The sequence below is a fragment of the Cypionkella sp. PAMC25878 genome, from assembly GCF_058135695.1.
Genome location: NZ_CM176871.1, coordinates 3,155,583 through 3,383,285 on the forward strand (window position 1 = coordinate 3,155,583; position 227,703 = coordinate 3,383,285).

Here is a 227,703-nt window from a genome sequence, read left to right on the forward strand (position 1 = left end):
TTCGATGGCGCTGGTGATGGCGGTGAGCCTATTTTTCTTATTCCTGAATCGACGGTTTTTGCGGGGGAACAAGCGATGAAGGGCGGTTGGTTTCGCGGCTATACGATCTTCTATCTGATCTTCCTCTACGCGCCGATCATTCTGCTGCCGATCTTTGCGTTTAACAACGCCACCACGATCGCCTTTCCGCTGAATGGCTTCACCACGGCATGGTTTGGCAAGTTGTGGGACGATCCGGCGCTGCATCACGCGCTGAAAAACTCGCTGATCATCGGCTGTAGTGCGGCGGTGATCTCGACCTGCTTGGGGATTTTCGCCTCGCGCGCCTCCAGCCGTTATACGTTTCCGTTCAAAACCCCGTTGATGGGGCTGATCATGCTGCCCTTGGTGATGCCAGATATCATTTTGGCGGTGGCCTTGCTGACGGTGCTGCTTGGCATCGGCATGCCGCTCAGCCTGTTCACCGTGATCCTGGGCCATGTGCTGGTCTGCACGCCATTTTCCATCGCAATCCTGTCGGCGGCGTTTCAGTCTTTGGATCAGTCGCTGGAGGAAGCCGCTTATGACTTGGGCGAAACCCCGGTGTCGGCGTTCCGCTTGGTGATCCTGCCGCTGGTGCTGCCGGGGATCATCTCATCGCTGTTGATCACCTTCACCATCAGCCTTGATGAATTCATCATGGCGTTCTTTCTGGCGGGCAATGAAAACACCCTGCCGGTCTATATCTTTGGCCAGTTCCGCTTTCCGCAGAACGTGCCGGTCATTCTGGCTTTGGGGACGATCCTCGTTTGTCTGTCCATCGCCTTGCTTGCAACCGCAGAATATTTCCGCCGCCGTGGCCTCGCCAAAACCGGTGGTAAGGATACTGGAGGCTTCCTGTGACGTCTGAAACATCAACCGCTGCCGATCAGACGATGATCGAGTTCAAAGACCTTCATAAGTATTATGGCGATTATCACGCCCTGCGTGGCATCACCGCGACGATCAAGGCGGGGGAGTTCTTCAGCCTGCTAGGTCCGTCCGGCTGTGGCAAAACCACGCTGTTGCGCACCATTGCCGGGTTTGAGGGGATTTCCTCGGGCGTGGTGATGATTGATGGCAAGGATATGGCCAATGTGCCCGCCAATGTGCGACCAACCAATATGGTGTTTCAAAGCTACGCGATCTTCCCGCATTTGACGGTGGAGCAGAACGTCGGCTTTGGTCTGCGCAAAGACCCGCGCTCGGCTGCGGAAAAGGCCAAGGCGGTGGCTGAGGCGTTGGAAATGGTCGGGCTGAAAGGCTACGGCGCACGGGCGGCCCATGCGTTGTCGGGCGGACAGCGGCAGCGGGTGGCATTGGCGCGCGCGCTGATCCTGAAGCCGAAGGTGTTGCTGCTGGACGAGCCTTTGTCGGCGCTGGATAAAAAGATGCGCGAGCAGATGCAGATGGAGCTGATCAAGCTGCAACGGCAGGTTGGCATCACCTTCATTCTGGTGACGCATGATCAGGAAGAAGCCTTGGTTATGTCGGACCGGATTGCGGTGATGTTTGAGGGTGAGATCGCACAACTGGCCGACCCTGAGACATTGTACAGGCGTCCGAACTCGCGCAAGGTCGCGGATTTCATTGGCACAATGAACTTTTTGCCTGCGGATATTCTGTCGGAGGTGGATGGCAAGGTTGAGGTTGAAGCCAAGGGTTTTGGCCGTCTGACTTTGGACGCCGAGCAGGTTTCGGTGGCTCCGGGAAGCTCTAGCGCCTCGATTGGCTTCCGCCCCGAAACGCTGACGATCCTGTTTGATGGGCAGACTGCAACCGACCGCGAAAGTAAGGCGGAGGTGGTCGAGGTCGTCTATTACGGCGACATGACCTATTACGACATCAAGCTGGAAGGCACGACCGAGCCGATGCGGTTGTCGATGCGCAATGTGTTTGGCCGTCCGGTTCTGGACATTGGCACGCAAACCCGCGTGGCATGGTCCCCGGGGGCGCTGGTTTTGTTCCGCTGAAAATAAAGGCCCCTGCGGGGGCCTTATTTATGTGTCTGGCCGCAACAGCCCCAACCCGCGCAGATAAATCCCGATGCCTGCCTCCAACAAGTCTTCCGGCGGAAATGGGCTTTTGGCACCCGGCGCGCCACGCATATAAAGTTCCACCACGCCGTGACTCAGCGCCCAGATATGCGCCGAGAACATGCTGGAGGGTGGGCGTTTGTTGGCGGGCAGGTGTTGCGACAACCTCTCGGCGGCTTGTTCCAGCACCGCGCGGGCTTTTTGCGCGACAATGGCAAGGTCGGGATGTGCTTGCAGACTGAGGCCGGATTCGAACATCGCCATGTAATGGCCGGGATATTTGCGCGCGAAGGCCAGATAGGCGCGGCCCGTCGCCTCAAACGCCGCGAGCGCCGTGGGCTGGCCGTTGTTATAGGCAAACTCCATCAATGCTGCGAAAATATCATAGCCTTGGCGGGCGACCTCGGCGATCAGATCGTCGCGGCCCGCGAAATGGCGGTAGACGGCGGCGGGGGTGACATCGGCGGTTTTCGCGGCCTCGGACAGGGTGAACCCGGTCGGGCCTTGGTCGGCGATCAACTCTAGCGCCGCCTCAACCAAGGCCTGCCGCAGATTGCCATGATGGTAGCCGCGTTTCACCCTTTTGGCCTCATCTTCGGGCCGCCGCAGATTTTCTCATCAATCTTACCGATCACATTCAGGTCTTTACCTTTGAAATCCACCGAAAGCAGGATGTTTTGTATCGCACAAATCCGGGTGCGCAGCTTGTCATCCGACAAGATCACCGTCCAAGGCGCATATTTGAAATCGCTTTGTGCGAAGGTTTCATCAATCGCGGTGCAGTATTCCTGCCATTTCGCCAAGCCATCAATGTCGATTTGGCTTAGCTTCCATTGCTTAAGCGGGTCTTGCTCACGATCCAAAAACCGTTGCAACTGCTCGGCTTGGCCGACTTCCAGCCAGAGCTTGACCAGCACAATCCCCTCATCCACCAGCATCCGTTCAAATTCCGGCAGTTGTCGGAAGAATTTGGCGCGCTGTTCGGGGGTACAAAAGCCGAAAACATGCTCGACAATGCCGCGATTGTACCAAGAGCGGTCGAAGAAGGCGATTTCGCCCGCCGCAGGCAGCCAATCGACATAGCGCTGGAAATACCATTGCGCGGCTTCACGCTCGGTCGGTTTTGGCAACGCGACAATGCCTGCGACGCGGGGGTTGAGGTTCATATGGGCGGCAGAGATCGCCCCACCTTTGCCCGCCGCATCGCGGCCTTCAAACACCACCACCATGCGCTTGCCGGTGGCTTTCACATCTGCCGCCATCCGCACCAGCTGTACCTGAAGCGCGTCCATCTGGGCGTTGTAGTCAGCTTTCTTCATCTCGGTCCGGTAGGGGTAATCCTTCCACAGAATCTCGTCTTTACTGGCCTTTTCGATGGTTTTGCGCACCTCTTTCGGCGCGGCTTCCTTGAAATAGCGGCTGATTGCGCCGTCAAAGGGCAGGTCCATGATTTCCTCCAGCTTTAGGGTTGCCCCACTATGGCGATTGCGGGCTTGGGCGCAATCCAGAGCGTTCGGCGGCGCGTCCAATCGCCGCCAGCGTCTCGGCGCGGTGGCTGTAATGCGGCATGTGGCCCGCACCTTCGATCACCGTCAGATGGGCCGATGGCAGGCGTGCAGCCAGCGGTTCGGAATGGATCGCCAGCGGCACGATGGTGTCGGCACTGCCGTGGATCAACTCGATCGGCAGGGTCAGTTGCGGGTAGAGCGGCTCTTGCGCGACAATTTCGGGGCGTAGATTGTTCACTTGCGCGAAATTGGCACTCAGGGTGCTGCTGCGCATCGTCAGTTTCGCGGCGATGGCTTGGGCATAGCCGGGCGGCACCGGATCGGGCGCGAAGATGGCGGCGATGGTGGCGTCGAGATAGCTGTCGGGGGTAAACGCCGAGGCCAGCGGCGGGATTAGCGCCGCGCCGATTGTGCTATCGGTCAGGCGGTAGAAGATATCCAAAGCGCCGGGCCACGGCAGCGAGGGGGCCGAGATCAGCACCAAGGCGCGGGGTTTTACGGGGGCGAAAAGCGCCCAAGCCAAGGCGACAGAACCGCCATAGCTTTGGCCGACGACAATGGGATCGTGGACGTTCAACTGTGCGGCGGCGTCCGACAACTGCAGGGCTTGGCCACGCAAAGATTGCTCGGGGATCGGGTCTGACCAGCCCAAACCCGGCCGATCAAAGGCGATGACGCGGTAGGATTTTTCCAGATCGGCGGCAAGCGCCACAGTCATGTCGCGGGCATTGCCGGAGGCACCGTGGATCAGGATCAGATCGGGGCCTTGGCCGCTGATATAGACATGTACTTGCGCGCCATTGACCGTCAGAAACTGGCCTTCAGGCGGGAATCCGGCGGCAATCGCGGCCTCGCGCGACTGCGCGCGATACAGCGTCAACGCCGAGACCCCGCCCAAAAGGGCCGCCGTTATCAGGATCTTAGCGGCCAATCTCTGCCATGTCATAAGGCGTGCCCTGATAAATCTCGTTGATCCAGTTGCCGTAAAGCAAATGCGCGTGGCTGCGCCAGCGGTTCAACGGAGGTAGGGCAGGATTGTCGTTCGGGTAGTAATTATCCGGCACATTGATCGGGGTGCCAGCGGCCACATCGCGGTCATATTCCTGCTTCAGCGTGTCGCTGTCATATTCAAAATGGTTGAAGATATAAAGCGCGCGATGCGCCGGGTCTTCGACCAGACAAGCACCGACCTGATCGCTGCCCAGCAGGGTGCGCAGACCGGGGGCTGCGTCAATCTCGGCCTGTTCCATCTCGGTCCAGCGTGACACCGGAATGACAAATTCATCTGAGAAGCCGCGCAGGAACGGCGACGTGGGCGCAAGGTTCATGTGCCGGAAACAACCAAACGCCTTGTGATCCAGCATGTGTTTCTTGACGCCATGGAAATGGTTGATCATCGCCATGCCGCCCCAGCAGACGCCGAAGGTGGAGAATACGTTGGTTTGGGTCCAATCCATCACCTCGCAGAGTTCGTCCCAATAGGTGACCTCATCGAAGGCGAGGTGTTCAATCGGCGCACCCGTGATGATCAAGCCGTCGAATTTTTCATCTTTCACCTCTTGGAACGGGCGATAGAAGGTTTCCATATGCTCGGCGGCGGTGTTTTTAGCTTGGTGTTCGGACATGCGGATCAGTTGCAGATCAATCTGCAATGGGGTCGCGCCGATCAGACGGGCGAATTGGTTCTCGGTCTGGATTTTCTTCGGCATCAGGTTCAAAAGCCCGATGCGCAGCGGGCGGATTTCCTGCGCTTGCGCCCGCTCGGGCGACATCACCATGACGCCTTCGTTCCGCAGAACGTCAAAGGCGGGCAGTGAGGCGGGCAGGGTGATCGGCATGGGTTTATCCTGATAAAGCGGGTAGTTAGGCGTTAGTCTGACGGCGATCAAGGGCCGTTGCGATCATATCATCGAAATCGGCGGGGGTTTTCACCTGGGCCACCTCCTCGGCCGTCACCGTGATGCCCCAGCGCGCCATCGCGGCATAGCGTGGCTGGCGATGATCGAGCAGGCGGGCGTAGCCGAAGCGCAGGAAAGCGTCAGGATCGACTTCGGTCGAGGATTTGCCTTCTTTGGCAAGGTATTCGGCCCAAAGTTCGGTCAGAAAATCCGGGCGGTAATACATCGGTTTTGGGCTGCGATCAAAGCGGCGGGCGAGTTCGGCTTTATGCGCGTCGGAGCCTTTGATCCAGACCAGAAGCTGGTTATCCGCCAAGGCCCGCATCACCGGATCGGCGGGGTTTTCGGCATCGACCACCTCGCAGATCGAGCCTGAGGTGTCGCAGATAAAGTTCTGATAGCCATAGATATCTTCCGCGCGCTCGACAAAGCGCGGCACGTCCAACATGGCCGAGATTTCGGCCTGTGCATGCTCGGCCTGACGGCGCTGATATTCCTCAAACGCGATGCCACCGCGCGCCGGATCACCGGGCTTGCCGAGATAGGTCGAGAGCGGGGCCAAGTTATTAAAGGTGATGTTCGAGGCGATATAGACCGAATCCGACATCAACAGTTCGCGCAGCAGCGGCACTTTCATCGCCTCGCGCTTGAAGTTGTCGGCGATGAATTCGTTCATATAGCGCGTGCCGATGCGGTAATCGACCGAGTAGTGAAACCAGCCGCCATCGCCCGCTTGCCCCGCGTCGCGCAGCATGTTCGAGAGATAGGTTTTGCCCAAGCCCGACATGCCAAACAGCAGCACCCGCTTTTGCTCGGCTGCGCGAAACATTTGTCCTGAGGTGTAAATCATCGCGCCCTCCGCTGGCTTGGCACGGCTTTGTTACAGGCGCAGGCCGGGAGGGGGAAGCGAAAATCAAAGCGGCCCCGCAAGCACTGCGGGGCCGCAAAGTCAAAGTCTCAGATCAGAACGCGTAGGAAATCCGCATGCCGACACCGATCGCCGAATTGTCCGAGAAATTCGACGCCGCAGTGACATCATTCAGCGAGGTCTGCGCATCACCGATGCGGATATAGGACACACCGCCCGAGATTTTCAGCTTGCTTGCGGTGGTATAGGCGGCCCCGATGGTGATGCTGGTTTTGCCATCATGCGGCCCAAGGTTGGAGGCAAACCCCCCGACCTGATCTTCAAAGCCAATCGAGACTGAGCCGGACCAGTTTTCGTTAAACCGACGGCCAACGCCCAAAGTATAGGTCACGGTATCCGAGTCATAAGACACCAACGGCGACGGGGCTGGATAGCCTGCGGGGTCGATCACGAAAGCTGACCAATCCACCCAACGCACCGAGCCGAACACCAGCGTATCCTTGGCGACACCTGACTGGAATTCGAGGTTCACGCTTTGCGGCGAATCCACCGAGGTCGTGCCCGCCACATCCACGCCACCGGTGAGCAGGCTGGATTCCACCGTGTTGAAATCATGGGTGATTTTCGAATTATAGGTCAGCGCCACCCGCAAGGCGATCTCTGGTTTTTCATAGGCCACACCGACCAGATAGCCAAGCCCGCTCGACTGATCGGAGTCGACCTTATAGCTTGCCACGAAAGGAACCGAGGCCTTGGCATCCATCAGCTCATAGCGCAGACCGCCGAAAATGCTGATGTTGTTGTCAGTTTTATATTTCAGCACCGTGGTCAGCGCGGTCGTATTCAGTTCCGCCGTGGAGCCTTGGGCAAAGTAATTGGTGCCGGTCGGATAGCTGACTTTCGCTCCGAATGGCTGGTCGAAAATCACGCCCAGATCCCAATGCTCATTCAGCTTGGTTTTCACCGCCATGCCGATCTGATTGTATCCACCCGCCATATCGCCGGAAGAAAACCCAGCCCCGGGCCCTAAAGCCGCAGAAGATACACCAGATACATCCGGCGAGACATGGCCGAAGCTGAGTTCGACATAATCGCCGCTCTCAAAGATCGAGGCTATGCTTTGACCCGAGCGATCAACCCCGCCCGCCTGTGCCAGCGTGGTGGTCATTGCCAATGCGCCAAGCGCGGTGATGATATGCTTCATGGTCTACTCCCCGTAACCGATGCTGCATCTTGGCATGTCCCAACTTTTCCGTGGGTTAATGCGTCTGATGCGGTGATATGTCACGCTAAGCGGAAGCCAGCGCGACGGTCAATCAATGACGCGGCGTCACACGGTTGTGATTGGCTCGATGTGACCTTTGGGTCGGATTTCAGCCCGGATGTTCAACCAAATGCCTGCAAAAATCACCGCGGCGCCAAGGATGACGTAGGGGTCAAGCGGCTCGGCATAAACCAAGGCACCCACCACGGCGATCAGCGGCAGGCGTAGGAAATCCAGTGGCATGACGTAAGAGGCCGGGGCGAGTTTCAGCGCTGCCGTGATGCAGTAATGCGCGGTCACACCGGCAAGGCCGATCACGCAGAGCCACGGCATTGTGGCGGCGGTGGGCAGATGGAAAATGCCATCTGAAAGCGCTGCGGCAAGACCGAAGAAGAACTGCATCAGCGTCAGCCAGAACAGGATGCAGCGGATCGAGATACCCTTGGTCAGTTTTTTGGTGACCACATTGGTGGTGGCAAAGCAGAAGGCCGAGCCAGCGGCGGCCAGCACGCCGGGGTTCAGATGCGCCAGATCCGGGCGCGCCACGATCAGCACGCCGACAAAGCCCAAAGTGGCGGCGATCAGGCGGATCTTGGTCAGCCGCTCGCCCAGCAGCAGGGCGGCCAGCAGCACCACCCACAAGGGCGAGGTGAACTCGATGGCGAAAAGCTGCGCCAAGGGGATCATCGTCAGCGCCCAGAACCACAGGTTTTGCCCGGTGAAATGGATGACGTTGCGCAGGGCATGGCCGCCGAGATTGCGGGCGGTGATCTCATGCAGCTTGCCGGTGGCCGCGGCCAATGCCAGCACCAGCACAAAGCCCACGGCTGAGCGCACCGTCATGATCTCAAAACTGTCGTGGCGCGGGCCAATCTGTTTGGCGGCAATCGCCATCGCCGAGAACGCCAGAATCGAGCCGATCATCCAGAGTGCTGCGCGGATCGCGGGCGAGTTTGGGGCTTTGGGCAGGTTCATTGGCTGACCTGTGAGGTCATCGAATGGGGCTGAAGCGTTTCTCTGTCAGGCTCGATCCCATCCAGACGGTCGGCTTTGCGCAGGGCCGGGAACATCCAGGCCCAAGAGCCGGTGACGATCATGGTGCCGATGCCGCCGAACACCGCCGCCCCGACCGGGCCGAGAAAGCGCGAGACGACGCCGGATTCGAATTCTCCGAGCTCATTAGAGCCCGAGATGAACAGACCTGATACCGACGACACCCGGCCGCGCATGTGATCCGGTGTGACGATCTGCACCAAGGTTTGCCGGACATAGACCGAGATCATGTCCGCAGCCCCCAGCACCGCCAAAGCGCCCACCGAGAGATACATATTCTGCGACAGCCCAAACACCACCGTTGCCAGACCAAACGCGCCCACCGCCCAAAACATCCTGATCCCGGCGCGGCGCTTCAAGGGCCAGCGCGCCAAGGCCAGTGCCACCAGCACCGCGCCGATGGCCGGGCCAGAGCGCAGAATGCCAAAGCCCTCGGGCCCGACATGCAGAATATCGCTGGCAAAGGCGGGTAGTAGCGCTGTTGCCCCGCCCAGCAGCACCGCGAACAGATCCAGCGAGATCGCGCCGAACACGATCTTGTTGTGGAAGGTGTAGGCGAGGCCCTCTTTGATCTGCGTCCATTGGCTACCCGGTTGACGTTCGGGTGTGGTGTTGGCGCGCATCAATAGCAGGATCGCCACGCCAGCGACGTATAGCGCCGCCGTGGTGGCATAGGCGGCGGCGGTGGACATCGCGCACAGCATCCCACCCAGCCACGGTCCAATGATCACAGCCCCTTGCCAGCTGAGCGATTTCAGCGAGATCGCCTGCGGCATGTCGGATTTCGGCACCAGCATTGGCACCAAAGCCGTGGCTGCCGGGGACAGGAAGGCGCGCGCGGCACCGAACAAAGCCGCGATGGTGAAGATGGCGGTGAAACCGGGTTCAGGGTGCAGGGCCAGCGCCACGAGGCCCAAAACACCCGCGGTTTCGGTCAGTAGCGCCAGCATCACGATCATCCGACGCGAATAGCGATCCGCCAGCGACCCGGCCCACAGGGTCAGCACGAACAGCGGCAGAAATTGGCACAGGCCGACCATGCCGACCAGAAAGGCGCTTTCCTCAATCGACAAGGTGGCGCGGCCAAGGCTGTAAATCTGCCAACCGATGGTCACGGCCTCAACCTGCGCCGCGATATTCACCAAGGCCATGCCGCCCCAGAACAGGCCGAAATCGCGGTGACGGAACAGAAAGTTTTGGGACAGCGCACGCATGGCGCAAGGCTTAGCGCTATCAGCGGCGCTTTGCCAGAGATCGATTTGCGTGCATTTAGGCACAGCGGCTATGCATTCCGCGCCCTTGCTGCAAGCGCCTGCGACGTTATGTCTGGGGTAGTTTATCTGAAAATGGACCCGTTATGACCGCTCATTCCGCCATCAAAAACCCCCGCACCGCCGATCATCCGATCCATGCGCAATTCACCAGCCGATTTTCGCCGCGTGGTTTTACCGCCAAGACCTTGACCGAGGCCGAGCTGCTGCCCTTGTTTGAAGCGGCACGTTGGGCGCCGTCGTCCAGCAACCATCAGCCTTGGCGCTTTGCTTACGGGCTGCGCGGTGATGCAGCTTTCGGCAAGATCGCCGAGTCCTTGGTGCCGTTCAACCGCTCATGGGCCGAAAAAGCCGCCGCTTTGATTGCGGTGGCGTCGCGCACGACGGTTGAGAAGGATGGTAAAGACCTGCCCAATTCGGCGCATAGCTTTGATGCGGGTACCGCTTGGGGTTACCTCGCGTTGCAGGCGCATCATGTGGGACTGGTGGCGCATGCGATGGGCGGGTTCGAAGCCGATGTGTTGGCCAAGAACCTGAACCTGCCCGAGGGCTATGTGCTGCATGCTGTGATCGCGGTCGGTGAGCATGGCGATATCGAGAAATTGCCGGAAGTTCTGCAAGCGCGCGAGGTGCCGAATGGTCGACTGCCGCTGTCGCAGATCGTGGCGCATGGCGGATTTGTTTGACCTGTAAACAGGTGCCGTCGCGCGGGGCATCGAGCCCCTTGCGACGGCGCTGCCGGGGATTGGTTCTGTGATGATGTGCCGCAGAATCGGGCGAAGGGGGGCCAGCCCCCCAGCTAAAGCTCCCCCCGGGATATTTATGCCAATGTGAAATTGGACGGCGGTTTAGTCGCCAATCGCCTCGACGCGGAAATCGCGCAGGATGTTGCGGGTGGCGGTGAACCACTCAGACGCGCGGGTGCGCGCCTGATGGGCGTTGAAATCATCCTGGGTGCGGAAGGTTTCCATCACCTCCCAGACCATCGGGTCATCGGTTGGAGTGACTTCAAACGACAAACAGCCCGGCTCGGCACGGGAAAGCTGCGTGTGCAACGCAACATGGGCCTGCACGGCGGCGGCTTCCTCCGCCGTGACACAGACCAGATGTCCACGCAGCCGGATCATTCGAGTTCAATCGTGCCGGGCGGCTTGGAGGTGATATCATAGAACACCCGGTTGACGCCTTTGACCTCGTTGATGATGCGGGTCATGGTTTCGCCCAAGAAATCATGGGTGAACGGATAGGTGTCGGCCGTCATGCCATCGACACTTGTCACCGCGCGCAGCGCCAAAGCGTAGTCATAGGTGCGCCCGTCGCCCATTACGCCGACGGTTTTCATCGGCAGGATGGCGGCGAAGGCTTGCCAGATTTCGTCATAGAGGCCGTGTTTGCGGATCTGGTCGATATAGACCGCATCGGCTTGGCGCAGGATATCCAGCTTTTCGACTGTGATCTCACCCGGGCAGCGGATCGCGAGGCCAGGGCCGGGGAAGGGGTGGCGGCCGATGAAGCTGGCGGGCAGGCCGAGTTCACGACCCAAAGCGCGGACTTCGTCTTTAAACAATTCGCGCAGGGGTTCGACGAGTTTCAGGCCCATCTTTTCCGGCAAGCCGCCGACGTTGTGGTGGCTTTTGATGGTGACCGAGGGGCCACCGGAGAAGCTGACCGACTCGATCACATCGGGGTAAAGCGTGCCTTGAGCAAGGAACTCTGCGCCTTCAATGCCATTGGCGTATTTCTGGAATACGTCGATGAACAGACCGCCGATGATCTTGCGCTTGGTTTCGGGGTCGGAGACGCCGTCCAGCTTGCCCAAGAACAGCTCGGATTCGTCGGCATGGATCAGGTTCAGGTTGTAATTGTCGCGGAACATCGCGACGACCTGTTCGGCCTCACCTAGACGCAGCAGACCATGATCGACAAACACGCAGGTCAGTTGATCGCCGATGGCTTCGTGGATCAGGATCGCGGTGACAGAACTATCAACGCCGCCCGACAGCGCGCAGATCACCTTTTTGTCGCCGACTTGCGCGCGGATCGCGGCGATGGCTTGTTCGCGGTAAAGCCCCATCGTCCAATCGCCGGTAAAGCCTGCCAGCTTCACGAAATTCTCGTAGAGCTTCGCACCCTTCGGGGTGTGATGCACCTCGGGGTGGAACTGCACCGCGTAGAAGTGGCGGGCAGGGTCGGCGGTGACGGCGAAGGGGGCGTTGGGCGAGGTGCCGTAGACCTGGAAGCCGGGGGCGATTTTTGAGACGTGATCGCCGTGGCTCATCCAGACTTGCTCGCGTCCATCTGCAAACCAGCCATCCAGGATCGACAGGTTATCCGTGGTGGGGGTCACAAAGGCGCGGCCAAATTCGGCGGTGCCGTGGCCGTTTTCGACCAAACCGCCCAACTGCTGCATCATCGTCTGTTGGCCGTAGCAGATGCCTAAGACGGGCACGCCGAAAGACCAGAGCGCTTCAGGCGCGCGGGGCGAGCCTGCGCGGGTCACCGAATCCGGGCCACCCGACAGGATCACCGCTTTGGGTGCAAAGCTTTTGAGGAACGCGTCATCGACCTTATTGTAGGGGTGGATTTCGCAATAAACGTTCAACTCGCGCAGGCGGCGCGCAATCAGTTGCGTGACCTGAGAGCCGAAGTCGATGATGAGAAGGCGATCATGTTGTGTCATGGCCTCGGGTAGCCGGATGCGTGGAGAATCGCAAGATCGGTTGGCGGGATTTTCGTGCGCAAACGCGGAAAGGGGGCCTTTCAGCCCCCCTCGGCGTGCCGCCTCACCCCCTTGAGGATATTTGAGCACAGAGGATGGGCTTAAGTCGTTTCCAGAGTGGCAACATGTCGGTTTCGTCGCTTATGCGGCGTATTCGATGGGCGAGGGCTGGCGCGTTCACGGCATAAGAGCCAAAACAATGCCGCGCGGGCGGCTGGGGATGGAGATTGCGATGAGCGATGTGGCAGAAGCTGGTGGTCGGCGGGTGCGGGGCGGTGGCGGGGCGACACGTCGGGCCGAGCGCACGGCAGTCTCGTTCGAGACTGCGAAATTCATCCAGCGCAACATCCCGAACTTTGAGATTCTGAACGAGGAGGCGCTGCAGATCATCGAATACAACGCGGAAACCGTGTTGGAAGAGATCGGCGTTAACTTTGTCGAAAACGAAGCGGCACTGGTGCGTTGGCGCGAAGCGGGCGCGGATGTGCGCGGCGAGCGGGTGCATATTCCGCGCGGGTTGGCGCGCAAGCTGTGCTCCACCGCCCCAAAAACCTTTACCCAATACGCCCGTAACCCCGAGCGCAATGTCGAAGTCGGTGGCCGCAATCTGGTGCTGGCCCCGGTCTATGGCCCGCCCTTCGTGCGCGATATCGAAGGCGGGCGGCGCTATGCCACCATCGCGGATTTTGAGAAATTCGTGAAGCTGGGCTATATGTCGAAATGGCTGCACCACTCAGGCGGCACGGTTTGTGAGCCGACCGATGTGCCGGTGAACAAGCGCCACTTGGACATGTTGCGCGCGCATATGGTGTTGTCGGACAAGCCTTATATGGGCTCGGTGACGGAACCTTCGCGGGCTGCGGATTCGGTTGAAATGTCTAAGCTGCTGTTCGGCGCGGATTTTGTCGATCAGAACACAGTGATGACCTCGTTGATCAACATCAACAGCCCGATGACCTTTGACGGCATCATGATGGGGGCTTTGGAGGTTTACGCCAAGAACAACCAAGCCTCGATCGTCTCACCGTTTATTGTCGGTGGGGCTATGGCTCCGGTGACGGTGGCGGGGACGCTGACGCAGGTGTTGGCGGAGATTTTGGCCGGGGTGTCGTATTCCCAGCTGGTGCGGCCCGGTTCGCCGGTGATCGCGGGGGCGTTTGTGACCTCAATTGATATGAACTCGGGGGCACCGACCTTTGGCACCCCGGAAGCCGCACACATCACTTATGGCGTCGGACAACTGGTGCGCCGCCTGGGGCTGCCCTATCGTTCGGGTGGCTCGTTCTGCGGATCAAAACTGCCCGATGCGCAGGCGGCCTATGAAACGGCCAACAGCCTGAACATGGCCTTGCTGGCGGGGGTGAACTTCATGCTGCACGCCTGCGGTTGGCTGGAGGGCGGTCTGGTCAGCTCCTACGAGAAATTCGTGATGGATGCCGATCAGTTGGGCACGTTGCATCATCTGGCCCAAGGCGTGATGATGGACACTAACGGGCAGGCGATGGACGCGATCCGCGAGGTTGGCCCCGGCGGTCACTATCTGGGCTGCGAACATACCCAAGCCAACTTCAAAACCGCGTTCTGGCGCTCGGATCTGTTCGACTACAAGCCGTTCGAGACCTGGGCCGAAGAAGGCGCGCGCGATACGCAGACCTTGGCGGCGGAGCGGGTGAAGAAGATGCTCGGCGATTATGTCGCGCCTACGATTGACGAGGGCGTGGTTGAGAGCATCGACGCATATGTGGCGAAGAAGAAAGCCTCGATGCCCGACGCATTCATGTGACAGATGCGTTCATGTAGTCTGGCCTGCGATATCAGTTTAACGAGTGCTCTGGTATGAGGGGTGACAGGCCCGCAGCGATGCGGGCCTTTTGCTGTTCAAACGGCTTGGTCAGATGGCATTCGGGCTACGCGGCAGCAGCCGCACCTCGGCGATCAGGGCGATCAGCACCTCGATATGGCGGGCGACCGAATAGCTGGCCTCACCGCTGACCCGGATATCCTCCAAGCGTTCCTCCTCGGCCAACAGGCGCGTCACGGCGCGTTCGGGGGAGGGGGTGCTATCCACCAAACGCTTCAGATCGCGGTCGCGGCGGTAATCCAGCACGCCACAGCGGGCAGCGCGGATCAACATGCGCGGGCGCTTCAGGGTTTCAAGCAGGGCGCGGAAATCGGTCATTCTAGGAAGCCTCCATGAGTGGTGGAGCCTGCATAGCACGGCACAACTGGGCGTTGCGCAAAGCTGAGTTGCAGCGCACGGGAGCTTCCGAGATTGTTTAAGATTTATAAACAATTATCAGCAACAGCTCAGAAATTAACGATTGGGTAATCAATGCCTTCCACGCTTGTTAACGTTTCGGCAAGGTTTGATCAGGAAGGCGCTGCGGCGCGGCAAAACAAGATGCAAAGCAATCTCTCCCCCCTGCAGTGCTTGCCCGGATGGCTGCCAGACGCCGTGCGACTTTATCTCGATCATACCGAAGATGGTCAATCTTATCGGGCGCTTGCACGACGTGAGGGTCGACATGCCTCGACCGTGATGCGCGCGGTGCGCCGCTATGAGACCCGGCGCGACGACCCTTTGCTGGATGAGGCGCTGGCCGCCCTGACCAGCGCCCCCGCGCCAAGCTTACCCCCAATCAATAAGGATGACGACATCATGACCGCCCCTTTGCGCCCGCAGAACATTGTTGCCGATGAAGCGACAATCACCTCAGAGGGCAAACGTATTTTGCGCCGTCTGGTTGAACCGGGGGCGGTGCTGGCCTTCGCGCCGGATATGGAAAAAGCCGTGGTGATGCGCGAGTTTCCCGATGGCCACACCGCGCGCACGGCGGTGGTCGAGCGGGTGATCGCGCAGGCTTTCGCGCTAAAGGATTGGATTTCCTGCCGCAAACCGGGGCGGGTGGCGACCTATGAGATCAGCTCGGTCGGGCGGGCGGCGCTAAAGCGCATGGTCGATGCCGATGCCCGCACAGGCGGCTTTGCCGAGGCGCAAACCGCGTTTGGCGGGCAGCACCGGGAGTGGGACTCGCATGTTGTCAGCGAGGATACTGGCCCGCGCCGCATCCGCTACAACCTCGCCGAAAGTCCGGTTTCGGTGCTGGGGCGCAGGCGTGACAAGGATGGCAAGCTGTATCTGGAACCCGAACTGGTGGTGGCCGCCGAACGCTTGCGCGAGGATTTTGAACTGGCACAGATGGGGCCGCGGGTGGCGCAGAACTGGGAGCGGTTTTTGACCGGAGCCGACCGGGGCAGTTTCCGCGCCGAGGCTGGCATCGCCGAGGGGCCGCGCGCCGCACGCGACCGGGTGGCAGCGGCGTTGCGTGATCTGGGGCCGGGTTTGGGCGATGTGGCGTTGCGGGTCTGCTGTTTTCTTGAAGGCATCGAAACGGCCGAGCAGCGCCTGGGTTGGTCGGCGCGCTCCGGCAAGGTGGTGCTGCGCATTGCGTTGCAGCGGCTGGGCAAACATTTTCAGGAAACCTACGGGCGCTCAGGGCCGCTGATTGGGTGAGTGACGACCCCGGCTTTGCCGGGGGGAAAACCCTCCCCTGGAGGGTTTTTAGTCGCGAACGGGCGCGCAAACCTGCGCGCCCCGGCGGCCGAACGCCTCACCCCGCGCGACGTCGCCTTAAGCTCCCAACCCCTTTGCCAGCAGCGTCAGCGACACCACGCTCAACCACACCGAAGCCCCACGCCGAATCCACAGCATCGCACTGCCGTCGCTACCCGACACGCCGCCCATCCACGCGCCAAACCCCGCCCAAGCAGCCGCCACACCCACCACCAAAACCGAAAACAGCGCCAGATGGCTGGCAAGTGCATCCGGCGAGGGCAGCAAAACCAGCCCAAAAATCAAGGCTTTGGGATTTAGCATGGTGGTGGTGAACACCAAAGCCGCACTGACCCACTGCGTGCCCCTCTGCACGGTCTGCGGCAACCACAGCTTGATCGCCAGCCACGCCACCCACAGCCCAGCCGCAATCGCCACCAAGGCCCGCGCGCGCGGTGCATCGTGCAAAACCGCAACGCCGACCAACGCCAACGGCACCACCATGACCAGATAGCCTGCCAGCTCTGCCGGAATCAGCCGCAAAGCAGACCGCCAGCCGCGCTCGACTCCGGCCAGAAACAGCAAGGTGTTGGTCGGGCCCGGCGTGATCAGCAGCACGAGGATGGCGAGGGTGAGGTCTATCATGGTCATGGGTTTCCTTAGCGCGGTGAAGGTAACGCGCCCATGACCCAGATCAACCTCAAATGAAACCGGACGGCAGCTTCCGCCCCCCCCTCAGCCCTGATCCTTGTTACACCTGCATAGACCTGCGGCCGGAACGCCGTTGCCAAGCCCTGTCAGGCAGACTATTTAGAGTGGATCACCGTTTCAGGGGGAAAAACCGTTGCGCGACCTCAAGCTGCCGGATCAACGTCACCCCGAAAAGGCGCATAAGCCCGACAATGCGCAGCCGAAAAAGCCCGATTGGATTCGCGTCCGCGCGCCAACCTCGGAAGGCTACAAGAAAACCCGCGACATACTGCGCGAGAAAAAGCTGGTGACGGTTTGCGAAGAAGCCGGCTGCCCGAATGTGGGGGAGTGCTGGTCCCAAGGCCACGCCACCATGATGATCATGGGCGAGATTTGCACCCGCGGCTGTTCGTTCTGCAACATCGCCACCGGCAAGCCTAACAACCTTGATGCGTTCGAGCCGGGCCGCGTCGCCCATGCCGTGGCTGAACTGGGCCTGAACCATGTGGTGATCACCTCCGTGGACCGCGACGATCTGGACGATGGCGGTGCCGAGCATTTCGCGCAGACCATCCGCGCCATCCGCCACCGCGCCCCCGGCACCACGATCGAAATTCTGACGCCCGATTTCCTGAAATGTCCGCCGTCGGCGCTGGAAAAGGTCGTCGAGGCCCGCCCGGATGTGTTCAATCACAACCTTGAAACCGTCCCCGGCCTCTATCCCACCGTCCGCCCCGGCGCGCGCTATTTCCATTCGTTGCGGCTGTTGCAGAAGGTCAAAGAACTCGACCCGACGCTGTTCACCAAATCCGGCATCATGGTAGGCCTCGGCGAAGATCGCCAAGGCGTGCATCAGGTGATGGACGACATGCGCGCGGCCGATGTCGATTTCCTGACCATCGGGCAATACCTGCAACCGACGCCGAAACACCACCGGGTAGATCGGTTTGTGACGCCGGACGAGTTCAAAAGCTATGAGCAAACCGCGTTTGGCAAAGGCTTCCTGATGGTGTCGGCCACGCCCTTGACCCGCTCCAGCTACCACGCCGGCGACGATTTCGCCCGGCTGCGGGAAGCAAGGCTGCAGAAATTGGGGCGCGCGTAAGGCTTAAGGGGGGCCTCAGCAGCCCCCCGAAAGATCAGCTTTCCGGCTGACGATAGGCCTTATGGCAGGCCGAGCACGCGCCACCCAGCTGCGCCATGCTGGCCTTGATCGCATCACCGCCCGTGGCTGCCGCCGTTTGCATCATCGCGGCGGCATTGTTCAGATCGGTAATCTTGGTCAGAAAATCATCCTGCTTGGCCCAGATATCCGCCAAAGCAAAGCTGTCGGCGGATTTGCCATTTTCCGAGCCGGGCGGGAATTGCGTCGTTGAAATCACCGAAGCCACCGCCGCGACATTCGCCGCTGCTTTGGTTGCAGCAGCTTTGTCATAAGCGACCTCACCCTTGGCCATGCCACCCAAAGTGCCCAGATCAGAGGCCATTTGCAGCATCAAGCCATGCCGGGTTTCGACCGCATCTTTGAACGGGTCTTCAGCGTCCTGCGCATAGACGCCAAACGCCGTCAGCGCCGCCATGGTGGTAAAGGCAATAAGACGTTTCTTCATGGATCACTCCGCTTGCAAAGCGCCGATGGGGGCGCGGGCTGGCCGGAGCGTGACGCTACCGGATGCGGGCAAGCTTGCGCAGTTGCTGCACTTGCACAAGGGGCGGCGGATGCAGCACCCATGCTAAAGGCTTGAAATACACAAAGAGTTTACAGCAGATCCGCGCTTATGCCGACAGCTTATGGATCAGGCTTGGGGGTTTGGCTTCAGGTCGGCGGCAGGAAAGCTTGATAGTGCGCCTGAAACGCGGGCAGCGCCTCAAGGCGCGCGCTCAATCGGCGCAGGTTTGGCAGGCTTGCGGGGTCGATCAACCCCGGATGCGCCTCGGTGACAAAGCGCCACGCACAACCCACCGCGATATCGGCATGGCTGAGCGGCCCGAACCAATAGGAGCCCGAATCTTGCCCCGAAACAGCACGCCCAGCCAGATCCGCCTCAAGTGCTGCCAACACCGCGCCGATCTGGCTGCGGCAGCGGGCATCAAAGCTGGGCGAGATGGTGGTGTGCATCGCCCGTTCATAGAACAGAATGACCGCCTTATCCGCCAGCCCACAGCCCAAAGCCGCGATCTTCAGCACCCGATGCCGCGCGGGCTCCGTGCGCGGAAACAGCGGTTCCTCGACCAGCCCATCGAGATAATCCAGTATCATATGGCTGTCGGTCAAAACGAAGCCATCCTCCAGCACCAAAACCGGCACGCGGGTGAGCGGGTTATAGGCACGCAAACGATCGGCATCGCCAAACGACGACCATGGGCGATGCTCAAACGCCATGCCATAGAGCGTTAGGGCCACGCCAACCCGGCGCACAAACGGGCTGTCGTATTGACCGATCAGGATCATTCATTTCACCGCAGGCACAAGTTGCAGATAGGCCGCCACCGCTTGGCGATCCGACTCGGGCAACTTGGCCATATTCTCGACCACATGCGCCATATGGCCACCGACCGAGTCAAACTCGGGTGTGAAGCCCGAGGTCAGATATTCCACCACATCCGCCGCGCTCCACGTCAGCTTTCCCGGCGTGATGTTCGGTATGCGGCCCTTGCCATTGGGGTTCGGCGCCCCCGACAGCCAAGCCGAGCGCTGCAAGCCGCCCAAAGCGTTACGCGGCGTGTGACATTCGCCGCAATGCGCCAAAGCCTCAGCGATATAGCGGCCTCTGGTTTGCTCGGGGGTCAGATCGCCCGCGATCATCCAATCGGTCTTTTCAAACAGCAGCTTCCATATCCCCAAACTGCGGCGGATGTTGAAGGGAAAGCCGATCTGATGCGGTTTCGAGGGTTCAGCCGAAGCAGGCAGCCCATCCATAAACGCTTTCAAATCCGCCACATCCTGCGGCACCATCTTGTTATAGGCATTATAGGGCAGGGCAGGGTAAAGATGCTCGCCCTGCTTACCCACCCCTTGCGTCACAGCATTGGCAAATTCCACCAGCGTCCAGCCACCAATGCCCTGCACAGGGTCGGGTGAGATGTTGGGGGCGACAAAGGTGCCGAAGGCAGAGGGGAATTCCTGCCCGCCCGCCAGCACCAGCTCCTCCGCGCCCTTGGCATCCACCGTCGCATGGCACGAGGCACAACCCGCCGCCCAGAACACCAACTCGCCCTTGGCCGCATCGCCCTTCAGCCCGTCGTAGAGCCCGACATCAACGGACTGCGGTGCCGAGAGCAGCAGAAAACCGCCAAATCCCAACAGCACAACAGCTAAAAGGGCAGAGAGCAGACGGGACATGGCACTGACCTTTGAAGGATTTAGCCATCTGGTCTGGCCAATTCTGCCGCACGTTACACCAGAATATGTGTTTGGAAAGGACGATTTCGGCACATAATTGTCGCAGGCCAGTTCTAGCGCAGCTTTGTCTTGCCGTTCACCGTCAGCCACTCGGGCCAGCCCCAGACATGCTCAATTCCGAACAGGATAAGGCACACAATTCCCACGCCCAGCACCAGCTTCACCCGTCCCATTGATGGGGGATGCCGCGCCCAACGCGCCATACGGATCAGCCAGATCGGGTTCATCAATCCGTAAACCGCACTTTGCCGATATAGGGCAGGTTGCGGTTTCTTTCTGCAAAATCAATGCCGTATCCCACGACAAACTCATCGGGGATCTCAAATCCGGTCCAGGTTGCCTTGATATCCACCTCGCGCCGGGAGGGCTTATCGAGCAAAGCGCAGACCTCCAAGCGATGCGGCTGGCGTGACATCAACAGGTTTTTCACATGATGCAGGGTGAAGCCGGTATCGACGATATCCTCGACCACCAGCACATCTTGGCCTGCAATCTCGCCGCGCAGATCCTTCAAAATCCGCACCTCGCGGCTGGAATGCATTGCATCGCCGTAAGAGCTCGCTTCCAGAAAATCGACTTGCACCGGCAGATCAATCTCGCGCACCAAATCGGCGATGAACACGAAAGACCCGCGCAGCAGCCCGACCACGATCAGCTTGTCGCACCCCTTGTAGTGTTCGGTGATCTCGCGCGCCAAAGCCTCCACCCGCGCGGCGATCGCCTTGGCCGAGATCATTTGGTCGATGACATAAGGACGCGTTTGCATGGGGGCCTCTTGATTTCCGTTGGTTTTCTACCCAATACCTGCGCTCAAGTCACGCGATAGGTTACCTGTGCCGCATCACTCTGAAACCAAGCACCTGCCGTATCAAGCCGTACAAATGTACGACCTTGTCGCCGATGTTGCACGCTACCCTGAATTTCTGCCTTGGACAGCCGCCGCCCGCATCCGCTCGCGCTCGCCCATCGCAGGCGGTGGCGAGGTGATGGAGGCCGATCTGGTGATCAGCTTCAAAGTCTTCCGCGAGCGTTTCGGCAGCCGCGTCACCCTGCTGCCCGGCGAAAACAAGATCCTCACTGAATATATCGACGGCCCGTTCAAGCATCTGAAATCGGTCTGGACGTTCCAGCAAACCCCAAACGGCTGCGATATCTCGTTCGAGGTAGATTTTGAGTTCCGCAATCCGATCCTCGCTGGTCTGATAGGTCTGGTGTTCAACGAAGCGATGACCCGTGTGGTGCGCGCCTTCGAGGCCCGCGCGGCAAAACTCTACGCCCCGACAAACCCCTAAAACTTATCTAAAATTTGTTTCATCTTGGTTAAAATATCCTGGGGGTGTGGGGGCTAGCCCCCGCTCCGACGATGGCGGCTAAGCCATCGCCCGCAGCAATAACGCCAACGCATGATCCCGCGCCGCGATCCGCACCCGGTCCCGCCCCAAGGCGCCAAACTCCACCGTCTCCACCGCAACCGTCTTACCCTTCACCGCCAGCCCAAAGCATACCCTCCCCTCGGGCTTGAACTCTGACCCGCCCGGCCCGGCAATCCCGGTGGTCGAGACGGCAAGATCGGCTTGCGAATGGCTCAAAGCCCCCTCGGCCATCGCCGCCGCCACCGCTTCAGACACCGCGCCGAACTCTGCCAAAAGCGCCTCAGCCACCCCCAGCATGTCGATCTTCGCCTGATTGGAATAGGTCACGAAGCCCCGATCAAACATATCCGACGATCCCGCCACATCGGTCAAAGCCGCCGCCACCATGCCGCCGGTGCAGCTTTCGGCGACAGCCACCCGATAGCCCCAATAGCGCGCCAGCCGCAGCAGTTCCGCCGTCATGGATCACCTCATCAAGATCAGCGGGATGTGATAGGCCGCCGCCGCCACAATCGTCGCCAACCCAGCAAACAACCCCGCCCACAGATCGTCAAGCATCACGCCCGCCGGATCATGCCTGCGGTCCGCACGCCCGACCAACCAAGGCTTCCAGATGTCAAACAGCCGAAAGAACAAAAACGCCGCAATCGGGGCCGGGTAGGGCAAGAATCCCTCATGCCCTCTCCACCAGAATGCCGCCGAAGAAAACAGCAGCGCAATCCATTGCCCCGCCACCTCATCAATCACAAACTCCGACGGATCGGCGGAGGGCGTATCGCGCAACTCCACCGAAACCGCCCAAAACCCCAAAGCCGTCACCGCAACCGTTGCCACCAGCAACACCGGAAAACCGAGATAACGGTCGATCAGCAGCGCCATGATCACCGCAACCAGAGATCCCCAAGTCCCCGGCGCAGGCCGCAGCAGCCCCGCGCCAAACCAGATCGCCAGAACCCGCGTCAGCCTCATGCCCGCACCAAAGCGCAAGTCGCCATCGCCGCAATGCCTTCCTCACGCCCGGTGAATCCCAGCCGTTCCGAAGTGGTCGCCTTCACCGAAATCCGCTCCACCTCCACCTCCATGATTGCAGCCAAAGCCTCTCGCATCGCCTCGGCATGTGGCCCCACCTTGGGCAGCTCGCAGATCAACGTCACATCGCAATTCGCCAAAGCAAAGCCCTTCGCCCGCGCCAGCCGCATCGCGTGGGCGAGGAAAATCTTGCTCTCAGCCCCCTTCCATTGCGGATCAGACGGCGGGAAATGCCGGCCAATATCGCCCTCGGCCAGCCCACCATAAATCGCATCGCTCAAAGCGTGCATGCCCACATCGGCGTCAGAATGGCCCAACAGCGCGCGACCATGCGGCACCTTCACCCCGCACAGCCAAACCCCATCGCCGTCACAAAACGCATGTACATCAAAGCCATTGCCCACCCGCAGATCCATCTGCCGTCCCTTCAAGATCGCCTCTGCCGATGCAAAATCGCCCGGAAAGGTCAGTTTCAGATTATCCTCATCGCCCGTGACGATCACCACATCCAGACCAAAGCTACGCGCCACCGCCACATCATCGGCAGCCTCGCCGGGATGCGCCCGATGTGCCGCCAAGATCGCCTCAAACCGAAAGCCCTGCGGCGTTTGCGCGCGAAACAGCCCCTCGCGCGCCACAGTGCCCACCACCAGCCCCGCATCCCCCCGCCATAACGCATCCGTCACCGCCAGCGCAGGTGCCGCGCCGTCAGCCTGATCGAGTGCCCCGATCACCCGGCCAATCACCGCCTGCGACACCAAAGGCCGCGCGCCGTCATGGATCAACACGCGCGAAACGCCGCGCCCCACCAAAGCCTCCAACGCCGCGCGCACCGAGGCCGTCCGCGAAGCCCCACCCTCGACGATCAACACATCCAGCCCCAAACCTTCGGCCAAGCTGCGGTCGTCAGGATGCACCACCAACACCCGCAACATGCCGTCAAAGGCCGCCACAGCATGTGCCGCCACCGCAAGCCCGCCCAAAAGCTGCCATTGCTTCGGCACGCCGCCTCCGGCACGCAAACCGCGCCCCGCAGCGGTGATGATCGCAGCTGTTGTCATGCTGTTTCCTTTTCGCCCTATCTAAGCCAGCGGCGTAAGCCTGACAATCTGCCCCACCCATGTCGAACTGGTCGCGAAATGCAGCACAACAGCCTAATAATTGTGCGTTGCTTAGAAATAGGGCATAAAGTAGAGAGCCAGCCCTTGGCGAACCCCCCGTCCAAGCGCATGTTTCAGCCAAAGGAGCCGCAATGTCTCTGTGTTTAGGCGCACTCTCTCTGCACCCCCCGGTGATTCTGGCACCGATGGCCGGCATTACTGATCTGCCGTTCCGGCGGATGGTGGCGCGCTTTGGTGCGGGTCTGGTGGTGTCTGAAATGATCGCGTCTGAGGAAGTGATGAAGGCGCAGCCCTTGGCCCGCGCCCGGGCTGAGTTGGGGTTTTCCGAGGCGGCCACTTCCGTGCAGCTTGCTGGTCGCGATCCATACTGGATGGCCGAGGCTGCCCGCTATGTGGAAGCACAGGGGGCCCGCGTGATCGACATAAACATGGGCTGCCCCGCGAAACGGGTGACGGCGTCGGGCGGTAATGGCGCTTGCGGCTCGGCGCTAATGAAAGAACCCGAACTGGCTTTGGCCCTGATCGAATCCGTCGTGAACGCAGTGACGGTTCCAGTTACCCTGAAAACCCGCCTCGGCTGGGATGACCAAAGCCTGAACGCCCCGCAAATCGCCAAATCGGCCGAAGGGGCAGGGGTGCAGATGATCACCATCCACGGCCGCACCCGCTGCCAGTTCTACAAGGGAAGCGCAGACTGGGCCGCCATCGCCGCCGTGAAATCGGCGGTCGCGGTGCCCGTGATCGCCAATGGCGATATCATCGACATCGCCACCGCCCGCCAAGCTCTGCACCTGTCGCTAGCCAACGGCGTTATGGTTGGTCGCGGTGCGCAGGGTGCCCCTTGGCGCTTGGCAGAAATCGCCCACGCGCTTTATGGCACGCCCGCACCACAAATTCCGCAAGGCGCAGCCCTCGCCGATCTGGTGATCGAGCACTACGATCACATGCTGGACTTCTACGGCCCCGACCTTGGTATCCGCGTCGCCCGCAAACATCTCGGTTGGTATTTGGAATCCGCAGGCATCCAAACCAACCGCGACGCCGTGCTCACCGCCACCCATCCCGCCGCCGTCCGCGGCCTGATCCGCGACAGCTTCACCGAACCCCGCGAGGTGGCCGCATGACCCAGTTCAACGGTCCCGCCCTTTGGGCCTCGCTGCCGCTGCCCGCGCTTTTGATCGGCCCCACCGGCCTGATCCTTGACGTCAACCCGCCGGCTGAGACGTTCCTGAACGCCTCGTCAAAAAGCCTCGTCGGCCAGCCGCTGTTGGATCGCCTCTCCATCGACGCCCCGATGGAAGACGCCCTTGCCCGCGTCCATGCCCATGAATCGCCCTTATTCATCGCCGAAGCTGACGTCACCACAGGCGAGCGCGCCCCCGTGCAATGCGCCCTGCAAATGGCCCCGCTCCAAGACAGTCCGGGCTGCGTGCTGCTGCTGATTTCCCCGCGTGAGATTGCCGAACGTTTAGGGCGATCCATGCAGGTGACTTCGGCGGCAAAATCCGCCATCGGCATGGCAGAAATGCTGGCGCATGAGATCAAAAATCCGCTCGCAGGCATCTCCGGTGCCGCCCAACTTCTGGCGATGGGTCTCGGCCCCGAAGACCTAGAACTCACGGACCTGATTGTCGAGGAAACCCGCCGCATCGTCAAACTGTTGGAACAGGTTGAGCAATTCGGCAACCTACGCCCTCCAGCCCGCCGCGCTGTGAACATCCATGATGCTCTGGATCGTGCGCGCAGATCAGCTTTGGTCGGTTTCGGCGCGCATATGAACATTGTCGAAGATTATGACCCCTCGCTGCCAGCGACCTTCGCCGACAATGATCAACTGATGCAAGTCTTCCTAAACTTATTGAAGAACGCCTCGGAAGCCGCTGGTTCTAAAGGAGGAACTATCCGGTTGCACACGTTCTATGACCACAGCTTGCGCCGCCGCCGCAAAGACGGCTCCGGCTCGACCCTGCCGTTGCAGGTGGAGATCATTGACGACGGCCCCGGCATCCCGCCGGAAATCGCAACGGACATTTTTGAGCCGTTTGTGTCGGGCCGCGAAAATGGCACCGGCCTGGGCCTCGCCTTGGTTTCCAAAATCATCTCTGACCATGAAGGCTGGATCTCCGTTGATTCCGTCCCCGGTCGCACCGTTTTCCGCATTTCCCTACCGCTCGCGCCCCGCGAGTTACCCGAGGAGTCCCACTAAATGGATGGCACCATTCTTGTCGCCGATGACGACCGCACCATCCGCACCGTTTTGACCCAAGCGCTGACCCGCGCCGGGTGTAAAGTGCATGCCACCTCGAGCCTGATGACCCTGATGCGCTGGGTCGAGGAAGGCAAAGGCGATCTGGTGATTTCCGACGTGATGATGCCCGATGGCAACGGCCTTGAAGCGCTGCCGCGCATCGCCCAGCTGCGCCCCGGCCTGCCGGTGATCGTAATTTCGGCGCAAAACACCATAATGACGGCGATTCAAGCGGCGGAAGCCGAGGCGTTCGACTACCTGCCCAAACCCTTCGATCTGCCCGATCTGATGAAACGCTCCGCCCGCGCTTTGGATTTGAAGCGTCACGCCCCCAAACCCAGCCTGACCCCGCGCGAAATGGGCGATGATCTGCCGCTTGTCGGTCGCACGCCGTCGATGCAGGCGCTCTATCGCCTTGTGGCGAGGGTGATGAACGCCGACCTCCCCGTGCTGATCTCGGGCGAATCCGGCACCGGAAAATCCCTGATCGCCCGCGCCGTTCATGACTTTTCCGACCGCCGCAGCCAACCCTTCGTCACCGCGCAAGCCACGGATCTGGCGGGCGTTGACGGCATCGCAACCCTGCTGGCGCGGGCCAAAGGCGGCAGCCTTGTGCTGGATGAGGTGTCCGATTTCGACGAAGACGCCCAAGCCCGTCTGGTGCGGATGCTCGATGTGATGGGCGACCACGCGCCGCGCATCATGGCCACCTCGCAAGCTGACCTGAGCCAAAAGATGGAGGCAGGGGTGTTCCGCAAAGACCTGTTCTACCGTCTCGGCGGCGTCACCCTGCAAGTGCCGCCGTTGCGCGAACGCGTTGAAGACATCCCGCTGCTCGCCGAACACTTTCTCGCCCGTGGCGAGCGCGACATGGGCCTGCAACGCCGTCTCTCTCTCGAAGCCATGGCCATCGTGCGCGCCTATCCGTGGCCGGGCAACGTACGGCAGTTGGAGAATCTGCTGAAGCGCCTTTTGGTCACCGCGACCGAGCCGGAAATCTCCAAATCTGAGATTGAGCAAGCCCTCGGCGCAACTCAGCCGGTGCAAATCAGCCGATCCGGTGGCATGGACGGCGAAAAATTGTCGGCCTCGGTGGCGCGACATTTACAGCGCTATTTCGATCTACACGGCGGCCAACTGCCGCCTGCTGGCGTCTACGACCGAATTTTGCGCGAAATGGAGGTGCCTTTGATCGAAATCGCGCTCGACGCCACCGGCGGCAACCAAGCCAAATGTGCCGATCTGCTGGGCATCAACCGCAATACCTTGCGTAAGAAGATCACCGACCTCGATATCCGCGTGACACGGCGGCGTAAGCTGATGTAAAACCGCCACAGGGGCAGTGCTTTGCGCGTAACGTGGCGCGGAAAGCACAACGCTGTGGCGGGGGCGACACTCCCCGTGAAAACCGGGGGAAACGTGCAGGGCGCTTACCGCAGTCTCACATGGGCCAAACTGGCGCGCCTGCGCCGGATGCGGCGCGTGCAAAACGGTCTGACCTTTGGGCTGGTGTTCCTTGGCCCGATGCTCGCGGTGGCGACGTTCCTCGCACTAGGGCCGTTCAACCTTGGCGCGTCGTCGCAAAACCTGCGGCTGATTCTGCTCACCGACATGGTCTATATCCTGCTCGTGGCGGGTCTGGTGCTGTCGCGCGTGATGCGGATGATCGCGGATCGGCGCTCGCAATCCGCAGGCTCGGCGCTGCATTTGCGGCTGACCGGGGTGTTCGCTTTCGTGGCGCTGGTGCCGACGATTCTGGTTGCTGTGTTTGCTGTGCTGACGGTGAATATCGGTCTTGAAGGCTGGTTTTCCGACCGCGTCAGCAATGTGGTTTCGGCGTCCTTGACCGCCGCGCAGGCCTATGAAGATGAGCAGACCAAGGCGCTGAAAGACGATGCCTCGGCGCTCGGTGCCTTCCTGAACCTCGCCAAACAAAAGACCTTCTTCCTGCAAGACGATCAGGTCCGCCCGATCCTGACCCAAGGCCAAGCCGCCATTCAGCGCGGCATGAAAGAGGTCTATCTGATCGACGGCACCGCCACCCTGAAGACCCGGGGCGAGCGCTCATATCTGTTCGATTTTGAGCCGCCAAAGCCCGAAGAACTCAGCAAGGCTAAGCAGGGCGAAGTGGTGGTGATCCAAGATTGGGCCAATGATGAATTCCGCGCTTTGGTGTATCTCGATGCCTTCGCCGACCGCTATCTTTACGTTTCCCGCAAGGTCGATGGCGGGATTCTGTCGCTGCTGGATGAAACCAAGGAAACCGTCCGCCTCTATCAGCAGTTGGAATCCGAGCGCGGCAAGATCCTGTTCAACTTTGGCCTCTTGTATCTCGGCTTCGCGCTGATCCTTGTTCTGGCGGCGGTCTGGCTGGGCCTCTGGTTTGCCGAACGGCTTAGCAAACCGGTGGGCCGCTTGGCCTATGCGGTGGGAAGGGTCAGCCAAGGCGATCTGGACGTGCAAGTGATCGAGGAAGAAGGCGATGATGAGATTGCCACATTGTCACGTGTTTTCAACCAGATGACGCATCAACTTAAAGGCCAACGTGAAGCCTTGCTTGACGGCCACCGCCAAACCGAGCAACGCCGCCGCCTGTTCGATTCCGTGCTCTCCAACGTCACCGCGGGCGTGATTGGTCTGGATGCCGAGGGCGATATTGATTTCGCCAACCGCGCCGCCGAACGGCTGCTGGAACTCGCCGATGGGGCCGCCGAGGTGCCACTCGCCGCCGCCGTCCCGGAATTTGCAGCACTTTTTGAGCGTCTGCGCGAGGTGGGCGGCTCTGCGGTGCAAGAGGAAATCCGCCTGACCCGCAAGGGCAAATTGGAAAGCCTCTTGGTGCGCGTGTCGGTGCGGCGTAGCGAGTCCGGGCGGCTGGAGGGCTATGTGGTGGCCTTCGACGACGTGACCGAACTCGTCTCTGCCCAACGTATGGCCGCTTGGGGCGATGTCGCCCGCCGCATCGCGCATGAGATCAAGAACCCGCTGACCCCAATCCAGCTTTCCGCCGAACGCATCAAGCGCAAATTCCGCAGCCAAGTCCAAGACCCCGAAGATCTGGACCAATATACCGAGGTTATTATCCGTCAAACCAATGACTTACGCCGCATTGTCGACGAGTTTTCAAAATTCGCCCGCATGCCCGAACCGGATCGGCGAGAGACCGATCTGGTGGCGCTCCTCCGCGCCGCCGTTATGCTGCAAGAAAATGGCCAGCCCACCGTCACCTTCCGCCGCACGCTGGTCGAGGGCCCGTTGATGATGGAACTCGACGGTACGATGATCGGGCAAGCGCTGACAAACCTGATTAAGAACGCAGGGGAAGCCATTGAAACCCTGCATGAAAAGTCAAATCCTGAAGGCCACAAACCCGAAATCCGCGTCAGCCTGACGGTGGACGAGTCCGAAGCCGTGATTCGCATCATGGACAATGGCATCGGCCTGCCGCCCGACCGGGCGCGGCTGTTTGAACCCTATGTCACCACCCGCGAAAAAGGCACCGGCTTAGGTCTGCCGATCGTGAAAAAAATCATTGAAGAACATGGCGGTACGCTGACACTTGAAGATGCGCCCGTCTTTGAAAACAACGCCCAAGGCGGAGCGATGGCGGTGATCCGCCTGCCACGCGCCCCGCGCAAACGGGGCTTGCGCAACACGGGCCAAACGGGCCAGGGGGAAAAATGAGCAATATTCTGATCGTTGACGACGAAAAAGACATCCGCGAACTGATCGGCGATATTCTGAAGGACGAGGGCTATACCATTCGTCTTGCTGCAAATTCTGACGATTGCATGTCTGAAATCAACGCCGAAGCGCCGAGCCTGATGATCCTGGATATCTGGCTGAAAGACAGCCGGATGGATGGCATCGACATCCTGAAAACCGTCAAGCGCGACAACCCGGATATTCCGATTGTGATCATCTCGGGCCACGGCAACATCGAAATCGCCGTCGCCGCGATCAAGCAGGGTGCTTACGACTTCATCGAAAAGCCGTTCAACATTGATCAGTTGATGGTGGTGGTCAGCCGCGCGATGGAAACCTCGCGTCTGCGCCGCGAGAACGCCGATCTGCGGCGGCGCGATGTCACCTCATCTGAGATGATCGGATCAAGTCCGTCGTTTAGAACCTTGAAATCACAGCTGGAAAAGGTCACCAAGTCGAACGGCCGGGTGATGCTGGCCGGGCCGGCGGGCTCTGGCAAAGAAATGGCCGCGCGCTTTATCCACTCTAACTCCAACCGCGCGACGGCGCCGTTTATCTCGGTATCCTCGGCAACGATTGATGCCGACCGGATGGAGGAAGTGCTGTTTGGCCGCGAAACCTCGGATCGCGGCATCGAAAAAGGCCTGCTGGAACAAGGCCATGGCGGCGTTGTTTACTTTGATGAAGTGGCCGAGATGCCGCTTGGCACGCAATCGAAAATTCTGCGCGTACTGACGGATCAGCAGTTCATGCGGGTTGGAGGCTCCGATAAAGTCCGCGTCGATCTGCGGGTGATTTCCTCGACAAGCCGTGATTTGCGCGCCGAAATTGCCGCTGGGCGCTTCCGGCAAGAGCTTTATGATCGCCTGAACGTGGTACCAATCGCGGTGCCATCATTGGCGGAGCGTCGCGAAGATATCCCCGAGTTAACAACCACTTTCGTCGATATGTTCCACCGCACCCAGGGCCTGCCGCAGCGCAAACTGACCGAGGAGGCCGAAGCCATGTTGCAGACCATGCAATGGCCCGGCAACATCCGCCAGCTGCGCAACGTGATCGAGCGGGTGCTGATTTTGGGCGATGGCACCGGCCCGATTGAGTCGCGGGAATTGCCGGGGCAGGAAGCTCCGACCGACGCTGGCGGGCGCATGGTGCTTGGCGGCGCTATGGCAACTCTGCCGCTGCGCGAGGCGCGGGAAGTGTTTGAGCGCGAGTATCTGCTGACCCAGATTAACCGTTTTGGCGGCAATATCAGTCGCACGGCGGGCTTTGTTGGCATGGAACGCTCGGCTTTGCACCGCAAACTGAAGTCTTTGGGCGTCGTCACCACCGGAAAATCCGGCGGGCGTGGTGATGACGAGGACGAAGACTAAGCAGACTGTTGCAGAAAGAATCCAAATCAGGAACATCGGCAGCAATTCTGACGTTTTGCGCTGGAAACTGCCAAATTTGCGCGACATAGTTAAACATCGAGGCGCGGTAGGGCGCGCTTTTCGGTGCGACTGGCGATAAGGATAAGAAAAAATGGCCGCAGACAAACAAAATTTGCAAGACGCGTTTCTCAATCACGTCCGGAAATCCAAAGTTCCGGTGACGATTTTCCTGATCAACGGCGTGAAATTGCAAGGTGTGATCACTTGGTTTGACAATTTCTGCGTGCTGCTGCGCCGAGATGGTCAGTCGCAGCTGGTCTATAAACACGCGATTTCAACGATCATGCCGGGTGGCCCGGTTAACCTTTATGAAGGTGAAGACTGATCCCTGATCTTCCAGAAGATGACGATTGGCCGTTTGCTGACGGTGGCATCGCCGCCTATGAAACGGCGGCGGCCCCGACGCGGGCCTATGTCTTGCACCCCGATCTGAAATCGGTCAAATCACGGCGCTTGCCAGAACATGGGCTGGCCGAAGCCGTCAGTTTGGCCGCTGCCTTGCCCGGACTCGAGGTTCTGGGGGCCGAAGTCGTGCGCTTACCACGGGTGCAGCCAGGGACGTTGTTCGGTTCGGGCAAGGTCGAGGAATTGAAAGCCACCATGAACGGGCTGGAGATTGATCTGGTACTTGTCGATGGCCCGGTCACACCGGTGCAGCAGCGCAATCTGGAAAAAGAATGGGGTGTCAAGCTGTTAGACCGCACCGGTCTGATCCTTGAGATCTTCGCTGACCGCGCCCGCACCCGCGAAGGCGTGCTGCAGGTGGAACTCGCCGCACTGTCCTATCAACGCACAAGGCTGGTGCGGGCCTGGACCCACCTGGAACGCCAGCGCGGCGGTTTTGGCTTTGTCGGCGGGCCTGGCGAGACCCAGATCGAATCCGACCGTCGGGCGATTGATGATCAGGTCATCCGCCTGAAACGCCAGTTGGACCGGGTTGCCAAAACCCGCGAGTTGCATCGCGCATCGCGCCGCAAAGTGCCGTTCCCGCTGGTGGCGTTGGTCGGCTATACCAACGCCGGGAAATCAACGCTGTTTAACCATATGACCGGGGCCGAGGTTTTGGCCAAGGACATGCTGTTTGCCACTTTGGACCCAACCATGCGCGGCGTGGTGTTGCCGTCTGGCCGTAAAGTGATCGCTTCGGATACAGTGGGCTTCATTTCCGAACTGCCAACCCAACTGGTCGCCGCCTTCCGCGCCACCCTGGAGGAGGTGCTGGAAGCCGATCTGATCCTGCATGTGCGTGACATCAGCCACCCGGAAACCGCCGAACAGGCCGCCGATGTGGGCGATATTCTGACCTCTCTCGGCGTCAACAAAGCTGTGCCGATGTTTGAGGTCTGGAACAAACTTGACCTCGTCGATGCCAGCCAGCGTGAGGCTTTGACGGTGCAGGCCGCCAATCGTGCAGGGGTTTTTCCGGTTTCCGCGCTGACAGGGGAAGGCGTTGCGGAACTGCTTGAGGCGGTTTCAACCGCCTTTGAGGAAGAAAAATCGCAAGCGGTGCTGGCGCTCAGCTTCTCCGAGGGCAAGCGGCGCTCGTGGCTGCATGATGCCGGGATCGTGGTGGACGAGACCCAAGACGACGAAGGCTGGCGGATCACCGTCCTGTGGACCGAACGCCAGCAGGGGCGCTACCGCGAGCTCAACTGATACCCGAAGATAGCGCCGCAAGGATTTGTTATTGTGGTATTTCCGGCGTCAGGATCATGTCTCCAACCGCCCCAGCCCGCGCCAATTCCGGATCCAGTGACATCGGGATATACTCGCCGCGCCGCCACAATTCGCTGAGATCATCGTAGAACCGCGACAACGGATGCCCGGATTGTCCGGTGGCTTGGATGAACACCGAGGAATCTGGGTCGGCGAAATCGTAGACCCCGCGATAGCCGCCGGCATGGACGTTCAGATACGGGTTCGGCCCGGTGCCTTTGGTGCGGCCACGCAGCAAGGTGGTGTCGCCGCCAGAGGTCGATTGCCGGATATTCACGAAATAGCGCAGCACTGGCACATCGCCCAATACCGGGTGATCATGCGTCGCCTGATGCGCGTCACCCCAGCGCCAGCTTTCGATGTTCGGACCGTAAGTCTCGGATAACTCTAGCAAAGCCTGATCCAAGGCGATGCGTGCAATGTCGGTGCAGGTTTCAACAGCCGCCGATTGCACCACGTCGCACCAAACCGAAGCACCACCGATGTTGCGATACACCCGCTCAATGAACACAGGCTCAGGGTGGGTAAACTGATCGGCCAGAGGGCCAATTTCATCGCGGGTCAGTCGGTCCTGCAAGGCGCGCAGCCAAGCCTCGGCGATCAATGGTTCGGGCAGATGTTCGTTCATCTCACCGTTCCATTTTGCCATCAAATCCAATGCCTTCTGGCGCAGGCGTTCGGGCGTGCCTTCGGCGGCAGGCTCTCCGGTGAACCACAGATCGGCGCCGATCAGCGGCAGCAAATTGCGCGCTGTGGGTGAGACGGTATCCAGCTGCGCCTCGATGAAACTGTCGCGGGTGTGCACCTCGCGGGTTTTCATCAGTGCCAGCCAGCGTTGAATCCGTTGGGTGTCGCCCCAATCAAAACTGACATGCAGCGGGAAGGGGCGGTCGACAGTTTTGTTGTTGGTATTGCCCAGCAAGCCACTGGCCGGGTTCACAAATCGCGGATTGTCCTCATAGGGCAAAATCCCGGTCCAGCGGTTTTTGCCCTGCCAACCGGGCGCCGGCATCCGTCCTTGTGTGGCGTTCGAGGGATCACGCGCGGGCATCGCCCCGATGGTTTGCAGCGCGATTCCCTTCGCATCCGCCAGCATCAGGTTCTGCGATGGGGCGATAAAGCCTTTGCCCGCCTCAATCGCCTGATCGACCGAACCTGCCGACATCAGCTTCATCGCCGCCGTCATCGAGGTATCCGCCCCAGACAAAGCCGTCCATTCCAGCGCCGCAACCGAGCCCGCAGGGGTCACCGAGGCCAGATCGTAATGCGTTCCTGGCAGGATCGGCCCAGCCTCTGACCAGCGCAGGGTCAGCGTCACCGGATCTTCGCCCTTGATGTTCAAAATCGTCTGCCGCGAGGTGAATTTCTTCGGCCCTTCGGGTGTGAGGTATTCCTGTGAATTCTTTGGGTTCAGCTTTTCGATCACCACGTCCTGATCGTCGAGATAGCTAGAGGTCAGACCCCAGCCCAAGCGCTCAGACCGCCCGACCAGCACCAACGGCATCCCCGGAATCGTGCCGCCAATCACCCCGCCGGTTGGCAGTTGCAGCCGTGCCAGATACCAGATCGAGGGGGCCGTCAGCCCCAGATGCGGATCATTCGCTAGCAAACTGCCACCCGCCGCGGCCTTCCCCGGCATCGCCGCCCATGCGTTCGAGGCCCCGGCGAAATCGCGGGAATGGAACGGCGACAGCGGCGTGTCGAGATAGGCGGTCTTGATCGTAGCCTCCGGAAAAGCCCCCGGCATCAGGCTCGCGTAATCGGGCAAAGCGGCGACACCTTGGCCCGGATCATCGGGCAGAATATCGCTGAGACGCGCAGGCGGCAGCACCAGCGACATCTGCGCGCGCAATACCTCGTCCTCCAGATGAGAGGACAGCTGCAGCGCCATCAGCTTCAAGATCGACAGGCTATCGGCAGGCGACCATGCCGCGATCGCATTGGAAAAGAAGAAAAATTCCGGCGCGCCCCGACCACGCGCGCCGAGATTAACCTGCGAAATCCATGCGTTGACGCCAGCCGCATAGGCCTGCAGCGCCAAAGTTGTACGTTCGTCCTGCACCTTCACCGACTGTTGCGCCAGCCCGTAAATATCCAAGCGGCGCACCAATTCATCAATCTTCACCGTGCGTGCGCCGAAAATCTCCGACAGCCGCCCTTGCGCCGTGCGCCGTAGCATCGTCATTTGCCACAGCCGATCCTGCGCATGGGCGAACCCCAAGGCGAAATAGACATCTTCTTCGGTTTTACCGAAGATATGCGGCACGTCGTTGTTATTCCGCACGATTTCCACCGGGGCAGAGATGCCCTTCAGGGTGAAATCCTCGTTGTAATCCGGCAAGCTGCGGGTCAGCACATAATAGACCAACACCCCCGCCAGCAGCCCCAAAGCGATCAGCCCGGTGAAGATGCGCATAAGCCAGCGGAAGGCGGTCAACATAAGGCGGAGTCCTTGACGGCAGAGGTTGATTGCCTTCCTAGTCCAAAGCCAGAATAGGGGCAATGCAAGGCGGAAGATCATGGCAAAACTGGCGTTTTTGGGCCTTGGGGTGATGGGCGCGCCGATGGCGGGGCATTTGGCTGCCAAGGGCCATCAAGTCACGGTTTATAACCGTAATCCGGTGAAATCTGCCGCTTGGGTGGCACAGCATGGTGGGGCCTCGGCGGCTACCCCGCGAGAGGCCGCAAGTGGTGCCGCATTTGTGATGGCCTGTGTGGGCAATGACGACGATCTGCGCAGCATTTGCCTTGGGCCAGATGGCGCGTTTGCCGGCATGAATGACGCGATCTTCGTCGATCACACCACGGTTTCGGCGGCGGTCACGCGCGAGTTGTCGGCGATTGCCACGGGCCAAGGCCTTGGCTTCGTTGATGCTCCGGTCTCGGGCGGCCAAGCCGGGGCGGAGAACGGCGTGCTCTCGGTGATGTGCGGCGGCGCGCAGGCTGACTACGACAAAGCCGAGCCGGTGATCGCCGCCTATGCCCGGATCTGCCGCCGTCTGGGCGAAAGCGGGGCAGGGCAACTGGCCAAGATGATGAACCAGATCGCGATCGCGGGGCTGGTGCAGGGCTTGGCTGAGGCCTTGGCCTTTGGCGAGAAAGCAGGCTTAGATGGTGAGGCCGTGGTGGAAGTGATCAGCCAAGGCGCTGCCGGGTCATGGCAAATGGCCAACCGTCACAAAACCATGCTGGCCGGAAAATTCGATCACGGATTCGCAGTGGATTGGATGCGCAAAGACCTGAAAATCTGTCTGGATGCCGCCGACCAGATCGGAGCTTCCCTGCCGGTGACCGCTTTGGTCGATCAGTTCTACAAGGATGTGCAGCGGATGGGTGGCAACCGCAACGACACCTCCAGCCTGATCCGCCGACTGAAATAGGGTTAGCGAAAGCTGAACGAGGTCCGCTAACCCTTTGATCTTAAAAGCGAGTCCAAGCTGCCCCGTGTGGCAGCTTAGACGATAATCCGGGTATACTTCACCCCAGACAGCGTCGCCCCCGCCATCAAACCTTGCTGGCCGAACACGAAAGCGATCACCGGATCAAGCTCGGTGGTCTCTTTGCCAATCGAGCCGCCTTCCTCCGGGGTCGCATACCGAATATCGGCGCTGGCGGCCCATCCTGGCGAGCGGCGGAAATCCTGCAACGCCTGATCTGTGGTGAAAAACAGCATATGCGCGTATTGTTGCGCGCCAATCTGAAAGCCGATCGAGGCTTTGGTGGCCGAATAGTAATCCACCTTGGCGCCCTTGATCTCCAACACGCCGCGGCCATAAGCGCCGCCAAAGCCGAAGCCCGCCTCGGTCACCAAAGGCATCGTCAAAATCCCGCTGGAGCGGTTCGCCAACTGTTGGGTGCCCGGAAACTTGCCGAACAAATAGGCCTGCGTCTCGCGCACCCGCGCATCAATCTGCGCGCCGCCGTTCGAACCCACGCCATTGCCGACCACGGTGTTCTGGCAGGCCGAAACCAAACCCACTCCGGTCAGCGCCAGAAAGCCGCGTCTGGAAAAATTCGTCATATCCGCCCTCATGCCTCACAGGGGGTTCTGTGACCCCGTTGCCGTCACATTAGCGCGGTTGCAGCGGCTTGTCATCCCGCGCCTATTCAGGCAAGCGCCGCGCCGCCGAGCAACTTCGCCACCCGGGGCGCAAAATAGGTCAGGATGCCATCACAACCGGCGCGTTTGAACGCCATCAGGCTCTCAATCATCGCCTTGTCGCCATCAATCCAGCCGTTCTGCGCCGCAGCTTGGATCATCGCGTATTCACCCGAGACCTGATAGGCAAAGGTGGGCGCTCCGAACATCTCCTTCGCCCGCCGACAAATATCCAAATACGGCATCCCCGGCTTAACCATCACCATATCCGCGCCCTCGCGCAGATCGCGCTCGATCAGCCGCAGCGCCTCATCACTGTTGGCCGGATTCATCTGATAGGTCTTTTTGTCGCCCTTCAGCGCGCCCGAAGCCCCCACCGCATCGCGGAACGGGCCGTAAAACGCCGAGGCATATTTCGCCGCATAGGACATGATCGCCACATTGGTACGCCCTGCGACCTCAAGCGCCGCCCGGATCGCGCCAATCCGCCCGTCCATCATATCCGACGGTCCCAGAATATCCGCGCCCGCTTCGGCCTGCACCAAAGCCTGCCGTACCAAGGCCTGAACGGATTCGTCGTTCAGAATGATACCGTCCTTGACCAACCCGTCATGCCCAAGCGCGTTATAGGGGTCGAGCGCCACATCCGTCATCACCGCAATCTGCGGCACCGCCGCCTTGATCGCCCGAATGGCCCGGTTGGTCAGATTGTCCGGGTTCCACGCCTCGGCGCAGTCTTCGGTTTTCAGGCTGGGATCGGTGTAGGGAAATAGACAAATCGCTGGAATCCCCAAAGCTGCCGCTGCTTCAGCCGCCTTTACCACCAGATCCACCGACAAACGGTTCACCCCCGGCATCGAGGCCACCGGCTCGGACACTCCCACGCCATCGCGCACGAACACCGGCCAGATCAGATCGCCCACCGTCAGGGTGTTTTCCTGCACCAGCGCGCGCAAAGCGGGGGTGCTGCGCAGACGGCGGAAACGAGACTGCGGGGTCGGGGCGGAGATCGGGCGCATTGGTCTATCCTGAAGATGGCAAAAAGGCTTGCGGTTGTTGCCTCTGCCTGACATGGAAAGAGCGGCGTCTCAAGCAGACATTCGGGCGCAGGCCAAGGCAGGCTTAAGGCAGTGAGGGCTTAAGGTGAATTTGTATCAAGTCCTGTTTGAATTGATCGACATGCGGTCGTTTTCAAACTTGTGGTATTGGATCATGCTGGCGGTGATGTGGTCTTCGGCCAGCCATTGGGTGCTGGGCGTGCCGTTCGATCTGATCAGCCGTGCGCGGCGTCAAGGCGGCAGCTTGCAGGACGATCTGGAGACTTTGGTGCGGATCAACACCGGACGGATGCTTTTCATCGCGCAAACCGCTGGGGTCTGGCTGGTGGCGTTTTTGTGCTTCCTGTTGACCGCGCTGCTGGTTCTGGCGGTGTATTACAAAGTCGAATTCGCCCAAGCCGTGCTGTTCCTGATCGTGCCGATGAGCTTCCTGTCGATGCTGTCTTTGCGCACCGCTGGCCTGATCGTGAGTGGGGAGCATAGCGGTGAGGCTTTGCACCGTCGACTGATCCGTCACAGGATCGCCACGCAAGCGCTTGGCATGGTGTCGATTTTCGTGACCTCGATGTTCGGCATGTACGCCAATCTTTACATCGGCGTGTTGGGGTAGGCCATGGCGGGCGCTGACCGGATCATTCTGGGCGGCGCGCCCGAAGGCTATGACGCCAAGCTGCTGGCCCGCGAACTTGCGCGCGGTGCCCCGGTGATTCATGTTGCCCGCGATGACAAACGCCTAGAGGCGATGCGCGCGGCGCTGAACGTGATGGCCCCCAAAACCGTGGTGCTCGATCTGCCCGCTTGGGATTGCTTGCCCTACGACCGCATTTCGCCCAACCCCGAGATTCTAGCCCGCCGCATGTCGACCCTTGCGGCTTTGGCTTCGGGCTTTAACGGCCCGTTCGTGCTGTTAACCACTTTGAACGCCGCCATGCAGCGCTTGCCCGCGCGGTCTGTGATGCAAACCGCGTCTTTTGTCGCCCGCGTGGGAGATCACGTTGACGAAAAACAGCTGAAAGGCTTTCTGGCCCGCATGGGCTTTTCGCCCGTCTCGACCGTAGCCGAGCCGGGTGATTTCGCCATTCGTGGCGGGATTGTTGACATCTACCCGCCGGGCGAAGGCGGCCCGGTGCGCTTGGACTTCTTCGGCGACGTGCTGGATGGTGCCCGCCGCTTTGATCCCGTCACCCAGCGCACTACGGAAAAGCTGAAAGCGGTCGAATTCGCGCCGATGTCCGAGGTGATCCTCGACGATGCCGCGATCAGCCGTTTCCGCCAGAATTACCGTGTTGAGTTCGGCGCGGGCGGCTCGGATGATCCGCTCTATGAGGCCGTATCTGCTGGCCGCAAGCATCAGGGCATGGAGCATTGGCTGCCGTTCTTTCACGCAGGCCTTGAGACGATTTTTGACTACTTGCCAAAGGCTTCCGTGCTTTTGGATGATCAAGTCACCGCCGCCCGCCTGTCACGCTGGGAGGGTATCGCCGACCAATACGACGCGCGGCACGAGGCGATGAACGCCAAAGGCCGGATGGATTCGGTCTATAAACCTTCCGCGCCGGGTCTGCTCTATCTCGACGATACCGCATGGGAAGCCGCTGTCGCCGATCACCGCGTCGTGCAACTGTCACCGCTGCCACAAGCCCCGGGGCCGGGCGTGCTGGATGCACAAGGCCGCATTGGCCGCAGCTTCGCGCCAGAGCGCCAGCAGGAAAATATTAGCCTTTTCAGCGCTCTGTCAGCGCATATTAAAGCGCTATCTCAAGAGGCGCAGGTGGTGATCGCCTCGTGGTCTGATGGCGCACGCGAACGGCTCAAAGGGCTACTCGACGACCAAGGCCTGCACGGCGCAAAAGAAATCAAAGACTTCCGCGATCTGCCCGAAGGCCGCGGTGGCCTCTACCTGATGATCTGGGCGCTGGAGGCTGGCTTTACCGCCCCCGGCCTTGCGGTGATCTCGGAACAAGACGTTCTGGGCGACCGTTTGGTCAGCAAACCACGCAAAAAACGCAAGGCCGACAACTTCCTGCGCGAGGTCGACACCCTCAGCGTCGGCGATCTGGTGGTGCATGTCGAACATGGCGTCGGGCGCTATCTGGGCTTGGAAACCATCACCGCCCTCGGTGCGCCCCATGCCTGCGTCGCCTTGGAATATGCTGAAAACGCGAAACTTTATCTGCCGGTTGAGAATATCGAACTCCTTAGCCGCTATGGCCATGAAGAAGGTCTGCTCGACCGTCTCGGTGGCGGTGCTTGGCAGGCGAAGAAGGCGAAACTCAAGCAGCGCATCCGCGAGATTGCCGACAAGCTGATGCGCATCGCGGCTGAGCGCGCCCTGCGCCACGCGCCGATTCTTGAAGCGCCGCACAGTATATGGGAGGCTTTTGCCGCCCGTTTCCCCTATACCGAAACCGACGATCAGCTTTCCGCCATTGGTGATGTGGTGGCCGACCTTGAAAAAGGCAGCCCGATGGATCGCCTGATTGTCGGCGATGTAGGCTTTGGCAAAACCGAAGTCGCCATGCGCGCGGCTTTTGTGGCGGCGCTGTCGGGGATGCAGGTCGCGGTGATCTGCCCCACAACCTTGCTGGCCCGCCAGCACTACCGCAGCTTTGTCGAACGCTTTCGCGGCTTCCCGATCAACATCAAACCGCTCTCCCGGTTCGTCAGCACCAAAGACGCCAACATCACCCGTACCGAGATGGCCGAGGGCCGCGTGGATATCGTCATCGGCACCCATGCCTTGCTGGCCAAAGCCATCCGTTTCAAAAACCTTGGCCTGTTGGTGATCGACGAGGAACAGCATTTCGGCGTGACCCACAAAGAACGCCTGAAAGAAATGCGTTCCGAGGTTCACGTCCTGACCCTAACCGCCACGCCGATCCCGCGCACCCTGCAACTGTCGCTGACCGGGGTGCGTGACCTCTCGATCATCGCAACCCCGCCAGTCGACCGACTTGCGATCCGTACTTACATCAGCGAATTCGACACCATCACCATCCGCGAAGCCCTGCTGCGTGAGCGCTTCCGCGGGGGGCAAAGCTTCTACGTCGTCCCCCGTATCTCTGATCTGCACGACATCGAAGATTTCCTGAAAACCCATGTGCCCGAAGTCAGCTATGTCATCGCCCACGGCCAACTTGCGGCGGGTGATCTCGATGAGCGGATGAACGAATTCTACGACGGCAAATATGATGTGCTGATCGCCACCTCTATCGTCGAATCCGGTCTGGATATCCCCAGCGCCAACACGATGATCGTCCACCGCGCTGATATGTTTGGACTTGGACAGTTGTACCAGATCAGGGGCAGGGTGGGGCGCTCAAAAACCAGAGCCTATTGTTATCTCACCACAAAACCGCGTGCGCCACTGACACCGCAGGCCAACAAACGCCTACGCCTGATGGGCTCGCTCGATAGTCTTGGTGCGGGCTTCAACCTTGCCAGCCACGACCTCGATCTGCGCGGCGCGGGCAATCTGCTTGGCGAAGAACAATCCGGCCATATCAAGGAAGTCGGCTACGAACTGTATCAAGCGATGCTGGAGGAGACGATTGCCAAGATCAAATCCGGCGAATTGCAGGGGCTAAGCGCCGTCGATGATCAATGGTCGCCGCAGATCAACCTTGGCGTGCCGGTGATGATCCCCGAAGCCTACATCCCTGATCTGGATATCCGTTTAGGCCTCTATCGCCGCCTGTCCAGCCTTGCCACCAAGGTCGAGCTGGAAGGTTTCGCGGCCGAGTTGATCGACCGCTTCGGCCCAATCCCGAAAGAGGTCAACACGCTGATGCTGATCGTGCGGATCAAGTCGATGTGCAAACGTGCAGGCATTTCCCGCATCGACGCGGGCACCAAAGGTGCCACCGTGCAGTTCCACAACGACAAATTCGCCAATCCGGCGGGGCTGGTGGAATTCATCAAGGCACAAGGTCCAGCCGCCAAAATCAGCGGCAACAAGATTGTGCTGATGGGGGAGATGAAATCGGAATCCGACCGTATCAAGGGCGCGTTCAACATCGCCCGCGATCTGGCGGAAAAGATCGTCAAACCCAAGGGCTGACCCTTAGCCATGAAAAAGCGCGCCCGGTCAGGGGCGCGCTATCACAGATCGAACCTTGAGATCAGCGCTTGATCACCTGCATCAGCGCCAGCGCGCCTGCGACAAACACCGCCACCCCCGCCATCAGCGGCAAGGCCGTGCCGTCAAACATCAGCCCGACCGGCACCGCCAGCACCACCGAGGCTACGGTGGCCACCGAAGTCATCACCGAAGCCGCCAGCCCCGCGATGTGGCCGACAGGCTCCATCGCCAGCGCATTCAGGTTGCCCATCGTCATCGACATCATCGAAAAGAGGCCAATGCTCCAAACAATATGCAACGGAAACGCCAGAAGCTCTGGCATCGTGCCCGTAGCCATCAGCGCCAGCAGCACCACGGTCAGCGCCAGAACGCTTGCATAGGCCATCATGATCACCGGGCGCATCCCGATACGCATCACCACACGCGAGTTGATGATGCTGCCCGAAGCCGAACCCAAGGCGATGAAAGCAAACCACAGGGGAAAGCTTTCGGCACGGTCAAAGCGTTGCTCAAAGATGCCTTGCATCGAGGACAGGCTGGCAAACAAAGCCGCCATCGTCAGCGTCTGTGCCGCGATTGAAATCACCACAATGCGATGGGTGAACAATTCCTTCGTCGCCGCCACCAGCACGCCAAAATCCAAAGGGCGTCGGTGTTCCACAGCCAAAGTCTCATGCTGGCGCAGACCGAACCACAGCATGACCACCGCGACGATCAGGATGTAGACGAGGAAAATGCTCTGCCATCCCGCAATCGCAATGATACCTTGCCCCATCAACGGCGCGACCGCAGGCACCATGATAAACACCATCATCACAAATGACATGATCTTGGCCATCTCGCGGCCCTTGAACTGGTCACGCATGATTGCCATCGACACCACGCGGGCGGCAGCCACCGACATGCCTTGCAGCACGCGCGCGATCAGCAAAGTATCCAGCGAATTGGCAAAATAGCAGGCCAAAGCCGTCAACGCATAAAGCCCCGCACCCGCATAGATCACCGGCTTGCGCCCGTAAGCATCCGACAACGGCCCGACAAACAGCGTCCCCAGCCCCATGCCAAACACAAAACTGGTGATCACCAACTGCGCCCGGTTTGGCGCATCGGGCGACAAGGCCGCGGCGATTTCCGGCAAAGCGGGCAGCATGGCGTCAATCGAGATCGCCACCATGGCAAACAAGGCGGCCGTCAGGGCGATGAATTCGCCCTGTGAGATGCGTTTGGTCGGGGTCATTTCACTTACTTTCTTCGGCAGCCTTCGCCACCAATTCGTCGATCACCTGCGCCCAAACCTCGGGAGGTTGCGCGCCAGAGACGACATATTGTTGCGCGATCAGGAAGGTCGGCACCGCTGTGACACCCTTTTTGCGCGCATCGACATCGCGGGCGCGCAGATCGTCGATATCGGCATCGGTTGCCAACAGCCGCGCCACGGCCTTCGGGTCCATGCCGATTTCCTCGGCGATATCGCAAAGTTCCTCGCTATCGCCAATATCGCGGCCATCGCGCCAATAGGCCCGGAACAGTGCCGAAACCATCGCCGCCTGTTTGCCCTCGATCCCCGCCCAATGGATCATCCGATGCGCGTTCATCGTGTTCGGCAGCATCTCGGGCTTGTCGGGGTCCATCGCCACGCCCGCCTCTTTGGCAATCTGACGCAAGCGGTCATGGATCGCATCAACCTTGGCCTCACCGCCCAGACGCTTTACCAGATAGGGGCGCTTTTCGACGCCTTCCGCCGGCATATCGGGGTTCAACTGGAACGGATGCCAGGCGATGACAAACGGATGATCGGGATGCGCCGCCAAAGCGCGGTCCAGATGGGCTTTGCCGATCAGGCACCACGGGCAGACCGGATCAGAGAAAATATCAAGGCGGATCATTGCAGGCTCCGAAAGCTTCGCATCTGGCCCATTCAAACCGAATGGTTCAGTTAGATACCGCTAACAGCCCGCCGCCGCAATCCACCATCCACGCACAGTTGCGTTGCATTGGTTGCACGCAAGGCGGCCTTGCCGTAAGGAAAGCCCATGTCCAGCGATCCCAAACGCATGATCCGTATTGCCCGCGAAACGGGTCCCGACTCTGGCCAAACCGTGCCGGAGCCGCTGGATTTGGGCATCCGGGTGCGCGAGTTGCGCAAAGCCAAGGGCTGGACGCTGGAACAAGCTTCGGTGCAGGCGGGGCTGGCGCGCTCGACCTTGTCGAAAATCGAAAACGGCCAGATGTCACCAACCTACGAGGCGCTGAAGAAACTCGCCCTCGGTATGGGTGTCTCGGTGCCGCAACTGTTCACGCCCGCGCAAGCGCCGCAGGTGTCGGGCCGGATCGTGGTGACGAAATCCGGCGAGGGGCAGGCCCATGCCACCACCACTTATGAGCATGAACTGCTGGCCGGGTCGCTGACCAAAAAGCAGATGCTGCCCTACCGCGCCACCATCCGCGCCCGCGCGATGGAGGATTTTGACGGTTGGGTGCGCCATGAGGGTGAGGAATTTCTCTACGTCCTCACCGGGGTGATCCGGCTGTACACCGAGTTTTACGAACCCGTCGATCTGCGCCGGGGCGATAGCGCCTATTACGACGCCTCGATGGGGCATAATGTGATCAGCCTGTCGGAAGACGATGCGACCATTCTTTGGGTCACTTCGCTGGCCTAGGCCCTGACGCAAAGGCTTGACCTTGCGCTTTGATCCATATCACTGTCAGCCACCACCCTTGGGCTTAGATCAGCATAAAAGCATGACGGGCCAGCGGGTTGAGGAGGGGTTTCATGCGTCTGGCCTTGCTGACGGATATCCACGCCAATCGCGAGGCGTTTGAGGCTGTCTTGGCAGACCTCTCGCAACGCCAGATCAACCGGCTGGTGTTCCTCGGCGATATCGTCGGCTACGGCCCCGATCCCGGTTGGTGCATTGATCAGGTCGAATCCTTTGTGGCCAAGGGGGCGGTTTGTCTGCGCGGCAACCATGATCGCGCTGTGGGCGTGGCTGACAATATCCTGAACCCCAACGCCCGCCGGGTGATCGACTGGACGGTGAACCGCCTGAACGCGCGGCAGAAGCTGTTCCTGTCGGAACTGCCGATGACCGTGCAGGATGGCGACACGTTGTTCGTGCATGCCTCGGCCAATGATCCGGCTGACTGGCTCTATGTCACCTCGGAATCCACCGCGCGGCCCAGCTTTCTGGTCTGCGATGCACGGTTGATCTTTTGCGGCCATGTCCACCGCAACGCGCTTTACAGCTGCGATAGGGTGGGCCGGATCAGCCATCTGAAGGTTGCAGCGGGCCAGCCGATGCCCTTGTTGCAATCGCGGCGCTGGCTGGGCGTGATCGGTTCTGTCGGTCAGCCGCGCGATGGCAGCACTTTGGCTTCATATGCCATCCTCGACCGCAGCCGCAATGAATTGACCTTTCGCCGCGTCGGCTATGATGCCACCACCACCGCCCGCAAATCGCGCGAAGCGGGTCTGCCAGAGGCGCTGGCACAGCGTCTGATGAAGGGGATTTGAATGTCTGTGCAACCGCATCCGGGCTTGGAAATCAACGGCTTCACTTTGGGTGAGCAGTTGCACAAAGGCGGCTTCGCCACGATCTGGGATGTCACCCACGCTTTGTATCGCACGCCAATGGTGATGAAAGTGCCAACCATTCTGGATGGCTACGACGGCCCGACCATCGTGGGGTTTGAGGTCGAGCAGATGATCATGCCGCGCCTGACCGGCATTCATGTGCCGCGGGTGATGGGGCAGGGCGATTTCGCGGTGATGCCCTATATCGTCACCGAGCGTATCCCCGGTAACTCGATGTTCCAATATTTCAAACGTGCGCCGCGCCCGGTGGCTGAAGTGATCGAACTCGCCGCCCGTATGGCCGAAGCCGTGCATGACATCCACCGCCAGCATGTCATCCACCTTGATCTGAAGCCCGACAATTTCCTGCAACGCCCAACCGGCGAAATGGTGCTGATCGACTACGGCCTGTCGCGCCATGATCAACTCCCCGATCTTCTGGCCGAAGAATTCACCATCCCGATGGGTACCTTCCCCTATATCGCCCCCGAACAATACCTGCGCCAAAGGGGCGATCTGCGCTCGGACCTCTACGCGCTAGGGGCGATGATTTATGAGCTCGCCACCGGAAAAATGCCCTTCGGCCAGCCCGAGAAACTCTCCCAAGTCAAACAACGGCTCTGGCGCGACCCGGTGCCGCCGCGCGCCATCCGCCCCGATATTCCCGAATGGCTGCAAGAAATCATCCTGCGCGCGCTGGAAGTCGATCCGGCCAACCGCTACCAATCCGCCGCCCAGATGATCTTTGATCTCGCGCATCCGATGCAAATCCGCCTCACCGCGCGCGGCCACAAGACCCAACGCGATTCCGCCCTGACCGTGTTCAACCGCTGGCGCAAAATGCGCAACCTCAAGGCCTTCGCCGCACCGCCATCCGTCGCCGCCCAGATCGAGCGCGCCCCGATCCTGCTCGTCGCTGTCGATCTATCGCCCGAGGCCGAACCGCTGGCGCAAGCGATCTATCTGCAAATCAAGCGGATGCTGGTCAATCGCCCCGACGCCCGCGTGGCTTGCGTCAACGTGATCAAAACCGCGCGGCTGGGCATTGACCCCACCACCGACGACGCCGGCACCAACCTGCATGTCGCGCGTCTTGTCGGTCTGAAGACCTGGGCCGAGGGCATTGATCTGACCGACGATCGCCTGACCTACACCATTCTCGAAAACACCGATCCCGCGACAGCCATCATCGACCATGCCGAAGTCACCCGCGTCGATCACATCCTGATGGGCGCGCGCGGCCATTCCAGCACGCGGCGGTTCTTGGGCTCGGTTTCGGCCAAAGTGGTGGCCGAAGCCGCCTGTTCGGTCACGGTGATCCGGCTGCGCGATAGCGGAGAGCCCGAGGCGACTTAAGCCCTAGTTGAACCAGCCGCCGACCCGCTGCGCCCCGGCTGACACATCGCGCCCGACGCCGTCCACAGTCGCACAGCCCGCCAGTGCGCCCAGCACCAAAATCATCATCAGCTTGCGCATTGGTCTACTCCTGATACCACCAGACCTCAGGCTGAAACCCCGGCCAGTCGCCGTAAATTGGCAATTTTTCGGGGAAATGCAACTGCTTGGCATGGGCGATGCGGCCAATATTTTGATACCAGAGCGGCACAAAATAGCGACCGCTCGTCAAAACCCGGTCTAGTGCCTGCACCGCCGCCACAAAATCCGCGCGGTCCGTTGACGACAGCATGGTCTGTACCAAGCCATCCACCGCCGCAGAATGAATCCCCGCCCAGTTGCGCGACCCCGGAGCGGCCCCATTGGCACCGTCCCAATACCGCAACTGCTCGGTCCCCGGTGACAGCGACAACGCAATGAGCTGCTGCGTCATGTCGAAATCATAAAGGTTCGTCCGCTCGGTATATTGCGCCGCATCCACCGTGGTCAGCTTGGCCTGCACGCCGATCTTCGCCAAAGCCTCGATATAGATGTTCGCCGCGGAGATATAATCATCCGCGCCATTGGTCAGCAGGATCTCAAACGTAAACGGTACCCCCTTGGCATCCTTCAACACCCCATCCTGCACCGTCCATCCGGCCTGCTCCAGCAACGCATTCGCCTTGTGCAAATTCGCCCGGTTGGTGGGTTTGCCGTCCGAGACGGGCAGGGCATAGCCTTCAATCGCGCCGGGCAGCAGATCGGCCTTATACGTCTCCAGCAGCGCCAAGATCTTGCCCTGCGCCGGATTGACCACATCGCCCGCAAGCTCGGAGTTGCTGTAATAGCTGGTGATTCGCGGCACAGCGCCACCGTTGAGGGTCTGGTTGATCAGCTCGAAGTTGAACACGTCGATCAACGCCTCACGCACCCGCCAATCGGCAAAAATTGGCTTACGGGTGTTGAACACAAAGCCGTCAATCCCCGAGGGCCGCTGATGTGGAATCTCGTCTTTCACCACATCGCCCGCCACCACCGCCGGAAAGCCATAGTTCTGCTGCCATTTCATCGGATTGGTCTCGCGATAGCTGCTCAGATCGCCCGATTTGAACGCCTCAAAATGCACATCCGGATTGCCGAAATACTCCACCCGGATCTCGTCAAAATTGTGCATCCCCTTATAGAATGCCAGATCCTTGCCCCACCAATCCGGGTTTTTCTTATAGCTGACAAAGCGCCCGGCCTCGAATTTATCCACCATATAGGGGCCAGACCCAATCGGCGGCTCCATCGTGGTGGCACTGAAATCCCGCCCCACCCACTGCGCCTTTTCCAAAATCGGGCGCAAACCCAGCAGCAGCGGCAGCTCGCGGTTCTCGGCCCCGAAGGTGAACTTCACTTTCCTGTCACCGGTTTTCTCGGCTTTCGCCACCGCCTTATACGCCGGCGCATAGCGTGGATTGCCCAATGTTCCCAAGGTTTCAAACGACCACAGCACATCTTCCACCGTCACTGGGTTGCCGTCCGAGAACTTCGCCCCCTCACGCAAAGTAAATTCGACGTAGGTCCGCGCCGCGTCCGTATCAACCGATTCGGCCAGAATCCCGTACAGCGAGAACGGTTCAGCGAAGGAACGCCCCAAAAGCGTCTCGGTGGTGAACAAAGAAATCCCCGTTGGCGCGCGGCCTTTCAGGATGAACGGGTTCATCGAATCAAAGTTGCCGTTCTCGCCCATCACGATGCGGCCGCCCTTGGGGGCATCGGGATTGGCATAGGGCAGCGACACAAAATCCGGTGGCAGGGCAGGCTCGCCATACATAGCTATGCCGTGCGTGGGGTCCGCCTGCGCGAATCCCCCCCCAATTCCGGGGGTGGTGATCAGCGCCAGACCAAGCCCAAAGCTGCGCAAAATAGCGAAAAAATCCCGGTTCATTCTGGCAACAATCCCCCGCAGCCTGTTTTTATTGACCCCCAACCTATGCGGGCAATCCAACCTTTTCAAACTTTTAACTTGGAGTGCGCCGCCAACAAGGCTATAAGATACCTACTGCTCGATAGGTTTCTTGCCTGTATGAAACCTGCCTCAATAACTTAACGCCCGCTTCGTGCGGGCGTTTTTTTTGGCAGTTTTGGTTCCCCTTTGCAGATGCAGCATGTAGCGTCGCCTCAGCAAAAAGGGGGGGGCGATATGCTTCAGGGAAAACGCGCGATCATCACTGGCTCCAACTCGGGTATCGGTCTGGGTGTGGCCGAAGAACTCGCCCGCGCCGGGGCGGATGTGGTGCTGAACAGCTTCACCGACCGGGCGGAGGATCATGCCTTGGCGGCGGATCTGGCGGCACGCCATGGCGTCGTGGTGCGCTACATCGCCGCCGATATGTCAAAGGGTGCCGATTGCCGCGCGCTGATCGAGAAAGCTGGCGGCTGCGATATTCTGGTGAACAACGCCGGTATCCAGTTTGTCGCGCCGATCGAAGAATTTCCAACCGAGAAATGGGATCAGATCATCGCGATCAACCTGACCTCGACGTTCCACACCACGGCTGCCGCTTTGCCTGCAATGCGCGCCAAAGGCTGGGGCCGCATCGTCAACATCGCCTCGGCGCATGGCCTGACCGCCAGCCCGTTCAAATCCGCCTATATCGCCGCCAAACATGGCGTGGTCGGCCTGTCAAAAACCGTGGCGCTGGAAACCGCAGGGCAGGGCATCACCTGCAACGCCATTTGCCCGGGCTATGTGCTGACACCGCTGGTTGAGGCGCAAATCCCCGATCAGATGAAAGTGCATGGCATGGACCGCGAGACCGTCATTCGCGAAGTCATGCTGCTGCGCCAACCGTCGCGCCAATTTGCCACGGTGGAACAGATCGGCGGCACCACGGTCTATCTGTGCTCCAGCGCCGCGGATCAGGTCACGGGCACCACGATCTCGGTCGATGGCGGCTGGACAGCGCTGTAACAGTTAAGGCCGGGTTAATGGACCCGGCCTAAGTCCTTGAAAACATAGAAACCAAAGCTCTGTCCACGCGTGGACAACCGCTATTTCGCCGCCAGCGCCGCCACGGTTTCCTTCGGCTGTGGATAGACCAACCCTGCCGAGACGATCATCTTCACCGCCTCATCCGCCTTCATATCCAGAAAAATCACGTCCCGTTCCGGCACGAACAACAGCATCCCCGAGGTCATCGGGGTAAGACCCACAAACACCGCCACCATCGGCGTCCCCCCCGGCAGTTTGGCGGCAATTTCCCCCTTAGGGGTCGTCGCCACCATCCCCACCGCCCAATATCCGGCACGGGGAAACTCGACCAGACAGGTGCGCTCAAAACTTTTCTCAGACTTGGCAAAGAAAGTCTCGGTGATCTGTTTCACCCCCGAATAGATCGAGCGCACCAGCGGCACCCGGTCCACCACATTCTCTGCCTGCCGCATCACGGTGCGCCCGATCAGCCCGCGCGCGAGCCAACCGACCAGCGCTGTGAACACCAAAAACACCAGCACGCCCACACCGCGCACCGGAAAGTTCACCTCGGGGCCAAACCAGCTGTGCAGAAAAGCCTCGGGCTGATAATTGGCGGGGATCAACGGCAGGATCCAGCCGTCGATATAGCCGATCACCCCCCAGACGACATAGATCGTCAGCCCAACCGGCAGCACCACCACCAACCCGGTGAGGAACGAGGCACGAAAGCCAGCAAACATCGAGCGGCGCGGGGCAGGGTCAGCCATGAAGTCTCCTGAGTTTGACGGCAACCTAAGCAGCCGCCCGCGCCATCACAATGGCCTTACCCGCGCTGCGCCACGATTTCGCGCGCAATTGCCGCCCCAAGCCGCGCGTTGTTCAAAACAAGGGCGATGTTGGAAACCAGCGAGCGACCCTCGGTCAACTCGAAGATGCGGTGCAGCAGGAAAGGCGTGACTTCTTTTGCGGCGATGCCTTGCGCCGCCGCCTCGGCCAAAGCCTGCTCAATCGCCGGGTTGATTTCCTCGCGCGGGATTTCATCGGCAAGCGGGATCGGGTTGGCCACCAACTGCCCCCCCGGCAGACCCAACCGCGTCCGCATCAGCTGGGCGCTCGCGATTTCCGCCGCCGTATCCATCCGCAACGGCGCTTTCAGCCCCGAGTCGCGCGACCAGAACGCCGGAAACGCATCCTGACCGAAGGCGATCACCGGCACGCCTTTGGTTTCGAGATATTCCAGCGTTTTTGGCAGATCGAGGATGGCTTTCGCCCCGGCAGCGATCACCGTAACAGCAGTTTCGCCAAGTTCCGGCAGGTCGGCGGAAATATCAAACGACAGCTCGGCACCGCGATGCACACCACCAATGCCACCGGTGGCAAACACGTCGATCCCAGCCAGCTTCGCGCAGATCATCGTCGCGGCCACCGTCGTCGCCCCGACAGCACCTTTTGCGATACAAGCGGCAATATCGGCGCGCGAGATTTTCATCACCTCTGGGGCTTGGCCCAACGCATCCAACTGCGCATCGGTCAGCCCGATCAAAATCCGCCCGCCCATCACCGCGATGGTCGCAGGCGTGGCGCCATGTGCGCGAATCTCGGCCTCAACAGCGCGGGCGGCTTCGACATTTTGCGGAAACGGCATCCCATGCGTGATGATGGTGGATTCCAACGCCACGATGGCGGTGCCAGCGTCCCGCGCGGCGGCGACTTCGGGCGAGAAGCTGAGCAGATCAAGGGTCATGACGGTTGTTCTCCTGAAACATAGATGGCGGCGGCTTGCAGGGCGGTGGCAAGCGCCACCTCTCGCGCGCAGCCTTGACGTTCGGCGACGATATGGGCGGCCATTAAGGTATCGCCCGCTCCGGTAATTCTGGTGACCATGACGAGCGGCGGCGCGGCGGTGATCACGCCTGCACCGCGACGACCCTCGGCGCAGGTTTTGCCGCCGTTTGTCACCAGCACATGCGAAGCGCCATGCGTCAGCAGGCCTTCGGCGGCATCGGCGGCGGTTTCATAGCGCGCGTGGCCGATCAAACCGGCTTCTTCAAGGTTCACATAGAACGTCGCGGTAGGGTGGTTGAGCAGTGGCAGCAACCGCTCGGCTTTGCCGGGGCTGGCCGGGGCCACGCGCAGATCGGCACAGGCGAACAGCGGCGAATGAGCGATCTCGGACAAAAGTGCGACAGTCAGATTGCCGTCCAAAGCCACCATACCGGACCACGGCTTTGCTTCCGATCCAAGCCTGCCATCCGCCAAGGGTCGCAAAATCTTATCCCCCGCGGCCTCCAGCGAATGGGCGTCGGCAATCGCGGCGATCAAGCCGTTTGCGCCCTCAATCGCCATATAGCGGTCGGTTGGCAGGTCTTCTGATCGGTAGAGATGATCAGTGACCATGCCCATACGTTGACACGCAGCGATCAACTCATGGCCTTCTTCATCCTGCCCCACGGCAGAGAGCAGGGCAGGGGTCAACCCAAACCGGCTGAGCGTCATCGCGATATTCATAGCCACCCCACCCGGCAAACGGGTGATCCGCCCCGGCACGTCCGAGCCAAGCCGCATCGCGATGGACGAGCGGCCGATGATGTCCCATAAGACGGACCCGATGCAGAGGATGTCTGGTGTCATAGCGCCGTCATCGCAAAGTTGGCGCGGAAACTCAAGGCGACACGCTTAGACTTGCCCCATACGGTTCCACGCATCCAGACCCGCAACCTTATAGGCCTCAGCCAGGGTCGGATAGTTGAAGGTGTTCTGCGCGAAGAAATCCACCGTGCCATGCAGGTTGATCACCGCCTGACCGATATGGATCAACTCGGTTGCACCCTCGCCGACGATATGCGCCCCCAGCAACCGCCGCGTGCTCACATCGAAAATTAGCTTCAGAAAGCCAGCCGCCACCCCAATGATATGCCCGCGCGAGGTTTCCCGAAACCGCGCGATGCCACATTCATATGCAATGCCCTGCGCACGCACCTGTTCTTCCGACAGCCCCACGGTGGAAATCTCGGGCACCGCATAAATGCCATAGGGGAAGGTTTCCGGCGGTGGCGGCAGGGTGATGCCAAAAGCATGACAGGCCGCGACCCGGCCTTGTTCCATCGAGGTGGAGGCGAGGCTTGGAAACCCAATCACATCGCCCGCCGCGTAGATATTCGGGGTTGAGGTCTGGAAGGTGTTTGGATCGACCTGCAACCGACCCCGACTGTCAATCTCAATCCCCACCGTCTCGAGGTTCAAGCTTGCCACATTCCCCGTCCGTCCCGCCGCATAAAGCAGGATCTCGGAATGAACACGGCGGCCATCGGCCAACATTACATCAACGCCAGCGGTCCCCGAGGTGATCTCTTTCACCGCCGATCCCAACCGTATGCTCATGCCGCGTTCGCGCATCTGATGGATGAAATCATCGACGATCTCGCGGTCAACGAAATCCAGAATGCTGTCGCGGGTTTCAATCAGCGTCACCGGCACATCCAAAGCCGAAAAGATCGTGGCATATTCCACCCCGATCACCCCGCCACCAATCACCGTCAGGGTGCGCGGCAGCTTCTCCAATTCCAGAAACTCATCGCTGTCAAACACGCGGAGCTTATCGAACGGCACGTTGTCCGGCCGATGCGGTCGCGTGCCGACGGCGATCAACGCGTGCTGAAAGCCAACCTGGCTGACCTCACCCGCTTCGGTGGTCAACTCCACCCGGTTGGCATCGAGAAACCGCGCGGTGGCAAAGATGCTCTGCACCATGTTGCGCATGAATTGGTGCTGCAACACCTCAACCTCGTGGTCGAGGGTCTTACGCAAGCGCTGCACCAGATCGGAGGCCTGAATATCCTGCTTCACCCGGTAGCCACGGCCATAAAACCCACGCTCGCGCCAGCCCGACAGGTTCAACACCGTCTCGCGCAGGGTCTTCGATGGAATGGTGCCAGTATGCACCGAAACCCCGCCCAACCGCCGCCCCTTGTCCACCACCAGCACCGACTTACCCAGTTTGGCCGATTGCACCGCCGCCCGCCGCCCTGCGGGCCCAGAGCCGATCACCAGCATATCCACCTGATCCATCCCGGCCCCCTTTTGTTTTTCCAAAGCAAACCGACTTTCCCGGTGGACGCGAGCGCGCTGCCACAAGGTCACTGGTTTTCCATGATTTTCTCTATGCGACAGAAATGAAGCATTCGTGATAAAATGCGGCATCCGATTAAAAATGAAGGAGGCCGGCATGCACAGCAAGTCTCGTCATCTGCTGAGCGATATCGGCGATCAGATGTTTCTGACCGACGGTGGCATGGAAACCGTGATGGTGTTTCATGAAGGGATCGATCTGCCGCAATTCGCGTCTTTTACCTTATTGGATAGTGAGACAGGCCGCGCGGCGCTGACAAAATATTACACCGCGTTTTTGGATGAGGCCGCAGCGCAACAGGCGGGCTTCATCCTCGACACCCCGACGTGGCGGGCCAGTGCAGGATGGGGGCAGGTGATGGGTTTGGCACCCGAGCAGATTGATGCGATCAACCGCGAGGCCGTGACGCTGGTGCAATCCCTGCGGGCGGATCGGCCCCAGCAGCAGCCGATCCTGATCAATGGGGTGATCGGCCCGCACGGCGATGCCTATGCGCCGCAGCAGGTGCTTTCCGCAGAGGTCGCGCAAAATTATCACCATCGTCAGGTTGCTGTCCTGGCCGCCGCTGGCGTCGATTTGATCAGTGCGATGACGCTGTCGTCGCATGGCGAAGCCATCGGCATTGCCAAAGCAGCAAACGAGTTTGATCAGCCGGTAACTTTGTCGTTCACCGTCGAAACCGATGGCCGCCTGATCAGCGGCATGAGCCTTGCCGATGCCATCCACCGCACCGATGACGCCACCGATGCAGCGCCGCTGTGGTATGGCATCAACTGCGCGCATCCCGCGCATTTCCGCGATATTCTGCACGGCGATTGGGTGGAGCGGATCGGGTCGCTGCGCGCCAATGCCTCACGCCGCAGTCATGCCGAGCTGGACGAGGCAAGCGAACTAGATGACGGCGACGTTGACGAACTGGCGCAGGACTATCATCAGCTTTTGCACATGCTGCCGGGGCTGCATGTAGTGGGCGGCTGCTGCGGCACCGACCTGCGGCATGTCGCGGCGATTGGACGGAGTTGTTTGCATCATCAGCATTGAGCGCAGAGCGGTTTTCCGCAACTGTGCCATGGTAAAATTTCCATGCGCGGAACCCTTGCTGCAACCAACGCTCACGGCTTCAAAGCCGCGCTAACCTCCATACTATCCGCTTGCATCCCCGCCGACCTTCGGCTAAAGCCCCCTCACTTCACAGGTGAGGCTTGGGCTTTGCGGGGAAAAATCCCGTAAACTCCGCCGGTTGGACCAGCAGGTCTGAGACAGCTTCACCGAGGATTGAAACCGGAAAAGGATAAGACATGGCTCTACCCGAGTTCTCCATGCGTCAGCTGCTTGAAGCAGGCGTTCACTACGGCCACCAGACCGCACGCTGGAACCCCAAAATGGGCCCGTATATCTACGGCGACCGCAATGGCATCCATATTCTCGACCTGACGCAGACCGTTCCTTTGCTGGACGCGGCGCTGAAAGTCGTGCGCGATACCGTCGCCAAAGGCGGCCGCATCCTGTTCGTCGGCACCAAGCGCCAGGCGCAAAAGCCGGTGGCTGAGGCTGCCGAGCGTTGCGCGCAGTTCTACATGAACCACCGCTGGCTGGGTGGCACACTGACCAACTGGAAAACCGTTTCCCAGTCGATCGCGCGTCTGAAAACCATCGACGAACTCTTGGGCGCAGGCGGCGAAGGCCTGACCAAGAAAGAGCGTTTGATGATGGAACGCGACCAGTCCAAGCTGCAAGCCTCGCTGGGCGGCATTCGTGAGATGGGTGGCACCCCAGATCTGATCGTTGTCATTGATGTTGGCAAAGAAGATTTGGCGATCTTGGAAGCGCAAAAACTGGGCATCCCGGTTGTCGGCATCGTCGACACCAACAACTCGCCCAAAGGCGTGGATTATGTGATCCCCGGCAACGACGACGCGGCCCGCGCGATCCAACTGTATTGCGAGCTGATCGCAAAGGCAGCTTTGGACGGCATGTCGGCACAAATGGGCGCCGCTGGTATCGACCTTGGCGCGCTGGAAACCGCACCGGAAGAAGAAGCCATCGCTGACGCCTAAGCGGCTGTTACGCGACTGATATACGGCGGGGATATGGCATCAAACCAGCTTCCCGCCGCACTCATTTCTTGAATTTCAGGAGACACGACATGACCGTCACCGCACAAATGGTAAAAGAACTGCGCGACAGCACCGGCGCAGGCATGATGGATGCGAAAAAAGCCTTGGTCGAAACCAATGGCGATATGGAAGCGGCGGTCGATTGGCTGCGCACCAAGGGTCTGGCGAAAGCCGCCAAGAAAGCTGACCGTGTGGCCGCCGAAGGTCTGGTTGGCATCGCCGTTTCCGGTGGTCGTGGCGTCGCGGTTGAGATCAACTCGGAAACTGACTTCGTTGGCAAGAATGCTGACTTCCAAGCCATGGTCCACAACATCACCAAAACCGCTTTCCGCGCCAATAGCGTTGAAGAGCTGAAAAACGCTGATCTGGCTGGCCAACCGGTGCATGTCGTGATCTCGGAAGCCGTTGCCACCATCGGCGAGAACATGAACCTGCGTCGCATGGCCTCGATCGAAGGCGATCACGTCGCCGCTTACGTTCACAACTCGGTTGCTGACGGCCTTGGCCGTATTGGCGTTCTGGTTGCGATCAAAGGCAGCGAGCACACTTTCGCCAAGCAAGTTGCCATGCACGTTGCAGCCACCAACCCGCTGGCTTTGTCCGAAGCCGATCTTGACCCGGTTGTGGTTGAGCGTGAATTGGCGGTGCAAACCTCGAAAGCGCTGGAAGAAAACGCAGCCTCGGCCAAGCCGAAGCCCGATGCGGTGATCCAGAACAACATCATTCCCGGCCGGATGAAGAAATTCCTCGCGGAAAACACCCTGATGGGCCAGATGTTCGTGATGAACCCAGAAATCACCGTGGCCGAAGCTGCAAAGCAGGCTGGCGTTGAGATCCTCGGCTTCGTCCGTATGGGCGTGGGCGAAGGCATCGAGAAGAAAGAAGAAGATTTCGCAGCAGAAGTTGCGAAAATGGTTTCGGCCTGATCTTTTCGACGATCTTTAGGTGAGGGGGCTGGTGGCAACACCGGCCCTTTTGCTTTTGGTGCCAAGGACGTAAAGAAAAGACGGCACAGCTCCGGGGGCTGTGCCGTCCTGCGCCGCACCACGGGGATGAGGGTCAGCGCATCTGGTGGCACTGCGGGCTGAATAAGCCGCAACGCCAGTCTGGGGCAGGGGGAGCGCCCCCAATTTGTGCAGGGATGTCCTGTCTGAAAATGCAAACCGACATCGCCTGCTGTCCCAAAGGCCGAAGCCTCCACTCACGGAACAAGGTCAGGATGTCAGTTTACGCAACGTCAGCCTAGTCGGGTAATCCTTACCTTGCGGCCACTGGAACAGGGCTGGCATCGGTTGGATTGCGCTGAAAGATCAGGTTCATAAGGGCTGCTTTCGCCACGGCCTGTGCCGTGGTGTCTACCGACAAAGTGTCCCGCGCAAGGCGCAGGTGTTTTTCCACCATTGCCGCCGAAACCCCCATCAGCAGCGCCACATCCTGGCTGGTCTTACCATCGGCGACCCATTCCAAAGCCTCACGCTGGCGGGTGGTCAAGGCACGCCGACGGTTGGAAAACGGCAGTTGGATCAGCCGCAAATGCAGCATATTGGCGACGGCCAGCAACTCATCATGCTTTTCAGCAAACAGTGCATCTACGGCTTCCACGCTGATCCCCGGATCGGCGATCAGCCCCAGCGCGCCCTTGGCCCGCGCCGAGGTTTCGGGAAAGCTGATAGAAATTCCAGCGGTTATGCCCATCGCGACGTTGTGCTTCACCGTTTCGATTTCCTCGGCACTCAGCCTGCCCGCCAGCATCGCCTCGCGCACCCAAGTCCAGGTGCATGCACCCTCATTGTTCTGCGCCCAGCGAAACGCCGGGGTCTTGGCATAGAACCCATTACGGAAATAGCCCTTGGCATAGGCCTCAGATCCCGTGGTCAGAAACAGCGCGTCATCCGGGTCGCCAATGGTGCGGGTCGATCTAAATCGGGTGAAACCATAGTTCACCAGCCCAAAGCCCAGTGAAGCAAAATACCGCGTCGCCAGCCGCCAGACATCGTCGGCACTGGTGCTTTGCGCAATATTCACCAACAGCGCGTAGCCTGCTGTCACGATCTGTCCTGTCCGGCTGTATCCCCGCACTGATCCATAGGCGCGAATCCGCCGCAAGTCGAGAAAAATGCAGGGCAGGGTTGTACGCTTAAGCTGTGGCCGCCGCCCGGATTGCCGCAATATTAATGCCGTACGGCGCAGGGTTAGCCACCGAGCCGCCCTTGAACACCGCAGAACCCGCCACCAGAACATCTGCGCCAGCCGCCACCACCAAAGGCGCGGTTTCCACCGTCACGCCGCCGTCAATTTCAATATGGATCGGCCGATCGCCAATCATCTTGCGCAGGCTGTGCACCTTATCCAGCTGCGAATGGATAAATTTCTGCCCGCCAAAGCCCGGATTGACCGTCATCACACAGACCATATCCACCATGTCCAGCAGATGGGCCACAGCATCAATCCCAGTTCCCGGATTGATCGCCAGCCCAGCCTTTTTTCCCGTCGCACGAATGGCTTGCAGCGTGCGGTGAATATGCGGACCAGCTTCCAGATGCGCCGAGATCAGATCCGCGCCAGCCGCAGCAAACGCCTCAATGTAACTGTCGACCGGAGCGATCATCAGATGCACATCCATGAAGCCCGTGATATGCGGCCGGATCGCCGCACAGGTCGCAGGCCCAAAAGTGATGTTCGGCACGAAATGCCCATCCATCACATCGACATGCACCCAATCCGCGCCCTCAGCCTCAATCGCACGACACTCAGCCCCAAAGTTGGCAAAGTCGGCGGCAAGGATAGAGGGCGCAATCTTGATCTGGCGGCTGAAGGTCATAGCAGGTTCCATCTGGGTACAAGTTGCGGGTTCATAGGCGTTTTGGCATCTTTGGTCCAGTCCTACATGGCAGTTATATTACATAATATTGATTATCGGATAATTAGGCATAACTCGGGACATTCTATTTTCAGCTGCGACAAATGAGTAACTTCAAATGATTGGATGGAGATTTCCATGATCAATTCACATGTCGAGCTGAATATTGAAGAGCGCAAGGTTCTCGCCCGCCTGCTGCACCACAAGACGCGGATTGCCGAGATTGCGCGCGTGCTGTCGCGGCATCGCTCTACAATCTACCGCGAGATAAGGCGTAACTGGTGGCATGATGTGGAGGTTCCGCAGGCTGACGGGTATTGGCCGCTGACGGCACAGAAGCTGTCGCAGGATCGTCGCCGCAGGTATCAAAAGCTGGTGCTGCATCGGGAGCTTCGCGATGCCGTTGTCGATCGACTGAAGTCCGGATGGTCGCCAGAGCAGATTGCGGGTCGCCTGAAAGCCGAACCTGTTGCACCTTATCGGCTGTGCCATGAGACTATTTATCGCTTCGTCTACTCCCCGGAGGGTCAAAGCCAGGATCTGGCCCGTTATCTGCCCGAGCGTCGGCGTAAGCGGAAGCCCCGTTATGCACGAAAGCCGAGAAGTCTTGTATTTCCAGAGGCTTCCGCAATCCGGTATCGACCGGACGCTGTCAATTCCCGGCAGGAATTCGGACACTGGGAGGCAGACCTGATGATTTTCCGCAAGGAGCACGGCCCTGCTAATGTGACCACAATGGTGGAGCGAAAGACGCGTTTCACAGTCCTGTTTCGCAACAATGATCGCCGCTCCAAGCCGATCATGAATCGGCTGATTGATCTGATGTCTCCCCTGCCCCAATTCGCGCGCCGCAGCCTGACCTTTGATCGCGGTCTGGAGTTCGTCTCATGGCGCGAGCTGGAAAAGGGCATAGGGACCCAGACCTGGTTCTGCGATCCAAAGGCTCCGTGGCAAAAGGGATCGGTCGAGAACATGAACAAAAGGGTGCGCCGTTACCTGCCACCGGACACGGTGATCCTGACCCTGCCAGATGACACGATAGCAAGCCTTTGCGACCGGCTTAACGCCACCCCCCGCAAATGCCTGGGCTATCGCACCCCGGCAGAAATGTTCCGCGAGCATCTCATAGCTCACACAAGGGGGGCGTAATAAAACCGCTTTTCGACGTCGCAACTGAATTAGAAACTGCAGCGACAATCCCACACCCTGCTCAAGATTTCTTACATTTCAGAGAGTTGGTGCACCCAGCACGATTCGAACGTGCGACCTTCGCCTTCGGAGGGCGACACTCTATCCAGCTGAGCTATGGGTGCCTGCGACTGCTATAACGGTTACCGCCTTGGGCTGCAACGCGAAATCAGCCGAAAAGCTCGTGACACAACTCCAAAGCCGAGATCAGCGCGTCGACCTCCTCGGTGGTGTTGTAAAGGCCGAACGACGCCCTGCATGTTGCCCCGACACCGAAGTGCTGCATTAACGGCATCGCACAATGCGTGCCCGCCCGCACCGCAATGCCGCGCTTGTCCAGCACGGTGGAGATATCATGCGCATGTGCTTGACCTTGCAGCGTAAAAGAGAAAATCGCGCCCTTGGTTTCCGACGTTCCCTGCACGCTCAACCAGTTCAGCCCAGCCAGTTTCGCGCGGGCATAGTCGCGCAAACCGCGCTCATGGGCGGCAATATTTTCCATGCCTAGACCTGTCAGATAGTCCAAAGCCACGCCCAGGCCGATCTGCTGCACGATGCCCGGCGTGCCGGCCTCAAACTTCATCGGAGGATCGTTATAGATCACGCTATCGCGCGTCACCTCGCGTATCATATCACCGCCACCAAGGAAGGGCCGCATCTCGGCCATCCGATCCGCCTTGATGAAGAACGCGCCAGAACCACTTGGCCCGTATAGCTTATGTCCGGTGATCGCATAGAAATCGCAGCCAATCGCTTGCACATCCACTGTGCTATGCACCGCCGCTTGGCTGCCATCGACCAGCACCGGCACGCCCCGCGCCTGCGCACCCCGGCAGATTGCGGTTACATCAACAATGGTGCCTAACACATTGGACATATGGGTAATTGCGATCAACTTGGTGCGCGGTGTGATCGCATCCAGCACCGCTTGCGGATCCAGATCACCCTTGGCATCGACCTCGACCCATTTCAGTACCACCCCCAAGCGTTCACGCAGAAAATGCCACGGTACGATATTGGCGTGATGCTCCATGATCGACAGCACGATCTCATCGCCCGCTTGAAACCGCGGTGCCGCCCAAGCGTAGGAAATCAGATTAATGCCTTCCGTAGCACCCGTGGTAAACACAATCTCATGCTCGGAGCCTGCGTTAAGAAAGCGCGCTATCTTGCCACGCGTGGCTTCATACTTGTCAGTCGCAAGATTAGAAAGGTAGTGTAAGCCACGGTGAACATTCGCATATTCCATTGAATAGGCTTGATTCACCGCCTCAATCACCGCTTTCGGCTTTTGCGCCGAGGCCCCGTTGTCGAGATAGACCAACGGCTTGCCATTGACTTGCCGAGCCAAGATCGGGAAATCGCTGCGAATTTTCGCGATATCATACATGATCAGCCTTTCATCCCCATCAGGGCCACCGTCAGCACCGCCATTGCGAACGCCAGCACAAACACTGTGGCGATCAGGCCAAACAGCACTTTGCCGACCGAGCCAAAGCCGTGCAACTCGGCGATAAAACTCGCCAACACCCAGAGAAACAACACCAATCCGAACAGGCCCAAAGCGGCGGCCAAAGATGGCGACAGCACCACCAGCACGATCTGCCCCAGTTGCAACAGGCTCAGCAAAGCCTCGGTCCAAGCGATCAACACCAGCGCATCGGTCAAGCGGCCCCTGCCCCCGAACATCCGCCCGATGCCTTGCACCAGCATCGCCATCACCAGCATTACCAAGCCCTGCAGCACAGCAACTTGCAGCGGATTTTGAAACATTTGAAAAATGTTTGGGTCGATCTGCTCGGGTGCCACCAACATGGAAACCCCAGTTAGACCCGCCGAAATCACTGCCATCAGCGCAATCGCCAGAACGGCCGTCGATGCCGGAAACTGCCAATCCAGCAAGCGGCGGGCGGCGCTGCGCGGGCTTTGCAGACTTTGTTGCAGCAAAAGCGTCAGATCAGCTTGCATCTCCACGCTCCGCTTCCCGCAACATCGAAATCCAGATCCAGACAAAGCCCATAAAAACCAGCCCGGCCACCAGATTTGCCTGCGTCCCCGGCCCAATCATGCCAGCCACTAAACCATGCAGTAGCATCCCCGGCGTCACCGTCAAAAGCGCCGCGAACAACGCCAGCCGCGCAGAGTAATAACTCCCCTGCCCGCCCATTGCTTTAGCAATCCAATGGCTTATCGTCGCCAACAGATACCATGCCGGGATCAAAGCAAGCATCGCCAGCCCTGCCCCCACCAACCGCTGCACCATCGGCACGTCGGGCTGAAGCACTGTCTGCCGCGAAAGGAAAGGCCAACGCGCCACGAAAGCCAACACCATAAACGCCACCAGCAGACTGAAGGCAAACGGCTCGGATTTGGGCCGCTGCAAATGTCGCCGCATCACCGCTTTCGGCTGCCGCCACGCCTGCACAATATCGGTTGTCACTGACATTTAATGCTCGTGACGCGCCAGCCAGCTTTGCAGCCGCTGCCGGATGTCTTCGGAAATCACCTCGTCTTCGATTTCAGAAATCGCCTCGGCCAAGAACGCCAGCACCAGCAGCGATTGCGCTTGCCGCAGTGGCACCCCACGCGAGCGCAGGTAGAACAAAGCGGTTTCGTCAATCGCACCCGAGGTCGAACCGTGGCTGCATTTCACATCATCGGCGTAGATTTCCAGCTCGGGTTTGGCGAGAAACTGGCTGTCGCCATCCAGCATCAACGCCTGACTGATCTGATAGCCATCGGTCTTCTGCGCGCCCTGTTTGACCAGAATCTTGCCCTGAAACACCCCAATCGCGCCGTTTTTCAGCACTTTTTTGAACACCTGCCGGCTTTCGCAGCGCTCGGCGGCATGGGTGATGAACACGGTGTCATCGTGGTGGAAATCACCGTCACCCAAAGCCGCGCCCGCGACATGCGCCACCGAATCCGCGCCAAGCAGTTCCAGCACCGCATCGTTGCGGGTCAGACGGCCATTGGCGGTCAGGGTGAAAGATTTGAACGCCGCATTGCGGCCAATGCGGGCAAACAGATGCGTCACCGCTTGCCGTGTATGCGCCCGGCCCTGTGCGCGGATGTGATGAAAGCGCGCGCCATCGGCGACCTCAATCTCCATCACATGATTTAAGCGCGCCGCAGCCGCTCCGTTCTCCAGAATGGTCACCTCCGCACCGGATTCAACCTTAATGCAGTGATGCAGGGTCACGTCAGAAGTCATTGCTTTGTGTTGGTAAATCAAAGAAATAGGCTTAGATGGCGTCTGCGTCACCCGGATCAGCAGGCCATCACCCGCAAAAGCCGAATTCAGTGCCGCGAAGGGACGCTGCACCGGGCTTTGGCCACGGGTTTCCAGCACGCCATAAAGTCCACTCGCCCAGTGAATATCAGCCTCAGCCGCGTCAGACAGCCGCTCAATCTTCACGCCCTCCAGTGCCAGAGCATCGGATTGGCTGGCATCAAACACGCCATCGACAAATACGATCTTCAACCGATCCACGCCGCTAAACGGCGCAGGCTCGTCGCCCGGATCGAACAGATTGACCGAGGCGGCCTCGACCGCATTCAGCCCGGTCGGATCGGTGTAACGCCAGTACTCGTCGCGTTTTCCCGGTAGCCCCATAGCGGTCAGGCGCGCCAAAGCATCGCTGCGCGCAGCTCCCAGCCAGCCCTGCGGTGCAAAGCTTAAAGCGGCAATCCGCGCCTGCAGCGCATCTTGCTTCGATTGCAAAACCGCCATCAGACACCCTCCGCCAAAAGGTCCGCATAGCCGTTGTTCTCAACTTCCAGCGCCAGCTCTGGCCCGCCGGTTTTGATGATCCGCCCCGCCGCCATGATATGCACGAAATCAGGTTTGATATGGTCGAGAAGACGTTGATAATGCGTGATAACGAGGAACGAACGCCCTGCCCCGCGCAAGGCATTGACGCCTTCCGCCACCAGCTTCATCGCGTCAACATCCAGACCGGAATCCGTCTCGTCCAGGATGCACATCTTCGGTTCCAGCATCGCCATTTGCAGGATCTCGTTGCGCTTTTTCTCGCCGCCCGAGAAGCCGACATTGACCGGGCGCTTCAGCATCTCAGCATCAATTTGCAGTGCCTTCGCCTTTTCCCGCACCAGTTTCAGGAAATCACCCGCCGAGATTTCCGCCTCACCGCGCGCCTTGCGCTGCGCGTTCACCGCGGTGCGCAGAAAGGTCATGTTGCCGACGCCGGGGATTTCCACCGGGTATTGAAACGCCAAAAATAGCCCCGCCGCAGCCCGCGCTTCGGGCTCCATCTCCAGCAGCTCTTGACCTTCAAGCTTGGCCGAACCCTCTGTCACCACATAGCCATCGCGGCCCGACAGCACGTAAGACAGCGTCGATTTGCCCGAGCCGTTTGGCCCCATGATCGCATGCACTTCGCCAGCGCCGATCTTTAGGTTAACGCCGCGCAGAATGATTTTATCTTCTTCTTCAAGTTTGACGTGCAGGTTATTGATTTCGAGCATTTTTCCCTCATTCATCTCTTGGCGCAGCCCCAAAGAGCCGCGCGCCACAAATTCTTAGCCGACCGAGCCTTCAAGGCTGATCGCCACCAGACTTTGCGCTTCCATTGCAAATTCCATCGGCAGGGCTTGCAGAACTTCCTTGCAGAAACCGTTCACCACCAGCGCCACCGCTTCTTCCTCATCCATCCCGCGCGAGCGGCAATAGAACAGCTGATCCTCATCCACCTTGCTGGTGGTCGCCTCGTGCTCCACCCGGCTGGAATTGTTCTTTACCTCGATATAGGGCACGGTATGCGCGCCGCATTTATCGCCGATCAGCAGGCTGTCGCATTGGGTATAGTTGCGGCTGTCGGTGGCTTTTGGGTGCATCGACACCAACCCACGATAGGTGTTCTGCGCCCTGCCCGCCGATATGCCCTTGGAAACAATACGCGATTTCGTGCGCTTGCCCAAATGCACCATCTTGGTACCGGTGTCGGCTTGCTGGGCGTTGTTGGCGATGGCGATCGAGTAAAACTCACCCTGTGAATCATCACCGCGCAGGATGCAGGACGGGTATTTCCAGGTAATCGCGGAGCCAGTCTCAACTTGGGTCCACATCACTTTCGCCCGGTCGCCCCGGCAATCGGCGCGTTTGGTGACGAAGTTATAGATGCCACCAAGCCCGTTTTCATCGCCCGGATACCAGTTTTGCACCGTCGAGTATTTCACCTCGGCATCTTCCAAAATCACCAGTTCCACCACCGCCGCATGCAGCTGATTGGTGTCGCGTTTTGGCGCGGTGCAGCCTTCCAAGTAGCTGACATAGCTGCCTTTATCGGCGATGATCAAGGTGCGCTCAAACTGGCCGGTGTTCTCGGCATTGATGCGGAAATAGGTCGAAAGCTCCATCGGGCAGCGGGTGCCGGGCGGGATATAAACAAACGAGCCATCGGAAAACACCGCCGAATTCAGCGTCGCAAAGAAGTTATCCGACTGCGGCACCACCGAGCCTATGTATTTCTTCACCAGTTCCGGGTGCTCTTTGATCGCTTCCGAAATCGAGCAGAAAATCACCCCAGCTTTGGCCAGTTCCGCCTTGAACGTGGTGCCAACCGAGACGGAATCGAACACCGCATCGACCGCGACCTTCCGCTCGCCCATCGTCTCAGCGCCCTCAACCCCGGCAAGAATAAGCTGTTCTTTCAATGGGATGCCAAGCTTCTTATAGGTCGCCAAAATTTTCGGATCAACCTCGTCCAATGACTTCGGCTTCACCGCCATGCTTTTCGGCTTGGCGTAGTAATACTGATCCTGATAGTCGATTTTCGGATAGTGCAGCATCGCCCAATGCGGCTCTTCCATCTGCACCCAACGCCGATACGCGGTCAGACGCCATTCCAGCATCCATTCCGGTTCTTCGTTTTTCGATGAAATCAGCCGCACGATGTCTTCCGACACGCCCTTCGGCGCGTAATCCATCTCAATCTCAGTCGACCAGCCGTATTTATAGGTGCCAGACATCGCATGAACGGTCTCGATCGTCTCACGATCAACCCCGTCGCGCACTTCCAGATCCAGATCGGTCATCGTCATATTCCTTTTATCCCAAGGTGTTGCCACCTGATATTCACGCGTTGCGCGAACGTATCCGTTTGTAGTCCCGCGCCCAGGCCTCGGCGAAGCGCAGCACATTATCTTGCGTCACATTCGGCCCCAGCGAGATGCGGATCGCCTGACCCGCCGCCGCCTCATCATAGCCCATCGCCTTCAGCACCCGACTGGCGCGCACCTTGCCACTGGAGCAGGCAGAGCCCGCTGAAACCGCAAACCCCGCCAGATCCATTGCCATTACCTGCGTCTCGCCCTTCCAACCGGGCGCGATCAGGTTCAACGTGTTCGGCAAACGTTTCGCCCTATTCCCGACTGAAATAATCTCAAATCCCATGGCGGACAATGCTGAATCTAGAATATTTCTAATTTCCGCCACGCGGTCCCAAACCCCATCCGCCAAATCCCGCGCAGCCGCCTCTGCCGCAGCTGCAAATCCCGTGATGCCAATCAGGTTTTCGGTGCCAGCCCGCCGCCCCATCTCTTGCCCGCCGCCCTTCAGTTGCGAGGCCACGTCCAGCCCCCGCCGCAGCACCAAAGCGCCGACACCCTTCGGGCCGCCCAGCTTATGCGCGGACACCAAGCCCATGTCGCAACCCAGCCAATTGAACGCCAAGGGCAGCTTGCCAAAGCCTTGAGTCAAATCAGAAACCGCCAGCCCTTGCGGCAAATCTTGCACCACGCCCGTCTCGGAATTCGCCAGTTGCAGCGCCGTGCGAGCAGGCTCTAACACCGTCACCCTGCCATCCGAATCCACCGAAAGCCCCGGATCACACCAAGCCGAAACCGCCTCATGCTCCACGTCAGCACAACGCAGACCCTGCCCGGCACAAGCCAAAGCCGCAGCCTCGGTTGCCCCCGAGGTGAACACAATATCCGCGCCCTCTGCCCCCAAAGCACTTGCGATCTTACCGCGCGAGCGTTCCATCAACGCCTTCGCCGCCCGCCCCTCGGCATGCACCGAAGACGGATTGCCCACCACCTCCATCGCCGCAATCATCGCCGCGCGGGCTTCAGGGCGCAGCGGCGTGGTCGCGTTCCAATCGAGGTAAATCCGGCTCATTCGTCCACCACCTCATCCACCACCCGGAACAAAGCAGGCACCGCAGGACACGGCGTCATCGCATTGCCGATCACGTCTGACAGCCGGGTCTGGTGCAAAAACACATAGACATGCGCCGAAAGCCCCTCCCACAGCCGGTTGGTCAGGCTTTGCGCACGGCTTCCCGACACGCCACCCGAGGCCCCGGCGCCGGAATGCATCGCATCGACGTTCTCCTCAACCGCCTCCATCACCTCGGAAATCCGAATGGAATCCGGGCTGCGCGCCAGACGATAACCGCCGCCCGGCCCGCGCACCGCCTCGACCAGCCCGGCGCGGCGTAGCTTGACAAACAACTGCTCCAGATAGGGCAGTGACAGATCCTGCCGCTTGGCAATCGCCGCCAGCGACATCAGCTCATCGCCGCCTTTGACCTCGGCCAAAGCCAGATCGGCCAGCGCCACCATCGCGTAACGCCCCTTGGTCGATAGTTTCATGCCCAGCACCCACCCAATTTCGTGACTATCCATTGACGTCGGGGGTGCGTCCGCTTAACTCAACCCCAGTCCATGAGCGGTTTTGCCGCTTTAGAATGGTTCTAGTATATCCGAGCGAATTCGTCAACAATTCGTTCAGAAAACAGGCACGGAGCTTACATGCCCGAAGTTATTTTCGCCGGCCCAGAAGGCCGCCTCGAAGCGCGATACCATCCGCAAAAAGAGCGTGATGCGCCTATTGCCATCGTGCTGCACCCGCATCCCGCTTACGGCGGCACGATGAACAACAAGGTTGTCTACAACCTGCATTATGCGTTCTACAACCTTGGCTTCACCGTGATGCGGTTCAACTTCCGCGGTGTCGGGCGTAGCCAAGGCGAATATGACATGGGCATTGGTGAGCTGTCGGATGCAGCCAGCGCTTTGGATTACCTGCAAAGCATGAACCAAAACGCCAAGCATTGCTGGGTCGCCGGGTTCAGCTTTGGTGCGTGGATCGGCATGCAACTGCTGATGCGCCGCCCGGAAATCACCGGCTTTATCTCGGTCGCCCCCCCGGCGAACCTGTATGATTTCAGCTTCTTGGCACCCTGCCCAGCTTCTGGCTTGATCATCAACGGCACCGCGGACAAGGTGGCACCGCCGAAAGATACCGTCAATCTGGTGAACAAATTGCACGAGCAGAAGGGCATTACCGTCACCCATACCCAGATCGAGGGTGCCGATCACTTCTTCAAGGATGAGGAAGCCCATATGAAGCCGATGATCGACACGGTTTCTACTTATGTGAAGCGTCGTCTGACGGAAGTGACCCGCTAAATGGGCGTCGTCGAGGATATGGGCGATGCGCTCGCCCGGGACGTGATCGCCGCGATGGAAGAACTCGACGACCACCGCCTGCCCGATAAGGTGTCCAAAGTGCTGCTGGATGCCTCGCCGACCATGCAAGAGGCGTTCCTGACCGCCTACCGCGTCCGCGTCGCTGAACAGCGCGGGCGCAAATACATCGACGCTTTGCTGAAAGCCAAACGCGAAGGCACAGCGCCCCCGCCCGGCCCCCATATGCAGAGCGGCCATTGACGGCCCGGCTGGAAGCGCAATTCGCGTTTCTGAATGAGGCAGATCGCCTGAAATCGGTGCTGCGCGCCACGACCCTGTGCGATGGCTCGCGGGTCGAAAACTCCGGTGAACATAGTTGGCATCTGGCGCTTTACGCGCTGGTGCTGGCCGACCAAGCCGCCCCCGGCGTTGATATTTCCCGCGTGATCAAGATGCTGCTGGTGCATGATCTGGTCGAGATCGACGTCGGCGACGTGCCGATCCATTCGGCAGACGGCAAAGCCCATGCCTCCACCGAGACCCAAGCCGCCGAATCCCGCGCCGCTGATCGGATCTTCGGCCTCCTCCCCAATGACCTAAGCTCCGACCTTCGCGCGATCTGGGATGAGTTTGAAGCAGCCCAAACCCCCGACGCCATCTTCGCCAAATCCCTAGACCGCGTGCAGCCAGTGATGGCCAACCTGCAATCGGGCGGTGGCACTTGGATCGAATACAACGTCACCGCTGAACAGCTGGAAACCCGCGTCGGCAGTAAAATCGCCAAAGGTGCCCCACGCCTGTGGGATTGGGTGCGCGCAAAGACCCACAACTTTTTCAAATAACCCCGCGACAATTCGGTATACCGTCGCATACCATCTTCCCTTTCAGATGATTTTCACCTAAACCCTGCACAAGCACAACCAAACATAAGGGGCCGACATGACCAAGATTAAGGTAGCGAATCCCGTCGTCGAACTCGACGGCGACGAGATGACCCGGATCATCTGGGACTTCATCAAGCAAAAGCTGATCCTGCCCTACCTCGACATTGATCTGAAATATTACGATCTGGGCATTGAAGAGCGTGATCGCACCAATGACCAGATCACCATCGACAGCGCCCATGCGATCCAGAAATACGGTGTCGGCGTCAAATGTGCCACGATCACCCCGGATGAGCAACGGGTTGAGGAATTCGGCCTGAAACAGATGTGGAAATCGCCCAACGGCACCATCCGCAACATCTTGGGCGGCGTGATCTTCCGCGAGCCGATCATCTGCAAAAACGTACCCCGTCTGGTTCCGGGCTGGACCAAACCCATCGTGGTGGGCCGTCACGCTTTCGGCGATCAGTACAAAGCCACCGATTTCCGCTTCCCCGGTGCGGGCAAACTGACGATGAAATTCGTCGGCGACGATGGCACGGTGATCGAGAAAGAAGTTTATCAGGCGCCGTCCTCGGGCGTTTACATGGGCATGTATAACCTTGACGACTCTATCCACGACTTCGCGCGTTCATCGTTCAACTATGGTTTGCTCAAAGGCTGGCCGGTGTATCTGTCGACCAAGAACACCATCCTGAAAGCCTATGATGGCCGCTTCAAAGACATCTTCGCCAAAGTTTACGCCGAGGAGTTTGAAGACCAATTCAAGGCCGCTGGCATCCATTACGAACACCGCCTGATTGATGATATGGTGGCCTCCGCGATGAAATGGTCGGGCGGCTATGTCTGGGCCTGCAAAAACTACGACGGCGATGTGCAGTCCGATACCGTGGCACAAGGCTTCGGCTCGCTCGGCCTGATGACCTCGATCCTGATGACCCCCGATGGTCAGACGGTAGAGGCCGAAGCCGCGCACGGCACCGTCACCCGCCACTTCCGCGAGCATCAGAAGGGCAAGGCGACCAGCACCAACTCGATCGCTTCGATCTTCGCCTGGACTGGTGGTCTGAAGCACCGCGCCAAGTTGGACAGCAATGAACAACTGATGCGCTTTGCCAGCACACTTGAAAAAGTCACCGTGGATGCGGTGGAAGACGGCTGGATGACCAAGGATCTGGCTTTGCTGGTTGGCCCCGATCAGAAATGGCTGACCACGATGGGCTATCTGGAAAAGGTCGACGAATATCTGAACAAAGCCCTGCAAGGCTAAGCTACAAAGGCCCGGACGATGGTTCCGGGCCTTTTTCTTACGGCAATTATAGGTCAGTATTATTGACACAGATGCCGCAACTGCATTACAGAGCCCCATGACCGACGCCAACCGCCATTCCGCCATCGAAGACGCCCAAGGCATCGCCTTCGGCGTCTGTATGGCTGCCGTCGGCATGCACATCCTGACCTACATGGGCTTCATCGCAGGCCAAACCACCGGCGTCGCAGCTCTGATCAGCTATGCCACCGGATGGCCGTTCTCGGCGGTGTATTTCAGCATATCCTTGCCGTTCCTGTGGTTCGGCTACAAGCGCATGGGGCTGGAATTCACCCTGAAAACCTTCCTCTGCGTCGCCCTGCTATCCCTCGCCATCGCCATCCTGCCACGTTGGCTGTCATTTTCGCACATCCAACCCGCCTTCGCTGCTGTCCTCTTCGGCATCCTGTTCGGCATCGCCGCCCTTGCCGTTGTCCGCCACGGCGGCAGCTTTGGCGGGATCTCGATCCTTTGGCTGATCCTGCAAGACCGCACCGGGTTCCAAGCCGGCTACGCACAACTGATTTTCGACGCCGTGCTATTCACTGTCTCACTGTTGTTTCTTGATTGGCATGTTCTGGGCTGGTCCTTCCTTGGTGCCGCTGTTTTCAACCTATTCCTCGCAATCAACCACCGCCGCGACCGATACATCGCCACCTGAAAAGGTTCCTCTGGCGTTTCCGGCCCATCTAGGCTATCGCCGCGCCAAAGCTGACAAAAGAAAGAGACCTCCCCGATGGAGCTTCGCAACATCGCCATTATCGCGCACGTCGACCATGGCAAGACCACCCTCGTTGATGAATTGCTGAAACAGTCCGGTTCGTTCCGCGACAACCAAGCGGTTGCCGAGCGTGCGATGGACAGCAACGACATTGAACGCGAGCGTGGCATCACCATTCTTGCGAAATGCACCAGCCTTGAATGGGGCGGCGCGCGGATCAACATCGTCGACACCCCCGGCCACGCTGACTTTGGCGGCGAGGTTGAACGTATTCTGTCGATGGTTGACGGTGTTGTACTGCTGGTCGACGCTGCCGAAGGTCCGATGCCGCAAACCAAATTCGTCACCGCGAAAGCCCTCGCCTTGGGTCTGCGCCCGATCGTGGTGCTGAACAAAGTTGACAAGCACGACGCCGAACCCTCGCGCGCACTGAACGAAGTCTTCGATCTGTTCGCCAACCTCGGCGCCGATGATGATCAACTCGATTTCCCGGTGCTTTACGCCTCGGGCCGCTCGGGCTGGGCGGATGTTGAACTCGACGGCCCGCGCAAGGATCTGAACGCGCTTTATGAATTGGTGATCAAGCACGTCCCGGAACCCGCGCAAATCGCACGCCGCGCCGAGCCGTTCCAAATGCTGGCAACCACCCTGTCGGCTGACCCGTTCATCGGCCGTATCCTGACTGGTCGGGTTGAGGCTGGCACCCTGCGCGCGGGCGAAACCATCAAAGCCCTGGCGCGTGATGGCAGCAAGATTGAGCAATTCCGCGTCTCGAAAGTGCTGGCCTACCGTGGTCTGGTGATGACGCCGATTGACGCCGCAGAGGCCGGCGATATCGTCACCCTGTCGGGCATGACCAAAGCCACCGTGGCGGACACGCTCTGCGCTTTGGAAATCGAAACCGCGATCCCGGCGCAACCGATTGATCCGCCGACGATTTCGATCACCTTCGGCATCAATGACTCGCCACTGGCTGGCAAAGAAGGCTCGAAAGTACAGTCGCGCATCATCCGCGAACGCCTGATGAAAGAAGCCGAGATCAACGTCGCGATCAAGGTCACCGACACCCCCGGCGGCGACGCCTTTGAAGTCGCGGGTCGCGGCGAATTGCAAATGGGCGTGCTGATCGAAAACATGCGCCGCGAAGGCTTTGAGCTGTCGATCAGCCGCCCGCGTGTGCTGTTCCAAGACATCGACGGCGTGAAATCCGAGCCGATTGAAGAAGTCACCATCGACGTCGATGATGAATACACCGGCGCCGTGATTGAAAAACTCACCGGTCCCCGCAAGGGCGATCTGGTCGAGATGAAGCCAGCAGGCGTTGGCAAAACCCGTCTGATCGCGCATGTTCCGTCGCGCGGCCTGATCGGCTATCACGGTCAGTTCATGACCGACACCCGCGGCACCGGCGTTTTGAACCGCGTGTTCCATGATTGGGCACCACACAAGGGACCGATTGAGGGCCGCCGTCAGGGCGTGTTGATCTCGATGGAATCCGGCATTTCGGTCGCCTATGCGATGTGGAAACTGGAAGATCGCGGCCACTTCTTCATTGGCGTGCAGGAACCGGTCTACACTGGCATGATCATTGGCGAACACTCCCGCGATAACGATCTGGAAGTGAACCCGCTGAAGGGCAAGCAGCTGACCAACGTCCGCGCCTCGGGCACCGACGAAGCTGTCCGCCTGACCACCCCGGTGAAACTCAGCCTTGAGCAATGCATCGCCTATATCGACGATGATGAGCTGGTCGAAGTGACGCCAAAATCGGTGCGGATGCGCAAACGCTACCTTGATCCGAACGAACGCAAACGCAACTCGCGCTCGGCCTAAAGAAAAACCCGCCGCAAGGCGGGTTTTTTCATTGTCAGAGCCAGCCATCTCAAAAGTTGATTATTGTTGCGTCACCTCACCCCAGATGTAGCATACTTGGATCATGTCGATTGGGAAATCACGCTTGCTTGCACGGCTGAAGAACTCGCTTCGCAGTTGGAACCGCAATCGGATTGAACGGTTGCGCAACAAACGTGAATCCCAAACCGCATATAGTTTCAACTTGGGTGTTCTCGGCATCATGAAGAATGAAGCGATGAACATCGACGAGTGGGTGCAGCATTATTTGTCGATGGGCGCCGGGAAAATCTTTCTAATCGACAACGGCAGCTCCGATGACACTGTCCGCAAAGCCAATGCTTGGGTCGCCAAAGGGGTGGTCGAGTTGGTGGAATACCCCGAACGCTATCGCCAACGTCAACATTATTGGGCCGCCTTCAACCAGTTGAACATCGCGCGCAAGTGCCAGTGGCTTGTCGTCGCGGATCTTGATGAATTTTGGTTCTGCCCCTCGGGCCAAACCCTTGCCGAACAGTTGAAGGGTTTTCGCGACATTGACGTGATCTATGGCAACTGGCGGATGTTCGGCAACAGCGGCCACGAAATGCATCCCGCCAGCGTGCGCCAAGGCTTCACCTTGCGGGAACCGCATCTATATTCTCATAGCTATCGCAAATATATTTGCCGCACTGCCATTGTGAAAACCCGCCGCAGTTTGGGCATTCATGTGGTGACGGGTGCGCGATCCGAGCGCACGGTGTCAGATAATGAGCGGTTTCATCTCAACCACTACCCGATCCAAAGTCTTGAGTATTTTCAAAAGGTCAAAATGACCCGTGGCGATGCCACCAAAAGCAGCAACGATTTGGTCCGGGATATGCAATATTTTCACCGCTATAATGCAGATTGCAGCCAGCAAGATCAACTCTTGGCAGATTTGGTGGCCAGCGGCAAAATAGACTAGGCCCCGCTTCAGCCGTTACTCTGCCGCCAGATGGGTTACAGCCGCGCGGGAAGCATAGTGCGGCACCAGTTTGCAGGGCATGAATGCATCCACTTTCACATCTGCGCCGTCAAAGGTGCAAAAGGTGTTCGATGCGATTTCGTTCCAACCGCCCTCCTCCGCCTCCAAGGGCTCCGAGACCACCGCCATGCCGCCGCGCGTCTCGGACCAGCGGTAATACAGCGACGGAGCTGCATCGTCCGTCGCATAGCGCACCGCATACAGCCGCTTGCCATCCGACAAAGCCGCAGTCATCCGCAGATGTGGCAGCGCGCCCTTCGCCTTGGCCACCGCGATAAACCGTGCCGAGGCCCGCTCTAAAGCGGCCCTCGGATCCGCGTCCATCCCTTCCGCCAAAGCCACCAAAAACAGCGCCTCGGAATCCGTCGCACCCTTGCGCGCCGCATAGAGATTGTCTGGAATCATCATATCGGCGTCACGGCGAAACTGCTCATAGCCGCCGACTTGCCCGTTGTGCATGAATGACCACACGCCATGTACAAACGGATGACAGTTGTTGCGGCTGGTCGCGGTGCCAGTCGAGGCCCGCACATGCGCCAAAAACAGCCCCGATTTCACCTGCGCCGTCAGACTGCGTAGGTTCGGATCACTCCACGCGGGCAGCACATCGCGGTACAGCCCCGGCTCGGGTCGATCACCATACCAAGCCACGCCAAACCCATCGGCATTGATGGTTGAGTGGCACTGCGTCGCGCCATGACTTTGATGGATCAACGAATGCCCCGGACGGCTGATGATCTCATCCAAAAAGATCGGTGCGCCCGCGTAAGCTGCCCAACGGCACATAATCCGCCCTCACATTCCCGGACCTGACTGGCCTCTTAAGGAAAACATACCACAAAATGCACCGACTGCAGCACATTTTTCCGTCAAATTTACGCGAGGCAAAACACTATTCGCCCAGCTCCTCCACCACCACCAGATCGCGATGCGAGGCACCCTTGGCATGAGACAGTGCGGCCTGATAGGCAGGCGAGTGATAGCACTCCACCGCCGCCTCAACGCTGGGAAAGCGAGCCACCACATTGCGCGCCCGGTCGTTGCCCTCAAGCTGAACATAACGCCCTGATCTGGCAAGGAAATTGCCACCGAAAGAGGCCAAAATCGGCCCCGCCAGCACGGCGTACTTGCCGTAAGCCTCGGCGTCGATCACCTCAACATGCGCAATCCAAAGTGCCGTCGCCATGTCACACCTCCAAAGCGGCATGCACCGCCGCAATCGCCGCATCGGCCAGCGCAATATCCGCGCCGCCGCCCTGCGCCATGTCCGGGCGACCACCGCCACCCTTACCACCCAAAGCCTCAACGGCCGCCTTTGCCAAAGTCACCGCAGAAATCCGGCCGGTCAGATCCGCCGTAACGCCCGCCGCCACCGCAGGTTTAGCCCCGGTATCGGCAATCAGCACAATTGCACCCGAGCCAATCTGCGCCTTCATCTCATCAATCAGCCCCGGCAAATCCTTGCCCGAAACCCCGGTAAGCACCTGAGCAATCAGCTTTACCCCGTTGATTTCCTTGATCTCTGGTCCACCAGATTTGCCACCCATCGCCAGCTCCCGCCGCAACTGCGCAACTTCATTGACCAAAGCCCGGCGTTCGTCCTGCAGGGCCTTCACCCGATCCAAAACATCGCCCGGATGGGTTTTCAAAGCCACCGCAACAGTCGCCAATCGTTTGTCTTGCTCAAGCAGATGGTCCAGCGCCGCTTGCCCCGTCAAAGCCTCAATCCGCCGCACCCCCGAGGACGAGGCTGAATCGCTCAGCAGCACAAACGCGCCGATATCCCCTGTCCGCCCGACATGGGTGCCGCCGCAAAGTTCCAGCGAATAGGTCCGCCCCTCGCTGCCCTTACCCGAACCGTCCAAGCTGCCCATCGAGACAACCCGAACCTCATCGCCGTATTTCTCACCAAACAACGCCTGCGCGCCCAGGGCCCGCGCGTCATCCGGCGTCATGATCCTTGTATCAACCACCGAGTTTTGTCGAATGAATTCATTGACCTCCGCCTCAACAGACGATTGCTCAACCTCCGACATCGCCGCCGAATGGCTGAAGTCAAATCGCAACCGATCCGCCGCATTCAAAGACCCACGCTGTGCGACATGATCGCCCAAAGCCCGCCGCAACGCCTCATGCAGCAAATGCGTCGCCGAGTGATTGGCCCGGATCGCCCCGCGCCGCCCATGCGACACCTCCAGCTTCGCTGGTTGGCCGCGCAAAATCGTGCCCTCCAGCACGGTGGCGATGTGCATGAACACTCCCGCCGATTTCCGCGTGTCGGTCACTTCCGCAAGGCCCGTCTGGGTGCGGATCAGCCCAGTATCGCCGACCTGCCCGCCACTTTCGGCATAAAACGGCGTCTGATTCACCACGATCTGCACCGAAGTCCCAACCTCAGCCGCCCCAATCAGCGCGCCGTCGCGCACCAACGCATCAATCTGGCCCTCCGCGGTTTCGGTATCATAGCCGAGGAATTCCGTCACGCCATGCGCTTCAGCAATCTCAAACCAGATCTTCGCATCCGCTGTGCCGCCCGCGCCCGACCAAGCCGCCCGCGCTTTGGTTTTCTGCTCCTGCATTGCGGCATCAAAACCAGCCACATCCACCGCACGCGCCTGTTCGCGCAGCACATCTTGTGTCAGATCCAGCGGGAAGCCATAGGTGTCGTAGAGCTTGAAGGCCACGCCGCCTGGTAAATCGCCACCTTCCGGCAGGCGGTCCAATTCGTCATTCAGCAGCCGCAAGCCCCGATCCAGTGTGGTTTTGAACCGGGTTTCCTCCAGCAACTGGGTTTCTTCGATCAGGCTTTGCGCCCGTGCCAGCTCGGGATAAGCCGCGCCCATCTGTTGCGCCAGCGCCGGCACCAGACGGTGCATCACCGGATCTTGCGCGCCCAACATATGTAAGTGCCGCATCGCCCGCCGCATGATCCGCCGCAACACATAGCCGCGCCCCTCATTGCTGGGCATCACGCCATCGGCAATCAGGAACGATGTCGAGCGCAAATGGTCGGCGATCACCCGATGGCTGGTTTTGCCCGGACCATCTGGGTCGGAATTGGTTGCATGCGCCGAAGCCTCGATCAGACTGCGCATCAAATCCGTGTCATAATTGTCGTGCTTGCCCTGCAACAGCGCCCCGATCCGCTCCAGCCCCATGCCGGTGTCGATCGACTGCATATCTAAGGGGCGCATCGTGCCATCGGCGAACTGTTCGTTCTGCATGAACACATTGTTCCAGATCTCAATGAAGCGGTCGCCATCTTCTTCGGCCGAGCCCGGAGGGCCGCCCCAGATATGATCGCCATGGTCATAGAAAATCTCGGTGCAGGGTCCGCACGGCCCGGTCGGCCCCATCCGCCAGAAATTGTCATCGGTCGGAATGCGGATGATCTTGTCATCAGAAAGGCCTGCGACCTTTTTCCAGATCGACGCCGCCTCATCATCGGTATGATACACCGTGACCAGCAGCTTGTCTTTGTTCAGCCCAAAGTCTTTCGTCAGCAATTCCCATGCAAAAGCAATGGCTTGATCTTTGAAATAATCGCCAAAGCTGAAATTTCCCAGCATCTCAAAGAACGTATGGTGCCGCGCGGTGTAACCAACGTTGTCGAGGTCATTATGCTTGCCGCCCGCGCGCACGCATTTCTGCGCCGTGGTCGCACGTTTGTAATCCCGCGTCTCAACCCCGGTGAAGCAATTCTTGAACTGCACCATACCGGAATTGGCGAACATCAGCGTCGGATCGTTGCGCGGCACCAAGGGCGAGCTGTCCACCCGTTTGTGGCCGTTGCGCACGAAGAAATCGAGATAGGTTGAGCGGATGTCATTCAACGAAGCCATAGGCTTGGGCCTCCAAAAAGCGAGAAAAGCTGGTCCCGCCCCGTTTATCCGCCCCTGCGCGGGCTGTCCACTAGGGATGCAAAAAGGCCGGAAACTTGCTGTTTCCGGCCACATTTTCAACTGCTTGGTCAAAGATCAGTCGTCGAGAACCGGGCCCGCATCTGGGCTGACCGAGAAATCCAAGCCATTGGCGGCGCGGATCCTGTCTTCAATGTCCAGCGCCATCGCCGGGTTTTGTTTCAGGAACGCCTTGGCATTTTCCCGCCCCTGCCCGATCCGCTCATCTTTATAGGAATACCAGCTACCGGATTTCTCAACCACACCAGCTTTCACGCCGATATCGACCAGCTCACCAACTTTGGAAATCCCCTCGCCATACATGATGTCGAATTCAACTTCCTTGAACGGTGGGGATACTTTGTTCTTCACCACTTTCACCCGAGTCGCGTTGCCGACAACCTCGTCGCGGTCCTTGATCGCGCCGGTGCGGCGGATATCCAGACGCACAGAAGCGTAGAACTTCAGCGCATTGCCGCCGGTGGTGGTTTCGGGTGAGCCGAACATCACGCCGATTTTCATCCGAATCTGGTTGATGAAAATCACCATGCAGTTCGATTTGCCGATGCTGCCAGTCAGCTTGCGCATCGCCTGAGACATCAGACGCGCTTGGCTGCCCATCTGCATATCGCCCATATCGCCTTCAATCTCGGATTTCGGCACCAGTGCCGCCACCGAATCGACCACGATCAGACTGACAGCGCCAGAACGCACCAGCGTATCGACAATCTCCAGTGCCTGCTCACCCGTATCGGGTTGGCTGATCAACAGCTCATCGAGATTGACGCCGAGTTTCTTGGCATATTGCGGGTCCAGCGCGTGCTCGGCATCGACAAAAGCGCAAACCCCGCCCTTTTTCTGCGATTCCGCCACCACATGCAGCGAGAGCGTGGTTTTGCCCGAGCTTTCCGGGCCGTAAATCTCAATAATCCGGCCCTGCGGCAAACCACCAATGCCCAAAGCGATGTCCAGCCCCAGCGATCCGGTCGAGGTCGCCTCGATCTCCATCACCGGATTGTTCTGGCCGAGCTTCATGATCGAGCCCTTGCCGAACTGCCGTTCAATCTGTGCCAGAGCGCTTTCCAGCGCCTTTGCCTTGTCCATATCGCGCTTCCCGTTCAACTCGATCAGATTTGCCGCTGCCATTGCTTTGCCCTTATCCCATGGTTGTCTTCAGGCGGCAATCGCCCAAGATGTTCTGTGTTTGTTTACCCTGTATGGGGGTAAAGCGGGAACATTTCAATCGAATTGTCGCTAGCCCAGCTTTTCGCAACATGATTAAGGATTGGTTACCAGCGAACGGAGGCAGAACATTTTTTTGAGCCCGCAATAATCCCGGCAAAAGAATCGCCCCGGCTCAATGCAACTGCCCCTGTACCGTCGCGGTCAGATCGCTGAGCGAAAACGGCTTTGGCAGGAAGGTCGAATTCGGAATCCGCGCCTGGCCCTCCGACAAAGCCTCTTCAGCATAGCCCGAGACGAAAATCACCTTCACATTCGGCCGGGCTTTCAATGCCTCGCGCACCCAACTCGGGCCATCCATACCCGGCATCACCACATCGGTGACGAAAATATCAACCTCCAAGGCAGGGTCTTCCAATTGTTTCAGCGCATCCTCGGCATTTTCGGCCTCTAGCACCGTATAGCCGCGCATCCGCAGTGCCCGGCTGGCAAAGGCGCGCACCGGGGCTTCATCCTCGACCAGCAGCACCACGCCCTCGCCCTGCCGCAGCACGACTTTTTTCGGCAGCGTGGCCAGAACCTCACCCGGTGCAGCACCTGCGAAGATCGGGAAATACAGCTGAAACACCGAGCCTTCGCCTTCGGTCGAATCGACGAAAATAAAGCCGCCCGATTGTTTGACGATGCCGTAAGCCGTCGACAGACCCAGACCCGTGCCCTCGCCCACCCGCTTGGTGGTGAAAAACGGCTCAAAAATCTTCTGCAACCGTTCAGGCGGCATCCCCACCCCAGAATCGCTGACCCGGATCAAGGCATATTCCCCCGCAGGCACAATCGCCCGATCGCGCCGCATCTCGTCGCGCAGGGTCAGCGCCTCGGTCTCAATCCGAATGGTGCCACCCTCGGGCATCGCATCGCGGGCATTGACCACCAGGTTCATGATCACCTGTTCCAACTGCCGCTTATCGGCCCGGATCGCCCCCAAATCCGGCGCATGTGCCAGCCGCAAGCGCACCCGTTCGCCGACCAGACGGTTGAGCAGATGCGCCAAATCCGACAGCACATCCTGCAGCTCAATCCGCTCAGGTTTCAGGGTTTGTTTGCGCGAAAACGCCAGCAACTGCCCGACCAAAGCCGCCGCACGATTGGCATTCTGATGGATCTGGATCAGGTCGGCATAGGCGGGATCGGTGCTGTTATGGCGCAACAACAGCAGATCGCAATGCCCAGAAATAGCGGTCAGCAAATTGTTGAAATCATGCGCAACCCCACCTGCAAGCTGGCCAATCGCCTGCATTTTCTGGCTTTGCACGAACTGCGCCTCGAGGGTTTTCAACTCCGTCGCGTCCTGCAATACCGCCAGCACGCCGGGGCGCCCCAAATCGACGATGCGGCGCAGGGTCACCTGCAAGAACACCTCCCCCCCCAGACGCCGCGCGCACAACACCTCGGCCCCGCCGGGGATCCGCTCATTCACCACATCTGACAGCCAATCCGAGACCGGGCGGCCCAGCCCTTCGAACAGATCGTGCAGCATCTCGGGCGCATCATCCAGATGCAGCAGGTCGCGCGCCGCTTTGTTGGCCTGCCGCAACGCGCCATTCACCTCAAATTTCAGCAGCGCCACCGGCACATGCTCAAAATCCGCCGACATGCTGGCGTCATTCGGATGCCGCGCCACCGGCAACAAGTATATCTCGCGCCGCTCGCCCAAGCCCTCAACCTCAGCCAGAATCGCCCGCACCGGGCCGGTGGCAGCCGAAACCTCAACCTCTTCCCCCGAATGTAAGGTGGCCGCGGTGAACACCCGGTCCAGCCGTTTCGGCCGCCCACCCAAAAGCCTGCGCATCGCGTCATTGGTAAACAGCACCACGCCCGCCTTGTTGGCCGTCAACATGGGCAGGCTCAGGGTTTCTGCGCCACGCGCCGCCGTCGCGCGATCCTGAAATTCTTCCAGCCGCCACAAATAGCGCGCCTCGGTCAGCCGATGCACCGACAGCCGCAGATGACCGCGCCGTGTCGCCACATCTTCGCGCGCCGAGCCAGAGTGACTGGCGCGGGTTTGCAGCCGATACAGCACCGCCGAGGGGGCGGCAAAATGGTCTTTCAGCACCGAAATCAAGCTGCCGCCCGTCACAGCCCCAAATCGCGCGCCGGTGGCCGCGTTTTGGTAGCCGATTTGACCATGGGCATCGCTGGTAAAACAGGGGGTTGCATCCAAGCCCACCAGCGCAATCAACCGCGCCTCAAGCTGGCTTTGCGCCCGTTCCGCCCACCAGCCAGAGCTTTGTTGCAACATCGCCAGTGCGGCAAAGGTCAGGCCCGCCGCCAGAAACATCAGCTGCATCACCAGTTGCGCCGACAACAGAATGCCCACCGCACAGCCACTGGCCGCAGCGATCAGCACCCAGAGGCCAAAATGCTGCTGTCTTGGGGCAAACACCTTGGCCAAGCTTATCGTTGAACTGGCCACTCTGCCCTCCGATCCGGAATTCGTTTCGCCCCATTTGGCGGGTAAAGTGTTAAGAGGGGCTTAACCGCCTCACATATAAAGCGAAAATCCCGCTTAAGTTGTGTACAAATTCAAGCTGCACGCGTCAACAGCGCCACGAAAAACCCGTCCGCGCCCTGCAGCGGAGAAAAACGCCGCTGCAAGGGGTTACTCCAACCGGGATGGCGGGCGAGGAACGCCGCAATTTGATCCTCATTTTCGGCCTTCAGCATCGAACAGGTCGCATAGGCCAGCGTTCCTTTGGAGGCCAAAAGCCCGGCCACATCGTCTAAAATCTGCGCTTGGATCTGGCACAGCGCTGCCAGCCGCGCCTCGGTCAGCGCCCATTTGCCCTGCGGATCACGCCGCCAACTGCCCGAGCCCGAGCAGGGTACATCCGTCAGGATCACATCGTAATCCGTTCCAATCGCTTGGGTTTCCGCCACCGTGATCTTAACCCCAGCCCGCGCCGCCCGCGCTGGAATATCCCGCATCCGGCGCGGATCGACATCATGCGCCACCAGCTTGACCTGCGCCTGCGCCGCCATCGCCAAAGCCTTGCCGCCGCCACCGCTGCAATAATCCAGCACGCGCTGACCACCCGCCAAGGGCAAGGCTTCAATCACCGCTTGGCTGGCGGCATCCTGCAATTCCACCAAGCCGGAGAGATAGGCCTGAGAATTCTGTATTTTTCGTGCGTTCTCTGTAACTTCTAAGGCAGTCTTCGCAAGTTGGTTTAACGCGCACACAATACCTTCCGCCGCCAAAGCCGCTATGGCAACCGCAACCGTGCCCTTCGCCAAATTCACCCGCAAAAACACTGGAGCCCGCCGCCGCAGCGCCTGCATCACGGCGGCAAAATCATCGCCCAATGCCGATTGCAGCGGCCCCGCCAGCCACTCTGGGCAATCCAAGGCCACATTGCCCGCGGGCGTAAAGCCTGCATCGGCATCGCTTAAAGCTCCGGGCGCATGGCCCTCCCCGGTAAACCACTCCGCCGGGTCCAAGCCGCGATCCCGCAGCCCGCCGAGAACCAGCCCGCGCCCCGTTAAAGCCCCGCCCAACGCCGCATAAGACCGCTTGCAACGCAACGCATCAAACACCAGATCGCGCACAGCCGCCCGGTCGCCGGAGCCTGCAAAGCGACTGCCACGGCCCCAGTTGGTCAAGGCCTGCTCGGCTGGCGCCCCCGCCAAAATCCGGTCCAGCACGTCAATCGCGGCAGAAAGCCTAGCTTGCGGTGTCATATGCTGCCCCTTTTGCCCCGACCCGCTATTCCCTACAGCGCGCGCGGAAATCCCGCAACCAAGCCCCGGCGCTCTGGCAATTTTCCCCCTCACGCCCCATCTTCAGCCAGAGCTAAGAGGTGACATGACAGCCCCCATCCCACTTTCCCAACAACTGCTGCGCCTTGTCGAAACGGGCGACAGCGAGCGTGTCAGCCTCGGCGATTTGGTGAACGGCATCAAAACCCACGCCCGCGCCACCCTGCTGATCTTGTTCGCGCTGCCGAACCTGTTGCCCGGCCTGCCCGGCACTTCGGCAGTGACCGGCCTGCCCTTGGTTTACCTCACCTTGCAAATGATGCTCGGTCGCCCGGCTTGGCTGCCCGGTTTCATCGCCAACCGCTCGCTGTTGCGCGCCAACCTCTTGGCGCTGCTGACCCGCGCAGCACCCTATCTCGCCCGCGTCGAGCGCATCCTGCACCCGCGCCTGCCCGCCTTAAGCAGCGAGAACGCCCAGCGGATCATCGGCGCCATCGGCATGCTCCTGAGCCTGCTGGTGATGTTGCCGATCCCCTTGGGCAACTTCCTGCCCGCCTTGGCGATCCTGATCGCCGCCCTGGGACTACTGGGCAATGACGGCGCTTTCATCATTGCCGCCGCCGTCATCGCGGTAAGCGCCGTGATCGTCTTGGTCGGCGTCTATTGGGCAGTGATCACCGCCGTGATCTATATGGCGTTCCGCACCAGAGCCTGAATGCAAAATGGCCCCACGCGGGGGCCATTCCATCCGATCTGATCGCCTCACCCGACCCGATAATTCGGGCTTTCGCGGGTGATCTGCACATCATGCACATGGCTTTCCTTCAGCCCCGCCCCAGTGATCCGTACAAACGTACAGTTCGCCCGCATCTCGGCCACCGTCGCACAGCCGGTATAGCCCATCGCCGCGCGCAAGCCCCCGACCATCTGATGAATGACCTGCGCCGCCGTGCCCTTATACGGCACCTGACCCTCGATGCCTTCCGGCACCAACTTGTCGCTCGCCGCATCCTTCTGGAAATACCGATCCGCCGAACCGCGCGCCATCGCCCCCAAAGACCCCATGCCACGGTAAGATTTATACGACCGCCCGTTGAACAAGATCAGCTCACCCGGAGACTCGTCCGTCCCCGCAATCGCCGAGCCAACCATCGCGCAAGACGCCCCCGCTGCAATCGCCTTGGCGAAATCGCCCGAGAACTTAATCCCACCATCGGCGATAATCGGCACATTCCCAGCAGCCCCCGCCGCATCCATGATCGCCGTCAACTGCGGCACACCGACGCCCGCAACAATCCGCGTCGTACAGATGCTTCCGGGACCAATCCCGACCTTCACCGCATCGGCGCCAGCCCCGATCAGCGCCCGCGTAGCCTCCGCAGTCGCCACGTTCCCGGCCACCACCTGCACCTTGTTCGAGGCCTTCTTGATCCGCTCGACCGCAATCGCGACGCCTGCCGAGTGGCCATGCGCGGTATCAATCACCACCATATCGACGCCCGCTTCAATCAAAGCCATCGAGCGTTCAAACCCGGCATCCCCAACGGTCGAGGCCGCAGCCACCCGCAGCCGCCCCAACTCGTCCTTGCAGGCCTGAGGGTTCAGAACGCTTTTCTCGGTGTCCTTCAGCGTCAACAACCCGGTCAATTTGCCCGCGCCGTCGGTCACCAGCAGCTTCTCAATCCGCCGCGCCTTCATCAGCGAAATCGCCTCATCGCGGTCAATCGGTTCGCGCAGCAGCGCCAGATTTTCAAACGACATCATCGCATGCACCGGGGTCTTGTCATCCGACGCAAACCGCATATCGCGGTTGGTCACGATGCCCAGCACCCGGCCTTCCTTATCCACCACCGGAAAGCCAGTGATCTGATAGCGCTCCATCAGCAGCTTGGCATCGCCCAAAGTCTGATCCGGCGTCAGCGTGATCGGTTGATACACCACACCGCTTTCAAACCGCTTAACGCGAGATACTTCCCTAGCCTGCGCCTCAATATCCAGATTGCGGTGAATAACCCCAATGCCGCCCGCCTGCGCCATCGCAATCGCCATCCGGCCTTCGGTCACCGTGTCCATCGCGGACGACAGCAGCGGAATGTTCATCCGAATGCTTTGGGTGACAAAGGTGGACGTATCCGCCTCCGATGGCAGTACCGAGCTTGCCTGCGGCACCAGCAAAACGTCATCAAATGTGAGCGCCTCGCGAATCTCCATGTTCACCTCCAACGGGGTCTAAGGGGAGTGTTCGTTTGACGCCTCCCACTTTCACGGGTGACGCGGAATGGCAAGGCCGAAACGGCGCTTGCACACAAAATCCCAACATGCAGACTGCGCCAAAACCCCGGAGCCTTCATGCGCGTCGCCATCATCGAAAACACCGCCGTCACCCATCACGGCCAAGTCGGCGTCGCGCTGCACGAGGCCGCCGCCACCATCGACCTGTATAAGCCTTGGCTGGACGGCAAACTGCCCGCGCCCTCGAGCTTCGACGCGCTGATTTCCTTTGGGGGCGAGCAGACCGCTTTATCCGATCACAGCCACCCCTACCTGCCCGAACTCGCCGCTTTGCTCTATGATACCGCGCTGTCGGGCAAAGCCACCCTCGGCATCTGTCTGGGCGCGCAGGCGATGGCGCGTGGGGCTGGGGCTGAAAACATCATCGGCAGCAATCCCGAATTCGGCTGGTGCCAGATCGAACTCACCGATCAAGGCCGCTCCGATCCGGTCTTGGGGCTGTTACCGCAGCAATTTCCGATCTTTGAATGGCACTCCGACCATTTCACCCTACCGCCCGAGGCGGTGCATCTGGCGACCAATCCAAGCGCCCAAGTGCAAAGCTACCGCATCGGTCGCGCAGGCTACGCCACCCAGTTCCACTTCGAGGCCAGCCGCGCCGTCGTCGCCGATTGGATGCGCCGCTTTCCCGACGTGATTGAGCAGCAAAGCCCCGGCTTCACCGCCACCCTCGTCACCGCAGCCGAGCGCCACGGCCTTGCCGCCGACGCCCACGGCCTTGCCATTGCGCGGGCATGGGTGGCGCTGATTTAGCCTTGAACCGAAGGAAAACGCTCCAGTGGAGCGCTTTCCGGTTCGTTGCTCAAAAGGCTGAAGGCCGTTGAGCAAGGGGCGTTGTGCAGCAAACTGTCGCTATGGAGATCGGGGCGCGCCTGACTGGACTGGCGCGAACTCGCGCCTGCCAAGAAGCAGGCAGGCGCTGCCCCCAACCTCACGCCTCCGCCGCGTTGGTCTTGGCCGCCAATTTTCCCGTCAGCCACATCGCAAGCACCTTCCAGGCAATGCCTACAACTACCACCGCGGCAGCCGCCAGCAGCCCCAGCCCGATCTGCTCAACCTGACCGCCCAACCCGATCAGCGCCGCCGCAAAGCTGACCAACGGAAAGGTAAAGCTGCCCCACAAAGCCGAAAACCCCGCCGCCGTCACCCAGCGCAACCCCAGCAGCAGGGCCAAAAAGATCACAGCACCAAAACCTGCAAAACTCTGCGCCAGCACATCCTGCCCCAAGCCGGTCGCCACCAGCGCAAACAAAGCCGCAGGTGCCAGATGGATCGCCAGCAAAGGCCGCAACGGCGCAGGTGATATCCGCCCGATCAGTTGCGCCAGCGAAGCCCCCCAGATCAGCCCCGCAATCGGCATCGCGCCCCACAACAAAGCTTGCGCCAACTCCATCCGCCCCAAAGCCAGCGCCGGAATCGCCGCGACAATCCCGCCAACAAAACTCAGATGCCACACCGGAGTAACAACCCGCTGTTCTTTCGGCGCCTGCAAAAGTCCCCAGATCACCAGCCCCGCCAACACGCCATGCACCAAAAGCGCACCCACCATCAGCCCATAGGCAATACCCGGCACATAGGGCACCAGCACCGAAGCCGCCAGCATCGCGCTCATGCTGCACGCAGCCATCCCCGCCCGCCCCGGCAATACCCGCAAATCCTCCAGCAACACCGCAGGCCGCCGCGCGATCTTGGACAACAGGGCGACAGTGGCAAAGCCCCAAAACGCCAGCACCGCCCCCAAGGCCGCCTCAACCAGCCCCCCCGGCAGCCCCAAAACCACTGCCGCCTTGCGCAAAGCCAGCCCAAGGCCGAGCAGGCCCAACACCACAGAAAACACCGCAGGCGGCGTCTTGGCGAACAACTTCGGTTTCCGAGGCGGAAACTCCGGCGGCGGATAGGCCTTCGGGCGGCGCTGCACGGTCGGACTTCGGGTCATGGCAATCTCCTTGCCCCCTTGTCCCACCGCCAACCCCGCCCGACAAGCCTGATGCTTAGGACCAATCAGCGCACCAAAGCTTAATAGATCCTGAACGCCGCCGACTAACCCTTTGATTTCCCTAAGCCCCGAAATGGTCCCGAGTCGGGACCATTCCAAACCCTCACTTCAAAAACGGAAACCAATCCTCCCGCAACACCTGCCCCGCCACCATCTCATGCCCCGGATAGGGCGGCGAGGTCCGCCCCGGCCGCTCCACATACCGCGCATCATCACCCAAAACCCGCAGCGAAAACGCCCGCCGCCTAGTGCCCGCCTCATTGCCCCGCGCGCCGTGCAGCGTGCGATAATTGAACGCCACCGCGTCACCCGGCTCCATCTGCCACTCCCGCACCGGCATCCCCTCCGCATCCGGGTCCGGCACGGCCATGTACAATTCCGGGTTCGGATAAAACGAGGTCTCCGACAGCCACCGCGTCGGCAGCACCTCTTTCGGCCACAGGTGCGACCCCGCCACGCAGCGCAACGACGCCTGTGTCACCGGATCCAGCGGCGACCAGAACGACACATTCTGCTGCCCCTCGACAAAGTAATACGGCCCGTCCGTATGCCAAGGCGTCGCCCGCGACGTCCCCGGCTCCTTCACCAACACATGATCATGAAACATCTGCACCCGCTCCGATCCCATCAGCTTGGCCGCCACATCCGCGACCTCAGACTGCTTGATCACCCGCTCAAATTCCGGGATGCGCTGCCAGTTGCAATAATCGTCAAAGAACCGCCCAGAATCCCCCGGCCGCAGATTCTCTGCCGCAAACGGCCCCGGCTCCGCCATATTGCGCGCCACTCCGGCCTGCAACTCCTCGACCCAATCGGCCCAAAGCCCCTTGATCAGCACCACGCCATCGCGCTGATACGCCTCAATCATCTCATCGGTCACGTCTACCATGCTGGCCTCCTGATTTCGCTTGGCTTGCAACATGGCGCGGTTTAATCATAGCCGCAAATAATACCTTTCAATGCAGGTCATAACCCAGTGCTATCCCTTACCCTCCGCCAGTTGGAATATGCCACCGCCGTTGCCCGCCACGGCGGCATGACGGCGGCCGCCGAGGCGCTGCATGTCAGCCAGCCCGCGCTGTCGGTCGCCCTCGCCCAACTCGAATCCCTGCTGCAACGCCCGCTGTTCCTGCGCCGTGCCGGAGGTCGCCTCACCCCCACTGCCTTCGGGCGCGGCTGGCTGGAACTGGCCGAGGCGCAACTGACTGCGCTGACCCGCCTCACCGATCCCAACGCCGCAGCCGAGGATATCCGGCTTGCGGTGTTCGAAGACCTTGCGCCGAGTTGTTTGGCACCAATCCTCACTTATGCGGAAAAGCTCGCGCCACACCTGAAGATCACTACGCAAGTCATGGATTTTGCAACGCTTTCCGATGCACTTCACAAAGGAAAAGTCGATCTCGCTTTGACTTGGGATCTTGGCCTACAATCCGACATGGCCCGCCAAAGCCTTGCCCGAATCGCCCCACATGCCATCCTGCCGCCTGATCACCCGCTCGCCAAAAACACCAGCTTGACCCTCTCCCAACTCGCCCTCGAGCCGCTGATCCTGACCGATCAAGGCCTGTCGCTTGGCCATATGCGCGGGCTGTTTGCGCAAGCGGGCCTTACCCCGCAAATCCGCCACCGCACCGCCTCGATGGATCTGATGCGCAGCTATGCCGCCAATGGTCTGGGGCTAGGGCTGTCTTATACCAACCCCGCCGCCCGCCTCAGCCCCGATGGCAAACCGCTAGTCACCCGCCCGATCCGCGATGCGGGGACCGAGCCGCTGATCTTGACCCATCTGGCGCAGAACCCACCCTCTGCCGCAGCGCAGCAACTGAGCGCATTGATCCCACACGCGCTGCCAGCGGCGTTACAGGGTGAATCTTCCGTGCATTTGATACCGCTTTGAAGCTTTTACACTTCCCGCAACCCACTGAAAAATAATAACACCCTTAAAAACTCGTAACGATTGTGCAAATCAAGCCTCAAACACTTTGACCACCCCGGCCCGCGCGGTTAGTGTCCCTGCGCAACCTGACCCCATGGGCACCCGAACCTCGATGAACCTCAAAGAACTGGCGCAAAAGCTGAATCTCTCGCCCACCACCGTCAGCCGCGCGCTGAACGGCTACCCCGAGGTCAATGATGTGACGCGCGAGCGTATCGTTGCCGCCGCCAAGCGCTACAATTACCGTCCCAACACCCGCGCCATCAGGCTTGCGACAGGCCGTGCCATGGCGGTGGGCCATGTGTTTCCGGTTGCCACCAAATCCGAAATCATGAACCCGATCTTCGCCGATTTCATCGCCGGCGCAGGCGAGATTTACGCAGCGAACGGCTATGATATGCTGCTGTCCGTCGTCGCCGATGATGCCGAAGCCGCCGCCTACCGTGACCTGAAATCCCGCGGTGCCGTCGATGGCGTCATCGTCCATGCCGTGCGCACCTATGATCCGCGCATCGCCAGCCTGCAAGATTTGGGGCTGCCCTTCGTCACCCATGGCCGCGCCACCGGGATTGAGACCGACTATTCTTGGGTCGATGTCAACAACCGCCGCGCCTTCCTGCGCGCCACCGAATTTCTGCTCGATCTCGGCCACAACCGCATCGCTTTGGTCAACGGCAAAGTGGATATGGATTTCGCCATCCGCCGCCGCACCGGCTATGTTGACGGCTTGGCTGGACGCGAAATTGCGCCAGATGCAGCCCTTATGGCAAGCGATGAGATGACCGAGCTTTCCGGCTACCGCGCCGCTAAGCGTATGCTGGCGCTGGATAATCCACCAACCGCCTTCGTGGCCGCCTCGATGCTGTCGGGCATGGGCGTGCGCCGCGCGATCGAAGGTCAGGGCCTGAAACTGGGGCGGGATGTCTCGGTGATCATCTTTGACGACGAGCTCAGCTATCTGCGCAATGGCGACGATGTGCCGATTTTCACCGCCACCCGCTCATCGGTGCGCGATGCCGGGAGGATCGCCGCCGAGATGCTGCTGGCGCTGATCGCCGACCCCTCCCAAGGCCCGCTGCATCGTTTGCTAGAGGCTGATTTGATCATTGGCCAGTCCACCGGCCCTGCCCCACGTAAATCCATCTAAATCAAAAGCCTGCGGGCTAAAGTTAAGACAATGAGGTCACTGATGTCTACCCCTCTCGCCCTCGTTGCCGATATCGGTGGCACCAACACCCGCGTCGCTTTGGCCGATGGCAAAGTCGTGCGCCAAGCCAGCATCCGCCGCTATGCCAATGCCGAATTCACCAGTTTGGAGCCGGTTTTGACCCGCTATATGGCCGAAGAAGGTCTGAAATCGGTGGATGGTGCCTGCGTCGCCGCCGCAGGCCCGGTACGCGATGGCGTGGCGGTGATGACCAACCTGTCTTGGGTGATCGACGCCGCCCTGTTGATCCGCGCCACGGGGGCGGGCCAAACCGCCATCCTCAACGATCTGCAAGCCCAAGGCCACGCCTTGGGACACATAGCACCGGAATTCCTGCGCCCACTGATCCCCGGCACCCAAGTGGCAGGCGCCGCGATGCTGGTTGTCGGCGTCGGCACCGGGATGAACGCCGCCCCGGTGCATGACACCGCTTGGGGCCGTCTGGTCGCCCCCTCGGAATGTGGCCATATCGCGATGCCAGTGCAGACCGAACAAGACTTCCGCCTGTCGCGCTTTGTCGCCCATACCGGGGCCAATGCTCACGGTTATGCCGGGGTTGAAGACGTCCTCGCGGGGCGTGGTCTGGAGCGTGTCCACGCCTTCATCTGTTCTGAGGCCGGCCAGCCGCAAGATCTGAAGGCTGCCACGATCATGGACGCCCTAGCTGCGGGAGAGCCTTTGGCGCGCGAAACCGCCAAGCTTTACATGCACTTGCTGGGCCAAGAGCTCGGCAATCTCGCGCTGATCCACCTGCCGTTCGGTGGCATCTACCTGATCGGCGGCGTCGCCCGTGCGATGGTGCCCTATATGGACGAGATGAATCTGGCGCAGGCCTTCCGCACCAAGGGTCGATTCGCCGAATTCATGCAAAGCTTCGCCGTTTTCGCGGTCGAGGATGATTTCGCCGCCCTCACTGGCTGCGCCGCCTTCCTCGCCAGCGGTGGCCGCGACTAAGCCCTCAACTGATCGGTGATGAAACTCAACGCCACCTGCAAGCCATCCGGCGCAATCCCGTGCCCGGTGCCCTGCATCACATGGCCATAGGTGGCAAACCCAGCCGCGACCAGTGCATTGCCCGCCGCCTGCATTTCTTCAATCGGCACCACCGGATCTTGATCGCCATGCACCAGCAAAACTTCAGGTTTGACCTTAGCTTCTGCCTGCAACACTTCAGGAAACATCAACTTCCCTGAAATCGCCACAACCCCGGCAATCGCCACCTCCCGCCGAGGCGCCACATGCAAACTCATCATCGCGCCCTGTGAAAACCCGACCAGCACCAGCGCCTCTGGCCCCAGTCCCTCCTCGGCCAGCCGCGCATCGAGAAACCCGTTCAGATCCTCCGCCGCTTGCGCCAAGCCCAGCCGCGCATCCGCCTCCGAAGACCCATCAAACCGCGGAATCCCAAACCATTGCCGCCCAAACGGATTGCCCGCGCAAGCCTCGGGCGCATCCGGCGCATAGAACACCGTGTCGGGCAAATGCGGTGCCAACGCATCCGAAAGCCCCAGCAAATCCGCGCCATCGGCGCCATAGCCATGCACAAACACCACCATAGAGCGCGCAGCCCCCGACACAGCCGCCACCCGCCCGAATTTCAACGCTCTCATCGAATACCTTCCCGCGATTTTGCCACATGATAATAAGCCCATAGCACCCGCGCCGCAACCGCGCGCCACGGGCTCCAAGCCTCTGCCATCCCCCGCAACGCCTTTTCCGTGGGCCGCTCGGGTAGCCCGAACAGCAACCGCGCGCCTTCCTGCAAGGCCAAATCCCCCGGCGCGAACACATCCGCCCGCCCCAGCGCAAACATCGCATAAATCTCGGCAGTCCAACGGCCGATCCCCGGCACCGCCACCAATTCCGCGATTACCACCTCATCAACTTTGCTGCGCAAGCCAATGAAATCAATGCCAGAACCCGCCAACGCCTTGGCATAGCGCGCCTTTTGTCGCGACAACCCCACAGAACGCAAATCCTCGTCCGACGCAGCCAGCACCCCGTCCAAGCTGACTACTCCCGCCGCTTCCATCCGCGCCCAGATCGCATTGGCGGACGCCACAGACACCTGCTGCCCGACAATCGCATCCAACAACGCCGTGAAACCATCGGCATGACGCCGCAACGGCAAATCACCCACCACGCCCAAAGCCTCGGCGAACCGCGCATCTGATGCGCTCAGCCAAGCCGCCCCCTCCGCCACGCAATCCAAACTCTGAATTATCCGCCCGACCATCACCCCTCCAGCCCCACCAAACGATAAGGCCAGAGCGAATCTCCCTTGCCCCCGCCAAAACCCATGCCTACCGATGGCACATGATGACAGATCAAGACAGCCTCGCCCGCCGCAACGTTTATGTGCTCGTAGCCTCCCAAGCCGTGCTCGGCGCGCAACTGCCGATGATGTTCATCATCGCGGGGCTGGCCGGGCAAAGCCTCGCCCCCAATCCGTGCTGGGCGACTTTGCCGATCTCAGCCATGGTGATCGGCTCGATGCTGACCGCCACGCCGATTTCCGCTTTCATGGCGCGCTATGGCCGCCGCGCAGGCTTTATCGTCGGCACTTTGGGCGGCACCTTGGGTGCTGCCATCAGTGCAGCCGGGCTGCTCTACAGCTCCTTCGCTTTATTCATTCTGGGCGGGTTATTCTCCGGTATCTATATGTCCGCCCAAGGCTTTTACCGCTTTGCCGCCGCCGATACCGCATCAGACGCCTTCCGCCCCAAGGCAATTTCTTGGGTGATGGCAGGCGGTCTCTTGTCCGCCATCGTCGGGCCAGAACTGGTGAAACTGACCAATGATGCCATGGTGGTGCCGTTTCTGGGCACCTACCTCACCGTCATTGCTTTGAATTTCTGCGGTGTTTTCCTGTTCGCTTTTCTCAAAATCCCAAAACCTGCTGCAGCTAGCCATGGCTCTGACCAAGGCCGAAGCCGCACGCAACTGATCCGCACCCCCGCGATTGCCGTCGCGGTGATTGTCGCCACTGTGTCCTATGCCTTGATGAATCTGGTGATGACCTCATCGCCTTTGGCCGTGGTTGGCTGCGGCTATCTGAAATCCGATGCCGCCAATGTGGTGATGGGCCATGTTCTGGCGATGTATGCGCCGTCCTTCGTCACCGGCCATATCATCGCCCGCTTCGGCACCCAGCGCGTAATGGCCACCGGCCTCATGATCCTCGCCGCTGCCGGAGCGGTCGCGATGGCCGGGGTCGATCTGTTCAACTTTTTCGCCGCCCTAATGCTGCTGGGTTTCGGCTGGAACTTCGCCTTCATCGGCGCCACCACCATGCTGACCACCTTGATCACCCCGGCCGAGCGCGGCCGGATGCAGGGCATGAACGATCTGATCGTGTTCGGCGGTGTCACCATGGCCAGCTTTTCCTCGGGCGGGTTGATGAACTGCTCGGGCAGCTCGGTGCAGGCCGGTTGGCAAGCCGTGAACATGGCGATGTTGCCGTTTCTGGTGCTGGCAGGCGGTGCGCTGATCTGGCTGGCGCTGCGGCCAAAAGAGACGCGTTAGGCGATGATCCGCCCTGCGACCCCCTCCGATCTGCCGCAGCTTTGCAAGATGGTTCACGCCCTTGCCGAATATCACGGCGAGACCGCGACGGCGACGGTCGCCCACCTGCAACGCGACCTATTTGGCGCGGCGCCCTGGCTGCACGCCTTGGTGTTTCAGGCAGGCCGCCGCCTGCTCGGATATGCCGCCCTGACCCAGCTTGCGCGGGTGCAGTACGGCCAGCGCGGCATGGATCTGCATCATCTGTACGTTTGTACCGATGCGCGCGGCGATGGTATCGGCAAGGCGCTGCTGGCCGCCAGCCTAGACTATGCCCGCAGCAAAACCGCAAGTTATGTGACGGTGTCGACCTTGCCGGGCAATGACATCGCTAAGGCGTTTTATCTGGCACAGGGCTTCGAACCGGCCCCGGTTTCTGGCCTGCGCTACGCGTTCAACCTTGCGGACAAGTCTTAACAAATCGTAATCAAGGCTATGCTAAGCCATTGATTCATTGTGAATGCAACTCTGTCCACGCGTGGACACTCACCAGCGCCCCGAAAAACTCTGCCACAACAGGCGCCCACGTCGCCCAAACTCCGACAGCCCCATCCGACCCTCCGCGACCACCATCGGATCGGCGAGAACCTGCTTCAAAAGCGCCTCCGCCTGCCACCCCGCAAGCAAAGCCGGGGCAGCTCTGCCAACCAATCCCCGCCCCACTCGCGCCTTCGAAATCTTCTCCAGCCCCCGCGCCGCCAGTTCCCGCACCGCCTCCGGCCGCCCATCCACCAAGGGCCGCCGCCCGCGTTCCTCCAACACCGGAACCGCCCGCAAATAGGCCGCCAACCCCGCAGCCCAGCCATAGGCCCGCACAGCTTCCTCGGCCCGATCACCCGCCCCACAAGCCCGCGCCGCCAGCCACATCAGCCCACCTGATGTCTCGTCCAGAAACAAATCAAACGCCGCCTGATCCTCAAACGGCTCCGAATAAACGTCCCAAACCCGCGCCGCCGCCATCTTATCGAGGACCGCGACATCCAACCCCGCCACCCTGATCAGATCATGCAACGGCCCCGCCACCTCATGTGCCCGTGCGCCCGGTTCGGCGACCACATCGCGCCACCATTGCAGCCGCATTTCCGCGATCATCGGCTCTTTCGTCACCCAAGGCGCGCGGGCGATTTCCAGATTGAACGCGTACAGCGGCCACAGCCGCGCCCTCAAACTGACCGGAGCCACCATCACCGCCGCGAACCGATCAGGATCGCCGCGGTCCACCAGATCGGCGCAGGCCTGCAAGCTCACACCGGGGCTCCAATATCGCGGATCAGTTTCCAGTTGATCGCATCCAACAACGCCTCAAAACTGGCGTCCACTATGTTCGCCGAGACGCCCACGGTGGACCAGCGCCGGCCTTGGCTGTCTTCACTGTCAATAATCACCCGCGTGACCGCCTCAGTGCCGCCTTGGGTGATCCGCACCTTGAAATCGACCAGGCGCAGATCGTCAATCACACCCTGATAGGGGCCGAGATCCTTCGCGAGCGCTTTCGACAAAGCATTCACCGGACCGCGATCGGTGCCGGTTTCATCCATGCTTTCCGACACCGACAGCATCTTCTGATCGCCGATTTTCACCACCACCACGGCCTCGGACAGGCTGACCATGCGGTCGTATTTGTTCTTGCGCCGCTCGACCGTCACCCGGTAGCGCTTGACCTCGAAGAACTGCGGCAGCAGGCCGAGTTCGGTGCGCGCCACCAGTTCGAAACTGGCTTGCGCGGAATCGTAGGCATAGCCCTGATCCTCGCGCTCCTTGATGATCTCTAGGATGCGCCCGAGACGCGGATCACCTGCAGCCACCTCAATACCCGCCGAGATCAGACGCGCCCGCAGGTTGGATTGCCCGGCTTGGTTCGACATCGGGATGATGCGCTCATTGCCGACCAGCTCTGGCGGGATATGTTCGTAAGTGCTTGGGTTCTTTAGGATAGCGCTGGCATGTAGACCCGCCTTGTGGGCGAAAGCGCTGGCACCGACATAAGGGGCGGCGCGGTGTGGCACGCGGTTCAGGATGTCATCGAGCATGCGGGACAAACGTACAAGTCCCGCCAAGGCCTCGGTTGAGACGCCACATTCAAGCTGGTGGGCAAAGGGTTCTTTCAGCAGCAGGGTTGGGATCAGGGTGATCAGATTGGCATTGCCGCACCGCTCTCCCAAACCGTTCAGCGTACCTTGTATCTGCCGCGCGCCCGCCTCGACTGCCGCCAAAGAATTGGCCACGGCGTTGCCGGTATCGTCGTGGCAATGGATGCCGAGGCGATCACCGGGGATGCCAGCGGCAATCACTTCGGCCACCACGCGGCCGACTTCCGAGGGCAAAGTGCCGCCGTTGGTATCGCAGAGGACGATCCAACGCGCGCCTGCATCCAAGGCCGCGCGCAGGCAAGACAGCGCGTAATCCGGGTTGGCGCGGTAGCCGTCGAAGAAATGCTCGGCGTCAAACAGCGCCTCACGTCCCTTGGCGGTGACGTGTTTGAACGAGGCCGCAATCGCCTCGCGGTTTTCCTCAAGGGAAACACCAAGGGCGGTGGTGACGTGAAATTCATGGGTCTTGCCGACCAGACAGACCGCAGGCGTGCCCGCATCCAGCACCGCCGCCAGCACATCGTCATTCTCCGCCGAGCGCCCGACCCGCTTGGTCATCCCAAACGCCGTCATCGTGGCGCGGGTTTTCGGCGCATTGGCGAAAAACTCTGAGTCGGTCGGGTTCGCGCCCGGCCAACCACCCTCAATATAATCCACCCCTAACGCATCGAGCGCCGTGGCAATCTGGCGTTTTTCAGCGGTGGAGAACTGCACGCCCTGAGTCTGCTGGCCGTCGCGCAGGGTGGTGTCGAACAGGTAGAGGCGTTCCCGGGTCATTTGAGGACTTCCAACTTAGACACGTCGAAATCCATTTCTGGACGAAGAACGACTTCTTCCTTGCTCATCATCACTGAAACATTTGCCTCACTTATCGCTTTTCTTAAGGCATCTACGTGGACGAAATTTTTACTGACCTTTGCTTTTTCTCGTAGTTTCTGAATTTGGATTGCCAGGGGCGCAAGAATTTCGAGCGCCCGCCGATACTGCAGCGTTTTTGATGCAAGTTGCTCCCAATTCAAAATTCCCAGAAATTCGATATTTCGGCCGAGGTCGTTAGCATCGGATGAACCATTTAATGTTCCAAGAATACGCAACGCTTCGTGCGTATTCAGATCATCACTCAGCGCGTCAACTACTTCGATTTTCGGTTCAAGTAGCTTGGCCACATCCAAGTCGCCGTACCGCGCAATCATCTCTATATAGCCGAAGAGTTTAACTTCCGCCTCGATTGCCTTTTCCATGGTCCAGTCCATTGGCTTGCCGTAATGCGTCCCCAAATACACCATGCGGATCACCTCGCCCGGATAGCCCTGATCCAGCAAATCCCTGACCGTAAAGAAATTGCCCAAGCTCTTGGACATCTTCTTGCCCTCGACCTGCAACATCTCATTGTGCATCCAGACCTTGGCGAAACTCGCCTCGGGATGGGCGCAGCAGCTTTGGGCGATTTCGTTTTCGTGGTGGGGGAATTGCAGGTCCAACCCGCCGCCGTGGATGTCGAACGACGCCCCTAGCAATTCGTAGCTCATCGCGGAACATTCGATATGCCAACCCGGACGGCCCCGGCCCCAAGGGCTGTCCCAGCCCGGCTCGTCGCCCGAGGATGGCTTCCACAACACGAAATCCATCGGGTCTTCTTTATAGGGCGCGACCTCAACCCGCGCGCCGGCGATCATGTCATCGACCGAGCGGCCTGAGAGAGCGCCGTAGTTCTTGTACGAACGTACACGGAATAACACATGGCCTTCAATGGCATAGGCGTGGCCCTTGGCGATCAAATCAGAGATCATTGCCACCATTGGCCCGATATATTCGGTCGCACGCGGCTCAAAATTGGGCCGCAGTGCGCCCAAAGCGTCCATATCGTCGTGATACCACTGGATGGTTTCCTCGGTGCGCTCGCGGATCAGCGCCTCCAGAGGCCGATGGTCGCCCGCCTGTTGGCGCGCCAAAGCGGTGGCGTTGATCTTGTCATCAACATCGGTGAAATTGCGCACATAGGTGACGTGATCCGCGCCATAAACGTGCCGCAGCAACCGATACAGCACGTCAAACACCACCACCGGGCGGCCATTGCCGAGGTGGGCGCGGTCATAGACCGTGGGGCCGCAGACGTACATCCGCACGTTTTTGGCATCAATCGGGGTGAAGATTTCCTTCGCCCGCGTCTTGGTGTTGTGCAGTTTGATCATCGCAACCCTCGTCCCTAGCGCTCGCATTTGCCTGCGGCGGGTCTATCAGCTTGATCCGGTTGAGGGAATGAGGTGATGGCCCGCGTGACTTGAAGTCAGCAGGTAATGCAGCAAATGATGATGCCCATCGTGTTCATGCCGATGTGATAACGTTGAATTTGCCCGCCGCCAAGGGGGTTTTGGTTGTGTTGCTTAGTTCACAGGTTAAGATTGTGAAAACCGGGAGGCCAAGATGAACCATGACGATCTGAACCATTGGTCAAAGCGCGCCGCCGATTGGGTGACGGACTATCATCGGGGCCTGCGGGATCGTTCGGTGCGGGCGGATCTGACGCCGGGGGCGATTGCGGCGCAACTGCCGCGCGTGGCCCCGGATGCCGCGGAACCGATGGAGCAGATTTTTGCCGATTTTGAACGGATTGTGCCGCAGGGCATGACGCATTGGCAGCACCCGCGGTTTTTCGCCTATTTTCCGGCCAATGCCTCCCCCGCGTCGATGCTGGCCGAGCAGTTGGCCAATGCGATGGCCTGTCAGGGCATGCTGTGGCAGACCTCGCCCGCCGCGACCGAGATTGAGCAGGTGATGGTCGGCTGGCTGCGGCAGGCGCTGGGATTGCCCGAGGGGTTTGTCGGCACGATCCACGATTCGGCGACGACGGCGACCTTGTCAGCGATCTTGACGATGCGTGAGCAGGCGACGGAATTTCATGGCAATATCAAGGGGATGAGCGGTCATGCGCCGTTGCGATTCTATGCTTCGGCGCAGACGCATTCCTCGGTGGATAAAGCCATTCGGGTGGCGGGGATTGGGCAAGACAATCTGGCGAAGATCGCCACCGATACCAGTTTCTCGATGCAACCCGAGGCACTGCGGGCGGCGATTGTGGCGGATCAGGCGGCAGGGATGCTGTCTGCTGGGGTGGTTTTATGTGCTGGTGGCACCTCGATTGGGGCGTTTGACAGGATTGCGGAGTGTATCGCGGTGGCCAAGGCGCATGGGTTGCCTGTGCATGTTGATGCGGCTTGGGCGGGGTCGGCGATGATCTGCCCCGAGTTTCGCGATCTGTGGAAAGGAGTGGAAGATGCTGATTCCATTGTGTTTAATCCGCATAAATGGCTGGGGGCGCAGTTTGATTGTGCCATCCAGTTTCTGCGTGATCCGACGGCTCAGGTGAAAACCTTGGGCCTGCGCCCGGCCTATTTGGAGACCGCTGGACGCGAAGAGATCGTGAATTTCAACGAATGGACTGTGCCTTTGGGGCGGCGATTTCGGGCGTTGAAGCTGTGGTTCACGTTGCGGGCTTATGGATTGGACGGATTGCGGGCGCGGATTCGCAATCATGTGGCATGGGCGCAGGAGTCGGCTCTGGCTTTAGCAGCTATTCCTAACGTGAGGATTATCACGCAACCTATTCTGTCACTTTATACTTTCGCACTGCCCGATGATATCAAAACCGAAAACCTGCTGAACCGCATCAATGATGATGGCCGGATTTATCTAACCCAGACCCGGCATGAGGGCCGCTACGTGATCCGGGTGCAGGTCGGTCAGTTTGACTGCACGCGCGAGGATGTCATGATGATCCCGCGCATTGTTGCGGAATTGATCGGACAGTGAATGATTCGAAGACTAATTCGGACCCTACTGTTGCTGGTGTTTTTGCCCCTTGCAGCAATGGCGCAGGGTTTGCCGCAGCCACTCTCCGATACTGTCTCGGATTTTGCAGGCGTGCTCGGTCCTGATGAGGAAACCCGGCTGAATGCTACGCTGCAAAAGGCCCGCGATGCGACTGGCGTGCATATCAGTGTCGTCACGATGGAGCACAAGGCAAGTTATGGAGGATCTGGGCAAAGTATTGAAACCTATGCAAAAAATCTGTTTAATGCTTGGGGGATTGGCGACAAGAAGCGCAATGATGGCATTCTGATCCTGGTCGCCAAGGGCGATCGTGAGATGCGGATCGCGCTCGGGACGGGATTTGATGCGGTCTATGACGGCTTGGCGCAGAGGGTGATCGACCGTGACATGCTGCCCGCCTTTCGCGACAATCACTATGCCGACGGAATTGAGGCTGGGGCGCAAGCGGTGATCGACCGTCTGGCGCGGCCGTTTGCCATCCACAATCCGCCGCCGATTGAGCGTGACTATTCCGGCCTACTGGGCACACTGCCCTATGTTTAATTTGTTGGGCTATTTGGGGCTGTGGCGCTGCGACGGCAAATTGGCGATGCGACCACGCGGTTTCGGGCCTGCCCGAAATGCGGTCGCAAGGGGCTGTCCCGCAGCCGCGCGGTCAATGTTGCAGCTGATACGACAAGGTCTGGCAGCGGCACGCAGACCACGCATTGCAGCTATTGCGCCTATTCAGAACAAGCAATCTATACCATCTCGCGCATATCCGAATCCTCGTCAGGCTCGTCTGGGGGATTTGGCGGCGGCGGGTCTTCCGGGGGTGGCGCGTCCGGGCGATGGTAGGCGTTTTAATATTTAGGTGAGGAAGATGGGTAAACTTATTGCTATGCTTGTGCTTTTACCCTGCCCGCTGCTGGGGCAAACTGGCGTGACTGCGATGTTTCCGCCCGAGGCTGCGTGCTTTCAGCGCCACTATGATGCGGCGCATCTGGCAAAACATCCGCAGCAACAGATCACGGATATCGCATTGACACCTGCCGAGGGGCAAGAGGTGAGCGCATCACTGGTCGTCGATATTTCGGTGAAATTGCGCGATACATCTGACGGTTACATCGGCAGCGCCTATTGCGAAGCTGATTCTGTCGGGCTGTCTTGTGGGATGGAAGGCGACGCGGGCGCGTTCAGCTTGGCGCTGCGCGAGGACGGGGAATTGCTGCTAAAGGTCGATCCCACAGGGATGAGCTTTGAAGGCGCGCAGGATTTTCTCACCCTGTCAGGCAGCAGCGGCGATGATCGGGCGTTTTTGATGTACCCCGTCGCCGCCGCTGATTGTTTTTAGGCGCGCTCGGCCAAAGCCAGCCATTCAGCCTCGGCGGCGGAGAGTTGCGCTTGGCGTTCGGACAAAGCTTCCCCGGCTTTGCGGAATTTCACCGGCTCTTTGGTGAAGATCAGCGGATCAGACAGCAGATCTGAGACTTTGCCAATCTCGGCTTCTAGCTTTTCGATCAGCGCGGGCAAAGCCTCCAGACGTTTGCGTTCGGTGAAGGTCAGGCCCTCGGTCTTCTTCGCATCTGACTTCACTTGTGCGCCGAAACCACCTGATTTGGCAGAGTTATCCGCCGTCAGTGTACCACCGGACACCACCCGTTGGTTCTGGTAATCGGTCCAACCACCCGGATAGACCGAGGCCCGGCCCCGGCCTTCCAGCGCCACGGTAGACGTCGCGATGCGGTCGATGAAATCGCGGTCGTGGCTTACCAAAAGCACGGTGCCGTCGTAATCGCCAAGAATATCCTGAAGCAAATCAAGGGTTTCAACGTCGAGATCGTTGGTCGGTTCGTCCATGATCAACAGGTTCGACGGCAGCGCCATCAGTTTGGCTAGCAACAGCCGCGCCTTTTCGCCACCCGACAGCGAGCGGACGGGGGCACGGGCTTGCGCCTCGTCGAACAGGAAGTCTTTCAGATAGGCCACAACATGCTTCGGGTTGCCGCGCACCATCACTTGATCGGAACTACCCGAGACAGCCATCAAGGGATCATTGGTCAGGCTGTCCCACAGGGTCGCGTTGGGGTCGAGACGCGCGCGGGCTTGGTCGAACACGGCGATTTCCAGATTGGTGCCAAGCTGCACGGTGCCGGAATCGGGTTGAAGTTCGCCCGTCAACATCTTGAGCAGTGTGGTTTTTCCGACGCCATTCGGGCCGACAAACGCCACACGGTCGCCGCGCTGTACCCGCAGATCGAAGCCATTCACGATGACCTTGTCGCCGAAGATTTTGGAAATCCCCTTCGCCTCGATCACCCGCTTGCCAGATTGTGTGCCGGAATCGAGTTCCAACTGTGCGGTGCCTTGGCGACGGATTTGGCTGCTGCGTTCATCGCGCAAGGCCGCCAATGCGCGCACCCGGCCTTGGTTGCGTTTGCGCCGGGCCGAGATGCCTTCAACCGCCCATTTCGCCTCGGCTTTGATCTTACGATCCAGCTTGTGGCGGGCATCGTCTTCTTCGGCCCAGACGGTTTCGCGCCATTCTTCAAAACCGTCAAAGCCGGCCTCACGGCGCTTGATCTGGCCGCGATCAATCCACAGCGTTGCCCGCGTCAGGGCGCGCAAGAAAGCGCGGTCGTGTGAAATCAAAACGAAGGCGGTGCGGGTGCCTTTGAGTTCTTCTTCAAGCCATTCAATGGCTTGGATGTCGAGATGGTTGGTCGGCTCGTCCAGCAGCATCAGTTCCGGCGCTTCGGCCATCAGCTTGGCCAAGGCGGCCCGGCGACGCTCACCGCCCGATGCGATGGAGACGAGGGTTTCGGGGTTAAATTTCAGCCCCTCGGCGACCATCGCCACTTTATACTCTTCGCCCTCGGGTAGCATCGAGGCCGCGTAATCGCCCAACGTTTCAAACCCCGACAGATCCGGGTCTTGCTCCATATAGCCGACATGCACGCCGGGCGGCACCACACGGATACCACGGTCGGGTTCCACAAGCCCCGCCATCACCTTCATCAAGGTGGATTTGCCAGAGCCGTTGCGGCCGACCAGCGCCACCCGATCACCGGGTTGGACGACAAGATCAAGCTCGTCAAAAACAGGATTGCCGCCGAAAGTCAGCGAGATGCCAGAAAGCTGGAGAAGGGGTGCGCGTGCCATGCCCGCCTGCTAGGGCACCTTTTGGGCGGCGTCAATCGGCGATGGCACGTAAAGCGCGCGCAGAGCTATTCAGAAATTGCGAGCAAAGCACCCGCAGGCCTATTCAGCAATTGCGCGCAAAGCACGCGCGCGGGCGGGCGGAATTTTCGCTATCTCAACGGCGGTGAACACATGCAGGGTGTCGAGTGTTAGGTCGATCACAGCATGATCGCTGACCCAACCACCCATCGCCAGATAGGTGCGCAGCAAGGGCGGCAGACTTTGCAGGGCATCGCGCAGATCGAAGGGCAGATCGCACAACGCCTCGGCAAAACCGAATACTTCGGGGGCTTTTTGCACAGGCATCCAAGTGTTTGGCGCAAGATGGCCGCGCAGCAGGGCCAAAGCTTTGGCATGGGGGGGCCAATCTGCGCCCTCAAACGAGGAACAACCAAACAGCAGGCTGACCTGCCCCGCATCGACGATCTGCGCCATCGCGCCCCAAGCCAGCCGCAGAATGTCGGGGTCATGCCAATCGGGATCAAGGCAGAAGCGGCCCAATTCCAGCTTGGCGCCGGCAAAGTCCTCAAGGCGGCTTAGGCCATAGACCTGTGCGGCATAGCTGGTGGCAAGCGATTGATCGGCACCGAAAGACATCAACCGATAGCAGCAGACCAGCAGACCACTGGTACGCTCCTCAACCAAGACATGCTGGCACAGCGCGTCAAACGCATCGGCATCGCGGCCAAGCGCCTGTGCAATGCCACGCCGGGCGAGAAAGCTGCGGTGGCGTAGGGCTTGGGCTGCCGCCACATCTGCGCTGGTTTCGGCGAGACGGGCGGTGTAGCGGCCTATGGTCAATGCAAACATGCGGAGCGTAACCGGGGTTGGAGAAGCGATCTGACCGTTCTACCCTTGCGCAGCAGCCAAGCCGGACGCAAGCCTGATCGCATCCAGTCCACCAAGGAGACAGCTATGCCGGTGCAAAACCTGACACGACGCGGCGCGCTTGGCCTGATGGCTTTGGCGCTGCCAACGCGGGTCTGGGGCAAAACCACGGCGCGGGATTGGGCAGAGCCCGTTGATCTGGCCGGAGCGCCCAATCTCTATCGCGTCACGCCCCTGATGTATCGCAGCGCCCAGCCAAGCGCGGAGGGTTTCCGCAACCTTGCCAAGATCGGCGTCAAAACCGTGATCAACCTGCGCCGCACAGTGGATGATTCGCCACTTGCCCAAGGGACGGGCCTTGCGCTGATCCATATCAAGATCACCACCCGCCATGTCACTGATGAGAATGGCGCTAAGATCGTGCTGGCCTTGCGGGCGCTGCGCGATGCCCAAAGCACCGGCCCGGTTTTGCTGCATTGCACGCATGGCGCGGACCGCACTGGCATGATCATCGCCCTGTGGCGGATGCTATATCAGGGCTGGAGCCGCGCCGAGGCTTTGGAGGAATTGCAACAGGGCGGCTTTGGCTTTCACGCCGTCTGGATCAATATCCCGCAGTATCTGCGGCATGTTGATCTGAACGATCTGAAAGCCCGCATTGCGTCGGGGGCGAACTAAGCCCCAAGACGCTTGGCTTATTTCAGCAACTGATCCGCGCTCAGGCCACCAACGTTGCCGAACAGCTGCTGCAGAATCCCAGCGGCTTTGACGTTATCTTTGGTGACACGGCGTGACAGCGGCACGATCTGGCCTTTCTCAAGCCCGAAACGCTCAATATTCTCCACCACACCGGCTTCGGTGAAGCTGATCGCCACCACCTCGCGATTGACCTCCTTCGGCATAAAGGCGCCCTTGGTCACAAAGCGGCTTTCGACATAATACCAGCCGACATCGTTCAGCAGGCCCGAGGCCGAAGGCCGTCCGATCTTGGTCGCCACAGATTCGCGGGTGTCTTTCGCCACGGTGATCAGCGCCAGCTCTTCGTCGGTCGGAATATAGCCGTGGTCCCGGGTGATAGGGGCGCAGGCGGCGATCAGCACCATAGTCAGGCCGATCACCCAAGCGCGAATTGGGCCGCCAGAGGCGATCCGAGCCGATTTACCGAAAAGCTGCGCCATTCCTGCCCTCATCCTCGTGGTCTTGCCCGCACCTATGCCCCAGCCGCTCTTGCGCCAGCCTGTTCGGGCCAGTATCGCAGGGAAAAGGCAACGGTTGCCAAGGCCCGTTGCTTTTGGCTTACAGAAGGACGCGGCTCTGTTCAAGAATGGAACGCGGATGCGACCGAAAACACCGGAATAACCCGCAGGACTGGGTGGGATAGGCCGGGAAAGATCAGGATAGGGGAAATCTCGATGACCGATGCAACTGCTTCCAATCCGGGCTTGCCCAGCCAACCCTACCGCTCTGCTTTGGTGTCGGGGCGCAAGGCCCTGCGGTTCAGCTTCGCGCCGGATGAAGCCGCACGCCGCCAGATCGCCGCAGCGCTGGATCTGATTGATTTGCCGGAATTCAGCTTTAAGGGCGAATTGACCCCGTTGGGCCGCGCCGATGTGATGCTGCGGGCTGATCTTGCCGCATTGGTGATTCAGCCCTGTTCGGTCACCCTCGCCCCGGTGCGCAGCCGTTTGGCCGATGTGACCGAGCGGCGTTATGCCTATGACTATGCTCAGCCCGATGCGGATGAGCTGGAAATCCCTGAGGATGATACTGAGGCTTTGCCGGAAATCATCGACATCGCCGCCGTCGCGATAGAGGCTTTGGCGCTCGCCCTGCCGCTCTACCCCCGTGCGCGCGGCGCTGAATTTGCCGAGGCCGCTTTTGCTGCCCCCGGAGTAGAGCCTTTGCGGTCCGCCGACCTGAAACCTTTTGCCGGATTGGCGGCATTGGCGGATAAGCTGAAAAAACCTGAGGAGCCAGAGACTTAATCGGTGGTTTAGCTCGATCCGCAGCCCCTTGCAGAAAGGGGGTTGCGCGTGGCGGGAATCTGACTATGTTCCGCGCCTCATTGAGAGCTTTGTTGCGCAGACGTTCTATGTGTAATAAGGCTCTGAAATCAAACTAAAATCCGGGGCCTGTCCCCCACTATCCGAGGTCGTGACATGGCTGTCCCGCAGAACCGCACCACCAGCTCCAAGCGCAACATGCGTCGCTCGCATGACGCATTGGTTGCAGGCAACCCGCAAGATTGCACCAACTGCGGCGAATTGAAGCGCCCGCACCACGTTTGCCCGTCTTGCGGTCATTACGATGCGCGCGAAGTTGTCGCCACCAAAGCAGTGGAAGTAGACGAGGACGCGGCGTAAGCCGCCCTTAGCCCTGCTTGCGCCTCGTGGAAACCGGATCAGAAACTCCGTCTAAGCTTGGTGCAAGTGGCATCGTCATTTCTGTTGATGCGATGGGATCAGATCGCGGACCGGGGGCAGTTGTCGCCGGTCTCGTGCTGTCTGCCGCGCAGCTGCCAGACGCCAGCTTTCTGCTGCACGGTGATTCTGCGATAGTCTCGCCTCTGCTGGCAAAGCATCCAGAATTGGCGTCTCGGGTCACTCTGCGCCACGCCCCGCGCGTGGTGTCGATGAGCGATAAGCCAAGCCAAGTGATGCGCAGCGGTCAAGGCACCTCGATGTGGTCGTGCATTGATGCGGTGAAGGATGGCGAGGCGACGGTGGCTGTCAGCTGTGGCAACACCGGGGCGCTGATGGCGGTGTCAATGATCCGCCTGCGCAAGCTGCCCGGCGTCAACCGCCCGGCCATCGCCTGCATGTGGCCGTCGCGCAATCCCGGCGGCTTTAATGTGATGCTGGATGTTGGCGCAGATATCAAAGCCGAGGCCGCCGATTTGCTGCAATATGCCGCGATGGGCGCGTCTTACGCCCGCAATGGCATGAAACTGACCCGCCCGCGTGTCGGGCTTTTGAATGTGGGCACCGAAGAACACAAAGGCCGCGCCGAGTTGAAAGAGGCCAACGATCAGTTGGCTGTGGCTGCTGAGGCAGGTGGCTATGACTATATCGGCTTTGTCGAAGGCGGCGATCTGCCGTCTGATCGGGTGGATGTGATTGTCACCGACGGTTTCACAGGCAATATCGCACTGAAAACCGCTGAAGGTACTGCCAAGCTGATTTCCGACTTTATGAAAGAGGCGTTCAACGCGGGCATACTGTCGAAATTCGCGGCCCTTCTGGCGCTGAATTCGCTGAAACGCCTGCAGCGCCGGATGGACCCGCGCCGGGTCAATGGCGGGATTTTTCTGGGGCTGAACGGCACCGTGATCAAATCGCATGGCTCTGCCGACGAAACCGGCGTCGCCGCTGCCATTGCGCTGGCCTATCAGCTCTCCAGTGCGGGCTTTCTGGAACGGCTTGCGGCACGGGTTGCATCCACTGGGCGGGCGGGGCAGGATGCCGTCGCCGAGATCGGCGCAGATGGGGCGGAGGCAAAATCCAACAAATGACAATACGCGCCGTTGTAAAAGGCGTTGGGCATTACCTGCCCGACCGGATCGTGCCGAACGCAGACCTTGAAGCCTTGGTGGAAACCACCGACGAATGGATCAGAACCCGCTCGGGCATTGAGCGCCGTCACTATGCCGCCGAAGGCCAGACCACAGCCGATCTGGGCACCCGGGCGGCTTTGGCTGCACTGGCCGATGCAGGCCTGCAAGCCACGGATATTGACGCGATTATCGTCGCCACTTCGACCGCTGATTTCACCTTTCCGTCCTGTGCGACGACGATCCAAGCCAATATTGGCATGACCCGCGGCTTTGCCTTTGATGTGCAAGCCGTCTGCGCGGGCTTTGTGTTTGCTTTGACCAATGCCAATGCGCTGATCCTGACCGGGCAAGCCAAACGCGTGCTGGTGATCGGGGCCGAGATCTTCAGCCGCCTGATGGATTGGAAAGACCGCTCCACCTGCGTGCTGTTCGGCGATGGCGCGGGGGCATTGGTGCTGGAAGCCGCGACCGGCACGGGTGAGAATACCGACCGTGGCATCCTCGCCACCGATCTGAACTCCGATGGCCGCTATGGCAAGCTGCTGTATGTTGATGGTGGCAGCTCGACCGGCACGACGGGTCATCTGCGGATGGAGGGTAAGGAAGTCTTCCGTCACGCCGTCGAAAAGCTGGCCGAAACCGCCCACACCGCGCTGGATAAAATCGGCATGACGGGTGGTGATGTCGATTGGATTGTGCCGCATCAGGCCAACATCCGCATCATCGAAGCCACCGCCAAACGCATGCAGGTGCCGATGGATCATGTCGTGGTCACGGTGCAGGATCACGGCAACACTTCGGCCGCATCGATTCCCCTCGCCCTGTCGGTTGGCAAGGCGCGCGGCCAGATCAAGACGGGTGATCTGCTGGTTACAGAGGCGATCGGTGGTGGTTTGGCTTGGGGCTCGGTGGTTCTGCGCTGGTAATCTGCTGAAATGCGCTTTTAAGAACGTCTGCCAAGTCACTGTTATTGACTCGCAATTCCAGACAACGCATCGTATCCCAAAATAACCCTGGGGGGATATGATGAGCGAGAAGACCCTAACGCGTATGGATCTGTCCGAAGCGGTGTTCCACGAAGTGGGCCTCAGCCGCAACGAATCGTCCGAACTGGTCGAAGCAGTGCTGCAACACATGTCGGATTCGCTGGCGTCCGGTGAGACGGTGAAAATCTCGTCCTTCGGCACGTTTTCCGTGCGCGACAAGACCGCCCGCGTCGGTCGCAACCCGAAAACCGGCGATGAGGTTCCGATCTCGCCACGTCGCGTTTTGACCTTCCGCCCCTCGCATCTGATGAAAGACCGCGTGGCGGCTGGCAAGAAGTAAGGATTGCAGCGGGTGGAAAAGTCGCCAGACGCCTTCCGCACCATTTCCGAGGTGGCAGATGACCTTGAAACCCCAGCGCATGTGCTGCGGTTCTGGGAAAGCCGTTTCCCACAAATTCGCCCGGTGAAACGGGCGGGCGGGCGGCGCTATTACCGCCCCGCCGATGTGGCTTTGCTGACCGGGATCAAACGGCTGTTGCACGACGAAGGTCTGACCATCCGCGGCGTGCAGAAAATCCTGCGCGAACAGGGCGTGCGGCATGTGGCTGGTTTGTCCGGCCAGCCTGTACCGGACGATATCGACATGGATGCAGAAGCGGCTTTGGAAGCGGCGTTGGCGTCGAATTTTGGCGCACGCAACGAAGTCGATCTGCCGCCTGAAAAGGCCAAGACCGCCACCATCGTAGCGCTGGAAACCGCCCTGCGCCGCAGTGAGCCGAAATCAGAACCCGAGCCCAGCTTCAACTTCGCCGATCTGGTCGGCGATGCGAGCGATGCGGCAGAGGTTGAATTGCTTGAGGTCGAGCCTGAAAGCGCCGAAGTTGTGACGCTGGTGACCACGAGTATCGCCGTGGAAACCATTGACGTCGCGGCAGAATCACCCAGCCAAGCCAAGCCACCGCTCTGGCCTGCTGACGCCCCATTGATCCAGCGCCTGCGCGTCCTGCCCCCGCACGCCCTGCAAGATCGCCAGACCGATCTGCATGTCTTGCGCGCGCGTTTGATTTCGCTGCGCGCGCGTTTGCGGGCCGCCCCACGCTACCCCGCAACATAGCATTGATCGCCTTGCGCTTTCCTGCTTGCTCCTGCCCGGAATATCAGTATGAAGACCGCGTGTCGGGCCATAGCGCAGCCTGGTTAGCGCGTCCGTCTGGGGGGCGGAAGGTCGAGAGTTCGAATCTCTCTGGCCCGACCAAATCGAAAAACGCCCGCCTGCCAACCAGCAGCGCGGGCGTTTTCGTTTAGAGGATAAAGTGATGAGCCAACCCGGCGTGCTACCTGCCCAAGCCCTGCGCGGCCTGATCGCCAGCGGCGCGATCACCGCCAGCCCGGCGATCATCCCCGAGCAAATCCAGCCCGCCAGCCTTGATCTGCGTCTTGGTAACGTCGCCTACCGTGTCCGCGCCTCGTTCCTGATCGGCAAAGGCCGCAAAGCCTCTGACCGCATTGCAGAATTTGAGATGCACCGCATAGACCTCACCCAAGGGGCGGTGCTGGAAAAAGGCTGCGTCTATGTCGTGCCCTTGATGGAAAGCCTTGCCCTGCCCCAAGGCATCACCGCCGTCGCCAATGCCAAATCCTCCACCGGCAGGCTTGATCTGCTGACCCGCCTTATCACCGACGGCGGCACCGAATTTGATCGCATCGCCGAAGGTTATCACGGCCCGCTTTATGCCGAGGTCTGCCCGAAGTCGTTCTCAGTGCTGGTGCGCGCCGGCCAACGCCTAAACCAGATCCGCTTCCGCCAAGGCCAAGCCGTGCTGTCGGACGCCGAGTTGACCGCGCTGAACGCCCAAGAACCGCTTGTGTCGGGTGAAGCCCTGATCTCCGAAGGCCTCGGCTTCTCGGTTGATCTCAAGCCATCCAAAGGCGATCTCGTCGGCTACCGCGCCAAACCGCATACCGGCGTCGTTGATCTCGACAAGATCGGCCATTACCAAGCCGCGGAGTTTTGGGAGGAAATCCACTCCCAAAACGGCCGCATCATCCTCGACCCCGGCGCGTTCTATATTCTGGTCAGCCGCGAAGCCGTCACCATACCACCGGATTATGCCGCCGAAATGGCCCCTTTCCTTGCCATGGTCGGCGAATTCCGCGTGCATTACGCAGGCTTCTTTGACCCCGGTTTCGGCTATGCCGAGGCGGGTGGTGCGGGCTCGCGCGGTGTGCTGGAAGTGCGCTGCCACGAAGCTCCCTTTGTGCTGGAACATAGCCAGATCGTCGGCCGCCTCGTCTATGAAAAGATGGCCGAGCGCCCCGAGTCGCTGTATGGTCGAGAGATCGCCTCGAACTACCAAGGACAGGGGTTGAAGTTGGCCAAACAGTTCAGAACCGATTAGCCATGCACTCCGGGGCAGCGATCATAGCGCTCGCCCTTGCAACGCCCGCCCCGGCGCAGAGCATCATTGTGCAGTTTGTGCCCAATCCCAACCCAGATGCAGTGATCTACTGCGCGATACGTCTGGAAGATCGTCAGATCAACACCATAGCCACCAAGGGGCTCGGGTTCCAAAATCTGCGCAGCTATCATTGGTGGGCCAACGAAGACGAGGATCAGGCGCTGTTGCACGGGGTTGCGGGCTTTCTGACCGGTGAAATCCCCTCTGCCAACCCGTTGACACTACCGCGCCTGCAACCGCCCTATCTGACAGTGGACTGGCGGGCGAATGTCGATGGCAGCCTCGCCTCGGGCCGCTATCAGGCGCAGGGAACCACCCTGCCCGCCGCTTTGCAACAGCTTATCGCCACAGTGATGCCCGACAGCTATTGCGCCACCCGCTAGCGCCAGACGGCGCGGACCGGCGCTGTAATGCCGCGAACAGGCATGTGACCGCCCCGCCGCCGCGTAGAGTTGCTAAAATGAAAGCATGAGGTTCGCATGTCTGCCCCGGTTCTGGTCGATCAAGCCGACTGCCCTATCGAGACATGGGCTGATCCGGCGCGTGGCAAAATTGCTTGGAAAACCCTGATCTCTGGCGATGTCACCAACAGCACATCCATCGTCGCTGGCATCGCCATCATGGCCAAGGGTGACACTTTCGCCCTGCACTCTCACCCGCAGCCAGAGCTCTATTTCGGCCTTGAAGGCGAGGTCGATGTGCAGATCAACGGCACCGCCCACCGCCTCAAACCCGGCGTGGCTCTTTTCATTCCCGGCGATGCCGTGCATGGAGTGCTGGCCGCCGACCAACCGGTGCGCTGGTTCTATACGTTCGCCGCCGATGCCTTCCCCGATATCGCCTATACGTTCGCCTGAAGTGAGGATGCCATGACCGAAGCCGCACAAGTCACCATCGAAGACGCACTCGTCATCTTCACCCCCTCGGGCAAGCGCGGGCGGTTTGCGCATGGAACGCCAGTGCTAACCGCAGCCCGGCAGTTGGGCGTCGATCTGGACAGCGTCTGCGGCGGGCGCGGGATTTGTTCGAAATGCCAGATCACGCCGGGCTATGGTGAATTTTCCAAACATGGCGTCACGGTTGAGGCGGATGCTTTGACCGAATGGAATAGCGTTGAAGAGCGTTATAAATCCAAGCGTGGCATGATGGAGGGCCGTCGTCTGGGCTGTCAGGCTTGCGTGATGGGCGACGTCGTCATCGACGTGCCGCCGGAATCTCAGGTGCATAAACAGGTGATCCGCAAGTCGGCCTCGCAGCGCGATATCGTGATGGACCCGGCCACCCGTGCGCTTTACGTCGAAGTTGCCGAGCCCGACATGCACGAACCCTCCGGCGATTTCGAACGCCTTGTCACCGCGCTGCAAGAGCAATGGGGCGTCGGTGAAGTGGCGGCTGAACTGCCGATTCTGCGCCGTTTGCAACCGGCTTTGCGCAAGGGCGCATGGAAAGTCACCGTGGCGCTGCACAAGGGCAATCACGACGCCCGCCACCGCATCCTTGATATCTGGCCGGGCTTTCATGAGGGAGCGCTGTACGGCCTTGCCGTTGATATTGGATCGACCACCATCGCCGGCCACCTTTGCGACTTGCGCGACGGCTCGGTTCTGGCCTCGTCCGGCGTGATGAACCCACAGATCCGCTTTGGCGAAGATCTGATGAGCCGGGTGTCCTACGCGATGATGAACCCCGGTGGCGACGTCGAAATGACGGCCGCCGTGCGCACCGCGCTGAATGGTCTTGTGCAGTCGGTCTCGACCTCGGCAAAGATTGATCCCGCTTCGATTTACGAACTTGTGTTTGTCTGCAACCCGGTGATGCACCATTTGTTGCTGGGGATTGATCCGGTCGAATTGGGTCAAGCGCCGTTCGCGCTGGCAACATCTGGCAGCTTGGTGCTGGATGCGGCTGATCTCGACATTAAGGCTGTCAACCCCGCCGCCCGCGTCTATATCCTGCCCTGCATCGCTGGCCATGTCGGTGCCGATTGCGCGGCGGTGGCTTTGTCGGAAGAACCCAACAAGTCGAAAGACATGGTGTTGATCGTCGACGTCGGCACCAATGCCGAACTTTTGCTCGGCAATGAAACCCGCGTGCTGGCCTGTTCCTCGCCCACCGGCCCCGCCTTTGAGGGCGCGCAAATCTCAAGCGGTCAACGCGCCGCCCCCGGTGCGATTGAGCGGGTGGAAATCGACCCGATCACCAAGGAACCGCGCTTCCGTGTGATCGGCTCTGATCTGTGGTCAACTGATGCGGGCTTTGCCGCTGCAACCGCTGGCACCGGCATCACCGGCATCTGCGGCTCGGGTATCATCGAGGCGGTGGCTGAGATGCGCATGGCGGGCCTTGTCGATCAGGGCGGCCTTGTCGGTGGAGCCGATCAAACCGGAACGCCGCGCTGTATTCCCGAAGGCCGCACCCATTCCTATGTGCTGCACGATGGCACTGCCACGGGCGGCCCGATGATCACTGTCACCCAAGGCGATATCCGCGCCATCCAACTCGCCAAGGCGGCACTTTACGCCGGGGCCAAGCTGTTGATGGATGAGATGGGCATTGAAACCGTGGAAAAGGTCGTGCTTGCAGGCGCGTTTGGCGCGCATATCAGCCCGAAACACGCGATGGTTTTGGGCATGATCCCGGATGTGCCGTTGGATAAGGTGATCTCGGCAGGCAACGCCGCAGGCACCGGCGCGCGCATCGCTTTGTGCAATGTTGCAGCCCGTGATTACATCGAAGCCACCGTGCATCAAATCCACAAGGTCGAAACCGCCATCGAGCCGCGCTTTCAGGAACACTTCGTCAACGCCTCTGCCATCCCGAACGCCGTCGATACCTTCCCAGAGCTGTCGAAAATCGTCACCCTGCCGCATGTCAGTTTCAACACCTCCGGCTCGGGCGGTGCAGGCGGGCGGCGCAGGCGGGGTTGACCTCGGCACAGGTGCCACTAAGTTACTCGGTTATGGATGATCCGATTGCTGACTTGCTGGGAAAGATCGCCGCACAAGACCGTGCGGCGTTCCGCGCGATCTATTCCGATGCTTCCGCGAAACTTATGGGCGTACTCTTGCGTATCTTGGGAAACCGGGCAGAAGCGGAGGATGCGTTGCAAGAGGTGTTCACACGGGTATGGCTGCGGGCAAATCGGTATGACGCCGATAAAGGCCGTGGCATGACCTGGCTGATCGCCTTGGCCCGCAACCATGCGATTGACCGGCTGCGGTCGCGGCGTGAAATCCAATCCGATGATGAAGATGCGATGAACGCGGTGATCGACACCACCCCCCGCGCCGAAACCCGGCTGATCGCGGCGGGCGAAGCCAAACGCATCAACCAATGCTTTGAGACGCTGGAGGCCGACAAAGCCGCCGCCCTGCGTGGTGCCTATCTGACCGGCACCTCCTATCTCGACCTCGCCGCCCAGTTCAACGTGCCCTTGAACACCATGCGCACTTGGCTGCGGCGCAGCCTGCTGAAACTGAAGGAGTGCATGGAGCAATGACCAGCACTCCCCTTGATCTGCCCGAAGATGAGGCTCTGGCCGCCGAATATGTGCTGGGCAGCCTCGATCTGGCCGAACGCAGCGCTGCCGAGGCGCGGCTGCGCCTTGACGCAGGCTTTGCCGCCTTGGTCAATGACTGGCAAAACCGCCTGTCCGATCTGAACGAAGACTACGCCGAGGCCGAAGCTCCCAACCTGCTGCCGCAAATTGAGGCGCGGCTGTTCCCGCAAGCGCCTAAATCCCGCCGCTGGTTTGGTTGGGTTGCGGGCGCTTTGACCGCAGGCGCGATTGCCGTCGCTGCCTTTGTCATGCTGCCCCCGCCCGCGCCTCCTGCGCCGACCATGACCGCCGAGCTTTCCGCCGAAGCCTCTCCGCTGCGCTACGCAGCCGCCATTACGGGTGATCAACTGACCTTGACCCGCACCGCTGGCACCGATGCCGAAGCGGGCAAGGATTACGAGCTGTGGATTATCGAAGGCGACAAGGCTCCGGTCTCACTCGGCGTGCTGTCCGAAGCGTCGGTGACGATCCCCGCCCCCAAAGCTGCCGCAGGTTATGTGCTGGCGATCACGCTGGAACCCAAAGGTGGCGGGCCGGATGGCAAACCGACCGGGCCGATCCTTGCGGCAGGGCCACTAAAGAACATCTGAAAAGCCAAGCGTTTCAGATAAAAACTTATCTTCTGCAAAAATAATCAAAAATAAATCCGGGCGGCTGAAACTTCTCAGCCGCCCCTTTCGTTACTTCGGCATGAGGCAAGACGGTCTTGCCCTAAAACCAACAAGAGGTAACACGATGAACGCTTCCAATATGGTCAAAGCCGCAATGGCAACCGCGTTTCTGGCGCTCTCGTCCGGCATGGCGCTGGCCGAAAATCCGATGGTCGGTGGTGCCGAGATGTTCCCCGAGAAAAACATTGTTGAGAACGCGGTGAACTCGAAAGACCACACCACCCTCGTCGCAGCCGTGACCGCCGCTGGTCTGGCTGAAACCCTGTCGGGCGCTGGCCCGTTCACCGTGTTCGCGCCCACCAATGACGCCTTCGCGAAACTGCCCGCAGGCACCGTTGAGACCCTGCTCAAGCCCGAGAACAAGGACACACTGGTCAAAATCCTGACCTGCCACGTTGTCGGCAAAGAAGTGATGTCGGATGCCTTGAAAGGCATGATCGCCGATGACAAAGGCACCCATCCGGTCCCGACCTTGGGCGGCTGCGTGCTGCAAGCCACCTACGAAGGCGACATGATCAAACTGACGGATGAGATGGGCAACGTCGCCACCATCACTCAGGCTGACGTGAAGCAGTCGAACGGCGTGATCCATGTCATCGACACGGTGATGCTGCCGAAGATGTAAACAACCCACAAACGGCGGGTAGCTCCCAGCACACCCGCCGTTTCAGGTGCAACACCGGTCGGCCTGTCCAAAGTCCCCACTTAGACCGGCCAGTGGAAGGGTCTTGCAGCATGTTCTGCAAGACCCTTTGCGTTTGCCGCAAGCTTGGCTAGTCTGACGCCATTCCGCTGTGTCATTTCCAAGGATTCTGTGATGCGACTTTTTGCCATTCTGCGCGCTATTGCGTTGTTTTTACTATGCCTGCCCGCCCTCGCGGCAGCCGATGGCCGCACCATCATCGTTCTGGATGGCTCAGGCTCGATGTGGGGCCAGATCGACGGCAAACCCAAACTTGAAATCGCGCGTGAGGCTTTGGCCGAAGTGCTGAAAACCATTCCCGCCGATACCGAACTCGGCCTGATCGCCTATGGTCACCGCGACAAAGGCTCTTGCGACGACATTGAAACCATCGTCGCCCCCGCCAAAGGCACAGCACAAGCGATTTCCGATGCCGCCGCCAAGATGCAATTCCTCGGCAAAACCCCGCTGACCGAAGCCGTGCGCCGCGCCGCCGCTGAACTGCATTCCACCGAGGAAAAAGCCACCGTGGTGCTGATCACCGATGGCATTGAGACCTGCGAAGGCGACCCTTGTGCCTTGGCGCAAGAGCTTGAATCCTCTGGCGTTGATTTCACTGCGCATGTGGTGGGCTTCGGTTTGACCAAGGACGAAGGCAAGCAAGTCGCCTGCCTCGCCGAAGACACAGGCGGCCAATATATCACCGCCGATGATCTGGATAGCCTGACAGTCGCGCTACAAGCCACTGTGATCTCCGCGCCAGAACCAGCGCCTGCGCCCGAACCCGTTCCAGCCCCCGAACCCACCAAGCCCACGCAGTTGGAAATCAACTTCGCCCCCAAAGCACTACTGGCCCCCGGCATCCCGAAACCCGATGACAATTCGCAAGTGAATTGGGAGCTTTATGCAATCAATCCCGATGGCACCACCGGCGACCGCGTCACCACCGAATACAATGATTTCAAAGGCTATATCGAGCCCGACACTTACCGCCTGATCACCACCCTCGATTCGGCGCAGACGACCAGCGACATCACCTTCACCGCCGATACCCTCAGCGCGCCAGAAGTCGTGGTCAACGCCGCCCGCGTCATCCTGCACCCGAAAGGCACCGAAGGTGGGGAGATTGAACCCGACGCCAGCTTGAAATTCACCACCACATCCGGCGTCAACACCACCTATTACGGTGACACCCGCGTCTATCTGCCCGCAGGTGAGGTCACACTGACCGCAGGTTTGGGACTTGCCAGCCAAACTGAAACCCTGACCCTCACCCCCGGCCAGCTGCTGGAAAAGGATGAAATCATCCAAGTCGGCCTCGCCGCGCTTGAGGGCTACTACGTCGAGGGCATGTTGATCGAAGGCAACGCGCATCAGGTCAGCATCAGATCCGCGAAGAAAAGCATCGACGGCAGCCGTGAGAATCTGACCACCTCCTACGGCACCGGCAACCAAACCAAACTCTCGCCGGGGGATTACATTGCCTATGTCGAACTGGGTGCGGCCTCTGCCGAAGTACCGTTCAGCATCAAAGCGGGCGCGCGGACTGATGTCGCAGTGATCCTAGAGGCTGGCGTTCTGGCCTACACCGCCCCCGGAGCAACGGAAGTGCAGATTTTCTCCGCCAAGAAAGACATCAATGGCAACCGCAAATCGGTGTTCCACAACTACAACGCCGAAGACCAAACCACCCTGCCCGGCGGCGATTACACCATCGTCACCACCAAAGACGGCATCGAGACCGAAACCCCCGCCAGCGTGAAACCCGGTGAGCGTACCGAGATCAACGTGCCATAAACCACCCCCCCGCCGCGCCAAACCGTCTTGACGGCGACGCGCGGCTGGCATACCTCAAGGCGCAACGCGGGTGTAGCTCAATGGCAGAGCAGCAGCTTCCCAAGCTGAATACGAGGGTTCGATTCCCTTCACCCGCTCCAATTTTTCCCTAGATGAGTAAGCAATTCCAATGGCTTGTTGCCAGTTTTTGAATGTTGGCAACTGATGGATTTCAGAAAATGTGACTGTAACTGGCATTTTGGGCTATCGAGTCCCGTACAGAGTCCCGGAGTGATCAATGAAAATGGCGACCCACAAAGGGCCGCCACAGTGAGTCAAAAGCCTTTCAGAGCCTAGAACAGCAGTTTATAAGTATTCCCGCGCGTATCCGTGGCCGTGCCCGTGCCGCTGGTGGTGCTGGACCCCATCACAAATTTGCCTTGCACGACAGTGCCATCTTTGCAAACCGCGTAAATCTCACCCGTGTTGATACCGCCCACCGATTCCGTGCTGTTGTCATATTTGCCACCCGGTCCGCCGCGCAGGGTCAACGAGACGCCGCGCGTCTTTGAGACCACTTTCGGCGCAAGGGCCGACCATGTGCCGCTGCATTTGGTCCGGTCAGACAGCTTAAAAGTCAAAGCGCCCGAGGTTTCCTCGGTCGTCTCAGCCTTGGCATGGATCACGGGCGGCGGTGTCTGCGATGCCAAGGGTCCGGCGGTCGGATAAAGCTGCATATCGCTGCTGGAGCCGCAGGCGGTCAGGGCGAGCGTTGCGATCAGGCCAAGGGCACGCAAGGACATGGGCTTTCCTTTCAAGTCAACGAAGTATCCGGCAGGTCAACGGAACATCCGGCTTGCGCCGTCCTAAGCCATCCTGCGCGCCCGCGCAACGCACCCCGCCGGACTTCACCGCGATTTGCATGTCCTAAGCGACACGATCGCCACCGTCACCGCGCCATCCGCGAGGCTCTCCGCATTGGTCTGCAACGGTGCGCGCAACGCCTCGACCTGCCGCATCACCGTCGCATGCCCCGCATAACGCGCGCTCGGAAAATACAACAGCGTCGGATCACAACAATAATCCAGCTCCGCCGCCACCCCCAAAAAAACTTTGGTCGTCGCCGCCATCGTCGCCGACGGCGCGTGCACGGAAACATCATTGCGCATGAGAAACTTCATGGGCTTGAACGCCCGCCGTGGGCAGCGCTTTCAAAACACCCGCAATTCCTTGCCATCCCCTGACCCAAGCGCACGCTGCACCGCAGCATAGGGCAACCCTTCCCCTTTGCCACCGCCTAGGCTAGCAATCAGCAGCTTTCAGGAAAGGAATACCATGAGCGAGATCAAACGTATCGGCGTAGGTGCGCGGATGTCCGAGGCCGTGGCTTACAACGGCATCGTCTGGCTGGCGGGCCAAGTCGGCACCCCCGGTGCAAGCGTCACGCAACAAACCAAAGATTGCTTGGCCGAGGTAGACCGCATCCTCGCCGAAGCTGGCACCGACAAAACCCGCATCCTGTCAGTGCAAATCTGGCTGGCCGATATCGCAACCTTCGGCGAGATGAACGCGGTCTGGGATGCTTGGGTGCCCGCAGGTAACACCCCGGCGCGCGCCACCGGGGAAGCCAAGCTGGCGACGCCGGAGTATCTGGTGGAAGTCATCGTCACGGCAGCTTTGAAGTAAACAAAAGGGGGGCTTTTCGCCCCCCTTACCCCCTCCAATTCTTAACGTCCGGGCGTATCTTTCCACCTCTATCGCGCGCAAGCGCCCGACATCAGCCGCGCAGATACGCCACCAAAGCCTGCGTCGAGCCATCCTTGCCACTGGCATCGTCGCCCTCAAGGATCGGCTGCAAGGCCAAAGCCAGCTCTTTGCCCAGCTCTACGCCCCATTGGTCGAACGAGTTCAGCCCCAAAATCACGCCCTCCACAAACACCCGGTGCTCATACAAAGCGATGATCTGCCCCAGCACGAACGGCGTCAGTTTTGGATAGACCAGCGTGGTCGAAGGCCGATTGCCGGGGAACACCCGATGCCGCGCTTGCCGCTCCAGTTCTTCGCCAACAGCGCCTTTCTTCTCCATGATTGCGCGCGCCTCGTTCAAGTTGCGCCCTCGCATCAGGGCTTCGGACTGCGCCAGGCAGTTTGACACCAACAGTAAATACTGATGCGCCAAATCGGGTTCGTGCCCTGATTTCGCGACCATAAACTCGCACGGCACAACCCGGGTGCCTTGGTGGATCAGCTGATAAAACGCGTGCTGGCCATTGGTGCCGGGTTCACCCCAAACCACCGGGCCAGAATGGGTGGGCAGATCAGAGCCATCCATCGCCACCGACTTGCCGTTGCTTTCCATTTCCAACTGCTGAAGGTAAGCGGGCAATCGGCTAAGTCGTTGATCATAGGGCAGAACCGCCCGGCTGGCATAGCCGCAAATCTGGTTGTGCCAGATGCCCACCAGCGCCAGAAGCACCGGCATATTCTGCGCGAACGGTGTGGAGACGAAATGCGCGTCCATGGCGCGCGCGCCAGCGAGGAAGTCTTCAAACGCCTCGGGTCCGACCGCCATCATCACCGCCAGACCAATCGGCCCCCAGACCGAATAGCGCCCGCCAACCCAATCTTCAAAGCCAAACACCCGGGCAGAATCAATGCCAAACGCCGCCGTTTTGTCTGCCGCAGTGGACACAGCTGCGAACTGCGCAGCGGGGATTTTCACCTTGGTCGCCATCCAAGCCCGCGCGGTTTCGGCATTGGTCATCGTCTCAATCGTAGTGAAGGTTTTAGAGGCCACGATCACCAAAGTGGTTTCCGGGTTCAGCCCCTTCAACACATCCGCGATATGCGCGCCATCGACGTTGCTGACGTAATGCACCCGTGGCCCATCGTGATAAGGTGCCAGCGCCAGCGTCACCATCGCCGGGCCAAGATCAGAGCCGCCGATGCCGATATTCACCACATCAGTGATTTTTCCACCTTGACCGGTAAACTTGCCCGTCCGCACTTCGCGGGTGAAAATTGCCATCCGCGCCTTGGTTTTGCGAATGTCAGGCATCACATCCACGCCGTCGCACATCACCTTGTCTTCAATGCCCCCGCGCAACGCAGTGTGTAAAACCGCTCGGCCTTCGGTGACGTTGATCTTTTCGCCGCCAAACATCGCCGCGCGCTTTTCCGCCACACCGGAAACCTCGGCCAGCGTCAACAGCATCGCCTTGGCCTGCTCATCAATATTGGTTTTCGAGTAATCCAACCGCGCATCGCCCACCTCGACGCTAAACGCCTGCGCCCGTCCCGCGTGCTCGAACAGCGACAGGATTGGCCGCCTTGCCACGCTCAGCGCGTGATCTCTCAATGCTTGCCATTTTTCCGACATGACCTACTCCGCTGTTATTCGGCCCAATGAACCGTTGCATTATCCAGCACCACCCGCACCGGAGCCTCCAGCGCAGGCAGGTTAGCCGCGGCCTCAATCGCCGCGCGCTTCTCGGCCCCGGTGATCAGGATATGGATGTTCTTCGCCTCGGTCAAAACCGGGGCGGTCAGCGTGACGCGCGGCTCGCCCGCAGCCTCAGCCCGCAGCGCAAGCAGGATCGGAGCATTGGGCGCGAGTGCTTCGGCCAGCAAATCCGCACCGGGAAACAGGCTGGCGGTGTGCATATCATTGCCCATACCCAGCAGCAAAACTGTCAAAGGCAGATGCGGGGCGATGGCTTCCGACAGGCTTTGCAACATCAACTCCGGCTCGGAAGCCTCTGCATATAAGGGAATAAGCGTGGCCGCCGCAGCCTTAGCGACCAGCAACCGTTCCTTCAACAACCGCGTGTTCGACCGAGGGCTATCCTCGCCCACCCAGCGCTCATCATTCAGCATCACCGCGACATTGGCCCAATCGAGGTTCACCCCCGACAGAATGTCGAAAATCGGCCCCGGAGTCGTTCCACCCGGCACCGACAAAGACGCCCGGCCATACATGTTCAATTCTTCCGAAAGCTGGCCGGCAATCTTGCCAGCCACATCCAGCATCATGAATTCGCGGTCTGGGTATGCGATAAAATTCAAACTTTAATCTCCCGCCAGCGCCGCCCATCGCGGTGCATCAGCATCAAAGCATCCTCTGGCCCCGAAGACCCCGGATCATAGCCCTGCGGCTTATCCCCGCGCGCCTCCCAACCCTCAATCAGCGGATCGGTCCAAGCCCAAGCCGCTTCCACCTCATCGCCACGCATGAACAGCGTCTGGTTGCCGCGGATCACATCCATGATCAGCCGCTCATAGGCATCCGGCACATCCTCGGCATCCGGCCCCAAAGCATCGGCAAACGCCATGTCCAAGGGCACTTGCATCAAACGCATCCCCCCCGGCCCCGGTTCCTTGATCATCACCTTCAGGTTCATCCCCTCATCGGGCTGCAACCGGATCACCAAGACATTCTCAAGCCAGCCCTTGGCATCGTCAAAGATCGAATGCGGCGGCTGCTTGAAGGTGATCGCAATCTCCGACGCCCGCGCCCGCAGCCGCTTCCCGGTGCGCAAATAGAACGGCGTGCCCTGCCAGCGCCAGTTGGAGATCTTCACCTTCAGCGCGATATAGCTTTCGGTCTTGCTGGCCGGATTCTCGCTATGCTCCAGATAGCCGCCCTCGCCATTGCCCGCCAGATACTGCCCCCGCACGATATGCTCGGGCTTCACCGGGTCCAGCGCCCGGATCACCTTCAGCTTTTCATCGCGCACCGCATCGGGGTCAAAGTGATAGGGCGGCTCCATCGCGATTAGGCACAACAGCTGCATCATATGGTTCTGCACCATATCGCGCATCGCCCCCGATTTGTCGTAATAGGCGCCACGGCCATCGACCCCCACGGTCTCCGCCACGGTGATCTGCACATGGTCGACGTATTCCGCCTTCCACAAAGGTTCGAACAGAATATTGGCAAACCGCACCGCCATCAGGTTCTGCACGGTTTCCTTGCCGAGATAATGATCAATCCGGTAAATCTGCGTCTCAGCGAAGTGCTTTGCCAAAACCGCGTTCAACGCCTTGGCCGAGGCCAAATCGCGGCCAAACGGCTTTTCCACCACGATCCGGCTCCAGGCGTCCGCAATCTCATGCAGATGCAAACGCTCCGCAAGATCGCCAAACAACGAAGGTGCCACCGAGAAGTAAAATGCCCGCACCACGTTCTCACGCATCAGGGCTTTCAGCTTGGCCCAACCGCCCTCACCCGTGGCGTCAATCGAGACATAGTCAATCTTTTCAAGGAATTGCGCGATAACCGTCTTGTCCTGCCGGTCTTTCGGCACAAACTCGGCAATCGCCTCGGCCACCATCGCCCGAAACGACTCATCATTCAGATCGGCACGCGCCGCCCCGATGATCCTGCTGTTTTCGGTCATCTGCCCGGCCATGAAACGGCGATACAGCCCCGGAAGGATCTTACGCTTGGCCAGATCGCCAGTGCCGCCAAAGATCACCAGATCAAAGGCATCTACCGGAATGACTCGCGAAACCATTGGCTTACCTCGCAGCTTGGGCCATAACAGAAGCGTTGTTAGCGCTAACGACGCTCTTTTAACGCCGCAACTGCCGCAAGTCTAGCACTGCTTGCACCCCGCCCGAAAGCCATTGCTGCACGGCAGCACCGCTATTCAGACCTCATCGGCGACCATCCACCGCACCCGCACCACCCCAATCTCTGCCGCCATGCGTTGCACGGCCTGTTCTACCGCGTGATCTGGTGCGTCCTCGCCGCCGACCAGCGCCGAAATCTCTAGCCCATCCTCTTGCGTTTGCACGGCAATTTCATGCACATGCAACCCGCCCAAGCTGAGGCAGCGCAGCAACAACGCCCGCATCGCAGCCTCTTGATCGCTGGCACAGCTCAACACCACCCGATAAGATCGCGTCAGCGGCACCCCGGCCTTGGTATGCCGCTTGAGAAATTTCACCAAAGGCCGCAGCCCAAGGTTCACAAATACCACCAACCCGGTCAGCACCAGCGCAAACGGCCAAGCCCCCACGCCTGCAAGCAAGCCAACCCCCGCCGAGCACCACAAAGTCGCCGCCGTATTCAGCCCCTGCACATTGAAACCATCGCGAAAAATGATGCCTGCGCCTAAAAAACCGATCCCCGACACCACTTGCGCCGCCACCCGGCTGGGGCTGGCGTCATGCTCGATCAACTGGCTGAAAACCACGAATCCCGCCGCGCCCAACGCCACCAGAGCATTGGTGCGCAGGCCCGCCATGCGCTGGCGCACCTGCCGCTCTGAGCCGATCAACGCGCCACAAGACAATGCAACGGCCATATTCACAGCGGCGGCGGTAAGGGCAATGGCCATGCGGACTCCTGTCAGTTTGTAACATTTTTATGACGGAAATTTAACCACTGTGACAAGAGGTTAACGACCGATCATGTAGTCACCATCATAAAAAGCACAATTTTAAACGTAAGTAACTGATTTACACAGGGCCCGGAATGACCCGACGAGCAATGTGACACATCGGATTCACCAAAGAGATCACTTTCCGCAAAATCCGCTGATTTTTGGCGAAAAACTGCACGAATTCTATGAAATTCTTCGGGCTCCCCCGTGCTACCGCTTTCAGCCATAAAACCCGCCACATCCGACTTTCGATAGATCACTGATCCAAGCCACGCAGGATCGAACGTCGGCTGGATGCTGCGCTGCGCAAGTAAGCGCTTCACAGCACAGGCGTGGACGCCAACAGTGCGGGCGATCATCCCGAGCGTGGCGTATTCCGTCTCAAACCTATTGATTTCGGTCAAGGATACGTAGGCCCCACCGGCCAGCCCTGCAACGATCTCTGCGGCTGTCGGATTCAACCATGGACCGCCATCACCAAACGCAACTAACTTTTTCACCGCATTAAGCGAGATACCCAACATAAGCGCCACAGACGCGAGGCCGTGCAAGTCAGGGCACCGGCGCGCCGTGATAAGGGCCTTGGTAACGGCATGGTCGAAGCGAAGGTGGTCAAGCCTTGGCACCCCGTTACGCAGCAGCGTACCGGTCAACTTACCGTCCAGTTGCCACCGCAGAATTTCTGCAGTCGATGAGAAACGCCGTGCGACAGCCGTCAGATTGACGTAGCCTTTCTCCTCTCCGGAGATGAAGACGATATTGCGCAGCACATTCGTCACGAATGCGGATAGGTCGTCATGGTTGAAATACCCTTGCGTCAACCCGACCTTCCCTTCGATGGTCGGCACCACCGAGGTGATCAACCCGTGCTGCGCCAACTGTTCCGCGTGGGTCTTACTGCACCCGAGTTCTTGCTTCACTTGATTCAAGGGAATGGAGTTTTGGATGCGGGTGATCAGCCTCTCCCCTTCGTCCGCCGGGAAGACCCACTGGTTGAACGCCACTGCGTCGGCAGTTTCCGGGATCATCCCTGCCTTCCGCATGACCCTGTAAAGACTAAAGCGGTTGATCCCGGTCGCGTTCACCAGCGAGTTGACGGAATGGACACGACGCTGCGCAACCATCTCTCCAAGAATGACTTCGCCGGGGCTTATCGCAAAATTTTCGATGATGGTGTCACGTACAATCGTCCGCAGTGGGCCGAAATCGGCAGATCGTTGGGTGTATTTCAGCCAGTTAAATAGAAATCCGTATGCTCCCTGTGGCCCAGTCCGGCCGCTGCGTCGGCAGGCGCTGATCCGCAACTGTGCGAATGACTCCATGATAGCGTCTGGGCCGCGCGAACATATCTGGAAACCGATATCGCTGGTACGCGCCCAATCTAGCTCGGAATAACGGCCGATCTTTGCCTCGGGACCGCCTTCGACAAGCGCACCCAGCATCTCACAGGCCTTGCTTCCGGGGACGATCCCCTGCCCATCGAGCCAAGCCGCCGCGTTCTTCGCACCCCAGAGCCGATCCTCGACGTATGTTTGCAAGGCACCGGGAACTTTAGGGCCATCTTCAGCCGTGTTCGGAAGTTTGAAATCCTGTTCAACGATGAGCTTCTGCAGGTCGAAGGCGCTCACCGGATCCGGCGCGGGCAGCTCAACCAAGATCGCCCGATGCCGTTTGCAAATCACCACCGGGCGCAACCACCACGCCCACTGGAATCACTGCGCACCGCTTCCAGCATCAACTTGCCCTTCGGCGTCCTGACGGAAGCATTGGGGGCAAAAGCTGACAAAGATCCGCCGAACCGCCGTGAGACCAAGCTGCTCGCCCCGCAGCTGCAACAAGTCATTCGAAATGACGCTCAGAGTGTTGAACGCGATCTCCGCTGGTTGAAGGTCGGCCAGAGCCGCCATCCGATCTACGAAGGCGCCAGTACCGTTGCGGAAATCCACATGGTCGACCCCACCGTAGCGGTTAAAGGTGCTTACAGGCACGCCGGCGTGGTAATATCCGGTCCTGACGAAATAGCCCTGACTCACCTCGCCAGCATGGAACGGCAAATTGGGCATCAGGGAGTCCGACGTCATTTCGTCTTCCCCGCGCTCTTTCGCGGCCGTCCACGCTTTTGGGCGGCGCTGGCGCGGAAACACCCTCGAAAAAGACATTTGAAGCGTCAGGCCCGTCGGTCGTTGCCGCATGCGCCCGTGAGACCAATCGCTGTGTTTGAATGGGTTCTCAGGGTTAAAATGCAGGTATTTCATGTCGAAGAATTCGCGGAAATCCTCGATATCCACCGCATCTCCGCCTTGTTCGACCGCGCGGATGGCAGAGTTCACAATCAGGAATGTGCAGCGTCCAAAGCTGCCATGAACGCCATCATATATCCTGTCGGCAAAGTAAGGATCATTCTTGATGCTCGGTGCGAGGCGCACTCCCGCATCATGGCTGACCTCTTTCAAGGCACGATTGACCAGATCAATCGACACTGTCCGCGCGAATGGCTTTAGGGGAAGGTCCAGATGGCGCTCGGCAAGTTCAAGGTGTTCGGGGTCATCATAGATCAAATTCCGCACTTTCGGGGTGCCGATAAGGATGATGCAAAAGCCGCCACCATCCTGAACAAGGGTCTTGAGGAAGGTATTGATCACAGCCTTTGGGTCGTTCAGGTTATGGACTTCGTCGATGACGACAATCGTGATTCCGGCCATGCGCAACCGATGCGCGGCAAGGTCACCGGCTTCAAGGCGGATCATTTTTGACGGGAACTTAGTGTAGCCGGTCGAACGGCATAGGTCCTCACAAACGCTTTTTACGCTCGCCGCATGCCTCAGCCGACAATACGCGATCCGCTCGCCGCATTTCTTCTCATCAAAGCTGTCATTGAAAAGCCGCTTGAGGACCAGCCAGACCATGGTAGTTTTTTCGTCTTGCGAAATGGCGGTCACGCACACTCCCTTCCGCTCGTTGCGGAACGCTTTTCCCTCTGGCAGCAGGGTGCCGTCCTTGTCGCGCCTCAGGACCACCTCAAGCCGCGCAACAAACTGATTATCCCAGTCGCTAACGTAAGACCGCCGCAAGAGCCAACCCGAGAGTGCCTCAGTGTCTTCCTGGGCGGGGCGCGGGTCGCCTTCGAGGGGCAGGTCGATCTGATCGTCTGCGTCAAGCAACGCTCCGACTTCGAGGTTCATATCATTCATCAACACTACTCCTTCATGCCCGGCGTCCAGCCCGTCGTCCTGCGACGACGGCCGAGCGTTGCGGGTGGCGTCCGGCGGCTTGTGGCACTGTTTTCATCGTGGGGGACATACACCCCGTAAATGCGTCGATGATCACCCCGACGCAGGCCATTGCGGAGGAGAACCGGCGGCTGAAGACGATGTTCGCCGAGCTGAGCATGCAAAATGACCTGCTCAAGGAGGCTCTTGGAAAAATAGATCGGCCATCCGTTGCCCGAAAGGCAAATGCATGCATTTGCCGTGGGTCAACGCCGCGAGATGGCCGGGAATGCAGTGGCGCGGCGCGGGATCAGCATAGCGCTGGCCTGCCGGACTTTCGGGGTCAGGGAGACCTGTTATCGCTATGGCCCAAAGTTGCGGGCCGAGAACGATGAGATCGCCGATCTGCTGGTCGGGCTGACCGACGCCCGCAAGACGTGGGGGGGGGCTTACAACAACGACCGCCCGAACATCCCTTTCATGGTTTGCAAGCAAACCATTGCCGGGCAACGGCGCATCGGCGGCATCACACCCGCCCAGAAACTGAAAATGGCCGCATAAGCTCTACGAGTGCACCCAGTTAGAAATGGGGGGATTACCAAATGAACTGCTCAAGGAGGCTCTTGGAAAAATGTATGGTCCGCCCCGCTATTGCAAGGTTTATGTGGGTGACGCACCGGCTTGCGTAAATGTATCCTGCCTCTGATCAGTCAGCCGCTTTTGGCGACAAGGCCTTGATGAGATCCGCCCCTCGGGTTCCAGATTAGTGGCACGGGATCATGTCCCGTTTTTTTCGCGTGGCTTACCCGTGGTCGATCAACCGTTTGGTCATCCGCTGGCTGACAGGCGATGCATGCATCGCCGAGAAGCACGTCCCCTGCAATGGGTTTTGCGGTGAAGGATCAGTTCAGGCAGCTGCACCTTTTGACCGCAAGTAGACGGTGCCGGGTTGTGTCAGGATCGCCCAGACGATGCGCGTCAGCTTGTTGGCCAGGGCAACGACGGCTTTGTTGCGGTGGGTTCGGGCTTCCAGTGCATTCAGCCAACGTCCCAAGGCATGGCTTTCCCGGTTCAGGTGCAGAAAACAGGATCGCGCTCCGTGGATGATCAGACGGCGCACATATCCGTTTCCACGCTTGCTGATCCCGAGAAGGGTCTGCTTTCCTCCCGTCGAGTGTTCTGCGGGCACAAGGCCTAGCCATGCCGCCATGTCTCGCGCCTTGCGGAATTGTCGGCCATCTCCAGCCGCCGCCACAAGGGCTGTTGCAGTCAACGCGCCGATCCCGGGGATGGTCAGCAATCTACGGATCGTCTCGTCTTCGTTCGCGATCGCTTCGATCCTGGCGCTCAAGGCTCTGACCCGGTTCTCGATATAGGCAAGGTCATCCAGCAGGTCGTTCAGCAAGTCCCGCATGGTCTCGGTCAAATCGTTTTCCAAATTGCCAAGGTGCCTCCGGATATCTGCATGAAAGCCACCGGCCCCGACACGCATGGACAGCCCATATTCGATGCAAAAAGCCCGTGCCTGATTCATCAGCCCAGTGCGCTCACCGACAAGCCGGTCCCGGATGCGGTGGAGCGCCTGCAGATCAACCTGCTCCGCAGTTCGCGCTTCGACAAATCGCATGGTCGGCATTGTGACAGCCTCGGCAATCGCCGCGGCATCAACCGTGTCGGTCTTGTTCGACTTCACATAGGGCTTCACAAATCGCGCCGGAATGATCCGGGCGTGATGCCATCGAATGCCGAGGAACACCGGGGACCATTCGGGTCGACAATGGCCCCGAATACATCAGTGAAAAGCTGTTGAAATGGGCTGAGAAACAGGGGGTTACCATCCTGCATATCCAACCCGGTCAGCCGCAGCAGAACGCTTATATCGAACGCTACAACCGAACCGTCAGGCACGAATCGCTCGACCAATACGTCTTCGAAACCATCGAGGAGGCCCAAGATCACGCCACACAATGGTTATGGGCTTACAACAACGACCGCCCCAACATGGGCATCGGCGGCATCACACCCGTCATGAAACTGAAAATGGCCGCGTGAATTCTACTGATGCACCCAACTAAAAATGGGGGGATTACCATATCAAATCAATTAGATATCACAAGTTAAACGGGAGAATGCCTGCGTAAGCCCTGCTAATACGCCCCTTAAAATACGGAAGAACGCAAATTAAACTTAGATGTTGTGCTCCAACCTATAATGTCGCACCTGACACAACTATCCCTGAGTCGTTGTTTGAAGATGCACAAAATTACCCCAGGTCAACGGAAATAAGTTTGGAAAGAAGAAGTACAAGCCCGCCTGCTCGACTACTTTCACACCGACATCGCTGAGGTTCACACTTAATGCGGGGAAGATACGCCCGTCACGCGGGTCAGCAATGGGCGAACCCTTCACCTCGAAGAATGCAGGTGGTGATGGGCGAAAATCCTGATATCTTACTCATGATTGGAGGTCGTTTCCGGTTTATGGCACCCTAATATATTCAACAATATGGTAAATCTGTGAGCAACACATTCGAAAATCTGACATCACTGCCGTCAACCCTGTTTTTTCACGCCTCAGATCGGCTAGTTACTGGGTTAGAAAAGGGCCACTTTAAATTATTGGCTGCGTTGTCTGATCATGCACGTTCACATGGCTGGCAAGTGGAGGTAGTTGGCAGAAGTCAGGGTGCACACGAGGTAGCCAGCACAGTCCTTCGCCACCTGCATATTTTCATGGAAGATCGCCCTTACTATGCACCTAACATTTTTCATTGCGTCCCTAGTTATCTGCGTGGCTATTGGTTTTTCGATGAGATAGGCACTCGTAACAACTCACTTCAGCGCCTTTCTCCGTTTGATGCCACTTCCATACCCCGTCGCAAAGCCGAACGGTTTCTAGATGTGCTCCAATCGCAGTTTATAGCCGAGAATAGAAGTAAATTTGAGCAACCGCCGCGCGGGTCTGAAATCGTTGAGAATGGTTGTTTGGTATTTTTTTCACAAAGTTTTAAAGATCCAAAACACCATCGGCATTTCTTGAGTGTTCCGCAAATGATCGAAGCTGCGATAACCTCAAAAGGCAATCGGGCGCTTTATATCAAACCTCACCCCAAGCAGGAATTTGAAGAATTAAGCCAGTTGGCTAGATACCACGATCCGCAGAATGGCGTATATGTGGTTTCTGCATCTATTCACGATCTCCTGACAGTTTGCGATTGTGTATTGACGTTGAGCTCGGCTGTTGGCTTCGAAGCGTTCTTACATCGCAAACCAGTAATTTTGGGTGGGCAAACAGATTTTTGGCAGAATGCAATTACTCTAACAAACGCCGCGAAAATGAGTAATGCAATTGATGTAGCAACTTCAAGAGCATGGCCGTATGAAGCTTTTTTATATTGGTATCTACAGCTCATGTGCTTTGAAGATAGCGCAAAATCATTACCGCGCTTGCTAGATTGCCTGCATCAGAACGGATATCGGATCGGCGATAAAAAACAATGCGGCTACTTCTAGACAACCACGCTCATGGCAACGCTCTTAGTGCAATTATCTGTTTATTGTAGTGCAAATACTAGAAAATATAACTTCACTGCAGGAGAGCATTTGATCTGCATATTTCCCACGCCCTATCAGAAAATTCTGGCTTGGCTGATTCCAAGTTTTTGATTTCCAAAAACCAATAGAAATACTTTAAGAGATTGATGGATTTCTGTGTGTGAAAACCCTTTGTCAGTGCAGAACTTAGCGTTTCAGCATCTGTAGCTACTGCCGTAACATGATGATAATCTGACTGCCCGCAGGTAATGATGCTTTTATTTTGCATAATTGCTTCAAACCCACATGCTGAATTTTGCGTCACAATGAATTTAGATACGGCAATCAGATCGTGCACACTTGCGGGAGATATCTCAATATTGCTCCACTTCTTTGCTTCCCGCTTAATCTTTTGTGCGACGGCAGCGCTTTGCGCTGGATGCAGCTTGACATAGACGCGTGCGCCGTACGCGGCTTGTGCGACGGTAGAGAGCATTGTCAGAGTATCTATATAGTGCATTGGGTTTCGAAAATGTTCAATTTCTTGGGTGAAAATCGTCGCAAATCCCGGACGCAGGGCTGCTTCAACTCGCGGCAACTGCGGAAATTTCGATACATTTTCACGAAGCATATATCCTGAGACGCCATTGAAAAACCATCTGGCATCTGCCTCGTCAACTTCAGATGGATTAAACACCTGCCGTGCTATTGATGACTGCATATTAACGCCGGCGGGGTCAAGATACCAGAACCCCCTGATATATCCGGGGTGGGCATGAAGAACGCCCGGACGCACCGGTGTACGCGGTCCAATTAAGATATGTAACCTCTCCTTGTCATCAAGTATTTGTTTGGACAATTGCGTCTGCGCACGAATGACTCCGGGCGCGAAACCTTCATCTCGCGCTCGCGCACCGAGCTTTTCGAAGAAGTCAAACTGGCCGCAAATGACTGAGTCATACCACGTTTCAGTCGCATGGATGACCATACGTGCCTTTGAAGAGAGATTAAAAATTTGTGCAAAAACCGGACTAACCACTTACCCTCCCCAATAAGAATACGTTTCAAAACCCTCACATCTGCGCTCCACGTCTAGAGCGCAGAAATCCGTTCATGCAGTCGGCATACACCGATGCGAGGCGCCTCATTTTGATTAACCGTTTCTACACGAATAGGAAATCGTCTGCGGTGATAGATGCGGTTGCCACGTTTTCGAGCAGAATAGTCGATCCCGGCCCATAAGTAATCAATGTATTCGCGCCCTGTGCTGTTATCGCCAGCGCCGACCAAGTGAGACCTGTAAGGCGGATATGATCCGATGTATCCTCAAAGTCTTTCACTGTGTCGGCTCCATCACCACGCGTAAATGCAAAGACATCGCTGCCGAGGCCACCGAACAAAATGTCATTGCCGAGCCCGCCACGGAGGGTGTCCCCGCCGCGTTCGCCACGAATTTCATTGGCTATCCCATTTCCAGTCAAAACATCGCCATATGCATCAAGGTCTGAACCCTGAACATTCTCAAAATCGGAGAGCACGTCACCAGTTGCATATCCACCGTTCGCAGTTCCAGTTGCTAGATTGATCGTCACAGCAGCTGTAGAACTGTAGTAGCTGACTTGATCAATACCGTCTCCGCCGGATAGCCGATCACCTTCTGCGCCGCCGTCAACCTTATCATTTCCGAGGTCACCAGAGATTGTGTCGCTTCCTGCATCACCATTCAATATGTCAGCACCATCATTGCCAGAAAGTATGTCATTTCCAGCTCCCCCATAAAGCCTATTGGCAACTTCATTTCCGGTCAGTTTATCTGAATATGCAGACCCATAGACGTATTCGACTGAGACGAGCCGATCACCGAACGCAGCGCCACCAGCTCCACGGCCAGTTCCAAGATTCACGTCCACCGCAGCAGTTGAAGTCGTGTAGTAGGCGGAATCGACGCCAAGCCCGCCATCAAGCACCTCGGCTCCTGCACCCGAGTAAAGCTTGTCTGTACCATCTCCACCAAAGAGTTCCGACCGTCCTGCTTGCCCGATCAGTATATCAATCCCTCCGCCGCCAAAGATGACGTCGTCTCCCCCATTACTTGAAAGGTTGTCGTTTCCGAGCATTCCGACCAGGACTTCGCCTGCCGCCGTACCCGAAAGCGTCTCGTTTGCATCGGTGCCGATGATCCGTGAAAGGATTTCGATATTCCCGGTGAGTTGCGCGGACGTAGCGCCTGCAACGAAGATACTCCCTCCGCTATAGGTAATAGTCGCCCCACCAGTTCCATCAACAACAGTGAATATGTTGGTTTCGGTTGCGAGTTGGATGAGATCACTGCCTGCGACAAAATCTTCGATCCGATCAACGCCATCGCCTTGCGTGAACTGGAAGATGTCATCGCCTACGCCACCATAAAGCGTGTCATTTCCTTGCCCTCCAGAAAGAACGTCATTCCCAGCGTCCCCCCAGACAACATTAGCAAGATCGTCGCCAGAAAGCGTATCGCCAGACAATGCAATATTGGAGCCTCGCAGGTTTTCTATTGAGGAGAATGTGTCCCCTGCAGCGTCTCCCAACAAACCTTCGCTAGTCAGCAGATTGACAAATACTCCAGTGGTTGCAGCATTCGCGAAAGTAAGAAGATCGGTGCCACCACCACCGAACAAAGAATCTGCACCAGTACCCCCAAACAAGGTGTCGTTGCCTACACCACCATACAGGCTATCGTTGCCCGCATCTCCCGATAGGTAATCGTTGCCTTCACGACCTGAAAGACTGTCGTTTCCAACACCACCCCAAATTCGGTTATTTACGGAATCCCCAGAAAGACTGTCGCTATACCCACTACCGAACAGATCTTCGATACTTACATACTGGTCGTATGCGGCATCGCCTGTATTTTGCGCCGGGGCAGCAAGATCAGCTATCACCGCACTCGTCGCTGTCGAATATTGAGCTCGATCTGTGCCAGTACCGCCGTACAGCACGTCCGCTCCGCCACCACCAATCAGGATGTCTGAGCTATCGCCGCCAAACAACGAGTCGTTGCCAGACGTTGCAACCAACAGATCGGCACCAAGTCCACCAAAGATGGCGTCAAAGCCGCCAGCGCCATAAAGGCTATCGTTTCCAGCAAATCCAGCAACGATTTCGTCCGAGCTCGTGCCCGCCAGGCTTTCATTCGCTGTTGTGCCGTCAAGCCGCGTAGGTTGGATAAGGGCTGCCTGAAGCTGTGCCACTGTTGCACCTGCTACAAAGACGGTAAGGCCCGCCGCCGTGAACTGTGCGCCGCCTGATACTACTGTGAATACCGGCGCAAATACCTCGCTAATGAGAAGGATTTGGTCATATCCGTACTGATCACTTTGAGTGAAATCCTGAATGACATCCGAGCCGTCTTGCTCGAAGAACACAAAGGTATCGGCACCTTTTCCCCCGAAGAGGGTGTCGTTGCCAGCGCCACCTTGCAGAACATCCGTCCCACGGAGACCGAGCAAAGTGTTGTCGCCACTAGATCCCATCAGCGTGTCGCTCGCACCAGTCAGGTCGCTGCCACGCAAGCTCTCGAAACTTGCAAAGATATCGCCCTGCGCTGCCCCACCAGAAGCCCAGCCATTTTGAAGGTTTACCGCAACTCCTGTAATACTTGAGCTATAGGAGAGCATATCAATGCCTGCTCCACCATTCAGTTGGTCAGTGCCAGCACCACCATCCAGACTGTCGTCTCCGTCACCTCCAAACAAGGAGTCGACACCAGCGCCGCCAGAGAGGTCATCATTCCCACCCACACCGGACAGGTAGTCATCTCCACCTAGCCCAGCAATCGCATTGCCCAGCCCGTTGCCCGAAATGCGATCATTGAAAGCTTCTGTACCTTGCACGTTTTCAATTTCGGCGAACCGATCACCAGCCGCCGTTCCCCCGGTCGCCGTATCGGTGGCGAGATCAACGATAACTCCTGCAACCGCGTTATCAAGCAGAACGGTATCGAGCCCAGAACCGCCAATGAAATGCTCCTCACCCGTACCAGCAACGAAAGTATCGTTGCCTTCGCCGCCATAATAATCCGACCGCCCACCTGCGCCGACAATCGTATCATTTCCAAGCCCGCCATAAATGACGTCGATTCCGCCCCCACTTGAAATGCTATCATTTCCGGCCTGCCCGAAAATGACATCAGAGCCGGTTGCCCCGACAAGCGTTTCCGCCACAGCCGTTCCAAGCAGACCCTGCGTTATCTGAAAACTCGTCCCAGTGCCCGCAGCAAAATCGGCAAGAGATATTTGCGATGCGCTGATACCTGCCAAGAAGAACGAGGTATTGGGGCCAAAGTGGATACGTGCTCCCCCAGTTTCGTCGTAGATGACCACAGAATAGGCTCCCGCAATAGCGGAAATCCTATCCACACCATCCTCAAAGCCGTTGATCGTATCTTGACCAGCAGTTGCGGAGGTCAAAAAGACATCCTGACCTAGCCCGCCCGTCAAAGCATCGTTTCCGGCACCACCAGCGAGGATGTCGTCACCATCACCACCGAAAAGTGCGTCGTTGCCGACGTCGCCACTCAGAATGTCTGCGCCAGCTTCGCCATAAAGGGCATCATTGCCCGCACCGCCAACGACGTTGTCGCCATCCGCCTGACCATTGAGCGTGTCCTGCCCCTCCCCCCCGGCGAGCAGATCATTTCCATCTCCGCCCAGAATGGAATCCGACCCCTCTCCACCATCGAGGTGATCATCGCCAGCTTCGCCAAAAACGCGATCGTTCCCCGCATCCGCAGCAATACTGTCGTTGCCAATGCCACCAAGGAGGCTGTCAACGCCATCGCCACCCTGCAGCGTGTCATTGCCATCCGAACCGTTGAGCGTGTCGTTTCCGGCGTCGCCCAAAATCAGATCGTTGCCAGCGTCGCCAGTGAGCGTGTCGTTTCCATCGCCGCCGTTAATGCTGTCGTTTCCGGACGATCCGGAAATTGTGTCATTGCCCCCGCGTCCATTGATCACATCATTGCCGGAGAACCCAATAATATTGTTCGCGATATCACTGCCCGAAAGATCGTCGTCCGAGTTTGAGCCTTTTAGGTTTTCTATACTGATGAGCACATCATGCATGGCGTCACCCGTGAAGCCGAGGCTTTGGAGCAAGTCTACCCGGACGCCGGAGTCAGCATTCAAATAGCTGGCGGTATCGATCCCGTCGCCGCCATCAATCTTGTCGGCCCCTTCACTGCCACTGATCAGGTCGTTGCCCGCTCCGCCTTCGAGCAGATCATTTCCAGAACCGCCATCAAGCGTATCATTCCCTTCATTACCAAAGAGATTGTCGTCAGCGTCGTCACCATGCAGTAGATCGTTCCCGAGGCCGCCATAGAGCAAATCTGACGCTTCATCGCCGTAGAGTTGGTCATCCCCACTTCCACCGATGAGTTCATCAACACCTAGGCCACCATAAATAATGTCATTGAGCGTCCCGCCATCGACACTATCACCGCCATCGCCGCCAAAAATAGAGTCGTTACCATCTTCACCAAAAATCGTGTCGTGTGAGGCTCCGCCCTCTATCGAGTCATTGCCAAGGCCGCCGTACAATGTGTCTCGACCGCTTTCACCGAGCAGCCAATCATCTCCGCTGCCGCCATAGCTCACATCATGCCCAGAACCCCCTCCGAGCTTATCAACACCATCCCCACCGACTAAACTATCGTCGCCGGATTCGCCTGAAAGTTTATCATCGCCGAGACCACCATAAATAGTGTCTTTGCCGCTATCACCGTAAAGGCGATCTGCTCCGTCGCCGCCATCAATTAAATCTCCACCCGTTCCACCATCAATGATGTCGTTACCAGCATCGCCATGGAGTTGGTCATATCCTGAACCACCGTCTACCGTATCATCACCCGCACCAGCACGAATACGTTGTTGACCATCAAATCCATAGCTTCCATTCGCCAACGAAATATCATCATTTGTTGCACCAAACACTTCAAAGCCGGTGCTGAGCGGTGCATATTCCCATTCTGAAGCCAGCACCTTATTACGCCGATCCAAAAACGCAGTATCCCCAAATCTTGCCTGGAAATCCGCATCTGTAAGCGTCACAAATCCCGTATACGTTGGGTTTTGATACTTTGAACTCCCCAGTCCGCCTTGAAGGTAACTATATCCAGCATTCAGAACTTCACCTTGAGCGGAAACAATTTTTTCAATATCGACCACATCAAGATACTGATATTCACCACTATGTGTGCCATTTGAGTTGTTATGCCAAATCACTGCGCCGATCTGCCCCGATGCAGACTTGTACCAAACGGCATCCATAAAATTAGTGAATTCAAATTTTATAGTATCTGTTCCAGTGCCCCCGTTGATCCGCCCCTGATCTGCCGATGCATAAAACATATCATTACCGGAACCGCCAAATGCGACATCTGGGCCAGTCACGCAAATCTGATCGTCACCGTCACCGCCATAGACGACATCAACGCCCCATTCGCCGTAGGCATTCGCTGCAGGATTGTCTGAAAGTCCATCCTGCCAAAAAAACGGGGTTTCCGGAAGCGCCTGAGTCAATGCAAAAATAAGGTCATTGCCTGCACCACCATAAACGGTGTCATCACCCCAACCGCCGAAGATTTGGTCAGCGCTGGTTCCCCCTGTTATTATGTCGTCTCCGGTCTCGCCCAGAATTGTGCTCGATCCTGCATCAGCAACGATGATGTCGTCACCGCTCCCGCCTTCAATATAGTCGTTCTCTGCACCGCCATAGATTGCATCATCAGACCCTCCACCATAGAGCGAGTCTACTCCAGTACCACCGAAGAGGTCGTCATCTGCCGATCCCCCATAGAGTTGATCAACACCACTCCCCCCTTCGACCAGATCATCTTGGTTGCCGCCGTAAACAGAATCCGAACCATCTCCGCCATTCAGAACGTCATCGCCATCTTCACCTTGAATGCTGTCGTTATCCGAATCACCCCATGTAAAATCATCATCTGCGCCGCCGAACAGCACATCGTTTCCAGCTCCACCGCGAAGAACATCACGCCCTAGGACGCCAAAAACCCAATCGTCGCCCATTCCGCCAAAAAGGCTGTCGTCACCAACATCTCCGGAAATAAAGTCGTTGCCGTCAAAACCGTAGATAGTATCATCTCCCGCTAGGCCGAAAAGTGCATCGCGAAGATCGGTTCCGTTCAGAAGATCGTTGCCGTTCGTTCCAATCACATAAGTCGAATAGGCCGGGTCATAGGTCCGAACAGCATCATCGAAGCGTAAGAATTCCACGCCCTGCAAGGCGACGACAACCCCGTCGCTTTTGCGCGTCACAGTCAGTGAGTTCGAGCCGAGATTATTTACTGTATAATCCGCAAAATTTCCGGTGAAGGTAATCATATCTTCACCAGTGCCGCCAAACACCGAAGCATTGCTCTGGCCTACAGAGAACTGGTCAATCCCGGCTCCACCGTAAAGCGTATCAATTCCAGATCCCCCAAAGAGCAGATCGTCCCCATCTTGGCCATCAAGGCGGTCGTTCCCGATCCCACCAAACAGAGTGTCAGAACCCGTGCCTCCGTACAGCGTGTCGTTCCCTGAAAAGCCATGCACAACATCGTTCCCAGCACCCGCCGAAACGCTGTCATTGCCTGAAGATGCGCGGAACGTACTATTTGCGGCATCGCCATTAATTGTGAAGTTTGCCGTGTAGCCAAATTGGACAGCGAGAACAAACGTCTGAGCCCAACCAACTGTAAATGCGCTGTTCGGATCCGCCGCAATCAGTGCATCATATGTCGATTGGTTCTCAAGATATTTCTCGTAATCAGAAGCGATCTGCAAGCGCAATGAAAAATCGTTTATAAGCGTCTGTGCCTCGGCTCCAGCGGCATTGGCCGTGACATACGCAAGTGCAACACTAAACTTTATATCCCCATCATTGAGACGAAGATCCTTCAACACGTCTACTAGGCGCTCTGAGAGCGCAGACTGTACTGAACCATAGTTGCTGCCATCGCCGTTCCGGATCGCCTTTTCGACATGGCCAAAGGTCAAAGTTAAGGCACTAGCGAGTTGGCCCAAATTGTTAGATGAAGAGTCCGCACGGTCGATCACGCCATTGATGAAGTCCGTAAAAGCTGCTGCCATGCCCTGAGACAAGGCCACATTACCACCGTCCTGTGCAGACGTGCTCATAACTTGGAAATGGCCTGAATAGCTGTCGTAGCCAACTGACGTCAGCGAACTCGGATCTTTGTCAAAGATTAGGTCCAAGATCAAACCGCCAACATATCCCAAGACTGTACCCAAAATGCCGGTGATTCCAGCAAACATATCAAGTGCAAGCGAAATCACACCCGATCCAATTTGCGCCTCCACCGATTCTAGTGCCGGTAGTATTGTCCCGATTGCCGCCTTAAAGATGAGATTCAGCACATTTGCGCCGGAGAAAATCTGCGCCAACTCTGGCTGAGAAAGACCAAAATCTGCTATTTGCGTGTCACTTAAACCCAAAACATCCACGGCAATTTCATGCACCGAAAGGTCTATGATGTAGTTAACACCTTGTTCAGCCAGCAAGTAGGCAAACTTGCCCGCAAACTCTTCCGTATTCAGGCTTTCGAATACTTCAGCCATGATCCACTGCGATAGCAATGCAGAGGCATTATCTACTGTGTTTGTCACAAGTTCAGGGTAAAAATCAGCAAAGGTAATAGCAGCAATATCATCCAGATCGCCGTTTTGCATCCCACCGGACACAATCTGACTATGGATTGCCCCGCCTGCAAATTCGAAGAGATTCTGGACAAATGTTCCAGCAATTGACGTTACCGCCAACTTTTCAAATACACTCGCATCGTCATCGAGTAGTGCAGCCGTGATAAACGGGGTGACGAGTTTGCCGATCTGAAAGCCAAAATCAGCTCCAACAAGTACGACTTCTCGGATGCTTTCTCCAATAATATTCCTATTTTCATCTACTAAATACTGTGTTTGAACTAACCGGCCGTAAGCGTCGGCATGGGTAACATAGGCTTTGGCGACAAGACGTCCGTCAACTGTTTCCATTTTGTAGATCGTAGAGCCAGACGCGGCCAGCCCCCCGAGACCGTTGTCCAATTCAACATAATCCAGTGAATTGTCATGGTTTAAATCTGCTAGAGATCCCGGAACAATCTGAGAAAGTTGCCATGAATTTAAGAATGACAGAACTGAAGCATTATGGACCCGAACCCCACCTGCGATATAGGTGTGATATTCCTCAACTTCAAAGTTGAAAACCTCATGACCTAACGGCGAAATCGAACCGATCTGATGCGTCAAAGCATCGGGTAGCTGACCTGTATCGACATCGAATTGCGCAGAAAAAATCGACGGAATCACTTGCCCACAAACAAAATTCATTTTCAAGTTACTCCTTAAATACGCCACCAAGAATCGCGCGATCAGTTTGCGCCTTGAATTGTTCTATGAAGATATTCGGGTCGGCAAATGGGGATATGCAGTCCACGACTACAATATCCGGGCCCGATCGCCAGTCATTCAACCCCATAATGAAAGGTGGACACCCAATTTTAGCTTTCACTTCAGATGATGCATACGCCCACATCACAGCTGCCAATGGCTGCTTACCCTTTAGGTACACGCGAACCTGTTTGAGCATCAACGGCGCGACAACAAGATCATCGATGTGCGCGATAAGACGTTCTCTATGAGGTTTTGAAAGCGTCATAAGCCATGTCACTTGACCAAGGACATGAGTGAACTCTTCCGAGTTGGGAAGCTTGGGAATGTTTGTCATGGTTGATTTCAATGCCCGCGCTTGTGTTTATTGGAGGTAGCCGCAACAAAATTCCGACTTCCAATCTCTCCGGTCCTGTGCTCCCGACGGAGGGCTAATGGGAAATTGGGTCGAATTGCTTCAAGATGTTTGCCAGTTACGGGGGCAACGGGCCCGATGTCCGACATCACCGGCGTAGCTAAGAATGGTGCCGCACCATCCCATTCTGCGACTTGGTAAATGTCTGTCAGCGTCAAGCAAGAGCGTTGCAAAACATAATCTTCTGGGTTCGGGATCGAAGGGCTCACGGACCAGTGGAAGGGTACTGGCACTGCATCACCAGTTTTAACCAGACCGTCATCCGTTACTTCGCCACCATTGGCTTCAATTATTTCCGCGATCGAATAATCCTTGTCACCATTAAGCAAGAACCGCGTTCCAAGACGAATTTTCTTGGCCTCTACAACGTGGAAGCCCTCAAATGTCTTGTCGCCAGTGACCGCCCAGATAAGACGATCATTAACATCACCGACAGCGACGCCAGTTGATGCCCGGACAAGACTTCCATCTTGACGGACCAGTGCACCATCCGAGCGCAGAATATCGAGTATTGGAACATATTTTCCGGCAAAGTTCCCATCACCGCAAAGCGTGATGTGACCCGGAGTGACCATCAGGCCGAAAACATCAAGGATATGTTTGGCTTGCTTTCGGAATGTACGCTTTACCACGCTAGGCACAAGTTTACCCAGGCTATCAAAAGCCAAAACATGATCTCCGGCGACAATAGATTCAATCTTTTTTAGCGTCCCATCACCGAGAGTGATAAATGTTCCGGAAAGGAAGCAGTTATTTTGAGCATGTTGCAATGCAAATTCAATTTGCTGTCGGACATAGTTATCGCCGATTGAATTCAGCGCAACCACTGCCTCCTCAATGCTGATCCAACCATTATTAATAGCATCAGTAAAAGTAGGCGCATCTGATAAAAGCGTAAGGTGACGCCCATTGCTAAGCCCCAATAGCAAATTCCCTAACCCATGGCCGTCCGTATTTGGTACATAGTACACGTTATCGCTTAATCTTTGGCCTAACCCGTGAATTACGCCTGAAGCCCCCCAAGATTCCGAGTAAATATAAGTCACATTTGGATCTGAAATCAACAACGGAAATGGGCTTAAGCCTCCCAACCCTGGCGCGTTAAATACTACAGCATTATAGCTGGGATCACTCAGCACATTCTGTTGAGCCAAATACCCACCTAGGGAATGCCCAACGAACACAATCTCAGCGTTCTTCCCCGCAACAACTGCTAGAGCCTGCGAGGTAAAAATCTGAGAATTTGAGTATTGATTGGTAAAACTGCCACCAGCCCCAACAAAAAAATCTGTCAAGACATAATCGCCCACCTGACTAGTGCCCTGAAATGAGATTACCAGCCTGTTATCACTTGCTGAGTAATAAGCTTGCCCCCCAAAAGAAGTACTATCAGTTGGATACCACTGAGACATAAGCTGATAGCCGGTAGCAGCGCCATTTAGCTGCAGCGTCTGTCCAACCTGCAGTGTTTCATCATAACTGGCGTTAGCTAGCGCTCCAAATAAAATAAATTCATCTGTACTATAGTCAGTCATTGACAAAATTCTCCACTATTTTCTTATCGCGAGTTACACGCAGCACCACTTCGTTACAGCAAGCCTCCTGATAATAGTATCCATAAAATGGATACATAATTTTTGAAGCTGGTGGCCAGTAGTGAAGTCCAAAAACCACAACGCCTGGACCATATTTTTCTGAATTGCTCCAACCATTTAGATCAAAGCATGTTTTTGCAGTGTATAAGATGAAAACTGTATGCAATTTGCAGTCTTGATAAAAAAATGAATCGATAGCCTTAATATTTTCTGCATCCAGGCTCGCATCTTCAAGTACAGAAATAAAAAAATGTTCCGTCCTAAGCTCCCTGTTAGCAGCAAAAGCAAGAAATTGATCAATTATTAAAACTGTAACAAAAATTACAATAAGCCTTTTCATTCCAATCCCACAAATTTTACCACAATTACCGTATTGACCTGATTGAGTGTTACACCCGCAAGAAACTGCTCACATCTTAAAATACTGAGTTAATTATGAATAATCACTCGCTCGTTGCCCTCTCTAGCAACTAAGAATTTCGGAGGACGCGGGATCAGGCTGAGAGTGTTTTGATTTTGCGTGGCGAAATCAAAAAATACATCCGTTGACCTCAAGCCACTCACACTATGTAATCAGCGTAAACCACTCATGCACTTGATGTCCAGTGTCTTTTTGCGGTAGTTTTCTTCTTCAGAAATCTAGGCCTAACCATATGGCATGCCTAGATGTTCTCACATCTGAAAATATTCCGCGTTAGAAATCTCCGATAAAGACAGGTGGCCGGATTGTGCACACCCGGCCACCCTTGCTCCTTTGCAGGAGTGTCGGTCAGGCGCTTTCGCGGCGGTCCAGCCGCTCTTGAAGCCAGCTCAGTATGGCGATCCACATGAACTCGAAATCCGTGATCATTGCCGAGACGGACGTGCTACTCGCGTTGGCCGAAGCTGACAAGCTGGACGATCTGCTGCGCACAGGCCAGCAGGTGTTGATTTCTGATATGATTATATTTTTGCTGTGCAATCGACCTGAGACGCCTCTCACTCGTAACCGCCCGACATTGACCGCCTTATGAGGGCACCTTGCTTGGTTTAGGAACGTCCATAATGACGTCATTTTGGACGTCTCCTATGTGAGGGCGGCATGCGAGGTGAAGTTCTGGGTGCGGTTGTGCGTCGGCGTCGTTGGACGGATGTCGAGAAGTTTGCCGTGGTTGGCGAGGTGGGTCGTCACGGCGCTTCGGTGACGCAGGTTGCTCAGCGCCATGATCTCAGACGGCAGCAGATTTATGCGTGGCGGCACGACCTGCGCAAGAAGGGGCTTTGCGAACCAGAAGGCGCTGCTCTGTTTTTGCCCGTCGAACTTGCGCCACCTCAGGTTCCTGAGGCCAGGGTGGTCACGGACATCGCAGCGCCCATGGTGGAGATCGTATTGCGGAATGGTCGCCAGATCCGGTGCCGGGGCGGGATCGGTGACGATGATCTGGCGCGGCTGATCCGGTTGGTCGAGGCGGCATGATCGGGCCGGGCACCGACGTTCGGGTTTACCTAGCCTGCGGGACGACCGACATGCGCAAGGGCATCGAAGGGCTGGCGGCTCTGGCTCAGGATGTGTTGCGGCAGAAGGCGGCGGGTGGGGCGGTGTTTGCATTCCGCGGCAAACGGGGCGACAGGCTGAAGCTGCTACACTGGGATGGCCAGGGGTTCTGCCTTTACTACAAGGTGCTGGAGCGCGGGCGATTTCCTTGGCCCACGACACAGGATGGGGCAGTGCGATTGACCTCAGCACAACTCTCTATGCTGTGGGAAGGGATCGATTGGCGCCGCCCGGACTGGGGTGCGCCACCGGCCAGAGTTGGCTAGATACTGCACTGTTTTTGCTTGTTTTTATGGTGTTTCTTCGAGCCACATGGTATGAATTGCCATGTCCCATACACCCGTAATCCTGCCTGATGATCCCGCCGCCTTGAAGGCGATGATCGCGGCATTGCAGGCCGAGAATGCCCGGGTTGCAGCCGAGAACATGCGTGTTCAGGCCGATATCGAGAAGATGTCCGCCACCCTGCGCGCCCATGAGGCGCTGGTTCAGGCGCTGCAAATCCAGATCGCACGGCTGAAGAAACAGAAGTTTGGCGCCAGCTCAGAACGCATCGAGCGGGAGATCGAACAGCTTGAACTGGCGCTGGAGCATCTGGAGATTGCCGGGGCGGCAGCGATCAGCGCGATTGCACCCGATGACGACGCCGAACTCAGCACAGACGAACAAGCTGCGATGCCCAGCTCTCCTCGTCGCCGCAAGCCCTTGGTGGCAGAGGGCACGCCGCGTGAACGCATCGTCCTGGACCCCGGTGATGATTGCCCGGAATGCGGCGGCACCCTGCGCCTGATCGGCGAGGACGTCAGCGAGATCCTCGAACTGATCTCGGCCAAGCTGAAGGTGATCGAAACAGCCAGATTGAAGAAGTCCTGCCGCCGTTGTGAGAGGATCACCCAACTGCCCGCACCATCGCGCCCCATTCCGCGCAGCATGGCCGGCCCGGGTCTGCTGGCACATGTTCTGGTCTCGAAGTTCGACGATCACCTTCCGCTCTATCGCCAGAACGAGATCTTTGCCCGGATGGGCGCAAACATCCCGGCCTCGACCCTGGTCGATTGGTGCGGCCAGGGCGTGCGGGTGATGGAGCCACTGGTCGAACGCATCCGCGCCAATATTCTGGCTTCGGACCGCTTGCATGCGGATGATACCCCGGTTCGAGTGCTTGATCCGTCAAAACGCATCGACGGAATCGGCAAAGGCGTCAAAGAAGGCCGCATCTGGACCTATGTGCGCGATGACAGACCATGGGGCAGCACAGTGCCGCCGGGGGCGGCCTACTTCTTCTCGGTCGACCGCAAGGGCGAACATCCGCAGCGTCATCTGGCCGGGTTCTCCGGCATGCTGCAAGCAGACGCCTATTCCGGCTTCAAAGCACTTTACACCCCGGATACGTCAGGCAAATCCCGCATCCGCGAGGCGGCCTGCTGGGCCCATCTGCGGCGCGACTTCTTCGACGTCCACACCGCCACCAAATCCGAGATCGCCCGCGAGGCGCTGGACCGGATCGGTGATCTTTATGACATCGAGCGTCAGATCAGAGGCCAATCCCGCGACGCCCGGCGTGCCATCCGTCAGACCGAAACCCGCCCGAAAGTGGAAGCCTTCAAGGCATGGTCCGAAGTCCAGCTGACCCGCATCCCCGGCAAAAGCGACCTCGCCAAAGCCTTCCGATATGCCCTGAACCGCTGGGACGCCTTCACCCTCTTCCTCGACGACGGCCGCGTCGCCATCGATAACAACGTCGCCGAACGAGCCATCAAACCGGTCGTAATCGGCCGCAAAAACTTTCTCTTCGCCGGATCAGACGCCGGCGGCGAAACCCTCGCCAGTGCGATGACAATCGTTGAGACCGCCAAGCTCAACGGCCTCGACCCCCAAGCCTACCTCGCTGACATCTTCGCCCGTATCAATGATCACATGATCAACCGCATCGACGAGTTGCTGCCATGGAACTGGAAACCCTACGCAAATCAGGCCGCCGCAGCCTGAATGGCGGTCCTTATCGGGCGGTTACTCTCACTCGTGGGGTCACAGCTTGGATCGCGCGGCACAGATCAGGGCAGATCAACATCGTCGCTACCGAAGTTCTTGAGGAATTTGTACTCATCGCGCAGGTTCGTCCGCAGACGAAGTCGGAAGGCCGAGATGAACGGGCGGCGTATGAGATCTTTAACCATGAATTGGCGGGTGGCGTCGATAGTTGTATTTTGCTGTTTGCCAGCAGTGATGTGCGGGCCGGCAATTTTCTAGTGCATCCGCCGGACAGCGTGCAGATCATGTCTGTGCGGGGGTATCTGGCAGGTGGATGAGGAACGGATTTTGCAGCGGCGAACTTCGGTGTGCCTCAGTCGTGATACCGGCGAGCGCGCGAAACCAGGTCGCTGTTCGTGAGTTTTGGCAAGTGGCGATTCGCGCCATCGCGGTCGCACGGCGGCAGAACTGCATTTCGTGAGCCGAAGTTCGACCTTGCCGGCCCAAATCCGTTCCGGCGAGCAACTTTTTTTTGCGCTCATCCGGGTCTGCTTTCTCGGTCCCGCAGGCGGGCGTCGCCATTGATTTTCATCCTTTTTTCGCAAGCCGGAATTTGACTGAATTCATAAAAGCCTGGGCCCACGCGCGGTCGCGGAAGCCGCAGATTTAATAGGGTTTTGCGTATCGACGCCATAGCCGCAGCCAAATGGTGGCTGGGGGTGTTCCATTTTTCGCATGATTTTTTCGCAAACTTCTGATCGAGCCGCTGTACGGCAAATCTGGCCTTTGAGCCTCAAACGCAGCCCATCAAGTGGCGGTCGCGCGCACCAAAAATCAGTTGACGGGCGGCAAACGCATCGGCTAGCGGTGTCTGCATCATGACCCAGCGCACGCATCATATCAGCCGCAACATACGCGGCATCGTCTGACCCCTCCTGGGGAGCCAGCGATATGACCACGGGTTAACTCCCTGACATTGCAGTGCCTTTTTGGCCAGGCTTTCGCCTGTGGCTTCCCTTTCGCTTATCCGCAAAAGGAATGCACATGACCTACTCTGCCCACTGCCGTCGCTCAATCTGCCGTATGTCCCCGCGGCCCGTGCGCTTGGGTGACCTATGATGTCCGCGCATCTTCTCATCGAGGCAGGCCCTGTTCTGGTCCTTGCCGATTTCCACTATGACGCCTATCAGCGCCGAGGTTTGGATCCTTTTGAAACGAACGGCCTTCGGGCTCTTGTGGGTCCGCATTATGCAGCGGTCGTCGTCGCGGGCGATCTCATCAATGATCCAAAGAGCCAACTGGCTCCGGCTTTGCACTGGCTGATCGAGCTGTTCGCACCTGCGCCGGTTTTCTTTCTGCCCGGCAATCATGATTTTTACTCGGCAGGAATTGATGAGGAGGATCTGTTGCGCGAGATCACCGCCGACGCCGGGGCGACATACGCGCAGAAACTTGAACTGGTTCAGGCCGATACACGATTTTTGATGGCCACTTTGTGGACCGACTTTGAGCTTTGTGGCGATCCTGAAACCGCGATGCGTGTGGCGTGGTCTCGCATGAACGATCATGCACGGATCTCGATGCCATCGCGCAAGTCCGGGGTGTCAGGCCAGGACGATCCGCAGTGGCGGCCACGCTCCGCCGTAACGCCGGCCGTCTTGCGGCAGATCCATTTCGATCATCGGGATTGGATGGAGCAGCGGCTCGCGGAACCTTTCAATGGTCGGAGCGTCGTGGTCAGCCATCACGCCCCGCACCCTGCGGCACAGGGGGCGATCGATGGGCTAAGTCCGGCGTTCGGTTCCGACTTGTCAGATTTGATCCTGCGCTATGAACCAGATCTCTGGCTGTTTGGACACACGCATCGGCGGCTGTCGGCTCAGGTCGGGCGGACGGTCGTGCGAAACGTGTCCCTCGGATATCCGTTTGAACACTGGGAGGGTGCAACCCCCGACCTTATCGCGGGCTGCGTCGTCGGTCCGGCCAGCTGGGACTAACGCGCCATAGGCGCTGCAGACGCATTGCGATTTGCGATCGCCAGCAAACCCGCCACGCCGCCCAATTTGCCTCGCTTGTCCTAGGCGGCACCATCCTTTGAAAGGTCTTTCCCCATGCTGCGTCTTCCCTTCAATCCGTGGCCCTTTTTGCCCTTTGATGACGCCCGCGAGGTGCTTTATGAAATCGATGCGGGGCCTGATCCGGCTGTTTTGGCCAGCGCACCGGTCCTAGATCTCTGGCAACCCATCCTTTCGAGCAAGATCGAGGTTCGCCTGACCGGCAAGTGCGGCGGCCATCCTACACTTGGTAGGTCGAAACGTTGGATCGTGACTAGCCCGTTGTTGGGGCTTGCCCCGGACTACACTTGGGCCCGGACCTACAGCCGTTTCTACAGACTGGGCCAGCTTGCGGATGTACTGGGGACTGATCTTCCACCTGAGATCCGTTTCCCGGGGCGATGCACCGCGCTGCCACTCGATCAGGTGCATTTCTTACTCGATATTTTGAGCAGCGAGATCAGAGATTCCGACGGCTGAAGTTTGCGCCGTGCTCACCCACCATCAGATTTCCTGACCGGCAAAAAGGTGTCGCCCATGACCGCTCACGTCATCTCGACCTATCCAACTGCACGCACCAAACCGACGTGCGGACATGGAACCGACGCGTTCGTCCTGGCGGCCAGCGCGCTGCGAAGGCGCCGGATAGGGGCACAGTTTCCTGCCTCGTATCCCTGCCATTCATCGGAAAGACCAGCCATGCCCATCAAGCCGCCTCTCAGATCCAACAGCCAACTCGCCGCAAACCGCGTACGCATCCTCGATCCCGCTTTATTTGTACCGGAGGAATCAGAAGTGCAGAAGCGGCTTGCAGCCTCCCTGCTGGTCCGGCGCAATCGTGGGTCGGACTTACCGTTGGAAAGCCTCAACTTCCATGATCGCCAGCGAGCGGCGTCACAAGCAAAGGCTTGGGTTCAACGCAAACAGCAGATTGCACGCCTTGACCGGATCAATGACATGCAGGCGCGGAAGCGCATCAGCGAACTGGCATCAGGCGGAGCGCAACTGGCAGGGCCAACGACCGAGACCGAGGTCGATGAAATGATGTCGGCCATCCACGTTGCAGCACCATGGCTGAGCGAAGTGACAACCTTTATCCTGCGCCATTTGCGCGGCCGCCTGCGCTCTGGCCAATCCGGTCTTGTCCTTCCGCCGATCATCTTGGTTGGCAGCCCTGGGGTGTCAAAAAGCTGGCTTGCACGCGAACTGGCTCGACTTGGCGGGGTTCCCGTCCGCCAAATCGACGTCGGCGGTGGCACGGCGGGTTTTCGGATCAGCGGCACGGAAAAAGGCTGGGGCACGGCATGCCCGGGAGTTCCCGTGGAAACCATCCTTTCAACCGGCACTGCAAACCCCTTTTTGATTGTCGACGAGATCGACAAATCCGGCCAAACGTTCGGCACATCGGGCAACAGCAGCAGCCTCTCGACCTCATTGCTGCAGGTCCTAGAGCGCGGCACCGCCACCGTGTTCGAATGCCCGTGCTATCGCGTCAGCTTCGATCTGTCACATGTGAGCTGGATTTTTACCGCGAACACGCTTGAAACAATCTCGGAGCCATTGCTCGACCGCGCCCGCGTGTTTCATATCCCGGATCTGACGCTGGATGACGTCCTTTACCACTTCAATCGAATGACTGCCGAGCATCCGGATCCCGAACTTGTAGATCTCGTTCGCAAGGCGGTTTTGGTACGCTGGAAGACCAAAGGCGAGCTTGGTCTGCGACGGTTGAACCGCATGATCGAGATGCTTCAGGCGGACCGCGAGGTGCAGCTGTTGAATTAGGCCGACCCTGAAAAGCCCCGTGAGTGGATGCAGATTTGCGTGATGACGCTGATCGTAGTCGCGCAATCTGACGGGATCCAGGTCGGCAGAGAGGCAATGCAACTGTGCCCTTCGATGACGAGACCAACCCCGGGAACGACAATGCTAGCCAAGAAATCCGGTCAAGATATCCAGTGCACCGACCGACAATGAAGGAACATTCGATGCTCTTCCAACGAATTGCCCGCACCAATCTTGATATCGACAAATCCTTCATTTACGGAGGTCAGACATGACGCCAGATGTCGATTTCATCCGGCCATGGGCAAGGCGCATCATGCTGCGTACGCCGCAGTTGTTTGGCCAAGGCCTACAGACCCCGCTCCGCTTTGGCTTCGAATGCGGCCCTGGCTGGTTTCCACTGATCGAGAAAACACTTGGAAAACTGGCACGGATCGCTCGGGAAGACGGCCTAGACCAGATGCGCATCCGCCAAGTGAAAGAAAAATATGGCACACTCCGCATCTATCTGTCTGGTGCAAATGATCGTGCCAGCATGGTGGCGAATGCGGCAGAAGCGATGTCGGCAAAGACCTGTGATTTGTGCAGTGCCCCCGTCCTGACGCCACCGGCTCAGACTGGCTGGATCGTCACCCGCTGCCCGGCCTGCATTGCGGGGAAAGCACGGGCCGCAGAGGTCCTGCGATCCACAAGTCTGGACTGCGGTCCTGAGGAGAAGCTGTACAGGGTACTGATCTTGTCTGACTTGCATCTCGATTTCTGGCTGGAGGCCAACGAAGAGCCGCTACCTGGCTTGGACAGTCAGGTCTTCCGCAGCATCGATCTGGTCATCCTCGCCGGCGACCTGACAAATATAGGCCATGTCCGCTGGAAAATGGCGCTGGAGTGGTTGGCCGAACGGGTCAACCCGGACAAAATCTGGGCGTTCCCCGGCAATCATGACGCTTACGGCGGCTTGATCGAGCAAGACAAAAAGCTGGGCAGCATCATCGAAAGCTTTGGTGGGCATTACGCACAGAAAGCCGAAATCAGGCTCAGTGGCCGCCGCTTTCTCTGCGCAACACTGTGGACAGACATGCGCCTCGGTGGCGATCTGAATGAAAACACGGACCAGGTCGTGAAAGTTATGAATGATTACAAGTACATCCGCTTGGCCGCCAGAGAATATGCCCGACTGCGTCCGGTAGATACGGTCGCAATTCACCGGGATCATCTGAATTGGCTCGAGACTGCCCTCGGCGAACCCTTCGAAGGCGAAACTGTGGTTGTCACACACCACGCGCCGCATGCCGATTGTTTGGCACCGTCGCATTCGTTGCCGGCGGCCTATGCAAGTGACCTCTCCAACTTGATCCTGCGGCATCAACCGTTGGTCTGGGCGCATGGCCATGTGCATCATCATCGCGATATCCAGTTGGGACGAACCCGCATCTTGAATGTAGGTCTCGGCTATCCAAGAGCATTGGACGCTGATCAGCCTCGCAACGATCCTCTGAGCGGGCTGATCACATGGGTCGGGCCGAAAGCTACGAACTGATCGCCAAGATCAAGCCAGAAAACCCTGCAGCAAAGAACCTGATCGTCCTTTTCGGCCCTTACCGGACGGTCGAGTGTTGTCCTTGCTGCGCAGCGGCGCTCCCAGACGCGGACACTCAACAGGTTCCGCAGCAAGATCCCGATCATGATGGTAGCGACGCGGGACTTTCCGTCGATCGCAGCAGTAGTCATTAGGCCCACAAGTCCATGTCACGCGATACGAACTCGCTGCCCTGGTAGTCCCCACCGAATGTAATGGTGGGGCCTCAAGCTTTTACGGTGATCGCGACGTGGCTGGAATAGCGCCATGCCCGAAGTTGGGACCGCTTTCCGATAATCGTCTGATCCTTAACACTTTCGGACCACAACGACAACAGAACCCCCCGTGGTCCTTCGGCCTTCGGCATATCGATCGTCACTACCTTGCCGGTATCGTCCTTCCAAAGTGCAATCGACCGGCTGCCGTCTGCCCGGGCATGGTTTGATCGTTCCACCAGCGCATAGGACGTTAGGCTAAGAACGGCGCATCCCGGATCATCGGCGAGTGCTGCGGCATATTGGCCTGGCCATCGCCCGGGCAGTTGGGCGCTATCCATCAAAAGGGCGAACACAAGATTCGGCCCGACTGCGCGCAAGATGTCGTGACAGACATCCGACCTTGCAAGCTCTTCGCAGATAAGCGCAGCAAAGACCGAACTCTGCCTGAACCGGTGGAAGTGGAGTTCTCGCTGTCCTACTGGTGTGTCTTCCCACCAACTTTTAATCTTTGGGTTCAACGCGGTGCCAAGTCCATACATTTCGACCTGCCGACGATCAAGGCGCCAGCGGTGATGCTTGCGTCGACTGTTTGTAAGATGTTTGCCCTTGTCACGCATCTGCCAGACTCGTGTCAGGACCGTATTGGCCTCGTTGTTGTCGCAATTTGTTGATGACCCAGAGATGACGAATTCCAACTCCTTTTCCACCCCTTTCAGCGCCGCGCAGACCCGGTCAAACACTGCATGGCTGAGCGCATACTCGGGAAAAACAATTGCATTCACCGTTCTGGTTTCCTCTTTGGCCTTGCGAAGCAAATCCTCGCAGGACCGGATGAACGCGACGATCTTATCTTCGGTACCGATCCAGTCCTGGTCGATGGAAAAGCTCTCCCAGTCAGGTTTTTCGTGATGGATATTCTCTCCATTTGCCGGGATGGACGTATTTGCGCGAAAGTTCATAGGCGTCAGTTTGAACGGCGCCGGGATCAACAGGATGTCCAGCGTGTCCTTGTCCTCGTTCTCGGGGGTGGCATCGGTCATATCCCAGCAGACGCGCATTTCGCCCCGCCCGGGCAAAAGTGCAAGATTGCGGGTCACGTTTCGGGTAGTGGTTCCCACCGGTGCGATTCTGAATTTCGGCATCACGCAGACAACTGCAGTATCCGACATCATGCCGAAAGAGGCCGGGCCACGTGGGGCCTTCTGCACCTCGGGGCTTTTCGTCCCCTTTGATGCGTCATCAATGTCACGATCCGCTGCATCATAGAGCGTTTGGAAGTAGGACGACAGAGGCGATTTCTCAAATGTCGTAAGCGCATCCCGAAAGGGTCGCACAACGGCCAGATCGGCAATCACCATCAGCGACAAAGCCGAACGCCACCAGGCAGGTGGGTGGGGCGAATCTGGGCGATGAACGTAAAAGCCGCAGTTTGTGGGGCTGTTCCAAGCTTTTAACAGAGTTTCCCAGTGATCCTGAACAGCGTCAGGCGGATCATACGAGTGGACGCAATTGGTTCGGAACTGTGGGTGATCGGGACGGCCGCCACGCATCCCACCCCGCCAGGCCCAGGCTATGTCATCCAAAAAATCACGGTGCGTCCGGTCAAAGGCGATCTGGCCATCCTCGCCATCTTTGGCGTAGGGGTTCGGATTGAAAAAGCCGACCACGCCACCGATCCTGCACAATTGCCCCGCGACGGCAAAGAGATCGGTAGCCATCGCCGGGCACAGAAGCCAGGCCGCCTTAGTGTCGCTCCGTTGGTCCTCCGAAAGCATTGAGGACAAATAGAGGGGAACATTCGTGCCGCGCGGAAAAACTGTTTGGATTGCTGCGCCGACAGTTTGAACGATAGGAAATGATGTCATCTTGAACCTGTAAACCAAACCGCACTGTCTTTAGCCATGTGGGCTGCGTCAACCCTTTCTTAATTCGGCCCACCTATCCTAAGAACTAATGTGTTCGCAACAGCACCGAGGGAACCGGGTGCTCACCTAAACGTTTGTGTGGGTGAGCACGCCACAACTAGTATGCTGTGACATCTCTGCATAAGTGGAGATCGTCGGGGACCGTAGCGACAGTCACGCTTGCCTGTCCGTCGGTTCGACGGTAAACATTTTGGAAAGCGAGCAAACGCCTTTTGGGACAGATCAGATGAGTTCACAAGCCACTTTAGAGTTGCTCACCGATCGTAAAGTGGTCGCGCGGACAAGGTTCGACACCGAAGTTGACGCGATGGTGGAATCGATGATCAGGTCGATTAAGAAAAGGCAGCCAGCATTCAAGGATGACGTCAACTTCCGAAAACAGCTTCGGTCCGAAGTGATAGATCACGTTTCCGCAGCATCGCGTTGATTTTGCTCTGTTTAATCCGAGAACCGCCACCACAGTCAGCTAAAGATAAGCGAACCTTTGGCCTACCGATTGGGTCGCTCCACCGCCATTTGAAACGGCAACGTCAAAGCCAGCTGGGCGACTGGGTTCGACGACGCGCCTAAGGTTGCCCAAAAGTTGTTGCTTCACATCTTCCGGCTCGCATTTCCAATGTTTTGCCAGCTCGACAAAGGCGGAAGACAGCGCCTCTCGAGGGTAACTGTGGCCCTTGGTTGAGGCAAATGGGGCATCCGTTTCCGTGAGAATTCTCTCTCTAGGGATCTTGGCCAGTAATGATCCCGCCCGCTTGCTTCGCAACATTGGCAGTCCAACCGAGAACCAGGCACCAATCTCAACGGCCCGCTCGGCATCACGGATGGGGCCGGTGAACCAGTGCAAAATTGGTGTTCCACAACCCGGATGTCGTTTTAGGGCCTCCAGCACCTCACCGCTCGCATGCCTGCTGTGGATGGACAAGATCTTGCCCCCCGCATCCGAGCAGGATCGCAACAGCCTGTTGAAAACCTCTTTTTGGAGGTCAAGGTGCGGCGCGAACTCATTTCCGCCATCAAGTCCGACCTCCCCGACATAACGGGTCTCTGACATCAGGCGGCAGAAAAGCTCAACCTCTTGGTGCCGTTCATGGACGAGTTGAGGGTGAAGGCCGAGCGCGGTTCGGATTCGTGATGAATTGGTTGGCAGTCGGGCAGTTTTGGCAAAAGCCTTAGGAGTGGTCGTGACTGAGAGAAGATAGATCCCTGCCGCTTCGACCTCAGACACAACTGCCGCTGGTCGAGGGAATAGGTCAAGATGGCAGTGAAAATCGATCAACCCATTATCCCCTTGCTTCTAAGGTAGTCGCGGACCTCCGCAAGGCCTCTCTCTTGAACACCAAACCAGCCGTCTCGCTCGCGGATTTGGAGTGGCAGTGGCCCAGTTGCGATTGCCCGTGCCTTCAGATTCCCGGCGCCCTCCCTCGAGGCGAGCACCATTGCAAGAAGGTCGTCGCGGATCTCCGGATCTTTCCACGCATCGCTGACATCATAGCGATAGCGGGTCTGATCGTCGATCCCGGCTCTGAAGAACGCTGCCCTGCGTATCAAGCAGGGCACGCAATAGCCGCACTGTGTGTTTTTCCGCTTCCACTTGCCGCAGGAAACGGTCCCGGAAAAAATGGCCGTTGGACGCCCAGCTCGCGCGGCCTCGTCCATCATCTCACCCTTGGTCTGATGGCGGAACTCATTGGTAAGCCGGACCGGCAACCCTATCGCATCAAATACATCTTGGATTATGCTGAGGAAATGCGGATGCGTGGTCCGGGTGCTGTGCGACCCGACACGCCTGCGCGTCAGGGGCGCATTCAGGGCAATGAAGCCGTTCTCTGGGACGAACAGGTCTACCGATCTTTTTGGTGCCCCACGCTTGGATGCCACCGCGCTGGCAACCACCGCACCGTAGGCCAAAAAGCCAAGGCTACGGGTCCTCATGCTGGTATCGTTCGGGCCACCACCCGTTTTCGCTGGGTGGGCATTTGCCTCAAACCATGGCAGTAGTTTTCCCAACTGGGGCGCGAGCTTCCGCTGGTAGCTTTTGTCACCGCGATAGGAGTGACTGACGAGAACCGGCGTCCGGCCACAAGCTACCAACTTGGTGACACCGAGAAGGCTGTCGAGTCCCCCCGAGAAAAGCGACACACAGTCAGCCGACCCTATTCCAACTGTTTTACGTTTCCGGAGTATCGCAGCCTGACTCGGTGGACGAGGACCGCCAGACCGAACCGATATGGCCCATTGATCGCCACTGAGGAAATCGAGCGCCCGTTTTAAGATCGGCAGAACGGGAGCCCAGACCGCGGGCTGGGCAAGCGGGATATCAATCTCAATTTCCCTGGACCAGCCGTTCGCAGCCCACCGGCCGCGATCGACAAACGTATCGGCCGCGATGACTGCCAGTGCTATTGAGAGAAAGTCGAACGCACGCTCATCTACCCTGACCCCAAGTCCGGCAACCGCCGATGGAAGTTGGTTCCCAACCGATCCGGTCGCCTGTCGCATCGGCCTTGGCCCATAAAGAACGACATCGAGCCGACCGTCCTCCGTGATCGCAGGAAGGGTGCTCTTGTCGTGGTGAAACACAAGCTTACTCACCGTATGCCTCCCACGCCGCCCAGACCTCGTTAATCGTTTCTCGCATAAACTGTCGTATATCGGCCTGCACGATGTTGCTCTTCCCTTCGAGCCGGGGACTGAGATTGACCTCAATAACGGCTCTGATAGTCTCGAGGAGCGCACCCTCGGCCTCGGGAGTGCTGGTGGTCGTTCCATTTGCCCAAGAACCACCGACTTCTTCCACGATTTCCTGAAACACAGCCTGCGAAAGATACTCACCAAGGATTCTTTGGATCGTCTCATCGTCCAGGCGCTCAGGGTTAAATTCCTCCTCACCAAGCACTTCGATCATCGCCTGATCGATTGACTCCCGGATCCGGTCCGCATCGCCATTGGCTGGCGCGAGCGCTTCGCTCAGTCTTTGGCAGACAACGTCGAGTGGTTGTCCGGTAAGCGATGCCTTTGAAAGCCCCCGCTCGTTAGCCAGCGTCCCGTCACCGCCGAGAGAGGATAGGACAGAGTAGAGATCGCCGCCCGAAGTATATAGGTAATCCCCCCATTTTTAACGGGGTGCATCCGTAGAACTTACGCGGCCATTTTCAGTTTCTGGGCGGGTGTGATGCCGCCGATGCCCATGTTCGGGCGGTCGTTGTTGTATGTCCATAGCCATTGTGTGGCGTGATCCTGTGCCTCCTCGATGGTTTCGATGATGTATTGGTCGAGCCATTCATGCCGGACGGTGCGGTTGTATCGCTCGATGTAGGCGTTCTGCTGCGGCTGGCCGGGTTGGATGTGCTGGATCGTGATGCCCTGTCTCTCAGCCCAGATCAGCAGCTTGCCACTGATGTATTCCGGGCCGTTGTCGACCCTTATGGTGCCGGGTTTGCCGCGCCATTCGATGATCCGGTCCAGGCTCCGGATGACCCTTTCGGCGGGTAGCGAGAAGTCAACCTCGATACCCAGCCCCTCGCGGTTGAAGTCATCCAGCACGTTCAGCAGCCGAAACGCACGGCCATCACCGAGGCGATCTGCCATGAAGTCCATGGACCAGGTCATGTTGGGTGCCTCGGGCACAGCAAGCACATCAGGTTTGTCCCGCTTCAGCCGCTTGCGGGGCTTGATCCGCAGGTTCAGTTCCAAGGCGCAATAGATCCGATAGACGCGTTTGTGGTTCCACGGATGGCCCTTCACGTTGCGCAGATGCAGAAAGCACAGCCCAAAGCCCCAGGTCTTGCGGGCGTCGGTCAGACCCACCAGAAGGTCGGCGATCTCTTCGTTCTCGGCTTTTAACTTCGGGCCATAGCGATAGCAGGTCTCGCTGACCCCGAAGGCCCGGCAGGCCAGCGCAATGCTGACCTTGTGTCGCGCCACCGCTTTCTCGGCCATCTCGCGGCGTTGAGATGGCCGCGTCATTTTTTTCCGAGAGCCTCTTTCAGCAGGTCGGCTTGCATGCTCAGGTCCGCATACATCCGCTTCAGCCGGCGGTTCTCGTCCTCGATGGCCTTCATCTGGCTGATCAGCGACGCATCCATGCCGCCATACTTCGCCCGCCACTTGTAGAACGACGCATTGCTCATGCCATGCTCGCGGCACAGCTCTGCCACCGGCACACCGCCTTCGGCCTGACGCAGGATCGCAAGAATCTGCGCCTCAGTGTATCTGCTTGTCTTCATTCAGAATCTCCTCGTTCATCTTGGCGAGAAAATTCTACTTATGCAGCCCCTTACTTTCGGGGGGGATTACCTATACGCTTCCGAATCTTCGCGGACCAACAGAGCTCCCGCCGGTTGCGGTGCGAGCGTAATGCCCTAAGGAGCGTTGGAGGTCTTGCGGATCTCCGGTTTGTAGGTATTTTCGGGACCTATATACAGAACTAGCCAGCGAAGGGCGAAGTCGCAGGGGCGGTTAACATGTTGGAAACCTGCGTCGTTCAAGGATGTGATCGCCGTTTGGGCTGTCATGGCCTTGCCCCAGCTGGGATCAGGCCCATATTTTGTGGATCTATGAATGTTCTCGTAAGGTTCGCACACAGTTGCAAACTGAACCACATTTGCGACACTTTGGTCGCTTACGCAGGGTCGAACTTTAAATGAACGTGTTGTCAATCCATGTATGGTATGGTTTGAGTGCCATGAAAATAGCGGGAGTCAAGTATGTCTGAAACACAAAATCTGCGGATCGTCGTTCTACGCGAAGGCGATACTTACGTTGCGCAGTGCTTGGAGTATGACATTTGTACCCAAGCACCGGACATCGCAACTTTGCAAGATCGAATGGAATGCTTGTTAGAAGCCGAACTTACCGAAGGGCAAGCTATTGACGCTGCGCCGGAAAGATTCCACAAGATGTGGGATCAAGCGTTCCTTCGACCAGCAGGCAACCACGAGTATGGATTGATTGCTGCTTAAGCCAGAGTGATCAATGTCAGCACCTTTCGCACCCTCTCCGAAGCTACGTGAGTATCTTGATTGGGTGCGAACCCATGCGGGTTGCGAGGTAAAAGAGGGCGTGCGAGGAACGAAGTCAATCGTTCGAATCAGTTCGCCAACTGGCAAAGTTGTCCATCAAGTTGGGCTGCATGATACAGAACCATTGTGTCATAGTCTCGTTGCGCACCTTGACCGTAGACTAGGCATAGACTCGCCATTTCCCAAGACACCAGACAGCTACGAATAGTTTGATAGCTGGCGGTTGCCCGGACGCGCGGACACCTGTGACGGTATCGAAGGCGTACAGGGACACGGCAGGCACGGCCCGCAAGGTTGATTGATGAACAAGTCTACCCGGAAGTCAGAATATCTCGTATTCACCGTCTGCAAGCACTGCCCAGATTGGCGCTAGTGACCGATCAGCTTGGGCGATAGACGCTCTATGGCAAGCTGCGCGACCGATGGGGCGATTTGCTTTTGCCCTTTCAGATAGTTTTTGAACTTTCCCCCGCTCAAATATTCGTCCTGCAACCATCTGCGATACTCGCCCAGAGCATCCAATGGATAGCAGTTGGCAATTTGCGGGTTAGATTTAGCCTGAGGATGATCCTTGGGGTATCGGTGGGGGAATTTCTCACGATCCCCAAATCTAGCCCCAAAATTATTCAAATCCCAGTGTTTTGCCCAATGCTGTCCGATTGAGATATCGGGAACCATCTTCTCGCCTATGGGAGCACCAGCCATAATTAGTTCATACATTACGGTATGGGCTTCATTGAAAATGCTGAAATAGCCGGAAGGCGCGCTCTGATGGTTCAGTTCAATGCGTTCATGCCACTTTCGCAGCGGTTCCGTGAGGCGCTGCCCAGTAGGATCATAGCCAACTTGGCTGTAGATAAGGTCTTGTAGGGCTTTCCCAGCGAGAATTCGGTAATTGTCACGGGCGGTTGTGCGCGGAGTTGCAGCATCAAAGGCGTAATACTCTAGAACTGCTAGGCATATCGCATCGGGGAATGCGTGGATTGTTCGACTTCCGTCCGAGGTCTCAATATGCGCCTCCGGGGCGCTAATCCCGCGCTTACTTAGGATCGACTTAATTGCGCTAATTCTAGGCTTTTGTGGGTTTTCATTCCAATCCTGACTGATTGTGCGAATGTGGAGGTTCTCAATGCCAACTAGGCGTGCCAGCCCCCGCCCTGTTAGGAATGCTGTCCCATCTTTAAGGACGCCCATTCCGATGCCTTCAATTTCAGCTTGGCGCTCGATTTGCAGGTCAAGCTTGCCCTGTTTTGGGTCGAGTTCCTTAGCGGTCGTTTTTTGAGGCAAGTATTTGATTTCATTTGATTTCATACCGAGTTCCTCTGGCTTTACACGCGGCACAATCGCACCTAACAAATCGTCAAAACTAGCGTCGATGGGGTCTATAATGTCGGGTTTCTTAGCCACGGACCAACTCCTCATAGGACAGGTGCTTGGACGCCATCCTGTCAATAGTCATGTTTATGAACTGCATCGTGCCAACTTGCGAGGTGTTATGGCGGAAAGAAAATTCCTTCACATAGCGATGCAAGTGCTTGGCGCTCATGTAGTGGTAGATGCCATAATGGCCGCGCTTCAACAGCGCCCAGAAGCTTTCGATGCCATTGGTGTGGGCCATGTCACGAACAAACTCACCAACCGAGTGATTGACGGTCAAGTGGTTGAAGCCAGCGCGGGCCAGCGGGCGGTAGCCGCGAAGCTCATCTGTAACTACGGTAGCGCCAGCGGGAGCATTGGCCGCGATGAAGCCGATCAGGGTGCCGGACTTCGTGTTAGCAACTGGCTCTGCGCGAACTTGGCCGCTTTGATCGCGCATCCCGACTACAGCGGTTTTGCCGACAGCGCCGCGACCAATGTGCAGCTTCTTGTTAGCGTGTTTGTTGCTTTCCTTACCGCCCACATAGGCTTCATCGACTTGAACGTGATCGCCCATATCGTCATTCTCGCCACCTTGGCTTTTCAACCAAGTTTCGCGGATACGTTGGGCGAGGAACCAAGCCGACTTTTGAGTGATGCCCAACTCGCGCGCCATTTGGGTTGAAGGGATGCCTTTGCGGGCGCTGGTGAGCATGAAGATAGCCAACAGCCATTTCAGCAAGGGAAGGCGGCTTTCTGCAAGCACAGTGCCAGTGCGGACGCTGAAATGCGCGCGGCAGTCCTTGCAGCGGTAGGCCATCGGTTTGTGGTCTTTGCACTCAGTTACGTTGACAGAGCCGCAATGACCACAAACAGGCTCCGAACCCCAGCGGCGATCTTCAAAGAACTTACGCGCGGCTTCCTCATCGGGAAACTTCTTGAAGAACTCGAAGGTGCTTAGGGTATCGGGCTTTTGCATCGTGAACTCCATCGCTCACGAACATAACTAGCCAAGCATAGAAGGCGTGTCAACTGAACTTTGGCTAGTTAAGTATATAGGTCCCGTATTTTCCGAAGCTTCGACGAAACGCCTGAAAACGCTTGGGCTCAGGCTGCGGAACTGGCTTGCCGGGTTCATCGTCTGCCCATGGTGGCACGAGGGGTTGATCTCTGCCGGACCCTTTAGAGGATGCTGACGTGCCCATACTTTATTTCCCCTGCCCCTTATCCTTCATAAGACTCGCCATCCACGGCGGCACTTTGGGCAGAGACCCGACAAAACGCACCAAGCGAGCGTGAGCCTCCGCAGACGTCTGGGCCAGAAGAACCCCTCCGCGAAAATCGGCTCTAATCTTGGTCCATTCCGGATTTCGATTCATAGACAAACACAATTCTTCCATAACACCCTCCATCTCGCCTAGGTTGAGTGTGGAAATTGCATCCTGTGAGACTTTGGAGGTCATAGAAACAGTTTTTCGCAATACTTCGAGCGCCGCAACAGCTGCGAGACTCAAGCCGGCCGATATGGGCTGGACCGGCAGGGTCTCGCGAGAGAGATAGAAAACGGCACGCAGGTCAACTCCGCCCAACGGCGGATCAAGTTTCAGCCAGTCCTGAATGAACGCTTTATGTTTCTGCCATTCTTTCGGGAGTTGGCTCTCGAAAGCCTCATCGTCCTCGAAGAGTGTGGCCTCAAGGCTTTTCAGCAGATCAACTTTTCCGCTTTGCGCATTATTGACCAGCTGCCCGAAGGAGCGGATGGCATCCCCGTCCGTGCAACGTTCGAACAAAGCCAATTTTGCAATCAGACCCTCATCAAGAGGCATTTTCCGGCGCCGCGCTACGGCGGCCCGCATGCGAATGACATTCAGAAGTCGCTTCACAATACGGGGGTTACCCTGCACTCGCTCCGCGTAGGCCAGCTGACTAGAGACCTGATCCATCGTATCAAGATTTCGCAGGACAGCATGGCTGGGCGGAAGTTGCAGTATGGCGGCCACCTCCTCCACCGTAATGGGCGGCTCGTCAGACCAACTTCGGCGCAGCCTCTCGATAAGCGTGATGCGGAGTTTTTCCACAATTTCTCCACCAAGGCCTCCTTGGGAGGCGGCAAGCATGAAAAGGTATGCCCTGACCTCCTGCAGCCCCAGCTTCGGCACACGAACCGGCACGTTGATCAGCTTGTCCAGATAGTCTGAAACATGTCGGTCACCTGGCCCGGAGAAGTGTTTCGCGACGGAATGCCTAATCATGTCCTCGTCGGCCGCAACGATAAAAGCGGTCTTTGGCAGGAACAGGAACAACTGCATGGCCTCAAGGGTGGCGATCGTGTTCGGTGGCAGGCATCGGTCAAGGTTATCGACGAAGACGACAAGTCTTCGGTCTATGGATTCAAGAAGGCTAGAGAATTCTGCACGGAAGGCGTCGATCTCCTCCGGTGGATTGCGCATTTCCTTATCTTGGAGCAAACCGCCAAGTTGCTGCTTGCCATCAGCGATCGCCTCACGAACATCGCCGACATCTTCAACATCTCCCTCGCCACGGATAATGTTTCCAAGCGCCCCCAACCCCTTGGTTATTCCTCCGAAGGTCGGGACACCCATAGCAAGTGCCCCAAGGTCCATGGCGATACCCATGACTTTCAACTTGTTCACGCGCCGGTAGAAGGTCGCGGCCTTTTCCTTCTGTCCTTCAGGGGCCGCTGCGTAGAGGCTTTTTGCAATCACCGTCATCAGGGCCGACTTCGCCTCGTCGAAATCTTGGTAGAGCCAGGCATCGAAGTCGACCACCACATACCTACTGTTCGACAATTCTTGAGAAATCAGGCGTAGAATACTAGACTTCCCAACACCCCAACTCCCATAGACCCCGATTGAGGTGGGTAACATCGAATCGTCTGATATTATCTCGGCAATCATCTCTGAAACTTCGGAGTAGTTCAGATAATCAACGCGACTTTCACTGTCAGACCACATGTTCAAATTTCCCGGCCGTTTTACCAGGACCCCCTGATGAAAAAGTTGTCTATTAATATGATGGGTTGTCTGGGCAGAAGTATCCAGCACTTATAACTTGTGTGGACTATGAATGGGTCGATATGCTTCTGTAAAGCTCGGACTTACCGCACACCGCACACCAAAACTGAGGGACCGTCTCTGCATACCGCGACCATCTATGCCCAAGCTTAGCTCCATCCGGGGCTGATGTTGCCAGCGATCCTGCTGACTGGCGATTCAGGTTTTGGCAAATCCCTCAGACCGCTTTCCGTTCCTTGCGGCGGGTGGGCAGAAATACGCGCGGTGATCGAACAACTGCTTCATGCAGATGCCGCAATCGCATTGCCGCACCTGCTCGGGTCGGCTTCCCGCCCTTTGTTGTTCGGCAGGGAAGCAACGCATTTGGCCTTCGAAGACATTTCAATGATCACGGTTGCAGTTCGCCTTGGTGACAGCACAAGCTAGCCAAACATGACGACGAGGCCTATTTCATTGATTCGATTGCAACAACACGCTTTTTTTGGATTCCTAGCCGATCCTTTCAGCAGGACTGCCCGCGCATTGGATCTGGACGGGGACCACATACGGATCACGCGCCGGGGCCAGGTTGCGTGCATGTCATTGCAGACGATGGTGAGCGCACCTTCATTCCGAAAGGGTATACTCGGAACCGCACTGACCATCCGCTCGGCTGAATTTGGCGAGATCACGTTGAAGGGCGCGGGCCACCACGCTGCCCATGAATTTTCAGCGCAGGTTGTTGCAGCTTGGACCCGCTTCAATCTCGCTGCCCTCGAGACGGAAGCGGCGCGACTGGACAGGATCCTTGCCGGGGTACTGTTGCTGGCGACTCCGTCCCGATACCCCGCCGCTTGTCAGATCGCGCCCCTGCTGGACGACGCCCGTGATCTGGATGCATCGCTCCTGTCGAAGCTGAATACCGAGGCAGTCGGCCCAAAGGTCGTCGCACGCATCGCGCCTGTTCGGAAATTTGCAGTCGACCCGCGATCGGCGCGGGCAAATGCCATTGCCATTTTCGTGACCGCGGAACTGGATCGGTGGCAGGATTTCTTCGACACGATCGAGAGCAAACCACTGACGCCGGAACAGCGCCTTTCGGTCGTCGTCGATGAGGATGCGACGCTCGTTCTTGCCGGGGCAGGATCGGGCAAGACCAGCGTCATCACCGCCAAGGCGGCCTATTTGGTCAAGGCGGGCATCCGACAGCCGGAAGAAATTCTGCTTCTGGCCTTCGCTAAAAACGCGGCGGAGGAGATGTCGGAACGGGTCGAGGCTCGATCAGGCGTGCCTATTGTAGCTCGGACTTTCCACGCGGTGGCCTACGACATCATCGGGATCGTTGAAGGGTCAAAACCCGCCTTGGCCGATCACGCGACCGACGACATGGCCTTCACAAACCTGATCAAGCAGATCCTGAAGGACCTAATCCATCGGCTGTCAGAAGTATCGAAGGCGATTATCCAGTTCTTCGCGCATTTTCTTGTCGAGCCCAAGACCGAATGGGACTTCAAGACCAAGCATGACTTTTACACCCACATGGAAGCGCAAGACCTGCGCACGCTGCAGGGCGAAAAGGTCAAGAGCTACGAAGAACTGCAGATCGCCAACTGGCTCTACGAGAGCGGCGTCGAATACGAGTACGAGCCGGTCTACGAACATAAGATCCCGGAAACCGGCAGGCGCGACTACCAGCCGGATTTTAGGCTGACCGAAAGCGGCATCTACATCGAACACTTCGGGGTACGGCGCCAAAAGATGGCTGATGGCAGCGAGCGGCTGATCACGGCGCCCTTCATTGATCGCGACGAGTACCTGGCTGGCATGGACTGGAAGCGAAAAGTCCATGGCGAGTTTGAGACCACGCTGATCGAGACCTACAGCTATGAACGGCAGGAAGGACGTCTGCTGACCGGCCTTGCCAAAAAGCTGCCACCGCAAGTCACCCTCAAACCCCGCCCGGTTGACACGATCTATGACCGGATCATCGAATTGAAGCAGGTCGACGACTTCTCCAAGCTTCTCGGAACCTTCCTGCGCAAGTTTAAGAGCGGTGGTTACAGCCTGCAGGATTGCGAGACGAAGTCAGACAGGATGAAGCTGGGCAAACGTGCTAGGGCGTTTCTCGACGTCTTCGCGCCGGTCTTCGAGGAATACCAAAAGCGTCTGGAAGGCCGGATCGACTTCGAGGACATGATCCTGCGCGCCGCGCGCTATGCCGAGACCGGCCGCTATGTCAGCTCGTTCCGCCACATCCTAGTCGACGAGTTCCAAGACATTTCGCAAAGCCGGGCCCGGCTGGTGAAGGCGCTGAAAGCCCAGCATCCCGATGTGCGCGTCTTTGCCGTCGGTGACGACTGGCAATCCATCTTCCGTTTCGCCGGGTCCGATATCTATCTGATGCGCCATTTCGGGCGGGAGTTCGGCGGCAGCTTCGATGGCGAGGCTGGCGTCCACCGGAGTGTCGATCTCGGCCGCACCTTCCGCTCGGTCGACCAGATCGCCTTCGCCGCCAGGACCTTCGTCCTGCGGAACCCCGCACAGATCCAGAAGCAAATCGTCCCGGCCGGGACGGCGACCGAACCGGCGATCAGGATCGTGACCGTGTCCAAAGGCGAGGACGAAGGCAAACTGTCCGAAGTGCTTGACGCGATGTCAGCCACTGTGGCGCCGGAGGCAAAGTCTGCGACGGTGCTGCTCCTCGGCCGATATCGCTTTATCGAACCAGACATGCAGAATCTGAGGCGGCGCTACCCGCGGCTAAAAATCACCTTCAAGACTATCCATGCGTCCAAGGGTCTGGAGGCCGACCACGTCATCCTGCTGAACGCCGACAGCGGGCGCACGGGGTTCCCGTCAGAGATCGTCGACGACCCCCTCTTGTCTCTGGTGTCGCCAGAGGAAGAGGCGTTTCAGAACGCTGAAGAGCGTCGCGTCATGTATGTGGCAATGACGCGGGCCCGTCACACCCTGACGATCCTCGCCTCGAATGCACGGCCTTCGTCTTTTGTAACTGAGCTTCGGAAATACCCTATCTATGGGATTGCGGCAGCGCCCGGGGCTGAGCCGCAAGCGCATGTTTGCGGCGAATGCGGAGGGCGGATGCTCGGCGTCACCGGGCAGGATGGTCGTATTTGGTATCGCTGCGAACACGTTCAGCATTGCGGAAACCTGCTGCCCGCCTGCCCATCTTGCGGAACCGCTCTGCCGCGCCGCCGCACTAATGGGACGCTCGAGGTTCTATGTGGCTGCGGTGCCGCCTATCCGATCCGCCCGCAATGCGAAGACGGCTGGCTGGTCGAACGCAGCGGCAGCTATGGGAAGTTCCTTGGTTGCGTCCGCTATCCGACCTGTGTCGGAAAAACGAAAATATCGAGTGGTGAAAAACCAGTCGTCACCAAACCACGACGGCGAAGTGTGAGCTAAAATTCGGTATACAGGCCTGCCCATCGCCCAACTCGCAGGCAAGAGCAGCCGCCCTCAGCGAAACTAGGCAATACCAAGTCAGCAAAAAAGAACTTTCTGACCAGTCAACCGCCGATCAAGCGATCATCAGGGATTCGGGATCCAATACATACCTGCGAACTTGCGGTCATCAGAACCAGCTTACTTATGCCGCGACCAAAAGCTGAAACCAAAACCACTCAAGAAACTGAACAAAAACAACGCCTGGTGAATCCGATGCTTCCTTACGGAACCAAAACACCCGTTTTTGTGACTTTTATGGGTCGTTTTACAATCAGCCCCAAGAAGCGCCCTCAGGCGTCCAGTTCCGCATCCCAATACAGATAATCCATCCAGCTGTCGTGCAGATGGTTCGGCGGAAAGCGGCGGCCATGGCCCTGCATTTCCTCTGCCGTCGGCATCCTTGGCACTTTTGCCAGATGCAGCCCCGCCTGTTTCAGTGTCCGCGAACCTTTGCGCAGATTGCAGGGCGAGCAGGCCGCCACCACATTCTCCCAACTGGTCACACCGCCTTTGGAACGCGGCAGCACATGATCGAAGGTCAGATCACCTTTGGCCGCGCAATATTGGCAGCAAAATTCGTCGCGCAGAAAAAGATTAAAGCGCGTGAAGGCCACGCGCTTTTGGGGTCTTACATAGTCCTTCAGCACCACCACCGAAGGTATGCGGAATTCTTGTCGCTGGCTTCGCACGACATGATCGTATTCGGCCAAAATCTGCACGCGGTCCAAGACCGCCGCTTTGATCGCTTCTTGCCAAGGCCAAAGTGACAGCGGGTAATAGCTGAGCGGGCGGAAATCCGCATTGAGCACCAGCGCCGGAAATTGCTTCAGCGCCGCAGGGTCGCGTACAAACTGGGTCCTAAAATCGCCGTCCATTCCGCAAGAGACTCCGTATTTCAACAGTCGTCAACAGGGTGCAGTCGTCTTAAGGCCAACCATATCTGGCGTTTTGCCAAGCGCAAGCCCAAGATATGTGGTAATCTGCCCAGCTTTGATCACAACAGAATGACAGAAGCGGCGATTGCTGTCTGCGATCAAGTTTTGAGCAATTCGCAAAGCTTGCCGCACATTTTCCCGCCGATCTGGGCCTTGGCCCTTTCCAGACCGGGTTCGCGTCGTTATCACGCGAAAAACCCAGAGGAACTTGATGCCGAGGAACCTGATGCCGAGGAACTTGACGCCCTTGTCGCGCCGCGCCCTGCTGTCTCTCAGCCTCAGCGCCCTGACGCTTGCCGCTTGTGGCGGCGGCAGGCCGCCGAAACTGGAACCCGCGTCCGGCGACACACCCGAGATGCATGCGCTGATCAAGAAATGGGCGCGGATTCACGACATCCCAGAAAGCCTGTTGCACCGTCAAATCCGCCGCGAAAGCGGCTACAACCCGGCCGCGCGCCACGGCCCCTATTATGGCCTATTGCAAATCCACCCGCAAACCGCCGCCACCATGGGCTATCACGGCCCGGCCTCTGGCTTGCTCGATGCCGAAACCAACCTGCATTACGCTGGAAAATATCTGCGCGGCGCATGGCTGGTGTCGCGCGGCAGTGAAGACCGCGCGATGATGTGGTATGCCAAAGGCTACTACTATGAGGCCAAGCGCATGGGGCTGTTGGAAGAGACCGGACTGCGGGGCTGAGGGCGGAAAACGAAGCCGTTTTCCGGCACGATTTCCGTGTCAGGAATCGCCCTCACGCCGTCAAAGTGTTAATTTTTCCTTAAGTTGACCATATCAACACGCTGATAACACAGTATATTTTTTGGTCCCGAGTTGGGACCTCAATACCAAGCATCCCCCACAGAGGCTTTCTTGGCCTCGACAAACTCAGCCAACCCTTGGGCTATCCCCGCGTCCAAATCTGGCGCCTCAAATTCCGCCAGCCGCTTTTTCCAAAGCTTGTTGGCCCGGCTGGCAGCATCCAGAGACCCGGCCGCCTCCCATTTTTCAAACGGCTCATTATCCGACAAATCGCTGTCCCAAAACGCGGTCTCATAATGCGCCATCGTATGGGCGCAGCCAAAGAAATGATTGCCCGGCCCCACTTCCGCAAACGCCTCGACAGCCAGCTGATCATCATCAATCTTCACGCCGTCCAGATAAGTATGCAGGCTGCCGCACAGATCCGCATCCAGCATGAATTTCTCATAAGACATGCTCAGCAAGCCATCCAGAAACCCCGCCGAATGCAGGATAAAATTCGCCCCGCAATGGATCGCGGCCAGCATCGACATCGTCCCCTCCATCATCGCCTGCGCATCCGGCAGCTTTGAGGTGGTGAAATTCCCCGAACACCGCAAAGGCAACCCCAACCGCCGCGCCAGCTGACCGATAACCATCGAGCCAATCGCAGGTTCCGGTGTCCCAAAGGTGGGCGAGCCAGACCGAAAACTCATCGACGACAGGAAGTTGCCAAATATCACCGGTGCCCCCTTCCGCTCCAACTGGGTCAGGGCACAACCGGCCATCGTCTCGGCCAAAGACTGCGCGATGCCGCCCGCACTGGTCACCGGTCCCATAGCACCCCCGAGGATGAACGGCACCACAACCGCCGCCTGATTGGCCCGCGCATAGGCCCGCAGCGCGTTGGTCATGGTGCCATCCCAGACTAAGGGCGAATTCACGTTCACATTGCCGAGAATAACGCAATTATCGTTCACAAACTCCCGGCCAAAGGCGATCCGGCTCATTTCAATGCTGTCTTCAGCGCGATCTTCCGAGGTGACAGACCCCATAAACGGCCGGTCCGACAGCGTCAGATGCGCCAGCACCATATCGAGATGCCGCTTGTTCACCGGAATATCGGTCGGCTCGCAGATCGTGCCGCCAGAGTGGTGAAAATTTGGGGAGGATTGCGCGAGTTTGATGAAATTCTGGAAATCCTCCAGCGTGCCAAACCGCCGTCCGCGGTCGAGATCCATCACGAAGGGTGAGCCATAGGCGGGCGCGAACACCACGTTTTTACCGCCGATCCGCACCGAATTGGCCGGGTTGCGGGCGTGTTGGGTGAATTCGCGCGGCGCAGATTTCAGGATATCGCGCAGCATCCCCGGCTCGAATTTTACCAGCAGACCATCGACCTTGGCTCCCGCCCGCTTCCAGTGATCAAGCGCCACCGCATCGTCACGGAATTCGATGCCGGTCTCGGCCAAAATCCGGTCGGCGGCGTGTTCCACCTTCAGCAGATTTTCCTCGGACAGCACATCATAGGTCGGGATATTGCGCACAATATAAGGCCGCCCCATACCGCCGCCCTTCTTCGCCCGTTCCACTTGCCGCGCTTGCCGCCCTGAACGCACACCTTGCTCTGTCATCGCCATCTCCCTCGACACCTATGTCAAGGATGCGCCGAATGGGCGTGGCAGCGCAGCCAACTCCGACAGTTGAAGGTCAGTTTCCGCCGCATCTCAGCGGAAACCGACATTTTGGCCTCAGGTAATCACGTCTGGCGTCACGCGACCCGTATACCCTTCTATCCCCGCCAGCGTATGCGCGGCGCCGATCACCGGGGCGAGTGCCACTTGTGGATCGAGATCAAGCCCGTCCGGCCCTGCCGCATAGCGCTCCAGATACAGCCGCAGGGTCGCGCCCTCGGTGCCAGTGCCAGACAGACGCAGCACGATGCGGCTGCCGTCTTCAAACAAAATCCGCACGCCTTGGGCTTTTGAGACAGAGCCATCGACCGGATCAGTATAGGCGAAATCATCCGCCGCTTGCACCGTTAGGCCTTCGAGTTGCGTCCCCGGTAGGCTGGTCAAAGACCCCCGCAAAGCCGCCATCATCGCATCGGCTTTGTCGCTGGCAATCACCTCGAAGTCGTGACGGCTGTAATAGTTGCGGCCAAACTTTTCCCAGTGTTCCGCCAAGATCGCGGCCACCGACTGCTTGCGCACGGCGAGGATATTGAGCCAGAGAAGTATCGCCCAAAGGCCATCCTTCTCGCGCACATGGTCCGATCCGGTGCCAAACGACTCCTCGCCACAGATCGTGGCGCGGCCTGCATCGAGCAGGTTGCCGAAAAACTTCCAGCCGGTCGGGGTTTCATAACACGCAATGCCCAGCGAGGCCGCAACCCTGTCCGCCGCAGCGGACGTGGGCATCGAGCGCGCCACGCCTTTCAGCCCGGCCTTATAGCCGGGGGCAAGATGCGCGTTGGCCGCTAGGACCGCGAGGCTGTCGGAGGGCGAGACATAGGCGCGCGCCCCTACCACCATGTTGCGGTCGCCGTCACCGTCGCTTGCCGCGCCGAAATCGGGGGCATTGTCACCAAACATTTCATCCATCAGCGCCTTGGCCCAAGTAGGGTTCGGGTCGGGGTGCATCCCGCCAAAATCCGGCAAAGGTGTTGCGTTGATGCAGGTGCCCGCCGCAGCGCCAAGGCGTTTTTCTAAGATTTCAACCGCATAAGGGCCGGTCACGGCGCACATAGAATCCATCCGCATCCGAAAGCCGCCTTTGAACATCGCCGCAATCGCCGAGAAATCAAACAAGCTTTCCATCAGCGTGGCGTAGTCGGCCACCGGATCGACGACATCGACGATCATGCCCGCCAACTGGCTGCGCCCGATCACCGACAGGTCAACATCCTGCGATTCCACGATGTGATACGCGGTGATTTCTGTCGTACGTTTGTACATCGCCTCGGTGACACCCTCCGGCGCGGGGCCACCGTTAGGCATGTTGAACTTGACGCCGAAATCCTCATTCGGCCCACCGGGGTTGTGCGAGGCCGACATGATGATGCCGCCATCGGTGTTGTTCAGCCGGATCAGATGGCTGGCCGCAGGCGTCGACAGGATCGCGCCTTGGCCGATGATCACCCGCGCCGCGCCATTTGCCGCCGCCATCCGCAAGATCACCTGCGCGGCACGGTCGTTGAAATAGCGCCCGTCGCCGCCCAGCACAAAGGTTTTCCCTTTCGCGCCGATCACATCGAAAATCGCCTGCACGAAGTTCTCAAGGTAATGCGGCCCCATGAACACCGGGGTTTTCTTGCGCAGGCCAGAGGTGCCAGGCTTTTGCCCGGCGATGGGTTGGGTGGAAATCGTGGTCATGCGGTGCCTCCAGAGAGCAGCGGTTCAAAGACGAAAACGGATTGCGGCGGCATATCCAGCCGCGTCGTATAGGGTTCGGGCGCAAGATCGGGCCGCGTGCTATCCAGCACCAACCGCCATTGTGCGGCGGTTTCGGGCAGGCGCAAAGCCACCACCCCGCCGCCGTTGAACACCACATAAAGCGCGTCCGGCGCGTCGGGGCCTTCGGCGGCCATGCGCAATTCAAGCCCAATGCAGCGAAACGCCGGGTCGTGCCAATCGTTCGGGCTGGGGATTGCGGCATCCGCGCGGCGCCAGATCACATCGGGCAGGCCATCGGCCAGCCGCTTTTGCGAATGCAGGAAGCGGGTTTGCCGCAGCACCGGATGGGCTTTGCGCAGCGCCGTCAGCCGCGCCACAAAATCAATCAACACGGTGTCGGCAGCGCCCCAATCAATCCGTGTCAGGTCATTGTCCTGTGCGTAGGCATTGTTGTTGCCCGCCTGAGAATGGCCCAACTCATCGCCTGCCAGCAGCATCGGCGTGCCCTGAGACAGCATGAGAGTTGCCAGTAGGTTGCGCTTGCGCAGATCACGCGCGGCACGGATCGCGGGGTCAGGGCTGGGGCCTTCGACGCCCATATTATCGGCGTGATTATCGTCATGGCCGTCACGGTTGTCCTCACCATTGGCGAGGTTGCGCTTGATGGTGTAGCTGACCAGATCTTCCAGCGTGAAGCCGTCATGTGAGGTGATGAAATTCACCGAAGCCGTGGCGGGGCGACGGGAGTGATCGAACTTATCTGCCGAACCCATCAGGCGGCGGGAAAATTCAGGTGCGAGGCCAGCATCATTGCGCCAAAAGCGGCGCACACCGTCGCGGTATTTGTCGTTCCATTCCGAGAAAGGTGCCGGGTAAGCGCCGAGTTGATAGCCGCCGGGGCCGATATCCCAAGGCTCGGCGATCAGCTTCACCCGCGCCAGAACGGGGTCTTGCCGGATCGCATCGAAGAAGCCGCCTTGGGGGTCAAAGCCCGCAGGCTCGCGCCCCAAGACCGAGGCCAGATCAAAGCGGAAGCCGTCGACATGCACCTCTTGCACCCAATAGCGCAGTGAATCCATCACCATCCGCAGCACCGCCGGGTTGGTCAGATCGAGCGTATTGCCAGTGCCCGCATCATTGGCATAGTGCCGACCGCCTTGGATCAGGCGGTAATAGCTGGTGTTATCGAGGCCGCGGAAGCTGAGCGTCGGACCCCAAGCATCGCCCTCGCCAGTGTGGTTATAGACCACGTCCAGCACGACCTCTAACCCCGCTGCATGCAAGGTTTTCACCATCACCTGCATCTCACGCAAAGGCTGCGCCGTTCCATAGCGCTGTTCAGGCGCAAAGAACCCCATGGTCTGATAGCCCCAGTGATTGCGCAGGCCCTTGGCGACCAGAAAGCGGTCGTCGAAATAAGCCTGCACGGGCAGCAATTCCAGCGTGGTCACGCCCAAGCGCTTGAAATGCTCGATCATCACCGGATGCGCGAGGCCTGCATAAGTACCACGCATCGCTTGCGGAATGGCAGGATGGCGCATGGTCAGCGCCTTGACATGCGCCTCATAGATCACCGTATCAGCCATCGGCACCTGCGGCGGACGGTCGTTGCCCCAGTGGAAACCGGGGTCGACCACCACCGATTTCGGCACCGCAAAGGCGCTATCGCGGGGATCAAACGAGCCATCGCCGCGCGAGGCGCCGATCTTGTAACCCATCACCGCATCCGACCAACGCAACCGCCCGGCAAGACCGCGTGCATAGGGGTCGATCAGCAGCTTGTGCGGGTTAAAGCGTTGGCCCTCATCCGGCGCATAGCGGCCGTAAGCGCGCAAACCGTAGAGTTGCCCGGCAGACAGACCCGCCACATGCAGATACCAGACATCGCCCTCGCGGTCCGCGAACGGCAAGCGCGCCTGTTCGCGTCGCCCGTCCGGCGAATACAGGCACAACTCCAACGCCGTGGCATGGGCCGAGAATACCGCAAAATTCACCCCGTCATCGGTCAGCATCGCCCCCATCGGCCAAGGCCGCCCCGCAGAGGTGGCATATCCCGATAAGCTCACGCCAGCATTTCCGCATAGAGGGCTGCATAAGCGGCGGCAGAGGCCTCCCAGCCAACCGGCTGCTTCATCGCGTTTTTCTGCACCTGCGCCCATTGGGCTTTACTGGCGTAAAGCTGCACCAACTGCCGCAACGCCAGCCCAAAGCCCGTCGCATCGACAGGATGAAACACGATCCCCGTCGCCACCCCAGCCGTCAGTGCAGCCGGGCTTGCGTGGATCACCGTATCGGCCAAACCGCCAACCGAAGACACCAGCGGCACCGTGCCATAGGCTAGCCCATACATCTGGGTCAGTCCGCACGGCTCAAATCGGCTTGGCACCAGCACGGCATCACCTGCGGCAAACAACCGATGACTGTAAGCCTCATCATAGCCAATGCGCACCGAAACCCGGCCCGGAAACCGTGCTTCCAAGCGGCGCATCGCGGCTTCCAGCAAAGCATCGCCCGAGCCCAAAACCGCCAAACCACCGCCACCCGCAATGAAATCGGGGATGCAGGTTTCCAGCAGATCAATGCCCTTCTGATCGGTCAAACGGCTGACCAGAACTGCCAGCGGCCCCGGAACGTCCAAACCCATTTCGGCACAAAACGCCGCCCGGTTGGCGGCTTTGCCTTTCAGCGACTTCACCGAGTAGGGCATGGGTTCCACGGCGGGCGACCAAACCCCGGTATCCACCCCGTTCAAAATCCCCGACACCACCGAAGCCCGCTGGGCAATCACGCCCTCCATCCCCATGCCAAACTCTGGCCGCATCAATTCGGCGGCATAATTAGGGGACACCGTTGTGATCCGGTCGGCACAGACCAGACCGGCCTTCAGGCTGGACAACCCGCCGTAATACTCCAAAGCACCGGGGTAAAACTGATCAGGGGGCAACCGCAAATCCACCAAAGCCTGCGCTGGAGCCCAGCCCTGAAACGCGATGTTATGGATCGTCAGCACCGAGGCGACACCGCCCGAACCGCCATAGTACAAATAGGCCGGGGCAAAGCCCGCCTGCCAGTCATGCGCGTGCAGAATGTCAGGTTTCCAGCCATCAATGCCATCGCGCGCCATCCGGGCCGCGACCCACGACAAGGCCGCAAACCGCCGCGCATTGTCGAACCAGTCGCCCCCGGGGCCAGAATACGGCCCACCCTCACGGTCATAAAGATGCGGCGCATCCAGCAGCATCACTCGCAAACCGTCGATTTCACCCGCCATCACCCGTGCGTCACCGCCGAACAGGTTCTGCTCAAACCAGACCTCATCCAGATCATCAAGGCGAGGCCGCAACGCCCTGTAAGCAGGCATCAACACCCGCATATCCCAGCCAACTTTCGCCAAGGCCCCCGGCAAAGCCCCGACCACATCGGCCAGGCCCCCGGTCTTGATCAGCGGCACACACTCCGACGCGACAGACAAAACTCGCCCCCGAACCTGCATCTCTGATCCTTTCACGTTGGTCCAAATATCTTTGGGCGACCAGAGGCTAAGTCCACGGTCGCCACCGCTTTTCTACTAAGTCAGGACAACGCCCGCGCCCGTTCGTCAAGCATATCCTGCGTAATCAGCACGATACCGCTGTCGGTGCGGCGGAACCACTTCGCATCCATCTCGGGATCTTGCCCCACCACCAACCCATCCGGGATGATCACGCCACGGTCGATCACGCAGTTCTTCAACTCGGCATTGCGGTTCACAATCACCTGCGGCAACGCCACGACATAGTCGAGTGTGCTGAACGAATGGGTCCGACAGCCGGTGAACAGCAAAGAATTGCGCACCTCGGACCCCGAGACGATACAATCGCCCGACACCAGCGACGATACCGCCATGCCGCGCCGGGCTTCTTCATCGTGGATGAACTTGGCGGGCGGCAGGATTTCCGAATAGGTCCAGATCGGCCAGCTTTGATCGTAGATATCCAGCTTGGGGATGAAATCGGTCAGGTCGATATTGGCCTGCCAGAACGCATCAATCGTCCCCACGTCGCGCCAATAGGGTTCCGTCTCCAACCCCGATTTCACGCAGCTGTCTGCAAACTTATGCGCCACCGCTTTGCCGTTTTTCACGATATCCGGGATCAGATCATTGCCGAAATCATGGCTAGAGTTATCATCCGCCATATCACGGATCAGAAGGTCACGCAGGAAGGCCCAGTCGAAGATATAAATCCCCATCGAGGCCAAGGCATTGTCCGGGTCGCCGGGGATCGAGGGCGGATCAGCGGGTTTCTCAAGGAACGACGTGATCCGCATGTCCTTGTCGACATGCATCACGCCAAAGGCCACAGCCTCCATCCGCGGCACGGTCAGACAGCCGATTGTCACGTCAGCTTTGCTGTCAACATGCTGCTGCAACATCACCTCGTAATCCATCTTATAGATGTGATCACCGGCCAGAACGACGATGTATTTCACACCATAAGAATCAACGATATCAATATTTTGCGCGACTGCATCGGCGGTGCCAAGATACCACTTATTCTCAGACACCCGCTGGCTGGCTGGCAAGATGTCCAGATACTCGTTGCGCTCGGCCCGGAAGAACCCCCAGCCGCGCTGCATGTGGCGGATCAGGCTATGCGCCTTATACTGCGTCGCAATCGCCATCTTGCGTATGCCGGAATTCAGCGCATTCGACAAAGCAAAGTCGATGATCCGGGTCTTGCCGCCAAAGTATACGGCGGGTTTGGCGCGCCGATCTGTCAGCTCTTTCAGCCGAGAGCCGCGCCCCCCGGCCAGAACAAAAGCCATAGCCTGCGATGACAGACGGGCATTGGGTCTTGGTTGCATCGTAGTCCTCCCTTTACGCAGGCCTGCGCCCGCTTTTATCCTGTGATTTCAACCCTGTTTCAGCCAAACCGCCGAGAGTGGCGGCACATTGACTGAAGCCGAGTGCGGGCGGCCATGATGCGGAATGGCCTCCGCCCCCACGCCACCCAGATTGCCACGGTTCCCTCCTCCGTAAACCGCAGCATCCGTGTTCAGTATTTCCGTCCAATGCCCACCGGCCGGCAGCCCAACCCGGTAGGCCCGATCAACGGGGGTCATATTGACCAGCGCCACCACCATCGGATCGCCCGGTTTGCCCTTGCGGACCCAAGCGTAGACCCCGGCCTCCGCGTCATTGCTTTCGATCCACTCAAAGCCTTCTGGGCGCGTATCGTTAACGTGCAAGGCAGGTACGTCGCGGTAAACCCGGTTCAGATCGCGCACGAGGTTTTGCATGCCCTGATGCGCTGGAACTTCAAGCTGATGCCAATCCAAGCTCTGATTGTGGTTCCATTCCTTGCCTTGGGCGAACTCACAGCCCATGAACAACAGCTTCTTACCCGGATGCGCCCACATGAAGCCATAATAGGCTCGCAGGTTTGCGAACTTCTGTTCACCATCCCCCGGCATCTTCTCCAACATCGAGCCTTTGCCATGCACAACCTCGTCATGGCTGATCGGCAGAATGTAGTTTTCCGACCAAGCATAATGCAGCCCGAAGGTCATCTGGTGGTGATGGAAGCGACGATAGATCGGGTCTTTCTGCATGTAGGACAGGGTGTCATTCATCCAGCCCATGTTCCACTTAAAGCCAAAGCCAAGCCCGCCGTGGTTCACCGGACGCGACACGCCCGCAAACGCGGTGCTTTCCTCGGCCACCGTCATCACACCTGCAACCTCGCCATAGGCAGTGATATTCATGCTTTGCAGCACGGCAATCGCTTCGTAATTCTCGCGTCCGCCGTCTTTGTTCGGCACCCACTGCCCCGCTTCGCGGCTGTAATCACGGTAAAGCATCGAGGCCACAGCATCGACTCGCAGCCCATCCATATGGTATTCTTCCAACCAATACAGCGCGTTAGAGACAAGGTAGTTGGAAACCTCGACCCGACCATAATTGTAGATCAGCGTATTCCAATCCTGATGGAAGCCTTCGCGCGGGTCTTGGTGTTCATAAAGTGCCGTGCCGTCAAAGCGGCCCAAGCCATGTGCGTCGGTCGGGAAATGCCCCGGCACCCAATCGAGTAGCACGCCAATACCGCGTCGGTGGGCGGCATCCATGAAGGCGCGGAATTCGTTCGGGGTGCCGTGCCGGATCGTTGGTGCAAACAGGCCCACCGGCTGATAGCCCCAAGAGCCATCGAACGGATATTCGGAAATCGGCATCAACTCGATATGAGTGAACCCCATGTCGGCAACATATGTGACCAGTTGTTCGGCAAGCTCGGTATAGGACAGCATCCGGTCGCCGGGAGCCCGTTTCCAAGACCCCAGATGTACCTCATAAACCGAAATCGGCGCATCAATCGTCTGCTTCGCCCCGCGCGTTGCCATCCAATCAGCGTCATGCCATCGCGGATTCTCAATCTGCCGTACCACAGAAGCATTTTTCGGCGCGTGTTCCGAACCAAAGCCCACCGGATCGGCCTTCAACGGCAGCAAAACCCCACCCGGGCCGCGAATTTCGTATTTATAGGCCTCGCCCTCGGCAATCGCGGGCAGGAAAGTCTCCCACACCCCGGTGCCGCCGCGCCTGCGCATCGGATGGCGGCGGCCATCCCATTGGTTGAAGTTGCCAACCACCGAAACCCGCTCGGCATTCGGGGCCCAGACCGCAAAATGCGTGCCCACAACCCCTTCATGGGTGATTACATGCGCGCCCAGCACCTGCCAAAGCCGTTTGTGGCTGCCTTCGCCGAGCAGATATTCGTCCAATTCGCCCAGCACCGGGCCAAATGCGAATGGGTCTTCACATTCCCATTCCGCGCCATGCCCTTGCCAGCGCAAACGATAGTCCGATTTGCGCGCAAGCTCGGCCACAAACAGGCCAGCAGCACCTTTGACCGGCGTTGCGGCCACGGGTTTGCCGGATTTCCCCGGCAATACGAACATCCGTTCGGCACCGGGATCAAACCCCAGCACCACCCATTTACCGCCGCGTTTGTGCAGCCCCAACACCGAGAACGGGTCGCCATGCCGCCCCTCGGCAATCGCTTGTGCAGCACCGGGGTCAATGAGCAAGTCAGTCATGGCAACCTCTTGATATTAAAGCGCAGATGGGATCGTCCAGACGTCTTTCATATAGCTACGAATGGTGCGATCCGAGCTGAAAAACCCCGAACGCGCCGTGTTCAATGCCGCCATTTTAATCCAAGCCTGACGATCCGCATAGGCGGTATCGACCAGGTCTTGCGCCACGTCATACGAGTCGAAATCCGCAGCAACGAGGAAGTAATCATGGTGCCAAACCCGGTGTACCAGACCATGATAGCGGTCTTTCTGATCCAGGCTGAATTGGCCTTCGGCAATCGCCTGCAACACCAGTTGCAGCGCCGGGCTGGCATCAATCGCTTTACGCGACTGCTCGGGGTCTTCGCGCCGCTTCATCGCCTCATCGGTGGTCAGGCCGAACAGGAAGAAGTTCTCGGCACCAACCTCAGCGAGAATCTCAACATTCGCGCCGTCCAGCGTGCCAATGGTCGGCGCACCGTTCATCATGAACTTCATGTTGCCAGTGCCAGAAGCTTCTTTGCCAGCGGTCGAAATCTGCTCAGACAGATCCGCTGCAGGCACCAAACGCTCGGCCATGCTGACGTTGTAGTTCGCAGGATAGATCACCTTCAGCAAATCACCGACTTCGGCATCTGCATTAACAACCTGCGCCACATCGTTGATAAGATGGATGATTTCCTTGGCCACAGCATAGCCCGGCGCCGACTTGCCGCCAAAGATTTTCACCCGAGGCACCCATGCCGCCTTCGGATTGGCCTTGATGCGTTGGTAATGCGCGACGGTTTGCAGGATGTTCAAAAGCTGGCGTTTGTATTCATGGATACGCTTGACCTGCACATCAAACAGCGCATCCGGTGAGACTTTCACGCCACATTCCTGCGCAATCCAACCCTCAAGTGCCACCTTATTGGCGCGTTTGGCGGCATCAAACTTGGTGCGGAACGCAGAGTCTTCGACCAATGGCTCCAGCCCTTTCAAACGGTCGAGATCATCCTCCCAGCCGCTACCAATCGAGTCCGTGATCAAGGTGGACAGCGGACTGTTTGACATTTTCAACCAACGGCGCGGCGTCACCCCATTGGTTTCATTGATAATCCGCCCCGGATGCAGCGCATTCAACTCGGGGAACAGGTTCTTTTTCACCAGATCAGAATGCAGCGCCGAAACGCCATTGACCTTATGCGCCATCACGAACGCCAGTTCACCCATCCGCACTTCCTGGTGCTTGACGATGCCAATGTAATGCGGTGGGTTGAAGGTGCGGCGGTGCCAGCTGTCGATGCGCTCGACAATCTGCATATGGCGCGGCAGCGTGTTGCCGAAGGTGAAGGTCGCCCACCGCTCCAACGCCTCGGGCAGCAGGGTGTGGTTGGTGTAGCCAAGGCAATCGCGCGCGGTGTCCAGCGCATCTTCAAAGCCCATGCCGTTTTCATCGACCAGCAGGCGGATCAGTTCCGGCCCGGCAATCGCGGGATGGGTGTCATTCATTTGGATCGCGACATGTTTCGGCAGGTTGCGCAGATCGGAATGGCTGGCCTTGAAGCGGCGCAGAATGTCTTGCAGGGCGGCCGAGGTCAGGAAAAATTCCTGCTTCAGGCGCAATTCTTTGCCCTGATAGCTGGTGTCATCGGGATAGAGAACGCGCGACAAAGTGCGCGCCAAGGCCTCAGGCTCTGCCGCCGCCGCGTAATCGCCACGATTGAACCGCTCCAGATCGAACTGCTTGGTCGGTTTTGCCGACCACAGCCGCAGGGTATTTGCCCATTTGCCCTGCCAGCCGATCACCGGGGTATCATAAGCGCTGGCCAGAACTGTCTCCGCCGGAACCCAAATTTCCTTGCCGCCCTTGACCTCAACCGTGCCCTTGAACGGGATCACATAGGCGCTTTCGGGGCGCGCAAATTCCCAAGGGTTCGATTGCGACAACCAGTCTTCTGGCATCTCAACCTGTTGACCACGCTCGAAACTTTGCCGGAACAACCCATGCTCATAGCGGATACCATAGCCGTAAGCTGGGCAGCCCACCGTCGCCATGCTTTCCATGAAACAGGCCGCCAACCGACCCAAACCGCCGTTGCCAAGCGCGGCATCCGGCTCGCCTTCCACCAGCGCGTGGAAATCCTGCCCGAAGTCCTGCATCACCTCTTCGGCGATTTCGCGCAGGCCAAGGTTGACCGTGGCATCTTCCAGCAACCGCCCAATCAGAAATTCCATCGACAGGTAATACACCCGCTTGCGATCTTCCGCCCAAGTGCGGCGGGTCGAGGCGAACCACGGCTCCATGATCCGGTCACGAATGGCGAAAGACAGCGCCATGCGCCAATCGTACGCGCTGGCATTGGCTGGATCTTTACCAATCGTAAAGGTCAGGTGCCGCAGCACATCGGTTTTCAGCAAAGCGGGGGTCAGATCCATATCCTTCAAGGCGCGTTCCACATCTTTCCATTTCGGTTGGCTTTGAGCCTATCTCTCTGCCGTGTGGGGTCAAGCAAGCACCGTACTCCATCCGGCACGCCGCCATTTCACCCCAAGCCCGGTCTCAGCACAAATCCTTCAAACCGCTTTCTTGTTACCGCAAACAATTTGAGATTTCACCATGTTTTTCGTTTTAATAGATAGGTCCTCGCGATCAAAGCGCTTTGATCACACCCAAAAGACGACCATCACGGCCCAAGCCCCGCGCAAGCTTGGCTTTGAGGCACAATGCTGTATCTGATCTGAATCAAGGCAGCCCAGCAAAAACTGCGCAAAACTGCGCCAAATCTTGCAGGATCGGAGAGCCCATGCGCCTGACCACACGCACCAATTTGGCGATGCGTACACTGATGTTTTGCGCGGTCAATCACGGTCGGATCGTGCGAAAGCACGAGATTGCCGTCGCTTGCGGCGCGTCCGAAAACCATTTGGCGCAGGTGATCCATCTGCTGGCACGGCAAGACTTGCTCAAGACCCGGCGCGGACGGGCGGGCGGCATGACGCTGGGGTTTGATGCAGCCGAAATCAAGGTCGGCACGGTGTTTCGGATTTTTGAGCAGGTCTTGCCCTTCACCGATTGCGCCGAACACTCCAACTCTTGCCCATTGTCCGGCGCTTGTCGGTTGACATGCGTGCTGACCAACGCCCTAGAGGGCTTCTACAAAGCCCTTGATGCGGTCAGCCTGCAAGACCTCGTCGTCGGCAATACCGATCTTGAACGCCTACTGCGGATCGCCTGAGCCCGGTTGTGACAGCCCGCGCAGAATCGGGCAATCCGGCCGATGATCGCCGCTACAGGCGTGAACCAGATCGGCCAAGGTCGCCTCCATCGCGCGCAGTTCCACGATCTTGGCGCGAATCTGCGCCAGATGCGTCACCGCCAGCGCTTTGACATCACCACTCGCCCGCGCGCGGTCCTCATAAAGCGCCAGCAGTGCCCGACATTCCACAATCGAGAACCCCAAAGATCGCGCCCGCCCGACGAAGGCCAGCTTGTGCAGATCAGCCTCGGCAAAGGCACGGTAGCCATTCTCGCTGCGCTTGGGTTGGATCAGGCCGATGTCTTCATAATAGCGGATGGTCTTGGCGGGCAGCCCCGCCGCCTTGGCAACTTCGGCGATATTCATGCGCGTGCTCCCCTGAAGCGCCGCAACCGCAGCGCGTTGAACAGAACAAAAACCGAGGACAAAGCCATCGCCCCTGCGGCCAGCATCGGCGACAGTTGCGGGCCACCAAACGGCACCAGAACCCCGGCCGCCACCGGGATCAAAGCGGCATTATAGCCAAAAGCCCAGAGCAGATTTTCCCTGATATTGCGCATGGTTGCACGCGAAAGTTCCAGCGCACGCAGCACGCCCAACGGATCGCCCGTCATCAGCACGACATCCCCGGCCTCGATGGCCACATCGGTGCCAGTGCCCATCGCAAAGCCCACCTCTGCCGCTGCCAGCGCGGGGGCATCGTTGATGCCATCCCCGACAAAAGCCACACCCGCGCCAAGGCCCGCGATCACCGCCGCCTTGCCCGCGGGCAGCACCCCGGCATGAACCTCCGTGATGCCAAGCACGCCCGCCACCGCCAGCGCCGTGGCTTCGGCATCGCCAGTGATCATCGCCACCTGCACACCCGCAGCTTGCAGTGCTGCCACCGCCGCCTGCGCGGAGGGCTTGATCGGATCGGCCACCGTGATCATGCCAATCGCCGTACCGTCCGTCCCCACAAACAAAACACCTTGCCCCTTGGCCTGCGCCGCAGCAGCTTGCGCGGCCAGCCCCATATTCAAGTCAGGGAACATCCGTGCCGAGCCAACACTGACCGCCACACCCTCTAGCATCGCCCGCGCACCCTGCCCCGGCACGGCTTCAAACCCCGTCACCGCAGCCACGCGCAACTCCAACCGCGCCGCCTCTGCAGCGACGGCCGCCGCTAAGGGATGCTCTGATGCCGCCTCGACCGCCGCCGCGATTTCCAGCACCTCCGCAGCGCCCACCACCGCTTGCACCACGGGCCGCCCCAGCGTCAGCGTGCCGGTCTTGTCAAACGCCACCCGTTGCACCGTCTCAAGCCGTTGCAAAGCCTCACCTTTGCGAAACAGAATCCCCAGTTCCGCCGCGCGACCCGTGCCAACCAAAATGGAAACCGGCACCGCCAACCCCATCGCACAGGGGCAAGCGATGATCAGCACTGACACGCCCGCGACCAGCGCCTCGGCCAGTCCCGGCCCAAAGATCAACCAGACCAGCACCGTCAGCGCCGCCACCACCATCACCACCGGCACGAACCACAGGGTGATCCGATCCACCAGCGCCTGCACCGGCAGCTTGCCACCCTGCGCCGCCTCAACCATCGCGATGATTCGCGCCAGCACCGTGGCGGCCCCGACCTCGGTGATCTGCATCACCAAAGCCCCAGTGCCATTCACCGTACCGCCTGTCAGCCGCGCGCCAGCCAACTTTTCCTGCCCCAAAGGCTCGCCCGTCAGCATCGACTCGTCGACCGTCGAATGCCCCGAGACCACCAGCCCATCCGCCGGAATCCGCTCTCCCGGCCGGATTTGCACCTGATCGCCCGGCAGCAAAGATGCTACCTCAACCTCCTGCATGCCGCCATCCACCAGCTTGCGCGCAGTTTTCGGTGCCAGCTTCACCAGCCGCGCAATCGCCGCGCCCGCCCGCCCTCGTGCCCGCGCCTCAAGGCTGCGGCCCAGCAAAATCAAGGTGACAATCACCGCCGCCGCCTCGAAATACACCGAGCGCGAGGCCTGCGGGATCAAAGCCGGCCAAAACGTCACCATGCTGGAATAGACCCAAGCCGCGCCACTGCCCACAGCGACAAGGCTGTTCATATCCGGGCCACCCCGCGCCAAGGCAGGCAGGCCCTTGCTGAAAAACCGCCGCCCCGGTCCCAACAGCACCAGCGTCACCAGCACAAACTCGACCAGCCACATCGTTTGCGGCGCGATCAGCCCGTGCAGCACCATATGAAAGCCGGGGATGAAATGCCCGCCCATCTCGACAACAACCACCGGCAGGGTCAGCAATGCCGCGATGCCCGTGTCGCGCCACAACGCGCGCTGCTCGGCCACTAGATCATGCACCACCGCTTGCGCCAAGGGTGTCGCAGCATAGCCCGCCTTGCTCACAGCCGCCGCCAACGCCGCCGGATCGACCGCCTGCGACACCGTCACCTCGGCCCGCCGCGTCACCAGATTGGCCACCGCGTCAACCACGCCCACTTGCGCCTTCAGCACCCGCTCCACCCGCCCGGTGCAGGCGGCACAGGTCATGCCCTCGACGCTGAGATCAATTTTCATCGCAAGCTTGTCCATCGGAAATCTCCTTCGACAGCTGATATGGGGGTTCCAGTCACGGGAAGGTCAAGCCCTGCAAAAAATTATTCGTGCCCCTTGACCTTCCCCCCACCGGAACCCCCATCTTCCATGCAGAAAAGGAGCCCTCCATGACCCTACTTTCCGTCCCCGACATGAACTGCGGCCATTGCAAAGCCTCGGTGACCGAGGCGCTTTCCGCGCTGCCCGGAACCCGCGCCATCACCGTCGATTTGACCACCCGTCAAGTTGAGGTCGAAGGCAGCCCCAGTGCCGAATCAATGCTGGCCGCCCTCAACGAGATTGGCTTTCCGGCGCTCATAATCGCAACAAAGTGAAACCAAATGCCTGCTTCGGAAGGCAAATTCTATTGCGGGCGTCGCGGCTGGCGTATAGTTGGCCGCAATCCTTCCTTGATCCGGTCGCAACACCGCCGCAAGGGCGGAGCAATTTACCATAATGGCAGAACGCCAAACAACGACCGGAGCAGTCCAATGTCTACCCCCAAGCCCGCCCAACCTCAACAAGGTGGCGCGCAAGCCCCGGCCCCGCAACAGCAGGGCCAGCAGGGCGGATCCCCCCAGCAACAAAGCGGCACGGTGTTCCGCGACTGGGCGTCGATCTAAAGATTTCGCTTTTACGACACAAAGGCCAGCCGCCAGGCTGGCCTTTGTCATTGCACTGTTCGGGGGCCAGCCGCTAGGCTGGCCTTTGTCATTTGCAGGTGTCGCATGCCAAGCCCGGTTTCAACCATCCCCAACCTCGGCCCCGCTTCGGAAGCGGCCTTTGCCAAAGCAGGCATCCATTCTGCCGAAGAAGTCCGCGAACTCGGAGCTGACGAAGCCTACCGTCGCCTGCTTGATGCCGGCACCCAAGCCCATTTCATCGGCTATTACGTCTTGCACATGGGATTGCAGGGTCGCCCGTGGAACGATTGCCAAGGCGAAGAAAAGAAAGCCCTGCGTGCCCGCTTCGATGCGATCAAGGCCGAGCGCATTGGCTCAAAAGCACAAGGCCGCTCCGAATTGGAAGCGGCCCTGCAATTCTTTGGGGTGATTGAGAAGCCGCAAGCCTGACCGATTTCTGATCTCAGAAATCGTGCCGGAATTCGCGCGAATTCCGCCTCAGCCGACCAGTTCAAGGCCCGAGAAGAAGAACGAAATCTCACGTGCAGCCGAAGCTTCCGAATCCGAGCCATGCACCGAATTTTCGCCCATCGACAAAGCGAATTCCTTGCGGATGGTGCCCGCATCGGCGTTCGCCGGGTTGGTAGCGCCCATCACTTCGCGGTTTTTCGCAATGGCGCTTTCGCCTTCCAGCACCTGCACCACAACCGGCTCGGAGGCCATGAACTCGCACAGCTCACCGTAGAAACCACGCGCCGAATGCTCGGCGTAGAACGCGCCAGCTTGCGCCATCGACAGATGGATGCGCTTGGATGCCACAACCCGCAGGCCCGCATCTTCAAATTTGGCAATGATCTTGCCGGTCAAGTTGCGCTTGGTTGCATCGGGTTTGATGATCGACAGGGTGCGTTCGACGGCCATTTGGCTCTCCATAACAAGGGGCAAAATCGCCCCGAAATTCATAACGCGCCTGCTATCACGGGTCGTCTGGCTTGAAAAGCCGTCAACAGCGCCGCAATGCGCGCCAAAAGCACCGCCTTTGCCCTTCCCCGGTTGACGCCGCCCGCCGCTTAAGGCAATCCCCGCCCCATGCTTAAAATCGAAGACATCACCTATTCCGTCGAAGGCCGCCCACTGTTTGAGGGCGCTTCTGCAACCATTCCCACTGGCCACAAGGTCGGTCTTGTCGGGCGCAATGGCGCGGGCAAAACCACGCTGTTCCGGCTGATCAAAAAGGAACTGGCGCTGGAAAGCGGCGACATTTCCATGCCCAGCCGCGCCCGCATCGGCGGTGTCGCGCAAGAGGTGCCATCGTCCTCGACCAGCCTGATCGACACGGTTTTGGCCGCTGACACCGAGCGTGCTGCTTTGCTGCTGGAATCCGAAACCGCCCACGACCCGCACCGCATCGCCGAAATTCAGCACCGGCTGAACGACATTGATGCATGGTCTGCCGAGGGTCGCGCCGCCAACATCCTCAAGGGTTTGGGCTTTGACACCGACGCGCAGCAACGCCCCTGCTCGGATTTCTCTGGCGGCTGGCGGATGCGTGTGGCCCTCGCGGGTGTGTTGTTCGCGCAGCCCGATTACCTGCTGCTGGACGAGCCGACCAACTATCTCGACCTTGAAGGCGCCTTGTGGCTGGAAAGCTATCTGCAAAAATACCCGCATACCGTGCTGATCATCAGCCACGACCGCGGCCTTTTGAACCGTTCGGTCACTGGTATCCTGCATCTGGACAATAAAAAGCTCACCTATTGGTCTGGCCCCTACGATCAATTCGCCCGTCAGGTGGCAGAGCGTCGTTCGGTCTTGCAGGCGGAAGCCCGCAAACAAGACGCCAAACGCGCGCATTTGCAGGCCTTTGTGGATCGGTTTAAAGCCAAAGCCTCCAAGGCCGCGCAGGCCCAGTCCCGCGTGAAAATGCTGGAAAAGATGGAGACGATCACCGCCCCCGAGGATGCGAAAAAGGTAGTGTTCACCTTCCCGGTGCCGGAAGAACTCTCGCCGCCGATCATTAACATGGAGGGCGTTGCTGTAGGATATGGCGGCCCGCCGATCCTGAAAAAGCTGTCCCTGCGCATCGACCAAGACGACCGCATCGCTTTGCTGGGCCGCAACGGTGAAGGAAAATCTACGCTTTCCAAACTGCTCGCTGGCAAGCTAATCGCCTGCGAAGGCAAAATGGTACAATCGTCCAAGTTGCGCATCGGCTATTTCGCGCAGCACCAAGTCGATGAGTTGCACATCGACGAAACTCCACTGCAACACGTCATGCGCCTGCGCCCCGCCGAGGGCCAGCCGCGCCTGCGCGCCCGTCTGGCAGGCTTTGGCCTGATGGCCGATCAAGCCGAAACCGCCGTAGGTCGGCTGTCCGGTGGCCAAAAAGCCCGCCTGTCCTTGCTGTTGGCCACCATCGACGCGCCGCACCTGCTGATCCTCGATGAGCCCACCAACCACCTCGACATGGAAAGCCGCGAGGCTTTGGTGGAGGCCCTCACCGAATACTCCGGCGCCGTGGTTCTGGTCAGCCACGATATGCACCTTCTGGGATTGGTCGCGGATCGGTTGTGGCTGGTGAAGGGCGGCGCTGTGACGCCCTATACTGAAGATTTGGAAGCCTACCGTCGTCAGCTTCTGGCAGGCGATGAAGAAGCCAAGCCCGTCAAAGCCGTTGAAAAGCCTAAGAAGGTCAGCCAGGATGAGGTGAAAGCCCTGCGCTCGGAAGTCAAGAAATCCGAAGAACGCCTCGACAAGCTGAACCAAATGCGCGACCGTTTGGCGAAGAAACTCGCCGACCCCGAGTTGTACGAATCCGCCCGCGCGGGTGAGTTGGACACGTGGAACAAGAAATACGCCGAAGTGATGGACGCGCTTGATCGCGCCGAGGCCTTGTGGGTTTCTGCGCAGGAAAAACTGGAGACAGCCACCAAACCATGACCACGGCGTTCCTGATCACCGCTTTCGCGACCCTGTTCGTGGTGATCGACCCGCCCGGTTTGGTGCCTTTGTTTATCGCCCTCACGCAAGGCATGGATGCCGAGCATCGCCGCCACATGGCGCGGCGCGCTTGCATCATCGCCTTTATCTTGCTGACGCTATTCGGATTGTTGGGTGAGGCTTTACTGGGTTTCATCGGCATCTCAATGCCCGCCTTCCGCATCGCGGGCGGGATTTTGCTGTTCCTGACCGCGCTGGATATGTTGTTCGAACGCCGCACCCAACGGCGGGAGGGGCAGCAGGCTGACCCTGATCACGATCCTTCGGTGTTTCCGCTGGCCACCCCGTTGATCGCCGGACCGGGCGCGATTGCGACGATGATCTTGCTGGTCGGAAAATCTGGGGATGGCTGGCTTGGCACCGTGGCGGTGCTGGGATTGCTGGCCGGGATGATCGTCGCGACCTATCTGTTCTTGCTCGCCTCGCCTTACCTAGAACGCCTGCTGGGCCGCACGGGGACGATTGTGATCACCCGCCTGCTGGGCATGCTGCTCGCGGCTTTGTCGGTGCAGTTTGTGATTGATGGCGTGCGCGGCACTGGGTTGATCGGATGAACGGCGAGGATCTCGGGCGGCTGGCCTATCTGGGGCTGCTGTTGGCGGCGGTGGGTGGCTGGGTGATCGTCGAATATCGCCAGCGGCTGGGTCAAGCGTTGCGGGTGGCGATGGCTTGGGGGTTGATCTTTGTGGGCCTCATGGCGGGCTATGGGCTGTGGAACGATCTGCGGCGGGATGTTCGGTCGGATCAGATTGTGCAGGCGGATCGGGTGGAGATTCCGCGCGATCGGGATGGACACTATTATCTGCGGCTGGCGGTGGATGGGCATGAGATGGAATTCATGGCCGACACCGGGGCGACCGGGATTGTTTTGTCGCCCGAGGATGCGGCCTCGGTGGGGATTGATCTGGGCGGCTTGAATTATCTTGGGCAGGCAGAGACCGCGAATGGGGTGGTTCGGACCGCGCGGGTATCTTTGGACAGCGTGGTTTTGGGACCGTTTGAGGATCGCGGCGTCACGGCTTTTGTGAACGAGGCGGCGATGCAGGGCTCGCTGTTGGGGATGGATTATTTGGGGCGGTTTTCGATCCAGATTTCCGGGGATCGGATGATCTTGACGCGCTGAATTGGGCGTGTCCACGTGTGGACAAGGGCTCGATTTATAATAAATCAAGGGGTTATGGGGGGCTCGGTAAGGATTGGTTAACCATGTCGCGGTGCGCTGAAGCACACCCTACCGGGCAGCTTTTTCAGTCTTTTTCTCCCAGCGACCGCTTTCCTCGGACCAGTATTGCGCGGCCAGGCCTGAGCTGGTGAGGGTGATCCAGAGGCGGCGGGCACCGTTGAGGGCTGCTTCATCGGCACCATTGAATAGCACCCAGACCCGTTGCAGAGCCCCGGCCTCGGATGGCGTGGTTTCGGCGCCGTCGATCAGCATCAGCCCCTTGGCGGCGTTGGCGATGGCACCTTGGCCGAGCAGGATCGGTTGATCGGCATCATGCGGGCCGCCTTCGAGGCCATGCGGCAGGAAGCCGTCATCAGGGTGTATCCACAGCGCGGTGTCGAGCGCCGTCAGTGCCTGTTCATCGGTGCCGCGCAGCATGACTTTCCAACCTGCGGAGAGGGCGCGCGGCAGGATTGTCACCATGGTTTCTTGCGGCGTGGAGCGGGTCAGGTGGTAGAACATCGCAAGGCTCATGGCTGGGCGAGCCTTGCTAAGAAAGCTGAGTATTTAGGAAAGAGCAACTTGGGGCGTGGGGTCATTTCGACTCGTATTTGTCACGGATCAGGCGGTTCAGCGCCATCACGCCCCAGCCAGTCGCCCCTTTGGGAGCCAAGGTGCTGTCGGTTTTCAGCAAAGCCGTGCCTGCGATATCAAGGTGGCACCACGGGGTTTCATCCTTGACGAAGCGGCGCAGGAATTGTGCTGCGGTGATTGAGCCGCCATCGCGACCGCAAGAGTTGACGATATCGGCGACGCGGGATTTCAGTTTGTCATCATAGCCTTGGCCCATTGGCATCCGCCAAGCACCCTCGCCTTCCGCCCCCGCGGCTTTCAGAAAGGCGTTGCACAAGGCATCATCATTGGAGAATACGCCGGTGTTTTCATGGCCTAAAGCGACGATGATCGCGCCGGTCAGGGTGGCAAGGTTGATCATGCCCGACGGCTTGAAGCGTTCCTGCGCGTACCAGAGCACATCGGCCAGCACGAGGCGGCCTTCGGCGTCGGTGTTGATGACCTCGATCGTCACGCCCTTCATCGAGCGCACCACATCGCCGGGACGCTGGGCGCGGCCATCGGGCATATTCTCGACGATACCGACGAGGCCGACGACATTGGCGTTGGCACCGCGCAACGCAAGGGTGCGCATGACACCCGCGACGGTGGCAGCACCGCCCATATCCATCGTCATATCCTCCATCCCGCCCGCAGGCTTGATCGAGATGCCGCCGGTGTCGAACACCACACCTTTGCCGACCAAGGCAAAGGGCGGCTGATCTTTCGGGCCGCCGTTCCACTGCATGACGACGACCTTGGAGGGGCTTTCCGAACCTTGGCCGACGCCCAACAAAGCGTTCATCCCCAGTTTAGCGAGTTGGTCTTCCTCAAGGATTTCAACCTCAAGCCCGAGCTCCTGCATCGCGGCGAGGCGGGCAGCGAAATCATCGGTGGTCAGGATATTGGCGGGTTCATTGACCAGATCACGGGTGAAGAACACGCCTTCGGCGACCGCCGCCATCGGGGCGGCTTTGGCGGCGATCGCCTCGGGTTCGGCCACCGCGATCACCACCGGGCCGGGGCTTGGCGGCTGGCTGGATTTATGCGGGCTGAAATCATAGGCGCGCAGGGCGAGACCGAAGGACAGTTCAGCGGCTTGCGGATGCGCCTCGGCAATCAGCAAAGCGCCTGCGGGGGTCAGGCTGCGGGCGACGGCGGCGCCAGCTTTGCGCGCCTCGGTGACAGTGGCGCGGCGCGGCAGGCGGATCAGTTGCAGCGCATCGGCGGCAAGGCCCGCTGGAAAGGCCAGATCGAGGCTGTCGCCGGGTTTCAGCTTGGTCGCGGCCTCGGAGGCCATCGCGCGGGCCAAAGCGCCCTTGGTCAAGGCGTTCAACCTACGCGCCGCCGGGCTGGTCGGGCGGTCTGCATCAAACAGCAAGGCGATGCGCCCGGTTTGCTTTTGCAGCGCCTCGGGGCTGAAGGCTTGGAATTGAATGGCGATGGGATGGGACAAGGGGCTTCTCCGGGGCAATGTCGGGGGGCTTGCGGCGCGCTTGAGCGCAAGCTAGCGAAGGGGGACGGGGAAGGCCAGATACCAGTTTTCCCCGCCGGGGTTTTCCGCTAGGTTCGCGGCCAAGAGTTTTGGGGGGTTTGGTTTTAGGTGTCGAGATTCGACCGCTATCTGCTATCGCAACTGCTAGCGCTGTTCGGGTTTTTCTCGCTAGTGCTTGTGGCGGTCTATTGGGTGAACCGCGCGGTGGGTCTGTTTGATCAGCTGATCGGCGATGGTCAGTCCGCGATGGTGTTCTTGCAGTTCTCCTTGCTGACGCTGCCGAATGTGATCCGGCTCGTGCTGCCGATTTCGGCGTTTATCGGGGCGGTTTATGTCGCCAATCGGCTGATGTCGGAATCGGAACTGGTGGTGATGCAGGCGACTGGGTTTTCGGCGTTTCGGCTGGCGCGTCCGGTGTGGTATTTTGGGTTGATCGTCACCGGGATGATGCTGGTGCTGATGCATGTGCTGGTGCCCGAAAGCCGCAGTGCTTTGGCAGAACGCTCGGAGGCGATCTCGCAAAACGTCTCGGCGCGGTTTTTGAAGGATGGTCAGTTCATTCATCCCTCGGACGGCATTACGCTCTATATCCGCGAGATTGCGCCGACCGGAGAGTTGCTGGATCTGTTTCTGGCGGATGACCGTGTGGCGGAACAGCGCGCGCTTTACACCGCGAAGAAGGCGTTTTTTGCGCGGACTGATGCGGGGCCGAAGCTGCTGATGGTCGATGGCATGGTGCAGTTTTTGGGGCCGAAGGGGCAGTTGTCGGTGACGCGGTTTGCGGATTTCACCTATGATCTGGCGGGGTTGATGGCGGCTCCAGCTCTGCGGACGCGCAGTATGGCGGAATTGTCGACGCCCGAGTTGTTGGCCCCGACCCCGGCGGTGATGGCAGAGGTGCGGCAGACCGAGGCGAGTATGCTGTTTGAGGGCCATGACCGGATTGCGCAGCCGTTTATGGCGCTGGCGGCGGGGTTGATCGGGTTTTCCTCGCTGCTGCTGGGGGCGTTCAGTCGGTTCGGACTGTGGCGGCAGGTGGCGGTGGCGGTAGGGTTGCTGCTGGTGGTGCAGGCGATTGCGACGGTGGCGACGAGTGTCGGGGAGGATGTGCAGGGCGGCTGGATGCTGGCTTATGTCGCCCCCGTGGTCGGGATCGCGATTGGGGTATTTGAGCTGTGGTTGACGCAGAGACCACGGCGGGTGCCGAAGCTGGCGGTGGCAACATGACGCTGACCCTGTATATCGCACGGCGGTTTTTGAAGATGTTCGGGCTGGTGTTTGGCGTGTTCATGGCGATTTTGCTGCTGATCGACGTGATTGATCAGTTGCGCAAGGTTGGGGTGACCTTGGGCGGAGCGTTATATCTGTCGCTGCTGAATGTGCCGGAAAGCTTGTATCAGATCCTGCCGTTGATCATGATTTTGACGGCGATTGCGCTGTTTTTGGGGCTGGCGCGGTCGTCGGAGCTGGTGGTGGTGCGCGCGTCGGGTCGGTCGGGGTTGCAGTTTCTGCTGGCCCCGGTGGTGATGGCTTTGCTGATTGGGGCGGTGGCGGTGACGGTGTTCAACCCGTTGGTGGCCGCGACCTCGAAGGCCTATGACCGTTTGTCGGCGCAGCGTGGGCAAGAGGGCTCGCTGCTGTCGCTGTCGGAGGATGGCTTGTGGATGCGGCAGGGCAATGCGGCAGGACAATCGGTGATCAAGGCCGTACGCAGCGATCCCGATGGCACGACGTTGCAGGGCGTCACCGTGATCACCTTCAACCCGGAAGGCACGCCAACGCAGCGGATTGAGGCCACATCGGCGCAACTGCTGCCGGGCGAATGGCTGCTGCATGGCGCGAAGCGCTGGTCGTTGACCGATTTCAACCCTGAACAGACAGCGCTTGCGTCGGCTGTGGATATGCGCCTGCCCACCGATCTGACCCAAGACCGCCTACGCGACGGCTTTGGTGATCCTTCGTCTGTGGCGTTCTGGGCCCTGCCCTCGTATATCAAAGCCTTGGAGCGGGCTGGCTTTTCGGCGCGCAGCTATCAGGTGTGGATGCAGATGGAGCTGGCCTTGCCGGTCTTGCTTGCGGCGATGGTGCTGATTGCGGCGGGCTTTACAATGCGCCATGCGCGCTTTGGTAAGACCGGACAGATGGTGCTGCTGGCGCTGCTTGGTGGATTTTTGATCTTTTTCCTGCGCAACTTTGCGCAGGTTTTGGGGCAAAACGGCCAGATTCCAATCTTACTGGCGGCTTGGAGCCCACCGATTGCGGCGGCGTTTCTGGCGCTTGGGTTATTGCTGCATCTGGAGGATGGCTGATGTTGCGTCTTATTAGCCTACTCACTACGCTGTTGTTCGCCCTGCCCGCGCTGGCGCAGGACGCCATCTCTACGCAAGAACGGGCCACTCTGGTCGCCGATGCGCTGCAAATTCAGGACAACTCCACCCTGATCGCGCGCGGCCATGTCGAGATTTTCTACCAAGGCCAGAAGCTGACCGCACAAAGCGTCACCTATGATCAGGCCAATGATCGTTTGCTGATTGAAGGCCCGATCGTGCTGAGCGATGGCAAGGGCATGGTGATTTTGGCCAGCCAAGCCGAGATGAGCGCTGATTTCACACAAGGGGTTTTGACCTCGGCGCGGCTGGTGCTGCAGCAACAGTTGCAACTGGCCGCAGCGGAAATTCAGCGGGTGGATGGACGCTATACCGCGATGCAGCGGGTGGTGGCCTCCAGTTGTAAGGTTTGTGCGGGCAGTTCGACGCCGTTGTGGGAAATCCGCGCCCGCCGCGTGGTGCATGATCAGACCGAGCGGCAGCTTTACTTCGATCACGCACAGTTCCGCTTGGGCGGCGTCCCCATCGCCTATATTCCGCGTCTGCGGATGCCCGACCCGACATTGAAGCGCGCCTCAGGTTTTCTGCTGCCGTCGCTGAAGAACAATTCCAACTTTGGCACCGGGCTGATGCTGCCCTATTTCATCAAAATGGGCGACAGCCGCGATTTGACCGTGACGCCGTTTTTCACCACCAAGGGCAGCCGCACGGTCAATCTGCGCTATCGGCAGGCGTTTGCGACCGGCGGCATTGAAATTTCAGGCGGGGTGTCTCGCGATGATCTTCGCCCTGGTGAGACGCGCGGTTATGTGCTGGGCACTGGCGAATTTGCCTTGCCGCGCGGCTTTACGCTGGATTTGCGGGTCGAGGCGGTCAGCGACCCGGCTTATATCCTCGATTATGACTATCCAACCGTTGACCGTCTGGAAAGCCGCGCCGAGGTCAGCCGGACGCGGCGCAATGAATATATCTCGGGGCGGTTGATCGCGTTTCACTCGATCCGCGACGGCGAAGACAACGCCACTCTGCCGTCACGCATGGCAGATTTGACCTATCACCGTCGCTTTACCTTGGGTGGTTGGGGCGGCGAAGGTGGCTTTGAGTTGCAGGCGCATGGCCATGAGCGCACCTCGACTGATGCCTTGTCCGACAGCAACAGCGATGGCATCGCCGACGGCCGCGACATGCAACGGGTGTCGCTGCGCGCCGATTGGCGCAAGAACTTCCTGCTGGACAATGGCATGGAAGCGGCAGTGCTGGGCGAGGCTGCGGCAGATTTCTACATGATCGGGCAGGATGCGGTCTATGAAGGCAGCAAGACCCGATCCCACGCTGCAGTTGGGGCCGAGCTGCGCTGGCCTTGGGTGAAATCGCAGGCCAATGGCGTCAGCCAAGTGATCGAGCCGGTAATGCAGATCGTGCTGGCCTCGCGCACCGGAAGCTCGATCCCGAATGAGGATTCGACGCTGGTTGAGTTTGACGAGGCCAATCTGTTTGATCTCAGCCGTTTTCCGGGGGCAGATGCGGTGGAGAATGGCACGCGGGCGAATTTGGGCGTCAGTTATTTGCGGCTGGACCCGAATGGCTGGACCTTAGGCGTGACCGTGGGCCGGGTGCTGCGGACCGAAGATTTGGGGCAATTCAGTGCAGGATCGGGCCTTGGCGGGGTCAGTTCGGATTGGATGGCGTCTTGGCAGTTGGATATGGCTGGATTTAATCTGGCCAATCGGCTGTTGTTTGATGATAATTTCACCATGACCAAAGCCGAACTGCAGGCGGCCTATACCGGCGAACGCTTTGCGGTGATCACGGGCTATGTCCATACCGAGGCGGATGCGACAGAAAATCGACTGACCCCGATCTCCGAGCTGACCTTGGCCACCAGTTATCGGCTGACGGATAACTGGACGGGGCGCGTCGCGAGCCGCTATGATTTTGAAGCCGAGCGCGCGGCGAAGGCCGGGCTGGGGCTGACCTTCCGCAACGAATGTTTGCTGGTCGATCTTTCTCTCTCGCGTCGGTTCACGTCCTCGACTAGTGTGAAACCGACCACGGATTTCGGGCTTTCGGTGGAACTATTGGGCTTTGGCGGCAGCTCTGCGCCGGGGCCCGCGCGTCAATGCAGACGCTAGGATAAGAAACGGACGACGGCAGGTGATCATGGTGCGACCCGCAGGTATAACGATGGTTTTGGCGCTGATGGCGTCGATTGGCTTTGGCGCAGCTGTAAGCGCCGGGCCTTTTACGCCGATCAAGATCGTCAACGATCAGGCGATCACCCAGTTTGAGTTTGAGCAGCGCGTGCTGTTCATGCAGCTGTTGCGCCAACCGGGGGATCTGGAAAAAGCGGCGATGTCATCGTTGGTCGATGACCGTCTGCGGATGTCGGCGGCCAAGCAGTTTGGCGTCAAGATCGGCCCGGAGCAATTGAAAGCCGGGATGGAGGAATTCGCCTCCCGCGCCAATCTGACCGCCGAGAAGTTTGTCGAAATCGTCGGTCAAGCCGGGGTGCAGCCGGAAACTTTCCGCGATTTTGTCGAATCCGGGCTGGTGTGGCGGGAAATTATTCGCGGTAAATTCGCGCCAACGGTGTCGATCTCAGAAACCCAGATCGACCGGGCTTTGGCGAATGGCAGACCATTGGCGGCGTTGCAGGTCAAACTGTCCGAGATCGTGATCCCGGCTACGGGGGCTGGGCGCACGGCGGCGTTGCAGAAGGCCGACCATTTGCGCCTGCTGCTGCGCGGCGGTGAGGATTTCGCAGGCTTGGCACGGCAAAACTCCAGTGCGGCCTCGGCGGGGCGCGGTGGGGCGTTGGATTGGATGCTGTTGACCGAATTGAAGCCCGATGCGGCGAAAGCGGTGCGCAGTCTGGCGCCCGGTCAGATTTCGGCGCCAGTGGTGCTGGATGATCAGGTGGTGATCTATCAGTTGCAGGAACAAAAGCAGGAGATGGTGAAGCCTTCGGGTGGCATCGTGGTGGATTATGCCGCGTTTTTGCTGCCGGACGATGGCGTCTCTGCTGCCAAAGTGCGGGCCAACGTGGATACCTGCAACGATCTTTACGCGGTGGCCAAGGGGCTTCCTGCGGATCGGCTGATCCGGGAAACCCTGCCGCAAGGCCAAGTGCCGCGCGATCTGGCGGGGGCGTTGTCGGTGCTGGATGCAGGCGAATCCTCTACCGCCGTCACGCGGGGCGGCTGGCGGGTGTTTTTGATGCTGTGCCGCAGAGGTCCGCCAGAAAACGAGATGCCCAGCCGCGATGAGGTGAAACTTCAGCTGACCAATCAGGTTTTGGGCGCGCAGGCGGATATTTATCTGGAAGAGCTGCGCTCTGAAGCCCAGATTCGTACACCATGATCCGCACGCCATGAGACCGCCCGCATGACACTTCCCGTTGCGCTGACCTGTGGCGACCCGTCAGGGGTCGGCCCGGAATTGGCATTGGCGGCACGCGCGGTTTTGGGCGCGGCGCTGCCGCTGTTTTGGATCGGTGATCCGCGGCATTTGGGATCAGATGCGTTTCAAGAGATTGCCTCGCCTGCTGAGGCGGCGGCGGTGTCCGGGCATTTGCTGCCAGTTCTGCCGCACCGCTTTGCCAGCCCTGCCCTGCCCGGCCAACCTGCGCCGGAAAACGCCGCTGGGGTGATTGCGGTGATTGAGCGCGCGGTGGCTTGGGTGCAAAGGGGCGAGGCTTCGGCGATCTGCACCGCCCCGATCCACAAGAAAGCGCTGAAGGATGGCGCGGGCTTTGCCTTTCCCGGCCATACCGAGTTTCTGGCCCATCTGGCAAGCGTTGACCGCGTGGTGATGATGCTGGCCTCGCCGCTGCTGCGGGTGGTGCCGGTGACCATCCATATCGCGATTGCGGATGTGCCGGGGGCTTTGACGGCGGAGTTGCTGGAGGACACCATTCGGATCACCGACTCGGGCTTGCGGCGGGATTTCGGGTTGGTGCGGCCTCGGCTGGCGGTAGCGGGGTTGAACCCGCATGCGGGTGAAGGTGGGGCGATGGGGTGGGAGGAAATCAACTTGATCGCCCCTGTGCTGGAGCGACTGCGGGCGGAGAGCTTTGACCTGCGCGGGCCTGCGTCGGCTGACACGATGTTCCATCCTCGTGCGCGCGAAGCCTATGATGCGGCGATCTGTATGTATCATGATCAGGCGCTGATCCCGATTAAGACGCTGGATTTCGATGGTGGAGTGAATGTGACCTTGGGGCTGCCGTTCGTGCGGACCTCGCCGGACCATGGTACGGCGTATGATATTGCGGGCAAGGGGTTGGCGCGGCCTGACAGTTTGATTGCGGCGCTGCGGATGGCGCATCAGATGGCAGCGGCGCGCTTGGGGTAAACCGCTGGGGCCAGCCCCAGACCCCGGGATATTTGAACACAGAGGATGAGTTATGGGCACGATTGACGGGTTGCCGCCTCTGCGTGAGGTGATCAAGGCGCATGATCTGGTGGCAAAAAAGCAGTTGGGGCAGAACTTTCTGCTCGATCTGAACCTGACCGCCAAGATTGCGCGGTTGGCGGGGGATCTGTCGGCTTGTGATGTGCTGGAGGTAGGCCCCGGCCCCGGTGGGCTGACGCGCGGGCTGCTGGTGGAAGGCGCGCGGCGGGTGCTGGCGGTCGAGAAAGACCCACGCTGTGTGCCTGCGCTGCAGGAGATCGGCGCGGCCTATCCGGGGCGGTTGGAGATTATCAACGCCGATGCGATGGAGATCGACGTGCTGGGGCATCTCAACGCGCCGGTGCGGGTGGTGGCGAACCTGCCCTACAATGTTGGCACCGAATTGCTGATCCGCTGGCTGACGCCGAAGGTCTGGCCGCCGTTCTGGCAGAGCCTGACGCTGATGTTTCAGAAAGAGGTGGCCGAGCGGATCGTGGCCAAGCCGCGCACCGATCACTATGGCCGTTTGGCGCTGCTGGTGGGCTGGCGCTGCGATGCCAAAATCGTGATGCATCTGCCGCCCGAGGCGTTTACGCCCGCGCCGAAGGTCCATTCGGCGGTGGTGCATCTGACGCGGTTGGAGCAGCCTCGGTTTCCCGCCGATGAAGCGGTGCTGAACCGGATCACCACCATGGCCTTCGGGCAGCGCCGCAAGATGCTGCGCTCTAGTCTGAAGGGCATGGGGCCTGCGATTGAGGCGCAGCTGGAGGCGGCGGGGATACCGCCTACTGCGCGGGCAGAGGAAATTGAATTAGAGCGGTTTTGCGCCTTGGCGCGGATTGTGGCCGCAGGCTGACGCTTTTCTCCCAGCCTTGGAACGCAAAAAGCCCGCACTTGGCGGGCTTTTTGGTGGGGATTTGTTGAGCGTCTATTCTGCGGCTTCGGATTTGTCCGGGGTGGCTTCCACAGCGGCAGGCTTTTTCTGCCGGGGCGCGCGGGTGGTTTTTGGCGCAGCTTCCAATCCGGGCAAAATCTCGGCCACTGGTTTAGGCGCACGCGGCGCACGGGTTTTGACCGGAGCAGCAGCGGCGGCTTCAACTTGGGCAACAAGCGCCGCGGGCGATTCAAAGCGCGGCGCTTCAACGCGGGGTGCTTCTGTGCGGGGGGCTTCAACGCGGGGCGTTTCAACTCGCGGGGTGTCGACGCGGGGTGTCTCAACGGCGGTTTCTTCGCGGGTGGTTACGAAACGCGGCGCCTCAGCGCGGGGATGTTCGGCGCGCGGGGCATCATTGCGCGGCTGCTCTGCGCGAGGTTGATCGTTGCGCGGTTGCTCAGCGCGCGGCTGATCGTTGCGCGGCGCACGTTGCTCGCGGTTTTTGTCATCCCGCGGGCGGTTGTTGTCTTGGCGGCGCTGTTGGTTGTTGTCGCGCTGTTGGTTATTCTGCTGATTGCCGTCGCGTTGCTGATTGTTGTCGCGCGGCTGGTTGTCGCGCTGCTGGTTGTCGCGCTGCTGGTTGTCGCGGCGGTAATTGTCTTGGCGCGGCGCTTGGCGGCTCACCTCGGGCAAATCAACCAAAGTATGTTCGTCTTCATCAACCACGCTGAAGCCGCCGGTATAGGGCTGCTCGGCATCACCCGCCTCGCTGCGTTCGGGGCGGTAATCGCCACGCTCATTGCGGTAATCTTGCCGATCGCGGTTGCCGTTCTGGTTGTTTTGGTTGTTCTGGCCGCTCTGATTATTTTGACCGCCCTGATACTGCTGGCGGCTTTCTTGCTCGGCGGCCATCTCGCGCGTGGCTTCGGCCAGCATGCGGGTGTAATGCTCGGCGTGTTGGCTGAAGTTTTCAGCGGCCACACGGTCGTTCGACCGCTGGGCGTCGCCCGCCAGCATTTGATATTTCTCGATGATCTGTTGCGGCGTGCCGCGCACTTTGCCTTCGGGGCCAGAGCTGTCGAAGACGCGGTTGATGATATTGCCGAGGGTGCGCGGGCGGTTCGTCTTTGAACGCGAACGGGACTTGGAAGAGCGCATCTTGTCCTTTGATCCAGATGGTCCGGGAATATGCGCCTGATCCTTTCGGGGATCGTCAGCCCCGTGGGGCATGGCAGCAATGACCGGGTTTGCGCGGGTCAGTGCCGAATTGCACCGAATGTCGCGTGGAATTGAATAATCACAGGGGGGGCGGTCTGACAAGCAGATTTTGCGATTATCCGGTGAAAACGGCTAGAGATTGCCGCACAAGTCGGCGTCCTGCGACTTTTGGGCGCAGATAACGCGATCGCGGCCATCAAGGTCTTGCAGGGTGCGGATGTTGATCAGGCCTTGGGCTGCAAGCAGCGCGGTGACGGCGGCGCGTTGGGTGGGGCCGATTTCCAGCAGCAGGCGGCCATGGGGCATCAAGCGGGCGGGCGCTTGGGTGGCGATTTTGCGGTAGGCATCCAGACCGTCGCCGCCGGGGGTGAGGGCGGCGTGCGGCTCCCATTGCAGCACATCAGGGCCGAGGTTGGGCATCTCATCGGCGGCGATATAGGGCGGGTTCGAGGTGATCAGGTCGAAGCGACCTTGGATATTGGCGCACCAGTCAGATTGGATGAATTTGGCGCGGTTCGTCAGGTTCAGGCGGGCGGCGTTTTGTTGCGCCACGTCGAGGGCTTTGGCCGAAAGATCAGAGCCGATACCACTCGCCATCGGCATATCGGCAAGGCAAGACAGCAGGATGCAGCCGGTGCCGGTGCCGAGGTCGAGCAGTTTCAGGAACGGGCGGGTTAGGGCTTCGGCCACCAGAATTTCGGTTTCGGGGCGCGGATCGAGGGTGTCTTGCGTGACTTTGAAGCTGCGGCCCCAGAATTGGCGCTGTCCGGTGATTTGCGATACGGGTTGGCGGTTGGCGCGGGCGGTGATTGCGGCGGCGTAAGCCGCCTTGGCCTGATCGGAGAGTGCGTCGGGCAGATGCAGGGTCAAGCGATCAGCTGCGATGCCCATCGCATGGGCCAGCAGCAAGCGGGCGTCGCGCGGGGCGTTGTCGATGCCAGCGGCGGTCAGCTGCGGAATGGCGGCGCGCAGGGCGTCTTGCGCCGTCATCCTTCCATCTCGGCCAGTTTGCTGGCTTGGTCGTGGGCGACCAGAGCATCGACCACTTCGCCCAGATCGCCCTGCATGATTTGGCCCAAAGAATAGAGTGTCAGGTTGATGCGGTGATCGGTCATCCGGCCTTGCGGGAAGTTATAGGTGCGGATGCGCTCGGAGCGATCCCCCGAGCCGACCTGAGATTTCCGTTCAGCGGCGCGGGCGTTATCGACGCGGGCGCGTTCCAGATCGAACAGCCGGGCGCGCAAAACCTGCATGGCGATTTCTTTGTTGCGGTGCTGCGATTTCTGCGCCGAGACGACAATCATGCCGGTGGGAATATGGGTGATCCTCACGGCGCTATCGGTGGTGTTGACGTGCTGACCACCTGCCCCAGAGGCGCGCATGGTGTCGATGCGGATGTCAGAGGCCGGGATCACCAGATCAACCTCCTCGGCCTCGGGCAGCACGGCGACAGTGGCGGCAGAGGTGTGGACGCGGCCCTGCGCTTCGGTTTCCGGCACACGTTGCACACGATGCACGCCGGATTCGAACTTCAGTTTGGCAAATACGCCCTCGCCCGCAATGTGGACTTGCACATCCTTGATGCCGCCGAGTTCGCTGTCTTGCTGTTCGAGGATTTCAAATGTCCAGCCCATCTTCTCGGCATAGCGCTGATACATCCTCAGCAAATCGGCGGCGAACAAAGCCGCCTCATCGCCGCCTGTGCCGGGGCGGATTTCGAGAATCGCCGGGCGGGCATCGGCGGCGTCTTTCGGCAGCAATGCGATTTGCAGCCGGGATTCCATCTCGGGGATGCGGGCTTTCAGCAGCGGCATCTCATCTTCCGCCAAAGCCTTCATTTCGGGATCGGCGAGCATGATCTCGGCTTCAGCCAGATCATCCAAGGCGCGGCGGTAGGCGACGATTTCATCCGCGACGGGCTTCAGATCGGAATATTCGCGCGACAACGTCGCAATCTCGGCGGGCGAGGCGCCTGCGTTCAGCTTGGCTTCGAGAAACTCGAAACGCTGGGTGATCTGGGCGAGTTTTTCTAACGGAACCATGCGGGGGGTTTGCAGAGTTCGGCGGCTTTGGTCAAGTCCAAGAGCGACACCTGCATCTTTGGTGCAACCACTAGGGCGTGGTTGCAAGCAACGTAGCCCGCGGTGCCGGTGGGTTCCAGATAAAGCCGTCAATCTGATAGGGCCGACCCAAAGTGTCGCCCGCGCTTGCGACTTTCACCACTGACCAATCGTTCTTGGTCGAGACATCCACCACGGTCATACCCAGCGAAATCTGGCTGGGCTTCCAGTTGGCGTGGTCAATCAAAATCTCCCGATCCGACACCACCTGCGACACCACAGCGACATGGCCTTTCGGCAGTTTGCGGGTCGACGAAAACGCCATCACCGCGCCGACCACAGGCTCGTGGCCACGGGCGAATTTACCCTTGGCCTTGTCCCACCAAGTGCCCGCATTGCCCATGATCTCAACCCCGCTGGCATCACGCGCGAAGGGCACGCACCAGACTTTTTGGCCGCGGGCACGCTTGGCTTTGGCATTGCCAATGGCTTTCGACACAAAGTTCGGGTTCAGCCCCGGCTGGATCAGATCGGGGTGGGCGGAAAGCATCGTCACTTCCGAATTGCTCGGCACGCAGGCGGCACTGAGGGCCAGAACGCCGCACAAAGCGGCCAAGCGTGGCAAATTACGGAAGGTTACAGCCATGTGAGTGTCCCAAGTCTTTTTGTGTTCTGTTTGGCGCAGAGGGCCTTGGTTAATCCAAGTTGTTTCTGCGCTGCGGCAGACATTCACTGATCCGTGACAAAGTTCAACAAACTGAAATATCTGTGGGCGAGAATCCGCCGCAGCTTTTTGCGCAATCGGCGAATAATGGACGATTCAGCGGAACCAAACGCAGTTTCAGGCGTTAAGTACGCTGATCCATGCCGTCAAACGGGCCGCATTGACGCCCCAATCGCCTTTGCCAAAGCGCTGGCGGGCATAAATCGTCACGCCCTCGGGGGTAGATTCGGCGGTGGTATAGTCGGGAAACCCCCAGAACGCTGAGCGGGTTTGCCAGGTGATCCGCCCGGTTTCCGCACTGCCCGCGATGCGCAGGGTGCGCGGGCTGGCCAGCGCGATGCCATCCAGTTTGGCCAGCAGCGCCTGCGTCTGATCGGTTGCGGCTGTCAGATCGACATAGGCCCCATTCGGCAAGGCGGTGACTCTATCCGGGCTCGGGGTGGCGATATCCAGAGGGCGCGGATTGAGGGCCACATGCCACAAGGATGGATTGGTCGGGGCAAGGCGAACAAACGCCATGGCCCCCGCCGCAACGATCAGGATCAAAACGGCGAGGGTCATGATTTTGGTCATCTTTGTGTTTTCGCCCAATGATAGAGACAGATCAATTCGTAGCCGACATGCGCGCCCGCGATGGCAGTAGCGCCGGTGGTGTCATAGGGCGGCGAGACTTCAACAATATCGCCGCCGATCATGTTGATGCCAGCCAGATCGCGCAAGATGGCTGCGGCTTGCCAAGAATGTAAGCCACCCCAGACCGGCGTGCCCGTGCCGGGGGCGACCGAGGGGTCGAGCGCGTCGATGTCGAAAGTGAGATAGGTCTGGTGATCATCGACGATGTCTTTGATCTTGGCGACCACCGCCGCCGTGCCGTTTTCATGCACCCAGCGGGCGTCGATGACGTTAAAGCCGAGATAATCCTCGGTCGTGGTGCGGATGCCGATCTGCACTGATCGTGTCGGGTCGACATAGCCCTGCTTCACAGCCTTATACATCATGGTGCCATGGTCGATGCGGGTCATGTCGTCATCGGGCCACAGATCGGAATGGGCGTCGAAATGGATCACGCTGAGGGGGCCGAATTTCTCGGCATAGGCGCGCAGAATCGGCAGCGTGATGTAGTGATCGCCGCCTAAGGTGATGGTGCCTGCGCCCGCCGCCAAGATTTTGCGGATATGCGCGGTGAGGGTATCGGGGAAATCTGAGGTCTTGGCATAGTCGAAGGCGCAGTCGCCGTAGTCGATGATGTTCATCTCATCAAGCGGGTTTGTCGGCCAGCCGTAGGGCGGATCATAGGGCTGCAAGCTGGAAGCCTCACGGATCGCGCGCGGACCAAAGCGCGTGCCGGTGCGGTGGGTGACGGCTTGGTCAAAGGCGACGCCGGTGATGGCCAGATCTACCCCGGTGAGGTCTTTGGTGTAGCTGCGGCGCAGGAATGAGGTCGCTCCCGAGAATGCGTTCTCAAAGGCATAGCCGCGCTGAGTGGTGCGGGCGAAAGCGGTATCGATTTCGGTTTTAGCGTCTTCTAGGGCCATGATTCTCTCGGAGATAACGGCGCTTGCGTCTTTATCCTCGGGCCGCAGCCCCAGCCGGAGACGCGCGGATCCGGGTGGTTCAAAGGACGGCAGGCGATGGGGGATGTCAAGCCTGTGGAAGCAATTGTGCAAGGCCACACGCGCTGCGGGGGGATATTTGAGAACGGCTGCAATTGCTCTTTCTCAAATACTCCCGCGCGGAGCGCTTCGAGATTGGCCAGCCATGGGTAGGGCGGGGTTCACCCCGCAATGCGTTTTACCCCAGCCGGTGCCCCTCGCGCACCAGATCATCGCTGACGCGGCGGATGGCGACCTCCAAAGTATCGACCACGAAATCGACTTCCGCCTCGGTGATGATCAAGGGCGGCGACATCACGTTCAGATGGCCAATGGGACGTACCAGCAGGCCCAAAGATTCCGCCACGTCTGAGATGCGTTTGCTTTCATTGACCTCATCGGGGAGCAGTTCTTTGGTGGTCTTGTTGGCGACGTTTTCAACGCAGAGCATCAAGCCCTGCCCGCGCACATTGCCGACGAGGGGTAAGGATTCGAGGTCTTTCAGCCGGGTGTTGAAATAGGCGCCGACCTTCGTGGCATTGGCGAGCAGCCCTTCGCGATCAAGGATGTCGATGTTCTTTAGCGCGCAAGCGCAGGACACCGGATGGCCGGAATAGGTCAGGCCCGTTGTAAACCAGCGGTGCCCACCCTCCGCCATCGCCGCCCAAATCCGTTCCGACAGGATCAGCGCGCCCAAGGGCAGATAACCCGAGGTCAGGCCCTTGGCGCAGGTGATCATGTCGGGCTGCACCCCGAAGGCATCGTCGCTGGCAAACCAATGGCCGATGCGACCGAAGGCGGTGACGACTTCATCGGCGATGAACAGGATGTCGTGGCGCTTGCAGATCTGCCACATGCGTTTGAGATAGCCCTGCGGCGGGATGATGATGCCGCCCGAGGCTTGGATCGGTTCGGCGATAAAGCCGCCGATGCGGTCGGCACCGACTTTTGCGATCAGCGCTTCAAACTCGGCGATCAGATCATCGCAGAATTGCGCTTCGGTCTGCCAATCCGGGCGGCGGTAGGGGTTGGGGCAGGAGAGGTGGTGAATGCCCTCGGTCTTGTAGCGGAATTCCTCAATGCGGTCGCCGTTGCGCTTGCCGACCGATTGGGTGAGGTAAGTTGAGCCGTGGTAAGAGTTTTCCCGCGCCACAATGTCGGTTTTATCGGGGTTGCCGCGGGAATGGTGGTAATAGCTGACCACGCGCACGGCAGTATCGACAGCGGTGGAGCCGCCGGTGGTGAAATGCACGCGGTTCAGATCGCCCGGCGCGAGTTCCGCCAGTTTCGCGGCCAGACGCGCCGCCGGATCGTTGGTCATATCGACAAAATGGTTGGCGAAGGCGAGGCGTTCGGCTTGTTCGGCAATCGCATCGGCCATCTCACGGCGGCCAAGGCCGATATTGGTGCACCACATACCACCGACGGCGTCGAAATACTCGCGGCCCTGTTCATCCCACAGCCGCGCCCCCTGCCCGCGCGCGATCACCAAGGAACCGGCCTTTTCAAACGGCCCAAAGTTTGCCCAAGGGTGCAGCACATGGGCGCGGTCCATCTCGAAGGCGGATGTGTTGGGCAGACTTGCGGGGGCGTTCATTTTGAATCTCCAGTCAATATGATTTGGCCAAGATAGCCAAAGCGCATAAAAACACCAGAGGATTTTTGATCAAATTTCAGAACAGCTTTTGCTTGGCTTTTGAGATCTTAAAGCCATGCCCGCCGAGGTTGCTACATTCCATGCCCGATTTCTCGGAGGTGCAGGTGAACGGCCCCAGCGAGATCGACTTGCCGTAACCGAGCTCAATCCCGCCCGGATCGGCGACGGAATCGGAAACGCAGGCGAGATAGCCCGAGCCGCCTGCATCGACCGCAAAGCTGCTGCCCCAGTCGAATTCGCAGTTGGCGGGGGCTTGGCGGTAAGTTGGCGTCAGCGCCGACATATCGCAGCGCACTTGCGCGTAGTCGCCGGTGGACATGCCGCACTGGATGTTGCCGGAAGGTGAGTGGAAGGCGAGGTAATCATCGGCAAAGGCGGATGTTGCCAGAATGGGGGCTGCCAGCAGGCCAAGGGCAAAGGTGAGGCGGATCATAATGACTCCTTTTCAAACGATAGGAGCAGTTTAGCGCGACATCAGGCTGCCGCGCTAATTTTCTTTGCCGAAATCGTCAAATCCGGCGAGACGCTGCGCCCTTACGCCAAGGGCTGCGCGCGCTCGACCAGCCTTGCGAAGAACGATGCGCCAATCGGTGCGGCCTCGTCGTTGAAATCATAGGCGGCGTGGTGCAGTCCCGCGCCGGGGCCAGTGCCCATGAACAGATAGGCGCCTTTGCGGGCTTCCAGCATGTAAGAGAAATCTTCCGAGCCCATCTCGCGCACCGAATTGCCATCGACCGAGGTTTCGCCAACGATTTCAGCGGCGACTTCGGTTGCAAAGGCGGCTTGATCGGCATGGTTGATCGTCGCCGGATAGCCCCAGTCGTAGTCAATCCGCGCCTGCACACCGTAGGCGCTCGCATGGCCTTCGACGATCTCATAGAAGCGCTTTTTCAGCAATGCGCGGACTTCGGGCTTAAAGCAGCGGATGGTGGCGGCGAACATCGCTTCTTCCGGGATGATGTTGGAGGCGGTGCCCGAATTCACCATCGTCACCGACAACACCGCCTCGTCCAAGGCATAGATGTTGCGTGGAATGATGGTCTGGATGGCCGAGATCATCCCCACCAAGGCCACAATCGGATCGACGCAATCATGCGGGGTCGCGCCATGGCCGCCCTTACCCGTCAGATAGACATAAGCCGTATCGACGCTCGCCATCAGCGCGCCCGGCGTGGTCAGAAAATGCCCGAACGGCACGTTGGGCGCGTTGTGGATGCCGTAGACCTGATCGACGGAGAAACGGTCCATCACGCCTTCATTCACCATCTCTCGGCCCCCCGCGCCGTCTTCCTCGGCGGGTTGGAACATCAGCGCGACGCGGCCTTTAAAACGCCGGGTTTCGGCCAGATATTTTGCAGCCCCCAGCAGCATGGTCACATGGCCATCATGGCCGCAGGCGTGCATTTTGCCGGGGATAGTGGAGGCGTATTCGGCCCCGGTGATTTCCTGGATCGGCAGCGCATCCATATCAGCGCGCAGACCGATGGTCGGGCCATCACCCTGCCCGTTGATGATGGCAACGATGCCGGTTTTGGCGATACCGGGGTGAATTTCATCGACGCCGATCTCTTTCAGGCGCTCGACGATATAGGCGGCAGTGGTGAAGCAGTCGAAAGACAGTTCAGGATTCGCATGCAAATGCCTGCGCCAGCCCTTCATTTCCTCGGCATAAGCGGCGATACGGTTGAGGACGGGCATGGGGATCTCCTGATTTGCTGGCCTTTGATCAAATCTTATCTGGAAGGGATCGGCAATGCCCCTGCCCCATTCTGACGACGCGTCTGATCAACTTGTGCGTGACCCGGACGGCGGCATCGCGCGTTTGCTGGAAATCATGCGGCGGCTGCGCGATCCGGTTGCGGGCTGCCCATGGGATATCGCGCAGGATTTTGCCTCGATTGTGCCCTACACGATTGAGGAAGCGCATGAGGTTGCCGATGCGATTGCGCGGCAGGCTTGGGATGAGTTGCCGGGGGAATTGGGCGATCTGCTGTTGCAGGTGGTGTTTCATGCCCAGATGGCCAGCGATCAAGGCCTGTTTGGCTTTCAAGACGTGGTGCAAGCGATTTCCGACAAGATGGTCGCGCGACATCCGCATGTGTTTGGCGACGAGAGCCGCGACAAAACGCCCGCGCAGCAGACGGTGGATTGGGAGAGGATCAAGGCCGCCGAGCGCGGCGCGCAGAACGCCCGCGTGCTGGATGATGTGGCACTGGGATTGCCGGGGCTGACGCGGGCGGTCAAGTTGCAAAAGCGGGCGGCTCGGGTGGGGTTTGACTGGCCCTCGACCGATGAGGTGGTGGCCAAGATCGCCGAGGAAGCTGCCGAATTGGTTGAGGCGCGCGATCAGCTGAGCCACGCCGAAGTCACTGAAGAATTTGGCGATTTACTGTTCGTGATGGCAAACTTGGCGCGGCATCTGGATGTAGATCCCGAAGCCGCTCTGCGCGCCGCCAATGCCAAATTCAGCCGCCGCTTTGGCCGGATTGAGGACTGGCTGGCAGAGGCGGGCAAAGCTCCGGCAGACAGCGATCTGGCGGAAATGGATGCGCTGTGGAACCGCGCCAAGGCCGAAGAAAAGGCCGCCAAGGCTGGATAAGCGGCGGCGTGCGCGGCGGAAAAGTTATTTACTCAGGTATTGACGCCTCCCGGTGGTTCCGCTTTAAGCGCAGCCAGATACCTGACAAAAGGACTCAACCATGAAGCTGCGTTTTTCCTTGTTCGCGCTTGCGCTCGCCAGCACCGCCCTGCCCGCACTGGCCGAGGAGGTGAATATCTACTCGCACCGCCAGCCCGAACTGATCCAGCCGCTGATTGATGCCTTCAGCAAGGAAACCGGCATCACGGTGAATATTGCCTTTGTCGACAAGGGCATGGCCGAACGTCTGGTGGCCGAAGGCGACCGCTCGCCTGCCGATCTGATCCTGACGGTGGACATTGCCCGCCTGACGGAAGTGGTGAATGCAGGCGTCACCCAGCCCGTCGACTCCGCCGTGCTGGAGAAGAATATTCCGGCAGAATACCGCGATCCGGGTAAGCAATGGTTCGGCCTGACCGCCCGTTCGCGCGTGGTTTACGCGGCAAAAGACCGGGTGAAGGATGGCGAAGTCACCACCTATGAAGACCTTGCCAATCCGAAATGGAAGGGTCGCATTTGTATGCGTTCGGGGACCAGTGATTATAACGTGGCGCTGACCGGGGCGATGCTGGCGCATCACGATGCGGCCTTTACCAAGACTTGGCTGGAAGGTCTGAAGGCCAACCTCGCCCGCAAACCCAATGGCGCGGATCGCGATCAGGTCAAGGCGATCTGGGCGAACGAGTGCGACATTGCTATCGGCAACACCTATTATCTGGGTCAAATGCTGGCTGACCCCGAGCAGAAAGAATGGGCGGACTCGGTGCGTATCGTGTTCCCGGTGTTTGAAGGCGGCGGCACGCATATGAACATCTCGGGCGTGGCGATGACCAAAGCGGCACCGAACCATGATGCGGCGCTGAAGCTGATGGAATGGCTGTCGTCGGATGAGGCGCAGAAGATCTACGCCGAAACCAACTACGAATTTCCGGTCGAGCCGGGTGTGGAACGCTCGGCCTTGGTGAAAAGCTGGGGTGAGTTTACGCCCGACAGCTTGCCCTTGGCTGATGTGGCTGCGCAGCGGCCGGCGGCGTTGAAACTGATCGAGGAAGTTGATTTCGACAACTGATCGGAACCAGCGATCTGTTTATGAGTTGAAAAGGGCGCATTTTGCGCCTTTTTCTTTTTTGACCATGTGGACAAGATCAGGGGAATGGCGTTTTCTGGCCGAAAAATGAGGAGCAGACCATGCCACAATCCCCGCGTAAAATCATCATCGACACCGACCCCGGCCAAGACGACGCTTTTGCGCTCATGCTTGCATTCGGCAGCCCGGAAGATATCGAGGTGCTGGGCATCGTGGCCGTCGCAGGCAACGTACCGCTGGCGTTGACCCAGAAGAACAGTCGGATGATTTGCGAATTGGCCGGGCGCTCGGATGTGAAAGTGTTCGCGGGCTGTGACCGCCCCATGAAGCGCAAACTGGTCACTGCCGAGCATGTGCATGGTAAAACCGGGCTGGATGGCCCGAGCTTGCCCGACCCTGTGATGCCGCTGCAGGATCAGCATGGTGTGGAGTTCATTATTGAGACACTGCGGCGCGAGCCTGCGGGGACGGTTACTCTGTGTCCGCTGGGGCCACTGACCAACATCGCGCAGGCGTTTTTGCAGGCACCGGATGTGGTGGGGCGGGTGCAGGAAATCGTGCTGATGGGCGGGGCTTATTTTGAGGTTGGCAATATCACTCCTGCCGCCGAGTTTAATATCTATGTTGACCCAGAGGCAGCAGAATTGGTGTTCCGGTCCGGTGTGCCTTTGGTGGTGATGCCGCTGGATGTAACCCACAAGGCGCTGACCACCAAGGCGCGGGTTCAGGCGTTTCGGGCTATGGGAACCGAGGTCGGTCGGGTTTCGGCGGATTGGGCGGATTTCTTTGAGCGGTTCGATATGGAGAAATATGGCTCGGATGGCGGGCCGCTGCATGATCCGACTGTGGTGGCCTATTTGATCAAGCCGGAGTTGTTTTCGGGGCGGGTGATCAATGTCGAGATTGAGACCCAGTCAGAGCTGACTTTGGGGATGACGGTGGCGGATTGGTGGGGGGTGACGGATCGGCCTAAGAACGCGCTATTTGTGGGCGATGTGGATGCGCAGGGGTTCTTTGATTTGCTGACCGAGAGGTTAGCGCGGTTATGATTTGGGGCGGTCCCGAGTTGGGACCGTTTTGGGTACACAGGGAATCAATAGGTTATGGGGCGGCGGCAAGGATCTGTTAAGGTTTCGTGGACTTCGATGAGAGGACCGGGGGCCAGCCTCCGGCCCCCCCGGAGTATTTGTGCCAATGTGAAACTGCTCAGAACAGCACGTTTAGACCGATGACGCGCGGTGTTTTATGTGGTTTTAGACAACGGCATGCTGCCAGCTTTTGTAGACGAACTCCAAGCTATAGCCATCGGGATCGCGGACCTGCGCAGCGTAATAGCGCGGGTCGTAATGCAGTTGTGGGCCGGGTGGGTGGATTTCAGTCGCACCTACTTTGAGGGCTGCTTGATGGGCGGCGTGGACCTCGGCTTGTGAATGAGCAATGAAGCCGACATGCAGTGCCGTTGGGCTGGGTTCACCCTGACGCAGCCAGAAGAAGATGCGGCCCTCTGCGCCAAAGCCTTTCAGATCGGGGTGATCTGGGAGGTTGAAGGGCGCGTCGTAGTCGTGCCGGATTGTGATGCCGACTTTCGGCAAAACCGCCTCGTAGAATGCGATGGAACGGGCGAGGTCGCTGACTGTCAGGAAGATGTGGTCGAGCATTGATTCTCGATTGCAGGTAGGGTTGAGGATCAATCCCTTGTCGATGTTTTAGGCAAGATAACCAAGCCCTCAATCAAGGCGAGGCGGCACCCAAGCTGCGGTCAGGCGCCGCCTATGTTGTGTATTATCCTAAAGCATACCCCGCCCCGCGCACGGTGCGCAAAGGGTCGTCGCCGCCGAAGGTGCAAAGCGATTTACGCAGCCGACCAATGTGGACATCGACGGTGCGGGTGTCGACGTAGATATCGCGGCCCCAAACGCGGTCCAAGAGGCTTTCGCGGGAAAACACCCGGCCCGGCTTTTCCATAAAGGTCGCCAGCAAGCGGAACTCGGTGGGGCCGAGTTTCAGCACTTTGTCGGCGCGGTAGACGCGGTGGGTTTCGGTATCGAGGCGAATATCGCCCCATTCCAGCAAAAGCCCCGCCGTCGCAGGCCGCACGCGGCGCAGTTGCGCGCGCAGGCGGGCCATCAACTCGACCACGGAATAGGGTTTGATGACGTAATCATCGGCCCCGGTCTCTAACCCGCGCACCTTATCGACTTCTTCCGAGCGTGCCGACAGCATGATGATCGGGATGCCCCGGGTTTCGGGGCGGGCTTTCAGGCGGCGGCAGACTTCGATGCCGGAAACATGCGGCATCATCCAGTCAAGCAGGATCAGATCGGGGGCTTCTTCCGAGATCAGGGAGAGCGCGTCTTCGCCATTGTCAGCTGTGCGGACCTCGAAGCCTTCGGCCTCAAGGTTATAGGACAGCACCGCGCGCTGTGCCGGTTCATCCTCGACCAGCAGCACCGATGGACGCGGTGCCATCAGGCCTCCCCCCCAGCGAGTTCGGCTTTCGGGCGGGCCTCATCCGGCAGTGATCCGGTGGTGAGATAGATCACCTGTTCGGCAATCGTGGTGGCATGGTCGCCGACGCGCTCGATGTTTTTGGCGATAAAATGCAGGTGCATACAGGCCGAAATGTTGCGCGCGTCTTCCATCATGAAGGTGAGAAATTCGCGGAACAAAGCGTTGTACATCTGATCGACTTCTTCATCGCGCAGGCGCACTTCGGCGGCAAGGCCCGCATCGCGCGACACGAAGGCGTCCAAAGCGTCTTTCAGCAGCAGACCGACCTGACGCGCCATGCGGCGGATCGAACCTGCGGCACCGGGGATCGGTGACATTGCATTCAGCACCAGCGCACGTTTGGCGAGGTTTTTGGCGTAGTCGCCGCAGCGTTCCAGACTGGAGGCGATTTTCATCACGGTCAGCACGGTGCGCAGATCGGTGGCGATGGGCGCGCGCAAAGCGATCAGCCGGGCGCATTCGGTGTTGATCATTTCTTCCAGCTGATCAATCGCGGCGTCGTTGTTGCGCACCTGATCGGCGAGGCTTTCATCTTGGGTATCCAGCGCTTTGGCGGCATCAGACAGGGCCGCTTCAACAAGCCCGCCCATTTTCATGATCATGGCCTGAACCGCTTCAAGATCACGGTCGAAAACGCGGGCGATATGGGGATCATTCAACATATTTGTGTTCCTTAACCGATCCGGCCAGAGATATAGGATTCCGTGCGCGGATCTTTCGGATTGGTAAAAATCTGCCCGGTTTCGCCAAATTCCACCAGATTGCCGAGATGGAAGAATGCGGTGCGTTGCGACACCCGAGCTGCTTGCTGCATCGAGTGGGTGACGATCACGACCGAGAATTGGCTGCGCAGTTCGTCGATGAGCTCCTCAACCTGCGCCGTGGCGATGGGGTCAAGCGCCGAGCAGGGTTCGTCCATCAGCAGCACTTCGGGGCTGGTGGCGATGGCGCGGGCGATGCACAGGCGTTGCTGTTGGCCGCCGGAAAGGCCAGTGCCGGGGGCTTGCAGGCGGTCTTTCACCTCATTCCACAGGGCGGCTTTGCGCAGGCAGGATTCCACGATGGCGTCGAGTTCGGCTTTGTTGCGGGTCAAGCCGTGGATTTTCGGGCCATAGGCCACGTTGTCATAAATCGACTTCGGGAACGGGTTTGGCTTTTGGAACACCATGCCGATGCGGGCGCGCAGTTGCACCGGATCGACGCGGGGATCGTAAATGCTTTCGCCTTCCAGCGTGATGGAACCTTCCACCCGGCAGGACGGGATGGTGTCGTTCATCCGGTTCAGGCAGCGCAGGAAAGTCGATTTACCGCAGCCCGACGGACCGATGAAGGCGGTGACGGTTTTGTCCATGATATCGACATCGACGTCTTTGATGGCATGGTTGGTGCCGTAATAAACCTGCGCCTTGCGGGCCTCAATCTTGATGGTTTGGGTGTCCACGCGGGTCTCCAATCTTTGGTCTTTCATGTGATGTCCCCTTACCAGCGGCGTTCAAATTTGCGGCGGAAATAGATCGCCACGGCGTTCATTGCGATCAGGAAGACCAGCAGCACGATGATGGCCCCAGAGGCGCGCTCGACAAAGCCGGGGTCGCCGCGTTGGGTCCAGTTGTAGATTTGCACCGGCAGGGCCGAGGCCGGGTCAAACAGGCCCTCGGGCGGGGCGCCGGGGAAGTCGCGCACAAAGGCGACCATGCCGATCAGCAGAAGCGGTGCGGTTTCGCCCAAGGCTTGCGCAAGGCCGATGATGGTGCCGGTGAGGATGCCGGGCATCGCGAGCGGCAGCACATGGTGGGTGATGGTTTGCAAACGGGATGCGCCAATGCCAAGCGCCGCGTCGCGGATGCTGGGGGGGACTGCTTTCAGGGCGGCACGGGTCGGAATGATGATGCGCGGCAGCGTCATCAGGGTCAGCACAAGGCCGCCGACGATAGGCGCGGATTGCGGCAATCCGGCGAAGTTGATGAAGATCGACAGGCCGAGTATGCCGTAGACGATCGACGGCACGGCGGCGAGGTTGGCGATGTTCACTTCGATCAGGTCGGTGAATTTGTTTTTCGGGGCAAATTCTTCGAGGTAGACCGAGGTTGCCACGCCAATCGGCAAAGCCAGAACCAGCACCACGAACATCATGTAGAGCGAGCCGACGATGGCGACGCCAAGGCCTGCGGCTTCGGGGCGTTTGTCGGAGGCATCGGGCATCGTGAGAAAACCGGGGTTGATTTGGGTTTTCATCACGCCTGCGGTTTTCAACTGATCTGCCAAAGCGAGCTGTGCGGGCGAGGTGTTTTTGTCCAAGGCGGCGGATTCCATCGTCACCCGGCCTTTGTAGTAGCCGTCGATGCGGCCCGAGGCGAGGACGTTGACCTCAATTGTGGTGCCGATCAGCGAGGGGTCGGCCAGGACGCGGTTGCGCAGGGTGGCCGGGGATTCTTCGGAGATCATCTTGGTGAGGTCTTTGGGCTTCATATCGCCCAAGTTCAGGCCTTTGGCCGCGACTTCGGCTTCCAGAGACGAAGCCAGCAGTTTGCCATAGGTGACAGTGGTGGCCTTTGCCAAATCGGCAGGATCGCGTTTGCCGCCTTTGTCGAGCAGGGCTGCGTCAAGGGTGACGGGCAAAGTGATGAAGGTCTGCTTGAACGCAGGCAGACCGTTGCCAAAGATCGAGATCAGCAACCAGACGAGGGCCAGCAGCGCCACGACGATGGCGGACAGGCCATAGGCACGAAAGCGTTTTTCGGTGGCGTTGCGGGCCTTGGTGCGGGGATCTTGCACCAGCAAAGACGCGCGGGTGTCGATGGCGGCGCGCGGGTTGAGCGGGCGGGCGGTCATTCGTATTGCTCCCGGTATTTACGCACAATCACCAAGGCTACAATGTTCAAAGCCAAGGTCAGGCAGAACAATGTCAGACCCAAAGCGAAGGCGACCAAGGTTTCTGGGCTGGCGAATTCGGTGTCGCCGGTCAACTGGCTGACGATTTTCACCGTCACGGTGGTCATCGCCTCAAACGGGTCAAGCGAGAGCTTGGCTGCGGCCCCTGCCCCCATCACGACGATCATCGTCTCGCCAATCGCGCGGGAGGCTGCCAGCAGCACGGCCCCGACGATGCCGGGAAGCGCTGCGGGGATCACCACTTGTTTGATGGTTTCCGAAGGCGTGGCGCCAAGACCGAGCGAGCCATCGCGCAGGCTCTGCGGTACGGCGTTGATGATGTCGTCAGACAGCGAGGACACGAAGGGGATCACCATGATGCCCATCACGAGACCTGCCGTCATCACCGAGGAGGATGAGTTGCCAAGACCCAAGGGCGAGGCGAAGTAATCGCGCAGCAAGGGGCCAACGGTGACCAAAGCGAACAGGCCGTAAACGATGGTTGGGATGCCTGCGAGGATTTCGATGGCGGGTTTCACCCAAGCGCGGGTGGAGCGGGAAGCGTATTCGGCCAAGTAAATCGCCGACATCAGGCCGATTGGCACCGCCACGATCAGGGCGATCACCGAGACGTAGAGCGTGCCCCAGAGCAGCGGTAGGATGCCAAGGCTGGAGCCACCGCCGAATTGCGGCTTCCAGACGGTGGAGAAGAAGAACTCGGACGCGGGATAGAGCCGGAAGAAGTGGATCGATTCGAACAGCAGAGAGGCCACGATGCCGACTGTGGTCAGCACGGCGACAAGGCTGGAGGCCATCAGAAGCCACATCGCGAAACGCTCGGTGGCGTTGCGGGCGCGGTATTCGGGGTTGATACGGCTAAGGCCAAAAGCCAGACCTGCGAGGGCGAGCAGAAGTGCGGTCCCGGTCATCGCAAGCCGCGAGGTTGCACCTGCATCGCGCAACGCGGCAGTTGCGGCGAGGGTTGAAGGCGTGGGTTCGGTTTCCAACACAACGCCCGCCCCATTCAGCGCGGATTTCAGCGCGGTGGGGCTGGCCAGCAGAGGGCCCACATCATCGCCACGCGCTTCCAGCATGTTGAGACCAGCGGCGACACGGCGGACATCGGCCATCACCAGCTCGGCCGATTTGCCTGCGGGAAGTTCCGCTGGGTTGATCAAGCTGAGCGCTTTATTTTCAAGAAACAACGGCTGCGCCAAAAGCCATGCGGCGATCAGAAAGAACGCAGGCACGGCGGTGAGCAAAGCGGTGATGCGACCGTAAAACGGCGGCAGAGAATGTAATTTGCGAATGTCGCCTTCGACTTGCGCGACGGCCTTTCGGCGGCCAATCACATAGCCCGCGACGGCGAGGGCGAGAATAATAACGGAGAGGAGGCCGATGCTCATGGGGATCCTACCAATGAGAGGGACAGGCGCGGGTTGGATAAGCGGCGCGAGATGCCTCGCGCCGCCTAATTAGGTCTTACTGCAGCGGGCCCATCACGGTTTCGGCATCAACAGCCGCTTGGGTTGCTGCCAGTTCCGGGTCGGGGACTAGACCGTATTCGGCCAGTTTGCCATCCGGGCCAGCCATGTCATCGGACACGAAGAACTGGATGTATTCTTTCAGGCCGGGGATCACGCCGATATGGGCTTTCTTGACGTAGAAGTAGAGCGGACGCGACACCGGGTATTCGCCTTTCGAGATCGTCTCAACCGACGGCAAGATGCCGTTGACGGTGGCGACTTTCAGCTTGTCGGTGTTGTTCTCGTAGAACGACAGACCGAACACGCCGACGGCGTTCTTGTTGGCGTCGATGCGCGACAGGGTTTCGGTGTAGTCGCCGTCAATGTCGACCGAAGTGCCATCCGAACGGGTGGTGAAGCACTGCTTTTCAGCATCTTTTTTCTTGGCAGCGTCATCGGCCTCTTTCGAAGCAGCGAGGAACAGATCGTAAGCGCCGTTGGTTTTGCAGCCTTCCAGCAGAACCTTGGTGTCGAACACTTCACGCGTGCCGTGCTTGGTGCCGGGGATGAAGGCGAGGATGTCTTGTGCCGGAAGTGCGGCGTTGGCGTCAGCCCAGGTCTTGGCGGTGTTGGCAACCAGAGCGCCGTCTTTGGCGATTTGCGCGCCGATGGCGTTGAACACGTCCACCGGGGTCAGCACGAAATCCGGGCCGTTGATGTCGGAGGCAAACACGATGCCATCATAGCCGATGCGGACTTCCATGATGTCGGTGACGCCATTGGTTTTGCACAGGTCAATGTCAGACTGGCTGATGCGCGAGGACGAGTTCGCGATGTCGATGGTCGACTCTCCGACGCCTTCGCAGAGCTTCTTACGACCCGCGCCCGAACCGCCGCCTTCAACAACCGGGGTTTTGAAATCGCCGTTTTCGCCGAACGCTTCGGCCACGATGGTGGCGTAGGGCAGCACGGTGGAAGAACCCGCGATTTGCAGCTGGTCACGCGCCGAGGCGATGACGGTCGTGGCGGCAAGGATTGCCACGGCGGAAGGGATCAGTTTGATCAGAGACATGTTGCTCTCCAGTTAATTCCCGAGGGCTGCCCGGATGGCTTGCCCTTCGCCGCCCCGTCTAGGCGGGTTGTTCATATGTTTTGCGACAGTTTTGTAACAGTTATATGACGGGAGCGGCTGGCAGGGAGAAATGAACTGAAATAGGGCGCGGGTGGAGGTGGGGGAGCCTCCGGCGGGGATATTTAGGCCAAGATGAATGGCTGTAGGTGGGGGTTTTTGTCAGCGTGCCTCGTACGGCAACAGCACCGAGAATCGGCTGCCTTTGCCTTTGCTGCTTTCAATCACCAGCCTGCCTCGGTGGCGGTTGACGATGTGTTTGACGATGGCGAGGCCCAAGCCGGTGCCACCCTTTTCGCGCGAGCGGTGGCCATCGACGCGGTAGAACCGTTCCGTCAGGCGGGGAATGTGGAACGGGTCGATGCCCTCGCCTTGATCGCTGACCGAAATCCGCAACTGCGCACCGCGCGGGCCTTGTTCCCGCGCCAACGCCACCCGCACTTCGGCCCCCGCAGGGCTGCCGTATTTCACCGCGTTCTCGACAAGGTTGGTCAGTACTTGCGTCATCTGATCGGCATCAGCGCGGATGATCAGCGGCTGGTCGGCTCCCTCGACCCGGATCGTGACGCGGGCGGTTTCGGCAAGCGGGCGCAGGCTGGCCACCGAGGTGCGCAAAAGTCCTGCGATATCAACCTCATCCCCCGGCAGCACACGTTCTTCGGACTCAACCCGGCTGAGATGCAGCAGATCGCGCACCAGGCGGTTCATCCGCTCGGCCTCAGAGGCCATGATGGCCAGGAACCGCTCGCGCGCCGGGGCATCATTGCGGGCGGGGCCGCGCAGGGTTTCGATGAAGCCCAGCAAAGCGGTCAGTGGCGTGCGGAGTTCATGACTGACATTGGCGACAAAATCGCGACGCATCTGGTCCATCTGCTCCCATGCCGAGCGATCCTCGAAGGCGCAGAGCACGCCCTGCGGCACTGGGCTGACCGAGATTTCATAGATGGTGTCCTGCGCGGCCCCCGCGAGGGTGAGGCGGATGCGGCCCTTCTCGCCGCGCAGCATCGCTGCCGCAATCGCGCGCAAAAACTCCGGCTGCCGAAAGCTGAGCGCGTGGTGACGATCCAGGATCGCCGCGCCAAACAGCGCAACGGCAGGCCCGTTTGCCTGCACGATCCGCTCATCCGCCGCGATCAGAATCACCGGCAGCGGCAGTCCGCCCAGTAGTGCTTTTGTGGCCTCGTGATCCATTGCCCACCCCTTTTGCCTTTGCCAATCTCTACCCTGCCCCAACTGATCATGCCAGTTCGGGCTTGCTCACGCCGCTGCGTGTGCGCTAACATAAGGCGAGTGTCGTAACGGAAATTCGCGCTTTGGCTGTGGAGGCGCAGGATATCGACGCCTCTAAGCCCCAAAGCGCGCAGTAGAGTGAGTGGGAGGCTACCATGCCACCGCAGTCGGGGTTGTCGCAAGACCAAAATCCGCCGAGCCGCCGAATCCTGTATCTTGCCGGAGGCGAGGCTGCCCCGGCGTCACAGGATGCGATGATCTTCTCGCTGCCCTTCGCGCGGCTTTGCCCGGAAGAACTGTCCCGTATCGCCCCCGATCTGGTGGTTTTCCCCCTATTCAGCGCCAGTTTGGACGCGATCGTGGTTCTGACCCGGCTGAACGAATTGGGCTATGCTGGGCGTTGTCTGGTACTGACGCCCCGCCTGCCAAAACCGCATCTGATCGAGGCCGAACTGCGGGGCTATAAGGGTGCGATGCAGGTGCAGCTTTTGACCTCGGACGCGCCGTTTGAATAGGGTTTAAACTGGCGCGTTGTCGCGCTGGTAAATCCAGTCATGATCCGGGTCGTTCTGAAACCGCCAGTTGCGGCGGGGGCCTGCCATGACGTTCAGGTAATACATCTCATAGCCATAGGGCGCGCCGCAGGGGTGATGGCCCTTGGGCACCAGCGTGACGTCATGGTTTTTGACCGCCATCGTCTCATCAAGGCTGCCATCCTCGGTATAGACGCGTTGGATGCCGAAGCCCTGGGCCGGATTGAGACGCATGTAATAGCTTTCCTCCAGATAGGTCATGCGGGGGAAATCGTCTTCGTCATGGCGGTGGCTGGGATAGGATGACCAGTTGCCTTGTGGAGTGAAGACTTCGGTGACCAGCAGGCTGTCGGCCACATCCAAAGCTTCCATCGCGATGTTGTTGATGAAACGGGTGTTCGCGCCGGTGCCGCGTTGGGTCAAAGTGATACCAGCGGGGCCGATTTGTGCGGCTTTGTGGCCGGATTTGCCGGGGGCGGTGCAGACCGCCAAGGTGCAGGCGGTGGTGGCTGTGGCAGACCAATCGGAATCGTTGGGGATATACAGGCAATGCGGCGGGGTTTTCTCAAACACATCCATACGGTCGCCGAGCACGCCCCAATCTTGGCCTGCGGCATGGATTTGGGCTTTGCCTTCGACCAGCACGAGGATGACTTCGCGGTCGCCGGTGACTTCGGCAGCGGTTTCACCGGGTTGCAGACGATAGAGGCCAAAGCCGACATAGCCCCAACCCGCGCTTTCGGGCGTGATGTCATGCACCTTGCCTGAGGTGCCCTTGGGTTTACGCAATAGATCGGCCATGTTCGTCTCCCAGATACGGGGCCTGGGGGGCGTGCCCCCCAGCCTTTATTTGTCGAGGCCAGCCCGCTTGGCAAAGCCCTTCAGACTGCGCAAACCAAGGCTTTGATAGTCCATCGGAATCCGCACAGATGGGTCTTGCTCGGCCTCAATGACCAGCCAGCCGGAATAATTGTGCTGCGCCGCCACTTCGAGAACGCTGAAGAAATCCACAGCCCCTTCAGCATCACCCGGCACGGTGAAAGAGCCACGCCGCACGCCTTCGAGGAAGGAAAGCCCCTGCTCGCGCACCTGTTGCATGATGTCGGGGCGGACGTTCTTGGCATGGATATGGCCGACGCGGCTCATGTGCTTTTTCGCCACGCGCACCGGATCGCCGCCGCCATAGTAGCAATGGCCAGTGTCGAGCAGCAGATGGGTGTGCGGACCTGTCTCGGCCATCAAGCGGTCGATCTCCCATTCGGCCTCAACAATGGTGCCCATGTGGTGATGGTAGACCAGTTTGACCCCTTGGGAAGCGCTAAATTCTGCCAAGGCTTCAATGCCTTGACCGAATGTCTTCCAGTCGGCATCGGGCAGATGCGGGCGGTCGTTGACCGCTTTGCCATCGTCGCCGTGAATGGCGTTCGAGGTTTCACAGACGATGATCACCTTGCAGCCCATGCCCTTCAGCAGGTCGAGATAGGGTTGCATCGCGGCCTTTTCGTCTTCGACCGAGTTCACCAGCAGATTGGTCGAATGCCAGCCCGAGATGTATTTCAGCCCACGCGGTTGGAACAAGGCGTTCAGACCTTCCACCGTCAGCGGCATTTTATGGCCCTTTTCGATGCCATCAAAGCCGATTGCGGCGGTTTCGTCCAAGCATTGTTCCAACGAGATATGCGCGCCAAGGCTGCGATCGTCGTCATTGGTCCAAGCAATTGGGTTGGTGCCGTAGTAGATCATCATGTCCTCAAATTTTAACGATAACGTGAAGGTCAGTCGACAAGCCGCTGATTTTTTTGTTTTTCTTCATAATTGGCGCGGGCGTGATTGACCTCTGCACGCGGCGAGACCTGCGGCACGCCGACATCCCACCATGTGCCACCCGCCTCGGTGCCGGGCCAGGGATCGGTGTCAATCACGATCACTTGGGGAATTTTTGCGCCCTTGGCGGCGGTCAGGGCAGCCTCTAGTTCGGCCACGGTGGCGACTTTCACCGCATTTGCCCCCATTGAGGCCGCATGGGCGGTGAAGTCGATATGGGACGGGTTAACGTGGTAGGATTCGTCAAGAAGGTTGTTGAACCCTGCCCCGCCGGTGCCTTTTTGCAGCCGGTTGATGCAGCCATAGCCGCGGTTATCGGTGATCACCACGGTGAACGCCACGCCCATCATCACGGCGGTGGCGAGTTCTGAGTTCGCCATCATATAGCTGCCATCGCCGAGCATACAGATCACGTCAGCTGTCGGACGGGCCATTTTGATACCCATAGCGCCTGCAATCTCATAGCCCATGCAGGAGAAACCATACTCCATATGGTATCCGCCTGTCGGAGCATCCCATATCTTGTGCAACTCGCCCGGCATGGTGCCAGCGGCGGACATTACCACGGTGGCCTTGGAGGCCGTGCGCTGCACCGCGCCGATCACCTGCATATCGGTCGGCAAAGCGTTGCTGGTGGGCGCGGCTTTGACGGCAGCGGTGGCAGCGGCCCAATCGGCTTGCAGACCCGGAATGCTGGGCCATTTCTGACTTCCCAAAGCTTTTCCAATGGCTTGCAAGGCGATCTTCGCATCTGATGTTAAGTTAATTGCGCCGTGTTTGTAGGAATCATACGCCGCCACATTGATCGATAGAATACGGCGGTTCGGGTTCTTGAACAGCGACCATGACCCGGTGGTGAAATCCTGAAACCGCGTGCCAAGGCCAATGACCAGATCAGCGTTTTCGCAGATTGTGTTGGCAGAGGCCGATCCGGTCACGCCGACCGGGCCAAAGTTCAAACCATGGTCGAAATCAAGGCTGGATTTGCCAGCCTGAGTCTCGACCACCGGGATATTATGCGCGCTGGCGAAGGCAGCCAATTCCGCCTCGGCCCCAGAATAGATCACGCCACCACCTGCCACGATCACCGGATTTTTCGCGGCTTTGACTGCGGCAATGGCTGCGGCCAATTCATCAGCATCGGCCTCGGGGCGACGGATTTTCCAGATCTTCGGGATGAAGAAACTTTCAGGGTAATCAAAGGCTTCGGCTTGCACATCTTGGCAGAACGCGAGGCACACCGGGCCGCAATCGGCGGGATCGGTCATCACCCGGAAGGCGCGCGGCAGAGCGGTGAGAATATGCTCGGGGCGGGAAATCCGATCAAAATAACGGGTGACCGGGCGGAAGCAATCATTGGCAGTAATGGTACCGTCGTTGAAATCTTCGAGCTGCTGCAACACCGGATCCGGCGCGCGGTTGGCGAAGACATCGCCGGGAATGATCAGCAATGGCAAGCGGTTGGCGAAGGCCACCCCGGCGGCGGTCACCACGTTCAGCGCCCCCGGCCCAATCGAGGTGGTCACCGCCATCGCGCGGCAGCGTTTGTGTGCCTTGGCAAAAGCGATGGCGGCATGGGCCATGGTTTGTTCGTTATGGCCGCGCCAAGTCGGGAATACATCCTTCGCCCCGTGCAGCGCTTCGCCGATACCGGCCACGTTGCCATGGCCGAAAATCGCCCAAATGCCTTCGATAAAACGCGCGCCGTCCTCGGTCATCTGCACGGAAAGCCAGCGCACCATGGCTTGGGCGGCGGTCAAACGGATGGTGTTCATGGCTTTACTCCTGCGCGGGCCCCAGTTCGGGCGGCGTCCCAGATGCCGCAGAGGCGGCGGAAGTTTTCGGCCATGATGGCCACGGCACTGGCGTCGTCAATCTTGCCCGCGATCCATTGGCGGCCAACATCGGCGTGAATGGTGCGGCCGACGGCAAAGCCTTTGACCAGCGGGAAATCGGCGGCGAGTTTGAAGGAAGACGCCAGTTCGGCCTCGGATTGACCCAAACCAAGGATCACGATGCCTTGGGTATGCGCGTCGCGGCTGGTGATGGCGTCGCAGGTGGCGGCCCAAGCTTCGCGCGTTTGCATCGGCTCCAGCTTCCACCAATCGGGGTAGATGCCGATATCGTAGAAGCGGCTGATCAGCTTGGCGTTGGTTTGGTCATCCACGGGGCCGACTTTCGACGGGATGATTTCAAGCAGCATTTCCAAACGGTTACGGCGGCAGGCGTGGAACAGCCGGGTGATCACAGCTTCCTGTTCGGCTTGCATTTCGGCGCTGTCATCGGAGTGGCAGAAGCACAGCACCTTGACCACATCCTCGAGCGCCCATTCCGACAGGCCGCCGAAATCGGGGCCAATTTCAGGCTCTAGCGTCAGTGGGCGCGAGCCGGGCCACTCAACGGGGCGACCGATCCACAGGCCTTGGCCCGAGGCTTTGTGCAAAGCGGATTTGCCAAGGCGATTGTCGCAGAGCAGGCCATAACCTTCGCGGCCTTGGCTGACGGCCAGTGTAGCTTCCAGACACAACTCTTTGAAACGGCCAATGTTTTCTGGATTGGCACCGGGGATTTCTTCCAGCTGCGAGCGATGGTCATAGGCGAAGGCGCGCACTTCCGACCATTGTTTGCGGCGGTTGGTGGACCAGTGGATTTGTTCTAACTCGGCATCTTTGCGCAGGGCCGGGGTTTTTACGCCACGTTCGAGGAAGAAATTCAACTCTTCCAAGCTAGGATAGGCGGGGGTGCAGCCGTGGCGCGACACCGCGAAAGCGCCGCAGGCATTGGCGTATTTCAGCGCGACTGGCCAAGATTCGCCGTCAAGCCAGCCTTTGGTGAGGCCAGACATGAAACCGTCGCCTGCGCCCAAGACGTTGAACACTTCGATGGGAAAGCCGGGGCCGGTTTGGCCTTGATCGAGGCTGTCGCGGATTTCGCCTTCGAAGGCGGCAGCCCCGGCGGCCCCGCGTTTGCAGACCAAGGTGGCGTTGGAGACTTTACGGACGGCGCGCAGGGCTTCGATGGTATTGGTCGAGCCACCCGCGATGTGGAATTCTTCTTCGGTGCCGACGATCAGATCGAAATAATGTAAAGATGCTTGAAGCTTAGCGGTAACAGCAGCGGATTCAATGAAGCGCGATTCGCCATCGCCATGGCCCGCCAGACCCCAGAGATTCGGTCGATAGTCGATGTCTAAAGCGGTTTTTGCGCCGTGTTTGCGCGCGAGCTTCAAAGCTTTCAGCACGGCGGCTTCGGTGTTGCTGTGCGACAGATGCGTGCCGGTAACGATGATCGAACGGGTTTCGGCGATGAAACTCTCGTCGATATCGCCTTCGCAAAGCGCCATATCAGCACAGTTTTCACGGTAGAAAATCAGCGGAAACTGGGTTTCATCACGGATGCCAAGGATCACCAAGGCGGTCAGCCGTTCGGGGTCAGTTTTCACGCCGCGCACATCGACGCCTTCGCGCGCCAGTTCTTCGCGGATGAAGCGGCCCATATGTTCATCGCCGACGCGGGTGATCAGCGCCGATTTCAGACCCAAACGCGCGGTGCCTGCGGCGATATTGGTCGGCGAGCCGCCGATATACTTCTGAAAACTCGCCATGTCCTCCAGCCGCCCACCGATCTGCGCGCCGTAAAGATCGACCGAGGATCGGCCAATGGTGATGGTATCGAGCGTTTTCATCGCAGGCTCCTCCGGGGACAGGCGCTGCAGCGAGACTCAGTCGCCTTAGCGTTTTGGAAAATTTATTCCATTTCCGCGCAAAGCAAAAGCGTTTTCTTTGCCGATCTAACCGCGCGCCGAGCCAACCGCCACTGCCAGCGCAATCGCCAGCGCGAGAGTGGCGGAAAGCGAGCGGAATGCCCCAAAATCAACCTCAGGCACGGTCAAAATCGCGTCCGAGGTGCGGGCCAGCGGGCTGGTGATACGGTCGGTCAGCGCCACGACGGGCAAGCCACGCGCGCGCGCGTCTTGGGCCAAGGCGATGGTTTCTTCGGAATAGGGCGCGAAGGTGATCGCCAGAACGGCATCGCCGGGCCGCAGGGCGTGGCGGTGATCCAGTTTGCCGGTGCCTTCGTGCAACATCGCCGGAACCGCCATCTTATCAAACACATAGGCGAGATAGGCGGCGACTGGAAAGGCGCGCCTTAAACCAATGACATGTATGGTATCGGCGGCGGCGAGCAGATGAACGGCCTGCGCCAAAGCGGCCTCATCGGCGGATTTCGCCAAGGCCTCCAGCGACAGCCGCCCGGCTTCGATGAACTCGCCCAGCAGCGCTGAAGGGGTGCCCGTGCCGCCATCTTTCAGATTTTGCAACCGGGTGGAGTAATCGGGAAAACCGGGCGAATAGGCGTCGCGGAACAGCTTTTGCATTTCAGAAAAGCCGGAATAGCCGAGGATTTGGCAAAATCGCATCAATGCCGAGGGCGGCACATCGGCCCCGGCGGCGAGTTCGGCCACGGTGGACACCGCAATCCGGTCGATGTTGGCGGCGATATGATCGGCACATTGCCGCAGGCGGCGCGGCAGGCCTTCGGTGATCGCGGCCAAACGCTCGCGGAATTCCTCGATCGTGGCGGGCGCGGTCAGGTCGTCGGAATCCAAGGCGGTCATATGTCTGCGATCATTCTGCGAAGTTTCGGGTGATTGATCGCAGGGTAGCGCTGTGGAACAAACATTCCAACAGTTATTTCTTTGCTTGCGGATAGCGCCGCGCCAAGGCATCGGCCACCGGGGGGGTGACGAATTTGGAGATATCACCGCCAAGACGGGCGATCTCTTTCACCAGTTTTGAGGCAATCGCTTGGCGGCGCGCATCGGCCATCAGAAATACGGTTTCAACTGAGGCATCCATCGCGCGGTTCATGCCAACCATTTGGAATTCATATTCAAAATCCGCCACAGCCCGCAGGCCACGCACGATCACCGAAGCGCCGACATCGCGGGCGCAGTCAATGAGCAGGTTTTCAAACGGATGCACGATGATCTCGCCACCGGTTTTGGCAAGGATGCCGGCACATTCGGCTTCGACCATCGCCACGCGTTCTTCCAAGGTGAAGGCCGGGCCTTTGTCGCGGTTGATGGCGACGCCAATCACCAAGCGATCCACCAGTGCCATCGCGCGCTGGATGATATCGACATGCCCCAGAGTGATGGGGTCAAAAGTGCCGGGATAGAGGCCGATGCGCATGGGAGGCTCCTCGCGTAAGTCCCGGACACGCAACAATATTGCGCGTCCGGATGCAAGCGGATTAATCGCCGCCTAGAACCCCTTGATCATGCCTTCCAGCGCGTCATTCTCCATATGCAACTCGGACAGCCGCGCCTTCACCACGTCGCCGATGGAGATCAGGCCGATCAACTCATCCCCCTCCAGCACCGGAATATGGCGGAAGCGACCATCGGTCATCTTTTGCAGCACGTCATTGGCATTGTCGGCGCGCGCGCAGGCGACGACCTTTGCGGTCATGATGGTGTCAACATTTTCATTCAGGCAGGACGCGCCACGACGGCCGATTTCGCGGACGATGTCACGTTCCGAGACGATTCCAGCGAGTTTTTTGCCATCGGGCGAGATCACCACCGCCCCGATGCGACGGGCGGACAGCACTTCGGCGACGCGGCTGATGATAGTGCCGGGTGGCAGAGTGACGACCCCGTCATCGGATTTCGATTTCAGGATTTGGCTGACAAGCATGAAGATTCCTCCCTATCTGTCAGGAGTAGCGTCAGGGCAGCGTAAGATTCTGTCAAGGAATTGCTTCAAGTCTTTGCATTTCTTTCTTTACCTCAAGCATGAGTTGTGCGGCGAAGCGGTTGAGGCGTTCCACACGGCCATCATCGGCGTGGCGGATCAGCCAGAAGGCGCGGGTCAGGTGGATTTGCTCGGGGATAATACGGGCCAGTTCGGGCGCAGCGGGCAAGGCAAAGTCATGCACCACGCCAATGCCCGCGCCGTGACGCAGGAAGTTCAACTGCACTGAGACGGAGTTTGAAGCCAAAGGCGGGGCGGAAGCGCCAATTTCGGTAAGGTAGTCGAGTTCCTTGTCGAAGATCATATCGGGGATATAGCCGACAAGTCGGTGGGCTTTCAGGTCTTGCGGCGTGAGTATTGGCGGATGGGCGTTGAGGTAGTCGCGGGAGGCGGCGAGGTGCAGGTGATAATCGGTAAGCTTTTGCACTGTGAGCCGACCAGCCTCGGGGCGGGATACCGCGATGG

At 59.0% G+C, this 227,703-nt stretch carries 208 protein-coding genes, 3 tRNA genes and 3 pseudogenes (2 of these 214 running past the window's edge); 95 read left to right on the forward strand and 119 right to left on the reverse strand.

What is annotated here, in order from left to right; translation table 11 throughout:
* The 3 genes in view from ACS5RD_RS15495 to ACS5RD_RS15505 are tightly spaced (at most 32 nt apart) and all read left to right on the forward strand, a layout consistent with a single transcriptional unit that may run on beyond the window.
* Nucleotides 1-79 carry the 3' portion of an ABC transporter permease gene (locus tag ACS5RD_RS15495; RefSeq protein WP_489928152.1) on the forward strand. Its footprint begins 869 nt before the window's first position, so the window shows 79 of its 948 coding nt (coding positions 870-948); its start codon lies beyond the left edge, outside the window; its stop codon occupies nt 77-79.
* Complete coding sequence (locus tag ACS5RD_RS15500) at nt 76-882, forward strand: ABC transporter permease (RefSeq protein ID WP_054006143.1); 807 nt, start codon at nt 76-78, stop codon at nt 880-882. Before ACS5RD_RS15495 ends, ACS5RD_RS15500 begins: the two co-directional genes overlap by 4 nt.
* A gap of 32 nt (nt 883-914) precedes the next feature.
* Entirely contained in the window at nt 915-1,991 is a 1,077-nt protein-coding gene (locus ACS5RD_RS15505) for an ABC transporter ATP-binding protein (RefSeq protein ID WP_489931387.1), read from the forward strand.
* 27 nt (nt 1,992-2,018) lie between these two features.
* Here ACS5RD_RS15505 and ACS5RD_RS15510 read toward each other — a convergent pair whose 3' ends face one another.
* The 8 genes from ACS5RD_RS15510 to ACS5RD_RS15545 all read right to left on the reverse strand — a co-directional run bounded on the left by ACS5RD_RS15510 (nt 2,019) and on the right by ACS5RD_RS15545 (nt 9,859).
* Nucleotides 2,019-2,633 carry a TetR/AcrR family transcriptional regulator gene (locus tag ACS5RD_RS15510; RefSeq protein ID WP_489928153.1) on the reverse strand — a complete coding sequence of 205 codons (615 nt, stop codon included), beginning with the start codon at nt 2,631-2,633 and terminating at the stop codon, nt 2,019-2,021.
* Nucleotides 2,630-3,502 (reverse strand): polyphosphate kinase 2, encoded by an 873-nt coding sequence (gene ppk2, locus ACS5RD_RS15515; protein WP_489928154.1) that lies wholly within the window; start codon nt 3,500-3,502, stop codon nt 2,630-2,632. Before ppk2 ends, ACS5RD_RS15510 begins: the two co-directional genes overlap by 4 nt.
* A gap of 28 nt (nt 3,503-3,530) precedes the next feature.
* On the reverse strand, nt 3,531-4,508 hold the full coding sequence (locus ACS5RD_RS15520) for an alpha/beta fold hydrolase (protein ID WP_489928155.1): 978 nt from the start codon (nt 4,506-4,508) through the stop codon (nt 3,531-3,533).
* Entirely contained in the window at nt 4,483-5,400 is a 918-nt protein-coding gene (gene metA / locus ACS5RD_RS15525) for a homoserine O-acetyltransferase MetA (RefSeq protein ID WP_489928156.1), read from the reverse strand. Before metA ends, ACS5RD_RS15520 begins: the two co-directional genes overlap by 26 nt.
* 25 nt (nt 5,401-5,425) lie before the next feature.
* Entirely contained in the window at nt 5,426-6,310 is an 885-nt protein-coding gene (locus tag ACS5RD_RS15530; RefSeq protein ID WP_054006138.1) for an ATPase, read from the reverse strand.
* A gap of 112 nt (nt 6,311-6,422) precedes the next feature.
* Nucleotides 6,423-7,532, reverse strand: coding sequence for an OmpP1/FadL family transporter (locus tag ACS5RD_RS15535; RefSeq protein ID WP_489928157.1), 1,110 nt, complete (start codon nt 7,530-7,532; stop codon nt 6,423-6,425).
* 126 nt (nt 7,533-7,658) lie between these two features.
* The gene (locus ACS5RD_RS15540; RefSeq protein WP_489928158.1) at nt 7,659-8,567 is read right to left on the reverse strand and encodes a DMT family transporter; all 909 of its coding nucleotides are present in this window, start codon (nt 8,565-8,567) and stop codon (nt 7,659-7,661) included.
* On the reverse strand, nt 8,564-9,859 hold the full coding sequence (locus tag ACS5RD_RS15545; RefSeq protein ID WP_082351573.1) for an MFS transporter: 1,296 nt from the start codon (nt 9,857-9,859) through the stop codon (nt 8,564-8,566). Before ACS5RD_RS15545 ends, ACS5RD_RS15540 begins: the two co-directional genes overlap by 4 nt.
* Before the next feature lie 143 nt (nt 9,860-10,002).
* On the opposite strand from ACS5RD_RS15545, the gene ACS5RD_RS15550 reads away from it, so the two are divergent.
* Entirely contained in the window at nt 10,003-10,602 is a 600-nt protein-coding gene (locus tag ACS5RD_RS15550; protein ID WP_489928159.1) for a nitroreductase family protein, read from the forward strand.
* 162 nt (nt 10,603-10,764) lie between these two features.
* Here the strand turns inward: ACS5RD_RS15550 and ACS5RD_RS15555 are convergent, their stop codons facing one another.
* On the reverse strand, nt 10,765-11,043 hold the full coding sequence (locus tag ACS5RD_RS15555; RefSeq protein ID WP_054006134.1) for a putative quinol monooxygenase: 279 nt from the start codon (nt 11,041-11,043) through the stop codon (nt 10,765-10,767).
* Complete coding sequence (gene guaA, locus ACS5RD_RS15560; protein WP_489928160.1) at nt 11,040-12,596, reverse strand: glutamine-hydrolyzing GMP synthase; 1,557 nt, start codon at nt 12,594-12,596, stop codon at nt 11,040-11,042. Before guaA ends, ACS5RD_RS15555 begins: the two co-directional genes overlap by 4 nt.
* A gap of 271 nt (nt 12,597-12,867) precedes the next feature.
* On the opposite strand from guaA, the gene ACS5RD_RS15565 reads away from it, so the two are divergent.
* Nucleotides 12,868-14,418 carry a trimethylamine methyltransferase family protein gene (locus ACS5RD_RS15565; protein WP_489931388.1) on the forward strand — a complete coding sequence of 517 codons (1,551 nt, stop codon included), beginning with the start codon at nt 12,868-12,870 and terminating at the stop codon, nt 14,416-14,418.
* Between the two features lie 108 nt (nt 14,419-14,526).
* On the opposite strand, the gene ACS5RD_RS15570 is transcribed toward ACS5RD_RS15565, so the two are convergent.
* The gene (locus ACS5RD_RS15570) at nt 14,527-14,814 is read right to left on the reverse strand and encodes a DUF6477 family protein (RefSeq protein ID WP_489928161.1); all 288 of its coding nucleotides are present in this window, start codon (nt 14,812-14,814) and stop codon (nt 14,527-14,529) included.
* 222 nt (nt 14,815-15,036) lie between these two features.
* Between ACS5RD_RS15570 and ACS5RD_RS15575 the strand changes: the two genes are divergently transcribed.
* Nucleotides 15,037-16,149, forward strand: coding sequence for a DUF6456 domain-containing protein (locus tag ACS5RD_RS15575; protein ID WP_489931389.1), 1,113 nt, complete (start codon nt 15,037-15,039; stop codon nt 16,147-16,149).
* A 117-nt stretch (nt 16,150-16,266) separates the two neighbouring features.
* Here the strand turns inward: ACS5RD_RS15575 and ACS5RD_RS15580 are convergent, their stop codons facing one another.
* Nucleotides 16,267-16,839 carry a LysE family translocator gene (locus ACS5RD_RS15580; protein ID WP_489928162.1) on the reverse strand — a complete coding sequence of 191 codons (573 nt, stop codon included), beginning with the start codon at nt 16,837-16,839 and terminating at the stop codon, nt 16,267-16,269.
* A gap of 193 nt (nt 16,840-17,032) precedes the next feature.
* On the opposite strand from ACS5RD_RS15580, the gene lipA reads away from it, so the two are divergent.
* Nucleotides 17,033-17,983: a lipoyl synthase gene (gene lipA / locus ACS5RD_RS15585; RefSeq protein WP_054006130.1), complete on the forward strand. Its 951-nt coding sequence runs from the start codon at nt 17,033-17,035 to the stop codon at nt 17,981-17,983.
* A gap of 34 nt (nt 17,984-18,017) precedes the next feature.
* Here the strand turns inward: lipA and ACS5RD_RS15590 are convergent, their stop codons facing one another.
* Entirely contained in the window at nt 18,018-18,488 is a 471-nt protein-coding gene (locus ACS5RD_RS15590; RefSeq protein ID WP_489928163.1) for a c-type cytochrome, read from the reverse strand.
* Between ACS5RD_RS15590 and ACS5RD_RS15595 the strand changes: the two genes are divergently transcribed.
* Nucleotides 18,487-18,615, forward strand: a complete 129-nt coding sequence (locus tag ACS5RD_RS15595; RefSeq protein ID WP_268871786.1) for a hypothetical protein — start codon at nt 18,487-18,489, stop codon at nt 18,613-18,615. The two genes, ACS5RD_RS15590 and ACS5RD_RS15595, sit on opposite strands and share 2 nt — an antisense overlap.
* A gap of 79 nt (nt 18,616-18,694) precedes the next feature.
* Here the strand turns inward: ACS5RD_RS15595 and ACS5RD_RS15600 are convergent, their stop codons facing one another.
* The 4 genes from ACS5RD_RS15600 to hpt all read right to left on the reverse strand — a co-directional run bounded on the left by ACS5RD_RS15600 (nt 18,695) and on the right by hpt (nt 21,047).
* Entirely contained in the window at nt 18,695-19,330 is a 636-nt protein-coding gene (locus ACS5RD_RS15600) for a glutathione S-transferase family protein (protein ID WP_489928164.1), read from the reverse strand.
* The gene (locus ACS5RD_RS15605) at nt 19,331-20,221 is read right to left on the reverse strand and encodes a c-type cytochrome (protein ID WP_489928165.1); all 891 of its coding nucleotides are present in this window, start codon (nt 20,219-20,221) and stop codon (nt 19,331-19,333) included. It lies immediately after the preceding gene.
* A 113-nt stretch (nt 20,222-20,334) separates the two neighbouring features.
* Nucleotides 20,335-20,508, reverse strand: a complete 174-nt coding sequence (locus ACS5RD_RS15610) for a hypothetical protein (RefSeq protein WP_489928166.1) — start codon at nt 20,506-20,508, stop codon at nt 20,335-20,337.
* Entirely contained in the window at nt 20,508-21,047 is a 540-nt protein-coding gene (gene hpt, locus ACS5RD_RS15615) for a hypoxanthine phosphoribosyltransferase (protein WP_489928167.1), read from the reverse strand. The genes ACS5RD_RS15610 and hpt overlap by 1 nt, the downstream gene beginning before the upstream one ends.
* A gap of 67 nt (nt 21,048-21,114) precedes the next feature.
* Between hpt and ACS5RD_RS15620 the strand changes: the two genes are divergently transcribed.
* On the forward strand, nt 21,115-21,573 hold the full coding sequence (locus ACS5RD_RS15620) for a type II toxin-antitoxin system RatA family toxin (RefSeq protein ID WP_489928168.1): 459 nt from the start codon (nt 21,115-21,117) through the stop codon (nt 21,571-21,573).
* Nucleotides 21,574-21,651: 78 nt separating this feature from the next.
* On the opposite strand, the gene ACS5RD_RS15625 is transcribed toward ACS5RD_RS15620, so the two are convergent.
* Genes ACS5RD_RS15625 through ACS5RD_RS15635 form a run of 3 tightly spaced genes read right to left on the reverse strand, consistent with a single transcriptional unit; the run spans nt 21,652 to nt 23,744 of the window.
* Nucleotides 21,652-22,116 carry a CinA family protein gene (locus ACS5RD_RS15625; protein ID WP_489928169.1) on the reverse strand — a complete coding sequence of 155 codons (465 nt, stop codon included), beginning with the start codon at nt 22,114-22,116 and terminating at the stop codon, nt 21,652-21,654.
* Nucleotides 22,117-22,119: 3 nt separating this feature from the next.
* A complete protein-coding gene (locus tag ACS5RD_RS15630; protein ID WP_054006124.1) occupies nt 22,120-22,623 on the reverse strand; it encodes a phosphatidylglycerophosphatase A family protein in 504 nt (167 codons plus the stop codon).
* Nucleotides 22,620-23,744: a bifunctional 2-C-methyl-D-erythritol 4-phosphate cytidylyltransferase/2-C-methyl-D-erythritol 2,4-cyclodiphosphate synthase gene (locus ACS5RD_RS15635; RefSeq protein ID WP_489928170.1), complete on the reverse strand. Its 1,125-nt coding sequence runs from the start codon at nt 23,742-23,744 to the stop codon at nt 22,620-22,622. Before ACS5RD_RS15635 ends, ACS5RD_RS15630 begins: the two co-directional genes overlap by 4 nt.
* A 191-nt stretch (nt 23,745-23,935) precedes the next feature.
* Between ACS5RD_RS15635 and dusB the strand changes: the two genes are divergently transcribed.
* The 7 genes from dusB (at nt 23,936) to hflX (ending at nt 32,846) form a co-directional block, all read left to right on the forward strand.
* Nucleotides 23,936-24,928, forward strand: a complete 993-nt coding sequence (gene dusB, locus ACS5RD_RS15640; protein WP_489928171.1) for a tRNA dihydrouridine synthase DusB — start codon at nt 23,936-23,938, stop codon at nt 24,926-24,928.
* Entirely contained in the window at nt 24,925-26,010 is a 1,086-nt protein-coding gene (locus ACS5RD_RS15645) for a two-component system sensor histidine kinase NtrB (protein ID WP_489928172.1), read from the forward strand. The genes dusB and ACS5RD_RS15645 overlap by 4 nt, the downstream gene beginning before the upstream one ends.
* On the forward strand, nt 26,011-27,378 hold the full coding sequence (locus ACS5RD_RS15650) for a sigma-54-dependent Fis family transcriptional regulator (protein ID WP_054006120.1): 1,368 nt from the start codon (nt 26,011-26,013) through the stop codon (nt 27,376-27,378).
* Between the two features lie 147 nt (nt 27,379-27,525).
* Nucleotides 27,526-29,736, forward strand: coding sequence for a sensor histidine kinase NtrY-like (locus ACS5RD_RS15655; protein ID WP_489931390.1), 2,211 nt, complete (start codon nt 27,526-27,528; stop codon nt 29,734-29,736).
* Nucleotides 29,733-31,130, forward strand: a complete 1,398-nt coding sequence (ntrX, locus tag ACS5RD_RS15660; protein WP_489928173.1) for a nitrogen assimilation response regulator NtrX — start codon at nt 29,733-29,735, stop codon at nt 31,128-31,130. Before ACS5RD_RS15655 ends, ntrX begins: the two co-directional genes overlap by 4 nt.
* Before the next feature lie 151 nt (nt 31,131-31,281).
* Nucleotides 31,282-31,515 carry an RNA chaperone Hfq gene (gene hfq, locus ACS5RD_RS15665; RefSeq protein ID WP_054006118.1) on the forward strand — a complete coding sequence of 78 codons (234 nt, stop codon included), beginning with the start codon at nt 31,282-31,284 and terminating at the stop codon, nt 31,513-31,515.
* Between the two features lie 47 nt (nt 31,516-31,562).
* A complete protein-coding gene (gene hflX / locus ACS5RD_RS15670; RefSeq protein WP_489931391.1) occupies nt 31,563-32,846 on the forward strand; it encodes a GTPase HflX in 1,284 nt (427 codons plus the stop codon).
* Between the two features lie 28 nt (nt 32,847-32,874).
* Here hflX and ACS5RD_RS15675 read toward each other — a convergent pair whose 3' ends face one another.
* A complete protein-coding gene (locus tag ACS5RD_RS15675; protein ID WP_489928174.1) occupies nt 32,875-35,346 on the reverse strand; it encodes a penicillin acylase family protein in 2,472 nt (823 codons plus the stop codon).
* Nucleotides 35,347-35,425: 79 nt separating this feature from the next.
* On the opposite strand from ACS5RD_RS15675, the gene ACS5RD_RS15680 reads away from it, so the two are divergent.
* Nucleotides 35,426-36,286: an NAD(P)-dependent oxidoreductase gene (locus ACS5RD_RS15680; protein ID WP_489928175.1), complete on the forward strand. Its 861-nt coding sequence runs from the start codon at nt 35,426-35,428 to the stop codon at nt 36,284-36,286.
* Between the two features lie 74 nt (nt 36,287-36,360).
* Here ACS5RD_RS15680 and ACS5RD_RS15685 read toward each other — a convergent pair whose 3' ends face one another.
* Entirely contained in the window at nt 36,361-36,927 is a 567-nt protein-coding gene (locus ACS5RD_RS15685; RefSeq protein ID WP_054006184.1) for a lipid-binding SYLF domain-containing protein, read from the reverse strand.
* 86 nt (nt 36,928-37,013) lie between these two features.
* Nucleotides 37,014-38,024 (reverse strand): porphobilinogen synthase, encoded by a 1,011-nt coding sequence (hemB, locus tag ACS5RD_RS15690; RefSeq protein ID WP_489928176.1) that lies wholly within the window; start codon nt 38,022-38,024, stop codon nt 37,014-37,016.
* 124 nt (nt 38,025-38,148) lie between these two features.
* Here hemB and ACS5RD_RS15695 point away from each other — a divergent pair, with 124 nt between their 5' ends.
* Nucleotides 38,149-38,673 carry a component of SufBCD complex gene (locus tag ACS5RD_RS15695; protein ID WP_489928177.1) on the forward strand — a complete coding sequence of 175 codons (525 nt, stop codon included), beginning with the start codon at nt 38,149-38,151 and terminating at the stop codon, nt 38,671-38,673.
* A gap of 3 nt (nt 38,674-38,676) precedes the next feature.
* The gene (gene mfd / locus ACS5RD_RS15700; protein ID WP_489928178.1) at nt 38,677-42,123 is read left to right on the forward strand and encodes a transcription-repair coupling factor; all 3,447 of its coding nucleotides are present in this window, start codon (nt 38,677-38,679) and stop codon (nt 42,121-42,123) included.
* A gap of 61 nt (nt 42,124-42,184) precedes the next feature.
* Here mfd and ACS5RD_RS15705 read toward each other — a convergent pair whose 3' ends face one another.
* Together ACS5RD_RS15705 and ACS5RD_RS15710 are read right to left on the reverse strand one after the other, a co-directional pair.
* The gene (locus ACS5RD_RS15705) at nt 42,185-43,381 is read right to left on the reverse strand and encodes a multidrug effflux MFS transporter (RefSeq protein ID WP_489928179.1); all 1,197 of its coding nucleotides are present in this window, start codon (nt 43,379-43,381) and stop codon (nt 42,185-42,187) included.
* Nucleotide 43,382: 1 nt separating this feature from the next.
* Nucleotides 43,383-44,030: a DsbA family oxidoreductase gene (locus ACS5RD_RS15710; RefSeq protein WP_489928180.1), complete on the reverse strand. Its 648-nt coding sequence runs from the start codon at nt 44,028-44,030 to the stop codon at nt 43,383-43,385.
* 147 nt (nt 44,031-44,177) lie between these two features.
* Here ACS5RD_RS15710 and ACS5RD_RS15715 point away from each other — a divergent pair, with 147 nt between their 5' ends.
* The 3 genes from ACS5RD_RS15715 to ACS5RD_RS15725 all read left to right on the forward strand — a co-directional run bounded on the left by ACS5RD_RS15715 (nt 44,178) and on the right by ACS5RD_RS15725 (nt 47,077).
* On the forward strand, nt 44,178-44,807 hold the full coding sequence (locus ACS5RD_RS15715; protein ID WP_054006109.1) for a helix-turn-helix domain-containing protein: 630 nt from the start codon (nt 44,178-44,180) through the stop codon (nt 44,805-44,807).
* 113 nt (nt 44,808-44,920) lie between these two features.
* Nucleotides 44,921-45,661, forward strand: a complete 741-nt coding sequence (locus ACS5RD_RS15720; protein WP_489928181.1) for a metallophosphoesterase family protein — start codon at nt 44,921-44,923, stop codon at nt 45,659-45,661.
* Nucleotides 45,662-47,077 carry a serine/threonine protein kinase gene (locus ACS5RD_RS15725; protein WP_489928182.1) on the forward strand — a complete coding sequence of 472 codons (1,416 nt, stop codon included), beginning with the start codon at nt 45,662-45,664 and terminating at the stop codon, nt 47,075-47,077.
* Between the two features lie 3 nt (nt 47,078-47,080).
* Here ACS5RD_RS15725 and ACS5RD_RS15730 read toward each other — a convergent pair whose 3' ends face one another.
* Both ACS5RD_RS15730 and ACS5RD_RS15735 read right to left on the reverse strand, forming a co-directional pair.
* Nucleotides 47,081-47,197 carry an entericidin EcnA/B family protein gene (locus tag ACS5RD_RS15730; RefSeq protein WP_322323365.1) on the reverse strand — a complete coding sequence of 39 codons (117 nt, stop codon included), beginning with the start codon at nt 47,195-47,197 and terminating at the stop codon, nt 47,081-47,083.
* Between the two features lie 4 nt (nt 47,198-47,201).
* Complete coding sequence (locus ACS5RD_RS15735) at nt 47,202-49,028, reverse strand: extracellular solute-binding protein (protein ID WP_489928183.1); 1,827 nt, start codon at nt 49,026-49,028, stop codon at nt 47,202-47,204.
* Between the two features lie 255 nt (nt 49,029-49,283).
* On the opposite strand from ACS5RD_RS15735, the gene ACS5RD_RS15740 reads away from it, so the two are divergent.
* Nucleotides 49,284-50,054, forward strand: a complete 771-nt coding sequence (locus tag ACS5RD_RS15740) for a 3-hydroxybutyrate dehydrogenase (protein ID WP_489928184.1) — start codon at nt 49,284-49,286, stop codon at nt 50,052-50,054.
* A gap of 80 nt (nt 50,055-50,134) precedes the next feature.
* Here ACS5RD_RS15740 and ACS5RD_RS15745 read toward each other — a convergent pair whose 3' ends face one another.
* From ACS5RD_RS15745 to sthA, 4 genes are read right to left on the reverse strand one after another with little or no spacing between them, the layout of a single operon-like run.
* Nucleotides 50,135-50,824 carry a DUF502 domain-containing protein gene (locus tag ACS5RD_RS15745; protein ID WP_082351571.1) on the reverse strand — a complete coding sequence of 230 codons (690 nt, stop codon included), beginning with the start codon at nt 50,822-50,824 and terminating at the stop codon, nt 50,135-50,137.
* Between the two features lie 56 nt (nt 50,825-50,880).
* A complete protein-coding gene (locus ACS5RD_RS15750) occupies nt 50,881-51,801 on the reverse strand; it encodes a pseudouridine-5'-phosphate glycosidase (RefSeq protein ID WP_489928185.1) in 921 nt (306 codons plus the stop codon).
* Nucleotides 51,798-52,688, reverse strand: coding sequence for a PfkB family carbohydrate kinase (locus ACS5RD_RS15755; protein WP_489928186.1), 891 nt, complete (start codon nt 52,686-52,688; stop codon nt 51,798-51,800). The genes ACS5RD_RS15750 and ACS5RD_RS15755 overlap by 4 nt, the downstream gene beginning before the upstream one ends.
* Nucleotides 52,689-52,733: 45 nt before the next feature.
* Nucleotides 52,734-54,125 (reverse strand): Si-specific NAD(P)(+) transhydrogenase, encoded by a 1,392-nt coding sequence (gene sthA, locus ACS5RD_RS15760; protein ID WP_489928187.1) that lies wholly within the window; start codon nt 54,123-54,125, stop codon nt 52,734-52,736.
* A gap of 157 nt (nt 54,126-54,282) precedes the next feature.
* On the opposite strand from sthA, the gene ACS5RD_RS15765 reads away from it, so the two are divergent.
* The 3 genes from ACS5RD_RS15765 to tsf all read left to right on the forward strand — a co-directional run bounded on the left by ACS5RD_RS15765 (nt 54,283) and on the right by tsf (nt 57,229).
* Nucleotides 54,283-55,227 carry a homocysteine S-methyltransferase family protein gene (locus tag ACS5RD_RS15765; RefSeq protein ID WP_489928188.1) on the forward strand — a complete coding sequence of 315 codons (945 nt, stop codon included), beginning with the start codon at nt 54,283-54,285 and terminating at the stop codon, nt 55,225-55,227.
* A 257-nt stretch (nt 55,228-55,484) separates the two neighbouring features.
* Nucleotides 55,485-56,243, forward strand: a complete 759-nt coding sequence (rpsB, locus tag ACS5RD_RS15770; RefSeq protein WP_054006100.1) for a 30S ribosomal protein S2 — start codon at nt 55,485-55,487, stop codon at nt 56,241-56,243.
* A gap of 89 nt (nt 56,244-56,332) precedes the next feature.
* Nucleotides 56,333-57,229, forward strand: a complete 897-nt coding sequence (gene tsf / locus ACS5RD_RS15775) for a translation elongation factor Ts (protein ID WP_489928189.1) — start codon at nt 56,333-56,335, stop codon at nt 57,227-57,229.
* 331 nt (nt 57,230-57,560) lie between these two features.
* Here tsf and ACS5RD_RS15780 read toward each other — a convergent pair whose 3' ends face one another.
* Complete coding sequence (locus tag ACS5RD_RS15780) at nt 57,561-58,352, reverse strand: helix-turn-helix transcriptional regulator (protein WP_489928190.1); 792 nt, start codon at nt 58,350-58,352, stop codon at nt 57,561-57,563.
* An 88-nt stretch (nt 58,353-58,440) separates the two neighbouring features.
* Complete coding sequence (gene rpe / locus ACS5RD_RS15785) at nt 58,441-59,124, reverse strand: ribulose-phosphate 3-epimerase (RefSeq protein ID WP_489928191.1); 684 nt, start codon at nt 59,122-59,124, stop codon at nt 58,441-58,443.
* 177 nt (nt 59,125-59,301) lie between these two features.
* Between rpe and ACS5RD_RS15790 the strand changes: the two genes are divergently transcribed.
* Nucleotides 59,302-60,312: an IS30 family transposase gene (locus ACS5RD_RS15790; protein ID WP_489928192.1), complete on the forward strand. Its 1,011-nt coding sequence runs from the start codon at nt 59,302-59,304 to the stop codon at nt 60,310-60,312.
* Nucleotides 60,313-60,399: 87 nt separating this feature from the next.
* On the opposite strand, the gene ACS5RD_RS15795 is transcribed toward ACS5RD_RS15790, so the two are convergent.
* From ACS5RD_RS15795 to iscR, 9 genes are all read right to left on the reverse strand, one after another.
* Nucleotides 60,400-60,476, reverse strand: a tRNA-Arg gene (locus ACS5RD_RS15795).
* A gap of 44 nt (nt 60,477-60,520) precedes the next feature.
* Nucleotides 60,521-61,741, reverse strand: coding sequence for a cysteine desulfurase (locus ACS5RD_RS15800; protein WP_489928193.1), 1,221 nt, complete (start codon nt 61,739-61,741; stop codon nt 60,521-60,523).
* 2 nt (nt 61,742-61,743) lie between these two features.
* Entirely contained in the window at nt 61,744-62,319 is a 576-nt protein-coding gene (locus ACS5RD_RS15805; RefSeq protein WP_489928194.1) for a Yip1 family protein, read from the reverse strand.
* Nucleotides 62,309-62,797, reverse strand: a complete 489-nt coding sequence (locus ACS5RD_RS15810) for a Yip1 family protein (protein WP_489928195.1) — start codon at nt 62,795-62,797, stop codon at nt 62,309-62,311. The genes ACS5RD_RS15805 and ACS5RD_RS15810 overlap by 11 nt, the downstream gene beginning before the upstream one ends.
* Nucleotides 62,798-64,084 (reverse strand): Fe-S cluster assembly protein SufD, encoded by a 1,287-nt coding sequence (gene sufD, locus ACS5RD_RS15815; RefSeq protein ID WP_489928196.1) that lies wholly within the window; start codon nt 64,082-64,084, stop codon nt 62,798-62,800.
* Nucleotides 64,084-64,839 carry a Fe-S cluster assembly ATPase SufC gene (gene sufC, locus ACS5RD_RS15820; protein ID WP_489928197.1) on the reverse strand — a complete coding sequence of 252 codons (756 nt, stop codon included), beginning with the start codon at nt 64,837-64,839 and terminating at the stop codon, nt 64,084-64,086. The genes sufD and sufC overlap by 1 nt, the downstream gene beginning before the upstream one ends.
* 54 nt (nt 64,840-64,893) lie before the next feature.
* A complete protein-coding gene (gene sufB / locus ACS5RD_RS15825; RefSeq protein ID WP_054006093.1) occupies nt 64,894-66,414 on the reverse strand; it encodes a Fe-S cluster assembly protein SufB in 1,521 nt (506 codons plus the stop codon).
* Nucleotides 66,415-66,448: 34 nt separating this feature from the next.
* Nucleotides 66,449-67,492, reverse strand: coding sequence for a cysteine desulfurase family protein (locus ACS5RD_RS15830; protein ID WP_489928198.1), 1,044 nt, complete (start codon nt 67,490-67,492; stop codon nt 66,449-66,451).
* Nucleotides 67,489-67,968: a Fe-S cluster assembly transcriptional regulator IscR gene (iscR, locus tag ACS5RD_RS15835; protein ID WP_489928199.1), complete on the reverse strand. Its 480-nt coding sequence runs from the start codon at nt 67,966-67,968 to the stop codon at nt 67,489-67,491. The genes ACS5RD_RS15830 and iscR overlap by 4 nt, the downstream gene beginning before the upstream one ends.
* Nucleotides 67,969-68,127: 159 nt before the next feature.
* On the opposite strand from iscR, the gene ACS5RD_RS15840 reads away from it, so the two are divergent.
* From ACS5RD_RS15840 to ACS5RD_RS15870, 7 genes are all read left to right on the forward strand, one after another.
* Nucleotides 68,128-68,787, forward strand: coding sequence for an alpha/beta hydrolase (locus ACS5RD_RS15840; protein WP_054006090.1), 660 nt, complete (start codon nt 68,128-68,130; stop codon nt 68,785-68,787).
* Entirely contained in the window at nt 68,788-69,048 is a 261-nt protein-coding gene (locus tag ACS5RD_RS15845; protein ID WP_054006089.1) for a hypothetical protein, read from the forward strand.
* A complete protein-coding gene (locus tag ACS5RD_RS15850; protein ID WP_489928200.1) occupies nt 69,045-69,629 on the forward strand; it encodes an HD domain-containing protein in 585 nt (194 codons plus the stop codon). The genes ACS5RD_RS15845 and ACS5RD_RS15850 overlap by 4 nt, the downstream gene beginning before the upstream one ends.
* Nucleotides 69,630-69,726: 97 nt before the next feature.
* Entirely contained in the window at nt 69,727-70,941 is a 1,215-nt protein-coding gene (locus tag ACS5RD_RS15855; RefSeq protein ID WP_489928201.1) for an NADP-dependent isocitrate dehydrogenase, read from the forward strand.
* A gap of 97 nt (nt 70,942-71,038) precedes the next feature.
* Nucleotides 71,039-71,641, forward strand: a complete 603-nt coding sequence (locus ACS5RD_RS15860) for a YitT family protein (protein ID WP_489928202.1) — start codon at nt 71,039-71,041, stop codon at nt 71,639-71,641.
* A 75-nt stretch (nt 71,642-71,716) separates the two neighbouring features.
* Complete coding sequence (typA, locus tag ACS5RD_RS15865; RefSeq protein WP_489928203.1) at nt 71,717-73,534, forward strand: translational GTPase TypA; 1,818 nt, start codon at nt 71,717-71,719, stop codon at nt 73,532-73,534.
* A 103-nt stretch (nt 73,535-73,637) separates the two neighbouring features.
* The gene (locus tag ACS5RD_RS15870) at nt 73,638-74,498 is read left to right on the forward strand and encodes a glycosyltransferase family 2 protein (RefSeq protein WP_489928204.1); all 861 of its coding nucleotides are present in this window, start codon (nt 73,638-73,640) and stop codon (nt 74,496-74,498) included.
* A 15-nt stretch (nt 74,499-74,513) separates the two neighbouring features.
* Here the strand turns inward: ACS5RD_RS15870 and ACS5RD_RS15875 are convergent, their stop codons facing one another.
* The 6 genes from ACS5RD_RS15875 to ACS5RD_RS15900 all read right to left on the reverse strand — a co-directional run bounded on the left by ACS5RD_RS15875 (nt 74,514) and on the right by ACS5RD_RS15900 (nt 83,377).
* A complete protein-coding gene (locus ACS5RD_RS15875; protein ID WP_054006083.1) occupies nt 74,514-75,344 on the reverse strand; it encodes a class II glutamine amidotransferase in 831 nt (276 codons plus the stop codon).
* Nucleotides 75,345-75,450: 106 nt separating this feature from the next.
* Entirely contained in the window at nt 75,451-75,744 is a 294-nt protein-coding gene (locus ACS5RD_RS15880; protein WP_054006082.1) for a DUF1330 domain-containing protein, read from the reverse strand.
* A gap of 1 nt (nt 75,745) precedes the next feature.
* Complete coding sequence (alaS, locus tag ACS5RD_RS15885; protein WP_489928205.1) at nt 75,746-78,400, reverse strand: alanine--tRNA ligase; 2,655 nt, start codon at nt 78,398-78,400, stop codon at nt 75,746-75,748.
* 135 nt (nt 78,401-78,535) lie between these two features.
* A complete protein-coding gene (gene recA / locus ACS5RD_RS15890; RefSeq protein WP_054006080.1) occupies nt 78,536-79,603 on the reverse strand; it encodes a recombinase RecA in 1,068 nt (355 codons plus the stop codon).
* 211 nt (nt 79,604-79,814) lie between these two features.
* Nucleotides 79,815-81,986, reverse strand: coding sequence for a hybrid sensor histidine kinase/response regulator (locus ACS5RD_RS15895; protein ID WP_489931392.1), 2,172 nt, complete (start codon nt 81,984-81,986; stop codon nt 79,815-79,817).
* Nucleotides 81,987-82,222: 236 nt separating this feature from the next.
* On the reverse strand, nt 82,223-83,377 hold the full coding sequence (locus tag ACS5RD_RS15900) for an RsmB/NOP family class I SAM-dependent RNA methyltransferase (RefSeq protein WP_489928206.1): 1,155 nt from the start codon (nt 83,375-83,377) through the stop codon (nt 82,223-82,225).
* Nucleotides 83,378-83,501: 124 nt separating this feature from the next.
* Between ACS5RD_RS15900 and ACS5RD_RS15905 the strand changes: the two genes are divergently transcribed.
* The gene (locus tag ACS5RD_RS15905; RefSeq protein ID WP_054006077.1) at nt 83,502-84,110 is read left to right on the forward strand and encodes an exopolysaccharide biosynthesis protein; all 609 of its coding nucleotides are present in this window, start codon (nt 83,502-83,504) and stop codon (nt 84,108-84,110) included.
* 47 nt (nt 84,111-84,157) lie between these two features.
* Here ACS5RD_RS15905 and guaB read toward each other — a convergent pair whose 3' ends face one another.
* Entirely contained in the window at nt 84,158-85,606 is a 1,449-nt protein-coding gene (gene guaB / locus ACS5RD_RS15910; RefSeq protein WP_489928207.1) for an IMP dehydrogenase, read from the reverse strand.
* Between the two features lie 138 nt (nt 85,607-85,744).
* Between guaB and ACS5RD_RS15915 the strand changes: the two genes are divergently transcribed.
* Nucleotides 85,745-86,440, forward strand: a complete 696-nt coding sequence (locus ACS5RD_RS15915; protein WP_489928208.1) for a type 1 glutamine amidotransferase — start codon at nt 85,745-85,747, stop codon at nt 86,438-86,440.
* Nucleotides 86,441-86,618: 178 nt separating this feature from the next.
* On the opposite strand, the gene ACS5RD_RS15920 is transcribed toward ACS5RD_RS15915, so the two are convergent.
* The gene (locus tag ACS5RD_RS15920; RefSeq protein WP_489928209.1) at nt 86,619-87,623 is read right to left on the reverse strand and encodes a TDT family transporter; all 1,005 of its coding nucleotides are present in this window, start codon (nt 87,621-87,623) and stop codon (nt 86,619-86,621) included.
* A gap of 163 nt (nt 87,624-87,786) precedes the next feature.
* On the reverse strand, nt 87,787-88,572 hold the full coding sequence (locus ACS5RD_RS15925; RefSeq protein WP_489928210.1) for a phytanoyl-CoA dioxygenase family protein: 786 nt from the start codon (nt 88,570-88,572) through the stop codon (nt 87,787-87,789).
* 87 nt (nt 88,573-88,659) lie between these two features.
* On the opposite strand from ACS5RD_RS15925, the gene ACS5RD_RS15930 reads away from it, so the two are divergent.
* The 3 genes from ACS5RD_RS15930 (at nt 88,660) to ACS5RD_RS15940 (ending at nt 91,780) form a co-directional block, all read left to right on the forward strand.
* Nucleotides 88,660-89,580 (forward strand): LysR family transcriptional regulator, encoded by a 921-nt coding sequence (locus ACS5RD_RS15930; protein ID WP_489928211.1) that lies wholly within the window; start codon nt 88,660-88,662, stop codon nt 89,578-89,580.
* A gap of 151 nt (nt 89,581-89,731) precedes the next feature.
* Nucleotides 89,732-90,766, forward strand: coding sequence for a LacI family DNA-binding transcriptional regulator (locus tag ACS5RD_RS15935; protein ID WP_489931393.1), 1,035 nt, complete (start codon nt 89,732-89,734; stop codon nt 90,764-90,766).
* A 39-nt stretch (nt 90,767-90,805) separates the two neighbouring features.
* A complete protein-coding gene (locus tag ACS5RD_RS15940; protein WP_489931394.1) occupies nt 90,806-91,780 on the forward strand; it encodes a glucokinase in 975 nt (324 codons plus the stop codon).
* On the opposite strand, the gene ACS5RD_RS15945 is transcribed toward ACS5RD_RS15940, so the two are convergent.
* The gene (locus tag ACS5RD_RS15945) at nt 91,777-92,436 is read right to left on the reverse strand and encodes an alpha/beta hydrolase (protein ID WP_489928212.1); all 660 of its coding nucleotides are present in this window, start codon (nt 92,434-92,436) and stop codon (nt 91,777-91,779) included. The two genes, ACS5RD_RS15940 and ACS5RD_RS15945, sit on opposite strands and share 4 nt — an antisense overlap.
* Nucleotides 92,433-93,062 carry a DNA-3-methyladenine glycosylase family protein gene (locus tag ACS5RD_RS15950; protein WP_489928213.1) on the reverse strand — a complete coding sequence of 210 codons (630 nt, stop codon included), beginning with the start codon at nt 93,060-93,062 and terminating at the stop codon, nt 92,433-92,435. Before ACS5RD_RS15950 ends, ACS5RD_RS15945 begins: the two co-directional genes overlap by 4 nt.
* A gap of 80 nt (nt 93,063-93,142) precedes the next feature.
* On the opposite strand from ACS5RD_RS15950, the gene ACS5RD_RS15955 reads away from it, so the two are divergent.
* A complete protein-coding gene (locus ACS5RD_RS15955; RefSeq protein WP_489928214.1) occupies nt 93,143-94,351 on the forward strand; it encodes an MFS transporter in 1,209 nt (402 codons plus the stop codon).
* Between the two features lie 3 nt (nt 94,352-94,354).
* Nucleotides 94,355-94,807: a GNAT family N-acetyltransferase gene (locus ACS5RD_RS15960; RefSeq protein WP_489928215.1), complete on the forward strand. Its 453-nt coding sequence runs from the start codon at nt 94,355-94,357 to the stop codon at nt 94,805-94,807.
* Nucleotides 94,808-94,876: 69 nt separating this feature from the next.
* On the opposite strand, the gene ACS5RD_RS15965 is transcribed toward ACS5RD_RS15960, so the two are convergent.
* From ACS5RD_RS15965 to cysS, 3 genes are read right to left on the reverse strand one after another with little or no spacing between them, the layout of a single operon-like run.
* Nucleotides 94,877-95,638 (reverse strand): squalene/phytoene synthase family protein, encoded by a 762-nt coding sequence (locus ACS5RD_RS15965; RefSeq protein WP_489928216.1) that lies wholly within the window; start codon nt 95,636-95,638, stop codon nt 94,877-94,879.
* Nucleotides 95,635-97,257, reverse strand: coding sequence for a citramalate synthase (cimA, locus tag ACS5RD_RS15970; RefSeq protein ID WP_489928217.1), 1,623 nt, complete (start codon nt 97,255-97,257; stop codon nt 95,635-95,637). Before cimA ends, ACS5RD_RS15965 begins: the two co-directional genes overlap by 4 nt.
* Nucleotides 97,254-98,672, reverse strand: coding sequence for a cysteine--tRNA ligase (cysS, locus tag ACS5RD_RS15975; RefSeq protein WP_489928218.1), 1,419 nt, complete (start codon nt 98,670-98,672; stop codon nt 97,254-97,256). Before cysS ends, cimA begins: the two co-directional genes overlap by 4 nt.
* A 232-nt stretch (nt 98,673-98,904) precedes the next feature.
* Between cysS and ACS5RD_RS15980 the strand changes: the two genes are divergently transcribed.
* From ACS5RD_RS15980 to ACS5RD_RS15990, 3 genes are all read left to right on the forward strand, one after another.
* Nucleotides 98,905-100,290, forward strand: a complete 1,386-nt coding sequence (locus ACS5RD_RS15980; RefSeq protein ID WP_489928219.1) for a pyridoxal phosphate-dependent decarboxylase family protein — start codon at nt 98,905-98,907, stop codon at nt 100,288-100,290.
* Nucleotides 100,291-100,854, forward strand: coding sequence for a TPM domain-containing protein (locus ACS5RD_RS15985; protein WP_489928220.1), 564 nt, complete (start codon nt 100,291-100,293; stop codon nt 100,852-100,854).
* 319 nt (nt 100,855-101,173) lie between these two features.
* Nucleotides 101,174-101,644, forward strand: a complete 471-nt coding sequence (locus tag ACS5RD_RS15990) for a hypothetical protein (protein ID WP_489928221.1) — start codon at nt 101,174-101,176, stop codon at nt 101,642-101,644.
* On the opposite strand, the gene ACS5RD_RS15995 is transcribed toward ACS5RD_RS15990, so the two are convergent.
* Complete coding sequence (locus ACS5RD_RS15995; RefSeq protein ID WP_489928222.1) at nt 101,641-103,452, reverse strand: ABC-F family ATP-binding cassette domain-containing protein; 1,812 nt, start codon at nt 103,450-103,452, stop codon at nt 101,641-101,643. The two genes, ACS5RD_RS15990 and ACS5RD_RS15995, sit on opposite strands and share 4 nt — an antisense overlap.
* A 99-nt stretch (nt 103,453-103,551) precedes the next feature.
* The gene (locus tag ACS5RD_RS16000; protein WP_489928223.1) at nt 103,552-104,301 is read right to left on the reverse strand and encodes a GNAT family N-acetyltransferase; all 750 of its coding nucleotides are present in this window, start codon (nt 104,299-104,301) and stop codon (nt 103,552-103,554) included.
* 105 nt (nt 104,302-104,406) lie between these two features.
* Between ACS5RD_RS16000 and ACS5RD_RS16005 the strand changes: the two genes are divergently transcribed.
* Nucleotides 104,407-104,997 (forward strand): fused DSP-PTPase phosphatase/NAD kinase-like protein, encoded by a 591-nt coding sequence (locus ACS5RD_RS16005; protein ID WP_489928224.1) that lies wholly within the window; start codon nt 104,407-104,409, stop codon nt 104,995-104,997.
* 17 nt (nt 104,998-105,014) lie between these two features.
* Here ACS5RD_RS16005 and ACS5RD_RS16010 read toward each other — a convergent pair whose 3' ends face one another.
* The gene (locus ACS5RD_RS16010) at nt 105,015-105,497 is read right to left on the reverse strand and encodes an outer membrane protein assembly factor BamE (RefSeq protein ID WP_054006059.1); all 483 of its coding nucleotides are present in this window, start codon (nt 105,495-105,497) and stop codon (nt 105,015-105,017) included.
* A gap of 234 nt (nt 105,498-105,731) precedes the next feature.
* Between ACS5RD_RS16010 and ACS5RD_RS16015 the strand changes: the two genes are divergently transcribed.
* The 16 genes from ACS5RD_RS16015 (at nt 105,732) to ACS5RD_RS16090 (ending at nt 118,166) form a co-directional block, all read left to right on the forward strand.
* Entirely contained in the window at nt 105,732-106,304 is a 573-nt protein-coding gene (locus tag ACS5RD_RS16015; protein ID WP_489928225.1) for a YceD family protein, read from the forward strand.
* A gap of 174 nt (nt 106,305-106,478) precedes the next feature.
* The gene (gene rpmF, locus ACS5RD_RS16020; protein ID WP_054006057.1) at nt 106,479-106,682 is read left to right on the forward strand and encodes a 50S ribosomal protein L32; all 204 of its coding nucleotides are present in this window, start codon (nt 106,479-106,481) and stop codon (nt 106,680-106,682) included.
* A gap of 17 nt (nt 106,683-106,699) precedes the next feature.
* Complete coding sequence (gene plsX, locus ACS5RD_RS16025) at nt 106,700-107,830, forward strand: phosphate acyltransferase PlsX (protein WP_054006056.1); 1,131 nt, start codon at nt 106,700-106,702, stop codon at nt 107,828-107,830.
* A complete protein-coding gene (locus ACS5RD_RS16030; protein WP_489928226.1) occupies nt 107,827-108,798 on the forward strand; it encodes a beta-ketoacyl-ACP synthase III in 972 nt (323 codons plus the stop codon). The genes plsX and ACS5RD_RS16030 overlap by 4 nt, the downstream gene beginning before the upstream one ends.
* A 100-nt stretch (nt 108,799-108,898) precedes the next feature.
* The gene (gene ihfA / locus ACS5RD_RS16035) at nt 108,899-109,198 is read left to right on the forward strand and encodes an integration host factor subunit alpha (RefSeq protein WP_304924747.1); all 300 of its coding nucleotides are present in this window, start codon (nt 108,899-108,901) and stop codon (nt 109,196-109,198) included.
* 12 nt (nt 109,199-109,210) lie between these two features.
* The gene (locus ACS5RD_RS16040) at nt 109,211-109,972 is read left to right on the forward strand and encodes a MerR family transcriptional regulator (protein WP_489928227.1); all 762 of its coding nucleotides are present in this window, start codon (nt 109,211-109,213) and stop codon (nt 109,970-109,972) included.
* A gap of 63 nt (nt 109,973-110,035) precedes the next feature.
* A tRNA-Pro gene (locus tag ACS5RD_RS16045) sits at nt 110,036-110,113 on the forward strand.
* 61 nt (nt 110,114-110,174) lie between these two features.
* Complete coding sequence (locus ACS5RD_RS16050) at nt 110,175-111,257, forward strand: 2'-deoxycytidine 5'-triphosphate deaminase (protein WP_489928228.1); 1,083 nt, start codon at nt 110,175-110,177, stop codon at nt 111,255-111,257.
* 2 nt (nt 111,258-111,259) lie between these two features.
* Complete coding sequence (locus tag ACS5RD_RS16055) at nt 111,260-111,700, forward strand: hypothetical protein (protein WP_489928229.1); 441 nt, start codon at nt 111,260-111,262, stop codon at nt 111,698-111,700.
* Nucleotides 111,701-111,796: 96 nt separating this feature from the next.
* Nucleotides 111,797-112,174 carry a cupin domain-containing protein gene (locus ACS5RD_RS16060; RefSeq protein WP_489928230.1) on the forward strand — a complete coding sequence of 126 codons (378 nt, stop codon included), beginning with the start codon at nt 111,797-111,799 and terminating at the stop codon, nt 112,172-112,174.
* A gap of 36 nt (nt 112,175-112,210) precedes the next feature.
* Complete coding sequence (locus ACS5RD_RS16065; protein WP_054006175.1) at nt 112,211-114,244, forward strand: ASKHA domain-containing protein; 2,034 nt, start codon at nt 112,211-112,213, stop codon at nt 114,242-114,244.
* A gap of 32 nt (nt 114,245-114,276) precedes the next feature.
* A complete protein-coding gene (locus ACS5RD_RS16070) occupies nt 114,277-114,816 on the forward strand; it encodes a sigma-70 family RNA polymerase sigma factor (RefSeq protein ID WP_489928231.1) in 540 nt (179 codons plus the stop codon).
* Nucleotides 114,813-115,466, forward strand: a complete 654-nt coding sequence (locus ACS5RD_RS16075; protein WP_489928232.1) for an anti-sigma factor — start codon at nt 114,813-114,815, stop codon at nt 115,464-115,466. The genes ACS5RD_RS16070 and ACS5RD_RS16075 overlap by 4 nt, the downstream gene beginning before the upstream one ends.
* Before the next feature lie 145 nt (nt 115,467-115,611).
* Nucleotides 115,612-116,172 (forward strand): fasciclin domain-containing protein, encoded by a 561-nt coding sequence (locus ACS5RD_RS16080; protein WP_489928233.1) that lies wholly within the window; start codon nt 115,612-115,614, stop codon nt 116,170-116,172.
* A gap of 192 nt (nt 116,173-116,364) precedes the next feature.
* Nucleotides 116,365-118,026: a vWA domain-containing protein gene (locus tag ACS5RD_RS16085; protein ID WP_489928234.1), complete on the forward strand. Its 1,662-nt coding sequence runs from the start codon at nt 116,365-116,367 to the stop codon at nt 118,024-118,026.
* Nucleotides 118,027-118,092: 66 nt separating this feature from the next.
* Nucleotides 118,093-118,166, forward strand: a tRNA-Gly gene (locus ACS5RD_RS16090).
* 192 nt (nt 118,167-118,358) lie between these two features.
* On the opposite strand, the gene ACS5RD_RS16095 is transcribed toward ACS5RD_RS16090, so the two are convergent.
* Nucleotides 118,359-118,808 (reverse strand): hypothetical protein, encoded by a 450-nt coding sequence (locus tag ACS5RD_RS16095; protein ID WP_489928235.1) that lies wholly within the window; start codon nt 118,806-118,808, stop codon nt 118,359-118,361.
* Nucleotides 118,809-118,913: 105 nt separating this feature from the next.
* Nucleotides 118,914-119,186: a hypothetical protein gene (locus tag ACS5RD_RS16100; protein ID WP_489928236.1), complete on the reverse strand. Its 273-nt coding sequence runs from the start codon at nt 119,184-119,186 to the stop codon at nt 118,914-118,916.
* A 154-nt stretch (nt 119,187-119,340) separates the two neighbouring features.
* Here ACS5RD_RS16100 and ACS5RD_RS16105 point away from each other — a divergent pair, with 154 nt between their 5' ends.
* The gene (locus ACS5RD_RS16105) at nt 119,341-119,691 is read left to right on the forward strand and encodes a RidA family protein (RefSeq protein WP_489928237.1); all 351 of its coding nucleotides are present in this window, start codon (nt 119,341-119,343) and stop codon (nt 119,689-119,691) included.
* Between the two features lie 91 nt (nt 119,692-119,782).
* Here the strand turns inward: ACS5RD_RS16105 and pgi are convergent, their stop codons facing one another.
* From pgi to ACS5RD_RS16135, 6 genes are all read right to left on the reverse strand, one after another.
* Nucleotides 119,783-121,384, reverse strand: coding sequence for a glucose-6-phosphate isomerase (gene pgi / locus ACS5RD_RS16110; RefSeq protein ID WP_489928238.1), 1,602 nt, complete (start codon nt 121,382-121,384; stop codon nt 119,783-119,785).
* 14 nt (nt 121,385-121,398) lie between these two features.
* Nucleotides 121,399-122,070, reverse strand: a complete 672-nt coding sequence (pgl, locus tag ACS5RD_RS16115) for a 6-phosphogluconolactonase (RefSeq protein ID WP_054006045.1) — start codon at nt 122,068-122,070, stop codon at nt 121,399-121,401.
* Nucleotides 122,067-123,521, reverse strand: a complete 1,455-nt coding sequence (gene zwf / locus ACS5RD_RS16120; protein ID WP_489928239.1) for a glucose-6-phosphate dehydrogenase — start codon at nt 123,519-123,521, stop codon at nt 122,067-122,069. Before zwf ends, pgl begins: the two co-directional genes overlap by 4 nt.
* Nucleotides 123,522-123,656: 135 nt before the next feature.
* On the reverse strand, nt 123,657-124,349 hold the full coding sequence (locus ACS5RD_RS16125; RefSeq protein ID WP_054006043.1) for an MgtC/SapB family protein: 693 nt from the start codon (nt 124,347-124,349) through the stop codon (nt 123,657-123,659).
* 71 nt (nt 124,350-124,420) lie between these two features.
* Nucleotides 124,421-126,088: a hypothetical protein gene (locus ACS5RD_RS16130; RefSeq protein WP_489928240.1), complete on the reverse strand. Its 1,668-nt coding sequence runs from the start codon at nt 126,086-126,088 to the stop codon at nt 124,421-124,423.
* A gap of 18 nt (nt 126,089-126,106) precedes the next feature.
* Nucleotides 126,107-127,585, reverse strand: coding sequence for an AAA family ATPase (locus ACS5RD_RS16135; protein WP_489928241.1), 1,479 nt, complete (start codon nt 127,583-127,585; stop codon nt 126,107-126,109).
* Between the two features lie 116 nt (nt 127,586-127,701).
* Between ACS5RD_RS16135 and ACS5RD_RS16140 the strand changes: the two are divergent.
* Nucleotides 127,702-128,047, forward strand: a pseudogene (locus ACS5RD_RS16140) (IS3 family transposase); the annotation flags it as partial.
* A gap of 463 nt (nt 128,048-128,510) precedes the next feature.
* Here the strand turns inward: ACS5RD_RS16140 and ACS5RD_RS16145 are convergent.
* The gene (locus ACS5RD_RS16145) at nt 128,511-129,359 is read right to left on the reverse strand and encodes an IS110 family RNA-guided transposase (RefSeq protein WP_489928242.1); all 849 of its coding nucleotides are present in this window, start codon (nt 129,357-129,359) and stop codon (nt 128,511-128,513) included.
* On the opposite strand from ACS5RD_RS16145, the pseudogene ACS5RD_RS16150 reads away from it, so the two are divergent.
* Both ACS5RD_RS16150 and ACS5RD_RS16155 read left to right on the forward strand, forming a co-directional pair.
* A pseudogene (locus ACS5RD_RS16150) lies at nt 129,341-129,655 on the forward strand (transposase); the annotation flags it as partial. The gene ACS5RD_RS16145 and the pseudogene ACS5RD_RS16150 sit on opposite strands and share 19 nt — an antisense overlap.
* Nucleotides 129,656-130,119: 464 nt before the next feature.
* Entirely contained in the window at nt 130,120-131,115 is a 996-nt protein-coding gene (locus ACS5RD_RS16155) for a capsular polysaccharide export protein, LipB/KpsS family (RefSeq protein WP_489928243.1), read from the forward strand.
* A 73-nt stretch (nt 131,116-131,188) separates the two neighbouring features.
* Here the strand turns inward: ACS5RD_RS16155 and ACS5RD_RS16160 are convergent, their stop codons facing one another.
* The 5 genes from ACS5RD_RS16160 to ACS5RD_RS16180 form a co-directional block, all read right to left on the reverse strand.
* A complete protein-coding gene (locus ACS5RD_RS16160) occupies nt 131,189-132,175 on the reverse strand; it encodes a capsular polysaccharide export protein, LipB/KpsS family (RefSeq protein WP_489928244.1) in 987 nt (328 codons plus the stop codon).
* Nucleotides 132,176-132,299: 124 nt separating this feature from the next.
* Complete coding sequence (locus ACS5RD_RS16165) at nt 132,300-140,531, reverse strand: hypothetical protein (RefSeq protein WP_489928245.1); 8,232 nt, start codon at nt 140,529-140,531, stop codon at nt 132,300-132,302.
* Nucleotides 140,532-140,538: 7 nt separating this feature from the next.
* Entirely contained in the window at nt 140,539-140,928 is a 390-nt protein-coding gene (locus ACS5RD_RS16170; protein ID WP_489928246.1) for a toxin-activating lysine-acyltransferase, read from the reverse strand.
* An 8-nt stretch (nt 140,929-140,936) separates the two neighbouring features.
* Nucleotides 140,937-142,541 (reverse strand): Tle-like phospholipase domain-containing protein, encoded by a 1,605-nt coding sequence (locus ACS5RD_RS16175; RefSeq protein WP_489928247.1) that lies wholly within the window; start codon nt 142,539-142,541, stop codon nt 140,937-140,939.
* Nucleotides 142,534-142,941 carry a hypothetical protein gene (locus ACS5RD_RS16180; RefSeq protein WP_489928248.1) on the reverse strand — a complete coding sequence of 136 codons (408 nt, stop codon included), beginning with the start codon at nt 142,939-142,941 and terminating at the stop codon, nt 142,534-142,536. Before ACS5RD_RS16180 ends, ACS5RD_RS16175 begins: the two co-directional genes overlap by 8 nt.
* Nucleotides 142,942-143,428: 487 nt before the next feature.
* On the opposite strand from ACS5RD_RS16180, the gene ACS5RD_RS16185 reads away from it, so the two are divergent.
* The 9 genes from ACS5RD_RS16185 to ACS5RD_RS16225 all read left to right on the forward strand — a co-directional run bounded on the left by ACS5RD_RS16185 (nt 143,429) and on the right by ACS5RD_RS16225 (nt 151,482).
* Entirely contained in the window at nt 143,429-143,614 is a 186-nt protein-coding gene (locus ACS5RD_RS16185; protein ID WP_489928249.1) for a hypothetical protein, read from the forward strand.
* A 68-nt stretch (nt 143,615-143,682) separates the two neighbouring features.
* A complete protein-coding gene (gene tnpA / locus ACS5RD_RS16190; RefSeq protein ID WP_489928250.1) occupies nt 143,683-144,057 on the forward strand; it encodes an IS66-like element accessory protein TnpA in 375 nt (124 codons plus the stop codon).
* Nucleotides 144,054-144,401, forward strand: coding sequence for an IS66 family insertion sequence element accessory protein TnpB (gene tnpB / locus ACS5RD_RS16195; RefSeq protein WP_489928251.1), 348 nt, complete (start codon nt 144,054-144,056; stop codon nt 144,399-144,401). Before tnpA ends, tnpB begins: the two co-directional genes overlap by 4 nt.
* Nucleotides 144,402-144,462: 61 nt before the next feature.
* Entirely contained in the window at nt 144,463-146,124 is a 1,662-nt protein-coding gene (tnpC, locus tag ACS5RD_RS16200) for an IS66 family transposase (protein ID WP_489928252.1), read from the forward strand.
* Nucleotides 146,082-146,444, forward strand: coding sequence for a hypothetical protein (locus ACS5RD_RS16205; RefSeq protein WP_489928253.1), 363 nt, complete (start codon nt 146,082-146,084; stop codon nt 146,442-146,444). The genes tnpC and ACS5RD_RS16205 overlap by 43 nt, the downstream gene beginning before the upstream one ends.
* Before the next feature lie 780 nt (nt 146,445-147,224).
* The gene (locus ACS5RD_RS16210) at nt 147,225-148,103 is read left to right on the forward strand and encodes a metallophosphoesterase (protein ID WP_489928254.1); all 879 of its coding nucleotides are present in this window, start codon (nt 147,225-147,227) and stop codon (nt 148,101-148,103) included.
* A 114-nt stretch (nt 148,104-148,217) separates the two neighbouring features.
* Entirely contained in the window at nt 148,218-148,640 is a 423-nt protein-coding gene (locus ACS5RD_RS16215; RefSeq protein WP_489928255.1) for a DUF6634 family protein, read from the forward strand.
* A gap of 57 nt (nt 148,641-148,697) precedes the next feature.
* Nucleotides 148,698-149,945 (forward strand): AAA family ATPase, encoded by a 1,248-nt coding sequence (locus ACS5RD_RS16220; protein WP_489928256.1) that lies wholly within the window; start codon nt 148,698-148,700, stop codon nt 149,943-149,945.
* 271 nt (nt 149,946-150,216) lie between these two features.
* Nucleotides 150,217-151,482: a metallophosphoesterase family protein gene (locus ACS5RD_RS16225; RefSeq protein ID WP_489928257.1), complete on the forward strand. Its 1,266-nt coding sequence runs from the start codon at nt 150,217-150,219 to the stop codon at nt 151,480-151,482.
* Nucleotides 151,483-151,747: 265 nt separating this feature from the next.
* Here ACS5RD_RS16225 and ACS5RD_RS16230 read toward each other — a convergent pair whose 3' ends face one another.
* The 5 genes and pseudogenes from ACS5RD_RS16230 to ACS5RD_RS16250 all read right to left on the reverse strand — a co-directional run bounded on the left by ACS5RD_RS16230 (nt 151,748) and on the right by ACS5RD_RS16250 (nt 157,890).
* A complete protein-coding gene (locus tag ACS5RD_RS16230; RefSeq protein WP_489928258.1) occupies nt 151,748-153,457 on the reverse strand; it encodes a hypothetical protein in 1,710 nt (569 codons plus the stop codon).
* Nucleotides 153,458-154,130: 673 nt separating this feature from the next.
* Nucleotides 154,131-154,940 (reverse strand): Qat anti-phage system TatD family nuclease QatD, encoded by an 810-nt coding sequence (gene qatD, locus ACS5RD_RS16235; protein WP_489928259.1) that lies wholly within the window; start codon nt 154,938-154,940, stop codon nt 154,131-154,133.
* Nucleotides 154,937-156,256 (reverse strand): Qat anti-phage system QueC-like protein QatC, encoded by a 1,320-nt coding sequence (gene qatC, locus ACS5RD_RS16240; protein ID WP_489928260.1) that lies wholly within the window; start codon nt 156,254-156,256, stop codon nt 154,937-154,939. The genes qatD and qatC overlap by 4 nt, the downstream gene beginning before the upstream one ends.
* Nucleotides 156,249-156,743: pseudogene (locus ACS5RD_RS16245) on the reverse strand (hypothetical protein); the annotation flags it as partial. The pseudogene ACS5RD_RS16245 and the gene qatC, both read right to left, overlap by 8 nt.
* Before the next feature lie 59 nt (nt 156,744-156,802).
* A protein-coding gene (locus ACS5RD_RS16250) for an IS3 family transposase (protein WP_489928006.1) occupies nt 156,803-157,890 on the reverse strand; the annotation gives its coding sequence in 2 pieces (ribosomal slippage) (nt 156,803-157,635 and nt 157,635-157,890; 1,089 coding nt in all).
* Nucleotides 157,891-158,370: 480 nt separating this feature from the next.
* Between ACS5RD_RS16250 and ACS5RD_RS16255 the strand changes: the two genes are divergently transcribed.
* Complete coding sequence (locus ACS5RD_RS16255) at nt 158,371-158,625, forward strand: hypothetical protein (RefSeq protein ID WP_489928261.1); 255 nt, start codon at nt 158,371-158,373, stop codon at nt 158,623-158,625.
* Between the two features lie 429 nt (nt 158,626-159,054).
* On the opposite strand, the gene ACS5RD_RS16260 is transcribed toward ACS5RD_RS16255, so the two are convergent.
* The 3 genes from ACS5RD_RS16260 to ACS5RD_RS16270 all read right to left on the reverse strand — a co-directional run bounded on the left by ACS5RD_RS16260 (nt 159,055) and on the right by ACS5RD_RS16270 (nt 163,016).
* Nucleotides 159,055-160,092, reverse strand: a complete 1,038-nt coding sequence (locus ACS5RD_RS16260; RefSeq protein WP_489928262.1) for a BstA C-terminal domain-containing protein — start codon at nt 160,090-160,092, stop codon at nt 159,055-159,057.
* Complete coding sequence (locus tag ACS5RD_RS16265; protein WP_489928263.1) at nt 160,085-161,020, reverse strand: IS1595 family transposase; 936 nt, start codon at nt 161,018-161,020, stop codon at nt 160,085-160,087. The genes ACS5RD_RS16260 and ACS5RD_RS16265 overlap by 8 nt, the downstream gene beginning before the upstream one ends.
* Nucleotides 161,021-161,249: 229 nt before the next feature.
* Nucleotides 161,250-163,016 (reverse strand): KAP family P-loop NTPase fold protein, encoded by a 1,767-nt coding sequence (locus tag ACS5RD_RS16270; RefSeq protein WP_489928264.1) that lies wholly within the window; start codon nt 163,014-163,016, stop codon nt 161,250-161,252.
* A gap of 231 nt (nt 163,017-163,247) precedes the next feature.
* Between ACS5RD_RS16270 and ACS5RD_RS16275 the strand changes: the two genes are divergently transcribed.
* The gene (locus tag ACS5RD_RS16275) at nt 163,248-163,502 is read left to right on the forward strand and encodes a hypothetical protein (protein WP_489928265.1); all 255 of its coding nucleotides are present in this window, start codon (nt 163,248-163,250) and stop codon (nt 163,500-163,502) included.
* A 150-nt stretch (nt 163,503-163,652) separates the two neighbouring features.
* Nucleotides 163,653-166,481 carry a UvrD-helicase domain-containing protein gene (locus tag ACS5RD_RS16280; protein ID WP_489928266.1) on the forward strand — a complete coding sequence of 943 codons (2,829 nt, stop codon included), beginning with the start codon at nt 163,653-163,655 and terminating at the stop codon, nt 166,479-166,481.
* 332 nt (nt 166,482-166,813) lie between these two features.
* Here ACS5RD_RS16280 and ACS5RD_RS16285 read toward each other — a convergent pair whose 3' ends face one another.
* Entirely contained in the window at nt 166,814-167,398 is a 585-nt protein-coding gene (locus ACS5RD_RS16285) for an HNH endonuclease (protein ID WP_054009124.1), read from the reverse strand.
* Nucleotides 167,399-167,684: 286 nt separating this feature from the next.
* On the opposite strand from ACS5RD_RS16285, the gene ACS5RD_RS16290 reads away from it, so the two are divergent.
* Nucleotides 167,685-168,158 (forward strand): transglycosylase SLT domain-containing protein, encoded by a 474-nt coding sequence (locus ACS5RD_RS16290; protein WP_489928267.1) that lies wholly within the window; start codon nt 167,685-167,687, stop codon nt 168,156-168,158.
* A gap of 140 nt (nt 168,159-168,298) precedes the next feature.
* Here ACS5RD_RS16290 and ACS5RD_RS16295 read toward each other — a convergent pair whose 3' ends face one another.
* From ACS5RD_RS16295 to ACS5RD_RS16325, 7 genes are all read right to left on the reverse strand, one after another.
* Nucleotides 168,299-169,831: a trimethylamine methyltransferase family protein gene (locus tag ACS5RD_RS16295; protein ID WP_489928268.1), complete on the reverse strand. Its 1,533-nt coding sequence runs from the start codon at nt 169,829-169,831 to the stop codon at nt 168,299-168,301.
* Nucleotides 169,832-169,948: 117 nt separating this feature from the next.
* Nucleotides 169,949-171,571, reverse strand: coding sequence for an alpha-D-glucose phosphate-specific phosphoglucomutase (locus tag ACS5RD_RS16300; RefSeq protein ID WP_489928269.1), 1,623 nt, complete (start codon nt 171,569-171,571; stop codon nt 169,949-169,951).
* Nucleotides 171,568-173,658, reverse strand: coding sequence for a glycogen debranching protein GlgX (gene glgX / locus ACS5RD_RS16305; RefSeq protein WP_489928270.1), 2,091 nt, complete (start codon nt 173,656-173,658; stop codon nt 171,568-171,570). Before glgX ends, ACS5RD_RS16300 begins: the two co-directional genes overlap by 4 nt.
* Complete coding sequence (gene glgA, locus ACS5RD_RS16310) at nt 173,655-175,085, reverse strand: glycogen synthase GlgA (protein WP_489928271.1); 1,431 nt, start codon at nt 175,083-175,085, stop codon at nt 173,655-173,657. Before glgA ends, glgX begins: the two co-directional genes overlap by 4 nt.
* An 80-nt stretch (nt 175,086-175,165) precedes the next feature.
* On the reverse strand, nt 175,166-176,437 hold the full coding sequence (glgC, locus tag ACS5RD_RS16315; RefSeq protein WP_489928272.1) for a glucose-1-phosphate adenylyltransferase: 1,272 nt from the start codon (nt 176,435-176,437) through the stop codon (nt 175,166-175,168).
* A gap of 48 nt (nt 176,438-176,485) precedes the next feature.
* Nucleotides 176,486-178,666 (reverse strand): 1,4-alpha-glucan branching protein GlgB, encoded by a 2,181-nt coding sequence (gene glgB / locus ACS5RD_RS16320; RefSeq protein WP_489928273.1) that lies wholly within the window; start codon nt 178,664-178,666, stop codon nt 176,486-176,488.
* 15 nt (nt 178,667-178,681) lie between these two features.
* Nucleotides 178,682-181,063, reverse strand: coding sequence for a glycogen/starch/alpha-glucan phosphorylase (locus tag ACS5RD_RS16325; protein WP_489931395.1), 2,382 nt, complete (start codon nt 181,061-181,063; stop codon nt 178,682-178,684).
* Between the two features lie 368 nt (nt 181,064-181,431).
* Between ACS5RD_RS16325 and ACS5RD_RS16330 the strand changes: the two genes are divergently transcribed.
* Nucleotides 181,432-181,863 (forward strand): RrF2 family transcriptional regulator, encoded by a 432-nt coding sequence (locus ACS5RD_RS16330; RefSeq protein WP_489928274.1) that lies wholly within the window; start codon nt 181,432-181,434, stop codon nt 181,861-181,863.
* Here ACS5RD_RS16330 and cueR read toward each other — a convergent pair.
* Nucleotides 181,846-182,250: a Cu(I)-responsive transcriptional regulator gene (cueR, locus tag ACS5RD_RS16335; protein WP_054009114.1), complete on the reverse strand. Its 405-nt coding sequence runs from the start codon at nt 182,248-182,250 to the stop codon at nt 181,846-181,848. The two genes, ACS5RD_RS16330 and cueR, sit on opposite strands and share 18 nt — an antisense overlap.
* The gene (locus tag ACS5RD_RS16340; RefSeq protein ID WP_489928275.1) at nt 182,247-184,451 is read right to left on the reverse strand and encodes a heavy metal translocating P-type ATPase; all 2,205 of its coding nucleotides are present in this window, start codon (nt 184,449-184,451) and stop codon (nt 182,247-182,249) included. The genes cueR and ACS5RD_RS16340 overlap by 4 nt, the downstream gene beginning before the upstream one ends.
* Before the next feature lie 131 nt (nt 184,452-184,582).
* Between ACS5RD_RS16340 and ACS5RD_RS16345 the strand changes: the two genes are divergently transcribed.
* The 3 genes from ACS5RD_RS16345 to ACS5RD_RS16355 all read left to right on the forward strand — a co-directional run bounded on the left by ACS5RD_RS16345 (nt 184,583) and on the right by ACS5RD_RS16355 (nt 185,527).
* Nucleotides 184,583-184,789 carry a heavy-metal-associated domain-containing protein gene (locus ACS5RD_RS16345; RefSeq protein WP_489928276.1) on the forward strand — a complete coding sequence of 69 codons (207 nt, stop codon included), beginning with the start codon at nt 184,583-184,585 and terminating at the stop codon, nt 184,787-184,789.
* Nucleotides 184,790-184,945: 156 nt separating this feature from the next.
* A complete protein-coding gene (locus tag ACS5RD_RS16350; RefSeq protein WP_489928277.1) occupies nt 184,946-185,077 on the forward strand; it encodes a hypothetical protein in 132 nt (43 codons plus the stop codon).
* Nucleotides 185,078-185,182: 105 nt separating this feature from the next.
* Complete coding sequence (locus tag ACS5RD_RS16355) at nt 185,183-185,527, forward strand: TfoX/Sxy family protein (protein WP_489928278.1); 345 nt, start codon at nt 185,183-185,185, stop codon at nt 185,525-185,527.
* Nucleotides 185,528-185,575: 48 nt separating this feature from the next.
* Here the strand turns inward: ACS5RD_RS16355 and ndk are convergent, their stop codons facing one another.
* A complete protein-coding gene (gene ndk, locus ACS5RD_RS16360) occupies nt 185,576-185,998 on the reverse strand; it encodes a nucleoside-diphosphate kinase (RefSeq protein ID WP_489928279.1) in 423 nt (140 codons plus the stop codon).
* Between the two features lie 168 nt (nt 185,999-186,166).
* Here ndk and ACS5RD_RS16365 point away from each other — a divergent pair, with 168 nt between their 5' ends.
* The 3 genes from ACS5RD_RS16365 to ACS5RD_RS16375 are packed head-to-tail and all read left to right on the forward strand — an operon-like array spanning nt 186,167 to nt 189,200.
* Nucleotides 186,167-188,017 (forward strand): ABC-F family ATP-binding cassette domain-containing protein, encoded by a 1,851-nt coding sequence (locus ACS5RD_RS16365; RefSeq protein WP_489928280.1) that lies wholly within the window; start codon nt 186,167-186,169, stop codon nt 188,015-188,017.
* Entirely contained in the window at nt 188,014-188,631 is a 618-nt protein-coding gene (locus ACS5RD_RS16370; protein WP_489928281.1) for a MarC family protein, read from the forward strand. Before ACS5RD_RS16365 ends, ACS5RD_RS16370 begins: the two co-directional genes overlap by 4 nt.
* Nucleotides 188,628-189,200, forward strand: coding sequence for a retropepsin-like aspartic protease family protein (locus ACS5RD_RS16375; protein WP_489928282.1), 573 nt, complete (start codon nt 188,628-188,630; stop codon nt 189,198-189,200). Before ACS5RD_RS16370 ends, ACS5RD_RS16375 begins: the two co-directional genes overlap by 4 nt.
* Before the next feature lie 108 nt (nt 189,201-189,308).
* Here the strand turns inward: ACS5RD_RS16375 and ACS5RD_RS16380 are convergent, their stop codons facing one another.
* Both ACS5RD_RS16380 and ACS5RD_RS16385 read right to left on the reverse strand, forming a co-directional pair.
* The gene (locus ACS5RD_RS16380; protein WP_489928283.1) at nt 189,309-189,773 is read right to left on the reverse strand and encodes a DNA polymerase III subunit chi; all 465 of its coding nucleotides are present in this window, start codon (nt 189,771-189,773) and stop codon (nt 189,309-189,311) included.
* A gap of 61 nt (nt 189,774-189,834) precedes the next feature.
* On the reverse strand, nt 189,835-191,307 hold the full coding sequence (locus tag ACS5RD_RS16385; protein WP_489928284.1) for a leucyl aminopeptidase: 1,473 nt from the start codon (nt 191,305-191,307) through the stop codon (nt 189,835-189,837).
* A 147-nt stretch (nt 191,308-191,454) separates the two neighbouring features.
* Between ACS5RD_RS16385 and lptF the strand changes: the two genes are divergently transcribed.
* The 6 genes from lptF to rsmA are packed head-to-tail and all read left to right on the forward strand — an operon-like array spanning nt 191,455 to nt 198,921.
* Nucleotides 191,455-192,573 carry an LPS export ABC transporter permease LptF gene (gene lptF / locus ACS5RD_RS16390; RefSeq protein ID WP_489928285.1) on the forward strand — a complete coding sequence of 373 codons (1,119 nt, stop codon included), beginning with the start codon at nt 191,455-191,457 and terminating at the stop codon, nt 192,571-192,573.
* Nucleotides 192,570-193,655 carry an LPS export ABC transporter permease LptG gene (gene lptG, locus ACS5RD_RS16395; RefSeq protein ID WP_489931396.1) on the forward strand — a complete coding sequence of 362 codons (1,086 nt, stop codon included), beginning with the start codon at nt 192,570-192,572 and terminating at the stop codon, nt 193,653-193,655. The genes lptF and lptG overlap by 4 nt, the downstream gene beginning before the upstream one ends.
* Entirely contained in the window at nt 193,655-195,805 is a 2,151-nt protein-coding gene (locus ACS5RD_RS16400) for an LPS-assembly protein LptD (RefSeq protein ID WP_489928286.1), read from the forward strand. Before lptG ends, ACS5RD_RS16400 begins: the two co-directional genes overlap by 1 nt.
* Nucleotides 195,759-197,033 (forward strand): peptidylprolyl isomerase, encoded by a 1,275-nt coding sequence (locus ACS5RD_RS16405; RefSeq protein ID WP_489928287.1) that lies wholly within the window; start codon nt 195,759-195,761, stop codon nt 197,031-197,033. The genes ACS5RD_RS16400 and ACS5RD_RS16405 overlap by 47 nt, the downstream gene beginning before the upstream one ends.
* Before the next feature lie 24 nt (nt 197,034-197,057).
* The gene (gene pdxA / locus ACS5RD_RS16410; protein ID WP_489928288.1) at nt 197,058-198,026 is read left to right on the forward strand and encodes a 4-hydroxythreonine-4-phosphate dehydrogenase PdxA; all 969 of its coding nucleotides are present in this window, start codon (nt 197,058-197,060) and stop codon (nt 198,024-198,026) included.
* Nucleotides 198,027-198,078: 52 nt separating this feature from the next.
* The gene (gene rsmA / locus ACS5RD_RS16415; RefSeq protein ID WP_054009101.1) at nt 198,079-198,921 is read left to right on the forward strand and encodes a 16S rRNA (adenine(1518)-N(6)/adenine(1519)-N(6))-dimethyltransferase RsmA; all 843 of its coding nucleotides are present in this window, start codon (nt 198,079-198,081) and stop codon (nt 198,919-198,921) included.
* Between the two features lie 72 nt (nt 198,922-198,993).
* Here rsmA and ACS5RD_RS16420 read toward each other — a convergent pair whose 3' ends face one another.
* The 9 genes from ACS5RD_RS16420 to ACS5RD_RS16460 all read right to left on the reverse strand — a co-directional run bounded on the left by ACS5RD_RS16420 (nt 198,994) and on the right by ACS5RD_RS16460 (nt 207,888).
* On the reverse strand, nt 198,994-200,097 hold the full coding sequence (locus ACS5RD_RS16420; RefSeq protein ID WP_489928289.1) for a DUF4167 domain-containing protein: 1,104 nt from the start codon (nt 200,095-200,097) through the stop codon (nt 198,994-198,996).
* Nucleotides 200,098-200,289: 192 nt separating this feature from the next.
* Nucleotides 200,290-201,147, reverse strand: coding sequence for a peptide chain release factor N(5)-glutamine methyltransferase (prmC, locus tag ACS5RD_RS16425; RefSeq protein ID WP_489928290.1), 858 nt, complete (start codon nt 201,145-201,147; stop codon nt 200,290-200,292).
* The gene (gene prfA / locus ACS5RD_RS16430) at nt 201,144-202,199 is read right to left on the reverse strand and encodes a peptide chain release factor 1 (RefSeq protein WP_489928291.1); all 1,056 of its coding nucleotides are present in this window, start codon (nt 202,197-202,199) and stop codon (nt 201,144-201,146) included. The genes prmC and prfA overlap by 4 nt, the downstream gene beginning before the upstream one ends.
* Nucleotides 202,200-202,269: 70 nt before the next feature.
* Complete coding sequence (locus ACS5RD_RS16435; protein ID WP_489928292.1) at nt 202,270-202,863, reverse strand: CHAP domain-containing protein; 594 nt, start codon at nt 202,861-202,863, stop codon at nt 202,270-202,272.
* A gap of 195 nt (nt 202,864-203,058) precedes the next feature.
* The gene (locus ACS5RD_RS16440) at nt 203,059-203,514 is read right to left on the reverse strand and encodes a DUF1499 domain-containing protein (protein WP_489928293.1); all 456 of its coding nucleotides are present in this window, start codon (nt 203,512-203,514) and stop codon (nt 203,059-203,061) included.
* Entirely contained in the window at nt 203,511-204,476 is a 966-nt protein-coding gene (gene speB, locus ACS5RD_RS16445) for an agmatinase (RefSeq protein ID WP_489928294.1), read from the reverse strand. The genes ACS5RD_RS16440 and speB overlap by 4 nt, the downstream gene beginning before the upstream one ends.
* A 256-nt stretch (nt 204,477-204,732) precedes the next feature.
* Nucleotides 204,733-206,130 carry an aminotransferase gene (locus ACS5RD_RS16450; protein WP_489928295.1) on the reverse strand — a complete coding sequence of 466 codons (1,398 nt, stop codon included), beginning with the start codon at nt 206,128-206,130 and terminating at the stop codon, nt 204,733-204,735.
* Between the two features lie 76 nt (nt 206,131-206,206).
* Nucleotides 206,207-206,623 (reverse strand): DUF6636 domain-containing protein, encoded by a 417-nt coding sequence (locus tag ACS5RD_RS16455; RefSeq protein WP_489928296.1) that lies wholly within the window; start codon nt 206,621-206,623, stop codon nt 206,207-206,209.
* Between the two features lie 101 nt (nt 206,624-206,724).
* A complete protein-coding gene (locus tag ACS5RD_RS16460; protein ID WP_489928297.1) occupies nt 206,725-207,888 on the reverse strand; it encodes a M20 aminoacylase family protein in 1,164 nt (387 codons plus the stop codon).
* 55 nt (nt 207,889-207,943) lie between these two features.
* On the opposite strand from ACS5RD_RS16460, the gene mazG reads away from it, so the two are divergent.
* From mazG to ACS5RD_RS16475, 3 genes are all read left to right on the forward strand, one after another.
* Nucleotides 207,944-208,789 (forward strand): nucleoside triphosphate pyrophosphohydrolase, encoded by an 846-nt coding sequence (gene mazG, locus ACS5RD_RS16465; RefSeq protein WP_489928298.1) that lies wholly within the window; start codon nt 207,944-207,946, stop codon nt 208,787-208,789.
* 100 nt (nt 208,790-208,889) lie between these two features.
* Complete coding sequence (locus ACS5RD_RS16470; RefSeq protein WP_082351851.1) at nt 208,890-209,897, forward strand: Fe(3+) ABC transporter substrate-binding protein; 1,008 nt, start codon at nt 208,890-208,892, stop codon at nt 209,895-209,897.
* A 119-nt stretch (nt 209,898-210,016) separates the two neighbouring features.
* Nucleotides 210,017-210,964: a nucleoside hydrolase gene (locus ACS5RD_RS16475; protein WP_489928299.1), complete on the forward strand. Its 948-nt coding sequence runs from the start codon at nt 210,017-210,019 to the stop codon at nt 210,962-210,964.
* Nucleotides 210,965-211,168: 204 nt separating this feature from the next.
* Here ACS5RD_RS16475 and ACS5RD_RS16480 read toward each other — a convergent pair whose 3' ends face one another.
* The 8 genes from ACS5RD_RS16480 to ACS5RD_RS16515 all read right to left on the reverse strand — a co-directional run bounded on the left by ACS5RD_RS16480 (nt 211,169) and on the right by ACS5RD_RS16515 (nt 219,083).
* A complete protein-coding gene (locus ACS5RD_RS16480; protein ID WP_489928300.1) occupies nt 211,169-211,573 on the reverse strand; it encodes a VOC family protein in 405 nt (134 codons plus the stop codon).
* A gap of 124 nt (nt 211,574-211,697) precedes the next feature.
* Nucleotides 211,698-212,384, reverse strand: a complete 687-nt coding sequence (phoB, locus tag ACS5RD_RS16485) for a phosphate regulon transcriptional regulator PhoB (RefSeq protein WP_202905689.1) — start codon at nt 212,382-212,384, stop codon at nt 211,698-211,700.
* Nucleotides 212,384-213,088: a phosphate signaling complex protein PhoU gene (phoU, locus tag ACS5RD_RS16490; protein WP_489928301.1), complete on the reverse strand. Its 705-nt coding sequence runs from the start codon at nt 213,086-213,088 to the stop codon at nt 212,384-212,386. Before phoU ends, phoB begins: the two co-directional genes overlap by 1 nt.
* A gap of 11 nt (nt 213,089-213,099) precedes the next feature.
* Nucleotides 213,100-213,894 (reverse strand): phosphate ABC transporter ATP-binding protein PstB, encoded by a 795-nt coding sequence (gene pstB / locus ACS5RD_RS16495; RefSeq protein ID WP_054009087.1) that lies wholly within the window; start codon nt 213,892-213,894, stop codon nt 213,100-213,102.
* Nucleotides 213,895-213,905: 11 nt separating this feature from the next.
* A complete protein-coding gene (gene pstA, locus ACS5RD_RS16500) occupies nt 213,906-215,258 on the reverse strand; it encodes a phosphate ABC transporter permease PstA (RefSeq protein WP_489928302.1) in 1,353 nt (450 codons plus the stop codon).
* Entirely contained in the window at nt 215,255-216,703 is a 1,449-nt protein-coding gene (gene pstC, locus ACS5RD_RS16505; protein ID WP_489928303.1) for a phosphate ABC transporter permease subunit PstC, read from the reverse strand. Before pstC ends, pstA begins: the two co-directional genes overlap by 4 nt.
* A 76-nt stretch (nt 216,704-216,779) precedes the next feature.
* Nucleotides 216,780-217,835, reverse strand: coding sequence for a PstS family phosphate ABC transporter substrate-binding protein (locus ACS5RD_RS16510; protein WP_489928304.1), 1,056 nt, complete (start codon nt 217,833-217,835; stop codon nt 216,780-216,782).
* Nucleotides 217,836-218,054: 219 nt separating this feature from the next.
* The gene (locus ACS5RD_RS16515) at nt 218,055-219,083 is read right to left on the reverse strand and encodes a sensor histidine kinase (RefSeq protein WP_489928305.1); all 1,029 of its coding nucleotides are present in this window, start codon (nt 219,081-219,083) and stop codon (nt 218,055-218,057) included.
* Between the two features lie 194 nt (nt 219,084-219,277).
* Here ACS5RD_RS16515 and ACS5RD_RS16520 point away from each other — a divergent pair, with 194 nt between their 5' ends.
* Nucleotides 219,278-219,637 (forward strand): hypothetical protein, encoded by a 360-nt coding sequence (locus ACS5RD_RS16520; protein WP_489928306.1) that lies wholly within the window; start codon nt 219,278-219,280, stop codon nt 219,635-219,637.
* Nucleotides 219,638-219,640: 3 nt separating this feature from the next.
* On the opposite strand, the gene iolB is transcribed toward ACS5RD_RS16520, so the two are convergent.
* The 8 genes from iolB to ACS5RD_RS16560 form a co-directional block, all read right to left on the reverse strand.
* Nucleotides 219,641-220,456: a 5-deoxy-glucuronate isomerase gene (gene iolB / locus ACS5RD_RS16525; protein ID WP_489928307.1), complete on the reverse strand. Its 816-nt coding sequence runs from the start codon at nt 220,454-220,456 to the stop codon at nt 219,641-219,643.
* Between the two features lie 45 nt (nt 220,457-220,501).
* Entirely contained in the window at nt 220,502-221,398 is an 897-nt protein-coding gene (gene iolE / locus ACS5RD_RS16530; RefSeq protein ID WP_489928308.1) for a myo-inosose-2 dehydratase, read from the reverse strand.
* Nucleotides 221,399-221,430: 32 nt separating this feature from the next.
* Nucleotides 221,431-223,254 carry a 3D-(3,5/4)-trihydroxycyclohexane-1,2-dione acylhydrolase (decyclizing) gene (gene iolD / locus ACS5RD_RS16535; RefSeq protein ID WP_489928309.1) on the reverse strand — a complete coding sequence of 608 codons (1,824 nt, stop codon included), beginning with the start codon at nt 223,252-223,254 and terminating at the stop codon, nt 221,431-221,433.
* Nucleotides 223,251-225,164, reverse strand: a complete 1,914-nt coding sequence (locus ACS5RD_RS16540) for a bifunctional 5-dehydro-2-deoxygluconokinase/5-dehydro-2-deoxyphosphogluconate aldolase (protein WP_489928310.1) — start codon at nt 225,162-225,164, stop codon at nt 223,251-223,253. Before ACS5RD_RS16540 ends, iolD begins: the two co-directional genes overlap by 4 nt.
* Nucleotides 225,165-225,269: 105 nt before the next feature.
* Complete coding sequence (locus tag ACS5RD_RS16545; RefSeq protein ID WP_489928311.1) at nt 225,270-226,097, reverse strand: MurR/RpiR family transcriptional regulator; 828 nt, start codon at nt 226,095-226,097, stop codon at nt 225,270-225,272.
* Nucleotides 226,098-226,170: 73 nt separating this feature from the next.
* Nucleotides 226,171-226,674, reverse strand: a complete 504-nt coding sequence (coaD, locus tag ACS5RD_RS16550) for a pantetheine-phosphate adenylyltransferase (RefSeq protein ID WP_054009077.1) — start codon at nt 226,672-226,674, stop codon at nt 226,171-226,173.
* Nucleotides 226,675-226,746: 72 nt separating this feature from the next.
* The gene (locus ACS5RD_RS16555) at nt 226,747-227,181 is read right to left on the reverse strand and encodes a CBS domain-containing protein (RefSeq protein ID WP_054009076.1); all 435 of its coding nucleotides are present in this window, start codon (nt 227,179-227,181) and stop codon (nt 226,747-226,749) included.
* Between the two features lie 52 nt (nt 227,182-227,233).
* Nucleotides 227,234-227,703, reverse strand: the 3' portion of a protein-coding gene (locus ACS5RD_RS16560; protein ID WP_489928312.1) for a LysR family transcriptional regulator. 418 nt of this gene lie beyond the right edge of the window; 470 of the gene's 888 nt are visible here — the last part of the coding sequence; its start codon lies beyond the right edge, outside the window — the gene reads right to left on this strand; the stop codon is at nt 227,234-227,236.

Excerpts from the sequence above, each read along its gene's own strand:
- ACS5RD_RS15680 (WP_489928175.1), top strand. The coding sequence starts at position 35,426 with ATGGCAAAACTGGCGTTTTTGGGCCTTGGGGTGATGGGCGCGCCGATG.
- ACS5RD_RS16010 (WP_054006059.1), bottom strand. The coding sequence starts at position 105,497 with ATGGCGCAGCTTTTCGGTAAATCGGCTCGGATCGCCTCTGGCGGCCCA.
- ACS5RD_RS15950 (WP_489928213.1), bottom strand. The coding sequence starts at position 93,062 with ATGGTCGGGCGGATAATTCAGAGTTTGGATTGCGTGGCGGAGGGGGCG.
- pgi (WP_489928238.1), bottom strand. The coding sequence starts at position 121,384 with ATGTCGGAAAAATGGCAAGCATTGAGAGATCACGCGCTGAGCGTGGCA.
- ACS5RD_RS16055 (WP_489928229.1), top strand. The coding sequence starts at position 111,260 with ATGCACTCCGGGGCAGCGATCATAGCGCTCGCCCTTGCAACGCCCGCC.
- ACS5RD_RS16350 (WP_489928277.1), top strand. The coding sequence starts at position 184,946 with ATGTCTACCCCCAAGCCCGCCCAACCTCAACAAGGTGGCGCGCAAGCC.
- phoB (WP_202905689.1), bottom strand. The coding sequence starts at position 212,384 with ATGGCACCGCGTCCATCGGTGCTGCTGGTCGAGGATGAACCGGCACAG.
- alaS (WP_489928205.1), bottom strand. The coding sequence starts at position 78,400 with ATGGCTTCGTTGAATGACATCCGCTCAACCTATCTCGATTTCTTCGTG.
- sufD (WP_489928196.1), bottom strand. The coding sequence starts at position 64,084 with ATGGCGGTTTTGCAATCGAAGCAAGATGCGCTGCAGGCGCGGATTGCC.
- hemB (WP_489928176.1), bottom strand. The coding sequence starts at position 38,024 with ATGCGCCCGATCTCCGCCCCGACCCCGCAGTCTCGTTTCCGCCGTCTG.
- ACS5RD_RS15645 (WP_489928172.1), top strand. The coding sequence starts at position 24,925 with ATGACCCAGTTCAACGGTCCCGCCCTTTGGGCCTCGCTGCCGCTGCCC.
- ACS5RD_RS15610 (WP_489928166.1), bottom strand. The coding sequence starts at position 20,508 with ATGAACCCGATCTGGCTGATCCGTATGGCGCGTTGGGCGCGGCATCCC.
- ACS5RD_RS15955 (WP_489928214.1), top strand. The coding sequence starts at position 93,143 with ATGATGACAGATCAAGACAGCCTCGCCCGCCGCAACGTTTATGTGCTC.
- ACS5RD_RS15650 (WP_054006120.1), top strand. The coding sequence starts at position 26,011 with ATGGATGGCACCATTCTTGTCGCCGATGACGACCGCACCATCCGCACC.
- ACS5RD_RS15845 (WP_054006089.1), top strand. The coding sequence starts at position 68,788 with ATGGGCGTCGTCGAGGATATGGGCGATGCGCTCGCCCGGGACGTGATC.
- ACS5RD_RS16125 (WP_054006043.1), bottom strand. The coding sequence starts at position 124,349 with ATGGCCATTGCCCTTACCGCCGCCGCTGTGAATATGGCCGTTGCATTG.
- ACS5RD_RS15545 (WP_082351573.1), bottom strand. The coding sequence starts at position 9,859 with ATGCGTGCGCTGTCCCAAAACTTTCTGTTCCGTCACCGCGATTTCGGC.
- ACS5RD_RS15570 (WP_489928161.1), bottom strand. The coding sequence starts at position 14,814 with ATGACCGATTTCCGCGCCCTGCTTGAAACCCTGAAGCGCCCGCGCATG.
- rpmF (WP_054006057.1), top strand. The coding sequence starts at position 106,479 with ATGGCTGTCCCGCAGAACCGCACCACCAGCTCCAAGCGCAACATGCGT.
- ACS5RD_RS15675 (WP_489928174.1), bottom strand. The coding sequence starts at position 35,346 with ATGTTGACCGCCTTCCGCTGGCTTATGCGCATCTTCACCGGGCTGATC.
- ACS5RD_RS15905 (WP_054006077.1), top strand. The coding sequence starts at position 83,502 with ATGACAGCCCCCATCCCACTTTCCCAACAACTGCTGCGCCTTGTCGAA.
- ACS5RD_RS15725 (WP_489928182.1), top strand. The coding sequence starts at position 45,662 with ATGTCTGTGCAACCGCATCCGGGCTTGGAAATCAACGGCTTCACTTTG.
- ndk (WP_489928279.1), bottom strand. The coding sequence starts at position 185,998 with ATGGCCGTCGAACGCACCCTGTCGATCATCAAACCCGATGCAACCAAG.
- ACS5RD_RS15635 (WP_489928170.1), bottom strand. The coding sequence starts at position 23,744 with ATGACAACAGCTGCGATCATCACCGCTGCGGGGCGCGGTTTGCGTGCC.
- ACS5RD_RS16255 (WP_489928261.1), top strand. The coding sequence starts at position 158,371 with ATGTCTGAAACACAAAATCTGCGGATCGTCGTTCTACGCGAAGGCGAT.
- ACS5RD_RS15580 (WP_489928162.1), bottom strand. The coding sequence starts at position 16,839 with ATGACCATGATAGACCTCACCCTCGCCATCCTCGTGCTGCTGATCACG.
- ACS5RD_RS15535 (WP_489928157.1), bottom strand. The coding sequence starts at position 7,532 with ATGAAGCATATCATCACCGCGCTTGGCGCATTGGCAATGACCACCACG.
- iolD (WP_489928309.1), bottom strand. The coding sequence starts at position 223,254 with ATGAACACCATCCGTTTGACCGCCGCCCAAGCCATGGTGCGCTGGCTT.
- ACS5RD_RS16460 (WP_489928297.1), bottom strand. The coding sequence starts at position 207,888 with ATGCCCGTCCTCAACCGTATCGCCGCTTATGCCGAGGAAATGAAGGGC.
- guaA (WP_489928160.1), bottom strand. The coding sequence starts at position 12,596 with ATGACACAACATGATCGCCTTCTCATCATCGACTTCGGCTCTCAGGTC.
- ACS5RD_RS15750 (WP_489928185.1), bottom strand. The coding sequence starts at position 51,801 with ATGACCCTTGATCTGCTCAGCTTCTCGCCCGAAGTCGCCGCCGCGCGG.
- iscR (WP_489928199.1), bottom strand. The coding sequence starts at position 67,968 with ATGAAACTATCGACCAAGGGGCGTTACGCGATGGTGGCGCTGGCCGAT.
- tsf (WP_489928189.1), top strand. The coding sequence starts at position 56,333 with ATGACCGTCACCGCACAAATGGTAAAAGAACTGCGCGACAGCACCGGC.
- ACS5RD_RS15870 (WP_489928204.1), top strand. The coding sequence starts at position 73,638 with ATGTCGATTGGGAAATCACGCTTGCTTGCACGGCTGAAGAACTCGCTT.
- speB (WP_489928294.1), bottom strand. The coding sequence starts at position 204,476 with ATGGCCCTAGAAGACGCTAAAACCGAAATCGATACCGCTTTCGCCCGC.
- ACS5RD_RS16015 (WP_489928225.1), top strand. The coding sequence starts at position 105,732 with ATGACCGATGCAACTGCTTCCAATCCGGGCTTGCCCAGCCAACCCTAC.
- ACS5RD_RS16400 (WP_489928286.1), top strand. The coding sequence starts at position 193,655 with ATGTTGCGTCTTATTAGCCTACTCACTACGCTGTTGTTCGCCCTGCCC.
- ACS5RD_RS15715 (WP_054006109.1), top strand. The coding sequence starts at position 44,178 with ATGTCCAGCGATCCCAAACGCATGATCCGTATTGCCCGCGAAACGGGT.
- rpsB (WP_054006100.1), top strand. The coding sequence starts at position 55,485 with ATGGCTCTACCCGAGTTCTCCATGCGTCAGCTGCTTGAAGCAGGCGTT.
- ACS5RD_RS15505 (WP_489931387.1), top strand. The coding sequence starts at position 915 with ATGATCGAGTTCAAAGACCTTCATAAGTATTATGGCGATTATCACGCC.
- ACS5RD_RS16440 (WP_489928293.1), bottom strand. The coding sequence starts at position 203,514 with ATGACCAAAATCATGACCCTCGCCGTTTTGATCCTGATCGTTGCGGCG.
- typA (WP_489928203.1), top strand. The coding sequence starts at position 71,717 with ATGGAGCTTCGCAACATCGCCATTATCGCGCACGTCGACCATGGCAAG.
- zwf (WP_489928239.1), bottom strand. The coding sequence starts at position 123,521 with ATGGTTTCGCGAGTCATTCCGGTAGATGCCTTTGATCTGGTGATCTTT.
- ACS5RD_RS15805 (WP_489928194.1), bottom strand. The coding sequence starts at position 62,319 with ATGCAAGCTGATCTGACGCTTTTGCTGCAACAAAGTCTGCAAAGCCCG.
- ACS5RD_RS15810 (WP_489928195.1), bottom strand. The coding sequence starts at position 62,797 with ATGTCAGTGACAACCGATATTGTGCAGGCGTGGCGGCAGCCGAAAGCG.
- ACS5RD_RS16300 (WP_489928269.1), bottom strand. The coding sequence starts at position 171,571 with ATGACCACGATTTCCACCCAACCCATCGCCGGGCAAAAGCCTGGCACC.
- ACS5RD_RS15550 (WP_489928159.1), top strand. The coding sequence starts at position 10,003 with ATGACCGCTCATTCCGCCATCAAAAACCCCCGCACCGCCGATCATCCG.
- ACS5RD_RS16455 (WP_489928296.1), bottom strand. The coding sequence starts at position 206,623 with ATGATCCGCCTCACCTTTGCCCTTGGCCTGCTGGCAGCCCCCATTCTG.
- prfA (WP_489928291.1), bottom strand. The coding sequence starts at position 202,199 with ATGGTTCCGTTAGAAAAACTCGCCCAGATCACCCAGCGTTTCGAGTTT.
- ACS5RD_RS16545 (WP_489928311.1), bottom strand. The coding sequence starts at position 226,097 with ATGACCGCCTTGGATTCCGACGACCTGACCGCGCCCGCCACGATCGAG.
- ACS5RD_RS16285 (WP_054009124.1), bottom strand. The coding sequence starts at position 167,398 with ATGGACGGCGATTTTAGGACCCAGTTTGTACGCGACCCTGCGGCGCTG.
- ACS5RD_RS15530 (WP_054006138.1), bottom strand. The coding sequence starts at position 6,310 with ATGATTTACACCTCAGGACAAATGTTTCGCGCAGCCGAGCAAAAGCGG.
- mfd (WP_489928178.1), top strand. The coding sequence starts at position 38,677 with ATGGCGGGCGCTGACCGGATCATTCTGGGCGGCGCGCCCGAAGGCTAT.
- ACS5RD_RS15925 (WP_489928210.1), bottom strand. The coding sequence starts at position 88,572 with ATGGTAGACGTGACCGATGAGATGATTGAGGCGTATCAGCGCGATGGC.
- ACS5RD_RS16290 (WP_489928267.1), top strand. The coding sequence starts at position 167,685 with ATGCCGAGGAACTTGACGCCCTTGTCGCGCCGCGCCCTGCTGTCTCTC.
- ACS5RD_RS15990 (WP_489928221.1), top strand. The coding sequence starts at position 101,174 with ATGGGTAAACTTATTGCTATGCTTGTGCTTTTACCCTGCCCGCTGCTG.
- ACS5RD_RS15540 (WP_489928158.1), bottom strand. The coding sequence starts at position 8,567 with ATGAACCTGCCCAAAGCCCCAAACTCGCCCGCGATCCGCGCAGCACTC.
- ACS5RD_RS16340 (WP_489928275.1), bottom strand. The coding sequence starts at position 184,451 with ATGGACAAGCTTGCGATGAAAATTGATCTCAGCGTCGAGGGCATGACC.
- ACS5RD_RS15935 (WP_489931393.1), top strand. The coding sequence starts at position 89,732 with ATGAACCTCAAAGAACTGGCGCAAAAGCTGAATCTCTCGCCCACCACC.
- ACS5RD_RS15875 (WP_054006083.1), bottom strand. The coding sequence starts at position 75,344 with ATGTGCCGTTGGGCAGCTTACGCGGGCGCACCGATCTTTTTGGATGAG.
- hfq (WP_054006118.1), top strand. The coding sequence starts at position 31,282 with ATGGCCGCAGACAAACAAAATTTGCAAGACGCGTTTCTCAATCACGTC.
- ACS5RD_RS15625 (WP_489928169.1), bottom strand. The coding sequence starts at position 22,116 with ATGACGGCGGAACTGCTGCGGCTGGCGCGCTATTGGGGCTATCGGGTG.
- ACS5RD_RS15730 (WP_322323365.1), bottom strand. The coding sequence starts at position 47,197 with ATGCGCAAGCTGATGATGATTTTGGTGCTGGGCGCACTGGCGGGCTGT.
- ACS5RD_RS15630 (WP_054006124.1), bottom strand. The coding sequence starts at position 22,623 with ATGAGGCTGACGCGGGTTCTGGCGATCTGGTTTGGCGCGGGGCTGCTG.
- ACS5RD_RS15855 (WP_489928201.1), top strand. The coding sequence starts at position 69,727 with ATGACCAAGATTAAGGTAGCGAATCCCGTCGTCGAACTCGACGGCGAC.
- ACS5RD_RS16220 (WP_489928256.1), top strand. The coding sequence starts at position 148,698 with ATGACCGCTCACGTCATCTCGACCTATCCAACTGCACGCACCAAACCG.
- ACS5RD_RS15710 (WP_489928180.1), bottom strand. The coding sequence starts at position 44,030 with ATGATCCGCCTTGATATTTTCTCTGATCCGGTCTGCCCGTGGTGCCTG.
- ACS5RD_RS16175 (WP_489928247.1), bottom strand. The coding sequence starts at position 142,541 with ATGACTGACTATAGTACAGATGAATTTATTTTATTTGGAGCGCTAGCT.
- prmC (WP_489928290.1), bottom strand. The coding sequence starts at position 201,147 with ATGACGGCGCAAGACGCCCTGCGCGCCGCCATTCCGCAGCTGACCGCC.
- ACS5RD_RS16515 (WP_489928305.1), bottom strand. The coding sequence starts at position 219,083 with ATGGATCACGAGGCCACAAAAGCACTACTGGGCGGACTGCCGCTGCCG.
- ACS5RD_RS16210 (WP_489928254.1), top strand. The coding sequence starts at position 147,225 with ATGTCCGCGCATCTTCTCATCGAGGCAGGCCCTGTTCTGGTCCTTGCC.
- ACS5RD_RS16230 (WP_489928258.1), bottom strand. The coding sequence starts at position 153,457 with ATGGCTACCGATCTCTTTGCCGTCGCGGGGCAATTGTGCAGGATCGGT.
- tnpB (WP_489928251.1), top strand. The coding sequence starts at position 144,054 with ATGATCGGGCCGGGCACCGACGTTCGGGTTTACCTAGCCTGCGGGACG.
- glgC (WP_489928272.1), bottom strand. The coding sequence starts at position 176,437 with ATGCAACCAAGACCCAATGCCCGTCTGTCATCGCAGGCTATGGCTTTT.
- ACS5RD_RS16165 (WP_489928245.1), bottom strand. The coding sequence starts at position 140,531 with ATGAATTTTGTTTGTGGGCAAGTGATTCCGTCGATTTTTTCTGCGCAA.
- ACS5RD_RS15860 (WP_489928202.1), top strand. The coding sequence starts at position 71,039 with ATGACCGACGCCAACCGCCATTCCGCCATCGAAGACGCCCAAGGCATC.
- ACS5RD_RS15765 (WP_489928188.1), top strand. The coding sequence starts at position 54,283 with ATGCACAGCAAGTCTCGTCATCTGCTGAGCGATATCGGCGATCAGATG.
- ACS5RD_RS16370 (WP_489928281.1), top strand. The coding sequence starts at position 188,014 with ATGACCACGGCGTTCCTGATCACCGCTTTCGCGACCCTGTTCGTGGTG.
- ACS5RD_RS16135 (WP_489928241.1), bottom strand. The coding sequence starts at position 127,585 with ATGAATGATATGAACCTCGAAGTCGGAGCGTTGCTTGACGCAGACGAT.
- cueR (WP_054009114.1), bottom strand. The coding sequence starts at position 182,250 with ATGAATATCGCCGAAGTTGCCAAGGCGGCGGGGCTGCCCGCCAAGACC.
- ACS5RD_RS15985 (WP_489928220.1), top strand. The coding sequence starts at position 100,291 with ATGATTCGAAGACTAATTCGGACCCTACTGTTGCTGGTGTTTTTGCCC.
- ACS5RD_RS15960 (WP_489928215.1), top strand. The coding sequence starts at position 94,355 with ATGATCCGCCCTGCGACCCCCTCCGATCTGCCGCAGCTTTGCAAGATG.
- recA (WP_054006080.1), bottom strand. The coding sequence starts at position 79,603 with ATGGCAGCGGCAAATCTGATCGAGTTGAACGGGAAGCGCGATATGGAC.
- ACS5RD_RS15830 (WP_489928198.1), bottom strand. The coding sequence starts at position 67,492 with ATGAGCCGGATTTACCTCGATTGGAACGCGACCACGCCGCTGCGCCCT.
- ACS5RD_RS15915 (WP_489928208.1), top strand. The coding sequence starts at position 85,745 with ATGCGCGTCGCCATCATCGAAAACACCGCCGTCACCCATCACGGCCAA.
- ACS5RD_RS15500 (WP_054006143.1), top strand. The coding sequence starts at position 76 with ATGAAGGGCGGTTGGTTTCGCGGCTATACGATCTTCTATCTGATCTTC.
- ACS5RD_RS16520 (WP_489928306.1), top strand. The coding sequence starts at position 219,278 with ATGCCACCGCAGTCGGGGTTGTCGCAAGACCAAAATCCGCCGAGCCGC.
- lptG (WP_489931396.1), top strand. The coding sequence starts at position 192,570 with ATGACGCTGACCCTGTATATCGCACGGCGGTTTTTGAAGATGTTCGGG.
- ACS5RD_RS15590 (WP_489928163.1), bottom strand. The coding sequence starts at position 18,488 with ATGAAGAAACGTCTTATTGCCTTTACCACCATGGCGGCGCTGACGGCG.
- ACS5RD_RS16005 (WP_489928224.1), top strand. The coding sequence starts at position 104,407 with ATGCCGGTGCAAAACCTGACACGACGCGGCGCGCTTGGCCTGATGGCT.
- ACS5RD_RS16510 (WP_489928304.1), bottom strand. The coding sequence starts at position 217,835 with ATGTCTCTGATCAAACTGATCCCTTCCGCCGTGGCAATCCTTGCCGCC.
- ACS5RD_RS16185 (WP_489928249.1), top strand. The coding sequence starts at position 143,429 with ATGAACTCGAAATCCGTGATCATTGCCGAGACGGACGTGCTACTCGCG.
- tnpA (WP_489928250.1), top strand. The coding sequence starts at position 143,683 with ATGCGAGGTGAAGTTCTGGGTGCGGTTGTGCGTCGGCGTCGTTGGACG.
- ACS5RD_RS16170 (WP_489928246.1), bottom strand. The coding sequence starts at position 140,928 with ATGACAAACATTCCCAAGCTTCCCAACTCGGAAGAGTTCACTCATGTC.
- iolB (WP_489928307.1), bottom strand. The coding sequence starts at position 220,456 with ATGGCCGATCTATTGCGTAAACCCAAGGGCACCTCAGGCAAGGTGCAT.
- ACS5RD_RS16330 (WP_489928274.1), top strand. The coding sequence starts at position 181,432 with ATGCGCCTGACCACACGCACCAATTTGGCGATGCGTACACTGATGTTT.
- mazG (WP_489928298.1), top strand. The coding sequence starts at position 207,944 with ATGCCCCTGCCCCATTCTGACGACGCGTCTGATCAACTTGTGCGTGAC.
- ACS5RD_RS16375 (WP_489928282.1), top strand. The coding sequence starts at position 188,628 with ATGAACGGCGAGGATCTCGGGCGGCTGGCCTATCTGGGGCTGCTGTTG.
- ACS5RD_RS15745 (WP_082351571.1), bottom strand. The coding sequence starts at position 50,824 with ATGGCTGACCCTGCCCCGCGCCGCTCGATGTTTGCTGGCTTTCGTGCC.
- ACS5RD_RS15575 (WP_489931389.1), top strand. The coding sequence starts at position 15,037 with ATGCAAAGCAATCTCTCCCCCCTGCAGTGCTTGCCCGGATGGCTGCCA.
- ACS5RD_RS15720 (WP_489928181.1), top strand. The coding sequence starts at position 44,921 with ATGCGTCTGGCCTTGCTGACGGATATCCACGCCAATCGCGAGGCGTTT.
- ACS5RD_RS16450 (WP_489928295.1), bottom strand. The coding sequence starts at position 206,130 with ATGAACGCCCCCGCAAGTCTGCCCAACACATCCGCCTTCGAGATGGAC.
- ACS5RD_RS16355 (WP_489928278.1), top strand. The coding sequence starts at position 185,183 with ATGCCAAGCCCGGTTTCAACCATCCCCAACCTCGGCCCCGCTTCGGAA.
- ACS5RD_RS16280 (WP_489928266.1), top strand. The coding sequence starts at position 163,653 with ATGTCATTGCAGACGATGGTGAGCGCACCTTCATTCCGAAAGGGTATA.
- ACS5RD_RS16085 (WP_489928234.1), top strand. The coding sequence starts at position 116,365 with ATGCGACTTTTTGCCATTCTGCGCGCTATTGCGTTGTTTTTACTATGC.
- ppk2 (WP_489928154.1), bottom strand. The coding sequence starts at position 3,502 with ATGGACCTGCCCTTTGACGGCGCAATCAGCCGCTATTTCAAGGAAGCC.
- pdxA (WP_489928288.1), top strand. The coding sequence starts at position 197,058 with ATGACACTTCCCGTTGCGCTGACCTGTGGCGACCCGTCAGGGGTCGGC.
- cysS (WP_489928218.1), bottom strand. The coding sequence starts at position 98,672 with ATGATCAAACTGCACAACACCAAGACGCGGGCGAAGGAAATCTTCACC.
- ACS5RD_RS15900 (WP_489928206.1), bottom strand. The coding sequence starts at position 83,377 with ATGACACCGCAAGCTAGGCTTTCTGCCGCGATTGACGTGCTGGACCGG.
- ACS5RD_RS16060 (WP_489928230.1), top strand. The coding sequence starts at position 111,797 with ATGTCTGCCCCGGTTCTGGTCGATCAAGCCGACTGCCCTATCGAGACA.
- tnpC (WP_489928252.1), top strand. The coding sequence starts at position 144,463 with ATGTCCCATACACCCGTAATCCTGCCTGATGATCCCGCCGCCTTGAAG.
- ACS5RD_RS15600 (WP_489928164.1), bottom strand. The coding sequence starts at position 19,330 with ATGATCCTGATCGGTCAATACGACAGCCCGTTTGTGCGCCGGGTTGGC.
- sthA (WP_489928187.1), bottom strand. The coding sequence starts at position 54,125 with ATGGATCAGGTGGATATGCTGGTGATCGGCTCTGGGCCCGCAGGGCGG.
- ACS5RD_RS16080 (WP_489928233.1), top strand. The coding sequence starts at position 115,612 with ATGAACGCTTCCAATATGGTCAAAGCCGCAATGGCAACCGCGTTTCTG.
- ACS5RD_RS15565 (WP_489931388.1), top strand. The coding sequence starts at position 12,868 with ATGAGCGATGTGGCAGAAGCTGGTGGTCGGCGGGTGCGGGGCGGTGGC.
- pstB (WP_054009087.1), bottom strand. The coding sequence starts at position 213,894 with ATGAAAGACCAAAGATTGGAGACCCGCGTGGACACCCAAACCATCAAG.
- ACS5RD_RS15705 (WP_489928179.1), bottom strand. The coding sequence starts at position 43,381 with ATGACCCCGACCAAACGCATCTCACAGGGCGAATTCATCGCCCTGACG.
- ACS5RD_RS16540 (WP_489928310.1), bottom strand. The coding sequence starts at position 225,164 with ATGAAAACGCTCGATACCATCACCATTGGCCGATCCTCGGTCGATCTT.
- ACS5RD_RS16345 (WP_489928276.1), top strand. The coding sequence starts at position 184,583 with ATGACCCTACTTTCCGTCCCCGACATGAACTGCGGCCATTGCAAAGCC.
- ACS5RD_RS16075 (WP_489928232.1), top strand. The coding sequence starts at position 114,813 with ATGACCAGCACTCCCCTTGATCTGCCCGAAGATGAGGCTCTGGCCGCC.
- ACS5RD_RS15840 (WP_054006090.1), top strand. The coding sequence starts at position 68,128 with ATGCCCGAAGTTATTTTCGCCGGCCCAGAAGGCCGCCTCGAAGCGCGA.
- ACS5RD_RS16180 (WP_489928248.1), bottom strand. The coding sequence starts at position 142,941 with ATGAAAAGGCTTATTGTAATTTTTGTTACAGTTTTAATAATTGATCAA.
- ACS5RD_RS16555 (WP_054009076.1), bottom strand. The coding sequence starts at position 227,181 with ATGCTTGTCAGCCAAATCCTGAAATCGAAATCCGATGACGGGGTCGTC.
- ACS5RD_RS15790 (WP_489928192.1), top strand. The coding sequence starts at position 59,302 with ATGATCAATTCACATGTCGAGCTGAATATTGAAGAGCGCAAGGTTCTC.
- ACS5RD_RS16100 (WP_489928236.1), bottom strand. The coding sequence starts at position 119,186 with ATGAAGTTTCTCATGCGCAATGATGTTTCCGTGCACGCGCCGTCGGCG.
- ACS5RD_RS15655 (WP_489931390.1), top strand. The coding sequence starts at position 27,526 with ATGCGGCGCGTGCAAAACGGTCTGACCTTTGGGCTGGTGTTCCTTGGC.
- ACS5RD_RS15800 (WP_489928193.1), bottom strand. The coding sequence starts at position 61,741 with ATGTATGATATCGCGAAAATTCGCAGCGATTTCCCGATCTTGGCTCGG.
- ACS5RD_RS16265 (WP_489928263.1), bottom strand. The coding sequence starts at position 161,020 with ATGCAAAAGCCCGATACCCTAAGCACCTTCGAGTTCTTCAAGAAGTTT.
- sufB (WP_054006093.1), bottom strand. The coding sequence starts at position 66,414 with ATGACGATGACCGATCTGGATCTGGAAGTGCGCGACGGGGTTGATCGT.
- phoU (WP_489928301.1), bottom strand. The coding sequence starts at position 213,088 with ATGTTGAATGATCCCCATATCGCCCGCGTTTTCGACCGTGATCTTGAA.
- ACS5RD_RS16225 (WP_489928257.1), top strand. The coding sequence starts at position 150,217 with ATGACGCCAGATGTCGATTTCATCCGGCCATGGGCAAGGCGCATCATG.
- ACS5RD_RS16205 (WP_489928253.1), top strand. The coding sequence starts at position 146,082 with ATGGAACTGGAAACCCTACGCAAATCAGGCCGCCGCAGCCTGAATGGC.
- coaD (WP_054009077.1), bottom strand. The coding sequence starts at position 226,674 with ATGCGCATCGGCCTCTATCCCGGCACTTTTGACCCCATCACTCTGGGG.
- ihfA (WP_304924747.1), top strand. The coding sequence starts at position 108,899 with ATGAGCGAGAAGACCCTAACGCGTATGGATCTGTCCGAAGCGGTGTTC.
- ACS5RD_RS15945 (WP_489928212.1), bottom strand. The coding sequence starts at position 92,436 with ATGAGAGCGTTGAAATTCGGGCGGGTGGCGGCTGTGTCGGGGGCTGCG.
- ACS5RD_RS15595 (WP_268871786.1), top strand. The coding sequence starts at position 18,487 with ATGGATCACTCCGCTTGCAAAGCGCCGATGGGGGCGCGGGCTGGCCGG.
- ACS5RD_RS15735 (WP_489928183.1), bottom strand. The coding sequence starts at position 49,028 with ATGAACCGGGATTTTTTCGCTATTTTGCGCAGCTTTGGGCTTGGTCTG.
- pstA (WP_489928302.1), bottom strand. The coding sequence starts at position 215,258 with ATGACCGCCCGCCCGCTCAACCCGCGCGCCGCCATCGACACCCGCGCG.
- ACS5RD_RS15920 (WP_489928209.1), bottom strand. The coding sequence starts at position 87,623 with ATGACCCGAAGTCCGACCGTGCAGCGCCGCCCGAAGGCCTATCCGCCG.
- ACS5RD_RS15755 (WP_489928186.1), bottom strand. The coding sequence starts at position 52,688 with ATGACACCAGACATCCTCTGCATCGGGTCCGTCTTATGGGACATCATC.
- ACS5RD_RS16070 (WP_489928231.1), top strand. The coding sequence starts at position 114,277 with ATGGATGATCCGATTGCTGACTTGCTGGGAAAGATCGCCGCACAAGAC.
- ACS5RD_RS15880 (WP_054006082.1), bottom strand. The coding sequence starts at position 75,744 with ATGGCGACGGCACTTTGGATTGCGCATGTTGAGGTGATCGACGCCGAG.
- iolE (WP_489928308.1), bottom strand. The coding sequence starts at position 221,398 with ATGATCTACTACGGCACCAACCCAATTGCTTGGACCAATGACGACGAT.
- ACS5RD_RS15980 (WP_489928219.1), top strand. The coding sequence starts at position 98,905 with ATGAACCATGACGATCTGAACCATTGGTCAAAGCGCGCCGCCGATTGG.
- ACS5RD_RS15520 (WP_489928155.1), bottom strand. The coding sequence starts at position 4,508 with ATGACATGGCAGAGATTGGCCGCTAAGATCCTGATAACGGCGGCCCTT.
- ACS5RD_RS16295 (WP_489928268.1), bottom strand. The coding sequence starts at position 169,831 with ATGACAGAGCAAGGTGTGCGTTCAGGGCGGCAAGCGCGGCAAGTGGAA.
- ACS5RD_RS15995 (WP_489928222.1), bottom strand. The coding sequence starts at position 103,452 with ATGGCACGCGCACCCCTTCTCCAGCTTTCTGGCATCTCGCTGACTTTC.
- ACS5RD_RS16325 (WP_489931395.1), bottom strand. The coding sequence starts at position 181,063 with ATGGATCTGACCCCCGCTTTGCTGAAAACCGATGTGCTGCGGCACCTG.
- ACS5RD_RS15685 (WP_054006184.1), bottom strand. The coding sequence starts at position 36,927 with ATGACGAATTTTTCCAGACGCGGCTTTCTGGCGCTGACCGGAGTGGGT.
- glgA (WP_489928271.1), bottom strand. The coding sequence starts at position 175,085 with ATGCAGGTTCGGGGGCGAGTTTTGTCTGTCGCGTCGGAGTGTGTGCCG.
- metA (WP_489928156.1), bottom strand. The coding sequence starts at position 5,400 with ATGCCGATCACCCTGCCCGCCTCACTGCCCGCCTTTGACGTTCTGCGG.
- ACS5RD_RS16380 (WP_489928283.1), bottom strand. The coding sequence starts at position 189,773 with ATGAGCCTTGCGATGTTCTACCACCTGACCCGCTCCACGCCGCAAGAA.
- ACS5RD_RS15555 (WP_054006134.1), bottom strand. The coding sequence starts at position 11,043 with ATGATCCGGCTGCGTGGACATCTGGTCTGTGTCACGGCGGAGGAAGCC.
- ACS5RD_RS16095 (WP_489928235.1), bottom strand. The coding sequence starts at position 118,808 with ATGTCCTTGCGTGCCCTTGGCCTGATCGCAACGCTCGCCCTGACCGCC.
- ntrX (WP_489928173.1), top strand. The coding sequence starts at position 29,733 with ATGAGCAATATTCTGATCGTTGACGACGAAAAAGACATCCGCGAACTG.
- ACS5RD_RS16365 (WP_489928280.1), top strand. The coding sequence starts at position 186,167 with ATGCTTAAAATCGAAGACATCACCTATTCCGTCGAAGGCCGCCCACTG.
- ACS5RD_RS15895 (WP_489931392.1), bottom strand. The coding sequence starts at position 81,986 with ATGCAGCTGATGTTTCTGGCGGCGGGCCTGACCTTTGCCGCACTGGCG.
- dusB (WP_489928171.1), top strand. The coding sequence starts at position 23,936 with ATGTCTCTGTGTTTAGGCGCACTCTCTCTGCACCCCCCGGTGATTCTG.
- ACS5RD_RS15605 (WP_489928165.1), bottom strand. The coding sequence starts at position 20,221 with ATGTCCCGTCTGCTCTCTGCCCTTTTAGCTGTTGTGCTGTTGGGATTT.
- ACS5RD_RS16215 (WP_489928255.1), top strand. The coding sequence starts at position 148,218 with ATGCTGCGTCTTCCCTTCAATCCGTGGCCCTTTTTGCCCTTTGATGAC.
- guaB (WP_489928207.1), bottom strand. The coding sequence starts at position 85,606 with ATGGAGATTCGCGAGGCGCTCACATTTGATGACGTTTTGCTGGTGCCG.
- ACS5RD_RS16480 (WP_489928300.1), bottom strand. The coding sequence starts at position 211,573 with ATGCTCGACCACATCTTCCTGACAGTCAGCGACCTCGCCCGTTCCATC.
- ACS5RD_RS16420 (WP_489928289.1), bottom strand. The coding sequence starts at position 200,097 with ATGCGCTCTTCCAAGTCCCGTTCGCGTTCAAAGACGAACCGCCCGCGC.
- cimA (WP_489928217.1), bottom strand. The coding sequence starts at position 97,257 with ATGACCCGGGAACGCCTCTACCTGTTCGACACCACCCTGCGCGACGGC.
- hpt (WP_489928167.1), bottom strand. The coding sequence starts at position 21,047 with ATGCAAACGCGTCCTTATGTCATCGACCAAATGATCTCGGCCAAGGCG.
- pstC (WP_489928303.1), bottom strand. The coding sequence starts at position 216,703 with ATGAGCATCGGCCTCCTCTCCGTTATTATTCTCGCCCTCGCCGTCGCG.
- ACS5RD_RS16470 (WP_082351851.1), top strand. The coding sequence starts at position 208,890 with ATGAAGCTGCGTTTTTCCTTGTTCGCGCTTGCGCTCGCCAGCACCGCC.
- sufC (WP_489928197.1), bottom strand. The coding sequence starts at position 64,839 with ATGCTCGAAATCAATAACCTGCACGTCAAACTTGAAGAAGAAGATAAA.
- ACS5RD_RS16435 (WP_489928292.1), bottom strand. The coding sequence starts at position 202,863 with ATGGCTGTAACCTTCCGTAATTTGCCACGCTTGGCCGCTTTGTGCGGC.
- ACS5RD_RS16050 (WP_489928228.1), top strand. The coding sequence starts at position 110,175 with ATGAGCCAACCCGGCGTGCTACCTGCCCAAGCCCTGCGCGGCCTGATC.
- ACS5RD_RS16475 (WP_489928299.1), top strand. The coding sequence starts at position 210,017 with ATGCCACAATCCCCGCGTAAAATCATCATCGACACCGACCCCGGCCAA.
- rpe (WP_489928191.1), bottom strand. The coding sequence starts at position 59,124 with ATGACCTTCAGCCGCCAGATCAAGATTGCGCCCTCTATCCTTGCCGCC.
- ACS5RD_RS16105 (WP_489928237.1), top strand. The coding sequence starts at position 119,341 with ATGAGCGAGATCAAACGTATCGGCGTAGGTGCGCGGATGTCCGAGGCC.
- ACS5RD_RS16000 (WP_489928223.1), bottom strand. The coding sequence starts at position 104,301 with ATGTTTGCATTGACCATAGGCCGCTACACCGCCCGTCTCGCCGAAACC.
- glgB (WP_489928273.1), bottom strand. The coding sequence starts at position 178,666 with ATGACTGACTTGCTCATTGACCCCGGTGCTGCACAAGCGATTGCCGAG.
- ACS5RD_RS16030 (WP_489928226.1), top strand. The coding sequence starts at position 107,827 with ATGACAATACGCGCCGTTGTAAAAGGCGTTGGGCATTACCTGCCCGAC.
- ACS5RD_RS16270 (WP_489928264.1), bottom strand. The coding sequence starts at position 163,016 with ATGTGGTCTGACAGTGAAAGTCGCGTTGATTATCTGAACTACTCCGAA.
- ACS5RD_RS15740 (WP_489928184.1), top strand. The coding sequence starts at position 49,284 with ATGCTTCAGGGAAAACGCGCGATCATCACTGGCTCCAACTCGGGTATC.
- rsmA (WP_054009101.1), top strand. The coding sequence starts at position 198,079 with ATGGGCACGATTGACGGGTTGCCGCCTCTGCGTGAGGTGATCAAGGCG.